General features: G+C 35.5%; 207 protein-coding genes, 1 tRNA gene and 2 pseudogenes (2 of these 210 cut by a window edge). 108 read left to right on the forward strand and 102 right to left on the reverse strand.

What is annotated here, in order from left to right; genetic code table 11:
* Positions 1–223, forward strand: partial view of a hypothetical protein gene (locus D7004_RS15125; RefSeq protein ID WP_123206679.1) — the 3' portion only. It extends 11 nt beyond the left edge of the window; only the last 223 of its 234 coding nucleotides appear in the window; the start codon falls outside the window, past its left edge; its stop codon occupies positions 221–223.
* Positions 224–227: 4 nt separating this feature from the next.
* Entirely contained in the window at positions 228–518 is a 291-nt protein-coding gene (locus tag D7004_RS21320; protein WP_123206680.1) for a type II toxin-antitoxin system RelE/ParE family toxin, read from the forward strand.
* Here the strand turns inward: D7004_RS21320 and D7004_RS15135 are convergent.
* The gene (locus D7004_RS15135; RefSeq protein ID WP_123206681.1) at positions 515–3,124 is read right to left on the reverse strand and encodes a lamin tail domain-containing protein; all 2,610 of its coding nucleotides are present in this window, start codon (positions 3,122–3,124) and stop codon (positions 515–517) included. The two genes, D7004_RS21320 and D7004_RS15135, sit on opposite strands and share 4 nt — an antisense overlap.
* Before the next feature lie 49 nt (positions 3,125–3,173).
* Between D7004_RS15135 and D7004_RS15140 the strand changes: the two genes are divergently transcribed.
* Together D7004_RS15140 and dacB are read left to right on the forward strand one after the other, a co-directional pair.
* A complete protein-coding gene (locus D7004_RS15140; RefSeq protein WP_123206682.1) occupies positions 3,174–4,163 on the forward strand; it encodes an aspartate-semialdehyde dehydrogenase in 990 nt (329 codons plus the stop codon).
* A gap of 135 nt (positions 4,164–4,298) precedes the next feature.
* Positions 4,299–5,705, forward strand: coding sequence for a D-alanyl-D-alanine carboxypeptidase/D-alanyl-D-alanine endopeptidase (dacB, locus tag D7004_RS15145; protein WP_123206683.1), 1,407 nt, complete (start codon positions 4,299–4,301; stop codon positions 5,703–5,705).
* 6 nt (positions 5,706–5,711) lie between these two features.
* Here the strand turns inward: dacB and D7004_RS15150 are convergent, their stop codons facing one another.
* Positions 5,712–8,072 (reverse strand): mechanosensitive ion channel family protein, encoded by a 2,361-nt coding sequence (locus D7004_RS15150; protein WP_123206684.1) that lies wholly within the window; start codon positions 8,070–8,072, stop codon positions 5,712–5,714.
* A gap of 122 nt (positions 8,073–8,194) precedes the next feature.
* Here D7004_RS15150 and D7004_RS15155 point away from each other — a divergent pair, with 122 nt between their 5' ends.
* A complete protein-coding gene (locus tag D7004_RS15155) occupies positions 8,195–9,319 on the forward strand; it encodes an alpha/beta hydrolase-fold protein (RefSeq protein WP_123206685.1) in 1,125 nt (374 codons plus the stop codon).
* Positions 9,320–9,765: 446 nt separating this feature from the next.
* Here the strand turns inward: D7004_RS15155 and D7004_RS15160 are convergent, their stop codons facing one another.
* Positions 9,766–10,263 (reverse strand): transposase, encoded by a 498-nt coding sequence (locus D7004_RS15160; RefSeq protein ID WP_123206686.1) that lies wholly within the window; start codon positions 10,261–10,263, stop codon positions 9,766–9,768.
* A 6-nt stretch (positions 10,264–10,269) separates the two neighbouring features.
* A complete protein-coding gene (locus tag D7004_RS15165) occupies positions 10,270–10,842 on the reverse strand; it encodes an IS110 family transposase (protein ID WP_123206687.1) in 573 nt (190 codons plus the stop codon).
* Between the two features lie 543 nt (positions 10,843–11,385).
* On the opposite strand from D7004_RS15165, the gene eno reads away from it, so the two are divergent.
* The gene (eno, locus tag D7004_RS15170) at positions 11,386–12,681 is read left to right on the forward strand and encodes a phosphopyruvate hydratase (protein ID WP_123206688.1); all 1,296 of its coding nucleotides are present in this window, start codon (positions 11,386–11,388) and stop codon (positions 12,679–12,681) included.
* Between the two features lie 255 nt (positions 12,682–12,936).
* Complete coding sequence (locus tag D7004_RS15175; protein WP_109931233.1) at positions 12,937–13,236, forward strand: FtsB family cell division protein; 300 nt, start codon at positions 12,937–12,939, stop codon at positions 13,234–13,236.
* A gap of 203 nt (positions 13,237–13,439) precedes the next feature.
* Here D7004_RS15175 and D7004_RS15180 read toward each other — a convergent pair whose 3' ends face one another.
* The gene (locus tag D7004_RS15180; protein WP_123206689.1) at positions 13,440–15,524 is read right to left on the reverse strand and encodes a hypothetical protein; all 2,085 of its coding nucleotides are present in this window, start codon (positions 15,522–15,524) and stop codon (positions 13,440–13,442) included.
* A 562-nt stretch (positions 15,525–16,086) separates the two neighbouring features.
* Between D7004_RS15180 and D7004_RS15185 the strand changes: the two genes are divergently transcribed.
* Positions 16,087–16,821 (forward strand): L,D-transpeptidase family protein, encoded by a 735-nt coding sequence (locus D7004_RS15185; protein WP_123206690.1) that lies wholly within the window; start codon positions 16,087–16,089, stop codon positions 16,819–16,821.
* Between the two features lie 73 nt (positions 16,822–16,894).
* Here the strand turns inward: D7004_RS15185 and fabG are convergent, their stop codons facing one another.
* The 15 genes from fabG to D7004_RS15255 form a co-directional block, all read right to left on the reverse strand.
* Entirely contained in the window at positions 16,895–17,638 is a 744-nt protein-coding gene (gene fabG, locus D7004_RS15190; RefSeq protein ID WP_123206691.1) for a 3-oxoacyl-[acyl-carrier-protein] reductase, read from the reverse strand.
* Positions 17,639–17,725: 87 nt separating this feature from the next.
* A complete protein-coding gene (locus tag D7004_RS15195) occupies positions 17,726–18,028 on the reverse strand; it encodes a GIY-YIG nuclease family protein (protein ID WP_341867682.1) in 303 nt (100 codons plus the stop codon).
* A 156-nt stretch (positions 18,029–18,184) separates the two neighbouring features.
* On the reverse strand, positions 18,185–19,261 hold the full coding sequence (locus D7004_RS15200; protein WP_123206693.1) for an agmatine deiminase family protein: 1,077 nt from the start codon (positions 19,259–19,261) through the stop codon (positions 18,185–18,187).
* A gap of 186 nt (positions 19,262–19,447) precedes the next feature.
* A complete protein-coding gene (locus D7004_RS15205; protein WP_244214354.1) occupies positions 19,448–19,765 on the reverse strand; it encodes a four helix bundle protein in 318 nt (105 codons plus the stop codon).
* Positions 19,766–19,861: 96 nt separating this feature from the next.
* On the reverse strand, positions 19,862–20,737 hold the full coding sequence (locus D7004_RS15210) for a carbon-nitrogen hydrolase (RefSeq protein ID WP_123206694.1): 876 nt from the start codon (positions 20,735–20,737) through the stop codon (positions 19,862–19,864).
* Between the two features lie 650 nt (positions 20,738–21,387).
* Positions 21,388–21,624 (reverse strand): cysteine-rich CWC family protein, encoded by a 237-nt coding sequence (locus D7004_RS15215; protein ID WP_341867680.1) that lies wholly within the window; start codon positions 21,622–21,624, stop codon positions 21,388–21,390.
* Positions 21,625–21,878: 254 nt separating this feature from the next.
* Positions 21,879–24,263, reverse strand: coding sequence for a ribonucleoside-diphosphate reductase subunit alpha (locus D7004_RS15220; protein ID WP_123206695.1), 2,385 nt, complete (start codon positions 24,261–24,263; stop codon positions 21,879–21,881).
* A 159-nt stretch (positions 24,264–24,422) separates the two neighbouring features.
* Positions 24,423–25,394, reverse strand: coding sequence for a ribonucleoside-diphosphate reductase small subunit (locus tag D7004_RS15225; RefSeq protein ID WP_123206950.1), 972 nt, complete (start codon positions 25,392–25,394; stop codon positions 24,423–24,425).
* Between the two features lie 452 nt (positions 25,395–25,846).
* The gene (locus tag D7004_RS15230) at positions 25,847–26,227 is read right to left on the reverse strand and encodes a septal ring lytic transglycosylase RlpA family protein (RefSeq protein ID WP_123206696.1); all 381 of its coding nucleotides are present in this window, start codon (positions 26,225–26,227) and stop codon (positions 25,847–25,849) included.
* A gap of 128 nt (positions 26,228–26,355) precedes the next feature.
* Positions 26,356–27,315: a DUF6624 domain-containing protein gene (locus D7004_RS15235; RefSeq protein ID WP_123206697.1), complete on the reverse strand. Its 960-nt coding sequence runs from the start codon at positions 27,313–27,315 to the stop codon at positions 26,356–26,358.
* 116 nt (positions 27,316–27,431) lie between these two features.
* Positions 27,432–27,935, reverse strand: coding sequence for a methionine-R-sulfoxide reductase (locus D7004_RS15240; protein WP_123206698.1), 504 nt, complete (start codon positions 27,933–27,935; stop codon positions 27,432–27,434).
* 156 nt (positions 27,936–28,091) lie between these two features.
* Positions 28,092–28,220, reverse strand: a complete 129-nt coding sequence (locus D7004_RS21170; RefSeq protein WP_279634765.1) for a hypothetical protein — start codon at positions 28,218–28,220, stop codon at positions 28,092–28,094.
* Positions 28,221–28,337: 117 nt separating this feature from the next.
* Positions 28,338–29,210 (reverse strand): succinate--CoA ligase subunit alpha, encoded by an 873-nt coding sequence (gene sucD, locus D7004_RS15245; RefSeq protein ID WP_123206699.1) that lies wholly within the window; start codon positions 29,208–29,210, stop codon positions 28,338–28,340.
* Between the two features lie 232 nt (positions 29,211–29,442).
* On the reverse strand, positions 29,443–30,441 hold the full coding sequence (rlmF, locus tag D7004_RS15250) for a 23S rRNA (adenine(1618)-N(6))-methyltransferase RlmF (RefSeq protein WP_123206700.1): 999 nt from the start codon (positions 30,439–30,441) through the stop codon (positions 29,443–29,445).
* A gap of 138 nt (positions 30,442–30,579) precedes the next feature.
* On the reverse strand, positions 30,580–30,891 hold the full coding sequence (locus D7004_RS15255; RefSeq protein ID WP_123206701.1) for a sigma factor: 312 nt from the start codon (positions 30,889–30,891) through the stop codon (positions 30,580–30,582).
* A 154-nt stretch (positions 30,892–31,045) separates the two neighbouring features.
* Here D7004_RS15255 and D7004_RS15260 point away from each other — a divergent pair, with 154 nt between their 5' ends.
* From D7004_RS15260 to D7004_RS15270, 3 genes are read left to right on the forward strand one after another with little or no spacing between them, the layout of a single operon-like run.
* Positions 31,046–31,381, forward strand: coding sequence for a hypothetical protein (locus tag D7004_RS15260; RefSeq protein WP_123206702.1), 336 nt, complete (start codon positions 31,046–31,048; stop codon positions 31,379–31,381).
* Positions 31,382–31,437: 56 nt separating this feature from the next.
* Positions 31,438–33,621, forward strand: a complete 2,184-nt coding sequence (locus D7004_RS15265) for a TonB-dependent receptor (protein WP_123206703.1) — start codon at positions 31,438–31,440, stop codon at positions 33,619–33,621.
* 55 nt (positions 33,622–33,676) lie between these two features.
* On the forward strand, positions 33,677–33,892 hold the full coding sequence (locus D7004_RS15270) for a hypothetical protein (protein ID WP_123206704.1): 216 nt from the start codon (positions 33,677–33,679) through the stop codon (positions 33,890–33,892).
* Between the two features lie 67 nt (positions 33,893–33,959).
* On the opposite strand, the gene D7004_RS21040 is transcribed toward D7004_RS15270, so the two are convergent.
* From D7004_RS21040 to D7004_RS15280, 3 genes are read right to left on the reverse strand one after another with little or no spacing between them, the layout of a single operon-like run.
* On the reverse strand, positions 33,960–34,193 hold the full coding sequence (locus D7004_RS21040; protein ID WP_244214355.1) for a hypothetical protein: 234 nt from the start codon (positions 34,191–34,193) through the stop codon (positions 33,960–33,962).
* A 17-nt stretch (positions 34,194–34,210) separates the two neighbouring features.
* On the reverse strand, positions 34,211–34,549 hold the full coding sequence (locus D7004_RS21045; protein WP_244214356.1) for an outer membrane beta-barrel protein: 339 nt from the start codon (positions 34,547–34,549) through the stop codon (positions 34,211–34,213).
* A 28-nt stretch (positions 34,550–34,577) separates the two neighbouring features.
* Entirely contained in the window at positions 34,578–34,874 is a 297-nt protein-coding gene (locus tag D7004_RS15280; RefSeq protein WP_123206705.1) for a hypothetical protein, read from the reverse strand.
* Between the two features lie 131 nt (positions 34,875–35,005).
* Between D7004_RS15280 and D7004_RS15285 the strand changes: the two genes are divergently transcribed.
* Entirely contained in the window at positions 35,006–36,154 is a 1,149-nt protein-coding gene (locus D7004_RS15285) for a tetratricopeptide repeat protein (RefSeq protein WP_123206706.1), read from the forward strand.
* Here D7004_RS15285 and D7004_RS15290 read toward each other — a convergent pair.
* The 4 genes from D7004_RS15290 to D7004_RS15305 all read right to left on the reverse strand — a co-directional run bounded on the left by D7004_RS15290 (position 36,146) and on the right by D7004_RS15305 (position 39,969).
* A complete protein-coding gene (locus D7004_RS15290) occupies positions 36,146–36,607 on the reverse strand; it encodes a DUF4268 domain-containing protein (protein WP_123206707.1) in 462 nt (153 codons plus the stop codon). The two genes, D7004_RS15285 and D7004_RS15290, sit on opposite strands and share 9 nt — an antisense overlap.
* A 15-nt stretch (positions 36,608–36,622) precedes the next feature.
* The gene (locus D7004_RS15295; RefSeq protein WP_123206708.1) at positions 36,623–37,216 is read right to left on the reverse strand and encodes a riboflavin synthase; all 594 of its coding nucleotides are present in this window, start codon (positions 37,214–37,216) and stop codon (positions 36,623–36,625) included.
* A 12-nt stretch (positions 37,217–37,228) separates the two neighbouring features.
* A complete protein-coding gene (accC, locus tag D7004_RS15300) occupies positions 37,229–38,713 on the reverse strand; it encodes an acetyl-CoA carboxylase biotin carboxylase subunit (RefSeq protein ID WP_123206709.1) in 1,485 nt (494 codons plus the stop codon).
* A 230-nt stretch (positions 38,714–38,943) separates the two neighbouring features.
* The gene (locus D7004_RS15305; protein ID WP_123206710.1) at positions 38,944–39,969 is read right to left on the reverse strand and encodes a threonine aldolase family protein; all 1,026 of its coding nucleotides are present in this window, start codon (positions 39,967–39,969) and stop codon (positions 38,944–38,946) included.
* Positions 39,970–40,187: 218 nt separating this feature from the next.
* On the opposite strand from D7004_RS15305, the gene D7004_RS15310 reads away from it, so the two are divergent.
* A complete protein-coding gene (locus tag D7004_RS15310) occupies positions 40,188–41,048 on the forward strand; it encodes a BadF/BadG/BcrA/BcrD ATPase family protein (RefSeq protein ID WP_123206711.1) in 861 nt (286 codons plus the stop codon).
* Between the two features lie 173 nt (positions 41,049–41,221).
* Here the strand turns inward: D7004_RS15310 and D7004_RS15315 are convergent, their stop codons facing one another.
* Positions 41,222–41,911: an NUDIX hydrolase gene (locus D7004_RS15315; protein ID WP_123206712.1), complete on the reverse strand. Its 690-nt coding sequence runs from the start codon at positions 41,909–41,911 to the stop codon at positions 41,222–41,224.
* Positions 41,912–42,021: 110 nt separating this feature from the next.
* Here D7004_RS15315 and pfkA point away from each other — a divergent pair, with 110 nt between their 5' ends.
* Genes pfkA through gap form a run of 3 tightly spaced genes read left to right on the forward strand, consistent with a single transcriptional unit; the run spans position 42,022 to position 44,861 of the window.
* Complete coding sequence (gene pfkA, locus D7004_RS15320) at positions 42,022–43,008, forward strand: 6-phosphofructokinase (RefSeq protein ID WP_123206713.1); 987 nt, start codon at positions 42,022–42,024, stop codon at positions 43,006–43,008.
* A 4-nt stretch (positions 43,009–43,012) separates the two neighbouring features.
* On the forward strand, positions 43,013–43,855 hold the full coding sequence (locus tag D7004_RS15325) for a hypothetical protein (RefSeq protein WP_123206714.1): 843 nt from the start codon (positions 43,013–43,015) through the stop codon (positions 43,853–43,855).
* Positions 43,856–43,862: 7 nt separating this feature from the next.
* Complete coding sequence (gene gap, locus D7004_RS15330) at positions 43,863–44,861, forward strand: type I glyceraldehyde-3-phosphate dehydrogenase (protein WP_123206715.1); 999 nt, start codon at positions 43,863–43,865, stop codon at positions 44,859–44,861.
* Between the two features lie 682 nt (positions 44,862–45,543).
* On the opposite strand, the gene D7004_RS15335 is transcribed toward gap, so the two are convergent.
* From D7004_RS15335 to truA, 5 genes are all read right to left on the reverse strand, one after another.
* Positions 45,544–46,812, reverse strand: coding sequence for a dicarboxylate/amino acid:cation symporter (locus D7004_RS15335; RefSeq protein ID WP_123206716.1), 1,269 nt, complete (start codon positions 46,810–46,812; stop codon positions 45,544–45,546).
* A 54-nt stretch (positions 46,813–46,866) separates the two neighbouring features.
* Complete coding sequence (locus D7004_RS15340) at positions 46,867–47,700, reverse strand: cyanophycinase (protein ID WP_123206717.1); 834 nt, start codon at positions 47,698–47,700, stop codon at positions 46,867–46,869.
* Positions 47,700–48,725: an isoaspartyl peptidase/L-asparaginase family protein gene (locus D7004_RS15345; RefSeq protein WP_123206718.1), complete on the reverse strand. Its 1,026-nt coding sequence runs from the start codon at positions 48,723–48,725 to the stop codon at positions 47,700–47,702. Before D7004_RS15345 ends, D7004_RS15340 begins: the two co-directional genes overlap by 1 nt.
* 56 nt (positions 48,726–48,781) lie before the next feature.
* Positions 48,782–50,551 carry an ABC transporter ATP-binding protein gene (locus tag D7004_RS15350; protein ID WP_123206719.1) on the reverse strand — a complete coding sequence of 590 codons (1,770 nt, stop codon included), beginning with the start codon at positions 50,549–50,551 and terminating at the stop codon, positions 48,782–48,784.
* Positions 50,552–50,684: 133 nt separating this feature from the next.
* On the reverse strand, positions 50,685–51,434 hold the full coding sequence (gene truA, locus D7004_RS15355) for a tRNA pseudouridine(38-40) synthase TruA (protein ID WP_208646864.1): 750 nt from the start codon (positions 51,432–51,434) through the stop codon (positions 50,685–50,687).
* Positions 51,435–51,572: 138 nt separating this feature from the next.
* On the opposite strand from truA, the gene D7004_RS15360 reads away from it, so the two are divergent.
* The 4 genes from D7004_RS15360 to D7004_RS15375 all read left to right on the forward strand — a co-directional run bounded on the left by D7004_RS15360 (position 51,573) and on the right by D7004_RS15375 (position 56,997).
* A complete protein-coding gene (locus D7004_RS15360; RefSeq protein WP_167459512.1) occupies positions 51,573–52,040 on the forward strand; it encodes a DUF4293 domain-containing protein in 468 nt (155 codons plus the stop codon).
* 308 nt (positions 52,041–52,348) lie between these two features.
* Entirely contained in the window at positions 52,349–52,801 is a 453-nt protein-coding gene (locus D7004_RS15365) for a hypothetical protein (RefSeq protein ID WP_148042818.1), read from the forward strand.
* 118 nt (positions 52,802–52,919) lie between these two features.
* Positions 52,920–54,881 carry a DEAD/DEAH box helicase gene (locus tag D7004_RS15370; protein WP_123206723.1) on the forward strand — a complete coding sequence of 654 codons (1,962 nt, stop codon included), beginning with the start codon at positions 52,920–52,922 and terminating at the stop codon, positions 54,879–54,881.
* Between the two features lie 274 nt (positions 54,882–55,155).
* Complete coding sequence (locus D7004_RS15375) at positions 55,156–56,997, forward strand: alpha-L-fucosidase (RefSeq protein ID WP_123206724.1); 1,842 nt, start codon at positions 55,156–55,158, stop codon at positions 56,995–56,997.
* Positions 56,998–57,109: 112 nt separating this feature from the next.
* Here the strand turns inward: D7004_RS15375 and D7004_RS15380 are convergent, their stop codons facing one another.
* Positions 57,110–59,884, reverse strand: coding sequence for a TonB-dependent receptor (locus D7004_RS15380; RefSeq protein WP_123206725.1), 2,775 nt, complete (start codon positions 59,882–59,884; stop codon positions 57,110–57,112).
* Between the two features lie 184 nt (positions 59,885–60,068).
* On the opposite strand from D7004_RS15380, the gene bshC reads away from it, so the two are divergent.
* Together bshC and D7004_RS15390 are read left to right on the forward strand one after the other, a co-directional pair.
* The gene (bshC, locus tag D7004_RS15385; RefSeq protein WP_123206726.1) at positions 60,069–61,655 is read left to right on the forward strand and encodes a bacillithiol biosynthesis cysteine-adding enzyme BshC; all 1,587 of its coding nucleotides are present in this window, start codon (positions 60,069–60,071) and stop codon (positions 61,653–61,655) included.
* A 102-nt stretch (positions 61,656–61,757) separates the two neighbouring features.
* A complete protein-coding gene (locus tag D7004_RS15390) occupies positions 61,758–62,843 on the forward strand; it encodes an Ldh family oxidoreductase (RefSeq protein ID WP_123206727.1) in 1,086 nt (361 codons plus the stop codon).
* A gap of 125 nt (positions 62,844–62,968) precedes the next feature.
* Here the strand turns inward: D7004_RS15390 and D7004_RS15395 are convergent, their stop codons facing one another.
* The 10 genes from D7004_RS15395 to D7004_RS15440 all read right to left on the reverse strand — a co-directional run bounded on the left by D7004_RS15395 (position 62,969) and on the right by D7004_RS15440 (position 78,081).
* Positions 62,969–65,656: a glycoside hydrolase family 3 N-terminal domain-containing protein gene (locus D7004_RS15395; RefSeq protein WP_123206728.1), complete on the reverse strand. Its 2,688-nt coding sequence runs from the start codon at positions 65,654–65,656 to the stop codon at positions 62,969–62,971.
* A gap of 25 nt (positions 65,657–65,681) precedes the next feature.
* Entirely contained in the window at positions 65,682–67,109 is a 1,428-nt protein-coding gene (locus D7004_RS15400) for an alpha-L-fucosidase (protein WP_123206729.1), read from the reverse strand.
* A 70-nt stretch (positions 67,110–67,179) separates the two neighbouring features.
* On the reverse strand, positions 67,180–68,775 hold the full coding sequence (locus D7004_RS15405) for a SusD/RagB family nutrient-binding outer membrane lipoprotein (RefSeq protein ID WP_123206730.1): 1,596 nt from the start codon (positions 68,773–68,775) through the stop codon (positions 67,180–67,182).
* A 22-nt stretch (positions 68,776–68,797) separates the two neighbouring features.
* A complete protein-coding gene (locus D7004_RS15410) occupies positions 68,798–72,064 on the reverse strand; it encodes a SusC/RagA family TonB-linked outer membrane protein (RefSeq protein WP_123206731.1) in 3,267 nt (1,088 codons plus the stop codon).
* Between the two features lie 92 nt (positions 72,065–72,156).
* The gene (locus D7004_RS15415; RefSeq protein ID WP_123206732.1) at positions 72,157–73,344 is read right to left on the reverse strand and encodes an ROK family protein; all 1,188 of its coding nucleotides are present in this window, start codon (positions 73,342–73,344) and stop codon (positions 72,157–72,159) included.
* A 137-nt stretch (positions 73,345–73,481) separates the two neighbouring features.
* A complete protein-coding gene (lepB, locus tag D7004_RS15420; RefSeq protein ID WP_123206733.1) occupies positions 73,482–74,678 on the reverse strand; it encodes a signal peptidase I in 1,197 nt (398 codons plus the stop codon).
* A 207-nt stretch (positions 74,679–74,885) separates the two neighbouring features.
* A complete protein-coding gene (gene dapB / locus D7004_RS15425; protein ID WP_123206734.1) occupies positions 74,886–75,620 on the reverse strand; it encodes a 4-hydroxy-tetrahydrodipicolinate reductase in 735 nt (244 codons plus the stop codon).
* A 22-nt stretch (positions 75,621–75,642) separates the two neighbouring features.
* Positions 75,643–76,362 carry a DUF5683 domain-containing protein gene (locus tag D7004_RS15430; RefSeq protein WP_123206735.1) on the reverse strand — a complete coding sequence of 240 codons (720 nt, stop codon included), beginning with the start codon at positions 76,360–76,362 and terminating at the stop codon, positions 75,643–75,645.
* A complete protein-coding gene (locus D7004_RS15435) occupies positions 76,362–77,270 on the reverse strand; it encodes a ParB/RepB/Spo0J family partition protein (protein ID WP_123206736.1) in 909 nt (302 codons plus the stop codon). The genes D7004_RS15430 and D7004_RS15435 overlap by 1 nt, the downstream gene beginning before the upstream one ends.
* A 7-nt stretch (positions 77,271–77,277) precedes the next feature.
* A complete protein-coding gene (locus D7004_RS15440) occupies positions 77,278–78,081 on the reverse strand; it encodes a ParA family protein (RefSeq protein WP_123206737.1) in 804 nt (267 codons plus the stop codon).
* Between the two features lie 181 nt (positions 78,082–78,262).
* Here D7004_RS15440 and D7004_RS15445 point away from each other — a divergent pair, with 181 nt between their 5' ends.
* Complete coding sequence (locus D7004_RS15445; protein ID WP_123206738.1) at positions 78,263–78,784, forward strand: NADPH-dependent FMN reductase; 522 nt, start codon at positions 78,263–78,265, stop codon at positions 78,782–78,784.
* An 876-nt stretch (positions 78,785–79,660) separates the two neighbouring features.
* Here the strand turns inward: D7004_RS15445 and D7004_RS15450 are convergent.
* Positions 79,661–80,104 carry a hypothetical protein gene (locus D7004_RS15450; protein WP_123206739.1) on the reverse strand — a complete coding sequence of 148 codons (444 nt, stop codon included), beginning with the start codon at positions 80,102–80,104 and terminating at the stop codon, positions 79,661–79,663.
* Positions 80,105–80,471: 367 nt separating this feature from the next.
* Between D7004_RS15450 and D7004_RS15455 the strand changes: the two genes are divergently transcribed.
* From D7004_RS15455 to D7004_RS15595, 29 genes are all read left to right on the forward strand, one after another.
* Positions 80,472–80,927 (forward strand): SLBB domain-containing protein, encoded by a 456-nt coding sequence (locus tag D7004_RS15455; RefSeq protein ID WP_123206740.1) that lies wholly within the window; start codon positions 80,472–80,474, stop codon positions 80,925–80,927.
* Complete coding sequence (locus D7004_RS15460) at positions 80,927–83,329, forward strand: GumC family protein (RefSeq protein WP_123206741.1); 2,403 nt, start codon at positions 80,927–80,929, stop codon at positions 83,327–83,329. Before D7004_RS15455 ends, D7004_RS15460 begins: the two co-directional genes overlap by 1 nt.
* Positions 83,314–83,898 (forward strand): UpxY family transcription antiterminator, encoded by a 585-nt coding sequence (locus D7004_RS15465; protein WP_244214357.1) that lies wholly within the window; start codon positions 83,314–83,316, stop codon positions 83,896–83,898. Before D7004_RS15460 ends, D7004_RS15465 begins: the two co-directional genes overlap by 16 nt.
* A 168-nt stretch (positions 83,899–84,066) precedes the next feature.
* On the forward strand, positions 84,067–85,857 hold the full coding sequence (gene asnB / locus D7004_RS15470) for an asparagine synthase (glutamine-hydrolyzing) (RefSeq protein ID WP_123206742.1): 1,791 nt from the start codon (positions 84,067–84,069) through the stop codon (positions 85,855–85,857).
* Positions 85,847–86,965, forward strand: a complete 1,119-nt coding sequence (locus D7004_RS15475; RefSeq protein WP_123206743.1) for a glycosyltransferase family 4 protein — start codon at positions 85,847–85,849, stop codon at positions 86,963–86,965. Before asnB ends, D7004_RS15475 begins: the two co-directional genes overlap by 11 nt.
* Positions 86,966–86,968: 3 nt before the next feature.
* Positions 86,969–87,823, forward strand: a complete 855-nt coding sequence (locus D7004_RS15480) for an ABC transporter permease (protein ID WP_123206744.1) — start codon at positions 86,969–86,971, stop codon at positions 87,821–87,823.
* 277 nt (positions 87,824–88,100) lie between these two features.
* Positions 88,101–88,463: a four helix bundle protein gene (locus D7004_RS15485; protein WP_123206745.1), complete on the forward strand. Its 363-nt coding sequence runs from the start codon at positions 88,101–88,103 to the stop codon at positions 88,461–88,463.
* A gap of 53 nt (positions 88,464–88,516) precedes the next feature.
* A complete protein-coding gene (locus D7004_RS21050; RefSeq protein WP_244214358.1) occupies positions 88,517–89,776 on the forward strand; it encodes an ABC transporter ATP-binding protein in 1,260 nt (419 codons plus the stop codon).
* The gene (locus tag D7004_RS15495; protein ID WP_148042819.1) at positions 89,769–90,458 is read left to right on the forward strand and encodes an FkbM family methyltransferase; all 690 of its coding nucleotides are present in this window, start codon (positions 89,769–89,771) and stop codon (positions 90,456–90,458) included. Before D7004_RS21050 ends, D7004_RS15495 begins: the two co-directional genes overlap by 8 nt.
* A complete protein-coding gene (locus tag D7004_RS15500; RefSeq protein WP_123206747.1) occupies positions 90,458–91,252 on the forward strand; it encodes a glycosyltransferase family protein in 795 nt (264 codons plus the stop codon). The genes D7004_RS15495 and D7004_RS15500 overlap by 1 nt, the downstream gene beginning before the upstream one ends.
* The gene (locus D7004_RS15505; protein WP_123206748.1) at positions 91,252–92,022 is read left to right on the forward strand and encodes a glycosyltransferase family 2 protein; all 771 of its coding nucleotides are present in this window, start codon (positions 91,252–91,254) and stop codon (positions 92,020–92,022) included. The genes D7004_RS15500 and D7004_RS15505 overlap by 1 nt, the downstream gene beginning before the upstream one ends.
* 23 nt (positions 92,023–92,045) lie before the next feature.
* Positions 92,046–92,984, forward strand: coding sequence for a glycosyltransferase family protein (locus D7004_RS15510; RefSeq protein ID WP_123206749.1), 939 nt, complete (start codon positions 92,046–92,048; stop codon positions 92,982–92,984).
* A gap of 11 nt (positions 92,985–92,995) precedes the next feature.
* The gene (locus D7004_RS15515; protein ID WP_123206750.1) at positions 92,996–93,685 is read left to right on the forward strand and encodes a glycosyltransferase family 25 protein; all 690 of its coding nucleotides are present in this window, start codon (positions 92,996–92,998) and stop codon (positions 93,683–93,685) included.
* Positions 93,672–94,616 carry a glycosyltransferase family 2 protein gene (locus D7004_RS15520; RefSeq protein ID WP_167459513.1) on the forward strand — a complete coding sequence of 315 codons (945 nt, stop codon included), beginning with the start codon at positions 93,672–93,674 and terminating at the stop codon, positions 94,614–94,616. The genes D7004_RS15515 and D7004_RS15520 overlap by 14 nt, the downstream gene beginning before the upstream one ends.
* Positions 94,613–95,752, forward strand: a complete 1,140-nt coding sequence (locus D7004_RS15525) for a glycosyltransferase (RefSeq protein WP_123206752.1) — start codon at positions 94,613–94,615, stop codon at positions 95,750–95,752. The genes D7004_RS15520 and D7004_RS15525 overlap by 4 nt, the downstream gene beginning before the upstream one ends.
* 121 nt (positions 95,753–95,873) lie before the next feature.
* Positions 95,874–96,374: an O-methyltransferase gene (locus tag D7004_RS15530; protein WP_167459514.1), complete on the forward strand. Its 501-nt coding sequence runs from the start codon at positions 95,874–95,876 to the stop codon at positions 96,372–96,374.
* 8 nt (positions 96,375–96,382) lie between these two features.
* The gene (locus tag D7004_RS15535) at positions 96,383–97,411 is read left to right on the forward strand and encodes a glycosyltransferase family 4 protein (RefSeq protein WP_123206754.1); all 1,029 of its coding nucleotides are present in this window, start codon (positions 96,383–96,385) and stop codon (positions 97,409–97,411) included.
* Complete coding sequence (locus D7004_RS15540; RefSeq protein WP_167459515.1) at positions 97,408–98,643, forward strand: glycosyltransferase family 4 protein; 1,236 nt, start codon at positions 97,408–97,410, stop codon at positions 98,641–98,643. The genes D7004_RS15535 and D7004_RS15540 overlap by 4 nt, the downstream gene beginning before the upstream one ends.
* Positions 98,644–99,873, forward strand: coding sequence for a glycosyltransferase family protein (locus D7004_RS15545; RefSeq protein ID WP_123206756.1), 1,230 nt, complete (start codon positions 98,644–98,646; stop codon positions 99,871–99,873).
* A complete protein-coding gene (locus D7004_RS15550) occupies positions 99,860–100,864 on the forward strand; it encodes an acyltransferase family protein (protein WP_123206757.1) in 1,005 nt (334 codons plus the stop codon). Before D7004_RS15545 ends, D7004_RS15550 begins: the two co-directional genes overlap by 14 nt.
* Before the next feature lie 13 nt (positions 100,865–100,877).
* Complete coding sequence (locus D7004_RS15555) at positions 100,878–102,167, forward strand: glycosyltransferase (protein ID WP_123206758.1); 1,290 nt, start codon at positions 100,878–100,880, stop codon at positions 102,165–102,167.
* 58 nt (positions 102,168–102,225) lie between these two features.
* A complete protein-coding gene (locus tag D7004_RS15560; RefSeq protein WP_123206759.1) occupies positions 102,226–103,386 on the forward strand; it encodes a glycosyltransferase family 4 protein in 1,161 nt (386 codons plus the stop codon).
* Positions 103,379–104,791, forward strand: a complete 1,413-nt coding sequence (locus D7004_RS15565; protein ID WP_123206760.1) for an exosortase Y-associated Wzy-like protein — start codon at positions 103,379–103,381, stop codon at positions 104,789–104,791. The genes D7004_RS15560 and D7004_RS15565 overlap by 8 nt, the downstream gene beginning before the upstream one ends.
* A gap of 2 nt (positions 104,792–104,793) precedes the next feature.
* On the forward strand, positions 104,794–105,969 hold the full coding sequence (locus tag D7004_RS15570; RefSeq protein WP_123206761.1) for an XrtY-associated glycosyltransferase XYAG1: 1,176 nt from the start codon (positions 104,794–104,796) through the stop codon (positions 105,967–105,969).
* Complete coding sequence (locus tag D7004_RS15575; protein WP_123206762.1) at positions 105,959–107,002, forward strand: acyltransferase family protein; 1,044 nt, start codon at positions 105,959–105,961, stop codon at positions 107,000–107,002. The genes D7004_RS15570 and D7004_RS15575 overlap by 11 nt, the downstream gene beginning before the upstream one ends.
* Positions 106,995–107,897: a glycosyltransferase family 2 protein gene (locus tag D7004_RS15580; protein WP_123206763.1), complete on the forward strand. Its 903-nt coding sequence runs from the start codon at positions 106,995–106,997 to the stop codon at positions 107,895–107,897. Before D7004_RS15575 ends, D7004_RS15580 begins: the two co-directional genes overlap by 8 nt.
* Entirely contained in the window at positions 107,894–108,496 is a 603-nt protein-coding gene (gene xrtY / locus D7004_RS15585; RefSeq protein ID WP_123206764.1) for an exosortase Y, read from the forward strand. The genes D7004_RS15580 and xrtY overlap by 4 nt, the downstream gene beginning before the upstream one ends.
* Before the next feature lie 8 nt (positions 108,497–108,504).
* A complete protein-coding gene (locus D7004_RS15590) occupies positions 108,505–110,229 on the forward strand; it encodes a carbamoyltransferase family protein (RefSeq protein WP_123206765.1) in 1,725 nt (574 codons plus the stop codon).
* A 137-nt stretch (positions 110,230–110,366) separates the two neighbouring features.
* Positions 110,367–110,816: a DoxX family protein gene (locus D7004_RS15595; RefSeq protein ID WP_123206766.1), complete on the forward strand. Its 450-nt coding sequence runs from the start codon at positions 110,367–110,369 to the stop codon at positions 110,814–110,816.
* Positions 110,817–111,526: 710 nt separating this feature from the next.
* Here D7004_RS15595 and D7004_RS15600 read toward each other — a convergent pair.
* The 4 genes from D7004_RS15600 to D7004_RS15620 all read right to left on the reverse strand — a co-directional run bounded on the left by D7004_RS15600 (position 111,527) and on the right by D7004_RS15620 (position 118,635).
* Entirely contained in the window at positions 111,527–112,960 is a 1,434-nt protein-coding gene (locus D7004_RS15600) for a TolC family protein (protein WP_123206767.1), read from the reverse strand.
* A complete protein-coding gene (locus D7004_RS15605) occupies positions 112,953–116,123 on the reverse strand; it encodes an efflux RND transporter permease subunit (RefSeq protein ID WP_123206768.1) in 3,171 nt (1,056 codons plus the stop codon). The genes D7004_RS15600 and D7004_RS15605 overlap by 8 nt, the downstream gene beginning before the upstream one ends.
* A 23-nt stretch (positions 116,124–116,146) precedes the next feature.
* Positions 116,147–117,229, reverse strand: coding sequence for an efflux RND transporter periplasmic adaptor subunit (locus D7004_RS15610; RefSeq protein ID WP_123206769.1), 1,083 nt, complete (start codon positions 117,227–117,229; stop codon positions 116,147–116,149).
* A gap of 407 nt (positions 117,230–117,636) precedes the next feature.
* Entirely contained in the window at positions 117,637–118,635 is a 999-nt protein-coding gene (locus D7004_RS15620; protein WP_123206771.1) for a virulence RhuM family protein, read from the reverse strand.
* A gap of 355 nt (positions 118,636–118,990) precedes the next feature.
* Between D7004_RS15620 and D7004_RS15625 the strand changes: the two genes are divergently transcribed.
* Both D7004_RS15625 and D7004_RS15630 read left to right on the forward strand, forming a co-directional pair.
* A complete protein-coding gene (locus tag D7004_RS15625) occupies positions 118,991–120,481 on the forward strand; it encodes a gluconokinase (protein WP_123206952.1) in 1,491 nt (496 codons plus the stop codon).
* 1 nt (position 120,482) lies between these two features.
* A complete protein-coding gene (locus D7004_RS15630; protein WP_123206772.1) occupies positions 120,483–121,772 on the forward strand; it encodes a gluconate:H+ symporter in 1,290 nt (429 codons plus the stop codon).
* Here D7004_RS15630 and D7004_RS15635 read toward each other — a convergent pair whose 3' ends face one another.
* The 3 genes from D7004_RS15635 to D7004_RS15645 all read right to left on the reverse strand — a co-directional run bounded on the left by D7004_RS15635 (position 121,773) and on the right by D7004_RS15645 (position 127,103).
* A complete protein-coding gene (locus tag D7004_RS15635) occupies positions 121,773–122,192 on the reverse strand; it encodes a response regulator (protein WP_123206773.1) in 420 nt (139 codons plus the stop codon).
* Between the two features lie 3 nt (positions 122,193–122,195).
* Positions 122,196–125,567 (reverse strand): PAS domain S-box protein, encoded by a 3,372-nt coding sequence (locus D7004_RS15640; RefSeq protein ID WP_123206774.1) that lies wholly within the window; start codon positions 125,565–125,567, stop codon positions 122,196–122,198.
* Positions 125,568–125,900: 333 nt separating this feature from the next.
* Positions 125,901–127,103, reverse strand: coding sequence for a GAF domain-containing sensor histidine kinase (locus tag D7004_RS15645; RefSeq protein ID WP_123206775.1), 1,203 nt, complete (start codon positions 127,101–127,103; stop codon positions 125,901–125,903).
* Between the two features lie 684 nt (positions 127,104–127,787).
* Between D7004_RS15645 and D7004_RS15650 the strand changes: the two genes are divergently transcribed.
* A complete protein-coding gene (locus D7004_RS15650; protein WP_123206776.1) occupies positions 127,788–128,432 on the forward strand; it encodes a hypothetical protein in 645 nt (214 codons plus the stop codon).
* Positions 128,433–128,515: 83 nt separating this feature from the next.
* Entirely contained in the window at positions 128,516–128,887 is a 372-nt protein-coding gene (locus tag D7004_RS15655; RefSeq protein WP_123206777.1) for a hypothetical protein, read from the forward strand.
* Positions 128,888–129,263: 376 nt separating this feature from the next.
* Here the strand turns inward: D7004_RS15655 and D7004_RS15660 are convergent, their stop codons facing one another.
* Positions 129,264–130,985: an alpha/beta fold hydrolase gene (locus D7004_RS15660; protein WP_123206778.1), complete on the reverse strand. Its 1,722-nt coding sequence runs from the start codon at positions 130,983–130,985 to the stop codon at positions 129,264–129,266.
* Between the two features lie 448 nt (positions 130,986–131,433).
* Between D7004_RS15660 and D7004_RS15665 the strand changes: the two genes are divergently transcribed.
* On the forward strand, positions 131,434–131,655 hold the full coding sequence (locus tag D7004_RS15665; protein WP_123206779.1) for a hypothetical protein: 222 nt from the start codon (positions 131,434–131,436) through the stop codon (positions 131,653–131,655).
* 214 nt (positions 131,656–131,869) lie between these two features.
* Positions 131,870–132,289: an NAD(+)--rifampin ADP-ribosyltransferase gene (gene arr / locus D7004_RS15670; RefSeq protein WP_407946547.1), complete on the forward strand. Its 420-nt coding sequence runs from the start codon at positions 131,870–131,872 to the stop codon at positions 132,287–132,289.
* Positions 132,290–132,381: 92 nt separating this feature from the next.
* Here arr and D7004_RS15675 read toward each other — a convergent pair whose 3' ends face one another.
* The 5 genes from D7004_RS15675 to D7004_RS15700 form a co-directional block, all read right to left on the reverse strand.
* Positions 132,382–133,110, reverse strand: coding sequence for an acyl-CoA desaturase (locus D7004_RS15675; protein ID WP_123206781.1), 729 nt, complete (start codon positions 133,108–133,110; stop codon positions 132,382–132,384).
* A 204-nt stretch (positions 133,111–133,314) separates the two neighbouring features.
* Complete coding sequence (locus tag D7004_RS15680; protein WP_123206782.1) at positions 133,315–133,812, reverse strand: cupin domain-containing protein; 498 nt, start codon at positions 133,810–133,812, stop codon at positions 133,315–133,317.
* 72 nt (positions 133,813–133,884) lie between these two features.
* The gene (locus D7004_RS15685; RefSeq protein WP_123206783.1) at positions 133,885–134,439 is read right to left on the reverse strand and encodes a hypothetical protein; all 555 of its coding nucleotides are present in this window, start codon (positions 134,437–134,439) and stop codon (positions 133,885–133,887) included.
* Between the two features lie 111 nt (positions 134,440–134,550).
* A complete protein-coding gene (locus D7004_RS15690; RefSeq protein WP_123206784.1) occupies positions 134,551–134,784 on the reverse strand; it encodes a hypothetical protein in 234 nt (77 codons plus the stop codon).
* Between the two features lie 2,216 nt (positions 134,785–137,000).
* The gene (locus D7004_RS15700) at positions 137,001–140,912 is read right to left on the reverse strand and encodes a PAS domain S-box protein (protein ID WP_341867683.1); all 3,912 of its coding nucleotides are present in this window, start codon (positions 140,910–140,912) and stop codon (positions 137,001–137,003) included.
* Here D7004_RS15700 and D7004_RS20515 point away from each other — a divergent pair.
* Complete coding sequence (locus tag D7004_RS20515; RefSeq protein WP_148042823.1) at positions 140,815–141,123, forward strand: hypothetical protein; 309 nt, start codon at positions 140,815–140,817, stop codon at positions 141,121–141,123. The genes D7004_RS15700 and D7004_RS20515 overlap by 98 nt on opposite strands.
* On the opposite strand, the gene D7004_RS20730 is transcribed toward D7004_RS20515, so the two are convergent.
* Positions 141,120–141,290 (reverse strand): hypothetical protein, encoded by a 171-nt coding sequence (locus D7004_RS20730; protein ID WP_167459517.1) that lies wholly within the window; start codon positions 141,288–141,290, stop codon positions 141,120–141,122. The two genes, D7004_RS20515 and D7004_RS20730, sit on opposite strands and share 4 nt — an antisense overlap.
* A 201-nt stretch (positions 141,291–141,491) precedes the next feature.
* On the opposite strand from D7004_RS20730, the gene D7004_RS15705 reads away from it, so the two are divergent.
* Both D7004_RS15705 and D7004_RS15710 read left to right on the forward strand, forming a co-directional pair.
* Positions 141,492–142,091 (forward strand): GDSL-type esterase/lipase family protein, encoded by a 600-nt coding sequence (locus tag D7004_RS15705; RefSeq protein WP_123206787.1) that lies wholly within the window; start codon positions 141,492–141,494, stop codon positions 142,089–142,091.
* 46 nt (positions 142,092–142,137) lie between these two features.
* Positions 142,138–142,866: an esterase family protein gene (locus D7004_RS15710; protein WP_167459518.1), complete on the forward strand. Its 729-nt coding sequence runs from the start codon at positions 142,138–142,140 to the stop codon at positions 142,864–142,866.
* Positions 142,867–142,904: 38 nt separating this feature from the next.
* Here D7004_RS15710 and D7004_RS15715 read toward each other — a convergent pair whose 3' ends face one another.
* A complete protein-coding gene (locus D7004_RS15715; protein WP_123206788.1) occupies positions 142,905–143,135 on the reverse strand; it encodes a hypothetical protein in 231 nt (76 codons plus the stop codon).
* A gap of 1,204 nt (positions 143,136–144,339) precedes the next feature.
* Here D7004_RS15715 and D7004_RS15720 point away from each other — a divergent pair.
* Positions 144,340–144,963 (forward strand): PAS domain-containing protein, encoded by a 624-nt coding sequence (locus D7004_RS15720; protein ID WP_123206789.1) that lies wholly within the window; start codon positions 144,340–144,342, stop codon positions 144,961–144,963.
* Positions 144,964–145,058: 95 nt separating this feature from the next.
* Entirely contained in the window at positions 145,059–145,478 is a 420-nt protein-coding gene (locus tag D7004_RS15725) for a response regulator (RefSeq protein WP_167459519.1), read from the forward strand.
* A 115-nt stretch (positions 145,479–145,593) separates the two neighbouring features.
* On the opposite strand, the gene D7004_RS15730 is transcribed toward D7004_RS15725, so the two are convergent.
* From D7004_RS15730 to D7004_RS20875, 3 genes are all read right to left on the reverse strand, one after another.
* Positions 145,594–146,496 (reverse strand): prohibitin family protein, encoded by a 903-nt coding sequence (locus D7004_RS15730; protein ID WP_123206791.1) that lies wholly within the window; start codon positions 146,494–146,496, stop codon positions 145,594–145,596.
* 1,048 nt (positions 146,497–147,544) lie between these two features.
* Positions 147,545–147,841 carry a Rossmann-fold NAD(P)-binding domain-containing protein gene (locus D7004_RS20870; protein ID WP_208646865.1) on the reverse strand — a complete coding sequence of 99 codons (297 nt, stop codon included), beginning with the start codon at positions 147,839–147,841 and terminating at the stop codon, positions 147,545–147,547.
* Positions 147,842–147,858: 17 nt separating this feature from the next.
* Positions 147,859–148,341: an SDR family NAD(P)-dependent oxidoreductase gene (locus tag D7004_RS20875; protein WP_208646866.1), complete on the reverse strand. Its 483-nt coding sequence runs from the start codon at positions 148,339–148,341 to the stop codon at positions 147,859–147,861.
* A 334-nt stretch (positions 148,342–148,675) separates the two neighbouring features.
* Between D7004_RS20875 and D7004_RS15740 the strand changes: the two genes are divergently transcribed.
* From D7004_RS15740 to D7004_RS15760, 5 genes are all read left to right on the forward strand, one after another.
* Positions 148,676–149,413 (forward strand): SDR family oxidoreductase, encoded by a 738-nt coding sequence (locus D7004_RS15740; protein ID WP_123206792.1) that lies wholly within the window; start codon positions 148,676–148,678, stop codon positions 149,411–149,413.
* 18 nt (positions 149,414–149,431) lie between these two features.
* Positions 149,432–150,346 carry a helix-turn-helix domain-containing protein gene (locus D7004_RS15745; protein WP_123206793.1) on the forward strand — a complete coding sequence of 305 codons (915 nt, stop codon included), beginning with the start codon at positions 149,432–149,434 and terminating at the stop codon, positions 150,344–150,346.
* 94 nt (positions 150,347–150,440) lie between these two features.
* Entirely contained in the window at positions 150,441–151,442 is a 1,002-nt protein-coding gene (locus tag D7004_RS15750) for an aldo/keto reductase (protein ID WP_123206794.1), read from the forward strand.
* A gap of 18 nt (positions 151,443–151,460) precedes the next feature.
* Positions 151,461–152,357 carry a helix-turn-helix domain-containing protein gene (locus D7004_RS15755; protein WP_123206795.1) on the forward strand — a complete coding sequence of 299 codons (897 nt, stop codon included), beginning with the start codon at positions 151,461–151,463 and terminating at the stop codon, positions 152,355–152,357.
* 93 nt (positions 152,358–152,450) lie between these two features.
* Positions 152,451–152,666 carry a hypothetical protein gene (locus tag D7004_RS15760; RefSeq protein WP_123206796.1) on the forward strand — a complete coding sequence of 72 codons (216 nt, stop codon included), beginning with the start codon at positions 152,451–152,453 and terminating at the stop codon, positions 152,664–152,666.
* Positions 152,667–153,083: 417 nt separating this feature from the next.
* On the opposite strand, the gene D7004_RS15765 is transcribed toward D7004_RS15760, so the two are convergent.
* From D7004_RS15765 to D7004_RS21325, 3 genes and pseudogenes are all read right to left on the reverse strand, one after another.
* Positions 153,084–153,473: a RidA family protein gene (locus D7004_RS15765; RefSeq protein ID WP_123206797.1), complete on the reverse strand. Its 390-nt coding sequence runs from the start codon at positions 153,471–153,473 to the stop codon at positions 153,084–153,086.
* Positions 153,474–153,561: 88 nt separating this feature from the next.
* Positions 153,562–154,134 carry a Crp/Fnr family transcriptional regulator gene (locus D7004_RS15770; RefSeq protein WP_123206798.1) on the reverse strand — a complete coding sequence of 191 codons (573 nt, stop codon included), beginning with the start codon at positions 154,132–154,134 and terminating at the stop codon, positions 153,562–153,564.
* Positions 154,135–154,686: 552 nt separating this feature from the next.
* Positions 154,687–155,333, reverse strand: a pseudogene (locus tag D7004_RS21325) (DUF1349 domain-containing protein).
* Positions 155,334–155,442: 109 nt separating this feature from the next.
* Here D7004_RS21325 and D7004_RS15780 point away from each other — a divergent pair.
* The 7 genes from D7004_RS15780 (at position 155,443) to D7004_RS15810 (ending at position 165,647) form a co-directional block, all read left to right on the forward strand.
* Positions 155,443–156,204 carry a response regulator transcription factor gene (locus D7004_RS15780; RefSeq protein ID WP_123206799.1) on the forward strand — a complete coding sequence of 254 codons (762 nt, stop codon included), beginning with the start codon at positions 155,443–155,445 and terminating at the stop codon, positions 156,202–156,204.
* A gap of 323 nt (positions 156,205–156,527) precedes the next feature.
* On the forward strand, positions 156,528–157,097 hold the full coding sequence (locus D7004_RS15785) for an RNA polymerase sigma factor (protein WP_123206800.1): 570 nt from the start codon (positions 156,528–156,530) through the stop codon (positions 157,095–157,097).
* Between the two features lie 108 nt (positions 157,098–157,205).
* Positions 157,206–158,345, forward strand: coding sequence for a FecR family protein (locus D7004_RS15790; protein ID WP_123206801.1), 1,140 nt, complete (start codon positions 157,206–157,208; stop codon positions 158,343–158,345).
* Positions 158,346–158,614: 269 nt separating this feature from the next.
* Positions 158,615–161,878, forward strand: a complete 3,264-nt coding sequence (locus D7004_RS15795) for a SusC/RagA family TonB-linked outer membrane protein (protein ID WP_167459520.1) — start codon at positions 158,615–158,617, stop codon at positions 161,876–161,878.
* 6 nt (positions 161,879–161,884) lie between these two features.
* Positions 161,885–163,282, forward strand: a complete 1,398-nt coding sequence (locus D7004_RS15800; protein WP_123206803.1) for a RagB/SusD family nutrient uptake outer membrane protein — start codon at positions 161,885–161,887, stop codon at positions 163,280–163,282.
* Positions 163,283–163,288: 6 nt separating this feature from the next.
* On the forward strand, positions 163,289–164,485 hold the full coding sequence (locus D7004_RS15805; RefSeq protein ID WP_123206804.1) for a TlpA disulfide reductase family protein: 1,197 nt from the start codon (positions 163,289–163,291) through the stop codon (positions 164,483–164,485).
* 19 nt (positions 164,486–164,504) lie between these two features.
* Complete coding sequence (locus D7004_RS15810) at positions 164,505–165,647, forward strand: TlpA disulfide reductase family protein (protein WP_123206954.1); 1,143 nt, start codon at positions 164,505–164,507, stop codon at positions 165,645–165,647.
* Positions 165,648–165,997: 350 nt separating this feature from the next.
* Here D7004_RS15810 and D7004_RS15815 read toward each other — a convergent pair whose 3' ends face one another.
* Complete coding sequence (locus D7004_RS15815; RefSeq protein ID WP_148042824.1) at positions 165,998–166,855, reverse strand: HD domain-containing protein; 858 nt, start codon at positions 166,853–166,855, stop codon at positions 165,998–166,000.
* A 522-nt stretch (positions 166,856–167,377) separates the two neighbouring features.
* Between D7004_RS15815 and D7004_RS15820 the strand changes: the two genes are divergently transcribed.
* Entirely contained in the window at positions 167,378–167,656 is a 279-nt protein-coding gene (locus D7004_RS15820; RefSeq protein WP_123206806.1) for a hypothetical protein, read from the forward strand.
* A 535-nt stretch (positions 167,657–168,191) separates the two neighbouring features.
* Here the strand turns inward: D7004_RS15820 and D7004_RS15825 are convergent.
* Positions 168,192–168,491, reverse strand: a complete 300-nt coding sequence (locus tag D7004_RS15825; protein WP_123206807.1) for a hypothetical protein — start codon at positions 168,489–168,491, stop codon at positions 168,192–168,194.
* A 740-nt stretch (positions 168,492–169,231) separates the two neighbouring features.
* On the opposite strand from D7004_RS15825, the gene D7004_RS15830 reads away from it, so the two are divergent.
* Both D7004_RS15830 and D7004_RS21330 read left to right on the forward strand, forming a co-directional pair.
* Positions 169,232–169,549, forward strand: coding sequence for a hypothetical protein (locus tag D7004_RS15830; RefSeq protein ID WP_123206808.1), 318 nt, complete (start codon positions 169,232–169,234; stop codon positions 169,547–169,549).
* Positions 169,530–170,315: pseudogene (locus D7004_RS21330) on the forward strand (recombinase family protein); the annotation flags it as partial. The gene D7004_RS15830 and the pseudogene D7004_RS21330, both read left to right, overlap by 20 nt.
* Positions 170,316–171,046: 731 nt before the next feature.
* Here the strand turns inward: D7004_RS21330 and D7004_RS15840 are convergent.
* From D7004_RS15840 to D7004_RS15850, 3 genes are all read right to left on the reverse strand, one after another.
* A tRNA-Arg gene (locus D7004_RS15840) sits at positions 171,047–171,120 on the reverse strand.
* Between the two features lie 75 nt (positions 171,121–171,195).
* A complete protein-coding gene (locus tag D7004_RS15845) occupies positions 171,196–171,660 on the reverse strand; it encodes a redoxin domain-containing protein (protein ID WP_123206809.1) in 465 nt (154 codons plus the stop codon).
* A 115-nt stretch (positions 171,661–171,775) separates the two neighbouring features.
* Positions 171,776–172,684: an SDR family oxidoreductase gene (locus tag D7004_RS15850; protein ID WP_123206810.1), complete on the reverse strand. Its 909-nt coding sequence runs from the start codon at positions 172,682–172,684 to the stop codon at positions 171,776–171,778.
* Positions 172,685–172,845: 161 nt separating this feature from the next.
* Here D7004_RS15850 and atpD point away from each other — a divergent pair, with 161 nt between their 5' ends.
* Both atpD and atpC read left to right on the forward strand, forming a co-directional pair.
* On the forward strand, positions 172,846–174,348 hold the full coding sequence (atpD, locus tag D7004_RS15855; RefSeq protein WP_109926210.1) for a F0F1 ATP synthase subunit beta: 1,503 nt from the start codon (positions 172,846–172,848) through the stop codon (positions 174,346–174,348).
* Positions 174,349–174,454: 106 nt separating this feature from the next.
* Positions 174,455–174,700 carry an ATP synthase F1 subunit epsilon gene (gene atpC / locus D7004_RS15860; RefSeq protein WP_123206811.1) on the forward strand — a complete coding sequence of 82 codons (246 nt, stop codon included), beginning with the start codon at positions 174,455–174,457 and terminating at the stop codon, positions 174,698–174,700.
* Positions 174,701–174,813: 113 nt separating this feature from the next.
* Here atpC and D7004_RS15865 read toward each other — a convergent pair whose 3' ends face one another.
* Positions 174,814–175,764 (reverse strand): alpha/beta fold hydrolase, encoded by a 951-nt coding sequence (locus D7004_RS15865; protein ID WP_123206812.1) that lies wholly within the window; start codon positions 175,762–175,764, stop codon positions 174,814–174,816.
* A gap of 688 nt (positions 175,765–176,452) precedes the next feature.
* Between D7004_RS15865 and ilvE the strand changes: the two genes are divergently transcribed.
* The 18 genes from ilvE (at position 176,453) to D7004_RS15950 (ending at position 195,003) form a co-directional block, all read left to right on the forward strand.
* Positions 176,453–177,343 (forward strand): branched-chain-amino-acid transaminase, encoded by an 891-nt coding sequence (gene ilvE, locus D7004_RS15870; protein ID WP_123206813.1) that lies wholly within the window; start codon positions 176,453–176,455, stop codon positions 177,341–177,343.
* 61 nt (positions 177,344–177,404) lie between these two features.
* Entirely contained in the window at positions 177,405–177,587 is a 183-nt protein-coding gene (locus D7004_RS21065; protein WP_244214361.1) for a hypothetical protein, read from the forward strand.
* Between the two features lie 15 nt (positions 177,588–177,602).
* Complete coding sequence (locus tag D7004_RS21070; protein ID WP_244214362.1) at positions 177,603–177,893, forward strand: O-methyltransferase; 291 nt, start codon at positions 177,603–177,605, stop codon at positions 177,891–177,893.
* A gap of 131 nt (positions 177,894–178,024) precedes the next feature.
* Complete coding sequence (gene ilvD / locus D7004_RS15880) at positions 178,025–179,707, forward strand: dihydroxy-acid dehydratase (protein ID WP_123206814.1); 1,683 nt, start codon at positions 178,025–178,027, stop codon at positions 179,705–179,707.
* 46 nt (positions 179,708–179,753) lie between these two features.
* A complete protein-coding gene (locus D7004_RS15885; protein ID WP_123206815.1) occupies positions 179,754–180,332 on the forward strand; it encodes an ORF6N domain-containing protein in 579 nt (192 codons plus the stop codon).
* An 18-nt stretch (positions 180,333–180,350) separates the two neighbouring features.
* A complete protein-coding gene (gene ilvB / locus D7004_RS15890) occupies positions 180,351–182,108 on the forward strand; it encodes a biosynthetic-type acetolactate synthase large subunit (RefSeq protein WP_123206816.1) in 1,758 nt (585 codons plus the stop codon).
* A 91-nt stretch (positions 182,109–182,199) separates the two neighbouring features.
* Complete coding sequence (gene ilvN / locus D7004_RS15895; protein ID WP_123206817.1) at positions 182,200–182,838, forward strand: acetolactate synthase small subunit; 639 nt, start codon at positions 182,200–182,202, stop codon at positions 182,836–182,838.
* A 125-nt stretch (positions 182,839–182,963) separates the two neighbouring features.
* Complete coding sequence (locus D7004_RS15900; RefSeq protein ID WP_208646867.1) at positions 182,964–183,425, forward strand: DinB family protein; 462 nt, start codon at positions 182,964–182,966, stop codon at positions 183,423–183,425.
* Between the two features lie 239 nt (positions 183,426–183,664).
* Positions 183,665–185,146, forward strand: a complete 1,482-nt coding sequence (ilvC, locus tag D7004_RS15905) for a ketol-acid reductoisomerase (RefSeq protein WP_123206819.1) — start codon at positions 183,665–183,667, stop codon at positions 185,144–185,146.
* Between the two features lie 56 nt (positions 185,147–185,202).
* Positions 185,203–186,615, forward strand: a complete 1,413-nt coding sequence (gene leuC / locus D7004_RS15910) for a 3-isopropylmalate dehydratase large subunit (protein ID WP_123206820.1) — start codon at positions 185,203–185,205, stop codon at positions 186,613–186,615.
* A gap of 130 nt (positions 186,616–186,745) precedes the next feature.
* Complete coding sequence (locus tag D7004_RS21075; protein ID WP_244214363.1) at positions 186,746–186,892, forward strand: antibiotic biosynthesis monooxygenase family protein; 147 nt, start codon at positions 186,746–186,748, stop codon at positions 186,890–186,892.
* 308 nt (positions 186,893–187,200) lie between these two features.
* A complete protein-coding gene (locus tag D7004_RS15920) occupies positions 187,201–187,962 on the forward strand; it encodes a class I SAM-dependent methyltransferase (protein ID WP_123206821.1) in 762 nt (253 codons plus the stop codon).
* A gap of 65 nt (positions 187,963–188,027) precedes the next feature.
* Positions 188,028–188,609, forward strand: a complete 582-nt coding sequence (leuD, locus tag D7004_RS15925; protein WP_123206822.1) for a 3-isopropylmalate dehydratase small subunit — start codon at positions 188,028–188,030, stop codon at positions 188,607–188,609.
* Positions 188,610–188,766: 157 nt separating this feature from the next.
* Positions 188,767–190,275 carry an ATP-binding cassette domain-containing protein gene (locus tag D7004_RS15930; protein WP_123206823.1) on the forward strand — a complete coding sequence of 503 codons (1,509 nt, stop codon included), beginning with the start codon at positions 188,767–188,769 and terminating at the stop codon, positions 190,273–190,275.
* 40 nt (positions 190,276–190,315) lie between these two features.
* Positions 190,316–191,416 carry a 3-isopropylmalate dehydrogenase gene (gene leuB, locus D7004_RS15935; RefSeq protein ID WP_123206824.1) on the forward strand — a complete coding sequence of 367 codons (1,101 nt, stop codon included), beginning with the start codon at positions 190,316–190,318 and terminating at the stop codon, positions 191,414–191,416.
* The gene (locus D7004_RS15940) at positions 191,416–192,921 is read left to right on the forward strand and encodes a 2-isopropylmalate synthase (protein WP_123206825.1); all 1,506 of its coding nucleotides are present in this window, start codon (positions 191,416–191,418) and stop codon (positions 192,919–192,921) included. Before leuB ends, D7004_RS15940 begins: the two co-directional genes overlap by 1 nt.
* 341 nt (positions 192,922–193,262) lie before the next feature.
* Positions 193,263–194,513, forward strand: a complete 1,251-nt coding sequence (gene ilvA / locus D7004_RS15945) for a threonine ammonia-lyase IlvA (RefSeq protein WP_208646868.1) — start codon at positions 193,263–193,265, stop codon at positions 194,511–194,513.
* Between the two features lie 139 nt (positions 194,514–194,652).
* Entirely contained in the window at positions 194,653–195,003 is a 351-nt protein-coding gene (locus tag D7004_RS15950; RefSeq protein WP_123206827.1) for a cupin domain-containing protein, read from the forward strand.
* Between the two features lie 150 nt (positions 195,004–195,153).
* On the opposite strand, the gene D7004_RS15955 is transcribed toward D7004_RS15950, so the two are convergent.
* On the reverse strand, positions 195,154–195,714 hold the full coding sequence (locus D7004_RS15955; protein ID WP_123206828.1) for a DUF4230 domain-containing protein: 561 nt from the start codon (positions 195,712–195,714) through the stop codon (positions 195,154–195,156).
* Between the two features lie 135 nt (positions 195,715–195,849).
* On the opposite strand from D7004_RS15955, the gene D7004_RS15960 reads away from it, so the two are divergent.
* On the forward strand, positions 195,850–196,260 hold the full coding sequence (locus D7004_RS15960; protein ID WP_148042825.1) for a YajG family lipoprotein: 411 nt from the start codon (positions 195,850–195,852) through the stop codon (positions 196,258–196,260).
* Between the two features lie 3 nt (positions 196,261–196,263).
* Here D7004_RS15960 and D7004_RS15965 read toward each other — a convergent pair whose 3' ends face one another.
* Positions 196,264–197,259: an ABC transporter ATP-binding protein gene (locus tag D7004_RS15965; RefSeq protein WP_123206830.1), complete on the reverse strand. Its 996-nt coding sequence runs from the start codon at positions 197,257–197,259 to the stop codon at positions 196,264–196,266.
* Between the two features lie 125 nt (positions 197,260–197,384).
* Between D7004_RS15965 and D7004_RS15970 the strand changes: the two genes are divergently transcribed.
* The gene (locus tag D7004_RS15970; RefSeq protein WP_123206831.1) at positions 197,385–197,660 is read left to right on the forward strand and encodes a DUF6364 family protein; all 276 of its coding nucleotides are present in this window, start codon (positions 197,385–197,387) and stop codon (positions 197,658–197,660) included.
* A complete protein-coding gene (locus D7004_RS15975) occupies positions 197,647–198,069 on the forward strand; it encodes a PIN domain-containing protein (protein ID WP_208646869.1) in 423 nt (140 codons plus the stop codon). The genes D7004_RS15970 and D7004_RS15975 overlap by 14 nt, the downstream gene beginning before the upstream one ends.
* Before the next feature lie 120 nt (positions 198,070–198,189).
* Here D7004_RS15975 and D7004_RS15980 read toward each other — a convergent pair whose 3' ends face one another.
* The 18 genes from D7004_RS15980 to hemA all read right to left on the reverse strand — a co-directional run bounded on the left by D7004_RS15980 (position 198,190) and on the right by hemA (position 214,605).
* Positions 198,190–199,002 (reverse strand): outer membrane beta-barrel protein, encoded by an 813-nt coding sequence (locus tag D7004_RS15980; RefSeq protein WP_123206832.1) that lies wholly within the window; start codon positions 199,000–199,002, stop codon positions 198,190–198,192.
* 142 nt (positions 199,003–199,144) lie between these two features.
* The gene (locus tag D7004_RS15985) at positions 199,145–199,888 is read right to left on the reverse strand and encodes a hypothetical protein (RefSeq protein ID WP_123206833.1); all 744 of its coding nucleotides are present in this window, start codon (positions 199,886–199,888) and stop codon (positions 199,145–199,147) included.
* A complete protein-coding gene (locus D7004_RS15990) occupies positions 199,869–200,438 on the reverse strand; it encodes an RNA polymerase sigma factor (RefSeq protein WP_123206834.1) in 570 nt (189 codons plus the stop codon). The genes D7004_RS15985 and D7004_RS15990 overlap by 20 nt, the downstream gene beginning before the upstream one ends.
* Before the next feature lie 214 nt (positions 200,439–200,652).
* Entirely contained in the window at positions 200,653–201,258 is a 606-nt protein-coding gene (locus D7004_RS15995) for a hypothetical protein (protein ID WP_123206835.1), read from the reverse strand.
* Positions 201,259–201,402: 144 nt separating this feature from the next.
* Positions 201,403–202,557 carry a hypothetical protein gene (locus D7004_RS16000; RefSeq protein ID WP_123206836.1) on the reverse strand — a complete coding sequence of 385 codons (1,155 nt, stop codon included), beginning with the start codon at positions 202,555–202,557 and terminating at the stop codon, positions 201,403–201,405.
* Positions 202,558–202,691: 134 nt separating this feature from the next.
* On the reverse strand, positions 202,692–203,246 hold the full coding sequence (locus D7004_RS16005; RefSeq protein ID WP_123206837.1) for a CopD family protein: 555 nt from the start codon (positions 203,244–203,246) through the stop codon (positions 202,692–202,694).
* Entirely contained in the window at positions 203,243–203,989 is a 747-nt protein-coding gene (locus tag D7004_RS16010; RefSeq protein ID WP_123206838.1) for a hypothetical protein, read from the reverse strand. Before D7004_RS16010 ends, D7004_RS16005 begins: the two co-directional genes overlap by 4 nt.
* Positions 203,990–203,991: 2 nt before the next feature.
* Entirely contained in the window at positions 203,992–204,225 is a 234-nt protein-coding gene (locus D7004_RS16015; RefSeq protein WP_123206839.1) for a hypothetical protein, read from the reverse strand.
* A gap of 113 nt (positions 204,226–204,338) precedes the next feature.
* Complete coding sequence (locus tag D7004_RS16020; protein ID WP_208646870.1) at positions 204,339–204,581, reverse strand: type II toxin-antitoxin system mRNA interferase toxin, RelE/StbE family; 243 nt, start codon at positions 204,579–204,581, stop codon at positions 204,339–204,341.
* Positions 204,581–204,790, reverse strand: a complete 210-nt coding sequence (locus tag D7004_RS16025) for a hypothetical protein (protein ID WP_123206840.1) — start codon at positions 204,788–204,790, stop codon at positions 204,581–204,583. The genes D7004_RS16020 and D7004_RS16025 overlap by 1 nt, the downstream gene beginning before the upstream one ends.
* A gap of 58 nt (positions 204,791–204,848) precedes the next feature.
* Positions 204,849–205,874, reverse strand: a complete 1,026-nt coding sequence (gene hemE, locus D7004_RS16030) for a uroporphyrinogen decarboxylase (protein WP_123206841.1) — start codon at positions 205,872–205,874, stop codon at positions 204,849–204,851.
* 190 nt (positions 205,875–206,064) lie between these two features.
* Positions 206,065–206,580, reverse strand: coding sequence for a hypothetical protein (locus D7004_RS16035; RefSeq protein WP_123206842.1), 516 nt, complete (start codon positions 206,578–206,580; stop codon positions 206,065–206,067).
* A complete protein-coding gene (locus D7004_RS16040) occupies positions 206,580–207,284 on the reverse strand; it encodes a response regulator transcription factor (RefSeq protein ID WP_109926856.1) in 705 nt (234 codons plus the stop codon). The genes D7004_RS16035 and D7004_RS16040 overlap by 1 nt, the downstream gene beginning before the upstream one ends.
* Before the next feature lie 8 nt (positions 207,285–207,292).
* Entirely contained in the window at positions 207,293–208,159 is an 867-nt protein-coding gene (locus D7004_RS16045; protein WP_123206843.1) for a sensor histidine kinase, read from the reverse strand.
* Between the two features lie 402 nt (positions 208,160–208,561).
* Positions 208,562–209,932, reverse strand: coding sequence for a glutamate-1-semialdehyde 2,1-aminomutase (gene hemL / locus D7004_RS16050; protein ID WP_123206844.1), 1,371 nt, complete (start codon positions 209,930–209,932; stop codon positions 208,562–208,564).
* Between the two features lie 80 nt (positions 209,933–210,012).
* Positions 210,013–210,981, reverse strand: coding sequence for a porphobilinogen synthase (gene hemB / locus D7004_RS16055; protein ID WP_123206845.1), 969 nt, complete (start codon positions 210,979–210,981; stop codon positions 210,013–210,015).
* Between the two features lie 403 nt (positions 210,982–211,384).
* Complete coding sequence (gene hemC, locus D7004_RS16060; RefSeq protein WP_123206846.1) at positions 211,385–212,965, reverse strand: hydroxymethylbilane synthase; 1,581 nt, start codon at positions 212,963–212,965, stop codon at positions 211,385–211,387.
* Positions 212,966–213,378: 413 nt separating this feature from the next.
* On the reverse strand, positions 213,379–214,605 hold the full coding sequence (gene hemA, locus D7004_RS16065; protein ID WP_123206847.1) for a glutamyl-tRNA reductase: 1,227 nt from the start codon (positions 214,603–214,605) through the stop codon (positions 213,379–213,381).
* Between the two features lie 127 nt (positions 214,606–214,732).
* Between hemA and D7004_RS16070 the strand changes: the two genes are divergently transcribed.
* Positions 214,733–215,116: a DoxX family protein gene (locus D7004_RS16070; protein ID WP_123206848.1), complete on the forward strand. Its 384-nt coding sequence runs from the start codon at positions 214,733–214,735 to the stop codon at positions 215,114–215,116.
* 72 nt (positions 215,117–215,188) lie between these two features.
* Here the strand turns inward: D7004_RS16070 and D7004_RS16075 are convergent, their stop codons facing one another.
* Positions 215,189–215,419: a YtxH domain-containing protein gene (locus tag D7004_RS16075; protein WP_123206849.1), complete on the reverse strand. Its 231-nt coding sequence runs from the start codon at positions 215,417–215,419 to the stop codon at positions 215,189–215,191.
* Positions 215,420–215,477: 58 nt separating this feature from the next.
* Between D7004_RS16075 and D7004_RS16080 the strand changes: the two genes are divergently transcribed.
* Positions 215,478–216,305 carry an alpha/beta hydrolase family protein gene (locus D7004_RS16080; protein ID WP_123206850.1) on the forward strand — a complete coding sequence of 276 codons (828 nt, stop codon included), beginning with the start codon at positions 215,478–215,480 and terminating at the stop codon, positions 216,303–216,305.
* Between the two features lie 565 nt (positions 216,306–216,870).
* Here the strand turns inward: D7004_RS16080 and D7004_RS16085 are convergent.
* The 7 genes from D7004_RS16085 to D7004_RS16115 all read right to left on the reverse strand — a co-directional run bounded on the left by D7004_RS16085 (position 216,871) and on the right by D7004_RS16115 (position 224,836).
* Positions 216,871–218,145 (reverse strand): mechanosensitive ion channel family protein, encoded by a 1,275-nt coding sequence (locus D7004_RS16085; RefSeq protein WP_123206851.1) that lies wholly within the window; start codon positions 218,143–218,145, stop codon positions 216,871–216,873.
* A 126-nt stretch (positions 218,146–218,271) separates the two neighbouring features.
* Positions 218,272–220,254: a (E)-4-hydroxy-3-methylbut-2-enyl-diphosphate synthase gene (gene ispG / locus D7004_RS16090; RefSeq protein WP_123206852.1), complete on the reverse strand. Its 1,983-nt coding sequence runs from the start codon at positions 220,252–220,254 to the stop codon at positions 218,272–218,274.
* Positions 220,255–220,371: 117 nt separating this feature from the next.
* Positions 220,372–221,721, reverse strand: coding sequence for an alpha/beta fold hydrolase (locus D7004_RS16095; RefSeq protein ID WP_123206853.1), 1,350 nt, complete (start codon positions 221,719–221,721; stop codon positions 220,372–220,374).
* 84 nt (positions 221,722–221,805) lie between these two features.
* Positions 221,806–222,417 (reverse strand): RDD family protein, encoded by a 612-nt coding sequence (locus tag D7004_RS16100; protein WP_123206854.1) that lies wholly within the window; start codon positions 222,415–222,417, stop codon positions 221,806–221,808.
* A 58-nt stretch (positions 222,418–222,475) separates the two neighbouring features.
* Positions 222,476–223,447 (reverse strand): LiaF transmembrane domain-containing protein, encoded by a 972-nt coding sequence (locus D7004_RS16105; RefSeq protein ID WP_123206855.1) that lies wholly within the window; start codon positions 223,445–223,447, stop codon positions 222,476–222,478.
* A gap of 5 nt (positions 223,448–223,452) precedes the next feature.
* Positions 223,453–224,127 carry a PspC domain-containing protein gene (locus tag D7004_RS16110; protein ID WP_167459521.1) on the reverse strand — a complete coding sequence of 225 codons (675 nt, stop codon included), beginning with the start codon at positions 224,125–224,127 and terminating at the stop codon, positions 223,453–223,455.
* A gap of 19 nt (positions 224,128–224,146) precedes the next feature.
* Positions 224,147–224,836 carry an SDR family oxidoreductase gene (locus D7004_RS16115; RefSeq protein WP_123206857.1) on the reverse strand — a complete coding sequence of 230 codons (690 nt, stop codon included), beginning with the start codon at positions 224,834–224,836 and terminating at the stop codon, positions 224,147–224,149.
* 146 nt (positions 224,837–224,982) lie between these two features.
* Here D7004_RS16115 and D7004_RS16120 point away from each other — a divergent pair, with 146 nt between their 5' ends.
* From D7004_RS16120 to msrA, 5 genes are all read left to right on the forward strand, one after another.
* A complete protein-coding gene (locus D7004_RS16120; RefSeq protein WP_123206858.1) occupies positions 224,983–225,717 on the forward strand; it encodes an MlaE family ABC transporter permease in 735 nt (244 codons plus the stop codon).
* The gene (locus tag D7004_RS16125; protein WP_123206859.1) at positions 225,717–226,469 is read left to right on the forward strand and encodes an ABC transporter ATP-binding protein; all 753 of its coding nucleotides are present in this window, start codon (positions 225,717–225,719) and stop codon (positions 226,467–226,469) included. Before D7004_RS16120 ends, D7004_RS16125 begins: the two co-directional genes overlap by 1 nt.
* 101 nt (positions 226,470–226,570) lie before the next feature.
* Positions 226,571–227,452, forward strand: a complete 882-nt coding sequence (locus D7004_RS16130) for a class I SAM-dependent methyltransferase (protein WP_123206860.1) — start codon at positions 226,571–226,573, stop codon at positions 227,450–227,452.
* 104 nt (positions 227,453–227,556) lie between these two features.
* Positions 227,557–228,603, forward strand: a complete 1,047-nt coding sequence (locus D7004_RS16135) for a hypothetical protein (protein WP_123206861.1) — start codon at positions 227,557–227,559, stop codon at positions 228,601–228,603.
* A gap of 119 nt (positions 228,604–228,722) precedes the next feature.
* Positions 228,723–229,268 carry a peptide-methionine (S)-S-oxide reductase MsrA gene (gene msrA, locus D7004_RS16140; RefSeq protein ID WP_123206862.1) on the forward strand — a complete coding sequence of 182 codons (546 nt, stop codon included), beginning with the start codon at positions 228,723–228,725 and terminating at the stop codon, positions 229,266–229,268.
* On the opposite strand, the gene D7004_RS16145 is transcribed toward msrA, so the two are convergent.
* On the reverse strand, positions 229,265–230,353 hold the full coding sequence (locus tag D7004_RS16145; protein WP_123206863.1) for an acyl-CoA dehydrogenase family protein: 1,089 nt from the start codon (positions 230,351–230,353) through the stop codon (positions 229,265–229,267). The two genes, msrA and D7004_RS16145, sit on opposite strands and share 4 nt — an antisense overlap.
* A gap of 49 nt (positions 230,354–230,402) precedes the next feature.
* Positions 230,403–230,686 carry the final stretch of a nicotinamide riboside transporter PnuC gene (gene pnuC, locus D7004_RS16150; protein WP_123206864.1) on the reverse strand. The gene runs 337 nt beyond the window's last position, so only the last 284 of its 621 coding nucleotides appear in the window; its start codon lies off the right edge, out of view — the gene reads right to left on this strand; it ends in the stop codon at positions 230,403–230,405.

A 230,686-nucleotide genomic window follows, 5' to 3' on the forward strand; every position in this document is an offset into this window, starting at 1 on the left:
ATCAAAGTATAAAATTGTAGAAAGTATTATTCAGAGTGATAACGACTTGGTTCTAACAGAGATTGAATCATTGCTTGGTTTGAATAATCAAGATTTTTGGGTTGATTTACCAGAACAATTAAAGTCGAAAATAAATCAGGCTAAATCTGAAGTTGACTCTGGTAAAGGAATATCTCACAGTATAGTTATGGAGGAGATAAATAAATTATTTTTAAATAAATAAATTTATGTATGCAATTATTTGGTCGCCAATTGCAAAAACAAGCTATATAGAAATACTTAAATTCCTCGAAGAAAATTGGACCTCTAAAGAGATAGAATATTTTATAAGTCGCACTGAAAGATTAGTAAAATTAATTTCCCAAAACCCGAACTTATTCCAATACTCCATAAATTCAGATACTTTCAGATGTCTTGTTGTACCACATGTAAGTCTTTTCTATAGATTAAAAAATGAGAACATTGAATTGCTAGTATTTTGGGATAACAGAAAAGATCCCAAAAAATTAATAATTTAATCTATTTTCGCTGCCAACACACACGTATTTTTAAATCGTTTGGTGTTTCCATTCAAATCAAATACATCAAAAATGATAACGTAAATGCCTACTGCAGCTTTTTGACCATTATCATTTAAACCATCCCAGCTTAAATTTCCTTTTGTTCCGATAGTTTGATTTTTCAATAGCTTTCGAACTAATCTTCCTTTATCCGAATAAATATTTACGGTAGCAAAACTAGCATTTTCATTTACCTGATAATCTAAATTCAATAAATCTTCAAAGTTATCTCCATCAGGCGAAAAAGTTTTAGATAACAATTTTACGTAAACTTCATCTCCATTTGGTTCTTGAGAGTTTTTATAGGTTGGCGTGGCAAAGCCGACTGAAGCCGCGGCAGATTTAAAATTACCAACTTCGTTTGCATTTTTTTCAAAAGAAACCCGCTCTAAAGATACACCATCAGGGTTTTGTAGTAAAGCAACATGCATTTTCTCGTTATAATCAAACCTATCTATCTGCAAACTGTTGCTCAGTATTATCACATTACCTTTATCATTGTTAAACCCCGGCATGCTACTTAGCTGAATAAAATTATTAGGATTTTCACAAAAATAATTTGCTTTAATACTAGAGGCATCGGTAGTGATAACCCAATAAGTTTTTGGAAATATTAACAAGCTTTTAGCTGATAATTTTTTAATACTTGCAACCTTTCCATTTGCATCGAGATTGGCCAATTGTAAATCTTTCAAATCCAGCACTTGGTCGGTTTTATTATAAATTTCAACAAAATCTACGCTTCCAACTTTTGGATTAAACAGTATTTCAGAAATTAAAATATCGTTTTTCTCTGCTTTCCTGGCAATAAATAATTTAGCTGTATTCGCGTCAGCACTTATTGAATTACCAGCACAATCCGTTATATTGTTTAAGGTTAAAATATTTTCTATACCTCTTGCTAACGGACTAGACAACACCATCGTAGCAGTGTTAAAATTTGGAGAATTGACAATTACTGATTTCGGTTGGCCGATACCATTATTGATAGCATAATTAGTGGTTTGCGCTGCCGATAAACTATCTACTGATTTTGAGAATTCGACAAGGACAGTAACACTATCAATAACATTTGCCGATACAAGCTTAGGAATTTCTTTGCTCAGTTGGGTATTGTATATTGAATTTTGCTTGCCTGGTGTTCCTCCCGAAACATCAGCAGAAGCAGCCCAATTTTGACTGCCCTTACAAATGCCTTTCGGGTCAATTAATTCTAAACTATAGCCACCTTTTTTCTTCGCATCATCTCTGTACCAACTATCAGTATATGCAACCTTTTCGATTACTCTACCAGTCTGATCATTTAGAGTAATTATATCCTTATCATTATTTAAGCTAGGCCATGGCGAAATTCCGATTACTTTACCAAAAGATTTAAACAAACCCTCATCAGCTTTCGCAGTTAAAATTATGTACTGGTTCGGCTTAATTGTATCGATAGATAAAGTAGATGTGGAAGTTTGGTCGTTAAATTTCCATCCTTGGGTTAGAATATATTCATTGGTGTTATTCCAAATCTCCACAAATTCTTTTTGCGGCACGCCAAGGCTTCCCGTAGGATTTGCAAAGATTTCGTTAATTACAACATCACCAAATTTAGCTGTGTATGGTTTGATAAAATTAAATTTTACATTACTGTTTGCAGCAATAACATTTCCTTTTTTATCCTTTACGTCGTTTATATTTAATGTATATTCTCCCGAACTAAAATCTTTAGAAAAAGTTAGCCGATACACATTTGGCGAAGTGGTCGCCGCAACATTTTCCGGATGGCCATAACCGTTTGATAAATTGTAATTGGTATTTACCAACGCAGAACTTATGTCTAAAGTTTCAGAAAAAGTAATATCCAAGGTTGAAGCATTAATAACTTCGATGTTTTTAATAGTTGGTGGAGCTATATCTGGTAAAAGGTCATCAATTTTAAAATCATCAAAAATATATCTGTTGTATCTGGAAGCTGTTGCATATTTACAATAAACACCTGTAAATAATGATGTTGTAAATGTCTTATCTGTAGCACTTCCTTCAAGAATGAAATTATTACCACCTAAAACATCGGTAAATAAATCCCATTTCCCATTAGCATCTCTCGTTACTTTAACCTTTGCAAAAACCAGATTTGCATTTGCTCTTGCCTTTTGTGGTCCGGTAATAATACGAGTTACTGTAGTCCCAGTTTGCTTGTACAAATGAAAACCATCTGCTGCTCTAGTTTCGCCAATTTGAATGAAATATCCATTCAAACTCCCTTTTAAATCTTCTTTATCGGCAGTTAAATAAATGCGCACAAAGTTAGTTGTTGATGGATTGAAATCTAGTTGCACTAAAAATTCCCAGCTAGCGTTTAAGCTTTGTTGGTTTGCCGTGGAAAGCGAAATAACTTGCGATGCGAGCTGTTGTCCTTTAGATTGTAGCTGCTTCTGAGGATTTACCTGAAAATAATTTACATCGCCTTTCCATGTCGGATTTTGGGAGAAATCACCATCGGTAAATGAATCGATAACTTGGGAAAATGCAATTTTAGAAAATAACAATAGGGATATAAGCAGAATTTTCTTCATATTTGGGCTTATATCAAATGTTTAATAAATATAATAATTAAAATTTAAAATGAAAGTAGCAGTAGTTGGAGCAACCGGTTTGGTTGGTACCGTAATGTTAAAAGTATTGGAGGAAAGAAATTTCCCTTTAACAGAGTTAATTCCTGTAGCATCTGAAAAGAGTGTTGGTAAGGAAATTACTTTTAAGGGTAAGAAGTTCCCAATCGTTAGCATGGATACTGCAATTGGCATGCGCCCAGATATTGCATTGTTCTCTGCGGGTGGAAATACTTCTTTAGAGCATGCACCTCGTTTTAAAGAGGCTGGAACGACTGTTATTGATAATTCTTCGGCATGGAGAATGGACCCAACAGTTAAATTAATTGTTCCTGAAGTGAATGCCCATGAGCTTTCTATCGATAACAAAATAATTGCAAACCCGAACTGTTCTACCATACAAATGGTGGTGGTTTTGAAACCTTTGCATGATAAATATAAAATCAAACGTGTAGTGGTTTCCACCTACCAATCGGTAACCGGAACAGGGGTTAAAGCTGTTGAGCAATTGATGAATGAGCGTAAAGGCATTGATGGTCCGAAAGCTTATCCTTACGAAATTGATTTAAATGTTCTTCCTCACATTGATGTTTTCATGGAAAATGGATACACCAAAGAAGAGATGAAAATGGTGAAGGAAACAAATAAAATCATGAGCGATGACAGCATTAAAGTTACCGCTACAACTGTTCGTATTCCGGTAATGGGTGGTCACTCAGAATCGGTAAACATCGAATTTGAAAATGATTTCGATCTGGCTGAGGTTCGTAGTATTTTAGAAGAATCACCTGGTATTATCGTTGTTGATGATGTAGCAAATTTAAAATATCCAATGCCGAAAGATGCGCATGAAAAAGATGAAGTTTTTGTTGGTCGCATTCGTAGAGATGAATCGGCACCTAAAGCATTAAACCTTTGGATTGTAGCCGATAACTTACGCAAAGGCGCTGCGACAAATGCAGTTCAAATTGCAGAATACCTGATTCAGAAGGAGTTGGTATAATTCAAAATAAGTCATACTAGATTTATTTTACCGTCTTAATGTTGGACTTTGAAATAAATTCGAAGTGACGAGAAAATTAGTAGAAGTGATGTGTTTGTTACACATCACTTTTTTTATTTCCTTTAATTTTACCCTATGAAGTTTTTAAAAACCGCTATACTTTTAGTTTTTATATCATTAGCAAGTTTTGCTCAAAACCGCATCCAAAACCTCGAAAAAGCTTTCAATAACTTACTTGCAGATGAGCAGGCGAAACATGCCATTACATCACTTTGCGTTTTAGATGCCAACACAGGGAAAACACTTTTTGCTAAAAATGAGCAAATTGGTTTGGCTACAGCATCAACACTGAAAACCATTACTGCAGCCACAGCTTTCAGCCTTTTAGGTAAGGATTTTCAGTTTCAAACGACACTTTCTTATTCGGGTAACGTTACGCCAGATGGAACTTTGAAAGGCAACTTAATAATTATTGGTAGCGGCGACCCAACATTAGGTTCATGGCGTTATCAAAATAAAGAAAATGCAGTTTTAACCCAATGGGTTACCGCAATTAAATCTGTCGGAATTAAAAAAATTGAAGGTGCAATAATTGGTGACGACCGTATTTTTGGAACTCAAACTGCGCCCGAAGGTTGGGTTTGGCAGGATATTGGAAATTATTATGGCGCCGGAACTTCGGGATTGGCCTGGAGAGAAAACCAATTCGATATTCATTTACGCCCGGGTTCTAGTACAGCTGATGAAGTTAAAGTTGTAAAAACCGTACCCGAAACGCCATATATTCAAATTCAAAATGAATTAAAAACTGGCAGTTCTGGTACTGGCGATAGAAGCTATGCTTTCCTACCGCCTTACAGTAATGTTGCCTATTTACGTGGTAGTTGGGGAATGGGAATCAGTAAGACAGGAATTTCTGTTGCGCTCCCCGACCCTGCTTTTGATTGTGCTTATCGATTGCAAGACACCTTGAAAAGGTTGGGGGTAATCGCAACCCAGCAAGCAACTACAACTCGTTTACTCATATCGAATAATCAATCCATTCCTGTAGTTACACAAAAAATAAGCACAATCAGTTCGCCAACATTAAGCGAGATTACGTATTGGTTTTTGAAGAAAAGCATTAACCTTTATGGAGAAACGCTGTTAAAAACTATTGCGCTAAAATCAGGAAAGTCAGCTACAACCTCAAACGGTGCGCAAACCGAGATTAACTTTTGGTCGGAGAAAGGAATTGATAAATCTGCTTTAAATATTATTGATGGCAGCGGACTTTCACCGGGCGATAGAGTTACAACTTCTGCCATGGCGAATATCCTTTACCAAGTCCAAAAAGAAAACTGGTTTGCTGATTTTTATAAAGCCTTGCCCGATTACAATGGAATGAAAATCAAAAGTGGAACTATAAATGATGTATCGGCTTTTGCAGGCTACCACACCGATTCTGCAGGCAATAAATATGTAGTGGTAATAAACATTAATAATTACAGCGGCAGTGGAATTAACAAGAAATTGTTTCGTGTTTTAGACGAGTTGAAATAATATTGCTTAACTCATGGGTCTTACCTGAAGCTTAATTCCAGCCTCGGTTAAAACCGTTTTAACATCGTTCATGGCCTCTGTACGAACTTCGCCGGCATTTGTTAAATCTGCAACCCATAATAAGGTTCGTATGGTTATTGCATATTCTCCGAAATCCTGAAGAATAATTAATGGTTTAGGTATAGGCAGAACATGTTCATTTTTCGCCAGTTTATCTGCAATTAATTTACGGGTACTTTCTATATCCGTTTCATAAGGTACACTGATATTAAATTCTACACGTTTGCTTCTATCCTGCATTGTCCAATTGATTAAATGCTGAGAAAGTAAATCTCCATTTGGAACAATAATATCTGAGCCTTCTGCACTGTGAATTTTACTTGAACGGACACCAATTTCTTTAACTATACCCGATTTGGTTCCAATTTCGATCTGATCACCAATTTGTATTGGTCTTTCGAAAGCAATAATAACACCCGAAACTAGGTTATTTACAATGTTTTGTAAACCGAATCCAATACCAACACCTAATGCGCCAAGCATTATCGATAATTTATCAATCGGGATACCTGCAGCCGCTACCGCTATAAAAAATCCAATCGTCCAAATGGCCAATCTAATCAGTAACATCATCGAATTTAAACCACTTCTTTTCCCTCCCGTTACCGCTTTTTCGTGTCCAAAGAAAAAACTAATAAAGCTTGAAATGATAGAGGATAGCCAGATAATGCAAATAAATATTGCAATACTTGCAAAGGTAAATTTGTAACTTCCTAAGCTTCTGGTTTCATAAAAGAAATTGGAAGTAGCGGTAGTAAGCACATCGTACAAAGTGATATTTCTAACAAACGACACAAAAAATACTAAACAGGCAATTACCCACAAATAACGCTGAAGGCGAAATTGCAATTCCTTATAATTGATAAAATCGGAAAAACGACTGGATTGATAAGCCTCAGTTTGCAAATAAATGGCCTCCAAAACCATTGTACAGAACACTTTTAGCGTAATACCGAGCATTAAACACTCAACAGCACTAACACCAAATATTTTAGCAAGTGATAATCTACCGGTAAGATTAAATATAATGGATAATAAAACCTGAATAATGGCAAATACAGCCAGCGCTTTTGTTGCCGGTGATGGATCTAAGCCGACAAATAATTTGCTTCTATTTTGAATAATTTTAACTCCTAAAACAATCAGCAATATCCCTGCAATAAATAGTCCCCAACGTTCTCCAAATGCAGAATCTAATAAAATATCATCCAAAGCATAAAAAACCCATAACACAAGCAATGCAAACCAAATTAATTTCGATTGCTTGGTTAAAAATGGAAATATTAAAAAGCACAAAGCACCTAATCGCAAAACTTCGAATGCATGCAATAATGACATGGTGGGATTTGCGAAAAGAAAAGGTACATACGTAAAGAATGCAAAAACTGAGCTCACAAGCACACCTCGTTTTAAGAAATTAACTTGTGCCAGAATACTTTCTGCATCATCCATTTTTTTAACCCTCCGCATGTTTGAAATCATCCAGGAAGTAAGTAAACAAAATATGAGAATGCTTAACACTACAACAGAAATCTTACCACCAAGAAAAATGATGATAATTTTGCCCGAGCGTTCTAATGCTTTTGTAACGGTTTCGAAAAAAGAAGCTTCGTACTGGCCCGGCTTAGTTTCAAATAACGGTGCCTCTTCTCTCGACCACATCTTTATCTTCTTCGATATCGATAGATAAACCATATCAGATGACAGGTTTTTAGTTTGTAAAAGGTTAACCGAAATCCGGCTACTTAACAGGTTAATCTTGATTAGTATCTGTCTTTCGGCCTTATTTAATTTATTGCCATCATTCAAAATTTCAGATAATTGCGTTTTTAATGTAGAATCAGAAACGTTACACTTCAATTCTGCATCATTCAGCATTTTATTTAAATCAGCGTTGCTTTTTTTTAATTGAGTAACGTATTCTGTTAAAGTGGCTTTGTTGGCCGATAAATTCTCCTCAACCTCAGCCAATATAATTACGGCGCTGTTAAGACTCCGTAAATTCATATTGTTGCCATTTTTTTCAAATCGTAATTTAAATCCTTTAACCTTTTTAATAATATCTGGCAAGGTTTTTTCAATGCGGGAAACATCGTAGCTGCGCTGTAAAAGAAATTTATCTCTATCTATTTTAAAATTGTAAGTTTCAATTTTGGTAACCAATAATGGAATTTGAGACTCATCGAGCAATTTAACTTGCTTATTCGCAATCGTATCTTTCTTTTGCGCAGATACTGGAGCAGAAGCAAAAATTAAGCAAATAAAAAAAGCAAAGGCAATAATTCTAGTGCAACCAGATAAGGACATGTTTATATTTTTCTGTAAATTTAGGATATAGACTGTAATATTGGTGTGAAGTTTGAATAGAATCGCAAAATTAGAACGATAATTTTAACTTACGTTATAGATTGACTTTAAATGCTTTATAAATGATGTTAAAATTCCTTTATCTTTTTTTATGTATTCCAGGGCTTTTAGCTGCTCAACTTAAAGTTGATTTAACCGTTCACATTCCAAGTAAAACGGCTGACACTTTATTTATTGCAGGAAATTTTAATGATTGGAATCCAGGAAACAAAGCCTACAGTTTATCAAAAAAGGATAGTTTAACTTATGCTATCCAATTAAACTTACCTAAAGGAAACTTTGAGTTTAAAATTACGCGTGGTAACTGGGATAAGGCAGAATCTAAAAATGATGGCAAACCTATTGCAAACCGAACCCTAAATTTGAATGTTGATACCTCAATGAATATCAATGTTGCAAACTGGACGAATAATTTTAAGCCGATAAAAGAAGTTTACCACTACGGAGCAAATATTCATGTTGTAGATTCTGCGTTTATCATGCCTCAACTAAATAAACAACGACAGATTTCTATCTACCTTCCGAAAAACTATAAAACTTCCAAAAAGAAATATCCGGTGATTTACATGCATGATGGTCAGAATTTATTTCACTCCAATCCTCCACGAGGAAATGAATGGGCGGTTGATTCGGTAATGGATAGTTTGATTAAAAATGGTGCTAAGGAAATGATTATTGTGGCTATCGACCATGGTGGAAAAGACCGGCTGAAAGAATATAACCCATATGATAGCGAGTTTGGGAAAGGTGAGGGAATTGCATATGTATCCTTTTTGGTTGAAACATTGAAACCTTTTATAGATTCGAAGTATAGAACATTGAAAGATGTGAAAAATACATCCATTGTCGGGAGTTCGATGGGTGGCCTAATTTCAATGTATGCGATAGCTAAATACCCGAAGGTTTTTGGTTCTGCTGGGGTTTTTAGTCCGGCGTTTTGGGTGGCACCAAAAATTTACGATGATATTGTACTTAGTTTACCAGGCATGACTGATAGCAAAGTGTATTTTGTTGCAGGCGATAAAGAAAGTACAGAGATGGTTCCTGATATGAAGAAAGCTTATAATATTTTGAATACGAGTGGTAAGAAGAAAAATGTAGTGTTTGTTGAAAAGGAAGATGGGAAACATTCGGGATGGTTTTGGCATCGGGAGTTTGTTCCATTTTATAAATTTATAGCTTTATAATCCGTTGACTAAAGTCAACGGCAATGAAAATGCAATCGCCCAGAAAATTCATTGCCGTCAGTTTCAACTGATGTAAATTGCAATGAAATTGAAATCGCACAGCCAATTCAATTTACTAAGTCAATGACAGACAATGCAATCGCCCAGAAAATTCATTGCCGTCAGTTTCAACTGACGGAACCTAAAACATTAGTTTAGGTATTTAGCCCATCGTATCATTTAGACTTTAGTCTTCTTTAGGCAGTTTTGAATTTTTGCCGAAGGATTATCAAACCCTTGTTACCTAAACCCGATTGAAGTGGAAACCAAAAGCTTTTTCAGCTTTTGTTGTAATGTAAAGGTACTGTCTTTAAAAGCAAATAAAATTTGATAAAAATTTAGCTTCTGAGAGGCATTAGTTTAAATGCCTTCCATTTGTAATATAGCGCAATAACTTTACCTTTACTTCAGTGAAAGCTTCCTTCAGGAATTTTATCATGTGTAGCCTCGGAGTTTTCTGGGGCTATTATTTTTATCTCGTTATCAAACGCTGGATTATAGGCTTGGTCTTTTCTCCAAAGATAGTATGCCATTACCAATAGTTTTTTCTGTACCGCAACATAGCCCTTCATCTTTTTACCTGTTCTTTGATATACCCTTTCAAATAGGTTCTTGAATTGTGGCTGGTCATCGCGTACTGCACAGAGTGCGGGCATATGGAGAATTCTCCTTATTCTTGAATTGCCCTTTTTTGATATTTTTGTTCTTCCCACATGGTTTCGGGATTGATTTTCTACGATGTCGTAACCTGCATAACTCACCAATGAGCCTGCATTCTTAAAAAGCGCAAAGCCATTTGTTTCTGCTGCAATCACTGCAAATGATAATGTCCCTATCCCCTTTATGGATGTTATGTTCTTGCAATGGTCATTAAGAACCTGGTCTGTGCTGATGAGCTTTTCAATGGCGGTCTAAATCTCAAGGATCTTTTTTTCTATCAATCTCATAGTTTTGTTTAGTTGCTTAATGATATCCTTGCTTTGGAATTGGCTATGTTTTATAGCTTCCAGCTGGTTGTTTAATGCGGTATGGAATTCGCTAAGGCTTTGATGCTGCCGTGTGTAACATCTAAGGTCAGCGAGCTTTTTAGTTGGTGGTACCCATAGTTGCAGTTTTTTTTCTGCACCAATCTGTGCAAGTCCACGGGCATCAATCTTATCATTCTTAGACTTGGCGCCATTTGCCTGAAGATATTTTTTCGCCTTGTTTGGCAGTAGAATGCTTACTGAAACTGCTTGTCCGTCAATGAACCACGCAAGCTGCTCATGGTAAACCCCTGTTGCCTCCATTACACAAAAAACCGGTATCGGATCCTTTGAATTTCGCCTTAGCCAATCCATGAAAAGCTTAAATCCAGATGTAGAATTCGAAAACTTGTGGCTGGCCTTTACTTTAACGCATTGTTCGGTATCTATGACCGAAAGGCAACAATGAAAATCTTTTTTGGATACATCGATACCAACAGAATACTTTAGATTGATCATATTCTTAAAATTTAAGTTTGCAATCAGAAACTACTCTTAGTCCTTGCTCATTTTAATCCCTGATCCAGATAGAAGCAAATGGTCATTAGGTACTGTTCGGACTTTAAGAAAGTAAAAAGAGAGGATTATCCTTTAACGTCGACATCAGTTAACCATCGTGTCTAGCGGGACTACAACTTGCCTCCCTTTTTCTGATTATTTAATAAATATAAAGATATGAGCGGGACTGCTTTACCCGAAGAACTACTGCAATTGCTTTCCAAAAAAAATCAATATGAATAATAATTAAACTTGATTTGCTAACTTAAGAATTGACAAACCTTCCTTTCATCCAAATTCAATTAAACCTAAGAACAGCTATGACTACTTTCCAAAAACTCCAATATTAATTTAAAATCAACTACTGATTAAACTTGAATAACTAAGGTAACATTAACAGCCTAAACGCTTTATTTATTTAAAAAATATATTAACTTTGGTGTTAGGCTTAGTAATTGTATTTTATACACTAAGCAGGTTAAAAAATCAATAAAATTAAATAAAATGAGCATAATTGTTAATGTCCATGCCAGACAAATTCTCGATTCGAGAGGCAACCCAACTTTAGAAGTAGAAGTAGTAACAGAAGCAGGCGCTTTCGGGCGTGCAGCGGTACCAAGTGGTGCATCTACTGGTCAACACGAAGCGGTTGAGTTACGCGATGGAGATAAATCTACATATTTAGGTAAAGGCGTTTTAAAAGCTGTAGAAAATGTAAATACTAAAATTGCTGATGCTTTAAGAGGTATTGATGTTTTCGAACAAAATACAATTGATAAATTAATGTTAGACCTTGATGCTACCGAAAACAAAGGTAATTTAGGTGCTAACGCAATTTTAGGTGTTTCTTTAGCGGCAGCAAAAGCGGCAGCCGATGAAATTGGCCAGCCTTTATACCGTTACATTGGTGGTGTAAATGCGAATACTTTGCCAATTCCGATGATGAACATCATTAACGGTGGTTCTCACTCTGATGCGCCAATTGCTTTCCAGGAATTTATGATTATGCCAGTAGGTGCACCATCATTTGCTGAGGCTTTACGTTGGGGAACTGAAGTTTTCCATACATTAAAAGGTATTTTACATGATAGAGGTTTAACTACAACTGTTGGTGACGAAGGTGGCTTTGCTCCTACTTTTGATGGTACAGAAGATGCGATTGAAACGGTTTTAAAAGCGATTGAAAAAGCAGGTTACAAGCCAGGTTCTGATATTTATTTAGCATTAGATTGTGCATCATCTGAGTTTTACAAAGATGGCAAATACGATTATACCAAATTTGAAGGCGAAAAAGGTGCCATTCGTACTAGTGAAGAGCAAGCGCAATATTTAGCTGATTTATCTGTAAAATATCCAATTATTTCGATTGAGGACGGAATGGATGAAAATGATTGGACGGGTTGGAAAGCTTTAACTGATAAAGTTGGAGACAAAGTTCAATTGGTTGGTGATGATTTGTTTGTAACCAATGTTACGCGTTTACAACGTGGTATTGACGAAGAAATTGCAAACTCAATTTTGGTTAAGGTAAACCAGATTGGTTCGTTAACGGAAACCATTAATGCGGTATCATTAGCACAAACAAATGGTTATACTTCAGTGATGAGTCACCGTTCTGGCGAAACTGAGGATGTTACGATTGCTGATTTAGCTGTTGCTTTAAACTGCGGACAGATTAAAACGGGTTCGGCATCTCGTTCAGATAGAATTGCAAAATACAATCAGTTACTACGTATTGAAGAAGAGTTAGGCGAAAATGCCCGTTTCATTGGTAAAAACTTCAAATACGCGAAGAAATAAACCAGTTTGTCATTCTGAGCTTGTCGAAGAACTCTTCTACAACTGTTTGGACAAGCTCAACATGACAGTTGCTTTAATGTTAACAAGTTGAAAAACTTATTTGTAGAACATCCGGAGATTTTAAATCTTCGGATGTTTTTTTATACATTTACGTCATTGCGAGGCATGATAAATTCATACTATTGTCTTATGGATAGAAATCTATTGCTTTGAGATTGCTTCGTACATCGCAATGACGATTTTTTCGAGAAAATTATGAAACGTTTAATAGACCTTTTCCGCAATAAATATTTTCTGGCAACAGTTGCTTTTGCCATGTGGATGCTGTTTTTCGATAAAAACGATATGATGTCGCAATACGAATACCGCAGCCAAGCGAACAAATTACAAGAAGAAAAGGAATATTTCGAGAAAGAAACTGCTCAGGTTAAAAAGGATTTAAACGAACTGAATACCAATCTAAATACAGCTGAAAAGTTTGCCCGCGAAAAATATTTCATGAAAAAAGATAATGAAGATGTTTTTGTGATTATTCATGAAGAAAAGAAAGACTAGAAGAAGATTTTTAGAACAGGATTTTGGAATAGGATTTTTAGGATTTTAGGATAAGGCAGGATTTAGGAGTAGATTAAAAGAATCTAACATTTTTCCTCTTACGCCATACATCTCACACTATCCATATTACATCAAAACATTTTACATCAAACTACATCATACCTCTAACATCATCCATTTTACATCAAAACATTTTACATCTACTAGAGTTCTCCATTTCGTTTTCTAAAAAACCATTCTACACTTAGCAAAACCAAAATTAAACCGAATAGCCATTTCATGTTAATCAGTTCATCGTATTTGCGGTCTTCGTAACTGATGGTTTTAATGTTTTCATTTTTCAAGATTTCATCGGCAATTTTCAATAAATCTTGTGGCATAAAAAGTTTACCATTGCTTTGTTTAGAAATGGCGTTTAACAATTGATGGTTGGCTGTGGTTTGCTGGTATTCAGCAATTAAAGCATTAATGTAAAAACTACCAGACGCTATAAATTTCTTTCCACCTAATGTTGTATTTGCGGTGTAAGCATAATTTCCTGCCGTCATGGTTCCGGCATCAAGTTGATAGGCATTTTCGGTTTTCGAGAACGTATAATTGAATAATTTACCTGCCTCATTTTTAACTTGCAAATTCACTTCAGGGTCATTTACAGCCTGATAGCTTTCATTATACAGTGTAGCATTAAACTGAATAGATTCATTTTCATCGTAAGCAGATTTAGAAGTGAAAACCTTAAATCTTCTCTTATCATCTTTTACGGAAAGGTATTGAACTGTTTTGGAAATCAAATCATTCAAGCTCGATTGTTCGACTTCATTTTCGGCTTCAGATAGTTTCCAACGCCACAAACCTTCTCCCATTAAATATCCAGCTTTTACACCATTATCATTGGTAAAAAACAGAAGTGGTTGCTGCGTACTTATCTTGCCAATACGCTGATTAAAAACTGGTGTAGCACTTGCATTAACTGTCAACCTACCAAATGGAGTTAGCAGAGGGTCGAAAGTAGAAAAGGTCTTTTTATCTTCTTCTGATAAGCTGAAACTCGTAAATCCATTGGCAAAATCTGGATAAACTTCTTGAATGGAACCATTTGCAGAACTTAAATTAACCTGATTTTGAATTTGATTAAAGGCATTTACACCACTTTGAGCGCCCAAAATATACCAAATCGGTTTCTTTGAAGCGATTACCTTTTGCAAAAATGCAGATGAAATATCCTGCGCATCAGGCAATTGGTAAAGCACAATTAAATCATACTTTGAAGGCTCAGTCGAATTTAAATCATCAGCAAGAGCAAGTTTTGCTTCATAATGTTTATTAAGTGAAATCGCTTCTTTAAGAACACCCAAATCTGGATGTGGCGAAACTCCAGCCAGCAAAACTTTCTGCCTGCCATCAATAACTTCTATATAAAACGTTTGCGAATTATTTTTTGTTGTAATTTCATTTGGAACAGTAGCCAGCTGAACGGTATATTTTTGAACTCCAATTTTGCCTGCATGCAACTTTATAGGTATAGTTTTAACAAATGAGTTGTTATCAATGGCAATATTTTGCTGTGATACCTTCCCCCCATTCTGGCTAATCGTTATCGCTGTATTTTCTCTATCACTTTGAAATGCCTGAACCTGCACTTCAACGGTAAAATCATCATCTAAATAAACAATGTTATTATAATTTACATTCGAGATTAAAACATCGCGTTTAGGGATGCTATCACCCAAAGCAATTGTATAAACCGGTGCATTTATTTGATTGATGCTGTACAATGGATTGCCACCATGATTGAAAATACCATCAGTAGCCAGAACAATTGCACCGACGTTCCTATTGGCATATTCGTCCTTAACCTTCTGAAAAAACGCTGAGGCATCTGTTAACTTTCCCTGATTTTTAAAATCAAATCCATCCGCTACTGAATCGCCAAAATTGTAGGTTTTTACTTCGTATTTATCTGAAAGTTTATTTTTTAATGCTTTTAAATTTTGTTCATAGAGTTTCTGGTCGAAACGGGTGGCTTTAACTTGCCCTACCGATAAAGAGTTATCTTGCCCAATAATGATTACAGGCTTATCTAATGTATAATTTAGAGTCTTGATTAGTGGAGCGAATAAAAGCCATGCTATTGCGGTAACAGCAACCATTCTGATGGCGGCCAATCCATATCTTAACTGTTTATCAAGATTTCTATTTCCGAGATAAAGCAACCATGAATATAAAACACCTAGCGCAAGGCAACCCAGAAAATACAAAATAGAAGTACCAGCAAAAAAGCCATTCATATTTTATAAAGATGCTAATTTTGAGGAACTTTTCCAGTTATTTAACCGCAAAGACCATAAAGAATTTACGCAAAGAAAAGCCAAGTTAAGTTTTTAGTTTAGTGGACATAGAATAAAGGCACCCTTCTTAAAAACCTATCTTAGCGTTCTTTGCGACTTAGTATTTAGAAAATCTTCAAGACTTTTGCGGTTAAATCGTTAATTTATTTAACCGCAAGAACACAACGAATTTACGCAAAGAAAAGCCAAGTTAAGTTTTTAGTTTAGTGGACATATGATAAAGGCACCCTTCTTAAAAAACCAGCTTAGCGTTCTTTGCGACTTAGTATTTAGAAAATCTTCGCGACCTTTGCGGTTAAATCGTTAATTTATTTAACCGAAAAGAACACAAAGAATTTACGCAAAGAAAAGCCAAGTTTAACTTTTTATCCATGAAGCACAAAATCAAAAGCATAATTTAAAAAACCCAGCTTAGCGTTCTTTGAGATTCAGCGATTAGAAAATCTTCGCGACCTTTGCGGTTAAATCGTTAATTTATTTAGCTTTAACCAAACCAAATTTCATGAAATTATTCTGCTTATCGTTTCTGCTATTCTTAAGTCTTATGGCCAATGCCCAAAACAACTTCAAAGCATCTCAAATTAAATTCGAAAGAGTAGAGAATGCCTATCAGGAAAAATGGGAAACATTACAGAAGTTTATAAAATCAGCTGGCTACGGCAAAGAATTCTCTATGGTAATAAATGCTTACAAAGCAGAAGGAAAATTGGAAATTTGGTTGAAAAGCAAAGCAGATAAAAACTATTCTTTATTCAGAACTTACGATTTCTGTGCGCATTCTGGCATGTTAGGGCCAAAAGTTATCGAAGGCGATAAACAAACGCCGGAAGGATTTTACTACATTAATGTTTTCAATCCGATGAGTAGTTTTCATTTATCTTTAGGTGTAAACTACCCAAATTCAGTTGACTTAGCGAGAACTGGAAAAGATAGAAAACCAGGCGGCGAAATTTACATTCATGGAAATTGCGTAACAGTAGGTTGCATCCCGTTAACGGACGATAAGATAAAGGAAGTTTACGTTTTAGCTGTTGAAGCTAAAAATTCGGGTCAGGAAAAAATCCCTGTCAACATTTATCCATTCAAAATGACTGATGGAAATATGAAAAAGTATACGAAAGAATTTCCCGCACAGTTAAGCTTTTGGAAAAGCTTGCAACCTGGATATTTGGCTTTTGAGAAAAATAAAAGCGCAGTAAATATTAAAGAAGTAAAAGGAAAGTATGTTGTAAAATAGAAAACCTACTAGCGTTTTTATTGCTAGTAGGTTGTAAGCTTTTTATTTTTGGTCTTTAAGCTTTCAGCCTAAATTATAGCATTCCACCACAAACAGACAAAGTTTGTCCGGTTACATAAGCGCTCATATCTGATGCTAAAAACACACAAACATTTGCAATATCCTCTGTTTCACCGGCACGTTTTAATGGAATATCTTTTTCCCAACCAGCAACAACTGCAGGGTCTAAAACCTCTGTCATTTCCGTACGAATGAAACCTGGAGCTACAACATTAGCACGAATGTTTCTCGAACCCAACTCTTTAGCAACAGATTTTGTGAAACCGATTATACCAGCTTTTGATGCTGCGTAGTTTGCTTGTCCTGCATTACCGGTAACACCAACAACCGAACTCATGTTAATAAAAACACCTTTGCGAGCTTTCATCATCACTTTTGAGGCTGCTTTAGTTATGTTGAAAATAGATTTTAGGTTGATGTTTATGACATCATCCCAGTTTTCTTCACTCATGCGCATTAACAAACCATCTTTGGTAATCCCAGCATTGTTCACCACAATATCAATCGTTCCAAATTCTGCAACTACGTCATTTATTAATTGCTCTGCTTCAGCAAATTTTGATGCATCAGAACGATAACCTTTAACTTTCGTACCGAAACTTTGTAATTCTTGCTCCAACGCCTCACCTTTTTCTATCGATGATAAATATGTGAATGCTACATTAGCGCCTTGCTCAGCAAATTTTTCAGCTATTTTACGGCCAATACCTTTCGATGCGCCAGTAATTAATGCTGTTTTTCCTTCTAGTAATTTCATTTATAATTTTTGTTGTTTTTCAGCCTGATTGTTGTTGTCAGTCTGAGCTTGTCGAAGACTTTTATCAACCTTCTTCAAATATATTATCTATTCTTCTTTTTTAAAATTTGATAATCTAACAATTTCATCCCAATCTTCGGAAAACAGAGCTTCCTTTTTCTTTCTACTCCAGCCTTTAATTTGTTTCTCAAACTCTATAGCATGTTCAATTTGGCCAAATCTTTTATAATATTTTAATACGACAGACCTTCGTGTAAATGTATAGGAAGATATATTTTCCCCATTAGCGTGCTGTTGTATTCTTACATCCAAATCATTAGTTACTCCTACATAATAACTTTTATCTATACATTCTAAGATGTAAACAAAGTAATTATGAATTGTAGCCAGTTATATATTTAGATAAAGTGAAGTTACTAAAAATTCTTTTTGATAAAGCCTTTTCTCCACCACTCCTATTTACGCCTTGTCATGTTGAGCCTGTCGAAACACTCTTAATTGTCCTTCGACAAGCTCAGGATGACAGGTCGTAAGTAAAACACCTAATTAAACCGCTGGTTCTTGCTGGCTCAAACAATGAAAACTGCCCAGTCCCCAAATAATATCCACAGAATTAATTCCAACTACCTTTCTATCCGGGAAACAACCTTGAATAATATCTAAAGCTTTTTGATCGTTAACATCATCAAAAATCGGGACAATCACGGCAGAATTTGCGATGTAAAAATTCGCATAAGATGCCGGCAAACGTGTATCTTCATGAATTACTGGTGAAGGCATCGGTAATTCCACAATCTTTAGTGGTCTTCCATCCTTCAATTTCATTACTTTTAAAGCGGCCAAATTCTCTTGCAATAGGATGTAATTTTCATCCAATGGGTTACTTTCTACCACCGTTAAAACGGTATCTTCATTTACAAATCGTGTAATATCGTCGATGTGGCCATCCGTATCATCACCCACTATTCCATCACCTAACCACAAAACCTGTTCCTGCCCGTAATACTCCAATAAGTATTTTTCAATCTGCTCTTTATTTAAATGTGGATTACGATTCTCATTCAACAAACAAGCTGTTGTAGTTAAAATTGTTCCAGCGCCATTAAATTCTACCGAACCACCTTCCATCACGATATCAGGTAAGAATAAGGGTAAATCAAAATGCTTTGCAATTTTTGTAGGTAATACATCATCCAAATCAAAAGGAGGATATTTTCCACCCCAGGCATTGTAACCCCAATCTACCACAGCCTTTTCATTTTCTTTTAGCAAGAAAGCCGGACCATGGTCTCGGCACCAGGCGTCATTGGTTTCATTGAAATAAAATTCAATCTGGCTTAAATCTGCATCAACTTTTGCTAATTCAGAAACCGCGAAAGCTTTCATTTCTTCATCTTTCACATTGATGCGAACTTTTTCTCCTTCAGCAACGGTTTTAATAAACTGACAATAAGGTTCGTAAATCGTTTCAATTTTATCTGGCCAACTGGCCTCTTTATGCGGCCAACTTAACCAGGTTGCTTCATGCCTCGCCCATTCAGCAGGGAAAGCATAACCTTGTTGCTTTGGAGAATAATCGAATTGATTGATATTTAGTTCTTTTCTTGGAGGGAAATTTGACATATGTTTTTTAAAAAAGTCCGAGGTCGGAAGTCCGAAGTCGGAAGATATTAAGTTTTAGAATAAGTCTGAAGTCGGAGGCACGAAGTCAGAAGATATTAAGTTTTAAAATTAAGTCCAAAATCGGAAGATATTTTGTTTTATTTAGTGGCTGTTAATCTAAAGATTTTATTAGGGCAGAAATCATTATTAGAATTTCTTCGCACGATTGATAATGTTTCTTAAAAATGTCCTCACTAATATAGCCACGTCTTTTGCCAAATGTAGACAATTAACAACTTCAACATCCGACCTTAGTGAGTAGCGTAGAAATTTCTTAAACTCTAGGTTACTTTGCCCTGTACTTCCTTCTGCAATATTCATCGAGATGGAATCAGCAGCACGTTTGACTTGAGATGTCAAAACATAAACTTCTTCCTTTAGAAAGGTTTTAGTCATTTTATCAATCTCATCTGCCAGGTCTAAAGCTTTTTGCCAGACTTTAAGTTTTTCAAATTTGAAAGCCATTTAATCAGAGGTTAATTCATTTAATTATGAATATACTAATTTTTAGCTTTATGCCAAAGGCACTAAAACTCCTGACTTCGGTCTTCGGACTAATAACTAATCACCATCAATATATCTTTTCGTAATCGGCTGGTAAGAATCAATTCTTCTATCTCTCAAAAATGGCCAATGTTTCCGCATAAAGTCGCTTTGGTCTAAATCCAGTTCAACCACTCCTGTTTCTTCATTATCGTGAGATGCCAAATAAAGCAATTTCCCTTGTGCATTTGTCGCAAAACTTCCGCCCCAAAATTTCATGGCTCCATCTTGTTCAAAACCCACCCTATTTACACTTACCACGGGGACTCCATTCGCAACTGAATGCGAACGCTGAATAGTCTGCCACGCATTATATTGGTCTTGATTTGTTTCTTCATCCTGGTCGGTTGCCCAGCCAATTGCCGTTGGATAAAACATAATATCCGCTCCCATCAATGCTGTAATACGAGATGCTTCAGGGTACCATTGATCCCAACAAATTAAAATACCGATTTTAGCAAACTTCGTTTCAAAAACTTTGTAGCCCAAATCACCTGGTGTGAAGTAGAATTTTTCGTAGAAAGCCGGGTCATCAGGGATATGCATTTTGCGGTATTTACCCAAATAAGAACCATCTGCATCTAAAACAGCCGTGGTATTATGGTATAAACCTTCAGCACGTTTCTCAAATAAAGAGGCAATAATTACCACGCCCAACTCTTTCGCAACTACTTGCAAAGCATCAGTCGATGGACCAGGAATTGCTTCTGCTAAATCAAAATTATCGTAATCTTCCACATCGCAGAAATACAAAGAAGTAAAAAGCTCCTGCAAACACACAATTTGCGCACCTTTTGCCGCCGCCTCTCTTACTTTCGCAATCGCTTTATCTAAATTTTCCTGCTTATCTTTTGTACAGCTCATCTGCACCAAGCCAACTTTAACTTTCTTCATTTCTTAAAATTATTGGATAAGAGAATGATAGAGTGAGAGAATTTGCAAAGCACTCAATCATTCTAAATTCTGTCATTCTAAATTAGGTTGCAAAGTTATGTAAAAAGGTTGAGGCTAGAAAGGAAGAGAGATTGTTTAAGTTGTGATTTGGGAAGCTATTGTAGTAGCATTCTGTACTGCATAGTTTTATAGTGTATTGCTCAAATTGAATTGAAAAGCAATGACAGTAGCTTTGATTATTGATAGTCGGGCTATCCGTTTTAGCTCCGATGAAAAATCGGAGGCTGTCACTTCTATCCCGTTTAATTCGGGGAATTTTTTGCTTCTATTTGAAGTTGCAAGATTATAAATTTGGCTAAAGCCAATATACAATAATCATTATTTGCACAGGCAGCTAAAGCAGCCTGCAATGAATAAATAACAAGTCGCCCTATCGCATTTCATTGCCATTTGGCTTTAGCCAATGAATATAGCCATATTTCATTCATTACCCTTTTATTTCATCCAGCAAAATAGACAAATTATAATTCATTGCCGTTTGGCTTCAGCCAAGGAATATAGCCATATTTCATTCATTACCCTTTTATTTCATCTAGCAAAATAGACAAATTGTAATTCATTGCCGTTTGGCTTCAGCCAACGGTTTATTATTACACCCCAATATCTTCCCGATATTCTTGCTGCAACTCAAAAAGACATTTTGCACATAAGCAACCATCATACAATTCAGATATATATTGTACTTCATTGATACTGAGTTGCACCACACTGCATTGACATTTAGTGTAAGAATTTGCTTTGCATTCAATAGCTGTTCCGCATCTTTCGCAGGGAATGATTTCGTGTTTGCTATGTTTTAAAGTGTGGTTCATTGGTTCAATGGTCATTTGTTCATTAGTGTTTGGCACACGAACTAGTGAACCAATTACTAATGAACTATTATACTAAAGGCAAAAGTAATGACAAAAAATAAGGTTTTGAGCGTTTGCCCAAAACCTTACTTAATTTTGAATATGTAAATTCAGGTTTTGTCAAAGAAAAAGAGATTGCTTCGGCTCGCTCAAACCCTGCCTCGCAATGACGGCGAGTTATTGGCTTTCGCTCTAGTCTTTTATCCTTGCTCCTTAATCCTTATTTTATTTTAACCTGAACAGCTAATACAACCTTCTTCCATCGAACAAACTGGTCCATCTACAATTTCTTCGGCAACTTGGTCTTGTGGAATAGTTGCAGGAATTACAGCCTCAATTGCTTTACCGCCTTGGTTTTCTACTGTAAATTTAACTGCTTGCGATGCTGCCTGAGTACGTAGGTAGTACATACCGGTTTTCAAACCTTTCTCCCATGCATAAAAGTGCATTGAAGTTAATTTTGAAGTATTTGGTGCATTGATAAACAAGTTTAAAGATTGCGATTGGCAGATGTAAGCACCACGGTCTGCAGCCATATCGATGATGTTACGCATCTTAATTTCCCAAACCGTTTTGTACAATTCTTTAATATAATTTGGAATGGCATCGATACCTTGAACAGAACCATTAGCCAAAATGATTTGGTTTTTCATATCATTGTTCCATAAGCCCAACGATACTAAATCTTTCAGCAAGTGTTTATTTACCACCACAAATTCGCCACTTAATACACGGCGAGTGTAAATGTTAGATGTGTATGGCTCGAAACATTCGTTATTACCCAAAATTTGAGAAGTAGATGCCGTTGGCATCGGTGCAACTAAAAGTGAATTATACACGCCATCTTTAACAACTTTCTTACGCAAAGCATCCCAATCCCAACGTCCGCTATCTGGCGTTACGTTCCATAAATCAAACTGGAATTTACCTTTTGATAATGGAGAACCTTTGAAAGTTTGGTAAGCACCGTTTTTCACAGCTAAATCGTGTGAAGCCGTCATCGATGCGAAATAAATCGTTTCGAAAATATCTTTATTTAAACGTTTTGCCTCATCGCTTTCGAAAGGTAAACGCAATAAAATAAATGCATCAGCTAAACCCTGTACACCCAAGCCAACCGGACGGTGGCGCATATTTGAGTTTTCTGCCTCAACAACCGGGTAATAGTTATGGTCGATGATTTTATTCAGGTTTAAAGTAGCCTGATACGTTACATCATATAATTTTTGGTGGTCGAATTGACCGTTTATTACAAAGCGAGGTAATGCCAATGATGCCAGATTACAAACCGCAACTTCATCTTTAGAAGTATATTCGATAATCTCGGTACACAGGTTAGAGCTCTTAATGGTACCTAAATTTTGTTGGTTAGATTTGCTGTTCGCTGCATCTTTAAACAACATGTATGGTGTACCGGTTTCAATTTGCGAATCTAAAATAGCAAACCACAATTCTTGTGCTTTAATGGTTTTTCTACCGCGACCTTCAGCTTCATATTTAGTGTATAAAGCTTCGAACTCAGCACCAAAACAATCAGCTAAACCTGGTGCCTCATGCGGACAGAATAAAGTCCATTCGCCATTATCTTTCACACGTTGCATAAACAAATCGTTTATCCAAAGGGCATAAAATAAATCACGGGCACGCATCTCTTCTTTACCATGGTTTTTACGCAAGTCTAAGAATTCGAAAACATCTGCATGCCAAGGCTCTAAATAAATTGCGAAAGCACCTTTACGTTTACCTCCACCTTGGTCAACGTAACGAGCAGTATCATTAAATACACGTAACATTGGAATAATACCATTACTTGTACCATTTGTACCACCGATATACGAACCAGTTGCACGAATGTTGTGAATGCTTAAGCCAATACCACCAGCACTCTGAGAGATTTTAGCAGTTTGTTTTAAGGTATCATAAATTCCTTCGATGCTATCATCTTGCATGGTTAACAAGAAACAAGACGACATTTGAGGTTTTGGTGTAGCAGCATTAAACAATGTTGGCGTGGCATGTGTAAACCAACGCTCGCTCATTAAGTTATATGTTTTAATTGCGCTTTCGATATCTTCTTTATGGATACCAACAGAAACACGCATGAATAAATGCTGAGGACGCTCTACAATCTGACCATTAACTTTCAGTAGATATGATTTTTCCAGTGTTTTGAAACCAAAATAATCGAAACCGAAATCGCGGTCGTAAATGATAGAACTATCTAAAATATCTTTGTTTTTTTCAATAATCTCATAAACATCATCAGCAATAAGCGGTGCTGCTTTCTGCGCTTTCGGGTCGAAATATTCGTACAACATTTTCATCGTACCCGAGAATGACTTGATGGTGTTTTTATGCAAGTTAGAAACCGCGATACGCGACGCCAACAAAGCATAATCAGGATGTTTTGTCGTTAACGATGCCGCAGTTTCTGCCGCAAGGTTATCCAACTCTGATGTGGTTACACCATCGTATAAACCTTCGATTACCTTCTTGGCAACATCGATTGGGTCTACAAGGTCTGAATTTAAACTATAACACAACTTTTGAATACGAGCTGTGATTTTGTCAAATTGCACCGCTTCTTTGCGGCCATCTCTTTTTAGTACGAACATAATTTATGAGATTTAATTTGTTATGAGTGAATGAGTGAGTTTTGAATAGTTAAATGGAATTCCTTTCAACCGTTCAAACTAGCTAGTAATATTTTATTTATTTTGTGATGATGGCATGAGCATTCACTCATACTATCATGCATTAATTTAAAATTCTAATTAAAAGTCTTCGTCTAAAGAAAACGCTTGTTTGTTATTATCAGCAGAGGTTAAAACGCCACTTTTTTGATAATCGCCAACACGTTTCTCGAAGAAGTTAGTTTTTCCTTGCAATGAAATCATTTCCATAAAATCGAATGGATTGGTTGCATTGTAGATTTTTTTGTAACCCAATTCCTGTAACCATCTATCGGCTACAAATTCGATGTACTGACTCATTAATTTTGCATTCATACCAATTAAAGCAACCGGTAAAGCATCCGTAATAAATTCTTTTTCAATCTCAACTGCATCACTAATGATTCCGTGAACTTGCTCTTCACTTAATTTATTACTCAACATGCTGTATAATAAACAAGCAAACTCGCAATGAGAACCTTCATCTCTGGAGATTAACTCATTACTGAAGGTCAATCCTGGCATTAAACCACGTTTCTTTAACCAGAAAATAGAACAGAAACTTCCGCTGAAGAAAATACCTTCAACCGCAGCAAAGGCCACTAAACGTTCAGCAAAACTTCCGTTTTCAATCCAGCGTAAAGCCCATTCCGCTTTTCTTTTTACTGCCGGAACAGTATCAATGGCGTGGAATAAACGGTCTTTTTCTTCCGGATCTTTAATGTAAGTATCAATTAAAAGTGCGTAAGTTTCGGCGTGGATGTTTTCCATCATAATCTGGAAACCATAAAAACAACGAGCTTCTGGTAATTGCACTTCACTCATGAAGTTTACAGCAAGGTTTTCGTTAACAATACCATCACTAGCAGAAAAGAAAGCAAGGATATGAGAGATGAAATGTCTTTCACCATCATTTAAATTATCCCAGTGCTTTTGGTCATCAGAAAGGTCAATTTCCTCAGCGGTCCAAAAACTAGCTTCGGTTTTTTTATACATTTCCCAAATTGCCGGATATTTTATCGGCAAAAGCACAAATCTGTCTTTATTTTCTTGTAGTAATAATTCCTGTTCCATACGCTGATTTTTTTTAATCTTCATTTTGCACAGAGCCGACGAAACCACGCATCCATCAATTTTGTATGATGATTGTATTGTTTTTATCAAAACGCTGTAGTGAAAGTGCTAACCCCATCGCCTCATGAACAACTTAGTTTTTAGTTAGGAAAAATTTCATCAGCATTAGAGAAATGCTGTTGTAAACTCCTAAAAATTAAGCTTTTGTATTTGTTTTAAAGCGAAGAAAGTTAAAGAACTTTGTTAAACAAATATATAGACGAGTGGTACTTTTTGCGAACCAAAGTTGTTAACACTGCCATGTTTTTGGTGGATAAATGCATCAGCTAAATCTCATTTTAGAGCGAAAAAAAAGCTAATCATTTCTTTTTAAGCGTTTACGAAACCAAAATGAGTGTTAATAACTTAAATTTGAGGTGTATAATAACTACGAAATAGAGCTAAAAGAAGTATTACTCCAGGCTGTAACTTAGCTTTACTCTAGCAACGCCTTTACTGTAGATACCTATCTGTTTAGCAGCGCTTTCTGATAAATCTATCGCCAATTTTTTGGAGAATGGACCCCTATCATTTACCTTAACTTGGACTGATTTTCCATTATCGGGATTGGTTACCGTAATCATGGTACCAAATGGTAAAGTGCGATGTGCTGCTGTTAATTTTTTTGCTCTGTATTTGGCGCCGCTAGTGGTTCGTCGACCTTCGAATTTTCGGTGGTAATATGTAGCCAGAACTGATTTTTTAACACTATCGGGCTCATTTGATGCATCAGAATTTTGTGCTTTACCTTGTAAAAACAAGAAACAAAAACTTAATAACAGAACATATTTCATAGGCTAAAATTTATTTATCGAGCCTGCAAATATAAGCATTTAGTTTATAATCAATAAATTGTGGAAAAAACGCACATTTTAGCGCTAAATAAATCACTCATGTATTGGACAATCGTATACTATCGTTTCTAATTTTTTTCCCATTTTTCGTAAAGAGGTAATTGATTTTTATATTCCTCAACATTCCAAACAATACCCCATTGTCTAACGTATTCTGCCAAAGATCCTAAACCAACAGATGCTCGCCTTTTATCTACATTATCAGGATCTAAAAGTGGTAAAACATAAGCCATATTCTCTTTAGGATTTGTTCTTATTTGGCTACCGTAAATTTGCTTTTTTCCTTCGCTTAAAGCTACCCTATCTTCCAATAATGCCAATGCGCTTGGTTTTGCTTTACCATTTTTAACTGCAATACGCATAATCGGTAAATACTTTTGTTGAATGACTAAATCAGAATGCTGAATAACCAAGAACAAAGTATTACTTTGGTTTCCAACTTTATCTTCGCCCAGCCAACCGTATTTATCCAAAATCTTGGTAACGGTGATCGTATTCAAGCTATCATGATAAATCATCAGTTTGCTTAAACTGTCCACCTTTTTACTTTGATAACCTTCTTTCTTTTGCGCGGCAATATATTCTACTCTTATACCCTGATCCGTTTTATACACTTCCTCTAGCGCTGCTTTTGCTTCCTTATTATAATTTGTTTCAATTTGGTTTATACGAACATGTAACTTAGATACAACTTTTTCCCACTCAGGCAAGCTATGTAAAGAAATTAGGTCTGAATCCTTTTTAAAATGTTCGATATTAATCCACCCCGCATCGATACTAAGATTTAACAATTTAAATGCATTTAACCTATCGCCTGCAAGTGCAGCCGCACAAGCAGCATTGTATAAATCAGTTTTATTATTTCGCTCTTTTTCAAAAGCCAACAAGTAAGCATCCTTAGATTTTATATAATCTTTTGATTTATACAATCTCTCTGCTTGAGAAACTAGCTGTTTGTAATCATCTTGCGCAAAGGCAAAAACTGTGATATTTAAAAACACAAAAATTAGCAGAATACCCTTTTTCATTCGTAGTAAATTTATTGACTTACAACAAAACTAAATAATTAGTTTTTAAATTCCAAGCAACAAAAAAGGCGTACAACTTACGCCGTACGCCTCTACCTAACCCATCCTTACTCAACTTATTTTTTGTCAGGCACGAAATTCATAGAAATTGAATTTACGCAATGACGTGTGTCTTTATTTGTGAATCCCTCACCCAAAAATACGTGACCTAAGTGCGCTCCGCAGTTAGAACAAACGATTTCTGTACGAGATCCATCTGCATCAGGAATACGTTTAACGGCACCTTTGATTTCATCATCAAAAGCAGGCCATCCGCAATGCGCATCAAACTTACTTTCTGAGCGATATAACGCGGCATTACAACGTTTACAAGTATAAGTTCCATTATCAGTTGTAAGTTCATATTTACCAGTACCAGGATATTCTGTTCCTTTATTTACAATTACTCTTTCTTCTTCGGGTGTTAATGGATTCCAGTTCATCTTATTCTTTGGTGTAATTTTTTCTGTTGATTGCGATTGCTTGGTTTCTTTCTTCTCTTGCTTTTGAGCACAAGCGGATAAACCAGTTACTATAACAACCGCTGAAATCAAAAATAGTTTATTTAACATCGTTTTCATAAATCAATATACGCTATAGATTTTGATTTGGTTTGGAGGTTTAAAGGTTTGTAGGAGTGTTTACAAAGGGATGATAAAAAGATATGTTTTTGCCAATAACCTGTGTTCGTTTATTAATTATCCTTCAGATCAACAAGCTACATTTTTTATTTACCGTCACCCTGAATTTATTTCAAGGTTTATTTGCAGGAAAGATGCTGAAATAAATTCAGCAAAACGTGTCGTACAAGCAATACAGCGATAAAATGGCAAAATATTAATTTTAGAAATTTCTAATTTTTCCATTTTATTCATTTACGTGCTTTCTGAGTTTCCGTGCCAACTAAAGAATAAAGTGACAAAAAAACAAAAAAGCGTCTCGAAATAATCGAAACGCTTTCATTTATCTAGAAAATAAAAATTTTATTTTGCTAATTCTTCTGCCATTGCAGCACCAATTTCAGCAGGACTTTCTACTACACGAATACCACACTCACGCATGATTTTCATTTTAGCAGCAGCAGTATCATCAGCACCGCCAACAATTGCACCCGCGTGGCCCATTCTACGTCCCGGAGGAGCAGTTTGACCAGCAATAAAACCTACAACAGGTTTAGTACCGTGTTCCTTAATCCAATGAGCAGCTTCAGCTTCCATTCCACCACCAATCTCACCAATCATGATGATACCGTGGGTATCTGGGTCGTTCATTAATAATTTAACCGCTTCAACAGTTGGTGTACCAATAATTGGGTCACCACCAATACCGATAGCCGTTGTAATGCCTAAACCAGCCTTAACAACTTGGTCAACCGCCTCGTAAGTTAAAGTTCCTGATTTTGAAACTACGCCTACATGACCTTTTTTGAAGATAAAGCCTGGCATGATACCAATTTTAGCTTCATCAGCAGTAATTACACCTGGGCAGTTAGGGCCAATCAGGGTAACATCACGGTCTGAAATATATTCTTTAACCTGAATCATGTCCTTTGTAGGGATACCTTCAGTAATACAAACAATAACTTTAATACCACCTTCAGCAGCTTCCATAATTGCATCAGCAGCAAAAGCAGGTGGCACAAAAATGATAGATACATTTGCTCCTGTTTTATCAACAGCATCTTTAACAGTATTAAAAACAGGCTTATCTAAATGCAATTGCCCACCTTTGCCAGGCGTTACACCACCAACTACGTTTGTACCGTATGCAAGCATTTGCTCAGCATGGTAAGTTCCTTCGTTTCCGGTAAAACCCTGAACGATAACCTTAGAATCTTTATTTACTAAAACGCTCATGTATCAATATTTTTTTGTGCAAAGCTAATATTATTGACTGGAAAGTCAAACCTAAAAATAGATTATTTAGCCCATTTTTTCAGGAAAATGTAACGAATTGGCTAATGGCTACTTCAACCCTGATTTGCAATAGAATCTTTTTAAGGAAATCCTGTAAGAATATCAGAGGAGTAATAATTAAAAGTGTTTTTTTTACAAATGTCAATCTTTCTTTTACTTCAGTATGATAAGTTTAAATACTTTTATCTTCAGTTTTTATTTTTGGTTCAACCTTCCAACTTTTAGCCCATTCAGCTTGTGCGGCTTCGTCTTGGAATGTCCATGCTACAAACCGACTAACTTTTTGTCCTTGAGACATTTGAACCGTTGTAACTTCGAAAGCTTTTGCTTTAATTAAAGCACTGTAAATGCTTTTTAGGTTTGCGCTTTTAGAAACTAATGATGTAAACCACAAACACTGATTGGCAATTTGTGCACTTTGAATAATCATTTGTTCAACAAAGGCACGTTCACCACCTGGGCACCAAAGTTCTGCTTTGTTTCCACCAAAGTTTAAAACATGCTTTACTTCCTTTTCGGCACCGCCTAAGTTGCGCCATTTTTGCCGTGTACCCTGTTCTGCTTCTTTTAAAGATGCATGAAAAGGTGGGTTGCAGATGGTTACATCAAATCGTTCTTTTGCACCAACAACACCTCTAAAAATACCCATTTTTGATGGTTGTAATCGAATTTCTACTGCATCTTGCAATGGTTTGTTAGCATCGATAATACGCTTTGCAGATTCGACAGAAAGTGGATCTATTTCAGAGCCAACAAAGTTCCATCCATATTCCTGGTGACCAATAATTGGATAAATACAATTTGCACCAACACCAATATCTAAAACTTTTATTGTGTTTCCCTTTGGTAATTTACCTTTATTGCTTGAACCTAATAAATCAGCTACATAATGAATGTAATCCGCTCTTCCCGGTATTGGTGGGCAAAGATAATCTTTAGGAATATCCCATTGAGGTATGTTATAAAAGTGCTTTAATAAAGCTTTATTCAAAGCCTTTACAGCATTTTGATCTGCAAAATCTATAGAATCATCGTCGTGATCATTTTTAAAAACGAAACGTTTTAATTCTTTTGATGAACCGATAAGTTGTTTGAAATTGTAACGCGAACGATGTTTGTTGCGTGGGTGTAACTCGCTTTTTTCTGAGCGAGTATTTTCTTTTTGAGCCAATGTGATATGGATTAATTAAACAAGCTGTGTGCTTATTTCTAATGCAAAGGTACAGAAAAGAGTTGGGGTTATTGTTTTAGAATTTGTTCGGGAAAGATTCAAGTTTAGCTTGAAAGATTCTTTTAGTACAAATGAAAGCTAAATGTTGGATGTCAATTTAATAGCAATTCTATTAAGCCAGGTAAACATTTTACATTTACTTTCATCAAATGTAGATATGGTTTCCCAAGCTTGAGAAAAAGTCTTTTCTAATATTAAATCACATTTACTTTTATCGTTAAGAATGCGTGAAATAGTACCATAAATTGCTGGTGCGTAATACTTGTAAAAGGCTTTAAAAGTTTCTTTATCCTTTGATTTGAGTTTTGAAATAGAAATTTTGTTTGCAGATAACCAGAAAGTTGATGGCGATTGTTCCAAAATTTGGCTGTTATTAAGTGATATCTGCATTACTTGGTTATTTCATTTATTTAAACAACACAAACACTTATATTTTGTTTACCGCAATTAAGTTTAAAGAAACAACCGCCAGGAATATATAATCATAAGGTTTAACAGGTTGATTCCAAAATTTTAATAAAGAGTTTGTACATTTGCAGAACTAATGAAAATTTTAACCAGTTTTTTAAATATCTGCTTAATTGTAATGTCTTGCATGTCTTGCGAGGATTTTACAGATTTTGTTAGTGCGGATAAACTACAGGATTCTATTTCAATAGAACAAAATAAAAATCACGCCATTGCAGATAATTGTTCTCCACTTTGCACCTGCAATTGTTGTGGACAACCTTTGGTATTTAGCCTAAAATCTTCTAAAATAAATATTGTTAAATCAGAAAAAATGAGTCAAAACTCGCCAGAGTATATTAATTCATTTGCTTCTGATTATTTAGATACTATCTGGCAACCGCCCAAAATGGAAATGAATATTTTCGGATAATTCATAATCATTACTGTTTTCGCAGTATAAAATATTTCATTTTCAAAAAAATTTAAATGCAAAAATTACTTTTAATTTTATGTGTATTTCTATGCACATCAACTACTTACGCACAAAAAATTTTTAAAGTTGTAATCAAATCAGAAGAAAACAAATTGGCTTTGCAGGGAGCAACAATAAGTATAATCGGTTCCTCTGTAAAAGCAATTTCAAATGAAATTGGTGTAGCAACATTAACAAACATACCCGATGGAAAACAAACCATTAAGATTAATAATATTGGATACAATGAAAAAACAGTTACCGTTACTTTTCCTGTAAATCAACAAACAGCTTTAGAAATATTATTAACACCATCTGAAGATGAACTTGAAGAAGTTATCATTTCATCGACCAGAACAAGCAGAACAATTCAAAATACGCCAACACGTGTAGAAACAATAGAACTGGAAGAGATTGATGAAAAAAGCAATATGCGACCTGCAAATGTTTCTATGATTTTGCATGAAAGTACCGGGATTTCTGTTCAACAAACATCGGCTACTAGCGGTAACGCCAGCATTAGAATACAGGGATTAGACGGCAGATATACACAGCTTCTAAAAGATGGGTACGCTAGTTTTGGCAACTTTGCAAATGGCTTGAGTATTCTCGAAATACCACCTTTGGATTTAAGTCAGGTTGAAATTATAAAAGGCCCGGCATCTACGCTTTATGGTGCGGGTGCAATTGCTGGGGTGGTAAATTTTATTTCCCGAACGCCAAGAGAAAAAGCAGATTATAATTTTATCGTTAATCAATCTAACGTTGGGCAAACCAACATTGGAGGCTTTGCAATGAGCAGAAATAAGAAAGTAGGCTACAGTTTACTCGCATTGGCAAACTTTCAAAAGCCTTATGATGTAGATAAAGATGATTTTACAGAACTTCCAAAATCCAAGGATTTTACCATTCATCCTAAACTTTTCCTCTATCCAAATGAAAGAACAACGTTAATTATCGGCAATGCTTTCACCACAAGTGATAGAACTGGAGGCGATATTTTCTTGATTAGAGATGGTAAATCAGCAGAACATACTTATTTCGAAAACAACAAAACGATTAGAAATACTTCCACGCTGGATTATAGTTTGAAATTAGATGAACGAGATTTGTTTCGGGTAAAAACTAGTTTTAATTACTTCAAAAGAAATATTGGTATACCTGATTATACTTTTAAAGGCAATAATTATAACGCTTACACCGATATTAGCTACTTAAAAAATATTAAAAACCAAAGCCTAATATTTGGCGGAAACTTGGTTTATGATGATTTTAGAGATGAAAAACAATCACTATCGAAAAGTTTTAAAACTAAAACTGCAGGCTTATACTTTCAACATACTTGGGATGCAACAGAAAAACTAAAACTAGAAAGCGGCATTAGAACTGACCTGGTAAATTATTTTAACAGTTTGTATAAAAACACAGACTTTTTTGTTTTACCACGGGTTTCTGCTTTATATAAATTTAGCGATAAGTGGAGTTCGAGGATAGGCGGTGGTCTTGGTTATAAAACACCAACCCTCTTTACCGAACAAACTGAAACATTTCAATACCAAAATTTATTACCGTTGAATGGTGTACAATCAGAGAAAAGTTATGGCGGAACTGCAGATGTGAATTTTAAAACCAATATTGGAGAAGATTGGTTGATAAGCTTAAATCAAATGTTTTTTTATACCCGAATAAGCAATTCAACAATTCTGTTGCAGGATGCAAATGCTAACTTTTTCTTTACTAACACCTCATTTCCGGTAAACAGTTTGGGTTTTGAAAGTAATGCAAAAATTATCTTTAAAGAATACTTTAAGCTTTTTGCCGGATACACCTTTACCAATGCAAAAGCAGACTATTTGCCTGTTATCCAAGACATTCGGCTGTTACCTAAAAACAGATTAAATCTTGCTTTACTTTACGAAAAAGAAAGAAATTTTAAACTTGGGTTAGAAGGTTATTTTACGGACAGACAGTATTTATACAATAATTTTCAGACGCCATCTTACTGGGAATTTGGCTTTATGGCCGAAAAAGTATTTGGTAAAATTTCCATCTTTATAAACGCTGAAAACTTTACAGATACAAGGCAAAGCAAATACAAAAGCGTTGTTAATGGTTCACATAACAACCCAACCTTTGATGACATTTGGACACATACCGAAGGCAGAACTTTTAACGCTGGAATTAAACTGAAATTATAATTCTAAAACGATTCTGATTTGTAGGTGTTTAATTAGAAAACTTAAATCATCTACCATGGAAAATCAAGATTATAATTTAACTGCAGAACAAGATGTAGCAGCTTTTGATACTGCTACAATAGGTATTACCAATACTTACGAACCCGATCCAAAAGATAAAGAACAAGATGACGAAACCGAATATACTGAAGATGAAGTTGAATACGCTGATGGAGAAGGAACTTTATTAAATGAAGAATTTAATGAAGAAGACGAGGATGAAGAACAGTAAAATCTAATTAAAAAAAAAGGGGCAAAAACTATTTAAGTTTTTGCCCCTTTTTCTATTTATGGGTAATTTAAAATATACGGTAACCTAATCTGATGGTAAACAAATTAAGTTTTGTTGGTGGGTAACCATCTTTATTTAATTTAGATAATCCCAATTCGTATCTAGCATCGATGCTTAACTTTTTGATATCTAAACCGGCACCAAATTGCCATGAAATAGCTTGATCTTTAAAATTACCACTAAAAACATTTCCAGTAGCCTGACCAATGCTTTGTTTGTTATCTAAAATTAAAGAAAACATTGGTCCGGTATTAATTCTCAAACCAACACCCGCAGCTCCAAATTTGTTCCTATTAACAATGGCACATCCAAACTGGTAAATTTTACTTCATTAACTAAACCAGTTGCATCACTAATCAAGTTTGTTTTCTTACCAGAAATGTAAAGTTCTGGCTGGAAAAAAATTCCCCCTCCACCTACTCTTGCCCATAAGCCGCCGTAAAAACCGGTCCTGTTATCACTACTAAAAGTATTTTCGGTATCAAACTTAGAAAAGTTAGCACCTGCTTTTACCCCTAGTTGGAATGTAGGCAGTATTTGTGCACTTGCACAAAAGCCTACAACTATGCAGGCAACAAATAGATAGATTGATTTCATAACAATAGGGATGATTTAAGGTTATAGATTAGCTAGTTGCATCATTAATTGCTTGTTGCTCTTTTAAAGCATCTACATTGTTTTTATCTCCAAAGTTTTCTGTTTTATCAGCAAAGTATTGAAGTATTGCAGTAATGGTATCTAAGTTATCAGCAACTCTTTGGTGCATATCAGGTAAATCATTTTCTAAGCGTTTATCACCTAGTTCTATGTTATCTACTTCGATTTTACCAATTTTTTGAATAAGTGCCTGGTTAGAATTTTGTAAATCTTCTAATTCACGCACAATCTTCTCCATTAACTCAAACTTTTCTAAAGTATTCATAGCTTCTTATTTTAATTATTAATTGTTTTATTAATAACCCGTAACAAGTCGATTTTGTTTTTGTTTGAAAAACTTTAAAATCTATTTGGAAGTTAAAAGAATAACTAATAAATTAGTTAAAATTAATTTCTATGAAAACCTTTGCTTCGCTTCTGCTTTTTATGCTGATATCTTCAGTATTATTTGCTCAGGAAAACTCATCATTAGATAAAGAGAAACTTTTTGATTATTACCAAAATCAAAAATATGCGGAAGCAGCGATATATTTAAAAAGTATTTATGGAGAAGATATTTCTGATGTTATAAAACTCAGTCAACTAGGTTATTGCTACTTAATGAGCGGCAATACCGCTGAAGCAGAAAAATACTACGCTAAAGCAAATACTATAAAACCAAATAATTTACCTACGCTATTTAGTTTAGCCAGCATTAATTGGAGAAGAGGCAATGCCGATAAGGCTAAGCTATATTATGGTGAAATTGTTAAGATAGACAGCAACAATTTTACGGTTTATAAATTACTTGCAGATATCCTAACCACAAAAGATTCTTTGCGCTCGGTTTACTTAATAAAAGCGAATAAACTAAATCCAACAGAGGCTGATGTTGCTTATGATTTAGCTGACGTATATATTGGTTTACAAAAGCATGCGATAGCCTACAAAGTTTTGAATATTACAATTGATGCTGATTCAGGTAATATTATTCTAAAAAAAGCAATACTGCCAGTAGCCAATTTTTTGAAAAAGTATGATGAAGTAATTTTATCAGGAGAAAAGATTTTGCAGGTAGATCAGGATGCTTTGGTTATTAAAGATGTTGCAAAGGCATATTATTTCACTAAAAACTACGACAAAGCCATCGCAAAATTTAAGCTTTTAGAAACTTTGGCGATGCAAAATGAAGCTACACTTTATTACACATCTTTAAGTTATAGGGCATTAAAAAACTATCCTGCGGCAATTGCTTACACAAAAAGAACTATCGAAGAAGGAATTTCTACCAATACATCAAATTACTATGCCCTACTCGGATTGGTTTATGAAGAAAGCGATAAACTTGCATTGGCAAACTCCGCATACAAAAAGGGATTAGAATTTAAAGCTGAACCAAATATTTATTACAGGCTTGCGCTTCTTTACGATTTGAAATATAAACAAATAAAACAAGCTAGTAAATATTACAGCTTGTATTTAAAGAGTAAGCCAAATCCCATCAAAGACAAGGATGAGATTAAATACGTTAAAAGTAGAATGGAAGAACTTAAAATTTCAGACTAAATCTTCGAATACTGGTTTTACATTATCCCAAAATTCGTCAAGAAGTATTAAACGAGGTTTAAAAAAAGAAATCAGTTGTGGCCAATGCTGCTGGTTGTAGATATTTACACCATCGAGTGAAGCAGATATTAAACTAATTGTTTTGCCATAGTCATCTGTAGTATTTTCTATCCAATCCCATGGCTCATTCATAGCATTGCCAAACATCAACTTAAATTCTTCAAACTGATTAAAAATTAAATTCCTGATGTCAGCGTCTTGATGCGTAAGCTGAATGGATATTACCGCACTTTTATTTGTCACATCCATTTTAAAAAAGATGTTTTTTACGCCGGTTTTGTAGTTGATCCAATTTACCGGATAACCTGTTACCGATGGTACAGGTTTCATGTACTGACCAAAGCTTATCCAAAACTGCTGTCGCAAATGTGCGGCTTCATCCTTACTATACATGCTGAATGGAAGACATTAAGAAATAGTTTTCCCCATTAAACGGGCAACATATTTTCCTATGATATCGAATTCTAAATTAACTTTATCGCCAACAAATACATCTTGCAGATTGGTATGTTCGAAGGTATAAGGAATAATAAAAACAGAAAACTCATCTTCGGCAGAATTAACTACTGTTAAACTTATACCGTTAACACATGCAGAGCCTTTTTCTACGGTTACATTTCCTAAAGATGCATCATACTTAAATCTATACTCCCAACTTCCATCAAGCTCTTCTCGTTTTACGCAAACTGCAGTTTGATCTACATGACCCTGAACGATGTGACCATCTAAACGAGCATTCATTTGCATACAACGCTCAAGGTTAACTTTGCTGCCAACTTTAAGACTACCTAAACTTGTTTTCCTCAAGGTTTCATCTATAGCAGTTACCGTATGAGTGCTATCATTTAAGGATACCACAGTTAAGCATACGCCATTATGCGCCACACTTTGATCTATTTTTAAATCACTACTAATTGGAGATGATATGGTATAATGAACATTGGTTTGCTCTGTATGAATGGCAGTTATTTCGCCAAGCGTTTCTATAATTCCGGTAAACATGTTTAAGCTATTCTAAAATTGTAATCTGTTTTTTCTCCAATCGGAAGAAATTTTCGCACTTTCTTTTACTGCTGAAACTTCGGCTTTTTTACTAAATAAATTTGAGGCAATAATTCCAGCTACTATAGCTTCCGTTTCATCTTCCATTTTTAAACTGCCTGCATTAAAATATTTATTAACAAAATGCGTATCAAAATTGCCGGTTCTAAAAGCTTCATGCTGCATTACAAATTTACCAAAACCCAAAGTAGTTTCTATCCCTGTAATCTCATATTCTTCAATCGCTCTAATCATTCGCTCTATTGCTTCCGCTCTATCTTTTCCAAATGTGATAAGTTTTGCAATCATTGGGTCGTAATAGATTGGTATTTCCATACCCTGCTCAAAGCCATCATCAACCCTTACGCCATTTCCTTTAGGGGTTTTGTATGTTTGCAAAGTTCCAATATCAGGCAAAAAATTATTATTAGGGTCCTCAGCATATACGCGTAATTCTACAGCGTGACCATTAATTTTTAAATCATTTTGAGTAAAACTTAACTTTTCTCCAGACGCAATTTTAATTTGCTCTTTCACTAAATCAATGCCTGTAATTAATTCTGTTACCGGATGCTCTACTTGCAATCTGGTATTCATTTCCAGAAAGAAAAAATCCAGGTTTTCGTCTAAAATAAATTCTACAGTACCTGCCCCGGTATAATTTACAGATCGAGCTACATCTACAGCACACTTGCCCATCTGTTGCCTAATTTCTTCTGTAAGCACAGCGGATGGAGCCTCTTCAACTACCTTTTGATGGCGGCGTTGCACGGAACATTCGCGTTCAAAAAGGTGGACGATGTTACCATGTGTATCGCCCAAAACCTGTATTTCTATATGTCGTGGTGAAGTTACATACCGTTCGATAAACACAGCGCCATCACCAAACGCTGATGTAGCTTCACTAACTGCAAGCTGCATTTGCTCCTCAAAATCTTCAACCCTTTCTACGATGCGCATTCCTTTTCCACCACCACCTGCCGCAGCTTTAATCAAAATCGGAAACCCAACTTCAACGGCACGTTGCTTCGCTTCATTTACATCCTGAATGGCCTCTTCAGTACCTGGAACCATCGGAATATTGTATTTAAGTGCCGCAGCTTTAGCCGATAATTTGTTGCCCATGGTTTCCATAGCTTCTGGCGACGGACCGATTAAAATTAATCCCGCATTGGCAACCATTTTAGCAAAACCAGCATTCTCTGATAAAAAACCATAACCGGGATGAATGGCTTCGGCACCTGTTTTTTTACAAGCATCGATAATTTTTTCGCCCAAAAGGTAACTTTGATTAGAAGGCGGCGGACCAATACAAACTGCCTCATCGGCGTAACGTACATGCAGAGCGTCACGATCAGCATCAGAATATACGGCTACAGTTTTGATACCCATTTCCTTCGCCGAACGCATAATACGCAAGGCGATTTCTCCGCGATTGGCTATAAGAATTTTCTTCATTAGTATTTAGTTGGTTAGTTTTTTAGGTGGTTGGTTTGTTAGCTTGTTGGTTTTTTAGGTGGTTAGTTTTTTGGATAGATGGTCGGTTGGTTGGTTTGAATCGGCACTATTAAGTCCTGATTTGCAATTCTCAACCTCTGCCTCGAACTTAACCTCGATCTCGACCTCAACCTCATCCTCAATCTCAACCTCATCCTCAATCTTAACCTCAATCTCAACCTCATCCCACCCTAACGCAAATGTAATATTATTTCTATCGCTTGATCAATCATTGAAGGGCTAATATCCAAATGTGTTACCAACCTTACCGTGCTAGAACTGGTTGTGTTGCTTAGTAATCCCTTTTCTTTAAACTGATGAACCACCTTTTCTGCTGAGCCTTGCTCCACCTCAAAAATTACAATATTGGTTTCAATCGGCATAACCGATTTTACATAGCTTGTTTTAGCCAGCGCAGAAGCCAAACTTTTAGCATGATGATGATCTTCCTGCAAACGATTTACATGATTATCCAATGCATAAATTCCGGCTGCAGCTAAAAAACCCGCTTGCCTCATCCCACCTCCAAAAGCTTTTCGAATCTTTCTGGCTTTGTGAATTGTTGCCTTGCTACCCAATAAAACAGATCCGACAGGCGCACCCAAACCCTTAGATAAACAAACTGAAATACCATCAAAATATTTCCCATATTCATGTGCATTATCACCAGTTGCAGTTAACGCGTTAAATATTCTGGCTCCATCCAAATGTAGTTTTAAACCCTTTATATTGCATAAATAATGAATGGCAGCAATTTGCGATATGTTGTAGCAACTTCCTCCACCTTTATTTACGGTGTTCTCTAAAACAACTAAGCTCGAATTTGGATAATGAATATTATCTTCATTAATTTCTGGCTCAATTAATTCAGGTGTTAAAATTCCGCGTTGGCCATGCAATAACCTTACGGATGCAGCAGAATGAAATGCAATTCCACCAATTTCATATCGATAAACATGCGCCGTTTGGTCGCAAATTACTTCATCCATTGGCTGCGTAAAACATTTAATACCGATTTGGTTTGTCATTGTTCCCGAGGGGCAAAATAATCCTGCCTCCATATTAAACATACCTGCAAGCTTTGCTTCCAAATTATGAACCGTTTCGTCTTCACCAAAAACATCATCGCCAACTTTTGCATTCATCATTGCATCAAGCATTCCTGCTGTTGGTTTGGTAACCGTATCGCTCCTAAAATCTATTATTTGATTGTTCATTGATATAAAATTTATAAAATATAGCTCATTTTAAAAATAAGACCAATATCTTTTATGGTATAATTTTAATGTTTTGAGCGCATTAAACCGCTTATATAGTGTATTTTTTACACACTTATATTTAAACAACAACAAATTGTTAAAAAATTATTAAAAAAAAGGATACAAAATATAAGAGTTTTTATACTTTTATCGTGCTAAAACCAAAAATATAAAAAATGATAGTAATTGCAGACGGTGGATCAACCAAAACAAATTGGTGCTTGATTAACGAGGCCGGCAGAAAAATTTACTTTAATACCGAAGGTTACAATCCATATTTTTCAAAAGGAGAATATATTGTACAATCTTTAAACGAAACTCTTCCAGACCACTTGGAAAGAGAAAAGTTAACGGCGGTTTATTACTATGGTGCAGGTTGCTCTACGCCAAGTAACAAAAAAATTGTTGCCGATGCCATGAAACAAGTTTTCACTAATGCAGAAATTTTTGTTGGTCATGATTTACTAGCTTCTTGCCGGGCACTTTTGGGTAACGAGCCCGGATTTGCTGCTATTTTAGGTACAGGAACCAATTCATGTTTATATGATGGAAATGATATTACTTTAAATATTGATTCGCTGGGTTATTTTTTGGGTGATGAAGGTAGCGGTTCTTATATCGGAAAACGCATTTTAGGCGATTATATGAAAGGTTATATGCCGAAAGGTTTAAGAGAAGCTTTTTATGATAATTACGCTCTAACCAACGAAGATATTTTCGATAACATTTATAACAAACCATTGCCAAACCGTTTCTGCGCAAGTTTTAGTAAATTTTTATACGATTTTAAAGATAGCTACGAAGATTATACTTACAAAACAATCGATTATGCATTCACTGCATTTTTCGAAGCTTTGGTTATTCACTACCCTAACTATAAAGATCACAAATTAAATTGTGTGGGTTCTGTAGGTTACAGTTTCCGCGATATTTTAAGTATTGTTGCAGACAGATATGAAATGGGTGTAGGGAAAATTATCCGCTCGCCAATAGATGACTTAGTGCATTACCACATGGAATTATCTCCGAAGGGATAAAATAGTTCATTAGTCATTGGTTCATTAGTCATTGGTAACCAAAAATGCCCGCTTTGATGTTTCAAAACGGGCATTTTACGTTGGTATCTAGGCCTTAGCAATATTATAGATCTTTACTTAATACCTGATACTAAATACTTGATACTAAATACCTGATACTTAATATTCTCTACTTAAAAAGAAATCTCTTTGCCGAAAAGTTTGGCGTATTTTCTCTTATCAAACTTATAAAGCGTTGCTGCTCTGTACGAAACACCTTTTTGTTTCTCATCAAGTTCTTTTAAAACACCAAAACTTACTATCTTCTTTCTAAAATTACGCTTATCTAATTTTTTACCTAAAACCAATTCGTAAACATGTTGTAATTGAGTTAGGGTAAATTTTTCTGGCAATAATTCAAAAGCAATTGGCTGATGCTTTATTCTACGCTTAATTTTCTCTAAACCTTTATCGTATATTTTTTGATGATCGAAAGCTAGTTTCGGCAAAGAAGTGATTGGAAGCCAATTGGCTTGCTTTGCATAAGTACTTACTGGTCGTAAATCTTTATCTCCGCCTAAACGGATTAAAGCATAATATGCAAGTGTAATTACTCTACCTTGAGGGTGTCTTCCAGGGTCGCCGAAAGCATAATATTGTTCCATGTAAATGCCACGGAGTCCGGTAAGTTCGTATAAAATTCTGGCAGCAGATTGATCTAAACTTTCGTCAGCCCCAACTATATTACCAGGCAGTGCCCACCAATCTTTAAAAGGTTCTTCATTTCTTTCGATAAGTAAGATTTTCAATTCTTTACCATCAAAACCAAACAGCACACAGTCAATGGAGAAAACGGAATCTAAATGAGGTAAAATTTGTTCCAAAGTAAATTTTAGTTAATTTAAGCGTTAAAGGTATGACTTTCAATATTAAGTAAAAAAAATAAAATAAATTACTTAGTGTAGAAAATACACACTATATTCGTACTACGAAGATGAAACCAAATATTAAAAATATAGCTGTACTTACTTCAGGGGGCGATGCTCCCGGCATGAATGCTGCGATTAGAGCGGTTGTTCGTACAGGAATTTACCATGGCATCAACATGTTTGGTGTTATGCAAGGCTATCAGGGTTTAATTTCCAACAATATAAAACCAATGGATGCCCGTTCTGTAAGCAATATTTTACACTTGGGCGGAACGATATTAAAAACTGCCCGATGTTTAGAATTTAAAACAGATGAGGGACAAGAAATTGCATACAAGCATTTAGAAGCTAATGATATTGATGGGTTGGTGGTTATTGGCGGCGATGGAACTTTTACGGGTGCAAAACGTTTCGGCGAAACGTTCGGTGTAAAAGTTATCGGCATACCGGGAACCATTGATAACGACTTAAGCGGTTCTGATTTTACTTTAGGATACGATACCGCAATAAATACGGTAATAGAAGCAATTGATAAAATTAGAGATACGGCTGATGCACATGACCGATTGTTTTTTATCGAAGTTATGGGTAGAGATTCTGGCTGTATCGCACTTAGAAGTTCTATTGCAAGCGGAGCTGAAGCAGTTTTACTGCCTGAAGTTGAAACCAGCGTTGATGATTTAATTCAAAAACTAGCCTTAGGTGCTGCAACTAAAAAATCATCGAGCATTGTTATTGTTGCCGAAGGACATAAGCAAGGTGGTGCTTACGATATTGCTAAAAAGGTTAAAGAAACATTCGATCATTATGATACGAAGGTTACTATTTTAGGTCACCTGCAAAGAGGTGGAAGCCCAAGCAGTTTCGATCGTATTTTAGGAAGCAGATTGGGTTATGCAGCAGTAAACGCATTAATTGCTGGCGAAAGCGCTCAAATGGTTGGTTTAAGAGGAAACGAGATAAAATTAACAAGTATAGAAGATGCTTTATCAAATCACTCATTCAAATTAGAAGATGATTTGATGGAAATGACGGAGGTTTTATCTATTTAAAATAATGGTAGCGGTTGTTTATAGCGGTTCGAGAACGGCATTCTGGAAATTAACACAAAATGGGGTCGTTGTGGCACATTGCAATACATCAGGGATAAACCCTTGCTTTGTTGATGCAAAAACCATTCTGCAAATTTTAAATAAAAAGGTAACACTGGTAAACAACGCCGAAAATATAAAGAAAATATACTTTTTTGCTGCAGGTGCATCATCTACAGAACGTAAAAACGAGTTGGCTAAAACTTTATCATCATTTTTTAGATATAGCAAAGTTGTTGTAGAAAATGATTTATTTGGAGCCGCAAAAGCTGCATGTTATGATAAATCAGGCATTGTAGCTATGTTGGGAAGCGGTTCAAATTGCGCTTATTTTGATGGCAAAAACCCCCTGACGAACAACTTTGGTTTAGGGTATATTTTAGGTGATGAAGGCTCGGCAAATTATTTAGGCAAAATGCTTTTAAAAAGTTTTCTAAATAAAAAATTGCCGAAAGACTTAGAAACCAAATTTATTGGAGCGTATAATCTGGATAGATCTCAAGTTTTCGAAAGAATTTACAATAAACCGCAGGCTAATATTTTTTTAAGTTCTTTTTTTGATTTTTTTATCCAAAACAATAAACATGGTTTCATTATAAGAATGGTTGATGATGGGTTTGAAAAGCATTTTCAAACTTGTATATTACCAATGGTTGAACAGTACCCAGATGAAGATTTACATTTCGTTGGTACAGTTGCGGCAGAATTTGAAGATAGATTAGCACATACAGCAGAAAAGTATGATATTAAGATAAAAAGCATTATTAAAGAACCAATACTTAATTTATTAAAACATTACATTAATTAACAAAACAATGAGCAAAATTGGAATAAACGGCTTTGGCCGTATTGGCAGACTGGTTTTCAGAGCTGCTTTAAAGAGAGGTTTAGATATCGTAGCAATAAATGACTTAATTGAGCCAGATTATATGGCTTATATGTTAAAGTACGATACAACTCACGGCAAGTTTGATGGTACAATTGAGGTTGTTGATGGAAATTTAGTTGTAAATGGTAAAACAATTCGTGTAACTGCTGAACGCAATCCTGCTGATTTGAAATGGGATGCTGTTGGTGTTGAAGTTGTTATCGAATCAACTGGATTATTTTTAACTCGTGCTGATGCTGAAAAACACATTGCAGCAGGTGCCAAGAAAGTAGTTTTCTCTGCTCCGGCAAAAGATGGTGATATCCCTACTTATGTTATGGGCGTTAACCATGATAAATTAACTGCAGATCAAACTATCGTTTCAAATGCATCTTGTACTACAAACTGTTTAGCACCAATTGCTAAAGTTTTAAACGATAACTTCGGTATTGTAGAAGGTTTAATGAGCACAATCCATGCGGTAACTGCAACACAAAAAACTGTTGATGGTCCATCTGCAAAAGACTGGAGAGGTGGCCGTGGTGGTTTCTCTAACATTATTCCTTCATCTACAGGAGCTGCAAAAGCAGTAGGAATGGTATTACCAGAATTGAAAGGAAAATTAACAGGTATGTCTTTCCGCGTTCCGGTTGCTGATGTTTCTGTTGTAGATTTAACGGTTCGTTTAGAAAAACCAGCAACTTACGAAGAAATTAAAGCTGCTATGAAAGCTGCATCTGAAGGTGAATTAAAAGGTGTACTAGCTTATACTGAAGATGAAGTTGTTTCTTCTGATTTTATCGGTGATGACCACGCATCTATTTTTGATGCAAAAGCAGGTATCTCATTAAATGATAATTTTGTTAAGGTTGTATCTTGGTACGATAACGAATGGGGTTATTCATCTGCACTTGCTAAGTTCGTAGAATATTACGCAAGCTTATAATATTTAACCACAATTAGTATATATAAAAGGCTCCAATTTGGAGCCTTTTTATTTTAGTAACATTTTTGGTTACGATTGATATTATTAATTTAACATACTTTAACGTTTAACTTTAAATAAAACTTTAGTATAATCGTTTAAGTACAACAGAACAACAATAAAACAGGGATTAATTTTAAAATTTTGAGATAATCAGTATAATTTTTCAAATTCTGTACATATTATACCATGAATTGATAATATTTAATAATAAATGAACAGATTTTGGACCTATATTTGTAATACAACTACAATTATTAGCAAAACCTTTTAAAAAAAGAATTGTAAATAAAAAATGACAAAATAAATACTTAAAAAATTGTTAGTGTATTTTTTACACTAAGAAAATTTTTACTATATTTGTAAAGTAATAAACGGAGATAGTTTATTCAGTTAAAAAAGATAAATCATTTTCTTGAAATGCATTAAGCACCGATAGAGAATTTAAGACAAAGCCTGGCTCATAACAGGTTTATATTTGGTTAGAAAAAAAGGAGACGCTTGGATAAGGTCTCCTTTTCTTATTTACCACTGTTTTGTTTTTAAGTATATTTTCTAATTCGATATTTATTGTTCCAGATTATGTTGTGAAATTTGAAATTGTGTACGTAAATACTGTTTATATATTTATGAGTAATAACAATTAATCTTCCTCTCCCCTTTCTATTGCCGCTGGCTGTATGGCTTTGTAATACTTTGCTTCATCAAATTGATTTTCGCTTTTAGCAATAACAATTGTAGCTACACCATTACCGATAACATTTGTAATTGCTCTTGCTTCGCTCATAAAACGATCTACGCCTATTAATATGGAAATATGTTCAATGGGCATTATTTTAAGTGCCGTTAAAGTAGAAACTAATACAATAAAACCACTACCCGTAACACCCGCAGCACCTTTCGAAGTAACCATTAATACGCCGAGCACAGTAATTTGCTGCCCTATTGATAAATCGACATTAAAAACCTGGCAAAGAAAAATTACCGCCATTGCTAAATAAATCGCCGTACCGTCTAAATTAAATGAATAACCTGTCGGGATAACCAAGCCTACCACCGATTTATCGCAGCCAATGTCTTCCATTTTTTGCATCATGCTTGGAAGTGCAGATTCCGAAGACGATGTCCCTAATACAATTAATATTTCCTGTCGAATAAATTTAAGATACTGCCAAAGGCTAAATTTATAATACCTACAGATGCCGTTTAGCACAATAAAAATAAACAAAATACAGGTTAGATAAACAGATCCCATAAGCTTCGCCATACCAACTATACTTTGCAAACCATGTGTACCAATACTAAAAGCCATTCCGCCGAATGCTCCGATTGGCGCCAAACGCATTATTAACTTCATTATTTTAAACAGCACTTTCGAAATTTTATCAAAAGCATTTAAAACTGAAGTTCCGTCGCCGCCCAATTTATTTAAACCATAGCCAAAAAGGATTGCAAATAGCAATACCTGTAAAATATTTCCTTCTGCAAAAGCAGCAAATACATTATGTGGAATAATATGCAGAAAAAATTCTGCCCAGTTCATATCCTTGGCTTGCTCAGCATAACCAGCAATTTTTGTTGCATCACCTGCTTTAGCAACCATACCAGCACCAGGTTTTAGAACATTGGCAACCAATAAACCTATGGCAATGGCAACTGTACTAACGATTTCGAAATACAAAAGTGCTTTTCCTCCAACGCGACCAACTTTCTTCATATCGCCCATGTGTGCGATACCCAAAACAATAGTAAAAAAGATAATTGGTGCTATTAACATACTTATCAGGTTAATAAAACCCTGACTGATAAGTTTCGCAGTTGGCGCAAACTCAGGAAAATAAGCACCTACAAGGATGCCTATTGTTATGGCAACTAAAACCTGAAATGTTAAATTGGAAAGGATGGATTTCATTTTATGTATTTAGAAAATGAAATATAGAATTATTTTTTGTGTTGAAAAAATGAATTAAGGTAAGATGTCAATTACATCGCCTGCGGTAAAAATTCCAAAATCTGCCTGGTTAAATTTTAACAAACCCTTTTCAGTTTTCGTCAATGCTATCGGTTTTGCAAATCTAATTACCTGACTATCGCCCGCTACCATAGCTTTAGCGTTGTGAACAATAATGGCTGTGCCTTCATCAATACCAATACAAATCATTTTTGGATGTGCAGCTAGTGCAGATATTAATCGGTTATATCGGTTACGTTTTAAAAAGTGTTGATCAATTATGGTATTTTCCAGCAAACCCATGCCTTCCTCAAATTCTATATTCTTATCCCATAGTTTATTAAATGTTTCTTTATAAACCGTATCCAATAGTTGTTTGCCGGTAATCATGTACTTACTCATAACAGCTGCACCTGCGCTAGTCCCGGCAATAGTAGACCCATTTTTATATGCTTTATGAATCGCATCATAAACAGGTGTGTTTAAAACCGTCTTCATGAAACGAATTTGGTCGCCACCTAAAATGTAAATTAACTTTGCTGCTGATAATGAATCAATCCAGTTTTTATCGTTAACATCATGTTTGCTAAAATTGAAGTTTTTAACCTGGTGGTTATCAATTTTATTCATTTGCGCTGAAAAACTTTTAAAACCAGAATCAGGTATGGTACTTGCCATCGGCAAAACAATAATATAATCGCCTGATTTTAAATTGGCAGTTTGGAGCATTTGCTTCATTAGCGCATCAGAACGGTTTCCACCGCCAATAATAAATAGGTTGCCTTTATTTTGAGCATAAGTGCCAAAAGAAATTGCAAGCAGAAAAAGCAATAAAAGCTGTTTTTTCATTATTTGTAAATGCTTACTTCTATTTTACCATCGGCTGTAATGGTTCCGCGATACATACCCTCTGTATTAAATGGCATGGCAACATTACCTTTCTTATCTAATGCGATTAAACCACCATCGCCACCCATTTTCCCTACTTTATCTAATGCAATTTTTGATGCTTCATTAACCGATAAACCTTTGTATTCCATTAAATCAGAAATGGTTTTAGCAACCACATTACGAATGTAAAATTCGCCCCAACCCGTGCAAGAAACGCCTGCAGTTTCATTGTTACAATACGTTCCTGAACCAATAATTGGTGCATCACCAACTCGACCGTATTTTTTGTTTGTCATGCCGCCTGTAGATGTTCCGGCCGCTAAATTACCTGCCTTATCTAAAGCTACACAACCAACAGTACCAAATTTATAATCGTGATTTTTGATACCCAAAAGCTCTGACTTTTTATTTCCATGGTCTAAAACAGCTTTAGTAGAATCTTCTTTTATCGCCCGTTGCAAACCATCCCAACGTTCTTTAGTCCAGAAATATTTAGGATCTACAATTTCCAAACCTGCTTCCTTTGCAAACTGATCGGCACCAGAACCAACCATCATCACATGCTCTGATTTTTCCATAACTGCTCTGGCTGCTGAGATTGGGTTTTTTACCGTAGTTACACCAGCCACCGAACCCGCCATTAAAGTTTTTCCATCCATAATTGCGGCATCGAGTTCATTACGACCATCATGGGTAAAAACTGCACCTTTACCTGCATTAAAATGCGGATCGTTTTCTAAAATATGAATGGTTGCTTCAACGGCATCAAGACTACTTTTACCCGATTGAATTTGAGCATAACCTGCCTTTAAAGCCTGTGTTAAAACAGCTATATATGCAGCTTCCTTTTCGGGTGTCATATTTTTTTTCAGAATGGTTCCTGCGCCACCGTGAATAACCATAACATATTTTTTCTGTTGAGCAGAAATGTTAAGGGTTAGTAATGAGAAAAATAGGATTGCAAATAGCTTTAATGACTTCATCTTCGAATTGAGTTTAAGAAGATGGTAAATTAAGAATTTCTTGCGGATAATTGTAGCTATACTTTCGCTATTCCAGATGATGAAAACTGCAAATCGTATAATCTTTTGTAATAACCGTTAAGTTTTAACAATTGCTGGTGCGTACCCTTTTCTTTAATCTCACCTTTATCTAAAACAATAATCTGGTCGGCTTTTTGGATGGTAGATAACCGATGGGCAATTACTATTGAAGTTCTGCCATCCATTAAATTATCAATTGCTTTCTGAATGAGTAATTCAGTTTCGGTATCAACTGATGATGTGGCTTCATCCAAAACCAAAATGGCAGGATTGTGAACCAAAGCCCGTATAAAAGAGATGAGCTGTGCTTGTCCGGCAGAAAGCGTTGCTCCTCTTTCCATAACATTATACTGATAGCCTCCAGGAAGTCGCTCAATAAAATCGTGTGCACCTACTTTTTTAGCGGCATCTACAACCTCTTCAATTTTTATCTCAGGATTATTTAGTGTGATGTTATTCAGAATTGTATCAGAAAACAAGAAAACGTCCTGAAGAACCGTTGCAATATGGCTTCGTAAATAATCGAGTTTGAAATCGTGGATATCAATTCCATCTACCGTTATATCTCCTTTTTGAACCTCATAAAAACGATTAAGAATATTTATGGTTGATGATTTACCTGCACCAGTTGCCCCAACCAAAGCTACGGTTTCGCCGGCCTTAACACTGAATGACAAATCTTTGAGTACAAAATTTTCATCATTATATGCAAACCATACGTTTTTAAACTCTATGTTGCCTTGAAGTTTTTCTGGCGCAATGGTTCCAGAATCAGGCGTTCTTTCATCGGTATCTAAAACTTTAAATACACGTTCGGCGCCAACCATACCCATTTGTAGCGTATTAAATTTATCTGCCAGTTGGCGTATTGGCGTGTAAACCATCCCCAAATACATGATAAAGTTTGTAATAGTTCCCGGCGATACATCTAGCGGTTTTTCTAAAATGCTTTTAGAACCATACCAAATCAACAACCCTAAAGACATTGCCGAAATTAATTCTACAACAGGAAAAAATATCGAATAGTACCAGTTTGAGCGAATGTTTGCATCACGATACCTTTTGTTTATGGTATTAAATTTCTTAAATTCCTGCTCCTCTCTGGCAAAATACTGCACAATAGAAACTCCGGTAATATGTTCTTGCAGAAAAGTATTTAGATTGGAAACTTCCATTCTGATTTCCTGAAAAGCCACTTTTATTGATTTTTGAAATTTCCTTGTTGCGATAATTAATAATGGAATAGGCAGCAAAACCACTATTGTTAATTGCCAATCTATGTAAAGCATCCATCCAACAATTACTACTACTTGTAGCGAATCGCCAATCATAGAAATTAATCCCTCTGAAAAAATATCTGCAATGGTTTCCAAATCAGATACGGTTCTGGTAATTAGCTGACCAATTGGTGTTTTATCGAAATATTTTAATTTGAGTTTAGTAATGTGGTTAAATACAGAAATACGCAAATCTCGAATAACTGACTGACCTAAAGTATTGGTAGCTAAAGTTTGGCTGTACTGGCAAATGGTTTGAAGTAAAAGAATGAAAATGAGGATAAATGTCATCCTTTCTAAACCGCTGTAATCGCCATTTAAAATAAATTTATCTAAAGTATAACCTATTAAAAAAGGACGAATTGGAGAAATTGCAGCCAGCAAAACTGTTAATACCACCGACCAAATAAATATGACACGATAAGGCCTTACATATTTAAAAATACGTTTCAGCAATCCTGTGTTATATACTTCGCCTGTTACTGCCATTTGTCTGTTTTCGGTTGTCTGTTGTCTGTTTTCCGTTGTCGGTTTAGAAGTTGTTTCGGTTAAAGGTTTATTTGATTAAATCTTTTTTTGAACCCAGACTGGTAACTGACAACTGGTAACTGACAACTGATATCTATATATAATCGTATTCTACTTTTACTAAATATAAGCCACAAGCAGGAACTGATTGACCGGCTTTGCTGCGATTTTTGCTTTCTATAATTGCTTTAAAATGTTCTATGTTTATTTCGCCTTTACCAATTTCTACCAAAGTACCCATTATTGCCCGAACCATATTTCTAAGAAATCTATCAGCTTCGATGGTGAAAACCATGCCATCACTTAATTGTTCAAAATCAGCTTTTACAATTTTACAATTATTGGTAAAAGTTTGCGTATTTGACTTACTGAAACAAGAAAAATCAGTATAATTTAATAATTCCTTCGCGGCTTGATTCATCAAATTTACATCCAACTTATCTTTAACTAACCACGAACGATTTAGTTTAAAAGGATCTTTCTTAAAATGAATGTAATATTTGTAAGCCCTAGAGGTGGCGTCAAATCTGGCATGCGTATCATTAGCAACTGGAATAATGTGATAAGCTGCAATTTGATAAGGCAACATGGCATTTATACCTGCAACTGCCGCCAAAACCTTTTCTTCTGCTATATTTTCTACATCAAAATGTGCGTAAAATTCTGTTGCGTGTACGCCCGAATCTGTTCTGCCGCAGCCCAGCGTTTCAATTGGCTGCCTAAAATAAGTTGACATAGCTTTATCCAACAACTCCTGAACTGTAATTGCATTCGGTTGCATTTGCCAGCCATGATATAGGCTACCATCGTATGCAATTTTTATGAAATACCTTTTTTTACTCAAAGCGATGCAAAAATACGTTTTCGAAGATTAAGGAACAAAGTAAATATAAAGGGGCAACGATTAAAGAACAAAGATTAATACATGTTCTTTTATCCTCCAAATAAAAAATCTAAATTTGCCGAAATCATATTATTTATCATGATACAAAGAGTACAATCTATCTGGCTGTTTTTAGCGGCAATCGTTTTGGTTTTAATGTTATTTTTGCCGGTTTTAACCAAAGAGAATAAGACCGTAGAAACTTCTATACATACTGTTGGTTTATATCAGGATGTGGTTGGCAAACCTGGTCCGGGTTTATTGAAAGAACAATTTACACCATTATTAATCACAAATATAGTAGTAGCACTTCTTTGTTTTGTAAACATTTTTAACTTTAGAAAAAGAGCCTTACAAAAGCGAATTGCTATATTATCCATCATAGCAATTGGTGCATTTGCTTTTTGGTGCAGTATTTTTGCTCAGAAACTTCCTGGTGGAATTGATGGCGCACATTTTGATTTCGGGGCATATTTACCAGCAATTTCCATTCTATTCTGCGTATTAGCAATTTTCGGCATAAATAAAGATGAAAAATTAATACGCTCGGCTGAAAGATTGCGATAAATAAATTCTAAAAAACTTTCCTCAAATATATTAAAGTAAAGAAAAAATAGAGTTCTTCATTTAAACGGTCTTTACCTAATTTTGGTGGAAACAACCGACAAAATGTGATTTTTGGAAACATGGCCAATTTTACGCTTCCGATCAGTTTTCCTTTTTTCCTGGGGATTTTATTTTATATTTAGGGTATCCAGGGTTAATATAAAAAAATGGTTATCCCAATAACTTCAATGGTCGAATTCAAAAAAGTCATTCATATTCTTTTAATGCTATCAATCGTACAATTAATGGCATGCACTAATGAAAAAAATATGATAATTAACAAAACAGAGGTCATGCATGGCTCTTTTACTGTAGAGGAAGATGATGTTGGACCACCTCCTCCAAATTTTGTTTCACGTTTTAAAACAGTGAATGAATGGCTAACATTTACCGCTGAAAATGATAAGCCAAAAAAAGCAATATTTGAGTATCAATTTGATGTTTTCGAAGGAGAGAATGATTACACGCTTTGCTTAACTGGTATAAATACTTACGATGTATCAAAAACCTATCAAAGAGCTAAAATTGAATTTATGCCCTCAGAGATGTACTTTCCGATACCTTTAAATGACTACAAGGGATTAACAAAAGCCCAGGTTTTTGATTATTTAACAACTCAATTAGATGGATTTTTGAAAAGCAGTAAATTTAAAAACTCTTATTTTTCGAAAGCAAAATCTATCAAAACTGGTTGGAAAGGTGAAATCTGGTCGAACAAATAAAAATTAAATCTTCAACTCATTAAAAATCAATTATTTCACATAAAAAAGTATTTACCTAACCATCAGTAAAATACGGAATATTAACCTTACCTTTGCGGCTTAAATAAATAAAAGACGAATGACAAACCCATTTCAATTATTGGGGATAAGTGATGACGTCGTTAATGCCGTAAAGGACCTTGGATTTGAAACTCCAACGCCTATTCAGGAGCAAAGTATTCCTGTACTGTTAGAAGGCACTAATGATTTCGTTGGTTTGGCCCAAACAGGAACAGGAAAAACAGCCGCATTTGGTTTGCCGCTGTTAGAACTAATTGATTTTAAACTTAATAAACCACAGGCATTAATTTTATGCCCAACACGTGAGTTATGTTTGCAAATCACTAACGACCTTAAAAACTTTTCTAAAAACATTGCTAATGCTCATGTTGTTGCCGTTTACGGTGGCGCTAACATTATGCAACAACTACGCGAAATACGCCAAGGCGTACAAATTGTAGTGGCCACGCCCGGCCGTATGTTGGATATCATTGGCCGTAAGGCAATTGATTTTTCTTCGGTTAAATATGTTGTGCTTGATGAAGCTGACGAAATGTTAAACATGGGTTTCCAGGATGACATTAACGACATTTTATCAACCACTCCTGATGACAAAAAAACCTGGTTATTCTCGGCAACAATGCCTGCAGAAGTTCGCCGCATAGCTAAAAACTATATGGATAACCCTGTAGAATTAACTATGGGTACAAAAAACACAGGTAATGTAAATATCGAACACGAATATTATATTGTTCGTGCCCGTGATAAATATGCTGCCTTAAAACGTATTGTAGATTTCAACCCTGAAATTTTTGCTGTAGTATTTTGTAAAACCAAATTGGATACACAAGATGTTGCTGAGCATTTGATTAAAGATGGTTACAATGCAGATGCCTTACATGGCGATTTATCACAACAACAACGTGATAAAGTAATGCAACGTTTCCGTGAGCGTAATATGCAATTGTTAATTGCTACAGATGTTGCTGCTCGTGGTATTGATGTTAGTGGTGTTACTCACGTAATCAACTATTCATTACCTGATGAAATTGAAAGTTATACCCACCGTTCTGGCCGTACTGGTCGTGCTGGTAAAACAGGTATTTCAATTTGTATCATCAACTCTAAAGAAGTTGGAAAAATCCGTCAGTTAGAACGCATTATTGGTAAACAATTTACCAAAGCAGAATTACCTACAGGATTTGATGTTTGCGAAAAACAATTGTTCTCATTGGTACATAAAGTACACAATGTAGAAGTTAATGTAGAGCAAATTGATCAGTACATTCCTCGTATAATGGATGAATTTAAAGATTTATCTAAAGAAGATGTAATTAAACGTTTTGCTTCGTTAGAGTTTAACCGTTTTTTAGATTATTATGCAAAAGCACCTGATTTAAATGCAGCTGTTGGCGATGATCGTGGAGAAAGAGGTGAACGTGGCGATAGAGCAGGACGCGGACGTGGTAGCGAAGGTTATACTCGTTTGTTTATCAACTTAGGTTCGGTAGATGAATTTACACGTGGCGATATGTTATCTTTTATCTGTAACAATGGTAAAATAGCAGGCAAAAGCGTTGGTAAAATAGATTTAAAAGGTGTTTTCTCTTTCTTTGAAGTAGAAGATGATGTTGCTGACAAAGTTTTTGAAGGCTTTAAAGCAGTTGAGTTTAACGGACGCCAGGTTCGCATTGAAAAAAGCGGAGATGGTGGTCGCGGTGAAGGCGCTGGCGAAAGACGCGGTGGCGGTGAAAGACGTAGCGGTGGATTTGGCGGAGAACGCAGAAGCGGCGGTGGCGGTGGTTACCGTGGCGGTAGCGGCGGCGGCGACAGAAGAAGTTCTGGCGGTAGCGGTCGTAGAGAAGGCGGAAGTCGTGAAGGCGGAAGTCGTGAAGGCGGAAACGCTGGTGGCGGTTTTAGAGATTTCTCTGGCCGTAGCCGTGAAGATAAAGGTGGAAACACTGGTGGTAGTCCACGTAGAGAAGGTGGAAGTCGTGAAGGCGGAAACCGTGAAGGTGGCGACCGCAAAAAGAAATGGTAAATTACTAAACCAAATATTTTACAGCCGTTCCGATTTATCGGAACGGCTTTTTTGTGCGAGAAGTTTTTTGAACAGTTTGTTATTAAGCAGTTTAGGTCACACCAATTTAATTGTGCTACTTACAACATTGTTTTAAGAAATACACAACAGAAATGACAATTTTAAATAACGTAAGAAGCTAAATTTTGATTCTTAAATCCATGTTATTTCATCATTCTTCTTGGTAAAAAATCTGAAAAGGTTATATTTAAGCCGTCATATTACTCAACTAATCATGCGGATTTTAAAACTTCTTTTATCCATTTTAATACTTACTCAAAGCACAAATATTTTCGCTCAAAAAACACCTGCTATCAATCAAAAAATGCAATGGTTTGCTGATGCGAAACTTGGCATTTTCATTCATTGGGGCATATACTCTGTAAATGGAATTTCCGAATCGTGGGCTTTTTATAATAATTACATCAACCATGATGCATATATGAAACAACTTAATGGATTTACTGCCGAGAAATACAATCCGCAAGAATGGGTAAATCTGATTAAAGAGAGTGGTGCAAAATATGCGGTCATCACCACTAAACATCATGATGGGGTTTCCCTTTGGGATACAAAAGCAGCAAAAGCAACTACTGCGATTAACAATAGTGCTGCAAAGAAAGATTTAATCTCACCTTTTGTTGAAGATTTAAAAAAAGCCGGACTCAAAACTGGTTTATATTTTTCTTTGCCAGATTGGAGTTACCCTGATTATGATATTTTTACCCGCGACAGAAAACGTTACGACTTTAAAGCCGAACCTAAACGGTGGAATAACTTTTTAAACTACTACCAAACTCAACTTAAAGAACTTTCTACGCAGTATAAACCCGATTTGGTTTGGTTCGATGGCGATTGGGAGCATACTGCGAAAGAATGGCAAACCGATAAAGTTCGAGCTATATTAAAAAACAACAACCCAAACATCATTATCAATTCACGGCTGGATGAAAATGGCGATTATGAAACACCAGAACAGGGCGTTCCGGTTGTTAAGCCCGAATCGAAATATTGGGAACTTTGTTACACTATGAACGATTCCTGGGGTTATCAGCCTTATGATAATCACTATAAATCATCAAATATGATTATCCGCACATTAGTTGATTGTATTAGCATGGGTGGTAATTTACTGCTGGATATTGGCCCGAAAGCAGATGGGACAATTGCGCCTCAGCAAGTTAAAATATTGAAAGATTTGGGTCGCTGGACGAAAAAACATGCTGAAGCCATTTATGAAACGCAAGCCGGCATTCCATCTACTCATTTTGTTGGTAAAACTTCTCTATCTAAAAACAAAGATGTGCTCTACCTTTACATAGATTATAAAACGGCAAATGGATTGCTCCTTTCTGGCATAAAATCAAAAATTAATAAGGTTGAAATTGTTGGTAATAAAGCGCCCGTAAAGATAGTTAAGCTTAACGAAACCGATTACTTATTAGATTTAAACGAGAGTGCTTTTGATAATGATGTTACCGTATTAAAAGTTTCACTAAACGAGCCGATTGAACTATCCGATGAAAAATTAAAGTCAATTTCCATGGAAACATTGTTTTCATCAAAAGAAGAGTCGACTCCTATAAATTTAAGAAAGCTAGCTGCGGATTTAAATAATGGAATAAACTTATTTCAAAGTACAAATCTAGTTGCCGATGGTTTGGGCTTCAAATCTGGAGTTGAAAATGGCAATCAAGATATTAATGATTGGGTAATTAAACATGCTGAAGCTTTGTATAAAACCACGACAGGAATTCCCGCTGGTCATTATCAAGGCAAAACAGTTCTATCTGCAGACAAGCAAACACTTTATCTTTTTGTTGAGGGCAAACCAACCGGACCAATTGCCATAAAAGGATTAAAAAACAACATCAGCAGGATAAGAATTGTTGGCGAAGGAACAATGCTTCCGCATGAAATATACAATAAGCTTTACTGGAGCAAAATACCCGGAATAGTTTACATTCCGGTTCCAGAAGATAAGCTAGATAAACAATTGACTATAATCGCCGTTCTTTTAGATGCACCAATTGATTTGTACCGTGAGAAAGTTGGTGCGATAGAAAGCAATATGTAAAGCATTGCATTGTACAAAAAAAAGTCAGACTGAGCTTCTCGAAAATTTTTGAAAGTATTTCAACAAGCTCAATCTGACAAATAAAAACGATAATTACTTAGTAGTTTGATTCTTAAAAATTAACGTTAATTCTGGTAAACACATAACGGCCTAAGAAACCGAATTGTGGTGCCTGGTTAGGATACAACTGACCAGATGTACCTTGACTACCTACTAAAAGTTCGGCAGGATAAACATCAAAAATATTGTTTGCTCCAACTGTTAATTTTAGGTTTTTGGTTAAATTATAGCCTAAACCTAAATCAGTAATTACTCTTCCAGGCAATTCTTGTCTGTTCGCAATTACGTTTGTTGGTTGCGATACTTTCCCAAAATAAACATTACGCAAAAACACATTAAATTTATCAACCGTATAATCTAAAGTTAGGTTCCCTTTTAATCTGGGTACAACTTTAGTTAATAGAATAATACTTGCCTCATCTAAATAGATACTTTCTTTCCCGGCTAAAAGTGGGGAGGTGTTTATTCCGCCAACCAGTGTTGTTTTAGAAATTGTTCCAGCTAAATCCGTTCTTAATGTTCCTTTGCCTAAGCCTGTTGAATAAGAAATTACGGCATCAATACCTTTAGTTTCGGTATTCACTGCATTAGCAAAAAAACGTGCTGTACTTGCATTGGCCTGGCGTAATATGGTATAAATCTCTTTATCCTGAGCTGAAGCATTTGCCGCATTGCTACCGGTAAAACCACCGGTGTAAATCACTCGGTTATCTATACGGATTAAATATCCATCAACGGTGATTTTAACTTTACCCAAATTTGAGGTAAAACCAGCGCTATAACTGTTAGATGTTTCTTCCTTTAACTTCGGAATACCTAATAATTGTGCTACCCGACTATCGTTTGCAAAAGTTCCTGATTCTACAAAAGCTCCATCAATAAACACGGTTGATGTTGCATTAAAATAACGCTGTTGTAAAGAAGGTGCTCTAAAGCCACTACTTACCGCGGCACGAAGCAAAAATTTATCTGAAAATTTATAACGACCAGCAACTTTAAAATTTAATGTTGAACCAAAATCGGAGTAGTTTTCAAAACGAACCGCTCCATCTACCAAAAACTTATCGGTAAAATTGACTTCAACGTCGCCATAAGCAGCAACTGAAGACCGATTTACATTGGTTGCATTATCTGCACTAAAACCAGGGAAACCTTGTGCACCACCAGTTAATGCGGCACCATTTGCAGCAAAACGGGTTGACAGATTGCCTTTAAAATCTGGAATTAAAACTGGATTTGCGGCAGTACCCACGTTTATTGCATTACCATAATTAGCATAAGATGCTTCTTCACCAGCTATAATTTTATAGTTTTCGTAACGATGTTCTGCACCAAAAGCGACGTTAATTCCGCTTAAAGTATTTTTAAAAAATCTCGTGAAATCTAAATTGGTTGTATTCTGTACAAAATCATAACCACCAGCATCAAAAGATGTTGGCGAAGCTGTAAGCATCGATGCATTTAAGGTATTTGCTGTTGTAAAATTGATTTGATTTCTACCGTATGTATTACTAAAATCAGCCTTCCACTCGCCTAATGAGCCTCGAATACCTAAGGCTAAAGATTGGTCGCCGTTATCGGTAACAATTTCTGGTAAAAACCCATTTGGATAAATGGTTGCGTTGGTTTGCGTAAGCTGTCTTGGCGTTCTGTAAAATGCTGTTGATGTGCCATTTCTAGAATTTAATCCACCAAAGGCATAAATCTCTGCATTATCTGCAACTGGTAAAACTGCATTTAAAAATAATGCGCCACCACGGTTTTTACTTTGCCCAATATTCGGAACAAAATCTGCCCTGCTTTGTCCTCTTCTTACCAATTCAGCATTGGTAATATCTATGCCTGTTGGTGTTGGGTACAAAGTCGGGTTGTTATAATCCGTATAAATTACACCACGATATGGTGTTGTACGAGATGCAAAATCGCGATAATCGAACGAACCGGTAAGATTTAAAAATCCGCCTTTATCATTTAATTTAACGCCGTAATTTACGTTAGCCTGAACAGTTTCTCCATCTACACCATCAGAATGCTTTCCGGTAAAACCACCGCCTGTAATGCTTGCAGAAAGTTTATTAACATCTTCGTTTAAGATAATATTGATTACGCCTGCAATTGCATCAGAACCATATTGAGCCGCAGCACCATCACGTAAAACTTCAATCCTTTTAATTGCGGCAGTTGGTATTGCATTTAAATCTGTTCCAACAGAACCTTTACCTAAACTTCCATTAATATTAATTAACGAAGTGGTATGACGACGTTTACCGTTAATTAAAACCAAAACCTGATCGGGTCCTAAACCTCTTAAAGATGCCGGGTCGATATGATCGGTACCATCCGTTAAATTTGCAACATTTGACGTAAAGGATGGTGCAACATAATTTAAAATCTGGCTTAATGATACCTGTGGTGAATTCTGTGCAAGCTTCTTAACATCTACCAAATCAACTGGTACAGATGTTTCTAATTGCGAACGTGGTGCACTTCTCGAGCCAATCACAACAACTCCATCCAGATCGTTCTTATTTTCTACAAGATTAAAATTTAATTCTTCTGTTGCTCCCACGGCTACAGTAACTTGTTTTTGTTGGGTTTGAAAGCCAAGGTAACTTGCAGAAACGGTATAAGTTCCAGCAGTATTAAGCTTAATTTGATAAGCACCTTCAGCATTAGTTGAAGATTTAAGACCTTTCCCATTAACTGTTATCGTAGCGCCAATAATAGTTTTTGAAGAATCGCTAACAACGCCTTTTATAATTTGAGCTTTTAAACTGAGAGATAATAAAATGAGGGAAGTAATGATTAGGTAGAGCTTTCTTTGCATACGCTTTTATATTTTTAAATAATTATTTGCGGCAAATATAGAAAAGATATCATAAAGACTACCAAAATAGTAGTATTTAACTTTTTAGTGACAATATATTTTTAAGCTGATTATATTCTTTATTAAATGTAAAATGTAAACATCAAAATATAATTGTTCTTAAATTGAACTACTTTCGCTAATTATGCAGGCAAAATATATCTCCTATCAGGAAACCGGTTCCTTTTCAAAATTGGTTTTGGATTATATAAATAACGAGGAACAGCTCAAAGCTTTCTACAGTTATCGCCCAGATATGGAGGGTTTGGCCGAGGCTATAGAAAATCGGAATTTTTTAGGCGATAGAAATACTTTGGTAGAAGTTTTAAAAACGCAATACCAACATTTACAACCTAATAAATCGGTTACAAAAAACATAGAACTTTTAGCGTCTGACAATACTTTTACCGTTACAACTGGTCACCAATTAAATCTTTTTACTGGTCCGCTTTACTTCATTTATAAAATTGTAACAACGATAAATCTAGCCATCGAATTAAAGATGGCTCATCCCGATAAGAACTTTGTTCCTATTTACTGGATGGCAACTGAAGACCACGATTTTGATGAAATTAATCATGTAAGTGTTGATGAAAAAAACATCAGCTGGATTCAAAATACAAATGGCGCAACCGGAAGATTAAGTACAAAAACGGTTGCAGCTGCTGTTTTAGCTTATCAGGGCTATTTGGGTATTTCAAAAAATGGAAAGCACATTGCAAAACTGGTTGAAAAGGCTTATCTCAAGCACGATAACTTAGCCGATGCAACAAGATATTTAGTAAATAATCTTTTTGAAAAATATGGCTTGGTTATCGTTAATGCCGATAATCCATCTTTAAAACAACTGTTTTCTAAAATTATTGCAGCAGACATTACGCAACACAACAGTTCGAAAAATATAAGTGAAAGTTCTGGCAATTTAGAATCCTTAGGTTATAAAACGCAGGTTAATGGTCGTGACATAAATTTCTTTTACTTAAAAGATGATTTACGTGAGCGTTTGATTTTTGAGAACGGAAAATATCTGGTTAACCATACCGAAATCAGTTTTACAGAGGAGGAACTAAAGGCTGAAATTGATACACATCCTGAACGATTTAGCCCGAATGTGGTAATGCGCCCAATGTACCAGGAAGTTATTTTACCGAACATTGCTTACATTGGCGGTGGTGCTGAAGTTGCTTACTGGATGCAATTAAAAGCAAATTTTGATTTCTATAAGGTTGATTTTCCGGTTTTACTCTTACGTAATTCTGCTTTATTAATCGATAAACGCAGTGCAGAGAATTTGTACAGTTTGGGTTTCGCACTTGAGGATATCTTCCTACCTGTTGAAGAATTAAAAAATATTTGGGTTAGGCGAAATTCTACTGCACAATTGATTTTAGCAGATGAAACTAGAGCGATTAACAGCATTTTCGACCAGATAAAACTGAATGCTTACAAAATTGATAAAACACTTTCAGTTTCTACCGATTCGGCAAAACAGAAAACAAATCATCTATTAGCTAACTTAGAAAAAAAACTATTTAGAGCTGAAAAGCGCAAGCATGAAATAGCTTTGGCTCAGATAGAAAACGTTAAAAAACGACTTTTCCCAAGTGGAACTTTACAAGAACGTATTTTAAACATCGCACCCATGTATGTAAATTATGGTGAAGATTTTCTTTCTTCCTGTATAGAAAATTTCGAACCTTTGGGTGGTGATTTCACTTTGTTGTTGCCGTAAAAAAGACTAAAGCAAAAAGCAGAAAGACTAAAGAAGAAAGCTAAAAGACCAAAGTGGAATAGACATTAAAACTGTCTTGAAACTTAATACTTGATACTAAAAATGAACTTCATAACTTTTACCGAAACCAAGCTCAGAACATTTACCTATAACGTTTTTAAGAAAATGGGTTGTTCTGATGAGCATGCTGTACTCGCTGCTGATGTTTTAATACGCTCTGATTTACGTGGAATTGATTCGCACGGTGTTGCCAGGTTAAGCGGTTATGTGCGTTTGTGGGAAAAGAAAAGAATCAACGCTACTCCGAATATTAAAATTGTGCATGAAACACCAACAACTGCTACAATTGATGGCGATGCAGGTTTAGGCTTAGTTGTGGCGCCATTTGCAATGAAAGTAGCAATAGAAAAAGCAGAAAAATATGGCAGCGGATGGGTTTCTGTTAAAAATTCTAATCACTTTGGTATTGCAGGTTACCACGCATTAATGGCCGTTGAAAAAGATATGATTGGCATCAGCATGACAAATGCTAGTCCGCTGGTTGCACCAACCTATTCGAGCGAAAGATTGCTTGGCACCAACCCAATGTGTTATGCGTTTCCGGCAGGAAAATATCCACCTGTAATTGTAGATATGGCAACCGCAGCAGCTGCAAATGGAAAATTAGAGATTGCGCAGAGAGCAAATAAAAGTATTCCTGATGGTTGGGTTCAGGATAAAAATGGAGAAACTTCTACCAATCCGAATGAATTAAAAAATGGCGGTTCGCTGTTACCCTTAGGTAGCGATAAAGATCATGGAAGCCACAAAGGATATGGATTAAGTGCTACCGTTGATATTTTATCAGCAGTGCTATCCGGTGCCAATTATGGGCCCTGGGTTCCGCCTTTTGTTGCTTTCTTAGAACCTTCTGCAAACCCTGTAGGAGAAGGTTTGGGGCATTTTTTAGGCGCTATGCGAGTTGATGGTTTCCGTCCGGCAGAGGATTTTAAAAATCATTTAGATAACTGGATTGAAAGATTTAAAAGCGCCGAGACAATCGACCCTGACAAAAAAGTAATTATTCCTGGTGAGCCAGAACATGAATTTGAACAGGAAAGGAAAATTAGTGGCATTCCTATTATCGATGTTGTGGTTAATGATTTAAACGACTTGGCCGAAAAATTGGGAATTGAAGGGTTGAAATAGCTTCAAAAACTAACTATGGTTTATGAGAACACAGACCATGGAATAGGAATAAGAGGAAATTAGCTTTGACAACTTTTTTATGATACCCTAGAAAGAAAGTTGTCAAAGCTGATATTTTCCAAACCTCAAGGCTCTAAAATCAATGTTTCTTTAAGCTGCAATTCCTTACTCGATGAACCAACCATAATTCTGAAATCTCCCGGTTCTATAACCCATTTTAATTCTTTATTGAGCATTTGAAAAGCTTCTGGTTTTAATTCAAATACAACTTCTTTTTCTTCTCCTGCTTTTAAATGAATACGTTTGAAATTCTTAAGGGCAAGAACAGGTTGTGAAACGCTAGCCAATACATCACGAATATAAAGTTGTACCACTTCATCGCCATCGTATTTCCCTTCGTTTTTTATTGTACAGGTTACGATTGCTGTTTCACCAATTTTGATTTTATTTTTCTGAAGTTTTAAATTTGTGAACTTAAAATTAGAATAGCTTAATCCATAACCGAAAGGAAACAGTGCTTCACCACTCAAATTGTTATAATCATCTCCTCTACCAGTAGGTTTATGGTTATAAACCAGCGGCAATTGGGCTTCATCAACAGGATAGGTAATGGGTAACCTTCCAGCTGGATTATAATCGCCAAATAGCGTTTCCGCCACAGCATTTCCGCCTTCTTCTCCGGGATACCAAACGTTCAAAATAGCTGGCACATCATCTATCCAACTTCGCATGTTTATAGCACTTCCACCAACAAGCAATACAATTACAGGTTTGCCAGTTTTTGCCATCTCATGGATTATCAATTCCTGATTTCCGGGCAAATTTAACATCGCTCTATCTAAAAATTCTCCTTCTTTAATTCCTGCGGCAATAACGATGGCATCTGCATTTTTAGCTAATGCTGTGGCTTTTTGGAGCTCCTCAGCTTGTTTATCCTCAACGCCATAATTCCAGATTAATTTTATGTGCGCATTACCTTTTGGTTCTTTAAATTCAACCTTTATGGGATAACTTTTATCAGCTTCGAAATTAAAATCAATCAATCGGGTATGGTACGAACTTTTATCCCATTGATCTATTTCCATTTTATCGTTAATAAATAATCGATAACCATCATTCCCTTCTAATCCAATTTTATATGTTCCTGATTTTGGCGCCCTAATTTCGCCCTGCCATCTTGCAGAATAATTATCAGTTTTCAGTTTTTCATCAGGGGCATATAGCGTCCACATGAAATCCAATTTTTTATCGATTCTACTTACAATTGCTTTGCCCGATAGATCAATGGTTTCAAAATAATCTGCAGATAGTCCCACCCTTTTATTCGACGACAAGTACAAAGAATCAACCACTACATAACTTTTATCGTTACGAAAACTTCCCTGAGTGTAATTAACGATGGTAGAATTCCCTGCTCGTTTTCTAATACCATCCAAAATGCTCACTTTGCCTTTTCCTGTACCACTATATCCTCCCAAACGGGCTTCGATAGCATCTTCACCTAAAACAAGGATGTTTTTCGGCTGCTTTAATGGTAAAACCTGCTGATTATTTTTCAACAAAACAAACGATTCTAAAGCCGCCTTTTTCGCCAAAGATTTACTAGAATAATCTGTTAATGATGCCTTTGCTTCCTTCTCTGATAAGTAAGGGTTTTCAAATAAACCCAATTCAAATTTAGCTCTTAAAACCCTCGAAACGGCATCATCAATTCTGGTTTGAGGAATGCTACCATCTAAAAATGGCGGCATAAATAACTTATAATGTTCGTATTCAACCTGGAAGATAACATCTAGGCCACCGTTGAGCGCTTGTACCGTAGCCTCGTGATAGCCACTTGCGGTGTTGTGCAAAACATTTGCACCTCCAACTGCACCAGCATCTGAGATTACAAAACCTTTAAATCCCCAATTGTTTTTTAAAACCTCCGTTAAAAGCCAATGATTGGAAGTCGCAGGAGTGCCATCTACACTGTTATAAGATGTCATCACAGAACGGATTTTGCCTTGAATGACGGCTTCTTTAAAAGCCGGAAAGTGTATTTCTTCTAAAAATCGCTGATTCTTTTCTATCGGATAACTATCTCTTCCACCATCGCCAACATTGGCAATAAGATGCTTTGGCGTTACCACAACATTTTCCTTTTCGATAGCTTTCATAAAAGCTAAACCCATTACAGTAGTTAAATAAGGATCTTCGCCATAAGTTTCTTCGGTTCTGCCCCACCTCACATCATCAGCCATGTTAATAACAGGTGCCAAAACATCTCTTATGCCTCTAATCTTGGCTTCTTTAGCAATTGATTTTCCAATTTGGGCTAACATTAAGGTATCAAAACTTGCCGCCAAACCGATTGATTGAGGGAAAGCAGTTGCACCTTGCCTTACCAAACCATGTAGTGCTTCATCAAAAACCAACATAGGAATTCCCAGTCGGGTATCGTTTATGAAGTAATGCTGCAACACGTTTACTTTTTTGGCCAGGGTGTAAGCATTTTCAGTAGTATTATAACTAAGCATTTGCTGCGCTTCGCCGCCACCTCCAGATTGAGCACTAATTTGCAAACCAAAAATGCCGTTTTTGTAACTTCCTTTTTTAATGCCGTCAACATCACCCGGAACCATAAACAATTGCCAGAATTTTTCTTCCGGCGTCATTCTTGAAAGTAAGTCCTTTACTCTATCATCAATATTTAGTTTTGCATTTTTATAGGCTGGTTGCGATGAATTTTTGCCACTATTGCTTTGTGCATGCAGACTATAGTTTATTGCCGTTAATACAATCAGGGCAATTGAAATTTTTCTAAAAATCATTTCGGAATGATAAAATTTATGCTGATTAACCTTGAGGCGTAAATTCGAATGCTAATGCTGGCTGATTAACATTGCCTTTTAATTGTACTGTGGTTTTGCCATCAACATCTTTCCATTTAACTTTTTCTCCTGTTGAAATTAAAATTACATCAGTTCCTTTTTTTGGCGAATTTCCAGTCCAGCTGATTGCATTAGGTGATTTTTCATCAGATTTTACGCAATAAATAGCATAAAGCTTTTTGCCATCCTTGCTTTGAGTAAACCAGGTTTGGTTGCTGTTGTAATTTTTGGTGATTCGAGTGTTATAAATTGCCTTCCCGTTAACAGAAGTCCATTTACCGATATCGTTCAATTTAGTTAACACTTCTTCGGGGAAAGTACCATCAGGTTTCGGCCCAACACCTAAAAGCAAGCTGCCACCTTTTGCTACAATTTCTGCTAATTTATGAATCACTTCGGAGGCTGGTTTGTAAGAATCATTTTTAACAAATCCCCAGGCACCACCTAAAGTCATGCAGCTTTCCCAAGGGTAATCCAATTGTGTTTCAGGTATTTTTTGCTCCGGAGTTTGATAATTTTCGTATGGACCATGAACAGTTCTATCCACAATGATTAATCCGGGCTGCGCCTTTCTTGCCATTGTTGCAATTTTTGGCATATCAATATCCTGGCTCCATTTTGGAATGTTTGCACCCCAAGATAAAACTTCGGCATTAACCGTTTCTAATGGACGAACCCATCCACCATCTAACCATAAAATATCTACACTGCCATAATTGTGCATCAATTCTCCAATTTGGTTGTAGGTAAAATCTTTGAACTTATTCCACCTCCATGGATATTTTCTGATGTCGTAATTGTTATTGCGATCTGCAGTAGCATATTTTTGCCACCAATAATATTGCGAATGCCAATCGGGCTTAGAAAAATAAGCCCCAATCATAAAGCCTTCTTTCCTAAAAGCATCGAAAACATATTTAGCTACGTCGGCTTTGGCGTTATTGGCAAAAGGACCCTTGGCTATACTAAAATCAGATTCTTTAGTATCGAACATGGCAAAACCATCATGGTGTTTGGTGGTAAAAACCAAATATTTCATTCCGGCACTTTTACCTGCTTTTGCCCATTGCTCTGGATTAAACTTTGTTGGATTAAACTGCTTGCTAAAATCCCAGTACCATTTTTTATAATCGTCGTAAGAAATTGTAGTGTCTCTTTCTATCCAATCTTCAGAACAAATAGACCATGATTCTATAATCCCGGGAACGGCATATAATCCCCAATGGATAATCATCCCGAATTTCTTGTCCTGCCAGTTATCTAATTTCTGTTTAACAAGTGGGTCGGTTGGTGCCTCGTAATGCGTTGATTGAGGCATAATATCATTCTGCTGAGCATTTACGCTATTAAAGAAAAGCACAGCGAAGAAGAAAATGAGAATTTTGACTTTCATATTCAATTATAAAAAAAAATCCCGACCAAACCGTTGGCCGGGATAATATTAAATTAAACTATAAGGATGGTTAAGGCATCCAGAAGATTTTACCCATACGAGTATCTTTACTTACAACAGCCTGATAATTAGCACTGTTTAAAGTTTTCTCTTTAGCTGGATACAGCAAACGATTTGGTGGTGTTTCAAAACCGGATAGCTTTCCATTAGTTGGAAATGTAAGTACCGGAAAACCTGTTCTTCTGTATTCAGACCAAGCTTCTGTAGATTGCAATACACCGAAATGCGTCCATTTTTGCGTAGCGATTTTTTGCAATTTAGCAGTTGATGTACCCGAATAAGCTGCAGATGATGTATTCACCCAAGCATCAACAGTTGTAGTTGATGGTGCAGCAACATTTACAAAACCACTACCCTGATTTAAATTGTTCAAATAATAATAAAAAGCTACTGATTGTTTTAATGCATTATCGTAAGCTGTTTTAGCATCTGTTGTACTTCCCCATCTTTCATAAGCTTCTGCTTTTAACAAGTTTACTTCAGTTGCTGTGATTAAAATTCCTGGCAATTTTTGGTTGTATAGGAAGGTAGCAGAATCCAAAACCGCATAATCTGCAAAGCTCGATTCTTGCTGAGCAGTTGTAAAGGTTATCGGCATTGCTCTGTACGTTGCATTTGGCACAAATTTACCTGCAACTGTACGTCCGAATTTATCGTAAATTACAGGAATACGAGGATCATTAGCCGGAGCCATAACCGTATTAAGCATATAATCTGTTGCATACCAAGCACCTTCAAAAAATGCATCATGCAAATCGCTTGTGCTGTTTGTTAAAGGAGCAAGCAAAACATCTGAGCTTGCAGGGCTGTACAATGCAATATTTCCACCATCAACCAACGGAAAATTAGCCTGGTTGTTTAGCATATCCAGGACAGCAGTTCTAGCAGTTGCTTCATCGGTTTTAGAAATACGCATTAACAACCTTAAACGTAGAGAATTTGCATAACGAGTCCATTTCGATACGTCACCTTTTAATAGGATATCAGCTTTAGAAAATGCACTGGTTGTTGTTGCTGTTTTAAAATAGGTTGCAGCTGCAGCTAAATCCGAAATAAAAGTGGTATATAATGCTTTTTGCTCATCATATTTCGGGTTTGTAATTGTGCTACTCGTTGGCAAGCTTCCTGCAGCAGAATATGGAATATCACCCCATAAATCGACCATTTTAGCTGCCTGCTCAATTAATACAACTTTTGCGGCTTGCATGATTACTTTCTGACTAGCTTGGTCGGCAGCAGGTAAGGAATTATACTTTGTTTCCATAACACGATAAAGTGCCATTGGACCACTTCCATTTCCGCCAGTGCTGTAAAAATCATCCCAATACTGTTGAGAGTAACCATCACTTTGCTGATAAACTGTGTTACCATTGGCAATGTAAGCAGTTTGTGCGTACACGCCCGGCATTTGGGTTAAAAATGTACGAACATTCCAATATTTTTGGGCAACCCTATCATTGTTTAACATTCCTGTAAAAAGCCCCGGTACATTTGGATCGAGCACCTTTTCAGGGTTATTGAATTTTTCATCTACCTCTTTTTTACAACCAACTAAAGCTGTTACAGACAGTAAAAGAAAACTGGCATTTATGATTAATTTTTTCATAATATTTTTTTTAATTAGTTGGCTAAAAGTTTGCGCTTAGAGAAAATCCAAAGTTTCTTGATGCTGCTGTAGAGCCTACATCTACACCTTGAGACCACCATTTGTTACCTAGTGGAGCTTCAGGATCTAAATCTTTAAGTGTACGATAGATGTAAAACAAGTTACGTCCGATTAGCGAGAACCTTAAATTTGTAATGCTTAACTTTTTAGTGAATGATGCAGGAATTTTATAGCTTAAAGTTATCTCTCTCATTTTAACATAGCTGTTATCAAAAATTTCACCTTCTGTTAAAGAGCCTTCACCCCAGTTGTACGTAGTTAAATAATAATCTGCTGCTGATAAAATTTTAGTGTTTGGTAAGCCAGTTGTTTGGTTTACACCTTGTAATAAAACACCATCGTTGTATGTTTTGCCATTCGCTGTGTAAGCAATTCCGCCATTTGCAGCATCTCTAAATTCCATCGAATTTTCTAACATACCAGCACCACGCATAAATTTCAAGTTTGGTGCAATGATTTTGCCACCTAAACGGTAATCAATAGTAAAATCTAAAGCAACGTTACCATAGCTAAATGTATTTGAAAAACCACCAACAGCTTTCGGCATGATGTTACCAACTTTTACGTAAACCGAATTGTCCATAACGTAAAAACCGTCATCATTAATCAAGTAGTTTCCACTTGCATCTGTTTTGCGTGGACGGATGTAGATGTTACCTAAATCTTCGCCTGCTCTTGCAACAATTTTAGAGGTAGCCTGATCAGAAGAATAGAAGTTAATTTCTGAATTAGCATCTTTTAAAGAGTTTACCTTCGATTTGTTTGTAGAGAAGTTTAATCGGGTATCCCATCTAAATTTTCCTGCAATTGGAGTTGCATTAATGGCAACCTCAAAACCTCTGTTGCCAATTTCACCAACATTTACAATTTGGCTTTTTGCACCGTTTGTTGATGTTACATCTAGCGGTAAAATCTGGTTCTTGATTTTGTTATCATAATAACTTACATCAAAACCAAGACGACCTTTTAAGAAACGAGTTTCCAAACCAAATTCTGATTCATACTTTTTCTCAGGCATTAAACCTAAGTTACCATAAGCGCTTGCCGAAACGATAGATGGCACAGAACCATTAATGGTTTGCAAAGAGTTTTGAGTATAAGAAACGTTTGCTTCGTAAATTGGAGGCGCATTACCAACAACACCATAAGATGCTCTTAACTTTCCATAAGTCCAGAACGATGGCAGTTTAATAACATCACTAAACACAAAACCACTGTTAACAGAGTAGTATGAGTATTGGTTATTTCCCGGAGGTAAGGTAGAAACATATTCGCGTCTTGCTGTTCCTTCAACAAATAAGAAATCTTTGTAACTCAAGTTTAATAACCCTAAATAAGCATATTTCAATTGTTCTTTACGAGCTTCTGATGTTTCTGCTATACCAAACGAGTTAGAAAGTGCAAAGAAATTCTCTGTAACCAATCCATCTCTGGTATTTGATCTTAAGTCTTTATAACTTTCTTTTCTTCCTTGATAACCACCGCTTAATGAAACACTAAAATCTTCACCAATTTTATTCGTATAACTCAATAACGCATCTCCGTATAATACTGAATACTGACCTTGAGTTGTTGTATAAGAACCCGTACTTGTGTTACCGTTTAATGCACTAGGTATTTCGGTAAACTGACGATTTTCTGTTTTTGCACTTGTATAATCGTTACCAATACGACCTCTGAATTTTAGGTTTTTAGCAACATCATAGTTTAAAGTGAAACTAGATAATAACCTGTTCTCGTTTTCGTCGTACTTATTTTTAAGCTGTTGCCAATAAAAATCTAATAAATTGGTTGCTCTTATGTTAAAGATGAAAGGCTCAGGACGAGCAGTTTGATCAAACGTAGCATATTTATAGCCGTTACTGGTTTGATATTTTTGTTTCATCAAATCCATATCTTCTGCCCTGCTAAAGAAGCCACCAAAAGAACCTAAAACCTGACCTAATTGATATGGTCTGTTTTTGGTAAGGGTATTAACATAACTTACAATAACATCAGCAGTTAATCTTGGTGCTAATTTAATGGTAGAATTTAAGTTAAAAGTATTTCTGGTACCCGTGTTACCTGGTTGTGTACCTTTATAATCTAATCTTGATGCTGAAAAACGATAGTTTACTCCATCAGTTTGATTTGAAATGGCAACGTTCGCATTTGAAGTATAACCAGTTTGATAAACATCTCTATAGTTATCTGGCTGAGGATTGTATGCTCTTACAGAACCATCCCACCATCTAACTTGCTGACCTTCCATCTTCGGACCGAAATTGGCATATGCTCTAAAATATGGTCTGAAACCACTTGGAGATTGAGCATCCGGAATCCATCCTTCTTCAGTGGCACCATTGGCAACGTTAGTTTCTCTATCGTAACCGGGTCCATAAGTATTTTGAAAGTTTGGCAAGAATGCTACCTTATCAACAGAAGCCTGATAATTGAAATCAATACCTAATCCTCTGTTTTTTGAACCTTTTTTAGTTGTAATTACAACAACACCGCTTGCTGCATCCGAACCGTATAATGCTGAAGCACTAGCACCTTTTAAAATGGTTAATGTTTCAATATCAGCAGGATTGATGTCTAAAATACCGTTTCCTCTAACACGTTGGTCATCCCAATAGTTATTGTTATTTGCACCTGCAGCTCCGTTTTGTCCGTCGTTTCTAATCATTACACCATCTACAACATAAAGTGGTTGTTGGTTATAATTGATTGAATTGATACCACGAATTTGAACATTTACCGCACTACTTGCGCCACCTGGAGCTGTAGTAATTTTAACACCGGCTGCTTTACCGTATAATGCTGATGCAAAATTGGTATTTCCACCTTCTGTTAATTGTTTAGCTGTAACCGTACTTACTGCGTAACCTAACGATTTTTCCTGGCGTTTTATACCAAGTGCAGTCGTTACAACATTTACCTCATCGAGCTGACTTGCGTTTTCTTTAAGTGAAATGCTGATTGTCGATTGCCCGCTATAGGTTACCTCTTGTTTGGCAAACCCAATTGCAGAAAATACCAAAACTTCGCTTGGATTTACTGATATGGAAAACTTTCCATTTCCATCTGTTTGAGTGGCCTTGGTTGTTCCTTTTACAGAAACATTAACTCCCGGCACTGCTCCAGATGCATCTTTAACTGTTCCTGTAACAGTTTTTTGTGCAAAAGCTGCTATTGTAAAAAGCATTAACAATAGCGTACTTAGGCATTTTAAGTACATTTTTTTCATTTTGTTGTAGTTAGTATTTAATTGATTAGTTGGTTGTAAGGATGATATTCGTTTAAGATTTTTATTTAGCCATATTGTATGTTTTATTAGGATTAATCGAAATTACTATGTTCTACAAGCAGGCTAGCCGCAGCTAAAAGTTCTGCCTGCTCGGCAAGATTAGAAAGTACAATGCTAGTTTGATCTGCAACCCGCGGGATGCAAAACTTATTTATTGCTTGTTGAATTGGTGGTAAAAGCATTTTTCCGGCCTTTGCACCGCGACCACTTAAAACAATTCTTTCCGGATTCATGATGTGAATTAGCGTAGCCAAGCCTTTTCCAATAAGAAAAGCTGCATCAAATAGTATGGATATGGCTACTGAATCTTGTTTAATTACTGCATCAAGAAAATGATCGGCGTGGTGCTTGCTTGTATCTTTAAAAAGCTCGGCCATTATGGTAGGTTCGCCATCAGCAACGGCCTTTTCTGCTTTACGAACCATAACCAGCAAAGATGTTTCTACCTCAAGGCATCCGCGTTTACCGCAAGAACAAAGCGTATCAGAATTGGATAGAGGAATATGACTGAACTCTCCGGCATATCCGCTGCTTCCACGGTATAAACTGCCGTGGACAATCATGCCTAAACCTGTGCCCCAACCAATGTTTACCACTAAAACATCTTTCAAACCAGCCGCTTCACCAAAATTTAGTTCGGCTAAAGCGATTAAACTTGAATCATTATCTAGAAAGATTGGAAGATTTAGCTTATCTGATAAATATTCTTGAAGATTACTTCCTCCCTCTACAGGCATGAAAGAATAATTTATACCCAAATCTGCATTGACAAAGCCCGGCATGCCGATACCCACACCTAATAAGTTCGCTCTATCGAGATTAGATTTTGTAATACAGTTATTTATAAATTCGATAAGCAAATCTGCGCTGTTTTGAGCAGACATATCTAAATCTACCAGTTGGGTAGGTAGTATTTTATTATTCGATAAATCGTAAATGGTAAGGCGAGTGATAAATTGATCCATTGCTACTGCAACAATGTATTTCTTATAATCTGGATTTATTAGAAACATTGCCGCTCTCCTGCCACCGGTTGATGGTGCAAAACCTTGTTCGATTAATTGACCACCCTCAACCAATCCGTTAACCATTGATGTAACCAGCGGCAAACTTTTCATAGTAAGCTTGCTTAAATCTGTTAGAGATAAAAGTTTTTTATAGTAAAGGTGTTTGATGATATCAGCTTTTAACTGATCGTTCTTCTTAACTATTGCAGACATTTAAGTTTGGTTGTTAAACAAACTTAATAAAAATTTACAAAACTTATATAATCTTTTTAAAAAAATTAAAAAGAATAACTAACTATAAAAAAACGACTTACATTTTGTGCAAGTCGTTTTTTGAATTTTTAATTGGATTAATGAATTCCTTTTAATAATCTACTCCAGCGTATTTTATGTAAAAATGAGCCTTCACTATTCCAACTCATCCAAATAAATAATGCTTTACCGACAACATGATCTTCAGGCACAAAGCCCCAATATCTCGAATCGGCAGAATTATGGCGATTATCGCCCATCATCCAATAGTAATTCAATTTGAAAGTATATGATGTTGCAATTTTATCGTTAATGTACCAATCTTTACCTTTTTGCTCTACTTTATTGCCTTCATAGGTTCTAATTGCCCTATAGTACAAAGGCATGGTATTGCTATCAATTTTAACTGTCCAGCCTTTAGCAGGAATTTTTATTGGTCCAAAGTTATCTCTGTTCCAAACGCGATTAGGATCGTGTGGAAACAAACCACCGGATTCGATTACAGAAGATTGAGCTGCATTCATTTTCACCGATTTAACAAAATCAAAAGCTTTAATTTCATCGGCCATTTCTGGTGAAATCTCGGCTATGTATGCATTCGGACCATCTGGTTGCATATCGCCCATTTTCAGATCTAAATCATCAAAAACAGCATAGTTAAAATCCATGGTTTTAAATTCGATACGGTAAGGCATCATTCCGGTGCTTTTTAATGGTTCATCTTTACCATTAATGTTCGCAATTCCGTTTTTCATGCTGATAACATCGCCAGCAATCCCAATACAACGCTTTATAAAGTTTTCACGTTTATCTACCGGCCTGCTTATAATAGTAAACTGACTGTGGATAGCATCTCTACCATATTGCCTAACCAAATCATAATAACTTGGCACCTGATTTTCTACTGCAACGGTATCACCTTCAGGAAAGTTGAATACAACAACATCATTCCTTTTTATTTCTGATAAACCTGGTAAACGGTGATATTTCCATTGAACACCATCCCAATAAGCTTTGGTTGATGTTGTTAAGGGCATGGTATGGTGGGCAAAAGGAAAAGCTACGGGCGTCATCGGAATACGTGCGCCATAATTAACTTTGCTTACAAAAAGAAAATCGCCAATTAATAAAGAGCGTTCCATTGAACCAGAAGGAATGGTGTAAGCTTCGATAAAGAATACTCTAATTATGGTTGCCGCTACAACTGCAAAAACAATTGCATCTACCCATTCGCGGGTTTTGGATTTTTTCTTTTTATTGGCATCCGTTTTTTTCTGCCAGAATTTATAATTCATATTTTATGTTTAGTTAAAGCCTCACATGCTCTCTTTCTATAGAAGAGGGAGCGCAAAGCGAAAATATCTTTTGTGTGATTATTAATCTACTAATTTGTGCTGTATTAAATTTTTCTCCTTCGGATTGATTCCACTGATTAATAGATTCCACCGATTTTAGAGCATTCAATCTTTACTCCTTGTTGTTCTATCTTTACCTTCAACCTTCTATTCAAAAATATCTGTAATACTAAAAAAACCTTTTTTATTTTCAAGCCACTCGGCAGCCACAACTGCTCCTAAAGCAAAACCTGCTCTACTGTGTGCTGTATGTTTAATTTCTATTTCATCTACCTCACTACTGTAAATTACGGTATGTGTTCCAGGTATGTTTTCTATTCGGTGCGATTCTATAAGTAGTTGATCGGCTTTAGGGAAAATTTCCACATTTGTACCAACAACCTCATTTAACCATTCCGTTTTTCTATCTAAATTATCTACAATTCCTTCTGCAATGGTAATTGCTGTACCACTTGGTGCGTCCAGCTTTTGCGTATGATGAATTTCTTCTACCTGAACTTCGTAGGCAGGATAATTATTCATCAGCTTTGCCAAAGTTTGGTTTAATTTAAAGAACAAATTTACGCCAATACTGAAATTAGACCCATAAAGTAAAGTATTGTTACTGTTGTTGCATTCGTCTTTAACTTCCTGCAATTTGCCATACCAACCTGTAGTACCCACAACAATTGGTACATTAGCATCGAAACAGGTGTAAATGTTATTTAATACAGAATCAGGCGTACTAAAGTCGATGGCTACATCAGCAGCTTTTAAATTCTGACGAGTTAGTTCGTCCTGATTATCGATAGAAATTTTTAAAACTATTTCATGACCGCGTTCAAGAGCAAATTTCTCTATAATCTGGCCCATTTTGCCGTATCCTAAAAGCGCAATTTTCATCGGGATATTTTGTTTAATTTGGTTAAAATCGTAATGATACTTTTAAAGCAGGCGTTGCATTAAAGCCATACATCGAATTCGGGTTGCTCATTAATGATGGTGTAATTTTCATCGACAAAGAATCATCTATATTAAAATAATTTAAGCGAGCCGCAACATAGGCATCAACAACATTTACAGCATAAACCGCAAAATAAGAGAAAATTACGATTTGACGGTTTCTTTTAAAAATAGCAAGATTATTCAATACGTTAGTATCATCATACCTATCTAACGATTTATTCTCTGTTTGACCTTTATTCAATGCCCTGAATTGTGCCTCTTTTAAAAAAGTCTTGTACCCTTTATCGTTATCAATATATGATAAAGTTAGTAGTGTAAAGCCTGCATAGATAATTCCAACTTTGCTTAAAGTATACGTTTTTTGCCAGAAATGACCTGTTTTTTCACCTTTAGCATTAAGTTTTTCGTTAAGCAATTGGTTGTTGTACAATTGCCCCCAACCCGGAATAATTAACGATTTTAGTACGGCCTTTCTAGCGGCTACTTTACCGGGATTAACATATTTTGCCTTTGTGGTATCGATGGTTTTCTTTGGCGAATCAATTCTAACAACACGTATTGGAGTTGTTTTTATGGTATCAATAGGTTTTAATAGCGTATCCTTTACCTGTGCTGAAGCCAGATGTACAAAGCATAATACAAATAAAGAAAATGAAATTAAGCCCTTGAACTTCAGCATTACCAATCTAATAATTCTAAAATTCTATTTAAATCGTCATCACTTACAAACGGAATTTCTATTGCTCCTTTACCGTTCTGACTAACTTTTAATTTTACTCTTGTTGCAAATTTAGAAGCCAAATCATCTTGCAGTTTCTGGTACTGAAAAGAAGCACCTTTTGGTTTAGGCTTATCATCAATTTTAAATGGCGTGTGTTGCAAATTTCGAACAAGTTCTTCTACCTTACGAACTGAAAGACCTTTATCAATTATTTCCTGGTGGATAAACAACTGCTTATCAACACCATCAACATTAATTAAGGCACGAGCGTGACCCATAGAAATTCGTTGGTCGCGGATGGATGCTTGAATTGCTGGTGGAAGTTTTAACAAACGCAGATAATTGGTAACTGTAGTTCGGTTTTTACCAACACGTTCGCCAAGTTGCTCTTGCTTTAAACCTACTTCATCAATCATTCTTTGGAAACTTAAAGCTACTTCAATTGCATTTAAATTTTCTCGCTGAATATTTTCTATCAACGCCATTTCCAACATTTGTTGGTCGTTAGCGCTACGGATATAAGCAGGAATTTGTGATAATCCAGCTAGTTTTGAAGCCCTGAATCTTCGCTCACCAGAGATTAACTGGTATTTATTTGCACCAATTTTTCTAACGGTAATTGGTTGTATTAATCCTTGAATTTTTATCGAATCGGCAAGTTCATTTAATGCAACCTGGTCGAATTCTGTTCTTGGCTGAAATGGATTGGTTTCAACTTCTGTTAAACTTACATGACTGATGTTACCAATCTGTTCGGTTTCGCTAATATGATTAACATTCTGCTTCGGCGGATGAGAAGAATCGCTATCATCTAAAAGCGCACTTAGCCCTCTTCCTAAACCTGTTTTTCGCTGAAAAGATGTCATTTATGATTTATAAAGTTGCTGTACCAATATTTTCTTCCTCTTTTAACAAGCCGTTTTTCTTAACAATCTCTCGGGCCAGGTTAAGGTAATTGATTGCGCCTTTACAATTTGCATCGTGCATAATTACCGAAACGCCATAACTTGGAGCCTCGCTTAAACGTGTATTTCGTTGAATAATCGTATCAAAAACCAACTCGTGGAAATGTGTTCTTACTTCTTCTACAACCTGATTGGATAAACGCAAGCGCACATCGTACATGGTAAGCAAAATGCCTTCAATTTCTAATTCAGGATTTAAACGGTTTTGAACAATTTTAATTGTATTCAGCAATTTACCCAAGCCTTCTAATGCAAAATATTCGCACTGAACAGGAATTATTACCGAATCGGCAGCCGTTAATGCGTTAATCGTAATCAAACCTAATGATGGAGAACAATCGATGATGATAAAATCATACTGATCTTTAATCTTCTCTAAAACCGCTTTCATTTTATATTCGCGGTTATTTAGGTTTATCATTTCGATTTCTGCCCCTACTAAATCAATATGCGCAGGCAATAAATCTAAATTTGGTGTTTCCGTTTTCTGTATCGCCTGTAACGGGTCGATATCGTTAATGATGCATTCGTAGATACTGTCTTTTATATTCCGTGGGTCAAAACCAATGCCCGAAGTCGAATTTGCCTGAGGATCAGCATCTACCAATAAAGTTTTATATTCTAATACGGCCAAACTTGCAGCCAGGTTTATAGATGAGGTTGTTTTACCAACGCCACCTTTTTGATTTGCTAATGCAATAATTTTACTCATCTATGTATCCGAAGTTTACTTAATGTGCGTTTGAGCTATACAATTGTTGCCAATTAATCGGCAAAAAGTTCTATTTTTGCGTTGTTTACGCCCTTTTTCTCAATCAGCTAAGATACAAACTATATGGTAATTTTAGCAAAAAGGACATTTGGGTTTTAAACATCTTATTAACAATTCATCCATGATTACAATAATAGCCGGAACAAACAGACCCAATAGCAATACGCTAAAAGTGGCTAAATATTACCAGCAACAACTTAATTTAAAAGGAATAGAATCTAACTTGCTTAACTTAGAGCACTTACCTGTTGATGTTTTAAATAGCGATATGTTCGGTAAGCGGACGGAAGCTTTTCAAAAAATTCAGGACTTAATTTCAGCTACTGATAAATTCATTTTCATAATGCCGGAGTATAATGGAAGTTTTCCGGGTGTTTTAAAAGTACTTATTGATGCATGCAATTTCCCCGAAAGTTTTTATGATAAAAAAGCAGCGCTGGTAGGAATTTCATCGGGCAAATATGGTAATATTAGAGGGGTAGATCATTTTACGGGAGTTTGCCATTACATCCATTTGAATGTTTTGCCGCTGCGTTTACACATACCAAATATAAAAACGGAGCTTGATGCGGAAGGCAACTTGATTCAGGAAGATACCATTAAATTTACGAACGAACAGATTGATAAGTTTATAAGATTTTAGGATAGGATTTTATGGTTAAGCTGAGTTCGATTACTTAAATTGATATTTCGCCGTTTTATCTCCGTATTGCTTGTGCGACACGTCTTGCTGAATTCATTTCAGCATCTTTCCTGCTAAAAAGACCCTGAAATAAATTCAGGGTGAGGTTAACTATAAAAAGAGAAGCTTATTAATAATGTGAATGAAAATTAATAATCGAATTCGAGTTTACAATTAGCAAAACTACTGGTCAAAGATCTCTCTGTTCCGCTGCGCTCCAATCGAGATGACGGGAATATACGGCGTCATTTCGAGCGTAGTCGAGAAATCTTTGTAATTAGCCGTAAGTAAAGATTGTAGTTCCGCTATTCCCGAAAAGCAACTCACCTTTGTTAAGTAAACGTGATTGGAATGTAAAGCCCCAATTCTTCATTGGGCTTGCAATGGAAAGCAGGGCTGCAACATCAAAAGGATTACTGAACTAACGTTTTCAAGGAAAAATAAAATTGCCACAGAAACACAGAAGAAGTGTGATTGTAATTTTGAAAATGGCCAGGAATTTTTTGTAGCCTGAATTCGATTCAAACTTGATATTTGCTGTTTCGTCGTCGTGTTGCTTATACGACACGTCATGCTGAATTCATTTCAGCATCTTTCCTGCAAAGAAGACCCTGAAATAAATTCAGGGTGACGTTAACTATAAAAAGAGAAGCTTATTAATATTTTGCTGTTTTATCGCCGTATTGCTTTTGCGACACGTCATGCTGAATTCATTTCAGCATCTTTCCTGCAAAGACGACCCTGAAATAAATTCAGGGTGACGTCAACTAAAAAAAGCAGCCTATTAATAAGTTGAAGGAAAATTAATAATCGAAACCGGCTTGTTAAGCTATCTACCTATAATAGATTTAGCTGCGATTTTCTTGTTCTTCTTATCATGATGAACGCGAAAATTGATGCGATAGAGCCAAAAGCCCAAGAATAATCATCTAAATTGCATTGAACTACAGTGCGATTTGCGATTGTACCATTAAGCGAAGCCCCATTACAACCAGTACCCAAAGCATTATAACCTCCTGGGCAAACTCTACAACTTTGCGGAGTTACTATGCCTACCCACCTAAACTGTGAATTCGAAACACAAGCAGATACACTTGGTTCATTCGGAGTTGGTGAATATACTGGATTGCCCAAAATGTTTGCTAATATTGCTGCAAGAGTAGAATTATCTACAGAAGTATAAACCGTACTATTACTTGCAACCAAGCACCCAGTTTGTGCAAAAGACTTCTGAAACCACAAAGCAAATAAAATCAATAAAACAAGCTTTAAACGCTTCATAGGGCTGAAGTAAATTACCCAAAGTTACCCAAGGTTACAAGCCGTTTAACTGTTCCTTTTGTTCAGTCGTCTTTCTTAGTTTCCACCTTGTTCATTTTCTGAACAACCCCCAAATACTTGGACTATTTTAATGAATAGAGAATATTATTACCCATATTCACAACATGAAATGAAGTACATCAATACCTGCTTCAATTTTCAAGAATGAGCATTGATTAAATTCGTTAACCACTCTTTAAATTAATTTTGATATGATAAAATCTAATAAGATAGCTCATGCTTACGCATGAATCGAAACCCAATTATACCGATTGGCAGTATCAAAAACCAGATGTAGTCATCGAGGGGGCAATTTGCGATGTTATAATTGACTAAAACACCCGAGGGTCCGAAAGGGCCTATTAAACAGCTTGTAGCCGGACTTAAACTGCTTAAAAACCCCATAATCGAACTTAATATCGTCAACCTCAAAGTAACGTTACTCGGTGAGTTTAGCAAACAAGGCAACTTTTTTATCGAGCGAGAAAACACTACACTAATAGATATTATTGGCGAAGCGGGCGGCATAACAAAAACCGCCGACCCAAAAACTTTAAAAATTATTAGGGGTGATAGAAATCATCCGGAGATAATTTATGTAAACCTGTCTGACATAAACAGTTTAGCAAGCAAAAAATTAGTGCTTCAAAACAATGATATCATCATCTTACAACCTACAAAAAGCGCTGCATTAAGTGAAAAATTAACCAGTGTTAATAATGTAATACAACCAATTTTAGTGGTGGTAAATTTAGGAATATTGATACTTAGCTTAACAAGATAATGGACAATAACCTAACTCCAACTCAGCCACAATCTGTTAGCCAGCAAATAGATTTTTATAAAATATTTCGCGTTTTTTTGAGTAGATGGTATTGGGTTGCCGGTATGGTTATCATTGCATTAGTAATCGCCAAAATTTATCTCTGGTATACTCCTCCAATTTATCAAACAAGTGCATCGCTTAAGCTAGAAGATACCAATCCTGCAATAAGTACAGGCGGACCAGCCGCTATGCAGAATTATAACTACACCGATAAAATACAGGCAGAAAGTTTTGTAATTAGAAGCAACGAAGTTATTTTAAATGCAGTTAAAAACATCGATTATAAAATCAGCTATTATATTAAAGGCAGAATCAGAACAACGGAAACATATCCAAATGTTCCTTTTGTAATTGAAATTGTAAAGCAAGACAGTGTAAATTTCAATCGATCCCTTTATCAGGTAGAGGCTGTAAATGAACAAAGTTTCTCTATTAAAAACGCTCTGGAAGATTCAAAAAAAACCTATCGTTATGGAGAAAACATAACTGCTGGCAATATGATTTTCCGTATTCGCGATAAGATTCCGCCAAAAAGCATTTATCAATTTAAATTTAATACAAAGGAAGATTTTATTGGCCGGGCTATGGGTGGTTTAAATATTGGCGAAGCAGCACGTTTTACCAATGTTATGAGCTTAAGCCAAACCGATGGAAACCCACAATTCGCATCAGATATTCTAAATGCCATTATGAAGGAATATGTACTTTATGATGTAATTCAGCGGAGACGGTCGGCCATGCAAACTGTAGAATTTATCGATAACCAACTTGGCTTTATAAATACTGAAACCGGTAAATCAGGAAGCAATTTAGCCAACTTTAAAACTCAGAATAAAATTGTTGATTTATCATCTGCAACTACTATAACCGTGGGTAAACTTAGCGATTTGGAGAAACAAAAATCTGAGCTAAATTTAAAGGCTATAGGCATAAAGCAATTAGAAGAACAGATTAACAACAACAGAAATAAAATTGAAATCGGTATTGATTTAGAAGGCGAATTGAGTAGTAACCTCGGTGGCTTGGTGAGCCAAATAAATGCTTTATTGGCAAGCAGAGAAGTTAAATTGTCGCAATTCAATCCAGAATCTCAACCTGTTTTAGCTATTGATAAGCAAATTGCTGCGGTGAAATCATCTATTAAAAATAACATTCGATTGCTTCGAGAACAAAACGAGCGAACCATTAGATACATTGATAATCAAATTGCAGGCGTAAACCAAAATATAAGCACCATTCCTGCTAAAGAGCAAAATTTTGTAAAGCTTCAGGCCAATTTTGAAGTAAACAATAAAGTTCGCTCCTATTTATCAGAGAAAAAACTTGAAGCCGAAATGAATGCTGCCGCAATTGTTCCTGGCGCTTCAATTGTAAATCCTGCATATCCATCATTCTACCCGATTTCTCCTAACGAAAATAAAACTTACACCACCGCATTAATGGCCGGTTTGGCTAGTGGAATTGGTTTAATCTTGCTCGTTAGGTTCCTAAATCCATACATATATGATAAGGAAATGGTTGAAGGCTTAACAAATACCCCGATTATTGGTGTGATTAGAAAGTTTCCTGATTATATTGATAAAGACAGCCGCCAAGCACTTTCCATTGCCAAACCAAAATCTGTATTTGCAGAATCGGTACGCTCTGTTAGAACCAATTTAAGTTTTCTGGCTAGCCACAAACAAAGTAAAATCATTTGCATAACCTCCGAAATTTCTGGAGAAGGAAAATCATTTGTTACCGTAAATTTAGCTGGTACGCTAGCTTTAATCGAAAAAAAGGTAATATTAATCGCAGCCGATTTGCGCAAATCTAAATTGCATAAGATTTTTGGCAGCGATAACAGTAAAGGACTAAGTTCTATACTTTCCAATCAAGCTACTTTAGAAGATGTTCTTGTTCACGATAAGGTTCATCAAATCGATTTTATTCCATCGGGTCCGGTGCCTCCAAACCCATCTGAGTTGCTACATACCGCTGCAATGAGAGATTTATTAACGCAATTGGAACCTCATTACGATTATATTTTGATAGATACAGCGCCTGTGGGTTTGGTTTCTGATGCGATTCCTTTAATCAGGTCTTCTGATGTAAATCTTTTTGTTATTCGGTCTGGCGTTTCACAGCAACGTGCTGCTGCGATACCGGAAAGATTATCTCGAGAATATGGCTTAAGTAATCTGGCGATTGTATTAAACGCGTTTGGCGACGATGCACTTTATGCTAATTATTACACAACTGATTATGCCCGTGGTGGAGGCAACAGCACCTATTACTATTCTGATTACAGCGGTTATTCGGGCTCGGGATATTACGATGATGAAAATAGAAAATGGTGGATGTTTTGGAAAAAGAAATAGGAAAAATTAATAATAAAGGTGGTGGATGGTATTCGCTTTTAGATATAAAGCTTTTTAAATTAATGATTGATAATAGTTACAAATGGTACCCGGTTTACACACGTTCGAGAGCTGAAAAAAAAGCTTACCAGGAATTAATACGTAAAAACATTACCGCATACATCCCATTAAAAAAGGAATTAAAACAGTGGAGCGATAGAAAGAAAATTGTTGAAGAACCCTTAATTAAATCTTATCTTTTCGTGTATATTTCGGCTAAAGAGCATTCGGAAGTATTAATGACGAATGGCATTGCCAGATTCCTATATTTTTCCGGTCAGATTACATCCATGCCCGAAAAACAAATTGAAAATTTAAAGTTATTGTTGGCTACCGATGCTGAATTGGAGGTATTTGATTATCAAATTAATCCGGGTGAAAAAGTAATTATTAAAGCGGGTCCATTTAAAGATATGGTAGCCGAATTGGTTTCATTTCAAAATAAACAACGCATCATATTACGATTAGATAATATGGGTTTTGCGATACAAATAAATACATCAATGGCATTTGTTGAGCCATTGCATTAATCGTTTTTATCATTTGGTGACGAATTTATATAGAATCATCAAATGATAGAAAAAATATTTTAAGCTCCAATCAGTACGTTTTTAAATTAAAAATGTGACTGAAAGGGCGAAGCTGTGCAAAATGGCAAGCATTATGACCGCCCAAATTAACATCGTCAAAACCAATAAATGTGTCGCATAGCCGGGATTATCGCTAAAAACAAAAGTTCGGTACAACTCGAAAATGATGTTAAAGCGATGTGCAATGTTATGAAACATGGCGGACCAGATGATGAAGGATTTTACTCAAATGATTCGAGAACGCTTCACTTTGGTCACAGGCGACTTTCGATTATAGATTTGAGCCAAAATGGGCATCAACCAATGTTTTATGACGAAGGAAATTTGGTGATAACTTTTAATGGTGAGATTTATAATTATCAGGAATTGAAGGACGAATTGACCTCATTAAATTTTAAATTTCGAACAAAAAGCGACACCGAAGTTATTTTGGCAGCTTACCAAGCTTGGGGAATTACAAGTTTTGAAAAACTAAGTGGAATGTTTGCTTTTGCACTGTATGATAAGCGAAAAGAATTGAATTACCTTGTTAGAGATAAATCGGGTATAAAACCCTTGTACTACTCCACTACAATAGAAAATCTGGTTTTTGCTTCCGAGGTTAAAGCATTTAAAAGCACATCATATTCTTACGAAGAAAACCCAAATTGGAAAGTATATTTCTTAGCCTTTGGACATTTGCCCGAACCTGTTACAACGCTCAAAAATGTTTATGCATTGCCAAAAGGCAGTTATTTAAAATATGATTTGCAGACAAATATCTTTGAGATAAAGACTTTGAATTACAAAAAAACCAGTCATAAAACTACTTCTTCAAAAGAAGCTGTAGAAAAGATAAGAGAATTGGTACAAAAATCAATTAAAAACCATTTAATTTCTGATGCTCCGATTGGCGTATTTCTAAGCGGAGGAATTGATAGCAGTATAATTAGTCTGGTTGCAGCTAAACATCAAGATATATCTCTAAATACACTTTCGATAAATTTCGATGATGAAAAATTTTCAGAGAAACAGTATCAGGATTTAATTACCGCTAAAGTAAAAGGAAATCATTCTGAATATACCATCAATCAAGAACTTTTTGAGCAGCATTTTCCTATAGCTTTGCAAGCAATGGATCAGCCCACAACTGACGGCATTAATTCATGGTTTATCAATTATTTCGCGAAAGAAAATGGATTAAAGGCTGTTTTATCAGGTATCGGTGCCGATGAACTTTTCGGTGGCTATCCATCCTCCAAGCGTATGAAATTTGTTAATGCTTTATCAACATTACCCAAATTTCTACTTAAATCTGGGAAATACTTTAACAGTTCGGCTTTAAAAAGAAGTTACTACTTGAGTTATAAAAACGGCCTAGGAAAATATTTGTTTTTAAGAGGGCTTTTTGCGCCACAAGAAATTGCTCAGTTATTAAATTTATCTATAAACCAAGTAAATGAAATTTTAAACAGCATCAAGGTAAATATTCCGAATTATTTAAAAGATGAAGAACAAGCGGCTTGGCTCGAAACCAATCTTTACATGCAAAACCAGCTACTGAAAGATACCGATTTTATGAGCATGCAACATGGTGTCGAAGTTCGGTTACCTTTTCTTGATGAAGAACTAATTGCCGCGGTTACTTTGATACAAAATAAAATAAAATATAAAGGTGTACGCTCAAAAAGCCTTTTAATAGATGCTTTTAAAGATTTATTACCAGAAAAAATTTGGAATAGAAATAAAATGGGTTTCACGTTTCCGTTTCAAAATTGGTTAAAGCATAACCAGTTTTTTTTAAGTGGAGTAAGTGCCTCCAACAATCCATACATTGAAAAGGCCACAAAGGATTTTAAAAACGATAAAATGCATTGGGCTAAAATGATGGCTATTTACCAGGTGACTAATGCAAAATAAAAGAATACTTTTTCTTACCCTATATACTTTCAGTTTAACAGGCGGTATAGAAAAAGTTTGCAGAGCGTTGATTAAAGTTTTTAGTGAATTAGTTGCACAAAAAGCGGACGATAACCTGAAGTTTAGAGCACTCTCTATGCATGACAATGATGTTGATTTAAGATATATAGACCAACAAAATTATCAATATTTTCAGGGCAATAAATTCAATTTTGGATTGAAGGCCATTACTGAAAGCTTAAAATCTGATACCGTAATTATTAGCCACATTAATCTCTTAGTATTTGGCTGGGCAATAAAAAAGTTAAAGCCTAAAATTAAAATAATACTATTGGCGCACGGCATCGAAGTTTGGAAGCGCTTAGCAAGCTGGAAAACTTCTTTCTTAAATCAGCATGGAATTAAAATTTGGGCAGTTAGCAACTATACGGCACAGCAGCTGAGTAGCACAAATGGCATTTCGTTAAATCAAATTGAAGTCTTAAATAATTGTTTAGATCCATTCTTTGATATCCCGAAAAAATTCGAAAGGCCTGCTCACCTCCTGAAGTTTTATAATCTAAATCAAAATCAGCCAATTTTATTAAGTGTTTGCAGGTTATCATCGACTGAGCAATACAAAGGTTACGATAAAGTAATTGTTGCAATAAAATTGTTAGTTGATAAGTTCCCTGATATAAAATTTATTCTGGTGGGTAGCGGCGATGAAATAGAAATTATAAGAGTACAACAACTGATTAAAAAATCTGGCGTTGAAAGGCATGTAACCATCGCTGGATATGTTTCTAGTGAGGAACTTACAAATCATTTTCTACTCGCTGATGTACTGGTGATGCCAAGCACTGGCGAAGGATTTGGAATAACTTTTATTGAAGCTGCAGCATGTGGTTGTCAATCTATTGCAGGAAATGCGGATGGAAGCACAGATGCTCTATTGAATGGGAAACTTGGAACGCTTATAAACCCTGATTCCATTTCGGAATTAACCAATGCGATAGCGCTTGCTGTTCTTCAAAAAACCAAAAATTATTCAAAAATTCAAGAGTGCTGCATAGAACATTTCAGCTTTGAACAGTATAAAAATAAGGTTTATAATTTACTTAAATAAAGGATGAACCACCACAACCACAGCTGGACAATTGAATCTAAATCATCTCTTTTTGATTTAAAACTTAATGAGGTTTGGGCTTACAGAGATTTGTTATGGCTTTTGGTTCGTCGAGATTTTGTATCATTCTATAAACAAACCATACTTGGTCCGCTTTGGTTCTTTATCCAGCCAATTTTTACAACCATCATTTTTACATTCATATTTGGAAATTTGGCAGGCATTTCTACCGATGGATTACCTAAACCCTTATTTTACCTAGCAGGTATTACAGCCTGGAATTATTTTGCCGATTGCCTTACAAAAACATCAACTGTTTTTAGAGATAACGCAGCCATTTTTGGTAAAGTTTATTTCCCCAGGTTAATAATGCCTTTAAGTATTGTAATAAGCTGCTTAGTACGTTTTGGGATTCAAATGATTTTGTTTGTATTGGCATTATCTTACTATTATTTTACTGGCGCATCCTTTCAAGTTACCTGGGCAATTGCTTTGTTTCCATTACTTATTTTACTTATGGCATTATTAGGTTTAGGCAGCGGAATGATTATTTCTGCAATGACCACCAAATACCGTGATTTAGCATTTTTAGTAACTTTTGGCGTACAGCTTTTGATGTATGCCACAACTGTTATTTACCCACTTTCGGAAGCCATAAATAAATACCCAAAATATGCCTGGATTATTGAATACAACCCAATGACACCGATTATTGAAACATTTCGTTATGGCTTTTTAGGCGAAGGAAGTTTTAGCTGGGTAAGTTTAGCTTATGCTTCTGGCGTTGTATTGATACTTTTAGTTTTTGGTATTGTAATTTTTAATAAGGTAGAGCGAAATTTTGTGGATACGGTTTGAAGGGGATAAGGCTGAGGTTGAGGCTAAGATCGAGACCAAGGCTGAGGTTGAAACAAGGCTGAGGTTAATGTCGAGGATGAGATTAAGATCCAGGTTAAGGTGAGACCAAGGCTGAGGTTGAAACAAGGATTAAAAAGAGTTATCTAAACAATTAATATTTAAAAATATATTCTCGGTATTTTAATTCTAAGTCTTAACCTCAATCTCAGCCTCGATATTAACTTAACCTCAACCTTATCCTTAACCTTATTCTTAACCTTAGTCTTAACCTCAACAAATGTACTACGATTTTACCGAGATGCCTGTCTGGAAATTAGCCATGAGTTATTCAGTTAAAATTTTTGAATTAACCATTGATTTGCCGAAAAAAGAAGATTATGCATTAACATCTCAGATACGAAGATCTTCAGTTTCGGTATCAGATAATTTAGCTGAAGGTTTTGGTAGAGAAACAGCCTTAGATAAAAAGAGATTCTATGTTATCTCCAGAGGGTCGTTGCTTGAGTCAAGAAACCAATTAATATATGGACAAAATGTTCTTTATTTTAAGGCTGAAGAGGTGAGTGAATTGATTAAACTAAACGAACAAATCCATTTAGAATTAAATAAATTAATAAAAACCTTAAGACCTAAATTTTAATCAAGTTCTCAGCCTCAATATCAGTCTTAGCCTCAACCTCAACCTCAACCTCAATGCCCACCGCTATAAAAGTAGAAAACCTAAGTAAAGCCTATCAATTGGGACAGATTGGAACTGGAACAATTAGTCGCGATTTGGAAAGATGGTATGCTAACATTCGTGGCAAGGAAGATCCATTTTTAAAAGTTGGAGAATCGAATAACCAAAATACCAAGAGTGAAAGCAATATCGTTTGGAGTTTGAAAGACATTAATTTTGAAATTGAACAAGGTGATGCTGTTGGAATTATAGGTAGAAATGGTGCAGGTAAAAGCACACTACTAAAAATTTTAAGCCGGGTAACCGCCCCTACCACCGGAAAAATATCTGGCAGAGGCAGAATAGCAAGTCTTCTAGAAGTAGGAACCGGCTTTCATCCAGAATTATCAGGTAGAGAAAATATTTTTTTGAATGGTGCAATTCTAGGTATGCGCAAAAAAGAAATCCAACGAAAACTAGAGGAGATTGTAAATTTTGCAGGCATAGAACGTTATCTAGATACGCCTGTAAAACGATATTCGTCAGGGATGTATGTTCGCTTGGCCTTTGCCGTTGCAGCACATTTAGAAAGTGAGATTTTAATTGTAGATGAAGTTTTAGCCGTTGGCGATGCCGAATTTCAAAAGAAATGCTTGGGTAAAATGAGCGATGTAAGCAAAGGCGAAGGCAGAACGGTTTTGTTTGTGAGCCATAATATGGATGCTATATTGAAATTGTGCGGCACTGGAATTTTATTGCATAATGGAAATATATTGAGCAAAGGAAATATAGCTAATGTTTGCGACCAATACATGACACAAGGTATTGCAAGATTTATCACGCATAAAGTAACTAAGTACGTTTTAAGTGGTGAGCTATATTTAAATTATTTCTCGGTTAACAAAAGCATTTATAGTCAATTTGAAGACATTGAGTTCGAATTAGAACTCGAATCAAGCAGTAGAAATAAATTTGACTGTATAGCAATAATTATTTATGATGAGCAAGAAAGCAGAGTTTCAGTTTTAGATCTAAGAACAAATCAATTGCTAGAAGAATCAAAAATATCTCAGAAAATTAGGATCAATGGAACATGCAATTCAATTGGCCTATTACCCGGATTTTATAAAATGGGCCTAGCGCTTGGATCTGAAATTTGTACCGGAGATTATCTCGATATTGTTGGGTTTGAAGTAAAGAAAAACAGTAAATCCAACCCATCATTTATTGAATTTCCAAAAAACGTAATTGGAAATTTAGCTATTGATTTCAATTTTAAAACAGTTTATGCATAAACAGTATTATAGTCAATCAGGTCAGGATGAATATCTGAATAAGAAAATTTTCAAAAATAAAACCAAGGGCTTTTTTTTAGATATTGGGGCTAATGATGGTGTAACATTTAGTAACACTTATTTTTTTGAAAAAAACTTGGATTGGGAAGGAATATGTATTGAACCTTTAAACTATAGTTTTGAGAAATTAGCATTAAACAGAAAATCTCTAAATATACTTGGCTGTGTAGCGGATTTTAGTGGAGAAGGTGTGTTTTATGAAATAACAGGTTATGCAGAAATGTTAAGCGGATTAAAATCAAAATATGATGCCCGTCATTTAAAAAGAATTAAGAACGAACTTGAAGAGCATGGAGGCACGTTAAAGGAGATAAATGTGCAATGTTGTATTTTAAATGAAGTTTTAGAAAATAATTCTGTTAAGAAAGTTGACTACCTAAGTATTGATATTGAAGGAGGAGAACTAGATGTTTTAAAAACAATTGATTTTAGTAACGTTGATATCCATGCAATTTCTGTTGAAAATAACTACAACGATTTAGGTATTTATGAGCTTATGAAAAAAAAGGGATTTAAAAAAGTTAAAAACCTGGGTGGTGACGAAATCTATATAAAAAAAAGGTCAGGACTTTTTAGAAAAATAAGAGATTTCATGTTTTTCAATTTTGGCTTCGCGTATTAATGTCAAAACTTCCTATATCTGCAATTGTAGTTGGTTTAAATGAAGCCAATTTATTAAAAAATTCTATTTCTAAACTTAATTTTTGTGATGAAATAATATATTTTGATTTAGGATCAAGTGATAACTCTATTCAAATCGCTGTTGAAAACAATGCAACTGTAATCAGTCATGAAAAAGTTCCAGGTTGTGAATGGATTCATGCCAAGTATTACCAATCTACTAAACATAAATGGGTGTTAATTTCTGACCCTGACGAGGTTTTAAGTAATGATTTAATTTTGGAGCTAAAAGGACTATATTCAAATGGACTATTAGAGATAGAAGACATTGGATGTATTACAGTGCCAATAATCTATCACTTTAAGGGAAAGCCGTTAAATGGAACCATTTGGGGAGGTGTAAAATCTAGAGTCTTGCTTATCCATAAAGAGCGTTTTGATTTTAAGCCGATTGTTCATTTAGGTAGAAACCTAAAAATTGGTTACAAAACAATTGATATTGCTTTTAGTGGCAAAAATAATATAGAGCATTATTGGATGATTGGGTATCGAAAATTATTAGAAAAGCATTTGAGATACTTAAAAAATGAAGGTGAGGCTAGATATTTAAAAGGAGATAGAATGAATATTGTTCGAATCTTATTGATGCCTTTGAGAGCTTTCCGCTCATGTTTCATATTCTTAAAGGGTTACAAAGATGGCATCTTAGGCTTGTTTTTATCTCTGTTCTGGGCTTGGTATGAAACAACAGCATCTGTAAAATTATATAAATATCAACTAAGCAAAAAAGATTGATGGAAATAAGAATATCTATCATAACCATTAATTTAAACAATAAAATAGGACTAGAAAAAACTATCCAATCGGTAATTAATCAATCATATAGCCATATCGAATATATCATAATTGATGGTAATAGTACTGATGGATCGCAAGAATTATTATCTAATCCAAAAATATTTAAAGCGATTTCGGAAGATGATTCAGGAATTTATAATGCAATGAATAAGGGAATACAATTAGCAAGCGGTGAATATTGCCTATTTCTAAATTCTGGAGATTTTCTAGTAGATATGAACGTTATTGAAAAGGTGTCACGGATTATCACTGAAAGAAATAGCCAAGATGATATTATTTATGGAGATCTTAAAATTTCAACCTTTGATAGAATTTACCCTGATAATATTTCTTTAAACTATTTGCTTGATGATTCCCTACCACATCCATCATCATTTATTAGAAGAACATTATTTAACATCAATTCTTTGAATGTCTATCGTGAGAATTATAAAATTGTTTCGGACTGGATATTCTTTTTTGATGCTTTCATTCGTCAGTATAAATTTCGGCATTTAAATTTATTTATCTCAGTTTATGAAGGTTCCGGCATTTCAGACACTAATAAAAATTTAGAAAGCATAGAAAGAGATAAGGCTATGAAAGATTTATATTCAAACTTTTCCAGCGATTTTGAAGATTTATTATTACTAAAAAAATATAGAAGACTTCCTTTATATCGAAATTTAAGAAGATTAAAGTTAATATTAAATAAATTCAATTTCTGATAACACATCAAAATTAAGTATTAGTGGATAAAGCTGTTGTTACTTTTGCCATTGGAAAAGCATATCAAGAATATGCCTTAACGTTAGCATATTCTTTTTTGTTATTTAATGGCAAAAATGATATCCATTTTTATATTATAACTGATGAAACTATTCTTATACCTCAGAAACTTTCGGAAAAAATCCATTTTGTAAAACTCAATTCCTTACTAAAAAATAAAGAAGTTCTATTAAATAAAATTTTCGTATTAGATTATATAGAAGCTGAGAAGATATTATTGGTTGATGCAGACAGCTTTGTATTTGGTGATTTACTTCCTTTATTTTATAAATATAGAAATAACGACATTCTAATTTGGGGAGAAAAGATATCCAATAAGGATGGATGGAGAGGCAATTTGCAACATATTCTTGAATCGAATAGTTTAGATTTTATATATAGAATAAATGGAGGATTGTATTATTTCAAAAAAAGTGTCTTGAGCAATTTATTTTTTAATGTTTGTAAAGATTTGATTAATGATTACGATAACTTAGGTCTACCAACAGTTTACAATGATTTAAAAGATGATGAAATAATATTTTCTTTAGCATGTTCCAAAATGAACATCGAAATTATAAATTATGATAGTCGGATTAAGGCGGAAACAATGTATTATGCTAGACGTTCAATAAATCTCTTCATTGGAAAGTGCAAACTCTATTATAACAATTACGAAAGAACTACATCAAATCAATTACTACAAAGAAAAGCCTTTCCTGTAATAGTTTGCTTTGATAGATCTTCAGTAGGTGATTTTGATTATAAACTAAATTCAATCTTTTTAAGACAATACATTAATCGTAATCTATTGATTAAGATTACAATAATATTAATAACTAGTACATTATTGAACACATACTATATCGTAAAGAATTTTAGAAAATCCATTTCAAACATAAAACACACCTATCTATTTTAACGATCGGAAGAATGCTATCAGACTTTGACCAAATTTATTTGATAAATCTTAAACGGAGACCGGATAGATTAAGCCAGTGGTTTTTAGATAATGGTCATCTCTCTAAAAATTTAAAAAATTTTCAGATTTTTGATGCTATTGACGGCAAAAATGCTGACCTGACAGACTGGCGATTTGGAGCAGGTGCTTACGGTTGTATGATGAGTCATTTAGGTGTTCTGGAGGATGCTAAAAAAAATAATTATCAAACAATATTAGTTCTTGAAGATGATTTTATTTTTAATACAAATTTTGAAACAGAATTTTTGCTTGGAATGCAAGAATTGCCTTCAAATTGGCATATGCTTTATTTGTTTTCTACTGACTTTTCAGAATCGTCTAGATATAGCTCTGCTTTAAATAAATGTTGCTCAACATTATCTACAGTTGCCTATTGCGTCAATTCAGATATTTTTGATTTGTTGATTAGTGCACTTCAAATAAAGGCTAGAGAGGTTGATGTAGTTTATGCACATTTGCATTTTTTGATAAATGCATATAAATTTCGTACAAACATTTGTGCAATCTTTGATGGCTTTTCAGATGTAGAAGATAGAGAGGTCAAGAGTAATCCAAAGCCAAATAGACCATTACATAAAATAGTATTAAGCAAACTTTTAAAACAAATAAAAAGCATAACAAAATATATTGCAACAAAATAGTAAACCTTTGATTTCCATCATTATTCCAGCATACAACGCTGAGCAAACTATAATTCAAACACTAGATTCTGTGTACAACTCAACCTATACTGAATTTGAAGTAATTGTGATTAATGACGGTTCAACAGATGATACTTTATTGCTATTAGAACAATATCCAAAACCAATTAAAATTTATTCTACTGAAAATAAAGGCGTTAGTAATGCAAGAAATTTAGGCTTTGAAAAATCAATTGGAGATTACATTCAGTATTTAGATGCTGATGATTTATTGCTACCAGATAAGCTTAATGTTCAGGTAAAAGCTTTGAAAGAAAATAATGCAGGTGTAGCTTATGGAGACTGGCAAAAATTTGAGATTGAAAAGAATGAAACTTTCATTACAGAAACCATAACCCGCAAAATTGAAGGCGACTTAGAAATTGCCATCTTTACTGATTTTTGGTGCCCACCTGCGGCGATTTTATATTCAAGAGATGTTTGTAAAAAATTGAGATGGAATGAAACTTTGCCAATTATACAAGATGCCAGATATTTTTTAGATGCTGCGATGATGAAGAATACTTTTGTATATACGCCAGGCGTAATGGCTTTGTATCGAACGGCTCAGTATAATTCCTTATCTAAAAAAAACGATTTTCTATTTCTATCTGATATTTATGAAAACACAAAAGACTTATATCAAATATGGAAAGGCGATTTTGCACAGAAACCAGAGAAGAGGATCGCCATCATAAAGTCTTTAAGGCACTGCATTAATAGATTAAGTATAGTAAACAAAAATTTAGCGAGTGAAGCAATAGAATTATTGCTTTCAATAGACCCAACTTATATCCCCAAAGAGAAGGGATTATTAAGATCTTTTTCAAAAATTATAGGCTATAAAAATGCCGAAAATTTAGCTGCTTGGAAAAGAAAATACAAAGGATGAAAATAGCACTCGTAACAGCATATTTTTATCCAAAAAGTACTGGCGGAACTGAGAAGTACGTTCTGAATTTAGCTAAACGCTTCATATCAGAGCTTAATGAAGTTCATGTTATAACAGTTGGCATTTCTGAAACTAATTTTTATGAATGCATTAAAGTTCACTATGTTGCTGATGAACTATCTAATGATAATGACATCATATCAGGTAAAAAACCATCCAATAATTTAGAGGAGTTTAGAAAACTATTGGAAGATAATAGGTATGATCTGGTTCATTTTCATACATTAACACCAGCCTTTAATATTTATCACATACAAGCTGCCAAAGAATTAAATTCAGCAATCCATTTCACAGCGCACGTGCCGGATATAACTTGTTTACATGGCGATTTAATGAAATTCGGTAAGGAACCTTGTGATGGAGCAATCATAACCAAAAGATGTTTAGCTTGCTATATAAGTAAAAAAGGAATAAACGAAACATTGAGTAAATGCATTGCTGAAACGGCCATTGCTGTTGGCTTTCCTAAGCAGTTAGTTTCAGCCATTGATACAAAAAAGCGAATATTAGCCACGCTCAATAAATTATGTGATAAAATATTTCTATTTACAAATTGGCAAAAAGAGATTTTTCTCATGAATGGTTTCGATTTTTATAAGTTACATCTAACAAGCCAGTTATTTGATAAAGAATTAATTCCTCAAAAACAAAGCAAAAAAGCAATAAAGAACATAGCTTTTGTCGGTAGAATCAGCTACGAAAAAGGATTACATATTCTAATTGATGTTTTCAATTTAGCCAATAGGAAAGATTTAAAGTTACATATTGCAGGTATAGTTAATGATATAAAATACTATGATGAACTCAAAAAAATATCGTCTAAAAACTCAAATATATACTGGGATATAAATCTATCAGCAGCTCAAATTGACCAGTTCTATAAACAAATAGATTTGTTAGTTATTCCTTCGATTACATACGAAACTGGTCCATTCGTTTTATATGAAGCTTTGGAAAGAAGTATTCCTGTTTTAGCAAACGAACTCGGAGACATGAAACTTTGGAAAGAAAAAGGATTTGAGATAGGGCTTTATAACAGAAAATTAGAATTAGAGAAAATATTAAATGAATTATAATGATTATTAAATCTACGCGTTTTTGTTCCGATAATAGAGAATATCCCAAACTTCTGCGCTATTAATGTTTCCCAAAGCATTGTTATATGCTATTCAGCGAAAATATTTTAACATTTACAAGGTGTTACCCTGGATTCCCTTTAGTGCAGTGAGTAAAATAGAATCAATCATTAAACCCTCTTGGAAGGTACTTGAAATTGGAGCAGGAATGTCAACAATATGGCTAGCAAAAAATGTATTTTCAGTTGTTAGTATTGAAGCGGATAAAAATTGGATTAATCGAATACAAGAAAATCTTGATAAACATCAATTAAAAAATGTAAAACTTATTTTTGAAAACAGAGGAGATTTGATGGCAGATTTCTCAAATTATCCAGATGAGCACTTCGACTTTATCTTAATTGACGGCGGACCAAGAGATTTATGTTGTCAAAATGCCTTAACAAAAATTAAAAAAGGCGGATATATTTATTTAGACAATTCAGATAGCAATCATCTTTGTGGTAATGGGGCAGAAATACTTAAAGAATTTGCCAAAAAAGGTTCAAACAAAACATATAAGTTTATAGATTTCGTACCTGGCAATTTTTTTGTTACCGAAGGTTTGTTGGTACAAGCGTAATATTTATAATGAAAATTGCCATTATAGCTGACCCCGAATTACCTGTACCACCACAATATTATGGAGGAATTGAGCGAATAGTAGCTTTATTAATTGAAGGCTATATTAGATTAGGACATCAAGTTAGTCTTTTCGCACACCCTGATTCTAAAACCGATGCAAAACTATTTCCTTATTCGGGTAAGAGCAGTAATAGCAGTTTAGATATTATAAAAAATACATGGATTATTAATAAAGAATTAATTGCTAGCACTTATGATCTAGTTCACAATTTTGGAAGATTATTATACATTTTTCCTCAATTGCCTTTCAGTATTCCAAAAGTTATGAGTTATCAAAGGGAACCAACAATTGCTCAAATAAAAAAAGCAACTAAAATTGCGAAGAAAAACACATTGATTTTTACCGGTTGTAGCGCTTATATCAGTAATCAAATTAAAGCCTTCGCTCCTTCATTTGCAATCTTTAATGGAGTAAATCTAGACCTATTCGAGTTCAGACCAAACGTATTATCTGATGCGCCCTTGGTTTTTTTAGGAAGAATAGAGCCAATAAAAGGAGCTGATATTGCAATTGAGGTGGCTAAAAGAACAAAGAGAAAATTAATTATAGCAGGAAATATCCCAAAAGAACATCAATCATACTTTAATAATATGATTAAACCTCATTTGAACAAATGTATTATTTACATTGGTGAAATAGATGATGTACAGAAAAATAAGGTTTTAGGAAATGCTTGTGCTCTTTTAATGCCGGTACAATGGAATGAACCATTTGGAATCGTTATGGCAGAGGCGATGGCTTGTGGAACACCAATTATCGGTTTTAATAAAGGTTCTGTACCCGAAATTATTATTAATGACTATAATGGTTATCGATGCGATACAATTGATGAGATGGTTGAAGCTACGTCAAAAATTAACAATATTGATAGAAAATTGGTAAGAAAGGATGCTGAAGAAAGGTTTTCAGCTCCTGTAGTTGTTGCTCAATACCTAAAACTCTACCATCAACTCATACAGCAAAAATTAAATTGAAAGGAATTGTAGCCAATCCAAATATTGCACCTCATATTAAAGAAAGTGTTCTAGCCTATGAAACTGCAGGCCTGCTGAAATACTTCTACACGAGTTTTATTTGCCACAAAAACGATCCCTTAAGCAAAATACTCTTTGTCATATTGCCGATATTTATTCATGAATTTAAAAGACGAGCATTTGAAGAAATAGATTATAAATTTGTTAGAACGAAGCCATATACAGAACTTTTAAGGGTTTTTGCTGCTAGAAATCTCAGCTCTATAATAACAGATAAAATTTGGGAGAAATCGGAACTCAGTTTTGATAAATGGGTAGCTCGGAACCTAACTGAAGATTTAAACTTTATACATGTAGTTGAACACACTTGCTTATCAACTATTAAAAAGGCTAAAACTTTAAATATTAAATCATTTTACGAACAGCCTAGTATTCATCATAAAACCTTTAGTGAAACTGTAAAAAGGCAATTAAAAATCTACCCCGATTTTGATATTGAAAGTATAAAATTATTGTATAATGAAGCATCTATTAGGCGAAACAAAAGGCGAGATGAAGAATTAAAATTAGCTGATTATATTATTTGTAATTCTTCGTATACTAAAAAAACTTTAGTAGATGGTGGTGTAAATGAATCAAAAATAATATCCATCCCACTTGGCTTTCCAGATGTAAAGATTAGAACTACAAATACAAAGCAATATGAAAGGCTTATATTTTTAACCGCCGGAAATTTAAGCATTGGAAAAGGAACACACATTTTAATAGAAGCTTGGAAAGAAATCAACATCTCTGGAGCTAATGCTGAACTTTGGTTAGTTGGCAAAAATAATTTGCCAGAAAGTTTTACCCACACTATTCCAAAAAACATTAAACTGTTTGGTAACATTCCAAGAACGGAATTAATGATAAAATTTGCAGAAGCTAATGTATTAATACATCCAACTTTAGCCGATGGGTTTGGTATGGTAATAACTGAGGCTATGAGTTGTGGCTTACCTGTAATTACAACCTATAATTCAATCGGACCAGATATCATAGAGGACAAAAAAAGTGGATTATTAATAGAATCCAATAACAAAGCAGCAATAAAAGATAGTATAAATTGGTGCATAAATAATAAAGAAAAGCTTTCTTTAATAGGCATTGAAGCTTTAAAAAAAGCAAAATCCTACCCATGGTCGGAATACCGAAAAAACTTAGTTACCGAAATTTACAATAGATTATTATAATTGAAAAAAATCTGTTTTATTACACCAAGCCATATCTCAAGTAATCCGCGTTTGGTTAAAGAAGCCTCATTATTTGATAATTTAGGCTACCAGGTGCATATAATTTTTACTCAAAATTTAGAATTTTTAATAAGCCATGATAAAAAAATATTAGCAGGCAATTCAAACTGGACTTTCAATGTTTTAAATAATGACAGCCAAAAATTTAGCAGTAAACTTTCCAATTTATTTAGAACAATTGGAAGTAAATTAGCTTCAGTTACTTCAAACTTATTTCCTGATTTGAATAATATTGTAGTAAATAAGAATTTCTATTGGCAATTGAAATGTGCTATATCCTGTAGAGCAGATTTATACATAGCGCATAATTTGGGCGCCTTGCCAGTAGCTGTTATTGCTAGTCAAAAAAATAAATCAAAGTGTGGCTTCGATGCTGAAGATTATCATCGCCAGGAAATAAGTGATGATACGGAATCCAAACACTACCGTTTAGTTAAATTCATTGAGGATAAATATTTATCAAAAACTAATTATTTTACAACCGCAAGCCCATTAATGGCAGATAATTATATTAGTATTTATCAAAATTTAAAACCGGTAGTAATTAATAATGTATTTGCTTCTACATTTATTCAGCAAGTAAAAAACTATAAAGAACCAGAAGCCCTAAAACTTTTTTGGTTCTCGCAAACAATCGGAAAAAATAGAGGAATAGAAGACGCGATACATGCTATTTCCTTTATAAAAAAGGGTAATATCAGCTTAACATTACTGGGAAATATTGATAGCGAAAATTTTAATTACTTTACGGAATTAGCTAAAAGGCTCGGCTTATTACCAACTCAGCTAAGATTTATCCCCCCAATATTTGCTGATGACATTTTTCAATTAGCCAATCAATATGATATTGGTTTAGCATTAGAGCCTGGATTTTGTTTAAATAATAACTTAGCATTATCTAACAAAATCTTCACTTATTTAATGGCTGGTTTAGCCATAATCGCATCAGAAAGCACCGCTCAAACGATGTTTATTAAAGAACACCCATCAGTAGGGAAATCTTATCCGGTTGGTGATTATAAAATCTTAGCAGATTTGATAAATGAGTTTGATGAAAACAGAACCCTATTATTTCAAACCAAATTACATTCTTACCAACTAGCTAAAGAAAAATACAATTGGGAGGAAGAATCCAAAAAGCTTATTAAGATTATTAATGGAATATTCTAAACATTTACACTATAAATGGGTATCAGGTATTAATTCTATTAGATTTATTCTGGCCCTAATAGTTGTACTATCACATTTTGAAAACCCAATAGCTATTTATTTTAAATCATCAGAAACTCCTATTATAAATCTAACAGGTTCTTTTATCGGTATTTTATTTAATGGTGTAGCTGCAGTAATAGCATTTTTTATAATTTCAGGTTTTGTTATACATCAATCAAGCAAAGATTCTAGTATAAAATGGCAATCATTCATTATTAAAAGATATGTGAGAATATTAATCCCTCTTTTATTCGTATTTGTATTAGGTTACAGGTTAAATCATCCTGAAAAACATGTAGTATGGAGTTTAATCTGTGAATTGGTTTATTATACTTTATATCCGATACTAAAACAATTAGAAGTCAATTGGAAGAAACTGTTAATTTACTCATTCATTGTTTCTTATGTTTTAATTGCTTTGATAGCATGGAACGATGTGTTAGCATTTGTACATCAAAATGATTATAAATATCATGGCAACTATTGGCAAGGTGGAATCTTCTTAACGTGGATTATAGGCTTGCCCTGTTGGCTACTTGGTGTTTTAATTGCTGAAAACTTAAATACATTAAAAAACGTATCCACTTCAAAAATAATATCTTACAGACTTTTTGTGTTTTTTTTAAGTGTGGTTATAAATTTTTTAAGATTTCATAATCATTTAAGCTACATATTGATAATGAATTTATTCGCACTTATACTGTATAAGTGGATTAAATCAGAAATAGCTTACTATCAAAATCATAAACCATTTGTCATTTTAGAAAAAGCAGGTGAATTTTCGTATTCATTATATCTTTTCCATCCTGTTTTTTATGTCTTTTTAAGCAGTTTAATTCAGAAAAATATAGCTAATTATTTCATTTCCCTTTTATTAACAATGTTGGGCTCCTACATTTTTTATTTATTAGTTGAGAAACCTTCACATTACTTTGCTAGAAGACTTTAATCATATTAATTATTTGAAGCGCGTTCTAATTATATCACCATACTTTCCACCAGTAAATGCTGCCGACATGCATCGGGTTAGAATGAGTTTACCTTACTATAAAAGTTTTGGTTGGGAGGCTGAACTAGTTACTGTTAACCCTAAACATAGTGAAATTAGCATAGATGAAATGCTTTTGAAAAACATACCAAATGAAATAATAATTCATCAAGTAGAAGCCTTTAATTATAAATGGACGAGAAAATTTGGATTAGGAAGCATTGCTTTACGATCGCTCTGGTTTTATAAAAAACGTGTGAATCAAATTCTTAAAAATGAACACTTCGATTTGATTTTCTTTTCAACCACGCAATTTCCTTTGCTAATTTTAGGCAACTATTGGAAAAATAAATTTAAAATTCCCTACGTAATAGACATGCAGGATCCATGGCATTCTACCTACTATAATGATAAACCTGTAAATGAACGCCCTCCAAAATATTGGTTTTCCTATCAATTGAATAAATATTTAGAACCTATTGCAATGAACGCCGTAGATGGATTAATCAGTGTATCGCAAGGATATTTAGACACTTTGGAGAATAGATACAAAAGGTTAATCAAAGTACCACAGCAGGTTATACCATTTGGCATATTAAAAAAAGATTTCGAATGGGTAAGGCAAAATGAAAAACATTTTAAACAGCATTATATAAAAAAGAATGAACAAATTGATTTTGTGTATGTAGGAAGAGGAGGCTATGATATGAGGAAGGCAGTTGTTCTGTTATTTAACGCATTTAAAGAAGGTTTAAAAACAAATAACGAACAGTTTAGAAACATTAGGTTTCATTTTATTGGCACAAGCTATGCTCCAGAAGGAAAAGGAGTTCCAACCATTTTGCCTATTGCGAACGAAATGGGTATTACAGCATATGTTAACGAACAAACGGATCGGATTTCATTATATCAAAGTATTTACACATTAATGAATGCTGATGCACTTATAATTCTTGGTTCGGAAGATCAGCAATATACAGGATCAAAAGTGTTTCCATATATAATGGCAGAACGACCGTTACTCGCCATACTTCATCCAGAAAGTAGTGCTACGCAGATATTACTTAATTGTAATGCTGCAGATATAATTTCGATTATGGCCCCAGAAAACCAATCTACAGAATTAATTTACAATTATCTTTATAAGGCTTCCCTTCGAAAGATCTTATCAAAAAAAACCAACTGGCCTGCATTTGATAGTTATAGTGCAGAAAACTTATGTAAACAACAATGCGAACTTTTCAATAAAGTTTTAATTAGTTGATAGTTTAAATTATTAAAAATTCTCTTCAGCAAGATTTGAAAATGATAATCCAATCACCTTGAAAAAACTTGTCATAATTACAACTCATCCAATACAATATTATGCACCATTATTTAAGCTATTGGCTAAAGAGTGCAATCTGATAGTTTATTATACTTTAGGTTTAGGCAACGAGAAATATGATAAAGGCTTTGAACAAAATATTGAATGGGACGTTGATTTACTAGAAGGTTACAATTATCGTTTTCTAAAAAATTCTGCTAAGAACCCAAGCTTAAACCATTTTATGGGCATTAAAAATCATAATTTAATTAAGAAGATAAATGAATGCTCTCCAGATGCTATTTTGATTTACGGTTGGGCCTATTATAGCCATTTAAATATAATGCGGCATTTTAAAAATAAAATACCAATTTGGTTTAGAGGTGATAGTACTTTAACCGACAATCAATCTTGGTTTAAAAAAGAACTTAGAAAAGCCTTTTTAAAATGGGTGTATAGCAAAGTTGATTTAGCATTTTACGTTGGAAAAGCAAATAAGCAATACTTTAAAAGCTTCGGCCTTAATGATGAAAAATTGATCTATCTACCACATGCCATAGATAATAATCGTTTTAGCCAAGATAAAAAAGCCGAGGCTGAAGCGATACGAAATAAATATAACGTTGCTAAAAGTGATATTTTGGTATTATTTGCAGGAAAATTTGAAAAGAAAAAATCGCCTGATTTATTATTAGATGCTTTTATGAGCCTTCAAGAGCCTAATGCGCACTTATTATTCGTTGGAAATGGACCGATGGAAAAACAACTTAAAGAAAAAGCGCATCAGCATTCGCTAAACAATCCATCATTTAAAATCTATTTTATGGATTTCCAAAATCAAAGTAATATGCCAGCTATTTATCATACTTGTGATTTATTTTGCTTACCATCACAAGGACCAGGAGAAACTTGGGGATTGGCAGTTAATGAAGCCATGGCCTGTGGAAAAGCAATACTTGTATCTGATAAAGTGGGCTGTGCAAGAGATTTAATAAACAATAAAATTAATGGCGAAATATTTGAATCTAAACATTTCGCAGATTTATCTAAAAAGTTAAATTCTTTGGTAAGTAACAAAAATGAACTAAACAAAATGGGAGCAGAAAGTGCTCAAATTATCAAGAATTATACATTCGATATACAAGTAGAACAGTTAATAACAGTCTTAAATGCCTAATACCAAATACAGCTATTATTTACTGCTTTATCTTCCTTATCTAGCCAGTTGGATCTTTAAATCATCGGCTCATACATCATACCTTTTAGCTTGGGCAGGTTCATTTTTCATCTTCTTCGTTTGCTATAAGGGATGGATTAAAAAACTACCAGATGATTTACCGATTTTAGATCAACTTTTAAGACCTATCTTTTTTTTACAAATTATTTTTGCAGGTTACATGGCTTGCACTTCAATATTCTACTATTTTAATGCATTAGGCTATGAATATTTTACCTACATCGGAAACCGAAATTTTATCTATAGCGATATTTACGAGTCTATTGCTAAATGCCAGAGATATTACGTTTTAGGACATGCAGCACTGGCACATGGATTAATTGCTGGAATGAAATATCCAACAGAAAAAAGATATAATGTTTATGCTCCATCTATGAGTAATTTACTTCTGGGCTTATCTATTTTCTGCCTTCCATTGGGCTATTTATTTTCAAAAATTAGCGCACTTAGTCAGTTTAGTGTACAGCTAAATGGATTAAGTTTTGTATCCGGTACAATCGCGTTAGCTTTTGCAATTAGAGAACATAAAAGAATGAATTTTTGGGCGGCCTCCTGCTTGTTCGGTTTAAATATGCTCTCTGCTTTAAATTCTGGATTTAAAGAACCCATAATTATTTGTGTTTTGCTCTTGGGCATTTTCCTTTTACCTATTTATGGAAAAAAGATTTTACCGGTATTATTCTCCATTTTATTAATACTGTTTATTGTTTTACCCACATTTATTGGCAATTTCCGGAAAATGGTTTCGGCAGGTAGTAGCGTTGAAACTGCTAGAGATGAAAGTTTAAATAAAATACTTAATAGTGATAATTTAGTTGAAAATTTAAGAGAAGATAACTGGGTGTTTTTAACAGGTCGTCTCTCTGAAATCGATATGTTTATACGCTACACAAAATCAACTCCAGATTTGGTTCCTTTTTATGGCAATAACATCTTGCTAAATGGAATAAAGACAATTTTACCTCGTATTATATGGCCAGGTAAACCCGATATTGAACAGCTTGTTATGACACGAGTTTATACGGCGGGCGTAGTAGATCGGGTATCAATCGTATCAGCAAAACCTGCATTTATAGTAGATTGTTATTTATCTTATGGCAGGATCGGGATTTGGATCGGCTTGTTTCTGTATGGTTTTGGTGCTCAAAAAATCTCGCTTCTTGCTGAAAAAATGTTCGGTGGATATTTTTTAGGAAATGCAGTAATGTTTTCCGGTTTATTTCAAATATTATGGCGTGGAAATAGTATTGAGTTTTTAACCAATGCAATATTTTGGAGCCTTGTAACCATGTTCCTATTTCATGCTTTTTTTAAAGCACGTGGTGTGCTCTATCTATCTAAATAAATTTGACAATCATCCACATCACACCTTCTTACAAACCTGCGTACCTATATGGCGGACCAATACATAGCATCGCAAAATTGTGTGAAGAATTAACTCAATTACAAGAATCAAAAATAAATAGCAAATACCAGATTAAGGTTTTAACCACCACAGCCAACGGCAAAACTGAGCTCAATGTAAAACCGGGACAACAGCAATTTATAGATGGCGTCTCTGTAACCTATTTTAAAAGATTAACAAAAGATCACAGTCATTTTTCGCCAGCATTATTATTAAATCTACGGAGAGAAATTCTTAACAGCAGTAATGATAATATTTTAGTTCACATTCACGCTTGGTGGAATTTAACATCAATATTCAGCTGTTTTATTGCCAAATGGTATAACATTCCAATCGTATTGTCGCCAAGAGGAATGCTAACTTCATATACATTTAACAATCGAAACTCATTCTCTAAACATATTATTCATGCCATATTAGGTAAACGACTGTTAAAATATTGCCATATACATACTACAAGTAAAAAGGAAAAAGAAGATGTTTTAAAAATTGTTGAACCCAAAAAAATTATCGTTATTCCTAATTTAGTGAACATCCAAGCGCATAAAGTAAATGCTAATGAACATAGCTCAACATTTAAAATAATTTTTCTATCTCGAATTGAAGAAAAGAAGGGTTTAGAATTACTTTTTGAAGCATTGGCAAGTTTGAGCTTTTCATGGTCATTAACTATTGCAGGTTATGGTGAAAAAGATTACGTACAAAAGCTTTCAGAGAAGGCACAAAAATTAAATATCACTGAAAATATAACATGGGTAGGCCAAGTTTCTAATGAACAAAAGTTCGATTTACTTGCAGCACATGATGTTTTTGCTTTAACCTCTTACAATGAAAATTTTGCGAATGTTGTGGTAGAAAGTTTAAGCGTTGGTACTGCAGTATTAATATCAAATAAGGTTGGCTTATCAGATTATATCATTGATAATAATTTCGGTTGGATAGCTGATTTGGATGCTGAATCTATCACTCAAAAAATAAATGAAGCATATGAAAACATTGACTTACGACATCAAGTAAGACAGAAATCTCCCATAACTATAGCAAATGATTTTGAACCTAGATATCTAGCATCGTCTTATTTAAAATTATATAACAGCTTAATTTCAAATGGAAATTAAACAAAACAACCGCATTCTAAATTTAGACTTATTTCGTTCGTTTGCAATAATTTTCGTTCTGTACTTTCACATTTCTCAAATGATACTTGGCGATTATTTTAATGATAAAAATATATTTATCATAGGAAAGTATGGAGTTAACATGTTTTTTGTATTAAGCGGTTTTTTAATTGGAGGCATGTTTTATCGCGATAAACAAGTAAATGCATTCAAATTTTGGATTAAGCGATTTTTAAGAACCTACCCTCCTTACCTTGTTGTATTATTAGTGTCTTGGCTTGCCGTGTGGATATCTAGAAAAGAGCATTTTGATGTAGGATATTTATTTATGATTCAAAACTTCTATCCATCAATTCCATATTTTCTAGTATCATGGTCATTATGTGTAGAAGAGCACTTTTACATCACATTCTCCATATTAATTTATGCTATTCCAGTTAAAAGAAATCAGCAATATATTTGGCTATTCTTGGCATTTGCTCCATCAGTTATGCGATTTATTTTGGGTAACCCATACGCTACCGATTTTGGTTATTATACTACTGCAACCTATTTTCAAATTGATGGCATAGCATTAGGTGTACTAGCCTCATATTACGTCTACGAGAAATCATTTACTATAAAATCATCAAATTTCTTATTGATAGTATATTCCTTATTATTCGCTTTATGTTGTTATGCAACACTTTGTTTTCACGGTACTTATTTTTACAGCTTCGGAAATTTAATAATTAATTTATTGACAGTTATAACATTACTTAATCTATTTTTTTTAAGTGATTTAAAGATGTCAAAATTTGCATTTTTTAAATTAAATGCTCGTATGGCATATTCAATATACTTAACCCACCCATTATGCATTCATTTTTGTATGCTTATGTATAAATACTTATCGATAGAATTTTTGATTGTTAAAGTTCTGATAACTGTTTTAGCTGTATATCTTTCATCGTATATATTTTATCGAGCTGTAGAGAAACCAACGATACTTATCAGAGATAAATTATTAGCAAAAAAGTTGGTTTATGATTAATTTCAGCTTCATCATCCTTACTTATAACGAAGAAGTTCATTTGCCGAGATTGCTAAATTCTATAAATGATCTAAACGCTGATACATATATTCTCGATAGTGGAAGCACAGATAAAACAGTAGAAATAGCTACCGAATTTGGTGCATTAATTAAGGTAAATCCTTTTGAAAACCACCCTAAACAATGGGATTTTGCACTAAAAAACTTCGAAATAAAAACCCCGTGGATTATTGCATTAGACGCTGACCAGTTTATAAGTGATGAACTATATAAAATGCTCGAAAATTTCAATAATGATGATTATCGAAATATTAACAGCATCTATTTTAATCGTAAAAATTATTTTCAAGGCAAGTGGATTCGTTTCGGTGGCTATTACCCGTTTTACCTTTTAAAAATGTTTAGAACAGATATTGGCTATTCCGATTTAAACGAAAATATGGACCATCGTTTTATCGTTCCAGGCAAAAGTGCAATATGGAAAGAAGGTTACTTGATAGAAAACAATCTGAAAGAAAATGATATAAATTTTTGGTTAGAAAAACATCATCGATACAGTGATTTAATTGCAGCCGAAGAAGTGGATCGCATGCTTAAAATCAGAAACCAAGTAATCAAAGCTTCGTTATTTGGCAATCCAGATGAGCGGAGAGCATGGTTCAAAAAGCTTTGGTGGAAATTACCATTAGGCATAAGGCCATACCTATATTTCACTTATCGAATGATATTTCAGTTGGGTATTTTGGATGGAAAAACAGGCATCCGTTTTCATTATCTGCAGGCGCTGTGGTTTAGGTTGTTGGTTGATAAAAAGATAAAATCACTACAAAATAAGTCTTCTTCCAACCCTGAAGAAATAAATTCCGCTTCAATTAAGACAATCAAAACCTTATGAACGAAATCTCACCTCAACAGGCTAAAAAAGCCGCAGACCGAAAAGCAATAAAATTTATCGTAATGCTCTTCGTATTATACATCATTTTTAGCCAGGGAAATATATTTATGAATAGTGTAATGAGTCCGGGTGGAAAGTACTATAACGCCCTTATTTCATCACATTTTGATTATATACAAGGTTTAAAAAATGCGCTCATTGTACCTGCCGTGTGGATTATTAAACTATTTGGTTTTTATGCTATTCACAATGAAATGGATGTTATGGTTGTAAACGGACCCCTACTTCGAATTAATTATTCTTGCCTCGGCTTAGGCGTAATGAGTTTTTTAGCCGCTTTTGTATTGGCATTTCCAACAAGCTGGAAAGAAACCTTTAAAATGTTGGTTTTAGGAATTTTGTCTATCTATATTTTAAATGTATTAAGGATTGCAGGCTTAGGATTACTTTTCGGATATTTTCACAGTCAGCGGAATTATTTCGAATACCACCACGAAATATTTAATGTAATCGTTTACATCTTCATTTTTATAATGCTTTACGTTTGGATTAAAAAAAACACAAAAATCAATGGCCCAAAACATGATAAGCAACGCTAAAATCTGATATGTATATTTTAGGAATTAACGCCTTTCATGGAGATTCTGCAGCTTGCATTTACAAAGATGGATTAATCGTAGCCGCTGCAGAAGAAGAACGCTTCCGGCGAATTAAGCATTGGGCTGGTTTTCCTTCGATGTCGATTCAATTTTGTTTACATGAAGCCGGCATTGATATTAGAGAAGTAGATCATATTGCAATTTCAAGAAACCCCAGAGCAAATTTTACCAAAAAAGTTTTTACTGCATTAAAAAATCGGCTAAGCGTAAAAAACATAACCAACAGGTTGCAGAACTTACAAAAAGCAAAAAGTATTGGAGATGAATTTATCACACACTTTGGATTGAAGCCAAACGAATTAAAAGCAGAAATTCATAATATTGAACATCATCGAACGCATTTGGCAAGTGCATTTTTTGCCTCTCCTTTTGACGAATCGGCAATACTGAGTATTGATGGCTTCGGAGATTTTACCAGCACAATGACAGCAATCGGAAAAGACAATAAAATTTCGGTGTTAGATACGGTTAGCTATCCACATTCTCTGGGCTTATTTTATACCGCTTTAACACAATTTTTAGGCTTCAGACATTATGGTGATGAATACAAAGTAATGGGACTTGCACCTTATGGCCAAGCAGTTTATGAAAGGGAAATCCAGGATTTAATTCATTTAAAATCAAATGGTTTATTTGAACTGAACCTTACATATTTTACTCATACAAAAAAAGGTGTTCAAATGATTTGGAATAATGGAATACCAGAAATGGAATCTGTATTTTCTGGAGAGCTGATTCGTTTATTAGGACCTTCAAGGCTACATGATGAGCCAATTTCGCAGCGACATAAAAATATAGCGGCAAGTGTACAAAAAGTCACCGAAAAAGTCATTTTTCACATTCTTAAACACTTGCAAAACACTACTGGCTTAACAAAAATATGTATTGCTGGTGGTGTTGCACAAAACTCGGTAGCGAATGGAAAAATTTTACAACAAACGCAATTTGAACAAATTTACATTCCACCCGCCGGACACGATGCCGGAACTTGTCTAGGTGCAGCATTGTGGGTGTATAATCAAGTACTTCAAAAACCTCGAACTTTACCAATGTTACATGCCTATTTCGGTAGTAAATTTAATAATACTTACATAGAAGACCTGCTAAATTCAAAAAATATAAAATACCTTAAACCATCAATTGATGAATATTATGAGGTGATTACAAACTGCTTAAAGAATGAAGGTGTGGTTGGATGGTTTCAAGGCCGGGCAGAATTTGGTCCTAGAGCATTAGGTCACCGTTCAATTCTCGCTGATCCAAGAAATACAAAAGCCAAGGATATCCTTAATGGTAAAATTAAGCGACGAGAATCATTCCGCCCTTTTGCTCCATCCATTCTATCAGAGTTTGTTGATGAATATTTTGAGCAAACAGATGATGTACCTTTTATGGAAAAGGTATTCAAAATAAAAAAAAATAAAAGTGATTGCATTCCCGCCGTTACTCATGTTGATGGTACCGGAAGGTTACAAACTGTTCATGCAAATACAGACGAGCGTTATCACAAGCTGATTTATTCATTTTACAAACAAACAGGTGTGCCTATTCTCTTAAACACTTCTTTTAATGAAAACGAACCTATTGTTAACACACCCGAGGAAGCGTTAGACTGCTTTTTACGTACCAAAATGGATATGTTGGTTATGGAAGATATTATTGTATTGAGGTGAAATTGATTTTTTTTAAGTATATAAGTCAACTGATTTGTATTTCAATAACTATCTGCTTATATCAAATGTTAAAGTTTTGTATACTTGATAATCAGTATTAATTTTTACGTATATTGCTTATAACCAATTATAAAGATATGAGCACATTAAAAAAATTGCAGGATTGGGGTGATCGTCATCATCCAGCCTGGCTTGATTATTTTAGGATTCTTTTAGGTATTGTTTTAATATGGAAGGGCATTGCATTTTACCTAAATATGGGTGCATTCAGTTCGCTAATGCATCATGCACATTTAGGTACGGCAGTTTTTATTAGCATGATAGCGCATTTTATTATCATTGTACATTTAATTGGAGGTTTGGCTATTGCTTTAGGTACGCATACAAGAGCTTTTTGCCTCATTAACTTACCAATTCTTATCGGTGCGGTTTTCTTTATAAACTTGTCAACCAATATTTTCAGACCATATTCCGAATTGTGGCTATCAATATCTGTTCTTATCGGATTAATTTGTTTTATAATAGAAGGAAACGGAGTTTTATCTGTTGATTATACAAGAAAATTAAAAGCAGATGTTAATCAATGATCTCCAGAATAATTTTTAGGTTATTGATTAGTAAGTTTTAAATATCTATCAATAAAAGAAAAGCCCCGGATTTAGAGCGTTCAAACTCTTAATCCGGGGCTTATTTATTTAATGCCTTTTTTAGTTTACGTCACCCTGAATTTATTTCAGGGTCTTATTTGCAGGAAGATGCTGAAATAAATTCAGCAAGACGTGTCGTATAAACAATACGGCGATTAAACAGCAAAATATTAATAACCTCCCTTTCCTTAGTTTACGTCACCCTGAATTTATTTCAGGGTCTTATTTGCAGGAAAGATGCTGAAATAAATTCAGCAAGACGTGTCGAATAAGCAATACGGCGATAAAACAGCAAACTTATAAATAAGCTGCTTTTTTTAAATTTACGTCACCCTGAATTTATTTCAGGGTCTTATTTGCAGGAAGATGCTGAAATAAATTCAGCAAGACGTGTCGTATAAACAATATGGTGATAAACAGAAACCTTATGAATAAGCTGCTTTTTTTTAGTTTACGTCACCCTGAATTTATTTCAGCCGCTTTTCTTATTTAGTTCAAGAATCCAACACGAGTTAAACGCTAGTTGAAAACGTTTCGACAGGCTTAACGTGTCAAATTTAGTAAATACTGATTCTAAAAATCTCGCAAACTCAACACGACAAATCGAAAAATAAGTTATTTTAATACTCAACTTCAAACCATTTTTTCAGTTAATTCCATCCGCCACCAAGTGCGTGGTAGATATTTACGACTGCATTTAATTGTTGTTTCTTGGTTTCAATAAGCTCTAGTTTAGATTGCAAGGCATCACGCTGAGTCATCAAAACTTCAAAATAATCGGCTCTAGCTGCTTTAAATAAATCGTTCGAAATATCTATAGACTGCGTTAGTGCCAAAACTTGTTTCGATTTTAAATCGTAACTTTTTTGAAGGTTTGTAATGTTTGACAACTGATTTGCAACCTCAACATATCCATTTAAAATTGTTTTCTCATAGTTAAAAACAGCCTGCAATTGTTTTGCATTTGCAGTCGCATATTCTGCTTTTATTGCATTTCTGTTAATTAGTGGTCCGGCCAAATCTGCTGCTAAAGAATAAGCTAACGATTCGGGAGTTCTCAATAAATAAGATGGATTAAATGCCTGATAACCAATAGTTGCAGATATACCTAATGATGGATAAAATTGTGCTTTTGCAACCTGAACATCCAATTTCGCTGCTGCCAAATCTAATTCAGCTTGCTTTATATCAGGGCGATTTGCCAATAACTGTGCCGGCAAACCAACTTGAACAGTTGGTGGTACCAAATCTGTAAAACTTCCCTTATCTCTAACAATTGGTTGCGGGAAGCGACCTAACAGGTAATTGATTTTATTTTCGCTCTCTGTAATGTTTTGCAGGATATCAAATTCAAGGCTTTTAGAACTTAAAACCTCAGCTTCGAATTTTCTTACGGCAAGTTCAGTAACCCGTGTTGCCTGCTTTTGAATCTTCATTAATTCTAAAGCATTACTTTGCAAGGCGATATTCTGTTTTACAATAGCCAATTGATTATCAAGTGCCAGCAATTCGTAGTATGAATTGGCAACTTCAGCAACCAAATTGGTGATAACGAAATTTCTTCCTTCTACTGTAGATAGATATCTGGTAACAGCAGCTTTCTTAGCATTTCTAAGTTTATGCCAAATGTCAGCTTCCCAATTTGCTTGCAAGCCAAAAGCATAATCAGGTAAAACATCGGGTACTTCTCTACCTGGAGTGATATCTGTAGAAGCATCGCCCGCACCAGAACTTGTGTATCGCCCAACTTTCTCCAATCCTGCTCCAACACGATAACCTAAAGTTGGTAATAAATCACCCTTTCTAGATTTTATTTCGTTTTTAGCAATCTCAATTTCTTGAAGCGTTACGTTTAGTTCCTGATTGTTTTTTATTGCGGTATCAATCAAGCTTACCAAATTAGGATCGGTAAAAAATTGTCGCCATTGTAATTTACCAGTATTTGTGCTGTCTGTTAGGTTGTTAAAACCAGCAGGAACGTTTTTATTTTCGTTACGTTGCGCAAATTCGGGCACTTTACAAGCAGCGTATGCTGCACATATTAATACTAAACCTAAGTATCTATAAATATTTCTCTTAAACATTATCTTCTATTTCTTCAGTTAATGGATGTTCTTCTTCAATTTTTATCAGCTTATGTTTTGCTGCAATTGTTCCGAAAACAAAGTACAAGCCTGGGATAACAATTACCCCGAATATGGTTCCGAAAAGCATACCGCCAGCAGCGGCAGAACCAATTGTTCGGTTACCGATCTTACCCGGACCGCTTGCTATCATCAACGGGATTAAACCTGCGATAAATGCGAATGATGTCATTAGAATTGGTCGGAAACGTACACTTGCACCTTCCATTGCAGCTTTTAAAATTGTTGCACCCTGCGCCTGTCTTTGTGTGGCAAACTCTACTATTAAAACTGCGTTTTTACCAAGCAAACCAATTAGCATAACCATGGCAACCTGGGCGTAGATGTTATTCTCCAAACCTAAAAGCTTTAAGAAAAGAAATGCACCAAAAATTCCAACTGGTAATGATAGAATAACAGATAATGGCAGGATAAAGCTTTCATACTGAGCGGCAAGCACCAGATAAACAAAGCCCAAACAGATTAAAAAGATATAAATAGCTTCATTTCCACGCGATACTTCATCTTTGGAAATCCCTGCCCAATCTATCCCGAAACCGCGAGGCAAAGTTTTCTTAGCTACTTCGGTTATTGCTGCAATAGCCTCACCAGAACTATAGCCCGAAGCAGATTGACCACTAATTTCTGCAGCATTGTACATGTTGTGACGAGTAATTTCTGATAGTCCGTATACTTTATCCATGGTCATAAAAGCTGAAAATGGAACCATTTCATCTTTATCGTTTTTAACCGAAAGTTTTAAGATATCACTTGGCAAAGCCCTATACTGTGGCAAGGCCTGAACCATAACTTTATATTGACGGTCGTATTTTATAAAGCTGGTTTCGTAATTACTACCTACAAACGTAGATAGCGTATTCATGGCATTATCAATCGTAACGCCTTTTTGCTGGGCAATATCGTTGTCTATCTTCAACATGTATTGAGGAAAACTTGCGCTGTAAAAAGTAAAAACAGATGATAACTCTTTGCGCTTATTTAGTTCTCTAACAAAATCATTTGCAACGGTTTCCATTTTTCTATAATCGCCGCTTCCTGCTTTATCAAGCAAACGAAGTTCAAAACCGCCTGCAGCACCATAACCCGGAACTGCCGGTGGCTGGAAAAACTCTATAGCAGCACCAGGAATAGATTTAGATTTTTCTTCTAATTCTTTAATGATATCCTGAGCAGAACTTTTTCGTTCATCCCAATCTTTTAAATTGATCAAACATGTACCCGAGTTTGAACCAGTACCTTCGGTTAAAATTTCGTAACCTGCGAGCGATGAAACAGATTTTACGCCATCAATATCCTCGCACATTTTTTGAAGTTTCTCCGCTATCTGGTCGGTACGCTCTAAAGTAGAACCTGGCGGCGTTTGAATAATGGCATAAACCATTCCCTGGTCTTCATTTGGAATAAAACCAGATGGAACGCTACTACTTAAACCCCAAATTCCTAGGCAGAACACAATCAGTACGCCAAAAGTTAATAACCTGCGACTAACAACTTTGGTTAAAACCAACTCATATTTACCCGAAAGTTTGGCAAAGCCATTGTTAAATCCATCAAGAAATTTATCTACTATGGTTTTCTTTTTAGGTGCGCCATGACCGTTTTTCAACATGATTGCGCATAAAGCAGGTGTTAGTGTAAGTGCAACAATACCCGAAAGAATAATTGCCGTAGCCATGGTTATGGAAAACTGACGATAAAAAATACCCACCGGACCAGACATGAACGTAACCGGAATAAATACCGATGCCATTAAGAAAGTAATGGCGATAATGGCTCCACTAATTTCTTTCATCGCCTCTTGCGTCGCCCTCAGAACTGACATTTTTCGATCATGTTCCATTTTTGCATGTACCGCCTCAATAACCACAATTGCATCATCCACAACCACCCCTATCGCCAATACCAATGCAAAAAGTGTAATCAAATTTAGCGTAATGCCGAAGAAAGACATGAAAACAAAGGTTCCAATGAGCGAAACCGGAACGGCAATAGCTGGAATAACGGTAGAACGCCAATCGCCCAGAAATAGAAATACAACCAATCCTACCAAAATAAAAGCTTCTACCAAAGTGTGAATTACCTTTTCTATAGATGCATCCAAGAATTTTGATACATCATAACTCACTTCATAATCTAAACCTTTAGGAAAAGAGCTGGCTTTGATTTCGGCCATTTTAGCCTTAACATCTTTAATAACCTGAGTGGCGTTACTTCCGTACGATTGTTTTAAAACGATAGCCGCCGATGCTTTGCCGTTTAAAGTAGAATACAGATTGTAAGCCGAAGCACTAAAATCTACATCAGCTACATCTTTTAAACGCAACATTTCGCCATTGGCATTTGCCCTTAACACAATGTTTTCGTAACCCTCTTTGGTATTAAAACGACCTGAATATTTTAATACATATTCAAAAGCTTGAGATCTTCTTCCTGAGCTTTCGCCTGTTTTACCTGGCGATGCTTCTAAACTTTGTTCATCAAGCGATTTCATCACCTCATCAACAGAAATTTTGTAAGCCTGCATTCGGTCGGGCTTTAACCAAATTCGCATGGCATAATCCCTATCACCCAAAATATCTGCAAAACCAACGCCATCAATCCTTTTCAATTCCGAAAGTAAATTGATATCGGCAAAGTTGTAGAGGAAATTTTGGTTCATTTTCGGATCTTTACTATATAAGTTGATGTACATCAACATATTAGATTCCTCACGAGTGATTTTAACCCCTTCTCTTACTACCAAAGGCGGCAACTTATTGGTTACCGCAGCCACACGGTTTTGAACATTTAATGATGCCTGGTTTGGATCTGTTCCCAAGTTAAATACAACCTGTATAGATGCTTCACCGTCGTTTCCGGCATCAGAAGCAATGTATTTCATTCCTGGTACGCCGTTTAACGCTCGCTCTAACGGAATAACAACCGATTTAATAAGTAATTCGTTATTTGCTCCGGGATATTCTGCCGTGATATTAACTTTGGGTGGAGATATGGATGGAAATTGAGTTACAGGGAGATAGCTAATGGCTAAAACACCCAAAAACACAATTACAAGCGATATAACGATAGAAAGGACGGGCCTTTGTATGAATTTGCTAAACATAAAATAAGTATGGAGGATTTAGATTATTCTGTTTTTAATCTCAACTGTTTGATGACTTCTTGCGGTTGCTGAAATTTATAGGTGATTTTATCATCATCTTTAACTTTTTGCACACCTTCCAATAAAATCTTATCGCCTAGAGCAAGGCCATCACCTATTACATATAAATCAGGTAGTTCACTTGCAATGGTTATCACCCTTGAATGGACCTTATTTTTACCATCGAGAACAAAAACGTATGTTTTATCCTGAATATCGTAGGTTGCTTTTTGAGGAATAACCAATGCATTTTTTAGCGGTACAACCATTTGGATTTTACCTGTTTCGCCGTTTCTTAATAAATTATCGGTATTAGTAAACCTGGCCCTGAAGGCAATGTTACCCGTTTCGTTATTAAATTCACTTTCGATAACTTCTACCTTGCCTTTAGATTTTAGTAATTCATTATTAGCCAATAACAATCCAACCTCTTGTTGTCCTTTTACTTTTGCGGCAGATTGATAATTTAAATATTCGGGTTCGGATACATTGAAATAAGCAAAAACCTGACTATTATCAGATAAGCTGGTAAGCAATGCACCCTCATCAACCATACTTCCCAATTTAAATGGAATGCGATCTATTGTGCCATCAAATGGTGCACGGATTTCTGTAAAACCCAAATGCATTTTTGCTAATGAGGTTTCTGCATTGGCTGCCTGCAATTTGGCTTTAGCCATGGCCAGCTCATTTTTAGAAACTACATTTTTATCGGTAAGTAATTTTGTGTTTTCTAGTTCAATCTCAGCAGATTTGGTTTCTGCCTGTGCCTTTAACAATTCTGCTTGAAGCATTTTTGGCATAATCCTGAATAGCACCTGCCCAGCTCGTACATGCTGACCTTCATCTACATAAATATTTTGTAAATAGCCTTTTTCAAGCGCTCTGATTTCTATATTTCTAACAGATTTAATCTGAGAAACATACTCTTTAGTAAAGGAAGTATCGATTTTTAACGGTGAGGTAACCGCATAAGTAACAACTTCTTCTTTTTCTTCTTTTTTCGGTTTACAGCCTGTTACGTAAAGTAAAGCACACAAGCCAAGGAAAATGACATTTCTCTTCATCTTTTTTTACTGATTTTATCTGATTTAGTTTTTTTATAAATTAACCGCAGTGACAGACTTGCTATAAAGATTTTATCTGCGTAAAAGCAGATATAAACACTTCAGTAGTTTAGGGCTATCCTTTTGATTAATTACGATACGAAATAACTACAGATTTATGAAGTTATAATGAAGTTGGGTACATCGAAGCTTTTAAAGTAATCCTTAAAGATTCTTTTGTGCTTTGAAAGATAGGAATAAGGTTTTTTTGGTAGATGTTACGGATAATACTGTATTCGAACAACTGAAAGTTGCTACAACGGGTATTGCTTTTTTGCTAATCCAATTTATTTACAAATTACGAGGTGTAAATAAGGATTGTATGTATTCCCTTCCTAAATTTCAAATCGGAATACATAAATATGAGATCATAAATCTGTTTTCTTCAGCAGCTTGTCAAAATCTGAAATAATTTTTTGAGTTTTATTAAACTCATCATATTCTTTAATTGCTCTTTTATCTGCCTGAAGTTTAGAAATCATGCCCTTCCCTTGTAGAATTTTATACTCATTAAAGGTTAAAAACTTATTCACACTTTCTGCCAATTGTTCCATTGTAAAAGTGTTCTCTCTCTCAATCAAACCCTCAATGTAATCAAAATATCCTGTTATAGTTCTTTCTAATTGGCTTATTTCCTTTTCCTGTAAATAATTTTTAGCGATCAAGACATCAGTTTTTATTATTCGCCCATCCGGTGCATTTTTCCATGTGCTAAGACCCATATTATCTTTTGTTTTGTCTGCCAATTGGTATATAATTTCTGCCGCTGTTCTACCTGTTATAGCATAGTGAAATTTGTTTTGCACCATAGCATAAAAGTTCTTGGTTATTTCAGCATTTTTATCATAATTAATACTGCACTCTGCAAAAATATCTGTGACTTGTTGGTATATTCTACGTTCGCTCGCTCTTATGGAACGAACTCTACGCAATAATTCCTTGAAATAATCTTTGCCAAACAGGGTTTGACCTTGTTTCAGTCGGTTATCATCCAGCACGAAACCTTTAATGATAAACTCTTTTAGGGTTTGTGTAGCCCAAATTCTAAACTGGGTAGCTTTGCTACTGTTTACTCTGTAACCTACCGAAATGATGGCGTCCAAGTTGTAAAATTTAGTATTTCGAGAAACTTCTCTATTACCCTCCCTTTGAACTTGTAAAATTTCTTTACAAGTTGCATCCTCTTGTAATTCAGCACCTGCATAAATATTTTTAAGATGGGTTGTTATATTTTGAGTAGAAGTATCAAATAATTCAGCCAACGATTTTTGCGTAAGCCAAACGGTTTCATCCTGCACAAAAACATCTACTCTAACTTCACCACTAGGATTATTGTAAATAATTATATTTTTCAATTCATCATTCATAAATCGTCAATCTAAAATTTAGTAATGTCTTATGATATTTTTTAAAATGATATGATACTTTGCTATGTAATCTTTTGTACGCACACAAATACAGTATTACTTTCAATGGTCACCCTCTTGAAAATTAAAGAAATACGACTAACCATATCCGGCATAATGTAGGCATATTAATTACTCAAATTCATTCATTTATTTACCAAGTAAAGATATGTTTTAAATTGTTTTTGGTTTACAATCATTTGGCAAAATATAAATTACTACTTTACAATTGGCAGCGTTAAAACTTTATAGTGCAATTAATTTTAGACTTAAATTTCAGTTTCAAAAACTTAAATTGCAGCTCAAACCTAAACGAATGAAATACATTGCCGGCATAGACATTGGTACTGGAAGCACAAAAGCAGTGGCTTTAAATATGCTTTACCAGCCTATTGCTTCCGCTCAGTTGTTCTACCCAACTGAAACACCAAAAGCGGGTTATAATGAACAAAACCCTGAACTTATCTGGCAGGCATTTATCAATTGCATTAATGAACTTCAAACCAAATTAGGTTCGGCACCAGTTACTATTGGCTTAAGTTCGGCCATGCATAGCTTAATTTTAGTTGATGAAGATTGCACACCGTTAGCACCAATGATAACCTGGGCTGATAATAGAAGTGCAGATATTGCCCGAAAACTAAGCGCAACCAAAACAGGTTTAGCCATTTACCAAGCTACAGGAACACCAATTCATGCCATGTCGCCACTTTGTAAAATAATTTGGCTTGCCGAGCATGAGCCTGGGCTGTTTGCTAAAACACATAAATTTATATCCATAAAAGAATATATCTGGTTTAAACTCTTTGGCGAATTTAAAGTAGATTTTTCCATAGCATCAGCCACCGGATTGTTTAACATCCATACCTTAAATTGGGATGAGCAAGCACTTCAACAAACAGGTTTAAATGCTGAAAGATTATCCACTCCCGTTCAAACCGACTTTAAAAATTCCAACTTACAATCAACCGCAAAGCTTATTTTTCCAAACCTCAATACCACCTTTGTAATTGGCGCTTCTGATGGCTGCCTGGCCAATTTAGGTAGCGAAGCAATAGAAAACGGAGTTGCTGCAATAACCATTGGCACAAGTGGCGCATTAAGACTAGCAAGTTCAAAACCAATTTTTAATCGAGTTGCAATGCCTTTTAGTTACATTTTAGATACCAATACCTTTATTTGTGGCGGACCAATAAATAATGGAGGTATTGCGATTCAATGGCTTTTAAAAAATGTTTTTGGCAAGAAAACGTTGAGTGATGAAGATTATGAAGTATTATTCGATTCTATTGAAGGTATTGCTGCAGGAAGCAACGGACTAATTTTCCTGCCCTATTTAACTGGCGAACGAGCCCCGATTTGGAATAGTGAAGCCTGCGGAACTTTTTTTGGTTTAACATTACAACATGAACAAAGCCACATGGCTAAAGCAATTGTAGAAGGAATTTGTTATGCCTTAAACGATGTAATGAAAACAGTAGAAGATGCTGCAAATCCAATTAAGCAAATTAACGTTAGTGGCGGTTTTGTACATTCAAAAACCTGGATGCAAATACTGGCCGATGTGACCGGAAAAAAATTAGTATTAATTTCCGAAGAAGATGCATCAGCAGTTGGTGCCGCTTATTTAGCTGCAAAAGCGACTGGCTTAACCGAATCTTATCCAACAAATGGATCGGAAAATCAACAGATTATATCGCCAGATTATTCAAATCATTTAAAGTATCAAAGAAATTTTCTCATATTTAAAGAACTGTATGCAAATCTACATCTAACCATGCATCATCTTCATCACCTAAATAAATAATATGTCGTTACTTATTGTACTTGCCGGAATTGTGTTGCTTTTTATACTAATCATTAAAAAGTTAAACCCGATGATTGCATTGCTTTTTGTAGCTATTTTAACCGGATTATTTTTGGGTATGCCGGCTGCAAAAGTTATGGGTTCGGTAAGTAATGGCATAGGTAGTACACTCGGCAGTATGGTAATGGTTCTTGCTTTGGGTGCCATGATGGGTAAACTTATTGAAGATAGCGATTCTGCCAAAAAAATTGTATTTATTTTAATTAAATTATTCGGGCAGAAAAACATACAATGGGCCGTTTTATTAACAGGCTTACTGGTTGGTATTCCGCTATTTTACAACGCAGGATTTGTGGTTTTAATTCCGTTAGTATTTGCTATTGCCTCTGCAACAGGTTTATCAAAATTGTATATTGGCATCCCGATGGCGGCAGCGCTTTCTGTAACCCACGGATTTTTACCTCCGCATCCGGGTCCGGTAGCGTTGGCGGCAATATTTCATGCAGATTTAGGCAAAACCTTAATTTTTGGTCTAGGCTTAAGCATCCCGATTGCAATTATTGCTGGCATTTATTTCCCAAGGCTAATTATTAAAAATGAAAATGCCGGGTCATCTAAAACCTTTGTATTAACTGAAGATGAAAATCTTCCATCGGGATTAAAAAGTTTTAGCACTGCATTATTGCCTGTTTTGCTAATCGTTGCAGGAACTTTGGGCGTTACATTTACCAATCCTTACTTTTCTAAACCAGTTTTCGTTTTCCTGGCCGACCCAACTGCTGCCCTGCTCATCGCAGTGCTAATTACGGTTTTTGTTCAGGAGGTTAGCATGTCCAAAGCCATGGAATCTTGTGTAGAAGGCGTAAAAAGTATCGCAATGATTATATTAATTATTGCTGCTGGTGGTGCTTTTAAACAAATTTTAGTTGATAGTGGCGTAGGAGAAACGGTAAAAACGCTCACCGCAAACCTTAATCTCTCCCCTTTATTTTTAGCATGGCTCATCACAGCTTCGCTTCGCGTAACATTGGGCTCAGCTACAGTTGCTGCACTAACCGCATCGGGCATTGTTTTACCGCTTATTGGAACAGGAGCTTCTCCCGAATTAATGGTTTTGGCCGTAGGTGCAGGCAGTTTGATGTTCTCTCATGTAAACGATACAGGTTTTTGGATGTTTAAAGAATACTTTAACCTTACCTTAAAAGAAACCTTTAAAACCTGGACTATGATGGAAAGCATCGTCTCTATAGCAGGCTTACTAGGTGTGTTGCTTATTAATCACTTTGTGTAACTACACGTTTTGATTTGGTACAGCTTCTTTAAAAAATGGTGCCACTTCTGCAATATTTCTTAGGCGATCGATGTGGCGTGTCTTAAGTGGTTTACTCAAAAAATCTACAACCATATCATACTGTTCTGCTTTTTGTTTATCGGCTTCATTTACAGAAGATGTAACCATAACGGTTAGAATATTATCTTTAAATTGGTAGTTTTTAATCTCATCAAGCAAATCCCAACCATTCATTACCGGCATATTGATATCTAGCAAAAGCAGAAACTGCATACTCTTACCTACCTCAATAATATGGGATAAGGCCGATTTTGCATTATCAAAATATGCACAAGCACAATTGGTTTCATCTTCCAATTTTGCCTCATGTATCATCAGTATCAGGCTATCATCATCAATAACCAATATTTTTCTGTCCATTAATTAAATTTTAGAAGCATCAGATTTGATGGTTATATCTCTTATGATATCATCAAGTTCTTTTGCCGAACTCTCAATGTGCTTAACAATCTCGTTTTCAGATAGTTTTTTCTGATTTGCAGAGCTGCTTAGCATATCTGTTAAGGCTAATATTCTTGCTAAAGGTGCCCGTACAATGTGCGATTGTATCCATGCAATTTCCTTCAACTTTTCATTCTGCGCTTCTACAGTATTAATATAATGCAGTCGCTCGGTAATATCATTGGCAACAACCAGCTTTGCCTTTCGCCCGTTAAATACAATCGGATTGGTTTTAATATCAACATTTATCAACCTTGAATCTTTTGTAAGGTGTTGAAATGTACCCCTGAAAACATTTCTGTGCTTCGAATTATCCATTATTCTTTTTTCCAAAGCAGCCAATTCTGTTTCTGGTCTAATGTCGCGGATACTCATTTTTAAAAACTCATTTCGTGTAAAGCCATAATTTTCAACCGCAGCCCGGTTTACATCAAGAAACTTTAAGGTTTCAAAATCGTAAACCCACATGGGTAGCGGACTAACATGAAACAGTTCTTGATAACGTTTTTGCGATTCGGCCAATGCCTTATTGGCTTGTGCGAAATCGATTTCGGCTATCTTCCGAACACTAATATCTTGAATACTTCCATAAGCCCTTACACATTTGTTATTTACAATTTCCGTTTGCCCAATGGTTCTAATCCACTTTAATTTTCCATTTAAAGTTTCTACCTGTATTTCTTCATCCCAATTTTCTAAACTTTCTAAACAAACAGTATCGCTTAAGCCGTTTCTTGCCTTATCATTTGCCGCACCAAAAAAGCGGGATATTACCTTTGCATCAGGTTTAAAACCATCGGGTGCCTCTATAATTTCACAGGCCACTTTAGAGCAATATACATTTCCCGCCCTCGGATCGATTTCCCAACTTCCAATAAGGGCGAGACTGTTTGATTTGTAAAGAAGGACTTCTAGATTTTTTCGCTCGGTGATATCCTTTCCTACCGCGAAAATTGAACCTTCTTCAACAACTGAAGTAGCCGTCCACGATAGCCAAATTGTTTTACCAGCTTTGGTAATGTATCTGTTTTCAAAATGAGAAATTTCATTATTAATCGCAATTTTTACGGCCTCTATTGTTTTCTTCCTATCATCTGGATGTATAAAATGAGTTGCAGGCTCACTCAGCAATTCATTATCCGAATAACCCAGAAGTTCGCATGCAGCAAGATTTATCTTTCTGAAAAAACCTTTATAATTAAACACCGCAATAATATCTGGTGCGAAATTAAAAATTTGGTCCAGTTCGTTCTCCAACTGTTTCCGCCTGATTTCCGCACCTAAAAATTTTCCTAATTCTTCTCCAATTATAGCTTGTGCTGAAGATTGGGCTTTTATATCACCTATCAAAATCAATACACCGATAAAGGCTCCACTATGCACCAATGGAAGCCCGATGGCATTATTAGCGCCAATATGCAAAGCCGCAAAACTTCGGGAGAAATCAGCAGGATCTTCTAAATTATCGAGGATTTGCATGTCCATCATTTCCCAAACACTACCTTCTAAGCTCTTTCCCTTAGGTATTTTCTTGATATCTTTTGTTTCTTCGTGAAACTGGATTCCTTCCTTAAGCTCAGTTTTTTTAGCAAAAAGTTTCAAACTCCTTTTGTAAGTATCAGGCAACCAAATTTCGGATATATCAAAACATGTGCTTTTATTTATTGTGGCCAAAACCACCGCAAGTATATCGCCCAAAGTGCCAGGACTATTAAATGATGCTGCAATATCATTAAATAGCTTCTTACGTATTTCGTCGGTTTTTATTTTGGTTACATCGCGTTGAATAGAAATTGAGCGATCAAAAACACCCTTTTCATTGGCAACCGGTGTGATGGAAAAATTATTCCAAAACTCTTCGCCATTTTTTTTATAGTTGATTAAGTTTGCTTCGCAAGAGTAACCATTATTTAGATTGTAAATAACCCTATCAAGTTCTTGCTGGTCGGTTTTTGGTCCTTCTAAAATTTTTGCCGATTTACCTACAACATCCTCCGGCAAATAACCTGTCATTAAGGTAAAAGCATTATTTACATAAATAATTTTAGGAATCTGCACTTCCCCAAACTCTACCTGCGTTACCACCACAGAATCTGTAGTATTCAGCACAACAGATTCTAAAAGTTGCAGCCGCTGCTCTTCCTTCCTTTTTGTGGTGATGTCATGCATCGCACCCACCATCCTTAAGGCTTTACCAAATTCATCTCTAATGATAAAACCTTTATCAAGTACAATTGCATATTGACCGTCGTTTTTCAAAAATCGATATTCGCTACTCCAGGCTGTTTCTTTGGTATCAACGGCAGCATTTATGGCATTAGCCACCCGTGACACATCTTGTGGATGAATTTTATTCATCCATGATTTCATATCTGAATTAAGTTCTTGCTCTGTATAACCGAATAGTAATCTAAAATTTTCGGCCCAAATTAAGGTGCCACTTGCAATATCCCAATCCCAAATTGCATCGCTTGTGGCCATTGCTGCATATCTATATCGCTCATTACTAATTTCTGCCTTAATTTTATCAAGTGTGCGTTCGGTTATATCTCTAGAGTTTGCTACGAGTCCTCTTATATCAGGGTCGTTTAATTTATTACTGATTATTGTTTCCACCCACATCCAATTGCCTGCAGCGTTTTTAAATCTGTATGGTTTAAGGAGTATTTTTTCGATATGCGACGCTTTCGTAAGCTGCGCAGCAATCAGTGGCACATCATCTGGGTGGATAAAATCAAAGGCATTGGTATTTTTAAAGTCTTCTGGCCTTAATCCTAAAATCCCTTCCGATGTTGGACTTACATATAAATAATTTCCACCCGCGTCAATCACAGCAATCATATCCAAACCTTCCATTACTAAGGCATCCAAAACTTTAGTATTGCCAAAGCGATTATTGGTTGCCGAAATTGGAAGATCATTCATGCCAATTTTATGCAAGAAATATCGGTTTCCATCTTCATCAACATCAATTAAATGGCAAGTAAGATGATGATTTTCAATTGTTTTTGCATTCAAAGATGCATTTTCAGTTGCTGAATAAAAATTTTCTTTTAGGTTGATGAAAAAATTTTCTACCCCAGCCAAACGATTGTTGTAAATGGCATTTAATTCCGTAATGGTTAAATCCGCTAAGCTTTTTTCGGTAAGATCAAAAAAAGAAAGCCATGCTCGGTTTGCTGCAACAAACTTAAAGTTTGTTGCAGAAACACCTACCACTACAGAAGGCATTTCTATGGCATTTAACAATTGGAGATAACCAGTTTGAGAGATCATAACTTCTTTTTCACTCATCTATGTTTACAATCTTTTCAGCTCCCATTAGCGGCATTTTATAGCTTTAAAAATTCAATGTATGAAATTAGATTGAATACAAAGCTTATCCAAATCGTCATCTGCCCAAATTCCACCCATCTTTTGTTAATTGATCTATTTTATGACCTACTAAATAGGATGAAATATGATTTTAAATTAGCAGGAGGGCGGTTTTTATCTCTTGAATTATTAAACGAACAAAATGAATATTTATATTATTCCTTCTATTCATTTTCACCATTTATAGCCCTTGGCGCAATAAATACGCATGTCCTGTTGTAAAACATTATAACGCTATATATTGGCGGTAAATTAAGATAAAGGTATGGTAATTTCGAAATTTGTTCCCCAACCCTCTTGTGATGTTATTTCCATTGTACCATTAAGGCTTTTAACATTTTCAGTAACCATTGGCAAACCTAAACCATAACCTCGTTCACCAGATGTCCCATCGCTCGATTCCAACTGCCCATTCAAAATCTTATCTACTGATTCTTGACTCAATCCATTTCCATTATCAGAAACATCAATTTTTAAGGTTTTTTCTTTATCAACCACACTTAAATCGAGTTTTACCGTTACCGTGCCATAATCAGAACTAAATTTTATCGCATTAGAAATTAAGTTCCCGGCGATTGTTAACAGCTTATATTTAGAAAAATTAACGTTATGATTTGCAGCACCTACAATTACCTTGAAGAAGATATTTTTTGCCTTCGCCTGTGGTGTATATAATTTATCCAATCTATCTTTAAAAGTAATCACATTAAAATCATCACTTTTCAATACCTTCTCCTCGTTTAGTATTTCTTCGGTGAGGGTTAAAACACCTTTGGTACTGTTTTCAATCATCTTCATGTAATCCAACACATCCGAAATTTGATTTTGCACATCACGCTTCCGAATGATATCAATAATGCCGGTTACGCCAGATAATGGACCACGAATATCATGAGCCGCCTTACGCTGGCTCTTTTTAGATTCATCAAGCTCATTTTTTAAATTTTGAGTGATCTTTAGATTTATCAATTTATCTACAACTTCTTTGGCCAGCAGCTTTAGCAATTCTATCTTATCTGGAGTTAAGGTTTTAGCCGTTTCATCCATCACACACAAGGCACCAATATTATAACCACCCGGTGTTTTTAAAGGAACGCCAAAATAATGGCGCAAATTTAGCGGACTGCCTACGTAGAAAAAATCCTTCGAGCGCTCATCTATAGATAAATCGCTGATTTCTAAATGTTCATCACCTGCTATGGTATATTGGCAAATAGATTCCTCACGCGGCATTTGATCTATATCTAAACCATAATTAGAAACAGACCACTGCGTAAAAGAATCAATAAGATTTACTAAAGAAATATGACTGCCAGAAATTTTTGCTGCAAGCGCTGTTAAATTCTCAAAGTTGCTTTGTAAATCAGTGTAATCTGGGTCGAAATCTGCGAGCACTTTTAAACGCTCAACTTCATTTGCTGGTATCGGACGGGAGTTTTCGCTGCTTAATGCCATTAGTTTTATTTTAATTCCGAGCGCAGCACAAAGTATGATTTTTGAAGCTTATTCTAAAATATATTTTATATAAAGGTTCTTAATTGGTGATTATAATAAGTTAAATATTTGGTGCTGAGGGAGGTTTGCTACTTCCTGCTCAGAAGATAAATAATTTGTACAAAGACTACCATTTGCTTAAAATAGAGTTGAATATCATCATGATGGTTAATGTCCAAAATATTAATGGTAATGCTATCAATGACTTAGCAATAAGTTAAAATATTGATGTAACGGTTGTGCTAAATTATCGTCATAACTATATCTCAATCACTATTTACATCATGAAAACTTTATCCCGCATCTCATTTTTTTTAGTCCTTTTCAGTCTTGCTGCAACTCAATCTCGCTCGCAGCAATCCTCTGCTTCTGATAGTATTGATGTCTTTCTTAATACCAAAATATGAGAATCAGAAATTTGTAGGGAATTGCATTAATCTAATGGCATTAATTTCCCAAAAACTTGTATCACAAAACAGAGTTTAATAAATTTACATTGAAAGGTTTTAGTTATACAATAATGAAGATCAGAGACGCAGGAGTTTCTACCAAAGAACAAATTTTAAATTTGTGGATTGAAGCTCTCGAAAAGGCGGGATTCGAATCATTTTTAGGGAGATATAACGCATTAAAAGTCTCAACTTAATGAAGATCCAGAAAATTAGAGGTCAGAAAAGAAGGTCAAAGAATATTGAAGATTGGATAGACGCCAATTTGATTTACAATAAAAGCTACTTCTTTAGGAACCAAAGAGATTATTGTGAAGTTCTTATACACCCTTGGTGTGATATATCCATAATAAACAGCACAATTCCCGAGCCTAAGAGAAAAAATAGAAGAAAAATTATCTTAGGATTACTCGATATTTATGAATCTTGGAAAACCGAGCTAGATTCCGTAGCTAAAGATTACTACCCAAAAATCTGGTTATTTGAGCCTCATATTTCTAAATCACAGGTCGTTTGTGCAATTGATGATAAGCTGCACTTTTATGATAATACTTTCCAACAATCGAATCCTCCAAAGTCTTTTGGATTTAAAAGTTATGGTGAATTAGAAGACAGACTAAAGCAATACCAATGGAAATCTTTTGAACATAAAATGACTTTAGAAGATGATCATTTAGGTAAGCCCGAAGACTATCGTAACCTAAAGGATTACATTGAAACGAAAAAGTGGCTTGATAAAAAACTTAAACAACCTCACCGTACATATACTATAGTTGAAAATGGTATTGAAAGAACCTTTAACGCATTTACACAGGGAACAATTTGGATCGGAGGCAGATAAGACTAATCACAAGTTTAAGCGTAGTTAGTTTCAATAAATATTAACTTTCATCTCATAAAACGAACCCATAAATGATCATATGAATGAGCAGTAAAACCTTAGGACAATATGGCATCTCATTTGCCAGGAAAGCTAATGGATTAATTGATATAAAAGCAAATTCAAAAAATTTAGATATATATCTTTATCTATTGTCTAAATATAAACCGTTATTAGAAGAACTAATTTCTACCCTAAAACTGGTCATCACCGGCCAATTTGGTAGCATCAATGCAGATAATTTGATTTGGCCTAGAGAGTTAGGTTATGACATTTACATAGGAGAAATTGTAAGTAGCACAACATTTGAACTTTATTTAGCGGATAGTTATGAGGAAACAATAGAATTCTTCCCCTTGGAGGATGTTGAACAAATTGCTATATCTCTCTTGAAATTTATGAACCAAAATGTCTAGAAATGTTGAAAAGGAAACATTTTCAACAGCATTAAATACTATATTGAATTGAATACCTCTATATAGTTTCTTGTTACTAAATTACTCAGACAAAAGACCTTTCTGTCGAAATTTTACAGCTTTAGCTTTTCTTAAGTGATGTTTTTTAGGTCTTTCACTATTTCAGTAATAAGTAACCTAAATGTTATCTCAACAAACGAAGGAATTTGAGCATGTTAGCTCTTATAAATTAAAAGCTAGTTAGCTTTTAATCCCGCTGATTGATTCCCTAATATAGAGACTCATCAGATGATCTGCATAAAATAGGTCAACAGACCTCCCGAAATTTATGAAGCTAAGTCGTGTCGCTTTTTTTGCTTTTCTTTGATTTATTTCCCTAATCTATGCTTTTCCCTGGCGCCAGGAAGTCGAGTACGATCTTATTAAAAACTTTCGGATTCTTTACCGGGACATAATGGTCGCTACCGGGTATGATTTCAAGTCGGGAATTCTTGATAAACGATTGGATTAATATGGTGTGCTTTCTTTTTACAACATCAAATTCTCCTGCTAATACCAATACAGGTGCAACTATTCGCTGTAACGCGTTCTTGTTCAAGTGTGGCTCTTTCAATACCAAATCAGCCAGGCGCATTTGATTTTGAGACTCCAGATCAGCATGTTTCGATAAGCTATCCCTACGATGTTCAAATATTTGGATAACGTCTTCTTCAATAGCGTCTGCTCCTGGAAACAGATTTGCGCCCATAACTACTATTTTCTCTACCTTTTTAGGATGCATTAATGCAAAAATCAATGCAGTATTCCCGCCGTCACTCCAGCCTAGCAAGCTGGCCTTCTCTATAGATAACGAATCCATTACCGTTGAAAGATCTTTAGCAAACTGCTCATAAGTATAGGGTGATACCTTATTGTTAATGCTTTTGCCCTGGCCTCTGGTGTCCAAAGCAATTACTTTGAAATGCCGCGACAACGGTTCAATTTGTTCTCTGAATGAATTGATTTGCTCATTATTTCCATGTAACAAAAACAAGGGGCTACCCTGTCCATATGATTCATAATAAATTTCCCCCTGGTCGACTTTAATATGCTTACCTTGATTGTTCCCGTACAACAGACCGGATAGTGCGGGGTTGTTCTGGATGATCTCAGTCTCACTATCCGAGCGATTATCAGTTGCACTTTCTTTACCACTTTTTATTGAAGATGCCTCAATCTCTATAAGTAAGTAAGAACTTGAAACCTTTTGCCACTGCGCTTCCCCTTTAATCCTATACAGACTTGAACGTAATGGCCCGGGAAATGAAGGTATAAAAAATGCCGACTGCGTACTATCACCAGGCAGAGGTTCCAAATCTAAAATAGCCAGAGAAATTGCTATTTCTTTCTGCCCTTTTATATGTATCTGGTAAGGGCGTAAGTCTATATTTACAGGTCGCGGCATGCCTACCTCGGTGTTGCCAATTACATCAAAGACCACATCTTTTTGAAGAATAGATTGATTCGGCAGCCCCTCTTTAACACTATAGATGTTCATTCTAAGTTTGATTCTGCTGAAAGTTCTTCGGTTTATTTTAAAACTTAGGGTCCTTAAGAAAATATTCTGATCAATTTTTAGGATCGTAGCCTGCTCACGCCCTTTCTCATCGCTATGTTTTGGTATATTTTTATACATGGCCGGAAAGAATATGAGGCTGGCATTTGAGCGACCATATTTTTTTATTTGACCAGGATTTGCTTTGATGTTTACCATTTCAAGCGTTTGTGGTGATTCATATAGCTTGATAAGCTTTTCTGTTTTCAAAAAAGATTCCCAGTCCATCTTCACGCTTTTGTACCCAACAGCTGAAAAGAAAATTGAATCCTTGCCCGCAACGTCAGTCTGTAGATAAGAAAGTGAATATCGTCCTGCAGAATCAGAAACTGTGCCTACAGGCTTGTTTTTGATTCCTATGCTTACATAAGGAAGTGGCGAATTAGTTTGGCCATCAATGGTGACACCCTTTAATATTGTGGAATGGGCATTAGCGTCTTGGACCAGAATGACCATCAAAGTAATAAAGAAAAATAAGAATCGATTAGCACTAAAATATAACATTATGAATTGCCGGATTGGTTGGCAAATATTAATAATCGGCGAATGGGAACGAAAATATTAACCTTATTTAACATTAAACTTTTATAAGGCTAAAGAAAAAATTTCGCATTGCACACAAAATTGCATCTTATTGAAAAACATGGGTTCGTAATAAGCACGTATTGCACCATTTACTTTTATTTACAATTTTTTGCACCATTTAGCACTTTTTATCTCTTGTAAAAAAAGCTATTTTTTCAGATATTAGGCTTAATAATTATCATTCATTGAATTCCTGCTCGGGTAGGATAGTTTTTCAGTTTGGTTTTGCTTTATTCTCCATCGGCAGATGAAGCGTAGATGAAGCGCAGATAAGCGCAGATGATCCGCTGTTAAGGGCTTAATTCGGTAAAGCAACATTGAATAGCTATGGCACCTCCCAACTTGTTGCGGTTTAACCAAACAACACATGAAAAGAGTATGTATTTATCCGAAAGATGTTAGCATCTTAACTGGAAAAAGCTTAACACAAGCACAAAGAGTGCTTAGAAATTTAAGATTTGTATTGAATAAGCGTAAAGATCAATACATTACATTTGATGAATACGCTAATTTTTCTGGAATTGATGTAGAATTGATTCAGAAAATTTGTTTGATGCTGTCTTTGATTTGTACTATCGCCATCAGTTAAGGAACAAAACCCGCCCCACGTCCCCGGGTTTTTGTTTTATCAAAAATTAGTACAGCTATGATTTGTAAATATTTAGCTCTCACCTTTAACGCATATAAATGAGATGCATAAGCTCTTATGCATTATTGTTCTTTCTGTAAAATTAAATTCTTATGAACGTTAAAAATATCTTGCTAAATCCATTTAAACATCCTCACCTATGGCCAATAACAATATAGATGCCGCACCAACTCCATTTGCACAAACCTATTTTCATGGCACCAAAGCAGATTTACAAATTGGTAGCTTAATTAAAGTTGGCTACAATTCAAATTATGGGCAAAGACGCAATGCCAGATACATTTTTTTATCCGCTACTTTAGATGCTGCAATTTGGGGAGCCGAACTCGCTGTTGGCGAAGAAAAAGAAAGAATATACCTGGTTGAACCCACAGGCGAATTGGAAGACGACCCGGATGTTACAGACAAAAAATTTCCTGGAAACCCTACAAAATCCTATCGCTCAACGCACCCTTTTAAAATTGTCGGCGAAGTAATGAATTGGCAAAGCCATGCACCTGAGCAAATAAAAGCCATGAAAGATGCACTTCAAAAATTAAAAGAAAATGGAATAGATTCTTTAAATGATGGTTGATTTTAACATAAATGCAGATTAAGATGCCCGTTCAAAGTGGTGATAACGAAAAAACGGAATTCGAAAAACGAAAGACGAAAAAACCGATAGAATTACAATTTCCTGATATTGATAATTTTTAACCAGTGCAAAAATTTCATCACCGGGTAGGTTGGGTCAAACTCCCACCATTTACTGGCAAAATTCGGGCTGTTTGGTTTTTTATGGTGATTGTTTTGGAACAACTCGCCCATCAGTAAAAAATCCCATGGTAAAGAATTTTTACTATGATCTTCATTATCATGGTTAGAATAACCATATTTATGGCCACACCAGTTAACAATAGCGCCATGCAATGGGCCCATTAAAAAATGTACAGGCAATAATATAAATAACCACCAATGATTGGCAAAAGCAATATAAAAACCAATGTAAAACAATCCGCAGCCAATTCTCCACAACCAAGAATTACCAATTTTATCAACCAATGGCCATTCAGGATAGTTACCTTGAAAAGCCGGCTCTGGCTGAACTTTAAACTGAAGATAATTCATATACATATTCTTCGTGGCAATCATCATCCCGAAAACATCCTTAAAGAAATGAGGCGAATGCGGGTCTTTCTCCGTATCGCTATAAGCATGGTGCATGCGATGCAAAATGGCGTAAGCTCGAGGATTTAAAAAAGAAGAACCCTGAGAAATCAACAATACCAGGTAAAAAAATCTTTCCCAAAAAAGTTCCATTTTAAACATCTTATGCGATGAGTAACGATGCAGAAAAAAGGTTTGACTAAAAAGAGAAAGAAACCAATGTAAAAGAAAAAAAATGAAGATAATCATGTAATATGTGTATGCTTAATAAACGAAATTTATTGCCTTTTAGTTTTCAATAACATTCCGATAAAAATGTTCGCCATTTAAGCGAACGATATGCTAAATTTAAAAATGCTTTAATAATGCCTTCAACAAGCGTAAGATAACATTTGGCTCAATCTCTATTTTATCACATTGAGCTTGTCTAAATGCATTACTACTGTAGTCATATTACCTGCCGAAATCGTCTTGAACCCTTACAATATCGCTTTCATCTGATGGGTTTGAAGCATCGGTATGTTGCCAGATTTCTGCAACCACTCCCCAATCATCTAAACCAATTAAACGATGGCGTTCGCCTTGTTGTAATTTAATTTGGTCTTTTGGTGCATATTTTTTTACGTCACCTTCTTCATCAGTTGCACTGGTTTTAATACCAACTGTACCAGTTACCACTTGCCAAATTTCGGCTCTGCGGTGATGATATTGCCAAGATAAACGTGTATTCGGCGCAACTATTAATATTTTCGGACTTAATTTACCGCCAATTTTAAGACTTTCAACATCCAGTCCATCAAAATAGGTATCTGCAAACTGTTGTGCTTGTGCTTCATCAATTACAAAAAAACCACCCCAAGGGCGAGTTTCATCGCGGTTTACTACATTAAAACCTTCAATTTTTAATCGCTGTGCTACGTTATCGAATATTTCTGATTTGTCGTTTTCCATAATTGCCGTAAAAATAATGGATATAAATTAAAAAAGCCCTTTCGGGCTTCTTTAATTTGTAAAAATTTTAATCTACTTGATATCTGTAATTACAATATCGGTTGCCTGCCCAACAGATTGAACAACAAAAGGAAATGCTGGGTTATTTAAAACCCATAACTCCAATTTGCCATCTTCGCTAACAACATGCATCGTATCAATATCTTTACCACCAATTTTAACACCTGCTGCATCTGGTGTTTTCACTTTGAATTTAACACCCCCGTAAGTAAATGCTTTTGTATCGCTCAATGTTTTAAACGCTGCCTGAGAGATCACACCGAACGTTTCATTGTCTCCCAATTTTGTAACCCCTAAAGCTGGTTGTGTTACAGGTAAAAATTGTATTCCGCTTTCTATCGCTTTTGCACTCATTTCAAAAGCCCCGTCGCCATAACCTTCAACAGACCAACCGATGCTAACCGGAGCCGTGATGCTTTTAACGGTTAATACCAACGGAAATTCTTGCCCCTGAACAAATGCATTTGCAGACATAACCGTGCCTACCTTAATTTCTGGGATGCTTTTTTGAGCTTTTGCATGTACAGCGAGCGCTAAGCAAAAACAAATAGTAATGATTTTTTTCATGATGAATAGTTTTTATTGAAGATAAAGGTTTTTAAGGATATTGAAAAAAGTATTACACAAAAAAAGCCTTCAATATTTAAAGTGAAGGCTCGGTATTATTTATAATTTTATCTAGTTTTCTAGTATGTTTTCTAAAACAGTTTCAATGAATATCGATTTGCCATTGTTCCAGGTTTGAGCGCAAGACATAAACTCTATAATATCGTTTATTTTATAATCAGGAATATTGCCCAGGTCTTTAAATTCAGCAACCAGAATATAAGAGTTCATATCACCAAAACCCCTTAATTGCTTAACCCTTTGTAAAAAAAAGCTTAAATCAGATTTTCTGTTTGCATTTTCCATGGAACAAATCTAACCTTTTTACTAATTAATAATACAGTAAAATTACCCTTTTTGTAAATTACATGTTGACTTTAGTCAATTTCTTAGAAAGCATTGTATTTGGGCAGAAAATCTCAGACTCCAAAATTGTCAAGTAGAAACTTGAGTTCGATTATTAGTTTTCCCTCACATTTTAAATAAGCTTCTCTTTTTAATTTACGTCACCCTGAATTCATTTCAGGGTCTATTTTGCAGGAAAGATGCTGAAATAAATTCAGCATAAAGTGTCGTACAATCAATACGGCGATAAAACAGCAAACTTATTAAAGACGCTTTTCTTAGTTAACGTCACCCTGAATTTATTTCAGGGTCTTATTTGCAGGAAAGATGCTGAACTAAATTCAGCATGACGTGTCGTAAAAGCAATACTGCGATGAAACAGCAAAAGATTAATAAGCTCCATTTTTAGTTAACGTCACCCTGAATTTATTTCAGGGTCTTATTTGCAGAAAAGATGCTGAAATAAATTCAGCATGACGTGTCGTGCAAGCAATACGGCGATGACACAGCAAAATTTAAGTTTAAGAATCGAATTCAGGCTACAAAAATTTCCTGGCCATTTTCAAAATTACAATCACACTTCTTCTGTGATTTCTGTGTTTCTGTTGCAATTTTATTTTTCCTTGAAAACGTTAGTTCAGTAATTCTTTTGATGTTTCAGCCCTGCTTTCCATTACAAGCCCAATGAAGAATTGGGGCTTTCCATTTCAATCACGTTTATTTAACAAAGGTAAGTTGCTTTTCGGGCATTTGCCGTCAGCTACATTGAAACATAGCGGAACTACAATCTTCAATACGGCAAAGTACAAAGATTTCTCGACTACACTCGAAATGACGCCGTATATTCCCGTCATCTCGATTGGAGCGCAGTGGAACAGAGAGATCTTTGACCAGTAGTTTTGCTAATTGTAAACTCAAATTCGATTATTAATTTTCATTCACATTATAAATAAGCCGCTTTTTTTAGCTTACGTCACCCTGAATTTATTTCAGGGTCTTATTTGCAGAAAAGATGCTGAAATAAATTCAGCATGACGTGTCGTGAAAGCAATATGTCGATGAAATAGAAAAATATCAAGTTTGAATCGAATTCAGGCCACAAAAATTTCCTGGCCATTTTCAAAATTACAATCACACTTCTTCTGTGATTTCTGTGTATCTGTGGCAATTTTATTTTTCCCTGAAAACGTTAGTTCAGTAATCCTTTTGATGTTTCAGTCCTGCTCTCCATTGCAAGCCCAATGAAGAATTGGGGCTTTACATTTCAATCACGTTTATTTAACAAAGGTAAGTTGCTTTTCGGGCATTTGCCGTCAGCTACATTAGAACGTAGCGGAACTACAATCTTTACTTACGGCTAATTACAAAGATTTCTCAACTACACTCGAAATGACGCCGTATATTCCCGTCATCTCGATTGGAGCGCAGCGGAACAGAAAGATCTTTGACCAGTAGTTCCACTAATTGTAAACTCGAATTCGACTATCAATTTTCCTTAACATTATTAATAAGCTCCATTTTTAGTTAACGTCACCCTGAATTTATTTCAGGGTCTTATTTGCAGGAAAGATGCTGAAATAAATTCAGCATGACTTGTTGTACAAGCAATACGGCGATAAAACAGCAAAATATTAATAAGCTCCATTTTTAGCTTACGTCACCCTGAATTTATTTCAGGGTCTTATTTTGCAGGAAAAATGCTGAAATAAATTCAGCATGACGTGTTGTACAAGCAATACGGGAATGAAACAGCAAAATATTAATAAGCTCCATTTTTAGCTTACGTCACCCTGAATTCATTTCAGGGTCTTATTTGCAGGAAAAATGCTGAAATAAATTCAACAAGACGTGTCGTGAAAGCAATATGTCGTTGAAATAGAAAAATATTAATAAGCTTCTTTATTTTAGTTTACCCCACCCTGAATTTATTTCAAGGTCTTATTTGCAGGAAAAATGCTGAAATAAATTCAACAAGACGTGTCGTGAAAGCAATATGTCGTTGAAATAGAAAACTCATTACTAAGCTTCTTTTTTTAGTTTACGTCACCCTGAATTTATTTCAGGGTCTTATTTTGCAGGAAAGATGCTGAAATAAATTCAGCATGACGTGTCGTACAAGCAATACGGCGACAGGCAAGCCCATTTTACCAAGATTTATTTACCATATACTGTTCAAATTACGATAGATATTTCTCCGTGAGTATTTCTTTAAGGATTACTACTTCATTAACAAAATCATTGGTAAGGTTGGCAAGTCTTGGTACATCTAGCTGCGTTATGGCTTCTAGTCTGGAAGAGTATTTTTGTAACAACATTAAACCCGCAGAGGATGAAGTACCATAAATTTTATGCCCAAGGAGTTTTATATTTTCCATATCGCCTATCCGGGTTAACTCTTCTAGCTGTTCTGAAGCTTTTTCCAATTGTATAATGGTTAACGAAGCAATTTTCGCCAGCTTATCTTTGTTTTCGCCATAATACATGCCTAACCTTGATGAATCAAAATGCTCGTCACTTTTAGCTTCCAAATCAACAATTATAGGTTTATCATCTGCGGGCTTTCCAATCCATTTATTTATCACCCCTTCTAAAGCACCTTTAAAAATTGGTTTTGTAATGAAATCATCCATACCAGCATCTAAACACTTTTCACGCTCACCAGAAACATTGCCTGCAGTTACAGCAATAATCGGCGTATGTTTCCCTTTTTCTAACTCACGGATGGCTTTGGTAGCTTGCAAGCCATTCATCACCGGCATTTGCACGTCCATTAAAATAAGATTTGGCGCATGTTTTATAAAGCATTCTAAACCATCTTTACCGTTATTTGCTTCGATAATTTCTATTCCACCAAACATATTTGAAATTAAGCTTCTGGTCAAAAACCGGTTCACCTCATTATCTTCAACAATTAATATTTTCATTTTTCCGGTATCGGTTCTAATTACCGTCTTCGGTTTTGTTATACTTAGTGCAGCACTTGTTTCAACATCTTGTTTTACATGCAATTTCGATAAAGCATCATATAAATCGGGTATTTTAATTGGCTTTACAAGCCTTCGGTTAACCTGTAAATTTTTGCTCGATGTTATCAATGTATTATCATCGGCCGAACTGTGTAATAAAAGAATTGGTAAGCTGTCATGTGATTCAAAAAAACTCTTTCTGATTTTATCTATCGTTTCCAAACCATCCATAAAGGGCATATGATAGTCCATTAAAACAGCATCATACAACCTTCCTTCGGCTAAATGTTGCAGCGCTTCAAAACCACTTTTTGCAGCGTCGGTTTTAATACCCTTTAAATTGAGCATATCAATAAGGAAGTTTCTGTTGTTATCATTATCATCCACAATCAGGACATTTTTAACCGAATCTATATCTTTCCACTCAATCGCATCGCCTTTTTCGCATTCAAGCCAGATATCGAAATAAAATGTACTTCCTTTTCCTGCTTCGCTTAAAAGTTCTAACCTGCTCCCCATCATCCTTAACAATTTATTAGAGATGGTAAGCCCTAGTCCGGTACCTCCATATTTTTTGGTGGTTGAAGAATCTTCCTGTGCAAATGCCTCAAATATTTTCTCCTGTTTATCGGCTTGTATGCCAATACCGGTATCGCGAATACTGAAACGGAACATGCATTTTTTAGTATCTTCTGCTAAAATTTCTACCTTCAATTCTATTTCACCACGTTCGGTAAACTTGGCTGCATTACCAAGCAAATTGGTTATTACCTGTTTTAAACGCACATCATCGGCCCAAACAAATCGCGGTAGTTGCGGACTTAAATTCAGCAACATTTCCAGGTTTTTAGACTGAATTTGATAGGTAGTAATATCCGTTGCCTGGCAAGTCATTTCATATAAATCGCACTTCTCAATATCCAGTTCAAATTTCCCGGCTTCAATTTTAGAAAAGTCTAAAATGTCGTTAATAATGTTAAGCAAAGCACCTGCAGATTGGCTTACGATTTTAAGGTATTGTTCTTGAATTTCATCCAGTTTCGTTTTCAAAACCAAATCGGTAAAGCCAATTACACCATTTAATGGTGTTCTGATTTCGTGGCTCATGTTGGCCAGAAATTCTGATTTTGCCAGGTTAGCCTCGTCGGCATGAATCCTGGCAGTTTTAAGCTCCTCACGTTGGGCAATCATACCAGAAATATCTTGCGTAAAAATCATCATACCACCAATTTCTGCTTCAGAACGATACCAAGGGCGCATTTCCATGGTTATAAAATGTTGCTCATCGGTTTGCGAATCAATAAATATGTCTTCCTCCCGCCTTTCTATTTTTCCTTTTAAAATTTCTTTGTGCCTTGCTTTTCTTTCCTCATCCAAATTTGGAAACATTTGGTAATGTGAGGCACCGATTAAATCTTTGGTTTTAAATTTATAATCATCAATCCATTTCTGGCTAACTGCCAAATATTTCATATCGTTATCAAGCATAGCAACCGCAGCCGGTGTATGTTCTATAAAAGCCAATAGGCGAGCTCTTTCCGTAGATAGGGCCTCTTCCATTTTCTTTTGATTGGTGATATCAGTTGCCACACCCAGAAAACCGATTACTTCGCCCTGCGGGTCTGTAATTAACGAAACAATCAGCGAAACATCCAACTTATTGCCGGCTTTGGATACGAAACTCAATTCGTGCTTGGCAGAAGAATTTTTCTTGGATATCTCCAGGAAATACTCAAAACCAATCAGGTCATTTTCGAAAACCTTAACTGCTGGCTCCTGACTTTCAACTTCATGCCTGATGTAAAGTATTTCAGGGTTTTGCTTTCCGATTAACTCAGCGGCAGTATATCCAAGCAGGTTTTCTGCTCCCTTATTAAAAACGGTTATTATTCCATTGATATCTGTGGCTATAATGCACAAGTCAGAAGCAGCATTTAATACATCATCCAAAAGTTTTTTAGATTCTGCCAAAGCAATTTCCGATTTTTTATACTCATCTATATCCTGAAAAGTACCGAAAAGACGAGTGCAAACGCCATCTTTAAACACTGCATTTCCAATAGCCCTAACCCAAATATCTCTGCCTTTTACAGTTGTAATCTCCAACTCCAAATCATAAGGTTCACCAGTTGTTACATTACTCTGGAAAGCCTTTTCTATCCTCTCTCTACTTCCAGGCTTATAAAAGCTAATGGCGACCGAAATTTCTGGCACAAAAGATTCCTCCACTTCATGAATTTCTCTTGTTATTGATGTCCACTCTATTTTATTGGTAGCCATATCCATTTCCCATCCACCTACTTTTGCCACCTTATTGGTTCGCTCTAAAATGCCTTTAGTGTGTAATAAATCTCTTTCCAGCGCATGCTGCTCGGTAATATCAACAGCGTTACCAATAACATAAAAGCCGCCAGCATCATCTTCTTGCATTACATTCGAAAACATCCACATACGCTCGCTACCATTTTTAGCAATAGTAACCATCTGGCCTTTTGCAAATCCCTGTTGCTTAATTAATTGCAGATATTGGTCGAGGTACACATGCCTTTTTTCAGGAACAATATCATAAAGTGAAAACCCATCGAGCTCGGTTTTGGTATAACCTAATATTTTAGCGCCAGATTCGTTTACGGAAATGAATTTTCCAGCTAAGTCGTGTGTGCACATCAAGCCTTGCGAGTTTTCGAAGAAAATTTTAAACTTTTTTTCGCTTTGCAATAGCTTTTGCTGTTTATCAAGCTCTTCGGTAATATCTCTACCAATGGCCGATACTTTTCCTGTGGTAGGCACTACTGTTGCAACCCACTCTATGGTTTTAAATTCGTTTCTGGCATCTAACAATCGATGTGTAAAACCTATTCTGCTTATATCTTTTAATAAACTGCCAAGCTTGGTTTTAGTGTACCATTTGTCTTTTTCATGCACAAAATCATACAGCAGTTTGCCTAAAATTTCTTCATTTTTCCAACCAAGGATGCGTTCACAACTTGGATTCACATTTTCTAAATTTCCATCTACGCTGCAGATGCAAATCAAATCTTCAGAAAGCTCAAATATTTCTGAGAAATTTTGCAAGTCTATGCAAGCTCTTTCCTCTAGCAACTTACCAATCTGCAAACACAAATTACCTATAGCATCTATTTGTGTGGCTGGTAATATTTTTTCGGCACTATCCAATAGGCATAGCAAACCTAATGTGCCACCAATAGTATCTGGTACTGAAAATGCAAAACAAGTTTTATATGGCTTTAGGTTTTTAAATTCAGTTGGATTTAACTTACAAAATGGAGCGCTGCCTGGAGTGGTTGTTTTGCTAAAATTTGATACGATCTAGTTAAACTCTGTTTCTGTAAAAAAATCAGTTTTTCCATTATTAATATCTCCATAAACATTACTACCGCTTGTGGTTACAAAAAAATATTCCAATTCAGAGATTGATTTCGCAACTGCGGCAAGATCGGTAAAATGACTAATCGGATCAGCGTCTTTATTATTTAACATGGGATGGTTTCTATTTATTTGGTTAGTCGAAAAAAGGAATAAGCTTGAGGATGGTTTACTGTTTATCTTAGTTCAGTAATGTATAAAAAACTTTAAGCAAAATGATAACATTTCTTTATTCAGAATGATTCAATTTATTGGTGATAGAAAACTTAACATTCAATGGTAATTAACCCATCACTAAGTTCTTATATTTAGCAAATGTACTGGTACGAAGAAGAAGTAAAATCACTAGAAAAACTCCATAAAACCTCGAAAGAAAATCCTGGTGTTATATTTTATGGAAGTTCTTCTATACGGTTATGGGATAGCCTCGAAAATGATTTAGGCAACATTAAGGTAACAAATTTGGGCTTTGGAGGTTCTACACTAGCAGCCTGCGTATGGTTTTTTGATAGGATTATGTTCCTGTATCAACCTAAAGCATTAATAGTTTATGCTGGCGATAACGATTTAGGTGACGGAAGAACCGCCGAAGAAGTATTTATTTTTTTTCAGCAGTTAATGGTTAAGGCCAACCAAAGGTTTGGAATGCTGCCTTGTTATTTCATTTCCCTAAAACCAAGCGTTTCGAGATGGCACATGGCCGATCAATTTAAATATGCTAACAATCTTATAGAAAGTGAAATTATTAAGCTAAACAACAATTGGCACTTTATTGATGTTTTTAAAAGGATGCTGGATAAAGCTGGTAAGCCGAACCCAATATATTACGATGATGATGGTCTGCATTTAAGTAAAGAAGGATATAAATTGTGGACTGAAATTGTACTCGAAAAATTAGGCAATAATTACCTTTAGTTAATATCTCGATAACATAAGGCCGCTATTTTAACAAACAAAAGCTATGCATAGAGAATACCACAAATGGTTCAGCAGCAACCTAAACAGAGATATGGAATTGCTGGTTTTTGGATATTCGGGCAGAGCTGTTTTATTTTTCCCAACCAGAACAGCAAGGTTTTACGACTATGAAAATTGGGGTATTGTAAACTCGCTACAAACTGCAATAAATAATGGCGAAATACAGCTGATATGCCTTGATAGTGTTGATGGAGAAAGTTTTTACAATAAAGATGTATTTCCATCGGTTAGAATTGAAAGACATTTACAATATGAAAGATACGTTTTAGATGAAGTGATACCTTTTGTAAAATCAATAAACAATACAAATTTCTTGGAAGCTGCAGGTTGTAGCATGGGTGCTTATCATGCCATTAATCTGGCTACTAAATACCCATGGCTATTTAAAAAAGCAGTAGGCATTAGTGGCCGGTACGATTTAACCGAGGCAATTGGTGATTTTGAAGACCTATTTAATGGGTTTAGGAACGATAAAGTTTATCATAACATGCCTGCGCAATTTATTACTAACATAGATAACGAGGAAACTCTTAACCAATTAAAAGCAATAGAAATAATTTTAGCCGTTGGAGAAACAGACCCGTTTTTGGCCGGTAACCAACAACTTAATAAACTTTTAATTGAAAAAGGCATAAACAGTCATTTCTACCAATGGGGTAGCAATGCCCATCGCCCACATTATTGGAGGCAAATGGTTCCGATTTACATTTAATTTATCTAACGCTGTTTTCTCATCTACGCATATATTTATCAGAGCACATTAACCTGAAAACCTCCATAACTAAGCATATCCGCAGTATGGATAACCGTTAAATTGAGTTCTAGATTAGCAATAATGTTTCTCGCCTGGGTTAAGTTTCTGTACATATCATTAATGCCTCTAATTTCTACACCTGCCCGAGTCAATTTGTATTTTTTTGGATCAAATTTTTTAATAAAGGTTTGTAAATCTTCATTACTTGGTATCTGCTCGATATTCATAGAATAATTTTTGTTTGCGCAAAGTTTGTCTTTTAATCTTCAGTTATTGTTAAGCCATCAAAGCCATTAGGTTAATATTGAGGTGTATTTTATTAATCGTAGCATAAATTCAAATTTTTGTCCTTCCTATGAAGAGTTTTAAAACTATAAGTTAAGCGGATTGTAGTTCTTAATCTGAATCTTTGACAGGGTGAAGCTTTTTTTGAAAGTGAACGTTCAGCATTTCATTGCCGATTCTGGTCCTGCTTTTCGCTGTAGCGCCAATGAAAAATTGGCGGCTGCCGCTGTAATCAGGCTTAAGAACAAAGGGCAGTTCCTATCATTGTAAAAAATTTACAAAAAACAAAAAATTAATTGTGTAAAAATTAGCGCATAGCCCAGGGTTTAAACCCTGGGTTATGTTTTACAAACAATCCTAAGAATTACAAAAGAAGTTGTTTAAACGCGACAGAAATGGAAATACTTTTTTATTGCAAAAACCCCATTTATACTTGCAAATAGGCCGATGGAACAAATGCTTTAAAACATAAATTATAGAAGTTTAAAAAAGATTGGAATGTATGGCGGGACTGAAAGAACCAAAGAACTACTGAAACTGCTTTCCGTAATATGGTTTTAAAAAAATCAACAGATGATTATAATTTTTTGAAAGTGAACGTTCAGCATTTCATTGCCGATTCTGGTCCTGCTTTTCGCTGTAGCGCCAATGAAAAATTGGCGGCTGCCGCTACAATCAGGCTTATGAACAATGGGCAGTTCCTATCGTTGTAAAAAATCTACAAAAAAATAAAAATTCATTGTTTAAAAATTGACGCATAGCCCAGGGTTTAAACCCTGGGTTATGTTTGATTAAACGCGACAGAAATGGAAATACTTTTTTATTGCAAAAACCCGATTTATACCTACAAATAAGCCTATGGAAAAAATGCTTTAAACCTATAAATGACAGAAGTTTAAAAAAGATTGGAATGTATGGCGGGAATGAAACAACCCAATAACTACTGAAACTGCTTTTCTTAATATGATTTTAAAAAATTAACAAGTGATTGTGATTTTTTGAAAGTGAACGTTCAGCATTTCTTGCAACATTTCTCATATAAATTCTTTAAAAGAATTGATTTTTATTATTTTGAACCATTCTAATCTGATTTCTTATAACTTGAAAGATTTCTGTTAAATCCTCTATCCCTATTTACCTCTTATAATGAAAGAAATTATAAAATCCCTTCAAAACTCAAAATACTTTTACATCATTATATCTGGTATGGATGGGAAATATGCCTATGTAAATCAGCATTATGCAGATGAATTTAACTATATCCACGAAAGTTTTGCCGGACAACCATATTACATCACCATGCATGAAGATGATAGATATACATGCGAGGAAGTATCAAAAAAATGTTTTGCCAATCCAGGTAAGCTTTTCCCTGCAATTATCCGTAAGCATGATGGAAAAGGAGGCTATATTTATACGCAATGGGAATATTTAGCCATGTTTGATGATGATGGAAAGCCCGAAGGAATATTTTGCCTAGGTTATAACATTACTGAATATGTAGCCGATAAGCAAAATTTAGAAGGTGCCATGGATAAGATAGAAAGAAATTCTACCCTGCTAACCAGAATTGCATTTCAGCAAGCCCATTTAATACGAGCACCTTTAACTAATATCCTTGCACTTACCGCTATTTTAAATAAGCGAGCGGGAGATGATGAACTGCGTTCTTTATGTGAAATGATTTTAGAAAGTGCTTTAAAACTTGATTATACGGTTAGAAACATTGTTGAAAACATAAATATTAGTGAGGATGAAACTAAAGACTAATGTTTGAATGAAGACAGGCAAACAAGATTAGCTAATTTATGTTCTTGTATTATATACCTCGAACATTTAGAAAATCTTTACCCTCTGCCTTAACTATGAAACATAAAATCCTGATTGTTGATGATGATGATATTGCTTTATTTCTTCATTCAACTTTACTGATTGATTGTGGTGCCATTTACGAACCCGAAACATTTAATAGCGCTTCTGCAGCCATTAGTTATTTGGAAGAGCCTGTAAGCAGGGATAATCAATACCTAATTTTCTTAGATATAAATATGCCTGAAATGAATGGGTGGGGTTTTTTAGAAAAATTAAAAGGTCATCCTCTACAAAATAATATACAGGTTGTTATGGTAACCTCATCAACAGAAAGTAGCGAGAAAAAGAAAGCGCTAGACATACGATTGGTAAAAGATTTCTTGATTAAACCATTAAAAGAACAAGATTTGTATGATTTACAAGCTGTTCAAAATATCGATTCGTTTTTTAACAAGGGTGATAATTTAGCTTAGGATATACATTGTAAAACCTATTCCGTTTGCAAAAATTGTAAGTCAAAGCTTGAGAAATTCAATGCGCTGACTCTTGCTTCAAGAGGCAGCGCATTCAGAAATGAATTAGATTATCTTAATTAGTACCCAGTATCACCGGGTTTTTTCCATTACCCATAATAATAATCTTGGTATTTGGTGAAAGTGCGATATCTTTTTGTGCAAGGATGGATTCATATTGGAGTTGCTTATCGCTTAACCCAGTTGAAAGAATCTTCTGATAATCGGCTATACCTTGAGCCTCAATGCGTTTACGCTCAGCCAATTGCTTTTCCTTTTGTAGTACAAACTGCATTTTCTGTGCGTCCTGTTCAGCATTGATTTTAGATTCAATTGCTTTACGCACAGATTCCGGAAGTGTAACATTCCTAACCAATAGCTGCTCGAGTTTTAGTCCACGTTTTGTGAAACTCTGATCGATTGCAGCAAAGATTTTGCTCTGAAATTCTTGTCTCTTAGTAGAATACAATGCCACAGCCTCATAAGAAACTGCGTTATCCCTTATGGCAGTCCTTGCAATTGGTCTCACAATTTTATCAAGGTAATCATCTCCAATTTCTTTTAATATTCTTGGAGCATCATTGGGCGTAACGCTGAAAAGCACAGATAGATCAATTGTAACCTCAAGACCGTCGGAGGTTAGTATACGGATGGCGTCATCCCCTACTTTGTTGCCTTCATCGTGTACTGCAGACATCGTATAATTCTGTGTCTTCACATCGAAAGTTGTAACCTCAACTAAAGGGTTAATTACATTAAGACCGCTAAAAAGCACATCGTTATCAACTTTTCCATACAAGGTTTTTACCCCAACCTGTCCTGCGGGTATAACTTTGAACATGGAAAGCGAAGCACCCAAGAGGATTATGATAATTCCAGCGATTCTGATCAGTTTGCTGTATCGGGTAAGTGGAGTATCTCCTTTTGCAGAAACGATACTAAGTATAATAATAGATAAACCTAAGATAATGAGAAACATGATGTTTTTGTTTAATTTATACAACCATCGATCAAAGGAAATGCCCCGAATATCAGGTCGCAAATAAATGCACTCACAACTATTTTGAATAGCTTTTTTGTCTTTTCATTAAAAATACCTCCGAAGTTTACCATGCCAAAATGGGGTGTTTTTTTTCATTTTGGTATACTGATTTAATTTTAAAATTCAAGAGATTATCCTTGTTTTATGTTGCTTAAGAACTATTGATTTAAAGTTCGACAGCTGAAAAAACTTTTGTAGAATACTTACATTGACGGGTACAAAAAAGCTTGTTCGATTGGAAATAAAAAAGCCGCTTCAAGTGAATGAAACGGCTGTTAGGGGGTGGAGAATATCGGATTGAAAAATTCGCTTAATATTTCTCCGTAGATGCCTTTTTGATACTCTGAGAGGGGTTTTACTTTTCTCATTTCGCTATATTTAGGGGCTATTTGGCAGACTTTTGTCAGACTTTTTACCCTTGATTTCTATTTTAAAATTAAGAAAAAACATCCTTTTTTGCAAGGGGGAAAGCTGTTTTATTCTTCATCACTTTTAGCATTAGAAAATTAAACTGTCAGACTTTTAGTTAAAGAATTAAATAAGGCATTTTTAAGGATTGTTAAACTTCTGCAAATGAGTAAATTAAGCACTAGTATAATATTTTTATTCGAAGTCCATTAATCAAACACTTTTCCAGAAAAGGACCGTTAAATGATAGTAATTGATATGAGTATTTGATAGATGTGCAGATGTGATTACTTTTTTCTATAGAGGAACTTTAAAAAGTTAAACGTTATTTTGGCTAAATGACCTCCACAATATTGGCTAATCTTGTGTCTGGATGATTTCTGCACTATTTGGTGGCCCAGCATCACTGTAATGACTGACCTGGATAAACCGCTATCGGGCGGCCCCCTCTCGCCAAAAATATTTTTCTCATAACTCACTATTAATCAATTAACTTATAAATCATCAAAAATTGGTGCAAAGGGTCATTCTATTCTGGTTTATCCACTTCTAAATTAAAATTCTCCATTATTTTAAATTATTTAAGGCTTTTCAACATTGTACTTTCAAGCATTTTTGGGGCAAAATTTTGAAGAAAAACAATCATACCCAATTGCTTTCCAACTGGATTGCTAAATTTTGGATTTTTAGTTCCTATTATTTTTTTAATGATGTTAACTACTGGTTCTGGAGTTTGTGCCTCATCTAAACCTTTTTGAGTAAGTGCATCCACTTTTCTTCTATAATTGTTATAGTCTGGGATTGCATTTCCTTTAGAAGCCACAGCGTGATTACCCAAATTGGTTTTGAACCAAATTGGCTCTACCAAACTCACTTTAATATTGAATTGATTTAATCTAATCTCAATGCTTTAAAATAGCCTTCGACAGCGTGTTTCGATGCGGAATAGTAGGATAAATTAGGAGGTCCAATCAAACCTACAATAGAACTTACAGTTATGATTTGTCCCATTTTTTGTTTTCTGAATATGGACAATAAAGCACTGGTTACTTTGACTGTTCCCCAAAAATTAGTTTCGAATTGTTTTCGGGCAACATCCATTGGAGTTTCTTCAGCAATTCCAGTAACCATAAAGCCTGCATTGTTTACCAACACATCTACTTGTTTGATTTCAGTTGCAACTTGTGAAGCAAATGTCCTGATTGAATTATCGTCATCAATATCTAATTTTAATAATTTGAATGCGAATTTGCCATTATATTTTTCAGGCTCTCTACTAGTTCCAATTACAGTAAACCCTTTTTTGTGAAGGTCGTTTGCTAACATTAATCCAAATCGTGATGATGCTCCTGTGATTAAAATTGTTTTGCTCATTATGTTAAATTTTTATCTTATTAATATTGAGGCAAAGTTAGAGTGACGTTAGTTCTTATTAGTTATACAGATGTCGGAAGGTGTGATACATTTTTACGAATAAGTTTTAAAAAGGAATAAAACTACAATCATCTCAATGGCCGAATGGGAAAACCTAAGGAAAAGATATTTGGGAATAAAAAAACGTAAAACACCTTTAAACATCGACAAAAAAGAAAAAATAGATTTACTACATCCGTAACCACTAACAATCTGACTACAACAAATACCAATTCGGCTACTTTCTATAAGAGAACAATTAAGAGCTTTGCAATCAAAATAAATGATAAAGAATATGCAAAACATTAAAGGGAAAGTTGTAGCCATCACAGGTGCAAGCAGTGGAATGGGTAAAGCCATTGCTATAGAATTAGCAAAAAACGGTGCCAAGGTTGTTTTGGGTGCAAGACGAACAGAACAATTGCAACAACTTGTTGAAGAAATTAAAAGTACAAGTGGCGAAGCTACCTTTGCTCAAGTTGATGTAAAGAATAAAGCCGATTTAGTCAGGTTGGTAAATGTAGCAGTTGAAGAATACGGAAGTTTAGACGTTATTGTAAACAACGCTGGCGTTAGTCAATTAAGCCGTATAGACGAATTGGATATTGACGGTTGGGAAGAAATGATTGACATTAACCTAAAAGGTGTTTTGTATGGAATGGCGGCTGCAATTCCCGTTTTCAAACAACAACAAGCGGGACACATCGTCAATATCATTTCAACTTCAGGAATAAAGATTGTCCCAATGCAAGGGGTCTATGCAGGAACTAAAAATGCCATTCGCACTATTGCAGAAGCGTTTCGTCAGGAGTCAGACGGAAATATACGCATTACTGGCATTTCACCAGGATTTGTCAAAACAGATTTTGCGAACAACCTAAAAAATGAAGAGATGAAAATAGCTATCCAAAATGGAATGGAACAAATTGCCATAAATCCTATTGCTATCGCCAACGCTGTAATTTATGCAATAAGCCAACTAAGCGATGTAGAGATTGGCGACATCGTTATTCGTCCTTCAAAACAAAATTGATTAAATTCGTAAACAAAAATGGAACGACCATCTAACATAAAGCACATTAAAAGCATATCGCAATTGATGCGAGAATTGGAACTTCCTGCACCTTTGCACCCATTGGTCGGATTGGTTGATTACCACAATGCTTCGATTGAAAAGTTTCCAAAAAGACAAAAAATAAGTCTTGATTTTTATAAAATTTCCTTTAAGCCTACTTTCAAGGGACAGGTAAAATACGGACAAGGACATTACGATTTTGAAGAAGGCGGATTAGCATTTTTGAAGCCTAAACAAATCGTCTTTTCACCAGAAGACATAGAAAATTACGAAGGCTTTGCTTTATATTTTCATTCGGATTTTTTACGAAATTATCCATTAGGACACACCATAAACCAATATGGATTTTTCGCTTACGATGTTTCAGAAGCTTTATTTCTCTCGGCAAAAGAAAAAGAAATTATAGCCAATTTATTTGCTACAATATCCAATGAATTAAATAATAATATTGATAGTTTCAGCCAAAATGTTTTGGTGTCGCAAATAGAATTGTTATTGAATTACAGCGATCGTTTTTACAACAGGCAATTTATTACGAGAAAAGCTATCAATCACGACATCATCACTGCTTTGGATAAACTTTTAGACAACTATTTTGAAAAAGAAAACAGTTTGAAAAGCGGTTTGCCATCCGTAAAATACATCGCTTCGGAATTAAAGCTGTCGCAACGCTATTTGAGTGATATGTTGCGTTCATTGACAGGACTAAATACACAGCAATACATTCAGAACATGGTCATAGAAAAAGCGAAAGAAAAATTATCTACGACAAATCTATCCGTTTCAGAAATTGCTTATGAACTGGGTTTTGAACATTCACAATCATTCAGTAAACTTTTTAAAGCTAAGACTGATTTTTCACCTTTGGAATTCAGAAAGTCATTTAATTAACATCAGTAATCTGCATACGACAATCGTTGTTTAGCAAACTTCATATAATTAATTTCTGCGCAACTTTGTCTCATTAAAAATTAATATTAAAAAGATGAACAAAGTAAAATTAGGAAGTCAGGGATTAATCATCCCGAATATCGGCTTAGGATGTATGGGAATGACAGGTTTTGGCGATGCAGATATGTATGGTAAAGCCGATGAAAAAGAAGCCATAGAAACCATTCAACGTTCTTTAGAATTGGGTGGAAACTTTCTCGACACAGCAGATTTGTACGGTCCTTTTAAAAATGAGCAACTGATTGCTAAAGCTATCGAAGGAAAACGCGATAAATATATTATTGCGACAAAATTCGGTTGGGAAATTGATGATAACGAGCAAGTAACCTGGAAAATCAACGGAACAAAAGATTATATAAAAAAATCAGTTGAACGTTCGCTGAAAAATCTGAAAACAGATTACATCGACTTGTATTATATGCATCGTCTCGATAAAAATACACCAATTGAAGAAACGGTTGAAGCGATGAGCGAATTGGTAAAAGAAGGAAAAATAGGTTACATTGGTTTATCTGAAATTTCTTCTGAAACCGTGAAAAGAGCGCACGAAATTCATCCGATTACAGCTGTTCAAAGTGAATATTCTTTGTTTGAAAGAACAGTTGAAGAGAAAGGTGTTATCAAAACTTTAAATGAATTAGGAATTGGTTTTGTAGCATATTCGCCATTGGGAAGAGGATTTTTGTCTGGTAATATTAAATCAATTAATGATCTTCCGGAAAATGATTTTCGAAGAGGAATTCCACGTTTTCAGGAACAATATTTTCATAAAAACATTGAGTTGGTCGAAGCAATTGAAGCATTAGCCAAAGAAAAAAACATTACTTCCTCCCAACTCGCAATCGCTTGGATTATCAGCAAAGGAATTGTTCCAATCCCGGGAACAAAACGCAGAAAGTATGTTGAGCAAAATATCGAAGCTGGTAAAATTGTTTTAAGTGAAACTGAACTTGCAAAACTGGAAAGTATTGTACCTTTAGGAACAGATACTGGCGCACCTTACGACGAGTTCAGTATGGGACTTTTAGATTATTAAGTTTTAAATTTGCTTTCAATGAATACAATTCCGTCTATCTCAGCTTTTCACAGATTACTGTCTTTGCCAGAACCAAAACATCCTCTGGTAAGCGTAATCAATTTATCCGAAAGTATATTCATTGAAGATGAAGTCTGGAAGGGTTTTACTAATCGATTTTATTGCGTGGCTTTGAAGAGAGAAGCTAAGCGGAAAATGAGATACGGACAGCAGCATTACGACTATGATAAGGGTGTTTTGAGTTTTACAGCACCAAACCAGGTTCAGTATTTGGATGTTGCAACGATGGATTGTGATTCGGCTGGTTATCTATTGATTTTCCACGAAGATTTTTTGCTGAAACATCCGTTGGCGGCGACGATTTCGACTTACGGATTTTTCTCTTACGCTGTAAATGAAGCTTTGCATTTGAGCGAAGACGAAGAAAATGATTTGATTGAAATTCTCCATAAAATTGATAAAGAATGCCTGCACATCGATCGTCATACGCAGGAAATTATTTTGTCGCAGATTGATCTTTTGCTCAATTATTCGCAGCGTTTTTATGAAAGGCAATTCATCACGAGAAAGAACAACAATCATCAATTATTAATAAAATTTGAGAAATTCCTGAATGATTATTTTGATAAAAACTCGGCAGAAAAAGGACTTTTAACCGTTCATCAAATTGCCGAAGCGATGAATCTATCCCCAAATTATCTGAGCGATCTTTTGCGGGTTCATACCGGACAAAATACGCAGCAACACATTCACGAAAAACTTATCACTAAAGCGAAAGAAAAACTCTCGACAACCAACCTATCAATCAGCGAAATTGCTTACACTTTGGGATTTGAGCACGCACAGTCATTCAGCACATTATTTAAAAAGAAAACAGAACTTTCCCCCTTGGAATTCAGAAAGTCTTTCAATTAAAAACCACGATTGGAAACACATTCCAACAATCTGGAAACAATAAAGGCATTGATTTGGATGAATTTTGCACTATAAATTTTAAATAATAAAAAGATGCAAAAATCAGTAACGTTTAAAAATAAAAATTGGGAAGTGGCAGCCCATCTTTATGTACCCGATAATTTTAATGAAAATGAAAAATACAGTGCTATTATTTTCGTTCATCCGGGAAGTAGCGTCAAAGTGCGTAAACTAATTCATTTGACCCCTTTCCGCCAATCCACTAAAATGCAGACAAGTAAAACTTTACAGCAAATTTATTTTTGGTGATACGGGGTCAATGTACTCTGGTTTATCCATGCATCATAAACCTTTAGAAAAATGATAATAAGCTCGTGTTTAATGTATTTGCTCTAATGGAGTAACAAATGAATAACGTGATCCTCTTGACTTCAATGTTAATCTATTTTTTAAACTTTCAATCATCCTTATAGTAAATACCTTTTAATTATCATTTAATGGTGGAATAATGACATAAAAAGTTCCTCAACACCAAAAATGGAGGGGATAATGAGAATTGTTGATGATGTATGATTAACGTTTTTAGCGATTGGCGGAAAAGTGGATTTCGAAGCAATAAACAGCCCCTCTCATCAACCTCTTTACGAAGCAAAGAAAAATCATTTAAGCAACTGAATCCGCTTTTTTTTGCCAAACACCTGTTATCCATTTTTTTTTACGACACACCTATTTTACTGCTGTAGCTTCAAGTTCAATTTTTAGTGTTTCAAAAAGACTTTTCACCTCCAATACGGTAGAAGTTTGTTTAATATTGTTTTTATTTATCCAATTTTGAATGAGTTCAAAATTTTCAAATAATTCCGAGCTTGAGGTTGTATAGATATTTAACCTCACAATGTTCTTCAATTCGTAATCCGCTTCAAGAATAACTTTTTCTAAATTTTGAATGGTATGGATTATTTGCGAACGCATATCTTCATCACTCGATATACCTTGTTCACTTATGGCAGTTTGACCCGAAATATACAAAGTACCTTCTATGTTTTTTACCTCTACCGCTTGCGCATAATTTCTTGAATCTTGCCAAGTCCAAGGATTGATAATATTTTTTTGCATTTTAAAAAGTTGTTTAAATTATTTTGTGAATTTCTTACATTCAAAATTCCAACTACTTTTTGTAATTAGGGTGTGACCGAAATCACTTTTATTTTTTAGATTTTCTATACAGTCTGCTCAATGTCTCTCTCGAAACCCCAAGATATAGTGCTAATACGGATTTTGGAATTCTTTGGTTAATTGATGGATATAATTGTAGAAATTGTTCATAGCGTTCTTTAGGCTTTAGTGTGAGAAGAGATAAAATCCTTTTTTGACTGGCAATATGACCCCTTATTGATTTGTCCAGAAAATAGTTTGACAGTCTGTATTTATCCAATATCAGGAAGTAATCATCAAAATTTAAACCGTACACCTCGGTATCTTCAAGGCATTGCAGTGTTAATGCGGCTTTGGTTTGGTTATAAAAGGCAGAAAAGTCTGTTTCCCACCAATTTTCAAAAGCAAATGATAAAATGAACTCATTAGTATCATTATCGAAATAAGATAGTTTCACTAATCCAGAGGAGATAAAATAAATGTTCTCAACTGCAGCATCTTCCTTTATGATGAATTCTTTTTTGAGGTATTTTCGATAGGAAAAAACAGATTTAAGTTCAATAAATTCGCTCTCTGAAAGGTTTTTGAAAATATTAATATCGTTTTTTAGAAAAGGGTTCATATTCTGTGTTAAATTGTATAAAAAATATCGCATAACCTATCTAAAGATCTGAAGCTAACAGACAGATGCACCCAAACCTGGGCGTACATGTCTAATAAATTGAAACTTTTTAGTAGATTAAATCCGAAAATAATCCTTTAAAATTATCCGAGGGAGGTATTTCACAAATGCATCCAAGTAATTCAATATAGGATTAAACTAGAGATGTATTATTATCAAAAAACAGTGGATTTTATAATATAAGAAAAGGCTCTCAGAAATCGAGTGCAGGCTGATCTTGTACTATTATAATACTTTTAAATTAAAAGTCATCTTTGACTAAATGAGAATTTATTAGTCGCAAGAATCTTTTTGATAATTATCAACGATTACATACAAAAGCATTTCATTAGAATAATCAAAAACGAGAATTCGTCCAACGTTCCTATATGGGTATTTTTTAATGCCGCCTTACTATATCACAGAATAATAAACAGTTAATTTAGCTTTTGTGTACTAGTGACCTACTCATTGAATCGAGATAAATACTTTATATTGAATCATTTGATTTAACTATTGGTGCTCTTTCAGCCATTCCAGCCTTCGTTGATCCGGCAGGTGCTTAACGGAAAAGTGTTCGAACTTTGCTTCGAAGCCATTACCATCTGGACATGCAGCCATCAACCCTACCTTGACAGGAGCATTATCCTTTAATGGTGCATTTCGTACCATCACATAATTTTTATCATCCAGCGAATAAAAAATTTCTAAAGCATCTAGCCTGCGAACGACTTTCATCCAGATAAAAGGAGGAACTTCTTTTAGTGTTGTGACGCTCCAATCGCTTTTGGTATGTGTAACAACTGTACTTACATTGAATTTTCCATCTACAAACTCAACTCCGGTTTTAATGTAGTTCTCATGGTCAGTGCGTATCATAAGCCCATCTGGTCAAAACGGTCTTTGTATCCACCAGTAAGCTTAACTTTTGCCTCAAACTCCCCGCCATAATTTCCATAGTAAAATGGTGCGTCATCAACGGTAAAACCGTAGTGTGAAATTCTCCAGTAGTCACTTTTTGGCGTTACCTGCATAATTAAACTATTATTTTTTATAACCCATTGTTCCGGTTCATTAAACCATGTCATTTTCTCGAGGTTTTGAGCTTTCATCTGATTAATACTGAAAATAAAAATTATTGTATAAAATATTTTTCTCATCTGTATAAAATTAAACTAAATGGTTAATTAGCCATTCGTCGTTTGTATATTTGTAAATCTAATGATCATTTACATGACGTTCAATGGCTAAAAATAGCCATTCCATTCTATGGAAAATATCCGCAAAATACTTGATACAAAACTTCTAGCACAATCATTTGACGTATTATCAGAAGCAGTATTACCACTAGAAAGTGCTCAAAAGATTGCCCAGTTATATGCAAATCTAGAGAACGGGATTAGTGTTTTAAGCGATTTGAAAACAAGAAAAAGTTATCTTTATTATGGTTCCGTGGCTGAAAGATTAGGGCTGGAACGCAAACAGAACGAGATAAACTCCATTTGGGAAGATGAATTACTTAACCTTGTGCGTAGTGATGATCGGCTAAGAAAGTATAATCTAGAACTCCGTTTCTTTAAACATCTTAAATCAATAGATTTAGCAGACCGGTCAGACTACCAAGTGATCACCAAGCTTAGGATCCGGACAAGTGAGGGTAAAGAAATGCTGCTGAAACATCGTTTAATGTACGTTGGTAGTTCAGCAGATGGCAATATAAGATTAGCATTGTGTTTGTACAACGTCATATACGAATATTTAGGCTTTGACGCGCCTGAGGGAGTAATTATCAATACACGTACAGGAGATATCGTTGATGGTAGTTTTGATAAACCATCAAGAACGCTATCTTCACGTGAAAAGGAGATTATTTTGTTGATCAAGCAGGGAAAGAGAACTAAGGAAATCGCTCACAAATTATTACTGAGTATTCATACAATAAACAGGCACCGTCAAAACATCTTCAAAAAACTAGAAGTTAATAATGCCATCGAAGCTTGCAGAATCGCGGAAGTAACGGGATTAATCTAGCTAAATACATATCGTGTAAATGTAAAGAGAACTGTTGAATACTCAACTCTAAAACAATCCTCAAGATCAAGATTTGTTTAAAAAACTTCATTATTCTATATAATAACCAGTTACAGTTAAAAAACTTTGAAGATAGATTAATAGAAGGCTTAACATCGTGTTTAGCATTCCAAAATCGAACCGATGTGATTATTGGATATATCCGGGCTCTTTCGTTAAACGCTGCATCTTTTCTGATCTATCATACTGTTAAATAGATCAGCTATGTATAAATAGTTTTATCTTTCCCTGAACTTTGACTAAATTCGGTTAACGATAAAATATTGACATCCCTAAACACCTTTTCCGACGAACAGTTAAATGAGCTCCTGAAATCAGGTGATCAGGATGCCTATATTGAAATTTATGAAAGGTATAAAAGTCTCCTTCAGCAGCACGCACTTAGAAAACTAGGTGATATGGATGAAGTGGAAGACCTAATTCAGGAATTGTTTATTTATATCTGGGATAAAAGGAATACATTAAGTATTACTTCCGGATTGTCAGCATACCTTTTCACAGCAGTCCGTAACCGTGTTTTTAACGTTTATGCAAAAAAAAAGAGGGAAGCGAACTATTTGACTTCATTACAGGAATTCATCAATGAAGGTGCTTACACCACAGATCTGATTTTAAGAGAGAAGGAGTTCAGGGAACTAATTGAAAAGGAAATTGCAGCTTTGCCAGCCCGCATGAGAGAGGTATTTCTTTTGAGCCGGGATGGATTTCTTACCCACAAACAAATCGCGGCGAAGCTTGGTACTTCAGATCTAACCGTTACCACTCAGATCCGTAATGCCTTAAAAATTCTCCGTTTGCGCCTGGGTTCGCTATTCACTTTGCTTTTATTTTAGGCAATAAAGGTTTAATTGATAATTTATTAACTTTATTTTAACAGCCAATACCAGTATCCGTAATTTCGATTGTCATGTATTTAATTGAGATTAATCCAGACAATTACTATGCAAAAGACTGAAGCTGAAATACTATTACAAAAGTATGTTGAAGGAAGTGCGACAAACGATGAAAAGGCGCTTCTGGAGGCTTGGTATTCAAAAAGCAAATTTGCAAGCGCTTCTGATTTTACAGCTGAGGCGAAACTGCTGCAGTTAGAACGTTTACGTTCAAGTTTAAAAGCCCATAGTGATAATGCCGAAAACATATATTTACCTAAAAAAGTTATTATCTGGCCGCGTATCGCGGTTGCTGCCTCGCTCTTATTATTTATATGTTTCGGCGCATACTTTTTTACTAGTAAATCCAATAAAACCCGGCTGCTCTCTGTTCAACAAACCCACGATATAGCCCCGGGCAATAATAAGGCCATACTTACGCTGGCTAACGGAGAAAAAATTGCCATAGGCAGCACCAAAACAATAGCACTGGCTTTTCAGGGCAATACAAGAATAGACATCGGGGCGGCTAATGAGGTAACCTATCATACCGACCGCAGTCAGCCCAACAACACCATACAATACAATACATTAACAACGCCCCGCGGCGGTCAATATCCGTTAACTTTGTCCGATGGGACCAAAGTTTGGCTTGATGCAGCTTCTTCCATTACCTTTCCAGTATCCTTTACAGGTGATAGCAGGGAGGTTCGAATCACAGGTCAGGTGTATTTTGAAGTAGCCCATAATCCCAAAAAACCATTCAAGGTGCGTACTAATGACGAAATCGTTGAAGTGTTGGGTACACACTTTAATATCAATACCTACCCCGATGAACCTGCTTCAAAGACCACTCTATTTGAGGGTAGTGTAAAAATAATAACGCAAGGCAGTCATAAGTTTCTCAAACCCGGTCAACAAGCAGAGGTTAGTGCCGGCCAAATTGGTGTAGTTGATCATGCCGATGTGGATGAAGCCCTGGCATGGCATAATGGCTTGTTTCAATTTAATGATGCTGACATCCAGACTGTAATGCGCCAATTGTCTCGTTGGTATGACGTAGATATCAGCTATGAAGGAAAAATTACAAATCGCCGATTTTCAGGCAAGATCCAACGAAATATCAGTGCATTAAAGCTTTCAGATATACTAAGCTATAAAGAAATAAATTTCCGTATTGAAGGAAAGAAGATTATTGTCACCCCCTAAGAACCAACCTAACAATTAACCAAAAAACAAACATGAAATGAAAAAACACTTACGAAAGCCGGTTTAACGAGCTAACAGGGTTCCTGAAAAACGCAGAAGTGGTTCGAAGCACTCCTGCGGGATTATTGGGTTAACCCTTCCGATTCGATCGGTAAAACAATTTGGTCAACTATTAAACGTATTAACCCATACTTACAAAAGTAATGAATTTCTCTGCTATTATAAAGGGCATGCCGAAGGGGTGGCCTCCTCCAAAAATCTTCTTGATTATGAAACTGATAACGCTAATAATCATTATTACCTTGGTACAAGCCAGTGCCAAAGGATATGGCCAGAAAATCACCTTAAACGAAACGAATGCTACACTTGAAAAAGTCTTAAAATTAGTAGAAAAGCAGTCGGGCTTTGTTTTTTTCTACGATGCTGAAGATGTTAAACAAGTGGTCAATGTACATGTGAAAAATGCCAGCCTTGAAGATGCGCTTGCTGTATGCCTGAAAAATGTTGCGCTGACGTATAAAATTGCTGAAAAAACCATCTTTTTACAGCGTATGAAATCAGCAGTAAATCAGAAAAAAAATCCGCTTGCAATGAATGAATTAATAGATGTTCACGGCAAGGTGATAGATGAAAAAGGAGTTCCTTTACCTGGTGTCACCGTTACGGTAAAAGCAACTGGCAGAACGGTGATAACAGCTACTAATGGAGAATTTAACCTTATCGGCGTTGATGAAAATGCGGACGTACTGTTCTCCTTCATCGGTTATAAGACAGTAAGCGTGAAGGCCAGAAGAGAACTTTCAACAATCCAGTTACAAGCTTCTGTTTCAACCCTGGATAACGTACAGGTAATAGGGTACGGAACGACAACGAAAAGACTAACAACGGGATCAATTGCCACCATTAAATCCGAAGATATTGAAAAACAGCCCGTTTCAAATCCGGTCTTAACATTGGCTGGAAGAATGGCCGGCGTTCAGGTTACTGAGGGTAGTGGTATTTCTGGCGGGAATTTTCGAATTATTATCCAAGGTCAAAATACCATTAATGCCGGGGTATTACCACTTTATATCATTGATGGCGTACCATTTGGTGGTCAGCCAATTGAAAGCACCGCAGGTGCATCTACCAGTGCACCACCAATAGTAGGCGGCCTAGGCTTAAGCCCACTGAATACTTTATCACCTAACGATATTGAAAGTATATCCATCCTCAAAGATGCAGATGCGACGGCTATTTATGGTTCGAGGGCGGCAAATGGTGTTGTGCTGATTACAACAAAAAAGGGCAGATCAGGTAAAACGAAGCTAGACGTTGACGTTTACAGCGGAATAAGTGAAATCAGCCGAATGCTTCCGATGCTTAATGCCGAACAATACCTCAGTATACGTAATCAGGCTTTTAAAAATGACGGAATAACGCCAACCACGGCTAACGCAGCCGATCTCACCCAGTTCAATTCGGGAAGTGATAATAATTTTCAGGAGATATTTTTTGGAAACACAGGGCATTTCACGAACGTCAACGCTACATTGTCAGGTGGGAATGAATTGACTCAATTTCTGGTTAGTGCAAATGTCAGGCATGAAGGATCAATTTTACCCGGAAATTCGGGAGATGACAGGGCAGAGATAAGATACAATTTGCAGCATCATACCGCCGATAATAAGTTCTTTTTTAATACGGCAGTAAGCTTTACCAAGGATAACAATAACATCGTTCCGTTGTATATCAATCAGATTTATGCTTTACCTCCAAATCTTCCCTTATACAATTCTAGCGGAAAGCTGGCCTGGTATACAGGATATAACAATCCAGAAGCAGCACTAAAAAATGTTTATTCCGTTAAAACCAATAACCTGTTGGCGAATGCTACTGTAGGTTATAATATTTTGCCTGGCTTTAGCTTTAAAACAGATTTGGGCTATAACAGGATAGGCGTTAATTCAATCACTGCTTCCCTTATCGCAGCTCAAAACCCGGCCAATGCCGCCTCGGCAACTGGAGAGGTTACCAAGATTAGCACAACCAATGAGTTAATTGTCATAGAGCCACAGTTAAACTATGCCCGCAATTTCGGTAAAGGAAAACTGGAAGCCTTGCTTGGCGGAACTTATCAGAATGCAAATAATGAACAGGACCTGTTTTTGCTGGGTGCTTTCCGAAATGATGCTTTATATAACGATTTGGGAAGTATTACGCCACTTATCAACGCAAATGGTTTAGTAAAGACCCGGTATGCTTCTGTTTTCAGCAGGTTGAACTTCAATTGGGACAATAAATACATTATCAGCGGCAGTTATAGAAGAGATGGTTCTTCCCGTTTCTCGCCAGGTAACCGCTTCGGAAATTTCGGCAGTGTTGGCGCAGCATGGATATTCTCTGAAGAAGACTTTATCAAAAATCATTTAAGTTGGCTAAGTTTTGGAAAGTTGAGAAGCAGCTACGGCAGCATCGGTAATGACCAGATCAACGATTATGGATATGCACAGTTATACCAAAGCGGATTTACTTCTTATAATGGTCAAACAGGTCTCTCCCCATCAAGTATAGTTAACGACGGCAATTATACCTGGGAGGTCACGAAAAAATTTAACCTGGCGATCGATCTGGGATTGCTAAAAGACCGTATTTCAATTTCTGGAAATTTCTTCCGCAACACGACAAGCAATCTATTGGTCTATAATGTTCCCGTAGCTTCGCAGGCTGGGTTCGACGGTTATACTGGTAATTTACCAGGAACCCTGGTTCAAAACAGGGGCTTCGAGTTCGAACTGAATACTTCAAATATAAGTTCAAAACGCTTTACCTGGAAGACTTCTGCCAATCTAACGATAGCCAGAAATAAATTACTGGCCTATCCGGGACTGTCAACTGCATATTATTCGACTGGCTATTTTAGCCAGGGTTATGCGATTGGACAGTCACTTAACCTTCTTTCCGGTTACCAATATACCGGTATGGTTGACGGTATTCCCAAGGTAGCTGACCTTAATGGAGACGGCTTTATTAGCCCTGGCTTAGCCATAAATCAAAAAGGAGATTTTGATATTTTAGGCACGAAAGATCCTAAGTTTTACGGTGGCCTGAACAATAGCATCTCTTTTGACAGGTTTCAACTTGATTTTCTTTTCCAGTTTGTAAAACAGAAAGCATATAATATTTACAGCTACCTCAATACATTTGGCTTCCCGGCGCCTGGTGGAAACTATAATTTACCAGAAGATATCCTGAAGTATAACTTATCTTATAGTACACTGGCTAGTTCCGATGCTGCTCAGGCCTACAATAATTACTTTAAATTGTCCAGCGCTACCGTAAGCGATGCGTCTTTTATCAGGCTGAAAAATGTTTCCCTTACCTATAAATTTCCGCAGGGCATCAAGGAAATCGGAGTAAAAAATTTAAGTATTTATTTAAGAGGTCAAAATCTCTGGACGAAAACCAAGTACGTTGGATTTGATCCGGAAACTCAGGGAACGGGAATTCCCCCATTGAAATTACACACTTTAGGTTTACAAGCTTCATTTTAATAGCATATGAAACAGATCACTCAACATAAGCCAGCATTATATCACACCCATTCTTCAAGACTGTACTTGAATTTAGGGAAAACCGGCATCAAACCTGGGCTCATCCTAACCCTGGTTTTGTTCCTGTTCAGCAGTTGTAACAAACTCGTCGAAGTAGGGCCGAAAAAGAACAGCCTTACCCCGGAAGCAGTCTTTTCAGATTCTGTAACGGTAAACTCCGCACTTATTGCATTATATGCTCAAGGCGGAGCATATAGCGGTAGCCTAACTTACCTAAACAGTTTGTACAGCGACGAACTTACTAATCCTAGTTACCCGCAATACCAGGGTAATGCATTGAATTCAGCAGATCAAAGCGCGGGAACAATCTGGCAAGAGTCTTATGCCATCATCTATAAGGCAAATGCCATTATCGAAGGCGTTCAAAAATCTGCTTCATTATCATCTGTAGCTAAATTACAGGCGATGGCAGAGGCTAAATTTTTCAGGGCCTTTTGCCATTTTTATCTGGTTAATATCTTCGGTAATGTTCCTTTAATCACTACGACTGATTTGGCAGTAACCAGACGTCAGCCACAAACTTCTGCTTTATTGGTATACCAGCAAATGATCAATGATTTGTTGGATGCAGCAGCAAATCTGCCTGCCGATTATTCCAGGTCAGGGGGCGCATGCGTCAGAGTGAATCAGTTTGCTGCCAGGGCGTTACTAGCCAGGGTATATCTGTATAATAAAGATTACCAAAATGCAGTCATACAATCCGGTCTGGTTATCGGTAGTAGTAATTATGGACTATCAGGCGATTTGAATGCGGTTTTCCTGGCTAACAGCAATGAGGCAATATGGCAATACGATTCTAGCATTGTCGGGTATCCTGAAATTGCGCAGAACTTTGTACCCGTATCAGGAGCACAGCCACAATTTATTGTTTCCTCATTCTTGCTTAACTCTTTTGAAAGTGTTGATGCACGTAAAAGTTCCTGGATAGGGACATCAGCTGGTTTTCCATATCCATCCAAATATTTCGCATTGTCGGGCGGAAGGCAATTTGATGTGGTTTTAAGATTGTCCGAGCAATATTTGATCCGTTCTGAGGCACGGGCCCAGCTGAATGACGTCACAGGTGCGCAAACCGATTTGAATATGATTAGAAAACGCGCTGGACTAGCGAATACCTCAGCCGCTGATAAGGCTACTTTGCTACTGGCAATTGAACAGGAAAGACGTGTTGAGCTTTTTTGCGAATGGGGCAATCGTTTTCTGGATCTGAAAAGAACAGGCAGGCTTGATGCCGTATTGGGTGCAGAAAAATCTGGGGTATGGAAATCAAATGCGGCTTTATTTCCGATACCAGCGATAGAGATTGGAAAAAATAACAATTTGTTACAGAACCCAGGTTATTAAGCAATTATGAAAAAAATACAGCTAAACATAAATTCTTCCATCAACACCAGACTTCTGGTGTTGATGTTGATGCTACACATTAACTATGCTAAGGCACAAACAAACATGGTAGGCCGTTACCGCTTAACCCTGGACCTTGAGCAGGCAAAAGCACACCCTAAAAAAATCTATTTCTGTTACGACGCTTTTAGTAAAGGTGAAAAAGTATCCTACATTGACAGTGCAATCGTAAATAACGGCAAGGTTGAATTTACCGGTGTAATCAATGAACCCCATGAAGCTCAATTATCTCTTAACCATCCATTGTCGAAACAAATGGCAAACGAAGGAGACCGGCTGAATTTTTACCTTACAACCGGCACGATAAACATCATTGTTGGCGATTCATTAAATCGCTACACCCAAACAGGGGGCTACTTCCTGAAAGACTATCAGGCTTTTTCAAAGGTTAAAAGCTATTATGACCATAAGGTTATTGCTTTGGCGATGAAAACAATGCAATTGGATCGTCATAAAGATTCCACCCAATACCATCAGGCAACTAAGGAATTTGATCAGATGGTCGATTTCTATGCGAACAATGTATGCAAAAACTGGGTCATGCAACATCCTGCAACTCCTGTCTCTTTGTTACCGTTGCGATGGTTTGCCGGAAGCGTAATCAACGATCCCTTCGGAGTCGATTCTGTGTATAACCATTTAACGAAATCTGTCAAAATTTTACCTTCAGCACTCGACATTAAGCGACGAATTGATAACGTAAAGCGGTCGGCCATTGGGAATGAAGCACCGCTATTTACGATGGCGGATACTGCTGGAAGGCCCGTATCACTTAATACCTATCGGGGAAGCTATGTATTACTTGACTTTTGGGCGAGTTGGTGCGCGCCCTGCCGCCGGGAAAATCCCAACATTATCGCCAACTTTAATAAGTATCATTCCAGAAATTTCATGGTCATCAGCGTTTCACTTGATAATCAGGGTACCAGAAGCGCCTGGTTAAAAGCCATTATTAATGACAAACTTGAAAAATGGCCGCACCTTTCTGATCTTAAGGGCTTCAACAGTGCGGCAGCGTTGCTTTATGGCGTTCAAGCCGTTCCCCAAAATTTCTTAATCGATCCGACTGGTAAGATCATAGGAAAAAATCTTTTCAGCACCGAATTGATCCAAAAGCTGGAGCAAGTTCTTAATGCACATTGATACAAATACTAAAATAAACATGAAATACATCAGATTTTTAATGATCGCTGCCGTAGCGACTATATATTCGCAGATGCTTTATGCGCAGGCTAATACCTACGTTATAAATGGAAAAATCGACGAATTGAACATACCCGCTAAAGCCTATTTGAACTATAAAAGTGCCGCTGGCTGGCAAATGGATTCGACTTTGATTAAGCAAGGTAAATTTAGTTTCTCGGGCACGGTTCCCAACGATCAACAAGCCACGCTGTTTGTTAACAAGTCAGGAAGTGGTGTGCGCTCAAGAAACACCGTTTCCTTTATATTATACCTTGAACCTGGAAATATTAATGTAGTCAGTCCGGATTCAGTGGGAAATGCTGTGATTTCCGGCGGACCGTTGAATACAGATAATGCCCGTCTGACTGCATTGATGTCAACAGTAAATAAAAAAGTGAATATGATGATTAGCGACTACCAAAAAGCAACGAAAGAGGTGAAAGCGACCAGGGAATTTAATGATAAAATGGAAAAGACACGAGACTCAATTAGTAGGGAGCAAAATAGCGTTAACTATTCTTTTATAAAGGGCAATCCCAATTCATTGATCAGCTTATTTGCTCTCCAGAACTACGCAGGTTCTTTTCCCGACGTCAATCAGCTGGAAACGATTTTTAATTCTTTATCCAAAAACGTCCAGTCTTCTGAACTAGGCAAAGACTATGCTGCCGAGATTGCGAGGATGAAAACCACGGAGATCGGCGCAATCGCTCCGGATTTTACGCAGGCAGACACATCCGGTAAAGCCATATCACTTCATGATTTTAAAGGTAAATATGTGCTACTTGACTTTTGGGCAAGCTGGTGCGGTCCCTGCCGGGCGGAAAATCCAAACGTGGTTGCTGCCTACAACAAATATAAAGGCAGTGGATTCACGGTTGTCGGTATATCACTTGACCAGCAGGGAGCGAAAGATAAATGGTTAAATGCCATCCACAATGATCACTTAACTTGGACGCAGCTGTCAGATCTAAAATCCTGGAAGAATCAGGTGGCAATGCTATATTCTGTTCAAGCGATTCCACAAAATTTTCTTATCGACCCCGATGGCAAAATTGTAGGTAAGAACCTCCAAGGGCAGGATCTCAATAATAAACTTCAAGAGATTTTTAAGAAATAAAACGGTTGTAAAAGGCTACTCATTACAACAAAACAAAAACTCATACTGATTCGTTTTTCAGTATGAGTTTTAAATATAGAACAGCTTTAATATTCTTACCTTTGCAGGGAAATGTTAAAAAGGCTAATCGCAATATGTTTATTAATTGCCCTTCTGGATAAATCAGAGTGGATTAACCCCATGTCACCGGTAATAAAACTATTGTAAAGTTTTGCTTGCCTGCATGTTAGTAAAATGGCGGAAAGGGGTCAAATGAATTGGTTTGTCCAATGATATCGGAAACAAGAGAATAATCACCTTTTCTTAAATTCTATCAAATAACGGCCCATTGTTTAGAGACATATATGCGGTTAAGTCATTATTCTTACTTTTAAGTTTTGAGCAGCTTTTCTAAAATCAAATGTATCAAATCCTTCCAAATTTTTTAAAGCGGTGAGTTCATCTTCATATCCACTTGAATTAAGCTTACGGATAACTTCCGCATCGGTAGACATCAGTTCAATTTTACTCAGGTTACCATCGATAATCGCCTTTCTGATGATCCCAGCCAGTTGTTTGTTTGCAAATAAATGCTCCTGCTTTTTAAAATAATCCTCGTTTAATCTTTTGTATTGTTGACTGAACCATTTCGCAGATGCCACAGTAGATATAACAAACTTTCCGTCTTTAACAGCCAGGTCATTCAAGAAGTTTTTTACTTCATTACTATTGATCATATCAGCGTGATACAGGTCACGTAGCGTGTAGTCTAGACGGTCGGCGCAGATTTCTGGCAGCGGTTGTTCGAGAAGCGTATAATTGTCAAAGCTATTTAGGATATCATTCAGATTATATTTGGCAAGTATTGAAGGAATGGTTGAACTACTGAGAACCTCCTGAAAAATGGTTTCATGAAAATCCACTTCTTTATGGTCAAAAACAGCGTCTATAACGTGGGAGAAAGCTGTATGTGACAAATCATGCAACATTGCTGCAGCCCGTTCCCGGAGATTTCCCCCGAACCGCGTTACCAGCCAGTAAACACCCAAGGAATGATCGAAACGGGTATGATTAAGAAGAGGGTTAACCAAATAGAGAGCGCCGCCCTGGTGTACCTCTTTTAATCGTTGAAAAGGAGCCGATAAAACGATTTCCTGAAAAACACCCTCAACTTCAAAATTACCATATAGAGTATCTGCAATATTCATCTGTCCATCAATAGCTGACAAAATTAAGAAATATTAATAAATAACTTAATTTACCTTTAATCAACATTACTTATTTGTATCGATGATATAGATGACATTAAGGCTTATCTTTCTATTAACGTTATCAAAAAAGCGTCGATTTTGATAGGGCTTAAAGATTTCCTTTTTAGTTATTGTCACACAAAACGAAGGTCTTGCTAAAGATATTGTTTATGCTGATTCTTCAAGTCTAGAGTAATTTTATTACTGATTTTCTGCCATTGACCCCATCTCACCAAAAATACCAAACCTATAACTTATTCACTGTTAGATAATTGATATAACCAATAAAATTGGCGAAACGGGGCCGAAGGTTTTATTTTATCCACTTCAATACATTTTTTAAAATTTTTACCGAAGAAAAAGATCGAGAGAAGTTATGTTAGAGAATAATTTTGATAGTCATTAAGGCACAAAGAAACACACATACAGGTTGTGTAAAATGTACACTATGTGAACGAAGCCCGTTTTATTCTTTAAGGTTGTTGAAAATATAGAAAGTTGATGAAACCTTTCAATTACTGTAGAGTTAATAATGCAATAATTTACGGTTTAGCTATGTTAAGAAAAAATGATACAAGGATAATATTTACTAATGACAATGTAATTGTACTAAGGGTGGTTGATGATGCTCATTCAAAATACAGAGTTTTCATTGACGGAATCGATAAAGGCTATTTACTTAAAAGTGACGGTATTTTTATTCCAGAACCACAAACAGAAATATCACTCAAAATTATATTAAAATTGAACGAACTAGCAAATAAAAGCGAAGCAGCATAAATTATTCAACGACTATGTAGGGCATGGTGAATAACAGAAATCCCTTTCATTAATTTACACAGTAATTTCTGATTTTACAATATGATTTATCATATATTGGCCATACACGCTGTTTATATTATTGATTTTTTTTCAATTTATTAAACCCCTTGCACTTTTTTTGGTGTAGAAGTTCTTCAAAGATGGACTCTTCAATATGGAACAAACCTTATCGAAAATTCCTGCAAAAATTTAAACCTTTGTTAAACTTTGCCACGTAAATTTCTAGCGCTTTTGCGAATGAACTGCTTTTACAAAAGTATATTGACTACAGGGCAGCATGGCAACGAATACCTCAACCGGTACAAGTTCTCCCGTAGCTTTATCAATATATCCTAATTTCTTGCCACAGAAATCAATGTAAAGCTTCTCGCCGGCCTTGTGCTCCAGTTTTCCACTATGGTTGTTGAGCTTTTTCCATTTTCGGTAATGAAGGGTAAACTGGGTATATTTAATATCCCTTGGGGTGTTTTTTTATATAATCCTTCCAAAGCGCCTAAAGGGTACACCCAGGCTTGGTTAACTCCTTTTTAAAAGAAGGGAATAAAGCGGAAAGCTCCTCATAGCGCTGTTTCTCGGTTTGACTCTCTTCAGTGAAAAGATCATTCAAATCGGATTCACAAAGTTCGTTAAGCTCCTCATAGGTTATCCCAAGCTCGGTAAACCGCTTGATGTACCCATCAACAGTCTTACGGTTAATTTTCAATATGAGAGCCACCTTCCTGTTGCTGAATCTCTTTAGCTTTAATGCAATCGAAGTGCGAAGTTCCATGATATCAATTCGTTGTCCTGCCATGTATCTGCTTTTATATTTCAGATACATGACTATAATAAATCATGGAAAGTGGCCCATTGACCCCCGTTTTTTGGAAGTTCGGCATAAATAATTTTGGCCCGATTACCTCCGTTTTATATAAAGCTAATAACGGAAGGATGACCCAATGACCAGCGAAATGAGTGTCCCAGTGACTTGTTGTGTTGTAGTGGATAAACCAGAATAGATTGACCACGTCACACCAGAAATAAATTATTATAAAGTATTACTTGTCAATTGATTAGTAATTTGGCAGAAAGGGGTTAATCAGATTGGTTTATCCACATAAATCTGAGATCACAACAAAACCAAATGGGATAAATATGTTTATAATACTACCTTAGAAAGCTGTCCCTAGCGAATACACCAACTTCTTAAGCTCATAATCACCATAATAAATTACATCTCCAACCATTATTTTTTTGACTTTATAACGGACGTGGTTCGGCTTGAGACAATTACATGGTGCCATTATCAATTATTATCCCACGGAGTAGCATGATCCTGATTAATTTTCGAAATCCACATTGATCTCAAAACACTACCCGTAAGCTTTTTAACTATCAAGAAGATTTTAAACTCTAAAATTTCGTTGGTACTTACCAACGTAATATCGTTAAGAGCTTATATTTTCTTAGCACCATTGATAATCAACCAAAATCAATAATTAATAGTCAGTTAGTAAATCATATTGACCGCCTTCGACATTAAAAACTAGTTAAATGGAAAGCAAAAAAATAAAGAATAAAGTCCTGAAAGTAGACCAGGAATTTATATCACAGTTGCAAGCAAAAGACCTAGACCATTTTAGCTTTAAAGATTGCTTAAAAAAACAAAATGAAGTGGTATCAATCAATCCAAAAGATTTTACTTCCCAAAAATATCAAAAACACGCTCAAGGGAACAAAAAACAGTTAGAAAATATTGAAAATAATATCATAAAAATAAATGAAAATAAAGAAGATAAATTACTAAATTTAATAGTTAAAATCATTGTTAAATCCACTCTGGAACAATTATATGGAAAAGAAAGCAATTAGATATTTAAGATTCAGCGATAAAAAACAAAGTGAAAATTCGATAGAGCGTCAGAGGGTGGTAACTGATCATTATGTACAGTTAAATAAAATAAATCTGATAGATACCTTTATCGATCGGGGTAGGAGCGCCAAAACTTTTGATAGGCCCGATTTTATCAAATTACAAGAATTTATTAGTCTTTATCACAAAAATGTTGATTACCTATTGGTTGATCAGATGGATAGGTTTAGCCGTGATGCAGGTGAAGCCATGGGCATGGTTAAAATACTACAATCGAAATATGGCATACAAGTCATAAGCGTATCCGAGGGTATAGAATTTGATTATGATAAACCTGGAAGCTTCTTTCGGGCCGGCCTACAGCTACTACTGGCAGAAGAAGATAACATTAATCGAAGTATTAAAATAAGATCAGGTATATATTCAAAAAAAACAAAAGAAGGAAAATTTGTTTTCCGCATTACACCATTCGGATATCAAAAAATAGGAGAACCTAGAGACCGGAGGCTAATTATCAATGAACCTGAAGCAAAAATTGTGCGATTTATTTATGAAGCTTATTTAAAAAATGTACCTCTCTACTTGATTAAACAAAAGGCTGAAAAACTTGGCTTTGACAGAAAAGGTAACATGGCCATTGAAAGGGTCTTAACCAATGCTGTTTATGCTGGCATGGTTAAAGCCAAAGCTTATAAAGAACATCCCGGAGGACTCTTTACTGCTATCCATGAGCCAATTATTGATATGATTTCATGGAAAATGGTACAAAGTAAATTCTTAAGAGTCTCTAAGCAACGCACCATTGTAGACGATTCACTACCCTTGCGAGGCCTTTTAAGATGCCACTGCGGTAATTTTTTGACCGGAGCACCATCACGCGGAAAATCAGGAAAATATTTCTATTATTATAAATGCAGATTTTCAAAACACAACAATATCAGCGCAAAGAAAGCCCATACCCAATTTGACGTAGCCCTCGAGTTTATGAGTTTACCTACTAGGTCAGTTAAAAAAATCAGAGATGGTGCGACCGGGGAAATTGAAAAAGAAGTTGAAAACAATAAAAAGCGACAGGAACAGAAAAAATTGGAACTTATTAAAGAACAGGAACTCTTGTATGCTTTAGAAGAAAAATGGATAAAGAGTGAAATTGATGGAGATACTTACAAAAGATGGAATAATAAGTATAGAGGTAATATAGATAACCGAGAGACTGCTATAGAACGATTAAGTGCTAATCATAGCGAGGCATACAACATACTAAACAAACAATTAGATGCATTAACTGATTTAAAAGTAGCATTTCACAAGTTTGACACATTAGAGAAGCGGGAATTTATAGATTTGGTGTTCGACTCAAATCTCTACTATGAAAATGGAATGTATCGAACACCAACGATGTTGAACATATTGTCAACCAACCATCTTAAAATGAGAGAGTTAGGGATCCTGCATGTAGACAAAAAAAGGGAAGATTTTTCAATCCTCCCTCCAAGTGCACTTGTAGGGATTCGAACCCCAAACCTTCTCATCCGTAGTGAGATGCTCTATCCAATTGAGCTACAAATGCATTTCCGTATGGTTAACGGACTGCAAAAGTAAGATTTGAGATTTAAATTCGCAATTAAATTTGAAAAAAAATGATCTAAGCTTTTAAAGAATCATTAATTGCTTTAAAATCAGGTAAATCACCAGCACTTTCTAAAACCTCTGCATAAATAATTTTTCCATCTTCATCTACAACAAAAGCTGCTCTTTTAGAAACGCCTTTTAATCCAAATACAAATTCATCGTAAAAAGCACCATAAGCTTGTGATGCATCCTTATTAAAATCGGATAATAATGGAAACTGATAACTTTGCACTTCTTTAAACTTAGCTAAAGAGAATGGAGAATCTACAGAAATACCTAAAACCTGAGCATCAATACCTTCATAAAAGCTGAAATTATCTCTCATGGTACATAATTGTTCGGTACAAGTTCCAGTAAAAGCCATTGGGAAGAAGTGAATAACTACTTTTTTACCCTTAAATGCTGATAAAGAAACTTCGGCTAAATCCGAACTGTATAATTTAAAATCTGGGGCTTGGTCGCCAATTTGTAGTGACATATATTTTTTGTTTTTTGTTTATGTTTATTTGGTCATTAGTTCATTGGTTCATTGGTCATTAGTACACTTACTAATGAACTAATGACCAATGAACTAACCACTATTGACTAATGAACTAATTTACTTTCCTAATCTGCTCATCCAAAATCTTCAAACCTTCCTCAAAGCTATGCGGATTGTAACCCAAATCTCTTATCGTTTTATCGAGTACAAATCCAGTTCTTACCGGGCGCTTTGCAGTTTGATTTAAACTTTCAGAACTTATCTCCGAAATAATCGATTTATCAAGTACCCAATAATCGGCAACTTTTCGCACTAAATCTGCAATGCTCATGTAATCTTTGCCAGAAACATGATAAATTCCTTGCGCACTTTTTTCAACAGCCAATAAACAGGCTTCGGCCAAATCTTCAGCTAAAGTTGGCATGCGCCATTGGTCATTAACCACATTAATTGGTAAACCTTTTTCTAAAGCACCTTTTGCCCAAAGTACAATATTGCTTCTGCTCATATCATTGGTGATGCCATAAACCAATATCGTCCTTAAAATTACCCAATTCGCTTGGCAGTTTTTTAATAATTCTTCTGCTAAAACTTTTGACTCGCCATAATAACTTAAAGGATTAACGGCATCCTCCTCTTTATACGGACCATCGGCCCCATCAAAAACGAAATCGGTACTTAAATGGATGAGTTGAATATTCTTTTGTTCGCAAAGCGATACTAAAGTTTGAACCGCATCAACATTTAATTGGTGGCAATGCGATTTATTTGCTTCCGCAATATCTACATTCGTCATTGCAGCGGTGTGTATAATCGCATCTGGCTTATGTTTTTCAATAACTGCTCTAACCTGAGCTGGATTTAGAATATCCATTTCTGCGTATTCATAACCATTTATTACAGGGTAACGATTTGCACCTTTTGAAGTTGCTATCAATTTTACCCTTCCCTCAGCCAAAACCTTTTCAGTTATTTTTTGCCCTAGTAAACCGTTGCTTCCTGTCGTTAAAATGGTTTTCATCAGATGATTTTATGGCTCTAAATTATCTAATAAATTCTTGTTGAAAAAATTTATAATATATATTTAAAATTAAGCAAGAATAACTTAACTTTGCCAACCGAATTGGAGCCCCTACAAACAGCTTTAATTCATTGATTGTAATAAATTTACTCACAACAGATATGCCTAACTTAGGAAAAATAGCACAAATTATCGGCCCAGTGGTTGACGTTAGCTTTGCTGATGATGCCCATCTACCTAAAATTTTTGATGCGTTAGAAATAACGAAAGAAAACGGACAAAAAATTGTTTTAGAAGTTCAACAGCACTTAGGTGAAGACCGCGTTCGTGCTATCTCGATGGATTCTACAGATGGTTTAGTGCGTGGAATGAAGGTACTTGATACTGGTTCAGCAATTAAAATGCCAGTAGGCGACCAAATTAAAGGTCGTTTATTTAATGTAGTTGGTGAAGCGATTGACGGTATTACTGCTGTTGATAAAACAGATGGTCGTCCTATCCATGCTACTCCTCCTAAGTTCGAAGATTTATCTACCGAAACTGAAGTACTTTTCACAGGTATTAAAGTTATCGATTTATTAGAGCCATATGCAAAAGGTGGTAAAATCGGTTTATTTGGTGGTGCTGGTGTAGGTAAAACGGTATTAATCATGGAGTTGGTAAATAACATCGCTAAAGCTTATGCTGGTTTATCAGTATTCGCAGGTGTGGGTGAGCGTACTCGTGAGGGTAACGATTTACTTCGTGAGTTTATCGAATCAGGCGTAATCAACTATGGTGACGAATTCTTACACTCAATGGAAAAAGGTGGTTGGGATTTAAAATCAGTTGATACTGAAAAATTAAAAGAATCTAAAGCAACATTGGTTTTCGGTCAAATGAACGAACCTCCTGGTGCACGTGCTCGTGTAGCATTATCAGGATTAACAGTTGCAGAATATTTCCGTGATGGTGATGGTGAAGGCGCTGGAAAAGACATCCTTTTCTTCGTTGATAACATCTTCCGTTTCACTCAAGCAGGTTCTGAGGTATCGGCTTTATTAGGTCGTATGCCATCTGCAGTAGGTTACCAACCAACATTGGCAACTGAAATGGGTTTAATGCAAGAGCGTATTACTTCAACTAAACGCGGTTCAATTACATCAGTGCAAGCGGTATATGTACCTGCGGATGATTTAACTGACCCTGCACCGGCAACAACATTTGCCCACTTAGATGCAACTACTGTACTTTCTCGTAAAATTGCTGAGTTAGGTATTTATCCTGCGGTTGACCCATTGGATTCAACTTCTCGTATCCTTTCTCCTGCCGTTTTAGGTGATGAACATTACAACACCGCACAACGTGTTAAAGAAACTTTACAACGTTATAAAGAATTACAAGATATCATCGCGATTTTGGGTATGGACGAATTATCTGAAGAAGATAAATTAGTCGTATCAAGAGCTCGTCGTGTACAACGATTCTTATCTCAACCTTTCCACGTAGCTGAGCAATTTACTGGCTTAAAAGGTGTGTTGGTTGATATTAAAGATACCATCAAAGGTTTCAACATGATTATGGATGGTGAAGTTGATGAATATCCTGAAGCTGCATTTAACTTAGTTGGTAGCATTGAAGATGCTATTGAAAAAGGTAAAAAATTATTAGCAGAAGCTAATTAGAGTTAAAAGTAATAAGTTGTAAGTAATAAGTTCATGGAGCTTATTACTCACACTAATCGAGTTAGGGTTTTTACTTATAACCTATAACTTATAACTTACAACATAAATGAATTTAGAAATATTAACTCCAGATAAAAAAGTTTTCGAAGGTGAAGTAACAGCAGTTACGGTTCCTGGGACTTTAGGTTCTTTCCAAATTTTGAAAGACCACGCCCCTATCATCTCAACTTTAGAAGATGGAGAAGTTATTATTAAAGCAAATAAAACAGACGAACAGCGTTTTTTTATCAAAGGCGGTGTAGTTGAAGCCATCCATAATAAAATTGTGGTGTTAGCAGAAGGTATTGCTTAATTGAAATTTTAATTACTGAGGCTACGCTTAGTAGCTGATTAGAATTGATATAAGTTTAAAGTAACAAATACAAAAGCCTCGAAATTAAAAATTTCGAGGCTTTTGTATTGATATTATTTAATAAAATCACATACTGAATTAACAAATTCTTTATTTTTCTCGTAATATAACATGTGAGAACCCTCAATCTGAATTATCTTTTGCTTTGGAAATTTAAAGTTTTCATAATAATCGGGGCTGACCGCATAATCATTTTTGCCACTAATTATTAAAACGGGTATTTTTATCTCCTTAGTTAGCAATGCATAATCTAAATAATATTCAGGATATTTTTTAACCTTCGTGGTATCAATCAATGGAACAAAAACTTCCATTCCATAATCAGATGTTCTTTTATAAGAGGATTCAATACTATCCATCTTAATTATCGTATTTACATCATCTGCAATGAATCTATAGCCTAGATGAGCAATACTAAGTTTTTTACGCACTATCTGTACTTGATTGAATAATTTATTTAAATTATTTTCCTTTACCACTGTATCTTTCTTTAGCAACCGGTATCCAAATTCTATTTGAGTTTGTAGAACCTTTGGATCGATAAAATAGACTATGGAATTTGCTAAAATTAAACCTGATAAATTTTCGGGATACTTCTTAGCATAATTAACTGCCAATACACCACCAAATGAATGGCTGAGTAGGTAAACTTTCTTTAGTCCTAATTTTAGGCGAACTTCCTCAATATCCTTAATTACTCTTTTAAGGCTGTAGTCTTTCGCATTTTGAGAATGGCCGGAACCTCTTTGATCTAGATAAACAATTGTTAAGCATTTTTCCAGGTTGGAACCGCCCATTTTTTCAAAGGACAGATAATCTTGTCCAGGTCCGCCATGAAGATATATGCAAACGGGACCGCTGCCCGAAACTTTACCTGATAACTTAATACCATCAGATGTTAAAATATTAAAATTTCCCTTTTTTATATTATCAGATGAATCTGAACGTGAGCAGGAAGTAAATAATACCGTTATAAAAATCGAAATAATATGCAGATTCTTCATAAATATAATTTGGTGATATAGCTATCCTATTTAAATTGCAACAGATACTATCCTTAATGTTTTTCAGTAACCAAAATTCCTAATTTGATAATATCCAACTCGTGGAACAGATTTATGCAAATTTGGTTTCATTCAAATACATTTTAAGAAATGTAATTTAGCAAATCCGAGATTAATTTTATCATCATCTAATTTCAGTATCAACGAACTTAAATTCAAAATTTTATCATAAAGAAACCTTATTTAAGAAGAAAAATGGAAAATTTATGATGCAAGCATAATAAACATACCGTATACCGTTTTGATATTTAGTCTACACCCGTCGGCATTAAATCACTAAATCCACCATCACAAAGAATTATATTCCGATTAGCACGCAATTAGAAGAATTATATTCTTATTTCACTTTTTTCTGATTTTTCTTGCATATTAATGAACCAAAAACTAAATTGGTTTTTATTAAGCATCAAGAAATAATGACAATTCAAAACAACATTTTTTTAAACCATGCACCTGCAATTGCAGCTGTGAATGTTGTGCTATTACCTGTCATTATTCTGAACCTACTGCTCCTAAATATTTTTGGAAAGAAGACGGACTGCTTTTAAATAGATTTTAAAAAACTAATTATACCTAAAGCGTCCTGATAAAAACAGGACGCTTTTTTTAAATAACAAAACGCAGTATTATGAAATACTACAACTCTAATACAATTATTTACCTTGATGGAAGGTTTGAAAAAGCTATAGATAGCAGTACTGACCTATATGGCCAGTCGCTACATTACGGCTATGCAGCTTTTGAGGGTATTAGAGCCTACAAAACGCACAATGGAAATCGCATTTTTAAAGCAGCTGCCCATTTCGACCGTTTGGAGCGTTCATGCCAATTGGCGAATATTCCATTCCCGTGGGATAAAGATGAGTTAATTAAAGAAACCTATAAGTTACTTACGCTAAATAAATTGAAAGACGCTTATATCCGTCCGCTGGTTTTTTGCCACCCAAACATGAAATTAAATGGACCAACTGGTGTGTCCATTTTAATTTGTGCCTGGGATTGGGATGCGTATTCGGGCAACAAATTATTGAAATTAACCATTTCCGATTACGAAAGACCAAATCCAAAATCAACACCAATGGAGGCGAAATTGTGTGGGAATTATGTAAACTCTATCTTAGCAACAACAGCGGCCAACATTAAAGGCTATGATGAGGCTTTGCTTTTAGATATGCATGGTTTTGTGGCTGAGGCATCTGGCGCTAACATTTTCATCGAAAAAGATGGGAAGCTTTATACACCATCAGCAGGCAATATTTTACCCGGCATTACAAGGGCAACTGTTAAAGAACTTTGCACAGTTTTAGATATTGAGTGCATAGAGAAAAAATTAACCGTAGAAGATTTGAAAAATGCAGATGGAGCTTTTTTGTGTGGCACAGCTACTGAAATTGCCGGTATCGCATCGATAGATGATATCGTTTTCCGCAACTTATGGAGAGAATCTTTGGGTTACACGATACAACGTGCATATAAAAATCTTGTGCTAGAGAAAGTGAATTACGAGGTGATTATTTAGTAGCGAGTTTAATATCAAGATTAAAAATAATACCAACAAAGCGAGATATAAATTTTTAACAATGAATCAAGAAATTAATCAACATTTTCCAATAGCCTATTACGATATTGTTGATGCGACAAAAACATCAGAATTTGAAATGGCATCTGATGTGTTGACTTGTTCATTGTTAAGAACACTAGCAAGTTCAAAGCCAGAGGGTAATTTTTTGGAATTGGGAACCGGCACAGGTTTGTCAACCTAATGGATATTAGATGGAATGGACAAAAATTCAACATTAACATCTATTGATAATAATGATGAGTATCTAAAAATTGCAGAAAAATATCTAGGGAATGATAAAAGATTGAATTTAGCTTTAACGGATGGGGAAAATTGGATAACGGAAAATAAAGACAAAAAATTCGATTTCATTTTTGCAGATACTTGGCATGGAAAATATTTGCTATTAGACGAGGCTATATCCATGCTTAATAAAGGCGGTATTTATGTTATAGATGATATGCTACCTCAACCAATTGGCCTCAAGGGCATCAAGAGAAAGCAATAAAGTTAGTCAAAGACTTAGAATTGCGTAGCGACTTGCTATTAACCAAACAAGTATGGGCAACCGGAATTATTATCGGAGTAAAATTATAACGGACAAAACATCAATAGTTAGAACCAGAATACATTCAAACAATGAGCGAATTAAATAAGTACAGTAAAACATTTACACAAGACCCAACACAACCTGCAGCACAAGCCATGCTTTATGGAATCGGCTTAACTGATGCCGATATGGCAAAAGCACAAGTAGGTATAGCAAGTATGGGTTACGATGGCAATACCTGCAATATGCACCTTAACGACCTTGCAAAAGATGTTAAAACAGGCGTTTGGAAAAATGATTTGGTTGGCTTAGTTTTTAATACAATTGGCGTTAGCGATGGAATGAGCAACGGTACTGATGGTATGCGTTACTCTTTGGTAAGTCGCGATGTAATTGCAGACAGTATCGAAACCATTTGCGGCGGACAATATTATGATGGTATAATTTCCATCCCTGGTTGTGATAAAAATATGCCTGGTGCCATAATGGCGATGGCTCGTTTAGATCGCCCATCGATTATGGTTTACGGTGGAACAATAGCTCCGGGTTACTATAAAGGTGAAGAATTAAACATTGTTTCTGCTTTCGAGGCTCTAGGCCAAAAAATATGTGGTAACCTATCTGAAGAAGATTATCAGGGAATTATCAAACATACTTGCCCTGGCGCAGGCGCTTGCGGGGGTATGTACACCGCGAATACAATGGCATCTGCAATTGAGGCTTTGGGAATGAGTTTACCTTATTCTTCTTCAAACCCAGCCATTAGCGAAGAGAAAAAACAAGAATGTTTGGATGCTGGTAAATACATCAAAATTTTATTAGAAAAAGATATTAAACCATCTGATATCATGACGAGAAAAGCATTCGAAAATGCAATCCGTTCAATTATCATTTTAGGTGGAAGTACAAATGCAGTATTACACTTTATTGCAATGGGAAAAGCCATTGGCGTAGAAATTACGCAAGATGATTTCCAAAAAATGAGTGATGTAACACCAGTATTAGCAGATTTTAAACCAAGCGGTAAATACTTGATGCAAGATTTACATCAATATGGTGGTATCCCGGCTGTTTTAAAATATTTATTGGATGAAGGTTTATTGCATGGCGATTGCTTAACTGTAACCGGAAAAACAGTAGCCGAAAATTTGGCTGATGTAAAATCGATTATGGATTACGACCAGAAAATCATTCAAAAATTAAGCGAGCCTATTAAAGCAACTGGTCACTTACAAATTCTGTACGGAAACTTAGCTGAAAAAGGTTCTGTGGCAAAGATAAGTGGAAAAGAAGGTGAAAAATTCGAAGGCCCGGCACGTGTATTTGATGGTGAACATGATTTAATTGCTGGAATTTCGAGCGGTCGCGTTCAACCTGGTGATGTTATCGTAATCAAAAATTCTGGTCCGGTAGGTGCACCTGGAATGCCAGAAATGTTGAAACCAACATCAGCAATTATTGGTGCTGGTTTGGGTAAATCAGTTGCATTAATAACTGATGGCCGTTTCTCGGGTGGTACGCATGGTTTTGTTGTGGGTCACATCACACCTGAATCTTATAAAGGCGGTTTGATTGGCCTAGTGGAAGATGACGATAGAATTTTAATCGATGCTGTAAATAACATCATCAACTTGCAAGTTAGCGATGAAATTATCGCAGAGCGAAGACAAAAATATGTTCAGCCCGAATTGAAAGTAACTAAAGGTGTACTTTATAAATATGCTAAAACTGTATCAGACGCAGCAAGTGGCTGCGTAACTGATGAATATTAAATTTGAAGTCATCCCGACAATAAATTAATATTTAAATGAATACTACATGCAAATTATTAAAAGCATTGAAAGCAGAATTTATGTAATTCGGGGTGAAAGAGTAATGTTAGATTTTGATTTAGCATCACTTTATGAGGTAGAAACTAAAGTATTGAATTTAGCTGTAAAGCGTAATCTTCAACGTTTTCCTGAAGATTTTATGTTTCAACTGACCAAAGTAGAATGGGTAAACTTGAGGTTTCAAATTGAAACCTCAAGTTTACAAGCAGCAGAAAGTTCAGGCAATCTGGATATAATAAAAGTTAATGAAAAGCATGGTGGTAGTAGATATCTACCTTATGCCTTTACAGAACAAGGAGTTGCAATGTTAAGTGGTGTTTTGAGGAGTGAAAAGGCAATAAATATGAACATTGCCATAATGAGGGCCTTTGTTGATGTTCGGAAAATTTTGATAAAGCAAAACAACATCAATGAACAACTTACAGAAATTAAAGAACGGATTGGTGAACATGATGTTCAGCTAAATGAGCTTTACGACGCGATGGAAAATTTAATTGATGAAAAAATTGCTCAATTAAAGTGGAATGATAGAGAAAGAATTGGGTTTAAAACTAAAGGACAATAGGACCGCAAAAACATAATTATGGATACTGCACAAGATACAATACAACAAACCGAAACTAAATCGGAACCCTCTAAGCAGGTTGGGGGATTTAAAGGAACAGGTTCGCAAGTTCTTTTAAATGGATTAATTGAAGAAGGTGTTAGCACTATTTTTGGATATCCAGGAGGTGCTATTATGCCAATTTATGATGCACTTTATGATTATGCAGATAAATTAGAGCATATTTTGGTTCGCCATGAGCAAGGTGGTATTCATGCTGCTCAAGGTTTTGCCAGAACAAGTGGCAAAGTAGGTGTTTGTTTCGCAACCAGCGGACCAGGTGCTACAAACTTGGTTACTGGTTTAGCAGATGCGCAAATTGATAGTACACCTTTGGTTTGTATCACCGGACAAGTTTATGCCCATTTATTAGGAACAGATGCTTTCCAAGAAACGGATGTAATCAACATCACAACACCTGTTACCAAGTGGAATTATCAGGTTACTGATGCCAACGAAATTCAGGAGGTTTTGGCAAAAGCTTTTTACATTGCCAAAAGCGGCAGACCCGGCCCTGTTTTAATCGATATTACTAAAAATGCGCAATTGCAGATTGAGGAATTTCCTGAGTATGTGAAGTGCAATCATATTCGCTCTTATCGCCCAAAACCGAAAGTTAGGGTTGAATATATTGAGCAAGCGGCAGCTTTAATTAATGCGGCAAAAAAACCATTTGTACTATTCGGACAAGGTGTTGTTTTAGGAACTGCTGAAGAAGAATTTAAAACTTTTATCGAAAAAACCGGCATTCCGGCAGCCTGGACCATTATGGGCGAAAGCGCCATCCCAACTTCACACCCGTTAAATGTTGGTATGTTGGGTATGCACGGTAACTACGGCCCAAATGTTCTAACCAACGAATGTGATGTATTGATTGCTATCGGAATGCGTTTTGATGACCGTGTAACTGGTCGTTTAGATAAATATGCAAAACAAGCTAAAGTGATTCATCTGGATATTGACCCCGCCGAAATTGATAAAAATGTGAAGGCCGATGTTGGTGTTTGGGGTGACTGTAAAGAAACTTTACCCCTATTAACCAATCTTGTTGATGCTAAAAAACATGAGGAATGGCTTGCTAAATTCAGAGATTACAATCAACAGGAAATAGACCAGGTGATTACGCCAGAGCTTTACCCTGAAAGTGATGAAATGACAATGGGCGAAGTTTTACGCAACATTAACGAAATTTGTGGTGGCGATGCAATAATCGTAACCGATGTTGGTCAGCACCAAATGGTAGCTTGCCGCTACGCCAAGTTTAACAACAGTCGCAGTAACATTACTTCAGGTGGTTTAGGAACAATGGGTTTTGGCTTACCAGCAGCAATCGGCGCCAAATATGGTGCTCCAGATAAAACAGTTATAGCCATAATTGGTGATGGTGGTTTCCAAATGACCCCACAAGAATTGGGTACCATTATGCAGTTTGGTGTAGCGGTAAAAATCTTGATTTTAAATAACCGCTTTTTAGGAATGGTTCGCCAGTGGCAGCAATTATTTCACGATAAACGCTATTCGTTCGTAAACATTACCAGTCCGGATTTTGTGGCCCTGGCCAAAGCTTATTACATAGAGGCTGATAAAGTAGATGAACGTGCAAACCTGAGAAAAGCGTTAGAAACCATGATTAACCATGAAGGCTCTTACTTATTAGAAGTAATGGTTGGAAGAGAAAATAACGTTTTCCCAATGGTTCCGCAAGGAATGAGCGTGAGTGAAATTAGGTTAAAATAATTAAGAAAAAAGATAAAAGAACAAGGAATAGAGACAAAAGTGTAGATGTTATATCTTTTATCCTTGCTCCTTCATCCTTAATCCAAACAACATGAGTACTGAAAATACAATACAACATACAATAGATAAAGCCGATTTAGAAGGAAAGCAGGAATACACCATTACGGTGTACGCTGAAAATCGTATCGGATTATTAAATAGAATTGCGATTATTTTCTCCAAAAGAAAAATTAACATCGAGAGCTTAAACACTTCTCCTTCAGAAATCGACGGAATACATCGTTTTAACATCGTGATACACGAAAGTTATGAGGTTTTAAGAAAGTTAGCCCGACAAATCGAAAAGCAGATTGAAGTATTAAAAGTTTATTTCAATACCAATGAGGAAATTATTTGGCAAGAATTGGCTTTGTACAAAGTTTCGACAGATGAAATTGCGGAGAAAGTGACTGTAGAAAGATTACTTAGACAGTATGGTGCAAGTGCCGTAGTGATTCGTAAAGATTATACAGTTTTTGCAGTAACCGGACATAGAGAAGAAACCGATGCCTTAGTGAAAGCTCTAGAACCTTATGAATTGATTGAATTTGTTCGCTCAGCAAGAGTAGCCATTATTAAAGATAGCGCTGGGTTCCACGAAAAATTAAAAGAATTTGAGGCTTTTGAACCTGGAGAAGAACTTGTTGAAAATGAGTTTTTAGATAAAGGAGAGAAAATTTTTACCATGTAGTTGAGCTGAAAGGCTATAGCTAAAAGCTGAAAGGCTACAGCGAAATGTCATGCTGAGCCTGTCGAAGCACGTTATAAAAAGTCTTCGATAAACTCAAACAGACATCTACAAAAACATATAGTATAATGAATCAAGTATTTGAATTTATAATAAACTCGAGAAAAGCATTTATCAAATTGATTGATGGCTTAACCATCGAACAATTGAATAAAATTCCTGATGGCTATAACAATAATATCATTTGGAATTTCGGGCACGTTGTAGTGAGCACTCAAACGCTTTGTTATGTTAGAACCGGAATTTTGGAAGATGCGAGTACCGTAAAATATAATGAGTTTTATAAAAAAGATACTCGCCCGACGTACAAAGTAACGGAACAGGAAGTTGCAGAATTGAAATCATTAGCATTAGAAAGTATTGAAAAGATAAAAGAAGATTTTGCTAATGGTGTGTTTGCTTCCATCACTCCTTTTCCAACGGCAACTTATGGTGTAGAGATGAAAAGCATTGAAGAAATATTGATTACAACGATTGGGCATGATAACCTACATTATGGTTATGCATTAGCATTAAAGAAAAATTTGTAATAATGGAATTGGATGAGGAAAAATGGAATGAGGGTTTAAAACAACGAACCTAAGTTTTCTAAACCCGATTGAAGTGGAAATACTTTTATCTTATTAAACCTATAAGGTTTTAAAAACCTTATAGGTTTGATGTATCAACCAAAGCATAAAAAATTAAAATATAAACCGATAAAATTAAACATCCTGCTAATCCCTTCCCTTTGGGGAAGGTTGGGTGGGGCTTAAAACCAATAAAAACGATGTCAAATTATTTTAACACATTACCTCTTAGAGAAAAATTGAACCAACTTGGTGTTTGCGATTTCATGGATAGCAGCGAATTTTTAGATGGCGTTAGCGCTTTAAAAGGCAAAAAACTGGTAATTGTAGGTTGTGGCGCTCAAGGCCTAAACCAAGGTTTAAATTTAAGAGATAGTGGTTTAGATGTGAGCTACACGTTGCGTAAAGAGGCAATTGAAGGTAAAAGAGATTCGTGGAAAAATGCAACAGAAAACAACTTTAAAGTTGGTACTTATGAAGAATTAATTTCTACTGCTGATGTGGTAATTAACCTTACACCAGATAAACAACATACTGCAGTAGTGAATGCAATAATGCCTTTAATGAAAGATGGAGCAACATTATCTTACTCTCATGGTTTCAATATTGTAGAAGAAGGCATGCAAATCCGTAAAGATTTAACCGTTATTATGGTGGCACCAAAATGCCCGGGTAGTGAAGTTAGAGCAGAATATGTTCGTGGTTTTGGTGTACCAACTTTGATTGCTGTACACCCAGAAAATGACCCTCAAGGTAAAGGAATAGCACAGGCTAAAGCTTATGCAGTTGGTACAGGTGGCCATAGAGCTGGTGTATTAAAATCATCTTTCGTTGCCGAAGTAAAATCAGATTTAATGGGCGAGCAAACCATCCTTTGTGGTTTGTTGCAAACAGGTTCTATCCTATCTTTCGATAAGATGGTAGAGAAAGGAATCGATGCGGGTTATGCATCTAAATTGGTTCAATATGGTGTTGAGGTAATTACTGAGGCTTTAAAACAAGGCGGTATTACTGCAATGATGGACCGTTTAAGCAATGTAGCTAAAGTTAAAGCTTTCGAAATTTCAGAAGAATTGAAAGACATTATGCGTCCGTTGTTTCAAAAACACCAGGATGATATTATGAGCGGTGAATTCAGTCGAATTATGATGGAAGATTGGGCAAATGGAGATAAAAACTTGTTGGCATGGAGAGCTGAAACTGGCGAAACTGCTTTCGAAAAAACACCTGCCGGCGATGTAAAAATTGGTGAGCAAGAATATTTTGACAACTACACTCTAATGGTTGCTTTCGTTCGTGCTGGTGTTGAATTGGCTTTCGAAACAATGGTTCAGGCTGGAATTAAGCCAGAATCTGCTTACTATGAATCTTTACACGAAACTCCGCTAATCGCGAATACCATTGCACGTAAAAAATTGTTCGAAATGAACCGTGTTATTTCTGATACCGCTGAGTATGGTTGTTATCTGTTCGACCAAGCTTGTAAGCCATTATTAGCAGATTTTATGAAAAAAGTAGATACCGATTTAGTGGGTAAAAACTTCAACGAAGGCAAAGATGGCGCTGTTGATAACAGAAAATTAATTGAGGTAAATGAGGCCATTCGCTCGCACGAGGTAGAACAAATTGGCGCTACTTTGCGCAAAGCGATGACTGCTATGAAAGCAATTAAAACAGCATAGTAAAAATCAAACCTTATAGGTTTTAAAAACCTATAAGGTTTACAAAATATAACAAAATGTCAAAAACATTAGTAGAAAAAATTTGGGATGCTCACGTTGTGAAAAGTGAAGAAGGCTTTCCCGATATTTTATACATTGATACACACTTAATACACGAGGTAACTTCTCCGCAGGCTTTTGATGGTTTGCGTAAAAGGGGTTTGCCTGTTTTTCGTCCGCAGCAAACGGTGGCAACAGCCGACCATAACGTACCAACCTTAAACCAATTAATGCCAATTAAAGAAGAGCTTTCCCGCTATCAAGTGGATATGCTAACTAAAAATTGTGCAGAATTTGGAATCGAACTTTATGGCTTAGGTCATCCGTTTCAGGGCATTGTTCATGTAATTGGCCCTGAATTGGGTATTACTTTACCAGGAAAAACAATGGTTTGCGGCGATAGTCACACCTCTACCCATGGTGCTTTTGGCGCAATTGCTTTCGGTATCGGAACATCGCAGGTAGAGCAAGTTTTCGCAACGCAATGTTTATTGCAATCGAAACCTAAAACCATGAAAATTGAAATGAACGGACAGTTAGGAAAAGGTGTTGGTGCAAAAGACATTATTCTTTACATCATCGCACAGATTTCTGCTGCTGGCGGTACGGGTTATTTCATAGAATACGCAGGTTCGGCTATTGAAGCTTTAAGCATGGAGGCACGAATGACGATTTGCAACATGAGTATTGAAATGGGTGCGAGAGGTGGCTTAATTGCTCCAGACAAAATCACTTTCGATTACATTAAAGGCAGAGAATTTGCTCCTGCCGGAGAAGATTGGGATAAAGCTTTAGCTTATTGGAAAACTCTATACAGCGATGCTGATGCAAAATTTGATAGTGTTTTAACTTTCGATGCAGCCGACATTGCACCGATGATTACCTATGGAACCAACCCTGGAATGGGAATGGGTATCCAGGAAAATATCCCGGCTACCAAAGCTCAACCAGAAAAAGAAAAACTTTCTTATCAAAAGGCTTTAGATTATATGGGCTTTGATGATGATGCATCTTTAATTGGTAAACCAGTTGATTATGTTTTCATTGGAAGTTGCACCAACTCCCGCATTGAGGATTTACGTGAAGTTGCAGATTTTGTAAAAGATAAGCGCAAAGCAAATAATGTTACCGTTTGGATTGTTCCAGGCTCAAAACAAGTAGAGCAACAGGCTATTAATGAAGGCTTAGATAAAATTTTCGAGGCGGCTGGTTTTCAGTTACGAGAACCAGGTTGCAGTGCTTGTTTAGGAATGAATGAAGATAAAATCCCGGCAGGTAAATATTGTGTTTCTACTTCCAATAGAAATTTTGAGGGCCGACAAGGACAAAATGCGAGAACGTTATTGGCTAGTCCGTTAACGGCTGCTGCCGCCGCTGTAACAGGTGTAATTACGGATGTGAGGGAGTTATTAGAAAAGGTAGAAGGTTAAAAGGTGGAAGGTTTAAGGTGAGAGCAAAATCACTAATACGCTCGTCATTGCGAGGTACGAAGCAATCTATTTAGCATAGCAAACGCATTAAGATTGCTGGGTACCTCGCTATAACAGAAAAGTTAAAAACATGATTTTAGAAGTTGCGACATTAAATATAAAAGCAGGCCTATCAGCTGATTTTGAAAAGGCATTTAGCGAGGCTCAAAAAATCATTGCATCGATGGATGGCTACAATTCCCATCAACTAAAAAAATGCATAGAAAGAAACAGATAAATACATTCTGCTTGTAAACTGGGAAACATTGGAAGCGCATACCGAAGGTTTCAGGAGCTCAGTAGCATATCAAGATTGGAAAAAGTTATTGCATCATTTTTATGAGCCTTTTCCGATTGTTGAGCATTATATCGAGGTTGAAAGTTAAAAGATAGAAGGTTTAAGGTTTTGCATGATGTCTTAACCTAAAAAAATAAAAAATGTACTATAAATAATAAGATTTTGAAAGATTTGATGACTAGCCATTACATTTCGCAATAATCTTAAAATCCATAAATCTTATAAATCTTGGTAAAAGAATAGAAAATATGCCAGAAATAGTTTGGGATGCCACATTATACGATAAACAACATCATTTCGTATCCGATTATGGAGCGGATGTTTTGCAATGGCTAGCACCGAAGGCACACGAACATATTTTAGATGTAGGTTGCGGAACGGGTCAGCTGGCGGCACAAATTGCAGAGAGTGGTGCTACAGTTTTAGGAACTGATGCATCTGCCGAAATGGTTACCAATGCAAAAAAAGCTTATCCAAATTTAAATTTTGAAGTAATAGATGGAACGAAACTTCCTTACCATGAAAACTTCGATGCAATTTTTAGCAATGCTACTTTCCACTGGATTGAAGACCAAAATGCATTGGCAGATGGTTTGTTCAAAAGCTTAAAACATGGAGGAAGATTGGTCGCAGAGTTTGGTGGGAAGGGAAATGTAAAAAGTATAACAGATGCAATTTCAGCTGCTGCTGAGCAATTGGATTTAGCAGATAAAATTGCTACAAATTTTTGGTTTTTCCCATCCATCAGCACTTATACCACCTTACTAGAATCAAAAGGTTTTGAAGTGGAGCAAGCCTGGTTATTCGATAGGCCAACGAAATTAATCGGTGATGATGGCATGTATACTTGGATTAATCAATTTGCACAGCATGCACTTAAAAACTTGGACGAGACACAAGCTGAATCCATCAAAAATTTAGCTGTGGAAATATTAAAACCCAACTGCTTTACTAATGCAGAATGGGTTGCAGATTATAGAAGATTGCGAGTGAAAGCGATTAAAAAGTAATACGTTCTAGGTTATAAGTTGTAAGTCTAAACAACAAACAAACCAAAAAACAAAAAAACGATACAATGAAAAAATTCACAAAATTAACATCGGCCGTTGTGCCTTTAAACATAGAAAACATTGATACCGACCAGATTATCCCTGCCAGGTTTTTGAAAGCGACTACCCGTGAAGGTTTTGGAGAAAATTTGTTCCGCGATTGGCGTTATGAAAATGACAATCGACCCAAAGCAGATTTCGTTTTAAACGACCCCACTTACAGCGGACAAATTTTAGTTGCAGGTAAGAATTTTGGTTGTGGTAGCAGTCGCGAACATGCGGCTTGGGCCATTCAAGATGCTGGTTTTGATGTCGTAATCAGTAGTTTTTTTGCTGATATTTTTAAGGGAAATGCCCTAAACAATGGCTTATTGCCAATCCAGGTGAGTGAAGATTTCTTAAAAAATATTTTTACCGCTGTTGAGGCAAATCCTAATGTAGACTTAACGGTTGATTTAGAAAACCAAGTTGTAATCTTAAATGAAACAGGAGTGTCGGAATCTTTCGAAATTAATGCCTACAAAAAATCGTGCTTAATAAATGGTTATGATGATATAGACTTCATTTTAGCGCAAAAAGACTTAATAGAAGAGTTTGAAAAAAAGTAGATAGACTAAAGCTAAAAGCTAACACACTCGTCATTGCGAGGCACGAAGCAATCTTAAAGCGATGGGTTAAAGCACTAGCTATAGTTGTAGGATTGCTTCGTTCCTCGCAATGACTACAGTATAAAATAAAATCTGTGTAATCAAACCACAAGAAAAAATGAAAGAGAGTTTCGTCAGTATTCAAAGTTTAAATCTGAAATACCAACAAAAGTTGGTGTTAACGGATTTGAACTGGACAATACTTCGTGGTGAAAACCATGTTTTATTAGGCGAAAGTGGAGGTGGAAAAACTTCTTTGGCAAAAATAATAGCGGGCTTACAAAATGGAATTGGAGACGTAAAAATTAACTTCGACACCAATAGTCATTTACCTGCCGAAGTTTTATTTGTAGAAAGTTGGTATCAATTTAAAAATTTAGAAGGCGTTGCAAATTTCTATTATCAACAGCGATATACCAGTCAGCAAGCTAAAGATACGCTAACCGTTCATGCAGAATTGGTGCATTACGGTAAAGAAAAAGGTCTTCATTTTGATACTGTTGAACCTATTTTAAACGCATTAAATTTTTCCTCATTTACCAGTTCGCAATTAATAGAATTATCAAGCGGCGAACACAAAAAATTACAGTTGGTTAAAGCTTTGTGGTTAAAACCGCAATTACTGATTATCGACCAGCCTTACACGGGTTTAGACGTTGCATCTCGTAAAAACTTGAACATCCTTTTAGATGAAGTTTCCAAAGAAGGTGTACAGTTGGTTTTGATTTCTAACGATTCAGAGTATCCTAGCGCCATCAATCGCTTTGCGGAATTACAAAACGGCCAAATCAACGTTTCCGATTCAAAAGAAAACTCGGAAATTTCTACGGTGCAAATCTTGAAAGAAATCCCAGATTTTTTAAAGGAATCACCTGTTTATTCATCCAATGATATCGTTAAAATGGTGAATGTTAACATCAGTTATGGTGAAAAACAGGTTTTAAAGCATATCAATTGGGAAGTAAAAGCTGGCGAAAAATGGCTGTTGCAAGGGCATAATGGTTCGGGTAAATCAACTTTACTGAGCTTAATCAATGGCGACCATCCGCAGTCTTATGCCAACGAACTGTATTTATTCGGCAACAGACGCGGCAGCGGAGAAAGCATTTGGGACATCAAGCAGCACATCGGTTTAATCTCTCCCGAATTTCATTGGTATTTTGATGCCAAATCAACAGTTTGGCAAAGTATCGCATCAGGTTTTTACGATACAGTTGGTTTATTCCAACAACTCCCGTACACAAAAAGCCAGCAAGTTGAGGAACTGGTAGAATATTTTGGTTTAACATCCTCAAAAAATGAATTGTTAAGCACCCTTCCTTTAGGAAAACAAAGACTGGTTTTATTGGCAAGAACCATCATTAAAAATCCAGAATTATTGATTCTGGATGAACCTTGCCAAGGTTTAGACCAACAGCAAACACAACATTTCAATCAGTTTATCGATGAATTGTGCGGCAACGGAATGACTTTAATTTATGTTGGCCATTTTGAATCGCAGCTACCAAACTGCCTAGAAAAAAGAATATTATTAGAAAACGGCGACGTTAAAGTCGTCGAAGATTTAAATACCAAAACTCGTCATTGCGAGGCACGAAACAATCTTTGCACCGTACTATCTAAATGAGATTGCTTCGTACCTCGCAATGACGGAAATATATAATACAATGAAGAAGAACATTTTAGTAATACCTGGAGATGGTATCGGACCCGAAGTTACCACATGGGGAAAAGCAGCATTAGAGAAAATTGCTGAGATTTTTAACCATGAATTTATATTTGATGAAGCTTTAATGGGCCACGCCGCAATTGAAGTTACAGGCGAACCCTTACCAGATGAAACACTCGAAAAGGCAAGAAAAAGTGATGCCATCCTTTTTGGTGCTATTGGCCATGCTAAATACGATAACGACCCAAGCTTAAAAGTTAGGCCAGAACAAGGTTTGTTAAAAATCCGCAAGGAACTGGGCTTGTTTGCAAATCTCCGCCCGATATTACTATTTGATGAACTTCTTCAGGCATCGAGCATTAAACCAGAAATTTTAAGGGGAACTGATATTCTATTCTTCCGCGAATTAACAGGCGATGTATATTTTGGCGAAAAAACGCGTTCAGAAGATAGAAACACCGCTTCTGACTTGATGATTTATCACCGCTACGAAGTAGAACGTATTGCACACAAAGCCTATCAGGCGGCACAACAACGTAGCAAAAGGTTGTGCTCGGTAGATAAGGCAAATGTTTTAGAGAGCTCTCGCTTGTGGCGTGAAACCGTTCAGGAAATTGCTAAACAATACCCTGATGTAGAAACTGAACACATGTTTATTGATAATGCGGCGATGCAGCTTATTAAAAACCCGAAGAAATTTGATGTAGTTTTAACAGCAAACTTGTTTGGCGATATTCTTACCGATGAAGCCTCGCAAATTGCAGGTTCAATGGGCATGTTAGCATCAGCATCTGTTGGCGAAAGTACAGGTTTCTTCGAGCCTATCCATGGTTCTGCACATGATATTACAGGTAAAGATTTAGCTAATCCTCTCGCCTCTATCCTATCTGCTGCACTGATGCTCGAAATTGGTTTCGGACTTAAAGAGGAAGCAAAATTATTGGTTGATACCATTGATGAGGTTTTAAAAGATGGTTTTAGAACCAACGATATTGCAGATGAAAACACTAACCGATTTAAAGTTTTAGGTACTGCCGAAATGGGCAAATTGGTTCTTAAATATTTATCCCAAAAGTTAACTACAACACCCCAATTATAATGATACACGACCCAAATAAAGTATATATTTTCGACACTACCTTAAGAGATGGAGAGCAGGTTCCGGGCTGCCAGTTAGATACCGACCAAAAGATTATAATCGCAAAAGCATTAGAAGTACTTGGTGTAGATGTAATTGAGGCCGGATTTCCAATCTCTAGTCCTGGTGATTTTCAAAGTGTTGTAGAATTATCAAAAGCGATAAAAAATCCAACCATTTGTGCTTTAACCAGAGCGATTAAAGGTGATATTGATGTTGCTGCAGAATCTTTGCAATATGCCAAACATCCACGTATTCATACCGGAATTGGCGCTTCGGATATGCACATCAAATACAAATTTAACAGCACACGCGAAAAGATTTTAGAACGTGCGGTTGATGCGGTTAAGTATGCTAAAAAGTTCGTTGAGGATGTTGAGTTTTATGCAGAGGATGCTGGCCGAGCGGATAACGCATTTTTAGCAAAAATGATTGAGGCTGTAATTGCTGCTGGTGCAACCGTGGTAAACATCCCTGATACGAATGGTTATTGCATGCCCGACCAATATGGTGATAAAATTCTTTACCTGAAAGAAAACGTTAAAAATATAGACCAGGCCATAATTTCTGTTCATTGCCACAACGATTTAGGCTTAGCAACGGCAAACAGCATTGCCGGTGTAATTAATGGTGCCCGCCAAATTGAATGTACCATTAACGGCATTGGTGAAAGAGCAGGAAACACCGCTTTGGAAGAAGTTGCAATGATTTTAAAAACACATAGTTTGGGCTTGCATACTGGCATCAACAGCAAACATTTTACGGAAATTAGTGGAATGGTAAGCCGAATGATGCACATGCCGGTACAACCAAACAAAGCCATTATTGGTAAAAATGCATTTGCACATAGTTCTGGTATTCACCAAGATGGTTTCTTAAAACACCGTGAAAATTACGAAATTATTAATCCAGAAGATGTTGGCTTAAATAGCGCCGATATTATTTTAACGGCACGTAGCGGTCGCCATGCTTTAAAGCACCATTTAGAGCGTTTGGATTATGACATCGAAAAAATTAATATTGATGATGTTTACGAACGTTTCTTGGTTTTAGCTGATGAGAAGAAGGACATTAGTGATGATGATTTACTTTTCTTAATGAGCAATGGTGAAACAGAATCGTATAAAAATGGCTATAAATTAAACTTACTTCAAGTGGTTTGTGGCGACCAGGAAAAACCTACTGCAAACATCAAATTACAATATGATGGTGAGGTGAAAGAGGCAAAAGCGGAAGGAAATGGTCCGGTAGACGCAACCATAAACGCCATTGTAAGCATTATTGATAAAGACATTACCCTTAAAGAATTTACCATCCAGGCGATGCACGGCGGTAGCGATGATGTAAGTAAAGTAAATATGAAAGTTGATTACAATGGTAAATCTTTTATAGGATATGGCTTTAGCACTGATATCGTAAAGGCATCGGCCAATGCTTATTTAGATGCGATTAATAAGTTCTTGTAGGAGGCTGAAAGAATAAAGCTGAAAGAATAAAGCTGAAAGCTAAAAGAACAAATCCCTTAAAAATAAAAAAAGCAATTTGCAAAACTTTGAGGGGTATCCCCCTCTGGAGGGGGCAGGGGGAGGATTTCAGTTTGAAACACAGTCTTTGCTTTCTAAACCTGATAGCAGTGGAAATACTTTTTGCTGCAGGCTTTTACGGGTTTAAACTAACAATAACAAAAAGATTGAAACGAATAGCAGGGCTGAACTGACTAAAAAGCACCGGAACCTGCTTTTCAAAAATACATAAGCATTAAAAAATCTTAATACTGGATAAGTTAATGCTATTTGAAACTAAAAAAATGAACACAACAACACCAAATACACTAGATTTTAAATCTGCATCAGAGCGATTAAAAGGCGTGGTAAAACGTACGCCATTAGAATTTAATGCCGGACTTTCTGCTCAGTATAATGCAAATATTTATTTGAAACGTGAGGATTTGCAAATTGTGCGTTCTTACAAATTACGCGGTGCATACAATAAAATTAGTTCGTTGCCGCAGGAGGATTTAACTAATGGTGTTGTTTGTGCAAGTGCGGGTAATCATGCGCAAGGCGTAGCGTTTTCATGTAAGAAACTTGGCATTAAAGGTGTGATTTTTATGCCCGAAATTACGCCAAAACAGAAGGTTAAGCAAACCTATATGTTTGGCGGTGATAGTGTGGAAGTAATTTTGGTTGGCGATACTTTTGATGATTGTTTGAAAGAGGCCTTGGCCTATAGTGCAGCACATTCGGCTACTTTTATTCCTCCATTTGATGATGAAAAAGTGATTGAGGGACAAGCCACAGTTGGTGTAGAGATTTTTGAAGACCTACCTGATTTAGATATGATTGTGATGCCTGTTGGTGGTGGCGGTTTAGCATCGGGTGTGAGTGCATACATTAAAACCGTTAAAACAGATGTAAAATTGGTTGGTGTAGAACCTTTGGGCGCCCCTTCGATGGTTACGGCTATGGAAAACGGCGGACCTTTTACGCTAGAGGAAATTGACCGTTTTGTGGATGGCGCCGCTGTTAAAAGAATCGGTCATATTACTTACGAATATTGCCAGCAACTTTTAGACCAGATGCACCTTATTCCAGAGGGAAAAATTTGCACTACAATACTTAAACTTTATAATGAAGACGCTATTGTTGTTGAGCCTGCCGGTGCTTTATCCGTTGCTGCTTTAGACCAACTGAGAGACCAAATTGCTGGTAAAACGGTGGTTTGTATTGTAAGTGGAGGCAATAATGATATCGAGCGCATGCAAGAAATTAAGGAGAAATCTTTGCTTTTTGAAGGTTTGAAACATTATTTTATTGTTCGTTTCCCGCAGCGACCAGGTGCGTTGAAATTATTTGTGAACGAGGTTTTAGGTCCGCAGGATGATATTACGCGTTTCGAATTTATTAAAAAAACGAATAAAGAAAACGGCCCTGCTTTGGTAGGAATCGAATTAACCAATAAAGGCGATTATGCTAGTTTATTGCAACGCATGAAAGATTTTAAGTTTGAAATTATAGAGTTGAACCAAGACCAGACTTTGTTTGAGTATTTGGTTTAAGGTTTTCGACTGCAAAGAATACAAGGTTTTTCGCATAGGTGGCAAAGTAGAAAGCTTAAAGTTTACCATATAAGACATTTAAGAGCACGTAAGCTACATATTCTTAAATGCCTTATATGATTCAAAATAAAATTAAAAAATGAACTTCAAAGATTTAACCAATAAAACACTAATTGCCGATAATGAAATAGATTGGGAAGATTTAGGTGCCGGTGTGAGAAGAAAAATAATGGCTTATGATGATAAATTGATGTTAGTTAAAGTTGAGTTTGAAAAAAATGCAGTTGGAACCATTCATAACCATCCGCATTTACAATTGAGTTATGTTGCGAAGGGAAGTTTTGAGGTAACCATGGGCGACGATAAGAAAACCTTAAACGAGGGTGATGTATTTTTTGCACCAACAATGGTATTTCATGGTCTAGTGTGTTTAGAACCTGGACTTTTAATTGATGTATTTAATCCGCATCGTGAAGACTTTTTGAAATAATTTTCTTTTAATCCGTCATGCTGAATTTATTTCAGCATCTTATTTCAAAAACAGTGGGCTCTATTAAAAGTGTGAGGCTTAAGACACCAAATTTAATTCTGGTCATAAATAGCCGTTTTGCATTTTGTTACATCCTCAACCGCCATATAACTATTCAAAAGTTAAACGCACATTTTTATAACCCAAACCTTCTATAATTGGTTTTAGAACATTCATGGCATTCGTTTTGGTTTGTGCCAAAATATTCGATTTTTTCACCTCGGCAGTTACATGTTTTTCGGCTGCTTTGTACGCTTCATCAACCAAACCTGCTTCGCGGAAGAAAGCCATTTTGGTATCATAAACCCGTGAATTTTTATGGTCGATTTTTACATAACAAATTTCAGGCTGTGGTAAATTTACTACAGCTGTATCGGCATCAAGTTCAATATCGTTTCGTGTAACTTTAGTAAGGTCGATACAACCAACGGCCTCTGCTTTTACGATTAGCAAAACACTAGCTTCAGGTAAAAAATCCGTTTTATTCTTATGTTCAAGTACATCGCTTATTTGGTAACGAACCAACTCCAGTTTACCTATGGCCTCTATTTTATCAACCAAAAGCTGATGTTTGCTTTCAACAGATGTATTAATGCTAAACTTTTTTGAGATAAAAAAGTATCCTGCTACTAGTAAAATTAACCAGGGTAAAACTCTAAAAATGATTCTCATCGTGAATAAATTAATTCGAATTTCTATTATGCCTGTTCACGAATAAACAAATATTAAACCACATTTTGTTTGTTTAAATTTTTGGCAGTGGTTTTGTATTACGCAGGGTACACACACAAATTAAACACAATAAACATGAAAAAACTTACTATCCTAATGCTTTGCATTGCCACACTAGGTTTGGCATCTTGCAAAAAAGACACAATTGTTCAAAACACTCCGAACATTACACTATACAAAACAATTCAGCCTAATCAATGGGTTTCCGGAAACGATGCAAATGGGCTTTTCTATTATGTAGATATAACGGATAATAGAATTGAACAATATGAAGATGATGGTATCATTTTATCATTTGCCCGATTTAATGATGATGGTTATGATGCATTGCCCTTTACTTACGGAACAGATTCTTATAGCTACAGTTCATTCCCTGGTAGGATTAGGGTTTACTTACAATTTAATAATAACAGAAACACTTTACCAGTGAGACCAACTGCAAGCATAGGTGCTAGAATCGTTTTAGTGGCATCATCTGCAGAATAAAATTTAATGAAACTCTAAAAAACGACTAATGTTCAATTGAACATAGTCGTTTTTTTTATGCTCTCCCCGATTCAATTGCAAGGCTCTAACGGTAACGCCGTTTCGCTCAAGCAATAATTCATCATAAAAACCTTTGTAGTAAACATCTTTAACTTCAAATCTTCGGCTACTCCAATTGTTGTTTATTTCTGCCCATTCCGGGTAAAACACAACCGATGCGGCGAAGGTTTTCAGTCCGAGTTTTTCTGCATCGCCTCGAGATAAAACTACTGCATTACCTAATATTTGTGCTGTGTAAATGTGCTTTGGCTGTTGATAAATATCTACTGGCTTTCCTGTTTGCAGAAGTTCACCATTGCGCAAGATGAGCAGTTGGTCAGCTAGAAATAAGCCATCTGCCGGGTCGTGAGATACTAAAATTACCGTAACTCCAGTCTCTGCGGCAACGCGTTTAATGTCGGCTCGTAACTGGTTTTTTAATAATGCATCAACCTGACTAAAAGGTTCATCCAATAACAAAACTTTAGTATCAGCAACCATTGCTTTAGCAATTGCCACACGCTGTTGCTCGCCACCACTTAATTCAATAATCTTTTTATTTTGGAGCGGTAAAATCCTTAAATGCTCCATTATTGCCAGCGTTTTCGCAGCTTTAGTTTTCAGGTCGCTATTCGATAATTGTGAGGCAATATTATCGTAAACCTTCGCATAAATGTTTAATGAAAAATCCTGAGTAACCATTTTCATTTGTTTATGCCCAGGAATTAACTGTTCATCAGGACCTTTAACTTTTTCCTCTTCGAAAAAAATATCGCCCATATCGGTTTTTAATAAGCCATAAATGGATTTCAGCAAAGTTGATTTTCCGCTTCCACTTTCGCCGATGATAGCTACTACATCACCCCTATTAATATCAAAAGTGATGTTTTTAATTCCACCAGCTTGCTCAGTCTGGTATTGCTTTGTTAAATTTTTTATGCTGATTATGGTATCGCTCACAAAGTAAAGGTAAAGCTTAAAGCGGAAAGACTAAAGCTTTAAACAAAAGTTTTACACGTGCTTTTTTATCAAAAATTGCACGTATAAAATTTTTAATATATCTTTACATTGATAATTATAACACTATGAATACTAAGCTAACTTTAACTATAGATAAATCTGTTATCGAGCAAGCAAAAACGTACGCTGAAGAACAAGGAAGGAGTTTATCAGCAGTGGTAGAAAACTATTTAAAAGCTATTACCAAAAAACAGGATAATGCTATTAAAGAGGAAGAGCTTTCTCCTATCGTTAAATCATTAAGAGGTACATTTAAAATGCCTGCGGATTTTGATTACAAAGAAGAGTTAAATAAAATCAGAGAGGAGAGATATCAAAAATATATCAATGATGAAAATTAATAAGGCATTAATTGATTCTGATATCCTTCTTGATTATTTTTTAGACAGGAAGCCTTTTTCTGATGATTCTTCAAAAATTTTAACAATGTGCGAAGAAGGAAAATTAAATGGTTTTATAACTGGAGTAGCTATTGCTAACATATACTATCTATTAAGAAAGGAACATGGACCAAAACCTGTACTGCAAGGTATTAAACGGTTATTAACCTTTTTGGACGTTGTAATTTTGGATAAAAATACCATACTAAAGTCTATCGAGTCAGATTTTTCTGATTTTGAAGATGCACTACAAAATTTTTCAGCAGAGAATCAAGGTAACATTAAGGTAATAATTACAAGGAATATCAAAGATTATAAAAGAAGTAATTTGAGTGTTTTAAATCCAAAAATGTTTTTAGAAGCTTTGTAAGCAAAAAATCCTGTTCCGCCTAACCGAAACAGGATTTTATTGGTTCATTTGTTTAATCGTTCATTTGTCATTAGACTTCGGCCCTTCGGACTTCTGACTCCCTACATCTATATTCTAAAGCTAATTTAATCCAAAAGAGACACCAAAACTCATGTTTCTTAAGCCAGTTTGTGCAGGTGTGGTAAACATATCGTTAAAATAATATTTGGTAAATAATCCTAAACCACCGTATCCAAATCTAACTGTACCACCGTAACGAACAGATTGAAAGTGATAGCTATCATACTGTTTCTCTTTTCCGCGTTCTTCGCTAATCTGTTTAACCTTTCCGTTTAGCAAGAAACTAACTTCCGGACCAACAACAAAGTAGAATCTTTTACCTTTATTGTTCTCTTTGGTGCGAAACTCAAAGTTTAAAGGAATATGCACATAGCTGCTTGAGAAACGATTTTTAGAAAAGTCAATCGGCTCGTTTATATAAGTTAAAGTCGGTTGGTTTTTCTGAATGGTAATGTTATCTCTCAAACGAATTAATGTCCAATCGAAACCACCGGCAACATAAACCTTAAAATTGGAGTTAAAGCGATAACCAAATTGCAAAACATCAAAAGAAAATGTGCTGGTTTTACCGCCCTTATAATCTAAAAATTCATTGTTCGGCGATAAATTGAAGTCACCATTATCAATTAATCTGGAGAAACCTAAATCCACTCTGGTAAATGTAATCCCTCCAACAAAACGGCCTTTTTTAACATCCTCAGTAGAATCTGTTTTAGTAATTATATTACCTCCACCAATGGTTAAGGTATATTTTGCTTTTTTCTTTTTAACTACGGTATCCATTGCAACAGTATCTTGTTGCCCAAATGCCCTTGGAGCCATAACACTGGCAAGCCCGCTTACCAAAAGTGTTGTAAAAATTAGATGTTTCATATTTGTGTGTTTGTTTTTTGAATGAGTGATTTATTGAATGAGTGAATTATTGAATGAGAGAATGACTGAATTGCTAAATAAAAGAATTATTGAATGAATAAATGCTTTAATCTTAAAATCCTATAATCTCAAAAATCCTGGTCTATTTCTTATTTTTCTTCCCTATTTTAAACGGACCAATATTTATCGATGAAAGTGAAGAGTCATCATCATCGGTACGAAACTGGATAAACTTATCTTTCCTTTTATCCACCTTATTCACGATTAAGTTAACCACATCGCCAACATTACGTATGCCTTTACTTTCAGGTTGGTTTTCATAATCGATTACATCATCAGGTTTAACATTTGTAGCTGTTGAGGCGATTACAGTTTCCGGGTTGGCTTGTAAAATGGCCTCATCAATTTTCTTTTTGATAATTTCTTGAGACGGTATTACTTGTGCAATCACCGTTTCTTGTTTTTGCATTTCCGGGGCGGCAACTATTTTTGGTTTTTCTACAGGTTTATTACTTTCTAAAACCTTAGTTTTTGCAACAGCCTCAACCTTTAACGGTGCAGGTAAAACCATTTTTTCTTTTAGTAAGCTTTCGTTTTCTGTAGAATCTTTAACCATTTGATTTTCTACTACTGGTTTAACCTTAGGTTCAACATGATTTGCAAACTGCTTTGGTTTAACATCTTGTTGTTGATAAACCAAAATACTTACGGTTGCAATTAGTAAAACCGCTGCTGCTGCTAACCAGTAAATTGGGATTATCCTTTTTTTCTTTGGTTGAATTTCACTTTCAATGCTGCTCCACAAATCTCTAGATGGTGCAATTTCAGCATCTTCGAAAGCATTTTTAAATAACTTATCAAAATCCTTATCCTGTATAGGTTGCATAACCAAATCCCTCCATTTTTATAATTTCTTCTTTTAAAATTGTTCTTGCTCTCGATAATTGAGATTTACTTGCTCCCTCCGAGATGCCGAGCGTTTCTCCTATTTCTTTGTGCGAATAACCTTCAATTACATACATATTGAAAACCATTCTGTAACCATCAGCCAGTTTTTGTATCACTTTCATCAAATCTTGCATTCCTAAAGTACCAAAATCAAAACCTGTTGATGGTTGTTCGTAAGCTTCATCAATTTCGACCACATTTAAGCTGCGGAAGTTTTTACGGTAACTTTCAATTGCGGTATTCACCATCACTCTCCTAATCCAACCTTCAAATGAACCATCGCCTCTGTACTCCTTAATTTTCTGAAAAATTTTGATGTATCCCATTTGCAATACATCTTCAGCCTCCATTCTATCTTTTGCGTAGCGCATACAAACAGCCATCATTTTCGACGCCGTTTGCCTGTAAAGCAGCTCTTGCATCTTCCGGTCGCCAGCTTTGCAGCCCTCCATCAAATCGTTTATCGTGTAACTTCGCGTCAATTTCATTGTGTGTTTGTATATAGAAGATGGTGGATTACAAACATTGGTTGCATGGAGGATATAAAAAAGTTAAATAAAAGTTAAAATTGGTTTGGATAGGTTGATTATCAATAAGATAAATCGTAAATATATTTTCAGAAAGATATATATTTTATTTGGAAAGCAATATTAGCTTCTTTGAAATGATAAATGAATTGAAACCTATAAGGTTTTAAAAACCTTATAGGTCTAAAAAATCAAAATTCGAAAACTTTTCCCTTTGGTGAAAACTTACAAATTCTTCAATACCGCCAAACCAATCAAAAACAGCATCCCTTTCTAGTTTAGAAAATTTATTTAAAGAAATAATTGAGTTATATGATGAATAATACCAATCTGCGGCTGTTTTACAAAATTGATGGTGTACTGGGTTTTGATGAATGTAATTAATTAATCTCAAAAAATATGTTTCATCCTGTATCTGAGCTCTTTTTGTAAAATCTAAAAAAAGTGCACCCTTTCTGTTATTTTGCTTATTAAATGCTTTAGCATAGCTATTAAGAAAATTGCTTAGCCTTTGCATAATAAATTTGTGGAAGTCGAAATCCTGATCAGTATTGTTTGCTAATTCCCTAATAATATTTTCATTCCTAACTTGAATTAAAAAATGAAAATGATTTCGCATTAAGCAATAACTGAACGTTTTTGCAATTGGAAAAATATAATGCTCAAATCTGGAAAGAAAAAAGATATAATTTTCATGACTATTGAAAAGGTTTTCGTTTCCAACTGCATGATTAAAAATGTGGTAAAAATTGTCGGGATGAAATTTATCTATATATTTCATGGCAATTTTTTTCCTAAATATAGGGTAAACCTATAAGGTTTTAAAAACCTTATAGGTTTAATCAAAGCAGTTGGTTAGAATACAGACTTCTCTATACTAATTCAATTTCCATTTCATTGCCGTCTGCTTTAGCTGACGGAAATTTTAATCTTTCCTCTTCACCTTAAATAACCTAAAATCCTGCTTATAGGTTAAGAAAAACGAATGGTTAAACTGTAATTGCTTATCGGTATTATCTAAATCAACGTGAGGCTCGAAACGAACATCTAAATACAAATGCGGAATCAATTCCTTTTGGTAAGCATAACGCAACGAGACAATATTTCTACCACTTTGCTTTAGTCCGTTTGTATATAAGTTACTCGAAACCGATTCATACAAAGGCATTCCTTTAATCGAAATGAAGTTATTTCCTTTCCAGTAAGAGGCCACCAAACTTCCCCACTTACTTTCTACACCAGCATTTAACCACATCCCAAAACCACCATGATAAGCACGACGTTTATCAGGCGAAAAATCTTTATAAACTGCGATGTAGTTATCTGTATAAACCTGTGTGATGTTGGTGTTAATAGCCTTATGCAACTTCAACCCAGCAGCACCATTAAAAACGGTACTGATTGGGATTTCCTTTAACACATCAATTTGTCCGCCTTGGTGGAAAGCCAAAAACTGTGCAGGAAAACTAAACTTCCAGCCATTGTTTTCGGCTATTGTACTTTCAGTAGATAAACCTCCGATGATCTCTTCTTTGGCAGCCTCGCCCAGGTAAATCATTTTCTGCCAGGCAATCCAGGCATCTAGATTGAATTTTTTGCGCTCTACCAATAGCTGCGTTCCATATTCAATTGGTGTAGTTATCGTTCTTTCAAAATCGTAAAGTGGTTCGATATATTTATGCTGAATGCCGCCTTCTAAACTTCCAAAAATCAAAGTTAAATTGCGTTTGTGATACTTTAAACTGAACAAAGGTTTTGCATCGGTGATTCCATTTCTACCAAAATCTTTGCGAATAAAAGCACCAGCTGTTATGGCCAAATTTGGGTGTGCATAATACACAATTTGCGGTTGCAGTTGCGTTCCATACAAAGTATATCCATCATGGAAATCATTGGTGTACTCGTAATTCCGAACGTAATTGAAGTTGTAAAAATTAAAATGAACCTCATTGGTTAAGCTACTATCCGGTCGAATTCTATTCTCAAAAGCCGACTGATTAAACTGTGCTGAGGCAAAATATGATGTAAAAAGAAAAGTTATAAAGAGTAATGTTTTTTTCAGACCTGTTGTTGTTAACATGAGCTTGGTTTTATGGCTCAAATTTAGGATAGTTTTTTGTTTATTTAACCGCAAAGAACGCTAAGTTTACGCAAAGGAAACAAAGGACTGTATGTATCTATTTTGCTTTAGTCTTTATGCTTTACTCTTCTTGCCTATTTCTTCAACCGATAATTTTTATACAACTTAACTGCAATCATAATCGCCAATGCAACGCCCATAATCCCAATTAAACCATAAATCCAATTTAATGAATTTTTTAAAATCACGATAAAGACGATTGCTATCATAAAAATAGTTGCCAATTCTCGCCACAATCGAAGTTGAAAACTGGTCATTTTAAATTGATTATTTTTAAGTTGCCTAACAATATTTTGGCAAATGAAATGATAGATTAACAACCCTACTACAAAACCGAGTTTAACCCACATCCAATCGGTTTGGAGCAAGCCTGGGCTTAAAGTAAGCATTGATATACCCGCTAAAACAGAAATAACCATCGCAGGAGTTGCAATGATATTCCATAGTGTGGCCTCCATTTTTGTGAATTGCTTTATAAGAATACTTTTTTCGGGTTCGGGTTTATCATTTGCTTCCGTATGGTAAATGAATAAACTTAAAATGTAGAATAAACCTGCCATCCAGCTAATTACGAAAACAACATGTACTGCGAGGAAGTAGCGATAATATGGCGAAAGGGTTTCTATCATAATTTAATTTTTTTCAGAATATACGTGTCAACCCAATTTGGAATATTCAAAAACTCTAGATTCAAAGTTCCATCCTTTATATTACCTAAATAATTATGCCTAGCGCCTGAATTGTCCCAAAGATAAGTTTCATCAACCTCTTTTAACATATTTATAAGTAAATCCATTGTAAGAAAATATCGCTTTTCTATTTTGTCATCATTTACAAAATGACCACCCTTTTTTACTCTATCCTTTACTCGCTCTGAATTCATTGCAGGTGTTTCTGTTCCAATAAAATATAGATAAATCTTGTAGTTATGCTGGTGAGCAAATTCGATGAGCTTCAATTTTGAAGGATGTGAGAAAACCGTTTCGAAAGAAAATGATTTTTTAGACTCAATTAATTTATGGCGAATAAAATCAGCTATAATTGCAAAGTGATAGGAATTATAATCTTTCAATTCATTTTCACCTTTAACAATAACGTTTTCTTTTACAACTAAATTCCAGCTATCTGTTTTGAAACCAGCTTTAGTAAACAAACCATTTAATAAATAGAATTCTTCAAATTCAGATTGCGAACAAATAACATCAAATTCTGAAAGATTTAGAAAGTTATTTTTTTTAAAATCTGATTCTAAGTTATCTGCATTTACAAAAAGTCGTGTAGAGAAATAAATGGGTTTTATAGAATTGTAAAGAGTGGTTTTACCCGAACCGTTTGGCCCAGCAAAAATTCGTAACTTAGGCTTAGTAGCCATTATTAAAAAAGTTTAATCTTCTTACTAGTAACCTTTTTTTTTGCGAAACTTCCTGAAGAAATTTTTATTGTTTCTCCATTCTTGAAAGTTCTGTAAACTCCATCAGGTTTAACTTCAGTTCTACCCAAATTCATAGCATCAACTACCCGAAGAACATCATCCATCGATTTATTTATGGCATCAATTACCTGTTTAATGGGTAATTTATCTTCGTCTTGTAGTGATTTAACAGTCATGAATAATTAAATAAGTGTAAGTACAAAAATCAAATATAACAATTAAGAACTGCTGTTCAAATGCAAAAAGACAGTTTAAAATAAATCAGAATGTGTACCGATTCTTAATAGGATTATTTCTTTTCTTCCCTAATCTTAAACCAAATAATTAGTAAATCAGGTTTAATATGAGCCTCCCAGTTATTCTTATAATTTCCAATTAATTTATGTGGAAGATATTTTTTCTCAATACCATTGGCACCGTTTGCTTGTAGTTTTTCCAAAAAATCCTCAATCAAGTCAAAATTTTTAGTTGCTCTTTTGATTACTTTTTTTGCGTCTTTTTTGAATTGAATAGTTGGTTTTAAAGTAAACATTATAAAGAACCGAGAAATGATTTTATATCTTTTATTGGCTCACCAACTCCAATACCTTCATGTGCATCTTCAATGGTTTTGCGGGTAAGTTCATTTGGAGTTCTAGGTTTCTTTGCACTTTTTTTATGAATAGTAACACCAAGCTCTTTAAGTAAGCTTTTTACTAACGAACTTTTGTTTTCAGGAATATCGATAATTAATGTTTCCATACTCAAATATAACGAAATTTAGCCTTCGTCCAAATTCTCCTAGAACGGTCTTTGAGCTCTAATACCTAAACTCTTTTACCACCTCAATCGCATATTTTACATTCTCGAAAGGAATATCAGGCATAATGCCATGACCTAAGTTGAAAATAAAACCTTCAGTTCCACGCATGCGTTCGAACAACTTATGAATTTGTGCTTTAATTACCGATTGGTCTGCGTATAAAATATGCGGGTCTAAATTCCCTTGAACGGCAATACCAGCAGGCAAAGCATTTTTAATGTTCAGTAAATCTGCATTCCAATCAACCGAAATCACATCAGGTTTAGCCTCTGCCATCATCGGTGCAAAAACCGAACTTCCTTTACAGAAAGAAATCACCGGAATATCTTTTCGGTTTAAGTTGGAGATAATTTCCTGAATATAAAGGTGAGAAAACTCCTGATAATCACTCCATGATAAAGCAAGTGCCCAGCTATCAAAAATCTGAACAGCATTTACACCAGCCGTAATTTGAAGATTCAAATAGTCGGCTGTTACTTTAGCTATTTTAGCCAAAAGTTTATGCGCCAACTCGGGTTGGTTGTGTATAAAAAGCTTGGTTAATTTAAAATCTTTTGATGAACCGCCTTCAATTAAGTAACTCATCACCGTAAAAGGTGCACCAGCAAAACCGATTAAAGGAATGCTTCCATTTAACCGCTGTTGAATTACTTTAATGGCATCAGCTACGTACTGCAATTCATCTAAACAATCTACATTTAAGTTTTCTACATCTTGTGCAGTTCGTACCGGGTTTGCAAACTTCGGACCAACGCCTTGAGTAAAGCTCAAATCGCCACCCATTGCCTCGCCAGTTACTAAAATATCGCAGAATAAAATCGCTGCATCAATACCCAACAAATCGACAGGTAACATGGTAACATCGGCTGCAATTTCCGGGGTTTTGCACATCTCTAAAAAAGAGTATTTGTTTTTAATCTCCCAGTATTGTGGCATAAAACGACCAGCCTGACGCATCATCCATACGGGTGGACGTTCTGTTTGTTTCGAAAATGCAGCGTCTAAAAATAAATTGTTCTTCATGTTTTGTATTAGTGTCGTACGGTCGTCACCCTGAATTCATTTCAGGATCTTAATAGCAAGAAAGATGCTGAACTAATTCAGCATGACGTTGAGCAAAAATTTAATTCTGCAAAGGTATAAAATAAAAAAAAACGAAGTACCTTTTTATGCTTAAAGCGGTATTCCGTTTCTCAAAATGACAATACGAGTATTATAATTTACTTATTTCTTTTTCAATCTTAACGATTATATCTTTCGAACGTGTCGATTCTGCAAGTTCATTAGCTAAATTAACATAAGCCTCGGCTCTTTCCTTATCCTTTTTTCGCAGAGCGAGATTAGCTAAATGTATCAAAACGTAACCCTTTTGGGTTTTGCCACCAACAGGAAAACGACTTGCCAATTGAAAATGATATTCTGCTTTTTCGTAATCTTCTTCTTTCAAGGCCATATTACCTTGCATAAATTCATAGTAGCCGCGTCGGTTTTTTGATAACCTTTCCGGATTTGGAACTTCGGCAAGCATCAGCTTTGCTTTTGAAAATTCATTGTTCTTAAAATATTTAGAGGCCATTAAAACAGAACTATGTCTGAAATGACTCCAAATAATAAAAACAAAAAGAAAGCCTGCAACTGCTGCCAACTCGTATTGATTGAAATAAACACAAACCAATGCGGCAAGCACAAAAACGGCCATCAAGACATATCTGCCGAGACTGCTATACATTAATGAATATCAGTGAATTTATAGCCCACACCACGAATAGAGTGGAAATAGACAGGATTCTTCTGGTCTGGTTCGAAGTATTTACGGAATGTTAAAATGAAGTTATCAATCGTTCTGGTTGATGGATAAACATCATAATTCCAAACGGTTTCTAAAATCTGTTCGCGAGAAACTGCATCGTTTTTACGCTCTATCAAAAGCTTCAACAACATAGTTTCTTTTTTTGTTAATGGCGTGATTGTTCCATCATCATGTTTCAATTCAAATGAATTAAAATAGATGGTTTTATCGCCGATTTTGTAAGAGTTTAACTCTTTTAAATCATCTGATTTTAAGCTGCGTTTAACCAAAATTCCCACACGAAGAATCAACTCTTCTAAGTTAAATGGTTTAACTAAATAGTCATCAGCTCCTTTTTTCAAACCTAAAACTCGATCTTCAGATGTGTTTTTAGCTGTTAAAAACATAATTGGAACTTCTGCATTTTCTAAACGGATAGTTTCACAAACCTGGAAACCATCCATTTCTGGCAACATTACATCTAAAATAATTAGATTAAAACGTTCTTCCTTAAATATTTTAAGAGCGGTTTTGCCATCTTTAACGGCGTGAACTTTATAACCCTCAAGTTCGAGGTTTAATTTGATAGCATCTAACAAGTGGTCCTCGTCTTCTACCAATAGAATTCTTAATTTTTGTGACATAATTGAGATTAACTAAATGTTACTTCAAAAATACTTCCCTGAGGCAAATTGTCTTTTACTGTAATATCTGCATCATGGTATTGTAAAACCTCTTTCACAATAAACAAGCCTAAACCCGTTCCTTTCGCTTTCCTGACATTCTCATTACCAACGCGGTAAAACTTATCAAATATCAACATTTTTTCGGCATCTGAAATACCTGGTCCTTTATCTATCACACTTAATCTCAAATGCCCATCAACCTCATCTAAAAGCACATTTATCTCATCACAAGGACTTGAATACTTTACTGCATTTTCAATCAAATTGGTAACAACAGACGATAAGGCAAATTTGTCACCCACCAACTGCAAATTTGGCTGAATTTGAGCATTTATCAATTGCTCGTTTCCACAAGAGTGTACCTGCAGCCTATCCGTAATTTTGTAAACCAACTCCGAAAAATTAAATTCCTCTTTCGGAAAGGTGTAAGAGCGGTTTTCAATTTTGGTTGCCAACAACATATTTTCCACCAAATCATCCAAACGCTCTATATCTTTTAGCGAATTATTAAGCAAAGATGTTTGCCTGGCTTTATCTAAATCCCTTTTAACAATCGTCTGGATGGAAAGTTTTATCGCTGCCAAAGGCGATTTTAACTCATGCGTAATCGACATCAAGAAATTCTGCTGCTGCTCTCTTAATTTATCCTCACGTTTTAACGATTGATGCAAAAAATAACCACCAATACATAACAGAAATAAAAATACAGAACCTTCACCCATAATCATCGTCATGCGGCTGGGTTGCAAGCGCACAACCAAAGTACCCCAAGAAATAAGCTGAATTAAGGCGTAAAGTAGTAAAGCGTAAAAGATTATGATGGATTTTTTCATCTGTCTCTATCAGGATTTTTATAATTTAAGGATTTTAAAATACTTATTAGCATATTAATACTGAGTATAGTTGAAATATGAAAAGCAAGTTTCTGTTTTCTTAGGTTATTTCAGTCCCGCTTTTCGTTACAATCTTTTTGCGATTGTCAGTCGGAGCTTGTGAAGACCTGCATCAAAAAGTATTTCCACTACAATAGGGTTTAGATAACTTGGGTTTGTGCCTAAAACAAGGAACACCCCGCCTTTCAGGCACCCCTCTAAAAGAGGGGAATTCCCCTCAAAGTTCTATAAACACCATGAGCTTATATTTTCTTATATGTCTTATATGGTTGAAAACTCAATATTCTCTGTGAAAACCTTCGTTTTCTCTATCGTAAAAACTATCAGCTGTAAAGGCTGATGCTACGACCTAAAAACCAAATCTAATGCCTCAAAAATTGCTCTCTTCGCCTTCTCCAATTCAATCTTCGTATGTGCTGCAGAAACAAAACCAACTTCATAACCAGATGGACCTAAATAAATTCCCCTGTTCAACAACTCACGATGCATGATTTTGAATTTTTCCATGCTACCCGCGTCAATATCATCAGCCGATTGAATTTTATCTCTATCCGTAAAAGCGAACCAAAAAATAGAACCAACAGTAAACACCTTAAATTTATAATTTCTAGCTGTAGCAAAACGCTGAATACTTGCTACAAAATCCTGGGTTTTATTATTTAAATCTTTATAAAAACCCGATTTATTTAGTTCTGTTAAAGTTGCAATACCCGCAGCCATAGCTACCGGATTACCCGATAACGTACCGGCCTGATAAACTCCACCATCTGGAGAAATTTGCGACATGATTTCAGCCGATGCACCATACATACCAACAGGCAAACCTCCGCCAATAATTTTTCCGTAAGTTACAATATCCGGTTTAACACCATAATGGGCTGCTGCACCTTCAAAACCAACTCTGAAACCGGTAATCACTTCATCAAAAATAAGTAATGAATTATTTTCTGTACAAATTTTACGTAGGAAATGTATGTAATCTTCATCCTGAATAATTAACCCATTATTCGCAGGAATTCCTTCGATAATTACTGCTGCTATCTGGTCTTTAAATTGCGCAAAAGCTTGCTCAATTGCTACCGTATCATTTAAAGGAATTACAATGGTTTCTTCCGCAAAAGATTTTGGTACACCTGCCGAAGAAGTTTCGCCAAAAGTTACTAAACCCGAACCCGCTTTAACCAAAAGAGCGTCTGTATGACCATGGTAACAGCCCTCAAATTTTAAAATTTTATCTCTACCTGTAAAACCTCTTGCCAAACGAATCGCCGACATTACAGCCTCTGTTCCAGAACTTGTAAAACGAATTTTTTCTACAAAACGATTGTTCTTAATAATCAATTCTGCTAATTCATTTTCTAAAGCTGTTGGAGCGCCGAAACTCATTCCGTTTTGCATCACTTCGGTAACTTTCTCCCTAATTTTAGAGTTATTATGCCCCAAAATTAATGGACCCCAACTTCCACAGAAATCAATAAATTGATTACCATCCACATCCCAAATGTAGCAACCATCACCTTTTTCGATAAAAAGTGGCGTACCATAAACAGACTTGAAAGCCCTAACCGGTGAATTCACTCCTCCAGGGAAATACGTTTTTGATTTCTCATACAGCTCTGCAGATTTTACCCTCGAAATATCAGGTTTACTGCCTGTATTTACCGGAACATCGGCCTCGTTGCCTGAAAACATTTTCTTTAATGAATCTAACATTCTTTTAGTTTTAAGTCGTACGTTTTAAGTTTTAAGTTTACGGATAACGTAGAACTTACAACCTATAACTTACAACTCTTTTAAATCCAATCGTTATTTAAAATATCTTTAATGTGGTAAGTGGTAATAATACTTGCTCCAGCTCTTGCAAAGGCATGCATTGTTTCCATTACTACTTTTTGTTCATCAATCCAGCCACGTTCTGCAGCAGCTTTAACCATCGAATATTCGCCCGATACATTATAAACCGCAATAGGCAAATTGGTATCTTGCTTTAACCGCTGAATAATATCCAGATAAGCCAAACCCGGTTTTACCATTAAAACATCTGCGCCTTCTTGTTCATCCAGTTTCGCTTCTCGCAAGGCTTCCAAAGGGTTTCTAAAATCCATTTGATAGGCTTTTCTATCGCCTTTACTTGGTGCACAATCTGCTGCTTCTCTAAAAGGGCCATAATAAGCAGATGCAAACTTTGTAGCGTGACTCATAATGGCTGCATTTACAAAACCATTGTCATCCAGCAAATTCCGTATCGCTTCGATTCGCCCATCCATCATGTCAGATGGTGCAAACATATCTGCACCGGCTTCCGCATGTGTTAAAGCCATCTTGGCAATCACTTCAACGGTTTTATCATTCTGAACGTAGTCGTTTTCTAAAATACCGCAATGCCCATGCGTGGTGTAAGAGCAAACGCAAACATCGGTAATCACGTATAAATCTTCGCCGAATTGCTTTTTTAATTCACGCACCGCTGTAGGTACTAACGAATGGTCGTGATAAGCAGATTTTGCTTCCGCCGATTTTTCGTCACCAACACCAAAAAGCATAATTTTATTTAAGCCTTTTTTCATTCCCGCTTCCACATCCTTTACCAAAGCATCAACCGAATAGTGGTTTACGCCCGGCATGGCATCAATTGCATGGGTAACATTCGTTCCTGACACCACAAAATACGGATATACAAACATATCTTTCGATAGTCGGGTTTCGGCTACCATCTCTCTAACCAACGGGTTCTTCCTCAATCTTCTCGGACGATGTAACATTATTTTAGTATTAAAGCCCCACCCAACCCTCCCCAGAGGGGAGGATTTAGCGAGTGTATTAGTATTTAGTATCAAGTATTAAAACTTGATGTGCTATTATTTTTGGAGCGACATGTTTATGCAGTCACCTAAATCATTAAATATTTTGAAAAGCAAATGTAGCTTTTCGGGTAATACAGTCCCGCTTTTCGTTTCAAGTTTTTTCAAACCTTATAGGTATAATCAAAAGCTTTTTACTTCAATCGGGTTTAGAGAACTTAATCAGTTTTTCAATGTATATTCTTAATGGCAAGATTGTGAGATTGCTTCGTACCTCGCAATGACGACCTGATCTCTCCTTCAGCTTTATCCTTTCAGCGTTAGTCTTTCAGCTTTAGTCTTTCAGCTTCCAACCCCTTAACCTCTATCTAATTTCTATTCCAAAAACCGCTTCCGCTAATCCAATTTCATCCGGCGAATAAGGCAAAGCATAACTCACGCCCATTTCATCAAATTTCTTACCGGTAGAGTTTCCAATGGCGATAACCTGTTGCCCCGGATTTAATAAATTATCAGCAAAATAAGCGTCAACATTTGATGGACTGGTGAAAATTAGCACATCAGCATAACTTTGGTCTATGTTTTCTTCGATTACGGTTTCGTAAATTGGCAAATCGATAATTTTCGCATCTGCTGGTAAAGATTTTTGAATCGATTGTAAAGAATCCTGCGCTCTTGGGAACAAAACATTTTTCCCTGACACCAATGCAGCAAAATCTTCGGCAACCTCTGTAATATCTCCACTTGCACCTACAAAATCTGCAAAGTGACCGAATTTACGCAACGCGTCTTCCGAGCCTCGTCCTACCACACCAAATTTTGTTTTTTTAGGCAATTGCGGTTTTAAGTTGAAAAAATACTCCACACAATTACGACTGCTAAAGAAAATCCAATCAATATTTTTTAGAATAAATTGGTCTAAAACAGTTACAATTGGGAAAGTACGAATCAACGAGCGACCTTCAATTTCTATATTGTTATTTTCTAATGCTCTGCGGAAATAGCTGTGCTCACCAATTTCACGGGAGATGAAAACCTTTGCAGGTTTCTTCCTTTCAGCACTAAATTTCCCTACGATTTTTTCCGCTAAACCTTCAGTTGTATCAGCCCGTAAAAATAAGCGTTCCGGAAAATCATCTGCAGTTTCGGCTTTTGATGTCCACACTTCGAATTGGCCATTATCTCTTTTGCAATAGCAACCCAAAGGCATGTGGCAACCGCCTTCAAAAATATTTAAAACCTTACGTTCTACACCAACTTCTTCTGCGGTTTCTGCATGATGCAATTTTTGCAAAGCATCAAAAAGTTCGGTATCATTTGCTCTGATTTGAATCGCCAAAGCGCCTTGAGCAGGTGCCGGAACAAATTCAGTAGTTTCTAACTCTTCAACATGCAAATCGCTAACATCCAAATTAAGGCGTTTTACACCAGCTTTAGCGATTAATATGGCATCGTAATCTTCATCTCTAAGTTTCTGAATACGTGTTGGAACGTTTCCACGTAAATCTTCCACTTCCAAATCAGGACGCAAACCCAATAACTGAGCTTTACGGCGATTAGAAGAAGTACCAACCATTGCTCCTTTTTTTAAAGAAAGTTTTTGAGATACATCAACACAATCTTTCAAAATCAAAAGATATTCGGATGCTTCTTCACGCTTTGGAATGGCAGCAATAACTAATCCATCGGGATGGTTTGTAGGCAAATCTTTAAGGCAATGAACGGCCAAATCGATGGTTCCGACTAAGAGTTCTTCTTCCAGTTCTTTGGTAAAAAAACCCTTTCCTTCTAATTTATCCAAACGCAAATTCAAGATTTTATCGCCCTGCGTTTTAATGATTTTAATTTCAGCTTCTATTCCAATAGCAGACAATTCATTTTTGATATGATTTGCTTGCCACAAAGCCAGGTCGCTACCGCGTGTTCCGATGGTTAATTTCTTCACTGTTTTTGTTAAATGATTTGCAAATCTAACTAAATACGGCTTTATCTAGTAAAATGTTTAAAAATGCGACAGTGAGGTTACAGAATTTTTAGGTTTATGGGTTTTAATTGACATTTACGCAAAGGCTGTCATTTATTCTATTAAGATGCTGAAATAAATTCAGCATGACGATGTGATTAGGCACATAGTTCAAGGGGTTACGGAATGAAGTTCATTAACCCCAGCCTTCGGCAGGCTGGCGATTTAAGTGTAAATACTTTTGTTGCAGGTATTCGACAGACTCATAATGATGATCGCAAAAAGGTCGAAACCTGCTTTTCATACTTAGACTACGCTCAACATTTAATTAATAGAAATATAAGATTTAGCTTGGCGTTCTCTGCGACAAAAACTTTGCGAACTTTGCGGTTAATTTAAGATTGATTCACCAAAATTTCTTTGGCCATAATCATTGGTACGCTGATGTATTTTTTCTCCATGTAGTTCATTACACGTTCCAATACTTCGCGAGATGCATCATCCATCTGACTAATTTCATCGGCAAAAACACCATTAATCGCTGTATTTTTAATTTCCTTAATTTTTCTCGGAACTTCTTGCATGGCCAATTCGATGCGGCGCTGCTTTAACACAGTAAAAAATTCAGTAATATTTGCACTGATGATATCTTCTGCATGAACAAGTTCGTTGTAACGCTCCTGAATATTTTTACGGGCAACTTCTTTTAAAGATTCTACCTCGATGTAATGAATCGGGTGATTATGAACAACGGCTGGTGCAACATCATTGGGTATAGCCAAATCGACAATTACCTTTTTGCCGGTATCGCCATTAAGCAATTTGGCATACAACTCTTCTGTAATTATAGCTTCGGTGGCTCCTGTACAAGTGATGATAACGTCAAAACCTTCAGTAAAATTTTGCAAATCTTCAAGATGAAAAGCCTTTCCGTTCAATTCTTCGGCTAAGCTTTCGGCTTTAGAAAATGTACGGTTAAAAATAGAAAAGTTAGAATATTTATGCTTGTTCAGGTATTTCGCAATATTTTGATTGGTTTCACCGGCACCGATGATTAAAATGCGAGAATTGCCGCACATATTTAATTCTTTCAGTTTGCGGTAAGCTAAAGAAACAACTGAAACAGGGTTTTTTGAAATATTGGTATGCGTATAAACTTCTTTCGCGGTTTTTACAACCCTATCCATAATCATGCGCATGTAATCGCCAGTAAAACCAGCATCGCGACAATTTTCGTAAGCTTTGCGAATTTGAGCAAGAATTTCCTTCTCGCCAACTACTAAACTTTCTAGCGAGCACGACGTTCTTAAAAGATGATTAAAAGCTTCTTCGTTTTCAAAAACGGTAACATTATCCAAGAAACGCTCCATAAATTCCGGAGGCAAACCCATATCCAAAACCGTAAGAAACTTAGTTACAAATTCCTTATCTGTTTTTTCTTTGGTGAGGAAAACAAACTCAACACGATTACACGTACCGATGTAAAAAATTTCGCTAACAGGAAGTTCTGCTTGAAGATTTTTCAATCTACTATCTAAACTCTGGTCACAAATAACTAATTTCCCTAAAGATTTCAGGTCGATGTGGTGATGCGTAAAAGCTATTACTTTTAAATATTCCAAGTGCTTCCGTTGTTAACTAATATCGGGATACAAAAGTAACACGGTAATTGTTTGTCACAGTCATTAATCTGTAATTTACATCAATTTAGAACGGTTTTAAATAAACACAAAACAACTACAAACCTCTATGCGCTATAAAATTTTTCTTTGGATTTATGCCTCTTTTTACATCCTGGCAGGGATTAATCATTTTATTTCGACTTCGGGATATTTTGCGATAATGCCAGAATGGCTACCTGCTCACGAATTTTTAATTTACCTCTCAGGAGTTATTGAAGTAATTTTAGGCGTTTTGTTGCTATTTCCTAAAACTAGAAAATTAGCGGCTTTGGGGATAATTTTAATGCTCTTAGCTTTTATGCCTGCTCATATTTACATGATTCAAAAAGCTCCGTTTTTGCTCGGCAAAATATCGGTAACACCTTTTATTGCTTGGATAAGAATTCCATTTCAAGTCTTATTTATTGGTTGGGCCTATTACTATTTCAAAAATAAGGATGAACCAATCTAATGTTTTGTAGATTTAATCGAGCTCTATAAAAAAAGGTGAGGAAAAATCCTCACCCCAAAAGAAAATCCGAGACTATGATTTTTTTTCTTCCTCATCTGAGGTTAAATTTTCCCATTTTTCCTCAGCTGTATTTTTTATTTCCTCAGCTTTATCTTTGGTATCTTCCCAAATATCTTCAGCTTTATCTTGTATATCCTCCAAAGCATCTTCTGCTTTTTCTTTGAATTCGTTAAATTTACCTTTTAGATTATCAAAAAATCCATTTTCTGAATCTGGGTTTGGCGTTTGGTTTTCTGTTGACATTTTAATTGTTTTAACTAATTAAGGCAAACACTATACCACTCGAGGTTGTTAAAAAATTATGATTACACAAAACGAATTTAGCTTAAGCGGCGCTGATGGAAAATTAATTATTGGCGACATTACTTTCGAGGATAAAAACCCGAACATTCCTATTGTTCTTTTTGTACACGGATTTAAAGGTTTTAAAGATTGGGGCGCACATAATTTAGTAGCAAGGTATTTTGCAAGCAATGGATATCGTTACCTAAAATTTAATCTCTCTCATAGCGGAGTTCCTGCTGATAACCCAAAAGATGTTACTGATTTGGAATCTTTCGCCAACAACACGATATCGAAAGAACTTTTTGATGTAAATGCAGTGCTCGATTATATTGAAAAAGCTTACGGAAAGGAAACCGAAATAAATTTAATCGGACATAGCCGCGGTGGTGGCTTAGCCATTATTGAAGCTGCTAACGACTTAAGAATTAATAAGCTGATTACCTGGAGTGCAATTTCGAGTTTCAATAGTTTGTGGAAAAAGGAACAAGAAAACGAGTGGAAAAAGACAGGCAAAATTTTCGTTGCTAATGCAAGAACAAAAGAGCAAATGCCATTGAATGTTACTTTGCTTGGAGATTTTGAAGAAAACGAAGAAACATTTAATATCCTCAATGCTTCAAAACGGATTAATATTCCGTGGTTAATTGTTCAGGGCGATGATGACGTAAATGTTCCCTTTGAACATGCCCAAAAACTTGCGGATGCCAGTCTTGATAGCCAATTGATAAAAATTGAAGGCGCAAATCATGTTTATGGTGCTAATCATCCTTATGAAAAAGAAACATTGCCACCGCTATTATTTAAGGTTTGCGAGAAGTGTTTGGTATTTTTGGGAGAGGAATAAATACCCGACCGATTTATTAAGAATCTAATTTAAACTTTTAACTATTTCGATTCAGGCGGTCGTCACCCTGAATTTATTTCAGGGTCTTAATTACCAAGATGCTGAAATGAATTCAGCATGACGATAGTTACATTAGGCGGTCGTCACCCCGAATTAATTACAAGGAATTAATTATCAAGATGCTAAAATGAATTCAGCATGACGATAGTTTAATTAGGCGGCGTCACCCCGAATTTGTTTTAGGGTCTTAATTACCAAGATGCTGAAATAAATTCAGCATGACGATAGTTTAATTAGGCGCTCATCACCCTGAATTTATTTCAGGGGCTTAATTATTAAGATGCTGAAATGAATTCAGCATTACGATAGTTAAATTAGGCGCTCGTCGCCCTGAATTTATTTCAGGATCTTAATTGTTGAAATGCCGAAATAAATTCAGCATGACGGTAGTTAAATTAAGCGGTCGTCACCCTGAATTTATTTCAGGGGCTTAATTGTTAATATGCTGAAATGAATTCAGCATGATGGTATTTAGAGTATGTTTTCTAAAAGATTAGTTAACTACTTAATCGTTTCCTCTACCTACAAAACCACGCATATCACTTCCGCTTGGGCTTTGAAAAATTTCTAAATCAAAATATGGAACCGCAGCCAGCAGATGGTCGAAAATATCTGCAGCCACTTCTTCAAATTTTTTAAGTGCCTTTTCTTTTGAGAAAACATAAATCTCAATGGGGAGTCCGTTTTCGGTAGCCTGCAATTGCCTAACCATAAAAGTTAAATCGGTATTGATGTGTGGGTTGCTTTCCAAATATTTTTCGGCATAAACCCTAAAAGTACCAATGTTAGTCATGTGTCTGCCGTTAACCAAATTGTTCGGATTTACAGTATTCTCAGCATTAAATTTTTCGATTTGTGCTTGCGTTTCCTTTAAGTAATCTTTCAAAAAATCAATACTTTTTAACCGACTGATAAGTTCTTCATCACAAAACTTGATGCTCGAAATTTTAATATTGATGTGCCTTTTTATTCTTCTCCCTTCACTTTCTTCCATAGCCCGCCAGTTTTTAAACGACTCGCTAACGATGGCATAACTTGGCACAATGGTTACTGTTTTATCCCAATTCCGAACTTTAATGGTGGTTAAATTAATTTCAGTTACTTCGCCATCAGCACCATATTTTTCTACTGTTATCCAATCGCCAACCCGAACCAAATCAATAGCACTCATTTGAACTGAGGCTACAAAACCTAAAATCGGGTCGCGGAAAACCAGAATAAAAACTGCAGTAACGGCACCAAATCCGCCAAAAATATATAGCGGAGATTCATTTAATATGATGGATAAAATAAGTACAAAACCTAAAATATAGATGATAATTTTTGCTACTTGCTTATAACTTCTGATGGGTTTATCAGCATATTTCCTGGAAGCTTCCATAATGGAAACTAATGCATTTAAGAAAGCATTTATCGCAAACATGGTTGCCAAAACCACATATATTTTCGAAAAAATTAAGGCATAAAACAGCCAGTTTTTAAAATCTACAAAAACAAAAGGAACAACATTGTATATAATATATGCCCCGAATATTAGCGCAAAAGCCCTGAACACTCGAAATTCAAACAATGCCTTTTGCCAATCTGATTTGGTTTTGGCGCTTTTGATAACCCCGATAAAAACTTGGCGGGTAACAAATATGGTGATGAATAAAAATAGCGTAACACCAATCAGGCCGATTAAGAAATAAGTCCAGATTAATGCACTACCATTTAAACCTTGCTCGATTAAGAGTTTTCGTAATTCACTAAATATAAATTGAAACTCCATTAAATTCATAAAGGTAATTTAGGTTTTGTTGGCAAAAAATGGAACAATTCTTAACAGATATATAGATTGCATCGTTCTTATCAATAACGTGCTCCTATTCCTATCGAAAAAAATATTCGTTAAAAACAATTAAAACTAACCTTTTTCAACCCAATTTCCATCACCTTTTATAATATCAATCAATTCATCTAATGCAAAAGCGGTGTTAACATTTTTCTTAACCACTTCTTGACCACGGTATAATGTAATTTTATCTGGTCCGGTGCCTACATAGCCATAATCAGCATCTGCCATTTCACCAGGACCATTTACAATGCAGCCCATAATACCAATTTTAAGTCCTTTCAAATGATCGGTACGAGAGCGGATTAGTTGAGTAGTTTCTTGTAAATCGAAAAGAGTTCTTCCGCAACTTGGGCAAGAAATATATTCAGTTTTACTGATTCTGGTTCTTGTTGCCTGCAAAATACCAAAACTTATTACATTAATCAGCGCTAAATTTTTATCAGCTGCGTCAATCCAAATTCCATCACCAAAACCATCAGTAAACAATGCACCAATATCTGTTGCAGCATAAAGCATTAAATTATCCGCATTAATATCTTGATAAGTTCTTTTAATAATTACCGGAACTTGAATGTTTCTCTGCTGTAAGGCGATGAAAAATGCCCGTTGTTCTGCCATTCCATGGTTAGCAGAGGTTTCGAGAATAAGTACAACATTGGTCGAATGTTCGAATGTTGAAGTGTTGAATTGTTGTGCATCAACTGCAATGAAATTTAAATATTCATCTTTTACACTGGTTTTGTTATACTCATCCAATGTAAATAAGGGATGGCAATTATTTTTATCCTTTAAATTCAACCAAGTGTTATAATTATATATCTGTTTCAGGTTTCCTGGAAATGAGAATGATGGCAATTTATCTCCCAAATAAGCCAAATCGCAAGCCTGGTCGGCAAGGTTGTATTTATCCAAACCTGCACTGTAATTGTAACCAACAGCACTTAAAAAATATGGGTCTTTTAAATTTTCTTTTGATACATCAATCATTACTACCGGATGATGATGACCACCTATGTGCTGAACAGGAGCTGTAACCCGGCGAGAATAGGCATAAGGCGAATATGTTTTGATGGTAGATGGCGTATGTAAAATGGAAGATGTGTTATCCATTTTCTGACTTACAATATCCGACTCCCGACCTCTAAAAACATATCTATCAGCCAATGCTTTTGCAACAGGTGCTTCAAATTCAGGGTCTTCAGTTAAAGAAACACGAATGGTATCTCCTAAACCATCTTCTAACAAAGTACCGATGCCAACTGCCGATTTTATGCGACCATCTTCTCCATCGCCTGCCTCGGTAACACCTAAATGCAGCGGGTAATTCATGCCCTCCTTAACCATCGTTTCTACCAGCAAACGATAAGCCTGAACCATAACCTGCGTATTGCTGGCTTTCATAGAAATTACCAGGTTGAAGTAATTCTGGTCTTCGCACATGCGGATAAATTCCATTGCAGATTCCACCATTCCTCTGGGCGTATCTCCGTAATGGCTCATAATCCTATCTGATAGTGAACCATGGTTCGTGCCAATTCGCATGGCTGTACCATATTCTTTACAGATTTTTACCAGGGGAATAAATTTCTTATAAATCCGGGAAAGCTCGGCGTTGTATGCGTCTTGGGTATATTCTATATTTTCGAATTTCTTTTTATCAGCATAGTTACCAGGATTTACACGAACCTTTTCAACAATTCGTGCTGCCATTTCCGCAGCATTTGGTGTAAAGTGGATATCGGCAATTAGGGGAACATTATAGCCTCGATAGCGAAGTTCTTTTTTTATGTTGGCAAGATTTTCTGCCTCTTTAATACTGGGGGCGGTAATACGAACATATTCGCTACCCGATTCTACCATGCGGATGGTTTGCTCAACAGTGGCTAAGGTATTCATGGTATCGGTGGTCGTCATCGATTGGATACGAATCGGATTATGACCGCCAAGTGCAATATCACCAATGTTTACCTCTCGGGTTAAAAACCTCGAATATTGCGTTAAACTGTTGCAATATCCACCACCTAATTCTGGCTTTACCAATAAATTTTCCATGTTGTTACAAAGATATAGATAGAATTTTGAATGAGCGCATTTTGAACTAGAGAATGACTTAAAATCTATATCAAACGTTCTTTTATGACTTGAGTATTTTTAATAGAAGGTTATAAATTAATCGCGGTTCAAAAACATCAATACCTTATTATTAAATTCTAAAGCTTTTTCAACGGGCACATAATGCGAAGCTCCTTTAAAAATAAAAAGCTGCGATTTAGAAATATTATCCGCAATAAATCTGGTATGCTTTTCTAAAATCATATCCTTTTCTCCAGCCATCACCAAAACTGGAGCCTTAATATATTTTAAATCGCTGGGAGTAATATGCGGTTCAGTTAATAACATGGTAAATAACTTAACTTGATATTTAGATTTCTCATCTGATTTATCTTTTAAACCTTCTATAGCCTTACGAACTTCTGCTAAGGTACTAGAAGAAACTGCTTCATTTGGATTTGTGCATGCCCCGGTAACAGCTAATTTTTTTACGTAATCAGGGTATTTTGCAGCCAAAATCAACCCAGTATTACCTCCATCACTCCACCCTAAAATATTTACTTTGCTGATGTGTAAAGAATCAAGTAATACTTTAATATCTTCTGCATAGAGATTATAGGAAAGTGGTTCCGAATTATTATCTGTACTATTACCTTGTCCGCGAGTATCAACAGCAATTACTTTGTAACTTTTCGAGAATTCCTTAATCTGCTTCTTGAAGACATTTATGGATTGGCTATTTCCATGTAACAGTAACAATGGCTCTCCTAATCCATAGGTTTCGTAATACAATTCAGCGTTTTTTACTTTAACCTTTCCAGATGCGGCAGCATTATTACCATAATTAATTGACTTCGGGGCATTAGGATTATAATTTGGTTTAAATCTCGCAAACCGGATATCTACGCCATCAATCAATACCTGTATATCATCTATCCACATTTTACCAGATCCATATAACAAAGGAAAAAGATAAATTTTCGACGATTCTTTTTGAAGTGGTAACTTCAGACTGTATTGTTTCCAGTCTTGCGTACCATATATTCTTCTGGATAATAGATTCGTAAACTGTAACTTATCATCATCTCCATCGTCAATCCTGAAAGGAAAGTCAACATGCTCTTTAACATTTTTCATTTTTAAGTAGAACTTCACCTCTACTTCAAAGCCTACATATTTTGCTGGGATAAACATCCCGGTCATAGCGTAATTAGAAGCACCTTCTTCATTAATACATTCTATCGATAAAGAATATCTTCCGTTATGCTTTTCGTTTGAATCTATTACTATCTTAAATCCACTTTTTGTAATTCCAGTATGCCAACCTACGGAAGAATTGGAACCAGGGATTATTTTTTCGAATCCTAAGTTATATTCATCCCTTTCATTATTTAAAGAGTCTGGATAAATTTGACAACATACAGTTAAGTGTGATAAGGCAAAAACTATCAAGAGTAGATATTTCATAAAGAAGGATAAAATCGTAATAAAACTACCCAATAAAAAACGATTTCTCTTTTAATTAACTTAATTTAACAATCAAAATGGAATCTATATCAAACGTTCTTTTATGACCAAAGTATCTGCAGCTATATCATGCCAGCATTGATTTTTCTTATTTAAGAAACTATAGAAATAACCAAAAAAAGCTGGGATTACAGAAATTATTTTTGAAAAGTTGCGGATGAATGATCGGCCCAATAATATTCGGCTTCCTTCTAAATCTGTTACTTTAATATTAACCAAACGCTTGCCAATTGTTGCCTGCCGTTTTGAAGATTCAGCAAAACTGCCGTAAATCAACTTTATCAGAAAAATTGCAGGAAATGGAATTAAAAAAGCCATCATACGTTGATCTTTACCTTCGATTGTGATGAAACTTACTAAAATAACAATACAGTAAACTACAAAAATCAGAAAGTGATCTATCACCGAAGCCAATAAGCGTAAATCAAAAGCAGCAAAATATTGTGGCGCAGTTTTTTGATAACTAAAACCAAGAAGCTCACGCAATTCTAAAATTGCATGAGCTTCTTTATAATCATCCATTCCAGGTTTACGAATAAACGTGTTTGGCTTTATGTTCAAATGAGCTAACTCAGCCAAATTATATGGACCTTGAGACTTACCATTTATAACAACTGTGTACTGATCAGTGTTCATTGGGTTTGATATTTAAAGGTACTGCTGCTTTAGTCTTTAAGCTTTTACCTTTGCGCTTCTAATACCTTGACACCTCAAAGTTACTCAATCCACCATCCAAATTAATAAAGATTTTTTTTGTGGATGATTTATAGTTCGATGTTTCGTAAACACCATCACTTAGTTTTTCAAATCCTTCAAAATCTTTTGCAGATAAACCAGTTTTAGTTCTAATTCTACAGCCGGAAGTTGATGGAATTTGAATTTTAACATCAGCAACACCCGACTTTACAACAACATCTGCAATTGGCAATAAATCGCCCATTTTTATATCTAATGAGGCTGCACCGCCATCAAAACGAAAGGTCCGCACTTTGTATTCTGCAAAATCAAAATCAGCTTCACCAGCACCAAGTTTCATTATAATATCCCAGTTCGGTGCTTTATTTAGTTTAAAATCTACATCGTTGCCACCGTCATTAAAATTCCACCTATTCTTTTTATTGCCCATTTTAAAGGTAAGCACGGTTGCACTATCGGTAGTTTGTTTAGTTAGGGAGAATTCACCATGTCTTTTCTTAACATCAGCTTTAATTAAATCATTTGTTTCTCCATCTAAATTAAATGAAATGCCGCCGCCAGAAATATTTAAAATGGCTTTTTTTGCATTATCGATAGCAGAAAATGGTTCTGAAAGATTTAATTGATTGTAGGATGTATCGCCGTCATTATCATCATTATCGTTATCATCAATATTGATATCAACATCATTCTTTAAACGATTGCCCCACCAAGAATTTCTGTCTGGTTCTTGCTGCCCTTTAAAGAAAAGAAATCCTAAAGTAATTACAAGTACACCAATGGAAACCATACTACCTGCCTGCGAATTATTTCTGTTGAATAAAATATTCAGCCCGGCGATAATTAGAAACACAGGCCAGAAATGCCAAACGTTGCGCCAATAAAATTCGATTACACCAAAGTTTTCTAGCAAGAGTACACCGCCAATAAAAAGCAGTAAAATACCCCAAATTAATCTATCTAATTTCATAATATTTATACTTGAGGGTTAGTAGGTGTTGAGTTTGTTTCAGGTTTTGTTTCTTCAACAATTATTGCATCAGATACAGTTTCTGTTTTCGGTTCTTCTGAAGCTTGTTGTTGATTTTGAAATGCCGCCCATTCGTTTTTTCTTTTCGATTTAGCGATAATGCTAATACCTAGAACGATAAATATTACCGGCCAGAAATTTCTAAACCTAAACCAATCGGGAATAAAATCAAACTCACGCATTAAGAAAAAGCAGCCAACTACAAGTAAAAGCAAACCACCAATTGTACGTCCGGTATCGTTAGGCTTGTTGTATTGATTAAAATTTGCTTGAGTTTCAAAAGGTGTTTTCTGCGCATCATTTATCGGCTGCGACCAATTTGTATTACTTGAACCAACCGGCCCTGCAAAAGCATCTGCCTGAGCAAATGGCGGCACATTTGGATTATTTTTATTAAAGTAATTATTAAATTTTGAGAATTTTGCTGCCGGGTCGTTATTTACCGGAACAATAATCCACATAATAATATAGGCAACCAAACCGGCTCCAGCCATAAAAATGGTTGATAATGCAAACAATAATCTAACGATGGTTACCTCTACCTGCATGTAATCTGCTAGGCCAGAAGCTACACCGGCAATCATTTTATCGTGTTCGTTTCTAAAAAGCTTCTTTTCCATAACGCTGTTCATTTTGTGTTTAAAAATCTAGCGGAGTGATTAGCACTTCATCAACATTTACCCCTTTACTTAAGTTTAAAATGGTAAATAAAATCTCTGCAATATCTTCAGGCTGTACAAATTTTTCATCTGGAATTGTTGTTCCATCCCAGGATGATGTTTTGGTAGAACCCGGCAGAAAAGCAGTTACTTTAACGTTGTGTGGAGCTAACTCTTGCCGCAATACATGATTAAGACTTAACATCGCTGCTTTTGTTACACTATAACTTCCACCATTTTTTACGGGTGCATTACTGGCGACTGAACAAATGTTAAAGATATGGCCACGTTGCGCTACACGCATCTTTTTACCGATTAATTTACTGATGTAATAACCAGCATTAACATTTATTTGCTGTTGCATTTCGAAGGTTTCGTCATCCTCATCAAACAAACTTCCGGGCATAAAAGCGCCAACATTGTTTACTAAAACATCGATAAAGCCAATTTCATTTTCAATAGTATTTAGCAATTCATAAACTTGCTGCTTCACAGCACAATCTGCCGCGTAAATAAATATTGTTCTTCCAAAATTTGATAATTCATCTCGAAACTTTTCTAACTCATTCTGATTTCTTGCAACAAGAACTAAGTCATAGCCTTCTTTACACAATTTAATGGCTATTGCTTTACCAATTCCTTTTGTTGCCCCGGTTATTAAAGCTTTCATATTTTATGGTTTAATATTTGTAAGCAAAAAACCATATTTATATTCTAAACCACGAATATTTTTGCAATAAACAAAGTGCTACAACTTTTTTATCGTTTCTTTGTAGTATTATATATTGAATATTTAAACTAAGCAACACATACGGAATGAATTTTACCAATTTCGGCAGGTACGTACTGCTACTCAAATCTGTATTCAGAAAGCCGGAAAAACTGAAGATATATCTTAAAGAGATAGCAAAGCAGATGGACTATGTGGGCGTAGGTTCTGTTGGGCTAATAGCGATTATTTCTACATTTATTGGCGCAGTAATGACATTACAAATTGCTTTCCAGCTGGTTAGTGATTTTATTCCGAAAACAATTATTGGTTCGGTAAATAGAGATTCTAGTATTTTAGAATTAAGTCCTACAATTAGCGCAATCGTTTTGGCTGGAAAAATTGGTTCTGCCATCTCTTCAGAAATTGGATCTATGCGTGTAACCGAACAAATTGATGCTTTGGAAATTATGGGTATCAATGCACCAGGTTATTTAATACTTCCAAAAATTATATCAGGCATAACCATGGTACCAATGTTGGTTATCATTTCTATGTTTTTAAGCATTACTGGTGGTTATATTGGCGGTTCGATATCTGGAGCTGTTACTCCGGCAGAATATCTTCAAGGTATTACAACCGATTTTAATCCTTATACAATTGTTGTGGCTTTAGTTAAAGCTTTCGTTTTTGGATTTATTATCACCTCTGTTCCGGCTTACGAAGGTTTTTATGTTCGTGGTGGTGCGTTAGAAGTATCTCAAGCAAGTACCAGAGCAGTTGTTATTAGCTGTATTTCTATTCTTGTTTGCGATTATTTGGTTACTCAACTTTTATTATAATGATTGAAGTAAAAGATATTTACAAATCCTTTTCAGGAAATGATGTTTTACAAGGCATTTCCGGGAAGTTTGAAGAAGGTGTTACCAACTTAATTATTGGTGGTTCTGGTTCGGGTAAAACTACATTACTTAAATGTATGGTGGGTTTGCATCAGCCAGATTCAGGTTCTGTATTATACGATGGACGTGATTTTACACCAATGACATACGAACAACGTATTGATGTTCGTAAAGAAATCGGTATGCTTTTCCAAGGTTCAGCGCTTTTTGATAGTATGACTGTGGAAGACAACATCATGTTTCCGCTAAATATGTTTACAGAGCAAACCAGAAAAGAAAAGTTAGAGCGTGTTAATTTTTGTCTGGAGCGAGTAAATCTAGTTGGAAAGAATGCATTGTTCCCGGCAGAATTATCTGGAGGAATGAAAAAACGAGTGGGTATAGCTCGTGCTATTTCTATGAACCCAAAATATTTGTTTTGTGATGAACCCAACTCGGGCTTAGATCCTAAAACATCTATCGTTATTGATGAACTAATACAGGAACTAACAGAAGAATTTAAAACAACTACTATTGTTGTTACCCACGATATGAACTCCGTGATGGGTATTGGCGATTATATTTTATTCTTACACGAAGGCAAAAAATTCTGGGAAGGCAGCAATAAAGAAATTGCCCATACTGATATAAAAGAACTGAACGATTTTGTGTTTGCAAGTCGTTTTATGAAAGCTGCGAAAGATAAGTTTTAATGATCAATCCTTATTATTTCTAGGCAGCAATTTCATATAATTATAACATTACCTTTAGATTGCTTTGTGCCTCGCGGTAACGAAAAACATATATTTAACAAATGATACAATTACTTGCCCCAACCCATTGGAAAGATTATGAACTAATAGATTGTGGGGATTTCGAAAAATTAGAACGTTTTGGTAATGTTACCCTAATACGACCAGAACCTCAGGCCGTTTGGAAAAAAACATTATCAGAGCAGGAATGGAAAAAAATAGCAAATATTACTTTTCGAGGTCGTTCAGCTACATCGGGTGAGTGGGTAAAAAAAAATCCAGCTACACCAGATCGCTGGCATGTTGAATATAAAAACAATGAAGTTGCCATTAAACTTCGTTTAGGATTAACCTCTTTTAAACATGTTGGTGTTTTCCCTGAACAGGCTGTAAACTGGGATTTCATTTCTTCATCAATCAAAAAATTTAAAACACCTCAACCTAAGGTTTTAAACCTATTTGCATACACAGGTGCAGCATCACTTATTGCTAATGCTGCTGGTGCAGAAACTACACATGTTGATTCTATTAAACAGGTTGTAACCTGGGCTAATGAAAACCAAGAACTTTCGGGTTTAAAAAACACAAGGTGGATGGTTGAAGATGCTTTGAAATTTGTAAAAAAGGAGCTTAAAAGAGGTAAAAAATACAATGGCATAATCTTAGATCCACCAGCATACGGTCACGGACCAAATGGCGAAAAATGGAAACTGGAAGATCATATTCAGGAAATGATGCAAGATGTTGTGCAGCTGTTAGACGAAAAAGAACATTTTTTAATTTTAAATACGTACTCTTTAGGATTTTCTTCCGTAATTGTAGAAAATTTAATTCGCACATCTTTCCCTAATGTTAAAAATTTAGAAACCGGAGAATTGTATCTTCAAGCCACTGCAGGCATTAAACTTCCACTTGGCGTTTTTGGTAAATTCTGCAATGTGTAATATGTTGATTACTTTATTTTGAAGTACCGGTTTAGCATCCTACTTTCATGTATAAACAGATTTGGAAAAACTGTCTAAACATTAAAAATCTATAAAATAACTCTATGAAATTTCCTCAAGTAGCGGGCACCTTAGTTCTTGGTTTTGCCGCAATCAGTTTATTTGCCAACTGTAATTCGGATGGTAAAGGCGGTGGCGTTGGTAAAATATTTTCTTCTGATACCAGCAAAAAGAAAACCGATTCTACAGTAAATGTGATGAAACCTGTTGACCCAAAATTATATGATTCTTTGGTTCGCAAATTATCTAATGGTGATACTACTGGAAAGTGGCCTGTTAAAAATCAGCCAACCCCTTTAGCTGGTGCTATTCTTCCATTTAAACGTATTGTGGTTTATTATGGTAATTTACACTCAAAAAAAATGGGTGCTCTTGGCGAATATGCACCAAAAGAAATGTGGCAGCGATTAAATACAGAAGTTAAGCGTTGGGAAAAAGCAGACCCTACAACTCCAGTTCAACCTGGCTTGCATTATATTGCAGCAGTAGCGAGCGGGACACCGGGTAGAGATGGAAAATATATTAATCGCATGGCAAACAAGCAGATAGATTCTGTTTTAGCAATCTCCAAAATGCAACCTAATACCATTGTATTTCTAGATTTGCAAGTTGCGTTGAGTACAATTAAAGCAGAACTTCCTCATATAGAGAAATATTTACAATTACCTTATGTACACTTAGGCATCGACCCAGAATTTTCTATGAAAGACGGTTCCCTGCCTGGGAAAAAAATCGGCACCTATGATGCAGCGGATATCAATTATGTAACTGGTTACCTTGCAGACCTAGTTAAGAAATACAATTTGCCTCCGAAAGTATTCGTTTTACATCGATTTACTAAAAAAATGGTAACCAATTCTGCCAACATAAAATTACGTCCGGAAGTGCAAGTAGTTATGCACATGGATGGTTGGGGCGAGCCTGAATTGAAAAAAGGTACTTACCGTCATTTCATATTTAGCGAACCTGTGCAATTTACCGGCTTTAAATTGTTCTATAAAAATGATTTGAAAAAGGATCCAAAACGCTTAATGACACCCGAAGAATTGTTGAAATTAACACCTAAGCCAATATATATTCAATATCAGTAGTGTACTATAATTCTATTCGAAATTAGGATTTAAATCCTTCAAAAAGCCTCTTGCAATAATACAAGAGGCTTTTTTTGTACAAGTAAAACCTTTCGCATTAAATTTTCGTTAATAGAATTATGCAGACAGCGATATTTGGCGGAGGATGCTTTTGGTGCACAGAAGCAGTTTTTCAATCATTACAAGGTGTAGAAAAAGTAGTTTCAGGCTACATGGGCGGCGCCTTAAAACATCCAACATATATGGAAATTTCTAATGGCAATACCGGTCATGCGGAAGTTATTCAAATTGATTTTGATGAAACACAGATTTCATTTAATGAGTTGTTATTGATTTTCTTTAAAACACACAATCCAACTTTACTTAACAGACAAGATAGTGATAGAGGAATTCAATATCGTTCGGTAGTGTTTTACGATACACAAGAACAAAAGCGTGAAACTGAAAAAATGATAACTGAATTAACAAGGGATAATATCTTTGATAGGCCAATTATAACCGAATTAAGTCCTGTTTCCGAATTTTATGATGCTGAGGATTATCATCAAAATTACTTTAGTAAAAATCATGAAAAGCCTTATTGCTCATTTGTCATTCAACCTAAGCTAGACAAATTTGTAAGAGAATTTCAGGATAAAATTAAACCAGAATTGCTTGGCGATTAATCGATAAAAGTAAGTAATGCATGCTGGCTTGCTGTATGAATATCTCTCCAAACCCGATTAATTTCTGATTCCTTTTTTGCAGCTTCTAAACCACAATAGGGGAAAAGTGAATCTGTTGCGACTCGACATGCATGCGCTAATTTTCTACTGGTAAGGCTCACTTCCTTCAACTTATCCTCCTCAATAGAGCCTTTGGTTTTTAATTCTTTCCATGATTCATCAAATGTTTGATAGAAAATCGCTCTCAATCCTTCTACTTCTGATTTGTTACGCCGTAATTCTGAATTGAAATAAGCAATTTGACTTTCGCTGTACCTCTTCAATCCTGATCGTGATGAAAATGATTCTTCTACGAGGCGAATAAAATGATTAGTCATACCCAAGCTATTTACGGCTAAAGTAGTTTCGGCTAATTGCAAAAAAGGGTAATCAAATCCATTTTCGTCAAATTTGATATCATTGTTGATTTTAAATGTTCTATTGAAAGGAACTTTTAAGTTTTTAACTTCAAAAGCATGACTACCAGTGGCAATTAGACCAAAGTAAGACCAGCCTGCTAAAATTTCAATTTCGTGTTTTCTAAGTATGAATGATAGAATTTGTGGATGACCGTCTTCATCCAATATATCTGTACCATCTTCATTCTTGATTAAACAATTGGCCGTAAAAATTGTGGCATGTAGCGCTCCGCTTGCGTATTTCCAATGTCCGTTAATTGTATAGCCATCATCAGTTTTAATGGCAACGCCACCAACTGCACCACTGCCTGCAAAACAAACTTTTCTATCAGTAAAGATTTCTGTTGCTAAATCCTTATCTAAAAACCCTGCGAACCAGGCTGCACCAGCACATAAAGTTATGGTCCAACCTAAACTTCCATCCGCCTCAGCAAGTTCTTCTTCTAATCTTAAAATTTCGGGCAATTCTTTTCCTGCACCACCATACACCTTAGGCACAAAAAGTTTAAACCAGTTTTCTTGATAAGCCAGTTCCAAAATTTCTGGATGTAATTTACCCATTGCTTCTGATTGGGCAGCAAGCTTCTTTACTTGTTCTTGCCAGGTTTGGGTTATCGTATTTTGCATATGTTTAATTTTAACCAAGAATTCATTTACAGAATTGATCTGTTATGAACTAATCCGTTACGAGTTTTTTTTTACTAATAATTTTCTTCCAATCTAAAAAACCAAAAATGGCTACCACAAAAAGAAAAGTAGTTAAACACGCCATTAGTGGTAGTTTTTTATGAAACAATAGCGGTATTGCAACGATGTTGGAGATATTTAGAAAAATCCAGTTTTCGATTTTACGTTTTGCCAAAAGCCACATGCCTGCCCAAGCTGTTGACGAAACAAATGCATCAAGAAGAGGGACATCAGAATCGGTGTGATTTCGCAATACAAAATAAAAAATAAAGA

The sequence above is a fragment of the Pedobacter jejuensis genome, from assembly GCF_003725795.1.
Lineage (GTDB): Bacteria > Bacteroidota > Bacteroidia > Sphingobacteriales > Sphingobacteriaceae > Pedobacter > Pedobacter jejuensis.

Bases quoted from the DNA above. Each gene is read 5' to 3' on its own strand.
- D7004_RS16045 (WP_123206843.1), bottom strand. From the start codon at position 208,159: ATGAAAAAATCCATCATAATCTTTTACGCTTTACTACTTTACGCCTTA.
- D7004_RS15715 (WP_123206788.1), bottom strand. From the start codon at position 143,135: ATGAATATCGAGCAGATACCAAGTAATGAAGATTTACAAACCTTTATT.
- ilvB (WP_123206816.1), top strand. From the start codon at position 180,351: ATGGATACTGCACAAGATACAATACAACAAACCGAAACTAAATCGGAA.
- D7004_RS15590 (WP_123206765.1), top strand. From the start codon at position 108,505: ATGTATATTTTAGGAATTAACGCCTTTCATGGAGATTCTGCAGCTTGC.
- D7004_RS16080 (WP_123206850.1), top strand. From the start codon at position 215,478: ATGATTACACAAAACGAATTTAGCTTAAGCGGCGCTGATGGAAAATTA.
- D7004_RS15440 (WP_123206737.1), bottom strand. From the start codon at position 78,081: ATGAGTAAAATTATTGCATTAGCAAATCAAAAAGGTGGCGTTGGTAAA.
- D7004_RS15730 (WP_123206791.1), bottom strand. From the start codon at position 146,496: ATGTTTCTCATTATCTTAGGTTTATCTATTATTATACTTAGTATCGTT.
- D7004_RS21040 (WP_244214355.1), bottom strand. From the start codon at position 34,193: ATGTTTTCTTTAATTTTAGATAACAAACAAAGCATTGGTCAGGCTACT.
- D7004_RS15345 (WP_123206718.1), bottom strand. From the start codon at position 48,725: ATGAAGTCATTAAAGCTATTTGCAATCCTATTTTTCTCATTACTAACC.
- D7004_RS16020 (WP_208646870.1), bottom strand. From the start codon at position 204,581: ATGTTTACTTTAAAACCAACTATTCAATTCAAAAAAGACGCAAAAAAA.
- D7004_RS15165 (WP_123206687.1), bottom strand. From the start codon at position 10,842: ATGATCAATCTAAAGTATTCTGTTGGTATCGATGTATCCAAAAAAGAT.
- D7004_RS15795 (WP_167459520.1), top strand. From the start codon at position 158,615: ATGAAACTGATAACGCTAATAATCATTATTACCTTGGTACAAGCCAGT.
- D7004_RS20875 (WP_208646866.1), bottom strand. From the start codon at position 148,341: ATGAGCAAAACAATTTTAATCACAGGAGCATCATCACGATTTGGATTA.
- D7004_RS15205 (WP_244214354.1), bottom strand. From the start codon at position 19,765: ATGGCTTTCAAATTTGAAAAACTTAAAGTCTGGCAAAAAGCTTTAGAC.
- D7004_RS16005 (WP_123206837.1), bottom strand. From the start codon at position 203,246: ATGATAGAAACCCTTTCGCCATATTATCGCTACTTCCTCGCAGTACAT.
- D7004_RS15360 (WP_167459512.1), top strand. From the start codon at position 51,573: ATGATACAAAGAGTACAATCTATCTGGCTGTTTTTAGCGGCAATCGTT.
- D7004_RS15810 (WP_123206954.1), top strand. From the start codon at position 164,505: ATGAAATACATCAGATTTTTAATGATCGCTGCCGTAGCGACTATATAT.
- D7004_RS15755 (WP_123206795.1), top strand. From the start codon at position 151,461: ATGAATACAATTCCGTCTATCTCAGCTTTTCACAGATTACTGTCTTTG.
- D7004_RS15805 (WP_123206804.1), top strand. From the start codon at position 163,289: ATGAAAAAAATACAGCTAAACATAAATTCTTCCATCAACACCAGACTT.
- D7004_RS16115 (WP_123206857.1), bottom strand. From the start codon at position 224,836: ATGAAAGCTTTAATAACCGGGGCAACAAAAGGAATTGGTAAAGCAATA.
- D7004_RS15685 (WP_123206783.1), bottom strand. From the start codon at position 134,439: ATGAAAAAAATCATTACTATTTGTTTTTGCTTAGCGCTCGCTGTACAT.
- D7004_RS15260 (WP_123206702.1), top strand. From the start codon at position 31,046: ATGAAAATTTTAACCAGTTTTTTAAATATCTGCTTAATTGTAATGTCT.
- D7004_RS15290 (WP_123206707.1), bottom strand. From the start codon at position 36,607: ATGTATAGTAAGGATGAAGCCGCACATTTGCGACAGCAGTTTTGGATA.
- D7004_RS16015 (WP_123206839.1), bottom strand. From the start codon at position 204,225: ATGACTGTTAAATCACTACAAGACGAAGATAAATTACCCATTAAACAG.
- D7004_RS15270 (WP_123206704.1), top strand. From the start codon at position 33,677: ATGGAAAATCAAGATTATAATTTAACTGCAGAACAAGATGTAGCAGCT.
- D7004_RS16125 (WP_123206859.1), top strand. From the start codon at position 225,717: ATGATTGAAGTAAAAGATATTTACAAATCCTTTTCAGGAAATGATGTT.
- D7004_RS15200 (WP_123206693.1), bottom strand. From the start codon at position 19,261: ATGTCAAATTTCCCTCCAAGAAAAGAACTAAATATCAATCAATTCGAT.
- D7004_RS21170 (WP_279634765.1), bottom strand. From the start codon at position 28,220: ATGGAAAAATTAGAAATTTCTAAAATTAATATTTTGCCATTTTATCGC.
- D7004_RS15220 (WP_123206695.1), bottom strand. From the start codon at position 24,263: ATGTTCGTACTAAAAAGAGATGGCCGCAAAGAAGCGGTGCAATTTGAC.
- D7004_RS15410 (WP_123206731.1), bottom strand. From the start codon at position 72,064: ATGAAAAAAATGTACTTAAAATGCCTAAGTACGCTATTGTTAATGCTT.
- D7004_RS15650 (WP_123206776.1), top strand. From the start codon at position 127,788: ATGAAGATCCAGAAAATTAGAGGTCAGAAAAGAAGGTCAAAGAATATT.
- D7004_RS15310 (WP_123206711.1), top strand. From the start codon at position 40,188: ATGATAGTAATTGCAGACGGTGGATCAACCAAAACAAATTGGTGCTTG.
- D7004_RS15175 (WP_109931233.1), top strand. From the start codon at position 12,937: ATGAAACGTTTAATAGACCTTTTCCGCAATAAATATTTTCTGGCAACA.
- D7004_RS15605 (WP_123206768.1), bottom strand. From the start codon at position 116,123: ATGTTTAGCAAATTCATACAAAGGCCCGTCCTTTCTATCGTTATATCG.
- D7004_RS15740 (WP_123206792.1), top strand. From the start codon at position 148,676: ATGCAAAACATTAAAGGGAAAGTTGTAGCCATCACAGGTGCAAGCAGT.
- D7004_RS15210 (WP_123206694.1), bottom strand. From the start codon at position 20,737: ATGAAGAAAGTTAAAGTTGGCTTGGTGCAGATGAGCTGTACAAAAGAT.
- D7004_RS15845 (WP_123206809.1), bottom strand. From the start codon at position 171,660: ATGTCACTACAAATTGGCGACCAAGCCCCAGATTTTAAATTATACAGT.
- D7004_RS15850 (WP_123206810.1), bottom strand. From the start codon at position 172,684: ATGAAAACCATTTTAACGACAGGAAGCAACGGTTTACTAGGGCAAAAA.
- pfkA (WP_123206713.1), top strand. From the start codon at position 42,022: ATGAAACCAAATATTAAAAATATAGCTGTACTTACTTCAGGGGGCGAT.
- D7004_RS15430 (WP_123206735.1), bottom strand. From the start codon at position 76,362: ATGCTGAAGTTCAAGGGCTTAATTTCATTTTCTTTATTTGTATTATGC.
- D7004_RS15135 (WP_123206681.1), bottom strand. From the start codon at position 3,124: ATGAAGAAAATTCTGCTTATATCCCTATTGTTATTTTCTAAAATTGCA.
- D7004_RS16000 (WP_123206836.1), bottom strand. From the start codon at position 202,557: ATGTTAACAACAACAGGTCTGAAAAAAACATTACTCTTTATAACTTTT.
- D7004_RS16085 (WP_123206851.1), bottom strand. From the start codon at position 218,145: ATGAATTTAATGGAGTTTCAATTTATATTTAGTGAATTACGAAAACTC.
- D7004_RS15495 (WP_148042819.1), top strand. From the start codon at position 89,769: ATGCATAAACAGTATTATAGTCAATCAGGTCAGGATGAATATCTGAAT.
- ilvN (WP_123206817.1), top strand. From the start codon at position 182,200: ATGAGTACTGAAAATACAATACAACATACAATAGATAAAGCCGATTTA.
- D7004_RS15865 (WP_123206812.1), bottom strand. From the start codon at position 175,764: ATGAAGAATCTGCATATTATTTCGATTTTTATAACGGTATTATTTACT.
- D7004_RS16145 (WP_123206863.1), bottom strand. From the start codon at position 230,353: ATGCAAAATACGATAACCCAAACCTGGCAAGAACAAGTAAAGAAGCTT.
- D7004_RS15400 (WP_123206729.1), bottom strand. From the start codon at position 67,109: ATGAAAGTCAAAATTCTCATTTTCTTCTTCGCTGTGCTTTTCTTTAAT.
- D7004_RS15550 (WP_123206757.1), top strand. From the start codon at position 99,860: ATGGAATATTCTAAACATTTACACTATAAATGGGTATCAGGTATTAAT.
- D7004_RS16035 (WP_123206842.1), bottom strand. From the start codon at position 206,580: ATGTATAGCAGTCTCGGCAGATATGTCTTGATGGCCGTTTTTGTGCTT.
- D7004_RS15395 (WP_123206728.1), bottom strand. From the start codon at position 65,656: ATGATTTTTAGAAAAATTTCAATTGCCCTGATTGTATTAACGGCAATA.
- D7004_RS21070 (WP_244214362.1), top strand. From the start codon at position 177,603: ATGGACAAAAATTCAACATTAACATCTATTGATAATAATGATGAGTAT.
- D7004_RS15640 (WP_123206774.1), bottom strand. From the start codon at position 125,567: ATGAGTGAAAAAGAAGTTATGATCTCTCAAACTGGTTATCTCCAATTG.
- accC (WP_123206709.1), bottom strand. From the start codon at position 38,713: ATGAAGAAAATTCTTATAGCCAATCGCGGAGAAATCGCCTTGCGTATT.
- D7004_RS15645 (WP_123206775.1), bottom strand. From the start codon at position 127,103: ATGGCATTAAGCAGCGAAAACTCCCGTCCGATACCAGCAAATGAAGTT.
- D7004_RS15635 (WP_123206773.1), bottom strand. From the start codon at position 122,192: ATGGACAGAAAAATATTGGTTATTGATGATGATAGCCTGATACTGATG.
- D7004_RS15265 (WP_123206703.1), top strand. From the start codon at position 31,438: ATGCAAAAATTACTTTTAATTTTATGTGTATTTCTATGCACATCAACT.
- D7004_RS15960 (WP_148042825.1), top strand. From the start codon at position 195,850: ATGAAAAAACTTACTATCCTAATGCTTTGCATTGCCACACTAGGTTTG.
- D7004_RS15900 (WP_208646867.1), top strand. From the start codon at position 182,964: ATGAATCAAGTATTTGAATTTATAATAAACTCGAGAAAAGCATTTATC.
- D7004_RS21065 (WP_244214361.1), top strand. From the start codon at position 177,405: ATGAATCAAGAAATTAATCAACATTTTCCAATAGCCTATTACGATATT.
- lepB (WP_123206733.1), bottom strand. From the start codon at position 74,678: ATGAATTATAAATTCTGGCAGAAAAAAACGGATGCCAATAAAAAGAAA.
- D7004_RS15180 (WP_123206689.1), bottom strand. From the start codon at position 15,524: ATGAATGGCTTTTTTGCTGGTACTTCTATTTTGTATTTTCTGGGTTGC.
- fabG (WP_123206691.1), bottom strand. From the start codon at position 17,638: ATGAAATTACTAGAAGGAAAAACAGCATTAATTACTGGCGCATCGAAA.
- gap (WP_123206715.1), top strand. From the start codon at position 43,863: ATGAGCAAAATTGGAATAAACGGCTTTGGCCGTATTGGCAGACTGGTT.
- D7004_RS16025 (WP_123206840.1), bottom strand. From the start codon at position 204,790: ATGGAAACATTAATTATCGATATTCCTGAAAACAAAAGTTCGTTAGTA.
- D7004_RS15575 (WP_123206762.1), top strand. From the start codon at position 105,959: ATGGAAATTAAACAAAACAACCGCATTCTAAATTTAGACTTATTTCGT.
- D7004_RS15230 (WP_123206696.1), bottom strand. From the start codon at position 26,227: ATGAAATATGTTCTGTTATTAAGTTTTTGTTTCTTGTTTTTACAAGGT.
- D7004_RS21075 (WP_244214363.1), top strand. From the start codon at position 186,746: ATGATTTTAGAAGTTGCGACATTAAATATAAAAGCAGGCCTATCAGCT.
- D7004_RS15140 (WP_123206682.1), top strand. From the start codon at position 3,174: ATGAAAGTAGCAGTAGTTGGAGCAACCGGTTTGGTTGGTACCGTAATG.
- xrtY (WP_123206764.1), top strand. From the start codon at position 107,894: ATGAACGAAATCTCACCTCAACAGGCTAAAAAAGCCGCAGACCGAAAA.
- D7004_RS15515 (WP_123206750.1), top strand. From the start codon at position 92,996: ATGCTATCAGACTTTGACCAAATTTATTTGATAAATCTTAAACGGAGA.
- D7004_RS15480 (WP_123206744.1), top strand. From the start codon at position 86,969: ATGAACCACCACAACCACAGCTGGACAATTGAATCTAAATCATCTCTT.
- asnB (WP_123206742.1), top strand. From the start codon at position 84,067: ATGTGTCGCATAGCCGGGATTATCGCTAAAAACAAAAGTTCGGTACAA.
- D7004_RS15325 (WP_123206714.1), top strand. From the start codon at position 43,013: ATGGTAGCGGTTGTTTATAGCGGTTCGAGAACGGCATTCTGGAAATTA.
- D7004_RS20515 (WP_148042823.1), top strand. From the start codon at position 140,815: ATGCAAATCAAATCTTCAGAAAGCTCAAATATTTCTGAGAAATTTTGC.
- D7004_RS15295 (WP_123206708.1), bottom strand. From the start codon at position 37,216: ATGTTTACCGGAATTATAGAAACGCTTGGCGAAATAACTGCCATTCAT.
- D7004_RS15380 (WP_123206725.1), bottom strand. From the start codon at position 59,884: ATGCAAAGAAAGCTCTACCTAATCATTACTTCCCTCATTTTATTATCT.
- D7004_RS16105 (WP_123206855.1), bottom strand. From the start codon at position 223,447: ATGAAATTAGATAGATTAATTTGGGGTATTTTACTGCTTTTTATTGGC.
- D7004_RS21320 (WP_123206680.1), top strand. From the start codon at position 228: ATGTATGCAATTATTTGGTCGCCAATTGCAAAAACAAGCTATATAGAA.
- D7004_RS15580 (WP_123206763.1), top strand. From the start codon at position 106,995: ATGATTAATTTCAGCTTCATCATCCTTACTTATAACGAAGAAGTTCAT.
- D7004_RS15370 (WP_123206723.1), top strand. From the start codon at position 52,920: ATGACAAACCCATTTCAATTATTGGGGATAAGTGATGACGTCGTTAAT.
- D7004_RS15920 (WP_123206821.1), top strand. From the start codon at position 187,201: ATGCCAGAAATAGTTTGGGATGCCACATTATACGATAAACAACATCAT.
- ilvC (WP_123206819.1), top strand. From the start codon at position 183,665: ATGTCAAATTATTTTAACACATTACCTCTTAGAGAAAAATTGAACCAA.
- D7004_RS15995 (WP_123206835.1), bottom strand. From the start codon at position 201,258: ATGAAATATATAGATAAATTTCATCCCGACAATTTTTACCACATTTTT.
- D7004_RS16095 (WP_123206853.1), bottom strand. From the start codon at position 221,721: ATGAAATATCTACTCTTGATAGTTTTTGCCTTATCACACTTAACTGTA.
- D7004_RS15980 (WP_123206832.1), bottom strand. From the start codon at position 199,002: ATGAAACATCTAATTTTTACAACACTTTTGGTAAGCGGGCTTGCCAGT.
- D7004_RS15280 (WP_123206705.1), bottom strand. From the start codon at position 34,874: ATGAATACTTTAGAAAAGTTTGAGTTAATGGAGAAGATTGTGCGTGAA.
- leuD (WP_123206822.1), top strand. From the start codon at position 188,028: ATGAAAAAATTCACAAAATTAACATCGGCCGTTGTGCCTTTAAACATA.
- D7004_RS15930 (WP_123206823.1), top strand. From the start codon at position 188,767: ATGAAAGAGAGTTTCGTCAGTATTCAAAGTTTAAATCTGAAATACCAA.
- D7004_RS15705 (WP_123206787.1), top strand. From the start codon at position 141,492: ATGTACTGGTACGAAGAAGAAGTAAAATCACTAGAAAAACTCCATAAA.
- D7004_RS15255 (WP_123206701.1), bottom strand. From the start codon at position 30,891: ATGCAGATATCACTTAATAACAGCCAAATTTTGGAACAATCGCCATCA.
- D7004_RS15765 (WP_123206797.1), bottom strand. From the start codon at position 153,473: ATGCAAAAAAATATTATCAATCCTTGGACTTGGCAAGATTCAAGAAAT.
- D7004_RS15365 (WP_148042818.1), top strand. From the start codon at position 52,349: ATGATAATTAACAAAACAGAGGTCATGCATGGCTCTTTTACTGTAGAG.
- D7004_RS15720 (WP_123206789.1), top strand. From the start codon at position 144,340: ATGAAAGAAATTATAAAATCCCTTCAAAACTCAAAATACTTTTACATC.
- D7004_RS16135 (WP_123206861.1), top strand. From the start codon at position 227,557: ATGAAATTTCCTCAAGTAGCGGGCACCTTAGTTCTTGGTTTTGCCGCA.
- D7004_RS16010 (WP_123206838.1), bottom strand. From the start codon at position 203,989: ATGGCTACTAAGCCTAAGTTACGAATTTTTGCTGGGCCAAACGGTTCG.
- D7004_RS20730 (WP_167459517.1), bottom strand. From the start codon at position 141,290: ATGTTAAATAATAAAGACGCTGATCCGATTAGTCATTTTACCGATCTT.
- D7004_RS16130 (WP_123206860.1), top strand. From the start codon at position 226,571: ATGATACAATTACTTGCCCCAACCCATTGGAAAGATTATGAACTAATA.
- D7004_RS15950 (WP_123206827.1), top strand. From the start codon at position 194,653: ATGAACTTCAAAGATTTAACCAATAAAACACTAATTGCCGATAATGAA.
- D7004_RS15595 (WP_123206766.1), top strand. From the start codon at position 110,367: ATGAGCACATTAAAAAAATTGCAGGATTGGGGTGATCGTCATCATCCA.
- D7004_RS16120 (WP_123206858.1), top strand. From the start codon at position 224,983: ATGAATTTTACCAATTTCGGCAGGTACGTACTGCTACTCAAATCTGTA.
- ispG (WP_123206852.1), bottom strand. From the start codon at position 220,254: ATGGAAAATTTATTGGTAAAGCCAGAATTAGGTGGTGGATATTGCAAC.
- D7004_RS15285 (WP_123206706.1), top strand. From the start codon at position 35,006: ATGAAAACCTTTGCTTCGCTTCTGCTTTTTATGCTGATATCTTCAGTA.
- D7004_RS15990 (WP_123206834.1), bottom strand. From the start codon at position 200,438: ATGAAATTGACGCGAAGTTACACGATAAACGATTTGATGGAGGGCTGC.
- D7004_RS15975 (WP_208646869.1), top strand. From the start codon at position 197,647: ATGATGAAAATTAATAAGGCATTAATTGATTCTGATATCCTTCTTGAT.
- D7004_RS15725 (WP_167459519.1), top strand. From the start codon at position 145,059: ATGAAACATAAAATCCTGATTGTTGATGATGATGATATTGCTTTATTT.
- D7004_RS15800 (WP_123206803.1), top strand. From the start codon at position 161,885: ATGAAACAGATCACTCAACATAAGCCAGCATTATATCACACCCATTCT.
- D7004_RS15630 (WP_123206772.1), top strand. From the start codon at position 120,483: ATGTCGTTACTTATTGTACTTGCCGGAATTGTGTTGCTTTTTATACTA.
- ilvD (WP_123206814.1), top strand. From the start codon at position 178,025: ATGAGCGAATTAAATAAGTACAGTAAAACATTTACACAAGACCCAACA.
- dacB (WP_123206683.1), top strand. From the start codon at position 4,299: ATGAAGTTTTTAAAAACCGCTATACTTTTAGTTTTTATATCATTAGCA.
- D7004_RS15415 (WP_123206732.1), bottom strand. From the start codon at position 73,344: ATGTCTGCAATAGTTAAGAAGAACGATCAGTTAAAAGCTGATATCATC.
- D7004_RS15675 (WP_123206781.1), bottom strand. From the start codon at position 133,110: ATGATTATCTTCATTTTTTTTCTTTTACATTGGTTTCTTTCTCTTTTT.
- D7004_RS15825 (WP_123206807.1), bottom strand. From the start codon at position 168,491: ATGGCAGGACAACGAATTGATATCATGGAACTTCGCACTTCGATTGCA.
- D7004_RS15770 (WP_123206798.1), bottom strand. From the start codon at position 154,134: ATGAACCCTTTTCTAAAAAACGATATTAATATTTTCAAAAACCTTTCA.
- D7004_RS15150 (WP_123206684.1), bottom strand. From the start codon at position 8,072: ATGTCCTTATCTGGTTGCACTAGAATTATTGCCTTTGCTTTTTTTATT.
- hemL (WP_123206844.1), bottom strand. From the start codon at position 209,932: ATGTTAGATTCATTAAAGAAAATGTTTTCAGGCAACGAGGCCGATGTT.
- msrA (WP_123206862.1), top strand. From the start codon at position 228,723: ATGCAGACAGCGATATTTGGCGGAGGATGCTTTTGGTGCACAGAAGCA.
- D7004_RS15760 (WP_123206796.1), top strand. From the start codon at position 152,451: ATGCAAAAATCAGTAACGTTTAAAAATAAAAATTGGGAAGTGGCAGCC.
- D7004_RS15955 (WP_123206828.1), bottom strand. From the start codon at position 195,714: ATGAGAATCATTTTTAGAGTTTTACCCTGGTTAATTTTACTAGTAGCA.
- D7004_RS15505 (WP_123206748.1), top strand. From the start codon at position 91,252: ATGGAAATAAGAATATCTATCATAACCATTAATTTAAACAATAAAATA.
- D7004_RS15305 (WP_123206710.1), bottom strand. From the start codon at position 39,969: ATGAACAATCAAATAATAGATTTTAGGAGCGATACGGTTACCAAACCA.
- D7004_RS15750 (WP_123206794.1), top strand. From the start codon at position 150,441: ATGAACAAAGTAAAATTAGGAAGTCAGGGATTAATCATCCCGAATATC.
- D7004_RS15780 (WP_123206799.1), top strand. From the start codon at position 155,443: ATGGAAAATATCCGCAAAATACTTGATACAAAACTTCTAGCACAATCA.
- D7004_RS15970 (WP_123206831.1), top strand. From the start codon at position 197,385: ATGAATACTAAGCTAACTTTAACTATAGATAAATCTGTTATCGAGCAA.
- D7004_RS16110 (WP_167459521.1), bottom strand. From the start codon at position 224,127: ATGGAAAAGAAGCTTTTTAGAAACGAACACGATAAAATGATTGCCGGT.
- ilvE (WP_123206813.1), top strand. From the start codon at position 176,453: ATGAAATACTACAACTCTAATACAATTATTTACCTTGATGGAAGGTTT.
- D7004_RS15390 (WP_123206727.1), top strand. From the start codon at position 61,758: ATGAACTTCATAACTTTTACCGAAACCAAGCTCAGAACATTTACCTAT.
- D7004_RS15620 (WP_123206771.1), bottom strand. From the start codon at position 118,635: ATGAATGATGAATTGAAAAATATAATTATTTACAATAATCCTAGTGGT.
- D7004_RS15660 (WP_123206778.1), bottom strand. From the start codon at position 130,985: ATGTTATATTTTAGTGCTAATCGATTCTTATTTTTCTTTATTACTTTG.
- D7004_RS21050 (WP_244214358.1), top strand. From the start codon at position 88,517: ATGCCCACCGCTATAAAAGTAGAAAACCTAAGTAAAGCCTATCAATTG.
- D7004_RS15215 (WP_341867680.1), bottom strand. From the start codon at position 21,624: ATGACCATTGAACCAATGAACCACACTTTAAAACATAGCAAACACGAA.
- eno (WP_123206688.1), top strand. From the start codon at position 11,386: ATGAGCATAATTGTTAATGTCCATGCCAGACAAATTCTCGATTCGAGA.
- D7004_RS16040 (WP_109926856.1), bottom strand. From the start codon at position 207,284: ATGTCACAAAAATTAAGAATTCTATTGGTAGAAGACGAGGACCACTTG.
- D7004_RS15500 (WP_123206747.1), top strand. From the start codon at position 90,458: ATGTCAAAACTTCCTATATCTGCAATTGTAGTTGGTTTAAATGAAGCC.
- D7004_RS15405 (WP_123206730.1), bottom strand. From the start codon at position 68,775: ATGAAAAAATTAATCATAAATGCCAGTTTTCTTTTACTGTCTGTAACA.
- D7004_RS15525 (WP_123206752.1), top strand. From the start codon at position 94,613: ATGAAAATAGCACTCGTAACAGCATATTTTTATCCAAAAAGTACTGGC.
- D7004_RS15350 (WP_123206719.1), bottom strand. From the start codon at position 50,551: ATGGCAGTAACAGGCGAAGTATATAACACAGGATTGCTGAAACGTATT.
- leuB (WP_123206824.1), top strand. From the start codon at position 190,316: ATGAAGAAGAACATTTTAGTAATACCTGGAGATGGTATCGGACCCGAA.
- D7004_RS21045 (WP_244214356.1), bottom strand. From the start codon at position 34,549: ATGAAATCAATCTATCTATTTGTTGCCTGCATAGTTGTAGGCTTTTGT.
- D7004_RS16100 (WP_123206854.1), bottom strand. From the start codon at position 222,417: ATGAACACTGATCAGTACACAGTTGTTATAAATGGTAAGTCTCAAGGT.
- D7004_RS15790 (WP_123206801.1), top strand. From the start codon at position 157,206: ATGCAAAAGACTGAAGCTGAAATACTATTACAAAAGTATGTTGAAGGA.
- D7004_RS15435 (WP_123206736.1), bottom strand. From the start codon at position 77,270: ATGACATCTTTTCAGCGAAAAACAGGTTTAGGAAGAGGGCTAAGTGCG.
- ilvA (WP_208646868.1), top strand. From the start codon at position 193,263: ATGAACACAACAACACCAAATACACTAGATTTTAAATCTGCATCAGAG.
- D7004_RS15680 (WP_123206782.1), bottom strand. From the start codon at position 133,812: ATGGAAAACGACAAATCAGAAATATTCGATAACGTAGCACAGCGATTA.
- D7004_RS15565 (WP_123206760.1), top strand. From the start codon at position 103,379: ATGCCTAATACCAAATACAGCTATTATTTACTGCTTTATCTTCCTTAT.
- D7004_RS16070 (WP_123206848.1), top strand. From the start codon at position 214,733: ATGCGCTATAAAATTTTTCTTTGGATTTATGCCTCTTTTTACATCCTG.
- D7004_RS15745 (WP_123206793.1), top strand. From the start codon at position 149,432: ATGGAACGACCATCTAACATAAAGCACATTAAAAGCATATCGCAATTG.
- dapB (WP_123206734.1), bottom strand. From the start codon at position 75,620: ATGAAAATTGCGCTTTTAGGATACGGCAAAATGGGCCAGATTATAGAG.
- atpD (WP_109926210.1), top strand. From the start codon at position 172,846: ATGCCTAACTTAGGAAAAATAGCACAAATTATCGGCCCAGTGGTTGAC.
- D7004_RS15475 (WP_123206743.1), top strand. From the start codon at position 85,847: ATGCAAAATAAAAGAATACTTTTTCTTACCCTATATACTTTCAGTTTA.
- D7004_RS15485 (WP_123206745.1), top strand. From the start codon at position 88,101: ATGTACTACGATTTTACCGAGATGCCTGTCTGGAAATTAGCCATGAGT.
- D7004_RS15445 (WP_123206738.1), top strand. From the start codon at position 78,263: ATGATTACAATAATAGCCGGAACAAACAGACCCAATAGCAATACGCTA.
- D7004_RS15460 (WP_123206741.1), top strand. From the start codon at position 80,927: ATGGACAATAACCTAACTCCAACTCAGCCACAATCTGTTAGCCAGCAA.
- D7004_RS15610 (WP_123206769.1), bottom strand. From the start codon at position 117,229: ATGAAGAGAAATGTCATTTTCCTTGGCTTGTGTGCTTTACTTTACGTA.
- D7004_RS15820 (WP_123206806.1), top strand. From the start codon at position 167,378: ATGAAACCTTTCAATTACTGTAGAGTTAATAATGCAATAATTTACGGT.
- D7004_RS15535 (WP_123206754.1), top strand. From the start codon at position 96,383: ATGAAAATTGCCATTATAGCTGACCCCGAATTACCTGTACCACCACAA.
- D7004_RS15185 (WP_123206690.1), top strand. From the start codon at position 16,087: ATGAAATTATTCTGCTTATCGTTTCTGCTATTCTTAAGTCTTATGGCC.
- hemB (WP_123206845.1), bottom strand. From the start codon at position 210,981: ATGTTACATCGTCCGAGAAGATTGAGGAAGAACCCGTTGGTTAGAGAG.
- D7004_RS15710 (WP_167459518.1), top strand. From the start codon at position 142,138: ATGCATAGAGAATACCACAAATGGTTCAGCAGCAACCTAAACAGAGAT.
- D7004_RS15625 (WP_123206952.1), top strand. From the start codon at position 118,991: ATGAAATACATTGCCGGCATAGACATTGGTACTGGAAGCACAAAAGCA.
- sucD (WP_123206699.1), bottom strand. From the start codon at position 29,210: ATGAGCGTTTTAGTAAATAAAGATTCTAAGGTTATCGTTCAGGGTTTT.
- hemE (WP_123206841.1), bottom strand. From the start codon at position 205,874: ATGAAGAACAATTTATTTTTAGACGCTGCATTTTCGAAACAAACAGAA.
- D7004_RS15985 (WP_123206833.1), bottom strand. From the start codon at position 199,888: ATGCAACCTATACAGGATAAGGATTTTGATAAGTTATTTAAAAATGCT.
- D7004_RS15665 (WP_123206779.1), top strand. From the start codon at position 131,434: ATGAAAAGAGTATGTATTTATCCGAAAGATGTTAGCATCTTAACTGGA.
- D7004_RS15940 (WP_123206825.1), top strand. From the start codon at position 191,416: ATGATACACGACCCAAATAAAGTATATATTTTCGACACTACCTTAAGA.
- D7004_RS16075 (WP_123206849.1), bottom strand. From the start codon at position 215,419: ATGTCAACAGAAAACCAAACGCCAAACCCAGATTCAGAAAATGGATTT.
- D7004_RS15155 (WP_123206685.1), top strand. From the start codon at position 8,195: ATGATGTTAAAATTCCTTTATCTTTTTTTATGTATTCCAGGGCTTTTA.
- D7004_RS15690 (WP_123206784.1), bottom strand. From the start codon at position 134,784: ATGGAAAATGCAAACAGAAAATCTGATTTAAGCTTTTTTTTACAAAGG.
- D7004_RS15830 (WP_123206808.1), top strand. From the start codon at position 169,232: ATGGAAAGCAAAAAAATAAAGAATAAAGTCCTGAAAGTAGACCAGGAA.
- D7004_RS15885 (WP_123206815.1), top strand. From the start codon at position 179,754: ATGCAAATTATTAAAAGCATTGAAAGCAGAATTTATGTAATTCGGGGT.
- D7004_RS15225 (WP_123206950.1), bottom strand. From the start codon at position 25,394: ATGGAACAGGAATTATTACTACAAGAAAATAAAGACAGATTTGTGCTT.
- D7004_RS15340 (WP_123206717.1), bottom strand. From the start codon at position 47,700: ATGAAAAAACAGCTTTTATTGCTTTTTCTGCTTGCAATTTCTTTTGGC.
- D7004_RS15335 (WP_123206716.1), bottom strand. From the start codon at position 46,812: ATGAAATCCATCCTTTCCAATTTAACATTTCAGGTTTTAGTTGCCATA.
- D7004_RS15235 (WP_123206697.1), bottom strand. From the start codon at position 27,315: ATGAAAAAGGGTATTCTGCTAATTTTTGTGTTTTTAAATATCACAGTT.
- D7004_RS15600 (WP_123206767.1), bottom strand. From the start codon at position 112,960: ATGTTTAAGAGAAATATTTATAGATACTTAGGTTTAGTATTAATATGT.
- D7004_RS15375 (WP_123206724.1), top strand. From the start codon at position 55,156: ATGCGGATTTTAAAACTTCTTTTATCCATTTTAATACTTACTCAAAGC.
- atpC (WP_123206811.1), top strand. From the start codon at position 174,455: ATGAATTTAGAAATATTAACTCCAGATAAAAAAGTTTTCGAAGGTGAA.
- leuC (WP_123206820.1), top strand. From the start codon at position 185,203: ATGTCAAAAACATTAGTAGAAAAAATTTGGGATGCTCACGTTGTGAAA.
- D7004_RS15450 (WP_123206739.1), bottom strand. From the start codon at position 80,104: ATGAAGCGTTTAAAGCTTGTTTTATTGATTTTATTTGCTTTGTGGTTT.
- D7004_RS15240 (WP_123206698.1), bottom strand. From the start codon at position 27,935: ATGAAAACGATGTTAAATAAACTATTTTTGATTTCAGCGGTTGTTATA.
- bshC (WP_123206726.1), top strand. From the start codon at position 60,069: ATGCAGGCAAAATATATCTCCTATCAGGAAACCGGTTCCTTTTCAAAA.
- D7004_RS15655 (WP_123206777.1), top strand. From the start codon at position 128,516: ATGAGCAGTAAAACCTTAGGACAATATGGCATCTCATTTGCCAGGAAA.